Origin of the sequence: Streptomyces sp. NBC_01716 (assembly GCF_036248275.1) — a bacterium.
Taxonomy (GTDB): Bacteria; Actinomycetota; Actinomycetes; order Streptomycetales; family Streptomycetaceae; genus Streptomyces.
On the sequence record NZ_CP109181.1, the window covers coordinates 3501375 to 3729069 of the forward strand.

Here is a 227695-nt window from a genome sequence, read left to right on the forward strand (position 1 = left end):
GCACAGACAGGGATGAACACAGAGCACCCGGGGGCGGATAAAACATGGCAAATTGCCACTACGAAGCGTCTCGAAACGACGTCCACCATACGAGCGGTCCAGGGAAGGCGACCCTTACCGACGTAGGGTGGCCCTGGGTGTACCGGTCGTACCGGTCGGCCCAAGCAGCCGCCTCCAGGGAGGTCCAGTTCAGTGACCAGCCAGGTCAGTAGCCCAGCCGAGCAGGCCGACGGGGCTGACGACACGAGTGAGTCCGTCGTCGGCGATCAGCGCGCGCCCGAAGGCGCGTCCGGTGTGCCCGGTGCGTCAGGCTCGAAGGAAGTCCGCCGTCTGGACCGGGTGATCATCCGTTTCGCGGGTGACTCCGGTGACGGCATGCAGCTGACGGGTGACCGGTTCACCTCCGAGACGGCGTCGTTCGGGAACGACCTGTCCACGCTGCCGAACTTCCCCGCCGAGATCCGCGCGCCCGCAGGCACCCTGCCGGGTGTGTCCTCGTTCCAGCTGCACTTCGCCGACCACGACATCCTCACCCCGGGCGACGCGCCGAACGTGCTGGTCGCGATGAACCCGGCCGCGCTCAAGGCGAACATCGGCGACGTGCCGCGGGGCGCCGACATCATCGTCAACACCGACGAGTTCACCAAGCGCCCCATGGCGAAGGTCGGTTACACCACCTCGCCCCTGGAGGACGGCTCGCTGGAGGCGTACCAGCTCCACCCGGTGCCGCTGACGACGCTGACGATCGAGGCGCTGAAGGAGTTCGGGCTCTCCCGCAAGGAGGCCGAGCGTTCGAAGAACATGTTCGCGCTGGGTCTGCTCTCGTGGATGTACCACCGCCCGACCGAGAGCACGGAGCAGTTCCTGCGGACGAAGTTCGCGAAGAAGCCGCACATCGCCGAGGCGAACGTCGCGGCGTTCCGGGCGGGCTGGAACTTCGGCGAGACCACCGAGGACTTCGCCGTCTCCTACGAGGTCGCCCCGGCCACCAAGGCGTTCCCGACCGGCACCTACCGCAACATCTCCGGGAACCTGGCGCTGTCGTACGGGCTGATCGCCGCCTCCCACCAGGCCGATCTGCCGCTCTACCTCGGGTCGTACCCGATCACGCCGGCGTCCGACATCCTCCATGAGCTGTCGCGCCACAAGAACTTCGGCGTCCGCACCTTCCAGGCGGAGGACGAGATCGCCGCCATCGGCGCGGCGCTCGGCGCGTCCTTCGGCGGTTCCCTCGCCGTGACGACGACCTCCGGGCCCGGGGTGGCCCTGAAGTCGGAGACGATCGGTCTGGCGGTCTCGCTGGAGCTGCCCCTGCTGGTGGTGGCGATCCAGCGCGGTGGTCCTTCGACCGGTCTGCCGACCAAGACCGAACAGGCCGACCTGCTCCAGGCGATGTACGGCCGCAACGGCGAGGCGCCGGTGCCGATCGTCGCCCCGCAGACCCCCGCGGACTGCTTCGACGCGGCCATCGAGGCGGCCCGGATCGCGGTCACGTACCGCACGCCGGTCTTCCTGCTCTCCGACGGCTACCTCGCCAACGGCTCCGAGCCCTGGCGGATCCCCGAGCCGGACGAACTGCCGGACCTGGGTGTGCGGTTCACCACGGCGCCCAACCACCAGCTGCCCGACGGCACGGACGTCTTCTGGCCGTACAAGCGCGACCCGCAGACCCTGGCCCGGCCGTGGGCCGTGCCCGGCACACCCGGTCTCGAACACCGCATCGGCGGCATCGAGAAGCAGGACGGCACGGGCAACATCTCCTACGACCCGGCCAACCACGACTTCATGGTCCGCACCCGCCAGGCCAAGATCGACGGCATCGAGGTGCCCGACCTCGTCGTCGACGACCCGGACGGCGCGCGCACGCTGGTGCTCGGCTGGGGCTCCACGTACGGCCCCATCACCGCCGCCGTCCGCCGGCTGCGCACGGGCGGCCACCCGATCGCGCAGGCGCATCTGCGCCACATCAACCCGTTCCCGCGGAATCTGGGCGAGGTGCTGAAGCGTTACGACAAGGTCGTGGTGCCGGAGATGAACCTGGGGCAGCTCGCCACGCTCCTGCGGGCGAAGTACCTCATCGACGCGCACTCCTACAACCAGGTCAACGGCATGCCGTTCAAGGCCGAACAGCTCGCCACGGCTCTCAAGGAGGCCATCGATGCCTGAGGTCAACGAGCTGCTTTCCCTCGTCCCCAAGGCCGAGGCCAAGCAGTCCATGAAGGACTTCAAGTCCGACCAGGAGGTCCGCTGGTGCCCCGGCTGCGGTGACTACGCCGTGCTGGCCGCCGTCCAGGGCTTCATGCCGGACCTCGGGCTGGCCAAGGAGAACATCGTGTTCGTGTCGGGGATCGGCTGCTCCAGCCGCTTCCCGTACTACATGAACACCTACGGCATGCACTCCATCCACGGACGCGCTCCGGCCATCGCCACCGGGCTCGCGACCTCGCGCCGCGATCTGTCCGTCTGGGTCGTCACGGGTGACGGCGACGCGCTGTCCATCGGCGGCAACCACCTCATCCACGCGCTCCGGCGCAACGTCAACCTGAAGATCCTGCTGTTCAACAACCGGATCTACGGGCTGACGAAGGGGCAGTACTCGCCCACCTCCGAGGTCGGCAAGATCACCAAGTCGACGCCGATGGGCTCGCTGGACTCGCCCTTCAACCCGGTGTCGCTGGCGATCGGCGCCGAGGCGTCCTTCGTGGCCCGGACGGTCGACTCCGACCGCAAGCACCTCACGAGCGTGCTGCGCCAGGCGGCCGACCACCCGGGCACGGCGCTGGTGGAGATCTACCAGAACTGCAACATCTTCAATGACGGTGCCTTCGAGGCGCTGAAGGACAAGGAGCGGGCCCAGGAGGCGGTCATCCGCCTGGAGCACGGCGAGCCGATCCGGTTCGGGGCCGACAACTCCAAGGGTGTCGTACGGGACCCGGCGACCGGCGATCTCGTCGTCGTACCGGTGACGGCGGACAACGAGCACCAGATCCTGGTGCACGACGCGCACGCCACCAGCCCGACCACGGCGTTCGCGCTCTCGCGCCTGGCCGACCCGGACACGCTGCACCACACACCGATCGGTGTGCTGCGCAGCGTGAAGCGGCCGGTCTACGACACGCTGATGAGCGATCAGCTCGACGCGGCTGTCGAGCAGAACGGCAAGGGCGACCTGTCGCAGCTGCTCGCCGGCAACGACACCTGGACGGTGGTCGGCTGACCGGCCGACCACGTCCGTACGTTCCGGGGCCCGGATCTCGTCCTCCACGAGACCCGGGCCTCGTCGTGTCGTTCCCCGTTGCGGGCCGGGCTGTCATGACCGTATTCCGATACGGACATGACAGTCCGGTCCGCCCGGCGCTACCGTCGTCGAACTGATGTGTGCGGTTCGGGAGGGCCAGTGAAGTCGGACGGAGAGCAGCGGGCGGGATTGCTGTACGGGATCGGCGCCTACGGCATGTGGGGTCTGGTCCCCCTCTTCTGGCCGCTGCTCAAGCCCTCCGGCGCGGTCGAGATCCTGGCCCACCGGATGGTCTGGTCGCTGGCCTTCGTCGCGATCGCGCTGCTCGTGGTGCGCCGCTGGGCGTGGGTACGGGAGTTGCTGGGCGAGCCCCGCAAGCTGGGAATGCTGGTGGTGGCCGCGGCCGTGATCAGCGTCAACTGGGGCCTGTACATCTGGTCGGTCAACACCGGCCATGTCGTGGAGGCGTCCCTCGGGTACTTCATCAACCCGCTCGTCACCATCGCCATGGGGGTCCTGCTCCTCAAGGAGCGGCTGCGGCCCGCCCAGTGGGCGGCGGTCGGCGTCGGTCTCCTCGCCGTACTGGTGCTGGCGATCGGATACGGGCAGCCGCCCTGGATCTCGCTCACGCTGGCGTTCTCGTTCGCGACGTACGGCCTGGTGAAGAAGAAGGTCAACATCGGCGGTCTGGAATCACTGGCCGCCGAGACCGTGATCCTGTTCGTGCCCGCGCTCGGCTATCTGGTCTGGCTGGGGATCTCCGGCGACGCGACGTTCGGACCGGAAGGGGCGGGGCACGCCGCGCTGCTGGCGGCCACGGGTGTGGTGACGGCCGTGCCGCTGGTCTGCTTCGGGGCGGCGGCGATACGGGTGCCGCTGTCGACGCTGGGGCTGCTGCAGTATCTGGCGCCGGTGTTCCAGTTCCTGCTGGGGATCCTGTACTTCCACGAGGCGATGCCGGCCGAGCGGTGGGCGGGCTTCGCGCTGGTGTGGGCGGCGCTGACGATCCTGACGTGGGACGCGCTGCGGACGTCGCGGCGTACGAGGGCGAAGGCGGAGGCGCTGCGGCGGGCGGAGGGCACGGCCGCGGCCCTTGCTCCGTCACCTGCGCCCGCGCCCGCGCCTACGGAGTCGTCGTCGCGGCCGTAGTACGGCGGGCGCGATGGGCCCGGACCTTGTGGAGATTCCCGCACCGCTCCATCGCGCACCAGCGGCGACGGCCCGGCCGCGAGGTGTCGACGAACAGCAAGTAGCAGTTGTGCGTGCCGCATTCGCGGAAACGGTCCGCGTACGGCCCCGTGAAGAGGTCCACGGCATCGCGCGCGACGGTCGACAGCAACTGCGCCCCTGTCGCCCCGGGAGCCCACTCCCGCGCCCCGTCCGCGCCCACCCGGGCGACGAGCGGGGCCTCGGCCGCCGCCGCGTTGAGGACGGCGAAGTCGGAGGCGTCGGCGGGGCGGCCGAAACGGTGACCCCCCGCACGGTCGGCGGTGATCCGCAGCAGCGCGTCACGCACCGCACGGGCCGCGCGCACGTCCGCCTCGTCCACCGCGAGCACCGCCCCCAGTCCGGGCGCGAGCCGGCTCTCCCCGGCCCAGCGGACCAGCGCGGCGGGCCGGTCCAGCGCCTCGTACGGCGTCGGCGCCGCCGGCCCACCGGTCACCAGCAACTCCAGGCAGAGGGCGCCCGGATCGAAACGGTAGGGACGCCCCTCGGAGGTCCCCAGGACCATCCCGGGCGTGCTCGTCGATCGGTCAGTCATGTAACCACTATAAGTGGTTTCGCAGGAGCCGGGATGTCCCACGCGGGACGGCGCGTGGAACGGCGCTGACCTACAGGTATCCGGAGTGCGAACACCCGTGTCCGGTTCCCGCTCTTGACGGTGTGTTGAGCGTGCGTCGACCATCAGCACGCATCCGCACCACTTCCGTCAGTCCCCGTACGGAATCCGGAGCCCCCACATGAAACTCTCCACGCTCTCCGTTCCCGCACGTTCCCTCCTTGTCGGCGCGCTCGCGATCGGCGGGCTGCTCGCGGGCGGTGTGCCCGCAGCGACCGCTTCGCAGGGCAGCAGCGCGGCGCCCGCCGCCGTTCTCGCCGCCCCCGACATATCCCTCACCAACGTCAAGGCGCATCTCAGCGAGCTCTCCTCCATAGCCGCCGCCAACGGCGGCAACCGGGCCCACGGGCGGCCCGGTTATCTGGCCTCCGTCAACTATGTGAAGGGCAAGCTGGACGCGGCCGGGTTCACCACCTCCGTCCAGCAGTTCACCTCCGGTGGGCGCGTCGGGTACAACCTGATAGCCGACTGGCCCGGGGGCGACCCCAACCAGGTCCTGATGGCCGGCGCGCACCTCGACTCCGTGACATCGGGCGCCGGGATCAACGACAACGGGTCCGGCTCTGCCGCCGTACTGGAGACCGCGCTCGCGGTGTCCAGAGCAGGGCTGGAGCCGGCGAAGCACCTGCGGTTCGGCTGGTGGGGCGCCGAGGAGCTGGGGCTGGTCGGCTCCCGCTACTACGCGAACAACCTGCCGTCCGCCGAGCGCGCGAAGCTCGACGGCTATCTCAACTTCGACATGATCGGCTCGTCGAACCCCGGCTACTTCGTCTACGACGACGACCCCGCCATCGAGCAGACCTTCAAGACGTACTTCGCCGGACTCGGCGTCCCGACGGAGATCGAGACCGAGGGCGACGGCCGCTCGGACCACGCCTCCTTCATGAGCATCGGCGTACCGGTCGGCGGGCTCTTCACCGGCGCCGGGCGTACGAAGTCGGCCGCCCAGGCCCAGAAGTGGGGCGGTACGGCGGGGCAGGCCTTCGACCGCTGCTACCACTCGGCCTGCGACACGACTGCGAGCATCAACGACACCGCGCTCGACCGCAACAGCGACGCCGTCGCCTACGCGATCTGGGAGCTGGCGACCTGACCCCCGCTCCCCTCACGCACTGATGTCCTTCGCCGTGAAACGCGCCCAGGCCGCCGAGCCGAACACGGCCGCGTACACGCTCTGCAGGCCGAGATTCTTCAGCACGTCGTCCCAGTAGAACGGCTCGCGGAGCAGATCGGCGAAGGACAGCCAGTAGTGCGGGAAGAGATACGGGTGGATCCCGTGCAGCTGCGGGATCGTGTCCAGGATCTGCACCGTGATCACCAGCCCGACCGTTGTGGCCATCGCCGCGATCCCGCTGTTGGTGAGGGTGGAGACGAACAGGCCCAGCGCCGCCAGCCCGATCAGCGAGGCGGCCACGACCAGCGCTATCAGCACCGCCCGCAGCAGCCCGTCGCCGAATGAGATGGTCGTGCCCGAGATGGTCGTGACGTCGCCGAGCGGGAAGAGCAGCGCCCCCACGACCAGCGCCGAGACCGCCACCGCCAGGGTGGCGGCCAGACAGAACACCAGCGTCGCCGCGTACTTGGCCAGCAGCAGGCGGGTCCGGCCCGCCGGTGCGACCAGCAGATAGCGCAGGGTGCCGCCGTTCGCCTCGCCCGCGACCGCGTCGCCCGCGATGACACCGACCGCCATCGGGAGGAAGACCGGCAGCGTAGCGGCGAGCGCGGCGAAGACCAGGAACAGCCCGTTGTTGGTGATCTGCGTGAGGAAGGCGGGGCCGGCGCCGCCCTCGGGACCGCCGCCGCCGACCGGGCCGCCGTCGCTCGTCTCGATCTTGATGGCGATGCCGATCAGGACCGGTACGGCCGCCAGCACGCCCAGCAGCGCGAGGGTGCGCCAGCGGCGGAAGGTGGTGGTCAGCTCGGAGCGGAAGAGCCCGAGCGTCCAGAGCGGCGATACTGCGCGAGCGGGGGCGGGGGCGGGGGCGGGAGCGGGGGCCTTGGCGGCGTCCCTCGCCACGTCCGTACGCGCGTCCGCACCCGCGCCCTCAACCCGCGACATCGAATCCCTCCCCGGTCAGCGCCACGAACGCGTCCTCCAGCGAGGCCCGTTCGACCCCGAAGGCCCGTACGCGCACACCCGCCCGTACGAGCCCGGCGTTCACCTCCGCCGGATCGGCGGGCTCCCCCGCGCCGGACACGGCGAGCTCCCCGCTGACCCGGTCCCCTGCCACCGTCACATCGGTGACGCCCAGCTCCTTCAGCACCCGCGCCGCGTCCGCCGGATCGGGCGTCGTGACCGCCAGCCGCCCGCGGGTACCCGCCGCCAGCTCGGCGACCGTGCCCTGGGTCAGCAGCCGCCCGCGTGCCATCACGGCGGCGTGCGTGCACACCTGTTCGATCTCGTCCAGCAGATGCGAGGAGAGGAAGACCGTCGTGCCCTCCCCGGCCAGCTCCCGTACGAGTGCCCTGATCTCCCGCATGCCCTGCGGGTCGAGGCCGTTCGTCGGCTCGTCGAGCACCAGGAGCCTGCGCGGCTGGAGCAGCGCGGCGGCGAGCCCGAGCCGCTGCTTCATACCGAGCGAGTACGCCTTCGCCTTCTTGCCGCCCGCCGCCGTGAGCCCGACGCGCTCCAGCGCCCCGGCCACCCGGGCCCGCCGGGTGCGGGGATCGGCCGTCGGGTCGGCGGAGTCGTACCGCAGCAGATTGTCGCGGCCGTTCAAGTACCCGTACAGCGCCGGGCCTTCGATCAACGCGCCCACCTGCGGCAGTACGGCCCTGGCCGCGCGCGGCATGGCGCGGCCGAGGACCGAGGCCGTGCCCGCGGTCGGCTCGATCAGGCCCATCAGCATGCGGATGGTGGTGGTCTTCCCGGAGCCGTTGGGGCCGAGGAAGCCGAAGACGCTGCCGGCGGGCACGGCGAGGTCGAGACGGTCGACGGCGAGCTGCCCGCCCCGGTAGCGCTTGGTGAGCCCGCGTGTCTCTATGACGACGGTCATCCCTGGCCCTTCCTTTCCCGACCGGTCCCACCGGTCCTGCCCGGCCCCGCGGCTCCACCCGGTCCTCCCGGCCCCGGCGCGCGGACAGCGGTCCGCCCCGCCGTACGGAGCGTACGACGGGGCGGGCTCACCTCGCGCTACTTCGCCTCGTTGGCCGCCTTGACCAGCGCGTCCTTCGTGACCGCGCCGACGAAGACCTTGCCGTCGTCCGTCATCAGGGCGTTCACCAGGCGCGTCTTGTAGACCGTGCCCGAACCGAACTTCCCCTTGACCTTGTCACCCAGCGCGTCCATGAACTGCCGGGCCTCGGCCGGCATGTCCTTCGACGCGGCTGCCGTCGGGGCCTTGGCGCCGGTGTCGAGCTGGACCACGGAGGTCCAGCCCTCGCCGATCACGTTCGGCTCCGAACCGAGCTCCTTGGCGTCCTTGGGCGCCTTGTGGGCCTGGTCCTTGCCGGCGGCCTTCGACTCGTCGGCCTCCGTCACCTTCGCGCCCTTGGGAGGCGTGAAGGTGAAGGTGGACGCGGCCGGCCGGGAGAAGTCGACCTTGGTGAAGCCGACGTCGATCACGGCCTTGCCGCCACTGCTCGGCAGGAGCGTGAACTTCAGCGGCGTACCGGTCTTGGAGTCGACCGCCACCTTGACGGAGCCGACCGTCGAACCGGCCTGCTTCGGCTTGATCACCAGCTGGTAGGCGTCACGGCCCGCGATCCGCGCCGTGCCGTCCACCGTCACCGAGGTCGTGTCGTCGGCGGCCTTCAGAGCCTCCCGCGTGAAGTCCTGCGGCGTGGCGGGCAGCTCCTTCGGAACCGCCTGGTCCTTGCCGGACTTGCCGGACTTCCCGGGCTTCCCGGACTTGCCGCTGTCCGCGCCGGCGGGCGCCTTCGCGTGATACGCCTGGTTGGAGGAGCTGTCGTACGCCCACACCTCGCCGGCGTTGTGGATCAGGCTGTACTCCGCGGCGCTGTCGAGGATCGACAGCCGCTGCTTGTCGGGTCCGTCCGTGGCGACACGCAGGGTGTGCTCGCCGGAGGCCAGTTCCATCAGCTTGCCGGTCGGCTCCGCGGCCGAACCGCCGTCCTTGCCGCCGCTGTCGGCCCCGCCCTTCGGCGCGAGCGCCCCGGCTGCCGAACCGCCGAGGCCACCGAGCGACGGGATGCCGAGGTCGGTCGTGATCTTGACCGTGCCGGACAGCCGCTCCGTGTCGGACGCCGCCATCTTCTCGATCAGCTGCGCCGCCGTGATCTTCGGCAGGTCCGGGTCGCCCGACGCGGCGAGCGCGGGGACGAGTCCGATGGTCGCCGCGGCGACCCCCGCCACCGCGACCGGGACCACATAGCGCGCCGCTCTGCGACGGCCCGCCGGAAGGTCCCCGGTCTCGTCGTTCTCGCCGGTGATCTGTGCGCTGTCGTTCGGTGCCATGTGTGCCCTACCTCCGTGGTCGGCGGCTTCCGTCCTTCACACTCGTCCACCCCTTGCCGCCATTCTCACTCGAATTGGTCCGGGGTGGCGTTCTCCATAAGACCAAATCGGCTAACCGGAAGCGTCAACCCGCGGGGCCAACCTCGCGTACTGCTCTGGGATGACAGCCGGACCCGTCACCTCCCCCATCCAGTAGGGGACGGCCGGATCCGGCGTCGGGGGCGTCAACAGGCGTACTCAGCCCGCGCGGTGGACCACCAGGTCGCACAGCTCCAGCAGCGCGGACTTCGCGTAGCACTCGGGCAGCGGCGCGAGGGCCGTACGCGCCTCCTCGGCGTACCGGACGGTGTCCCGCCGCGCCTGCTCCAGCGCCGGGTGCGCGCGCAGCCTGTGCAGCGCCTCGGTGTGCCGGGCGTCGTCCGTCAGGTCGCCGTCGAGGAGTTCGACCAGCTCGATGTCTTCCGGGCGCCCGTGCGCCTCCGCCTGGGCCCGCAGCAGCAGCACCGGCAGCGTGGGGATGCCCTCGCGGAGGTCGGTGCCCGGTGTCTTGCCGGACTCGTGGGAGTCGCTGGCGATGTCCAGGACGTCGTCGGCGAGCTGGAAGGCGACGCCGAGCCGCTCACCGTACTGGGTGAGGGTGTCGATGACCGTCTCGTCGGCGCCGGACGTCAGCGCGCCGAAGCGGCCCGACACGGCGAACAGCGCGCCGGTCTTGCCGGCGAGCACGTCGAGGTAGTGGCTGACCGGGTCGCGCCCGTCGCGCGGTCCGGCCGTCTCCAGGATCTGACCCGTCACCAGCCGCTCGAACGCCTCGGCCTGGATCCGTACTGCCTCGGGGCCGAGGTCCGCCAGGATGTGCGAGGCGCGCGCGAAGAGGAAGTCACCGGTGAGGACCGCGACGGAGTTGCCCCAGCGGCTGTTGGCGCTGTCGACACCCCGGCGTACGTCCGCCTCGTCCATCACGTCGTCGTGGTAGAGCGTCGCCAGGTGGGTCAGCTCGACGACGACGGCCGCCGGGACGATCCCGGGGGCGTACGGGTCGCCGAACTGGGCCGCCAGCATCACGACGAGCGGCCGGAACCGCTTGCCTCCGGCGCGCACCAGGTGCTGCGCCGCTTCCGTGATGAAAGGGACCTCGCTCTTGGTGGCTTCGAGGAGACCCGCCTCCACGGCCGACAATCCGCTCAGGACATCGGCTTCAAGAGCCGGGTCCCGCACGCTCAGCCCGAACGGCCCGACGACGGTCACGAGGGGTACTCCTGTCTGCTGACGATCACATGGATTGTCGATGTGTCGCTGCTGTCATTCAAGTCAGCGTATCCGGTCGAGTTTCGATCACCATGGGCGCCTTCCCGGCTCCACCCGTATGTTCGTGATCGGTAAATACGACCTGAACTACCCCCGTTTGTCCGCACCCCCTGCCCGTTCGGGCTACCGCCGGTAGGTTCCCCTAACTCCCCACCGCACTCGGGTCCTTTCGGGCATTGCGCGCTTTTCACCACTGCCGCCACCGGGCAACACCGACGTAACGTGTCCCGCATCGATCCGGAAAGCGAGGCAGCACCCATGCCCGAGCAGAGCCCGCTCGAAGTGGCCGAGGGCGACCCCTACGGTCCGCACAACCTCCCCTACGGCGTCTTCACCACGGCCGACGAGCCCGAGCGGCGCCGGCTCGGGGTCCGGGTCGGCGGCCATGTGCTCGACGCGGGGGCAGCCGCGCACGCGCTGGGCTCCCCGTACGCCGCGCTGCTCGACCGGCCGAGCCTCAACCCGCTGATGGCCGCCGGGCGCACGGCCTGGCGCGATGTACGCCGCGCGCTCACGGCCTGGGTGACGGTCCCCGCCCACCGGCCCGACATAGAACCGCTGCTGCACCCGCTCGGCTCGGTGACGATGCATCTGCCGTACGAGGTCGCCGACTGGGTCGACTTCTACGCCAGCGAGAACCACGCCACCAACCTGGGCCGGATCTTCCGGCCCGACGGTGAGCCGCTGACCCCGAACTGGAAACATCTGCCGATCGGTTACCACGGCCGCGCGGGCACGGTCGTCGTCTCGGGGACGGACGTGGTGCGCCCCTCCGGGCAGCGCAAGGGACCGGCCGACGCCGCCCCGGTCTTCGGCCCCTCGCTCAAGCTCGACATCGAGACGGAGGTCGGCTTCGTGGTCGGCACCCCGTCGGCGATGGGCCGCTCCGTGGAACTGGCCGCGTTCGACGACCATGTCTTCGGTCTCTCCCTGCTCAACGACTGGTCGGCGCGCGACATCCAGGGCTGGGAGAACGTGCCGCTGGGGCCGTTCCTCGGCAAGTCCTTCGCCACGTCCGTCTCGGCCTGGGTGACGCCTCTGGCGGCCCTGGACGCGGCGCGGGTCTCTCCCCCGCCCCGTACGCATCCGCTGCTGCCGTATCTGGACGACGCGGACGAGGAGGTGCCCGGCGGCTTCGACCTGCGGATCACGGTCACCCTCAACGGCCAGGTGCTCTCCGAACCGCCCTTCGCGGGCATGTACTGGACCGCGGCGCAGCAGCTGGCCCATATGACGGTGAACGGCGCCTCACTGCGTACGGGCGATCTGTACGGCTCCGGCACGATCAGCGGCCCCGAGCGCGGCCAGCGCGGCTCCCTGATCGAGCTGACGTGGAACGGCACGGAGCCGATCGAACTGGCGGACGGCAAGCGGACGTTCCTGGAGGACGGCGACGAGATCACCCTCACCGCCTGGGCCCCGGGCCCGGACGGCGTCCGCGTGGGCCTCGGCGAGGTGACCGGCCGGATCGTCGCCGGATGAGGACCGCCCCGCACCCGCTCAGGCCGCCGCTCGTCCTGCTGGGCGTGCTCCTGCTGGTGGTGCTGACGGCCCTCGCCCTCAGGGGCCGGGGCGACGAGCCCGGCTACGCGGACGGCTACACCTTCGGCCGGGACGAGGGCCCGGCCCGACATCTGGGCGGCGCGGACGCGTCCGACCGGGGGGCCGCCACCTCCGAGTGCGGGGAGCACGCGGAGACCGACGGCGTGAAGACGAACGACGACTGGATGGCCGGCTGCGTGGACGGCGCGCTGCGCCTCCCCGAGAAGCCCCCGGAGTCCGGGTCCTGAGGCCGGTCCCGGTCCTGACAGCCTTGGCACGCCGCTGAACGCCGTGGGGCCCCACCTTTGTCGGTGGGGCCCCACGGCGTTCACTCCTGTACTCCTGTACGGGCTACCGCACGAACACGCCCGCCTGGCTCGCCAGATCCAGGAAGTACTGCGGCGCGAGGCCCAGCACCAGCGTCACGGCGACGCCCACGCCGATCGCCGTCATCGTCAGTGGCGAGGGCACGGCGACCGTGGGGCCGTCCGCCTTCGGCTCGCTGAAGAACATCAGCACGATGACCCGGACGTAGAAGAACGCGGCGATCGCCGACGAGATCACACCGACCACGACCAGCGCCCCGGCCCCGCCGTCCGCCGCCGCCTTGAAGACGGCGAACTTCCCGGCGAAGCCCGAGGTCAGCGGAATGCCGGCGAAGGCCAGCAGGAAGATCGCGAAGACCGCAGCCACCAATGGCGAACGCCGCCCGAGCCCCGCCCACTTGGACAGATGCGTCGCCTCGCCGCCCGCGTCGCGCACCAGTGTGACGACGGCGAACGCGCCGACCGTCACGAAGGAGTACGCCGCCAGGTAGAAGAGGACGGAGGAGATGCCCTCGTCCGTCAGCGCGATGACACCGGCCAGGATGAAGCCCGCGTGCGCGATCGACGAGTACGCCAGGAGGCGCTTGATGTCCGTCTGGGTGATCGCGACGATGGCGCCGAACACCATGGTGGCGATCGCGACGCCGAACATCACCGGCCGGAAGTCCCAGCGCAGGCCCGGCAGGACCACGTACAGCAGCCGCAGCAGCGCGCCGAACGCCGCCACCTTCGTCGCGGCGGCCATGAAGCCGGTGACCGGTGTGGGCGCGCCCTGGTAGACGTCCGGGGTCCACATGTGGAACGGCACCGCGCCGACCTTGAAGAGCAGGCCCATGAGGATCATCGCGCCGCCGATGAGCAGCAGCGCGTCGTTGCCCATGGTGTCGGCGAGGACCGGGTCGACCGTGCCGACGGAGCCGTCCACGACGGCGGCGATGCGCGCGTACGTCACCGAGCCCGCGTAGCCGTACAGCAGCGCGATGCCGAAGAGCAGGAACGCGGACGAGAAGGCGCCGAGCAGGAAGTACTTCACCGCGGCCTCCTGCGACATCAGCCGCTTGCGGCGGGCGAGGGCGCAGAGGAGGTAGAGCGGGAGGGAGAAGACCTCCAGCGCGATGAAGAGCGTCAGCAGGTCGTTGGCGGCCGGGAAGACCAGCATGCCGGCCACCGCGAACAGCGCGATCGGGAAGACCTCGGTGGTGGTGAACCCGGCCCGGACCGCCGCCTTCTCGCTCTCGCTGCCGGGCACCGAGGCGCCCTGGGCGGCGAAGGAGTCGACGCGGTTGCCGTGACTCACCGGGTCGAGCCTGCGCTCGGCGAAGGTGAACACGGCGACGATCGCCGTCAGGATGATGACGCCCTGGAGGAACAGCGCGGGGCCGTCCACGGCGATCGCGCCCATCGCGGCCAGATGCGCCTTCGTGCTGCCGTACCCGCCCGCCGCCAGGGCGACCACCGCGGCGAACGCGGCGGCCAGGGCGACGACCGAGAGGAAGAGCTGGGCGTAGTACCGCCCCTTCCTCGGTACGAAGGCCTCAAGAAGGATGCCCACGACAGCGGCGCCCAGCACGATCAGCACCGGGGCCAGTTGCGCGTATTCGATCTTGGGGGCCGGGATCTTGTCGATCCCCTGGGCCGCCGTCGTTGTCCACAGGCTGTGGACAGCTGTCGCACTCACGGTGCTGCCTCCACCTCGGGCTTGGGATCGGTCTTCTGTACGTCACTCATGGTGTGCTCCACCGCCGGATTCACGATGTCGGTCAGCGGCTTCGGGTAGACGCCCAGGAAGAGAAGGAGCGCGATCAGCGGGGTGACGACCGCCAGCTCCCGGAGCCTCAGGTCCGGCATGGTGCGGACCGACTCGTTCACCGGACCCGTCATCGTGCGCTGGTAGAGGACCAGGACGTACAGCGCGGCGAGCACGATGCCGACGGTCGCGATGATCCCGATCACCGGATAGACGCTGAACGTGCCGACCAGGACCAGGAATTCACTCACGAACGGGGCGAGCCCCGGCAGCGAGAGAGTCGCCAGACCACCGATCAGGAACGTGCCGGCCAGGACCGGGGCGACCTTCTGCACACCGCCGTAGTCCGAGATGAGCCGCGAACCGCGCCGCGAGATCAGGAAGCCCGCGACCAGCAGCAGCGCCGCCGTCGAGATCCCGTGGTTGATCATGTAGAGCGTCGCGCCCGACTGGCCCTGGCTGGTCATCGCGAAGATGCCCATGATGATGAAGCCGAAGTGCGAGATCGACGCGTAGGCGATCAGCCGCTTGATGTCACGCTGGCCGACCGCGAGCAGCGCGCCGTAGACGATGCTGATCAGCGCCAGGATCAGCACCGCGGGGGTGGCCCACTTGGACGCCTCCGGGAAGAGCTGGAGGCAGAAGCGCAGCATCGCGAACGTGCCGACCTTGTCGACCACCGCGGTGATCAGGACGGCGACGGGCGCGGTCGCCTCGCCCATGGCGTTGGGCAGCCAGGTGTGCACCGGCCACAGCGGCGCCTTGACGGCGAAGGCGAAGAAGAAGCCCAGGAAGAGCCACCTCTCCACACCCGTCGACATGTCCAGCGTGCCGTTGGCCCTGGCCGCGGCGATCTCGCTCAGCGAGAAGGTCCCCGCCTCCACGAAGAGACCGATGACCGCGGCCAGCATGATCAGACCGCCGGCGAGGTTGTAGAGGAGGAACTTCACGGCCGCGTACGACCGCTGGGTGGCTCCGGCCTCGTCGCCGCCCGCGTGGGCCCGGTCCCCGAAGCCGCCGATGAGGAAGTACACCGGGATGAGCATGGCTTCGAACAGGATGTAGAAGAGGAAGACGTCGGTGGCCTCGAAGGAGAGGATCACCATCGCCTCGACCATCAGGATCAGGGCGAAGAAGCCCTGCGTCGGCCGCCAGCGGGAGGACTTCGTCTCCAGCGGGTCGGCGTCGTGCCAGCCCGCGAGGATGATGAAGGGGATCAGCAGGGCGGTGAGCGCCATGAGCGACACCCCGATGCCGTCCACGCCCAGTTCGTATCTGACTCCGAAGTCGGAGATCCAGGCGTGGGACTCGGTGAGCTGATACCGGTCGCCGCCGGGCTCGAAGCGGACCAGCGCGATCGCCGCCAGCACGAGCGTGGCGAGCGAGAAGGCCAGCGCGATCCACTTGGCCCCGGTGCGCCTGGCGGCCGGGACGGCCGCTGTGACGATCGCGCCGATCGCCGGGACGGCCGCCGTCGCCGTCAGAAGAGGGAACGACATCTGGTTACACCGCCCTCATCAGCAGGGTCGCGGCGATGAGCACTGCCGTACCTCCGAACATCGAGACCGCGTAGGAGCGGGCGTAGCCGTTCTGCAGCTTGCGCAGCCGGCCGGAGAGCCCGCCGAACGACGCCGCCGTGCCGTTGACGACTCCGTCGACCAGGGTGTGGTCGACATACACGAGCGAGCGGGTGAGGTGCTCGCCGCCGCGGACCAGGACCACATGGTTGAAGTCGTCCTGGAGGAGATCGCGGCGGGCGGCGCGGGTGAGCAGCGAGCCGCGCGGCGCCGTGACCGGCACCGGCTTGCGGCCGTACTGGAGATACGCGGCACCGACACCGATGAGCAGCACCACGACCGTGGACGTGGTGACGGCCGCCGCGCTGATCGGCGGGTGGCCGTGCTCGAACTGGGTGACCGGCTCCAGCCACTTCACGAACGACTCGTTCAGTGAGAAGAGACCGCCCGCGAAGACCGAGCCGAAGGCCAGGACGATCATCGGGATCGTCATCGACCTGGGCGACTCGTGCGGGTGCGGCTCGTTTCCTTCCGCGTCCGGCTGCCAGCGCTTCTCACCGAAGAAGGTCATCAGCATCACGCGCGTCATGTAGTACGCCGTGAGGGCCGCGCCCAGCAGGGTGACGGCGCCGAGGATCCAGCCCTCGGTGCCTCCCTTGGCGAACGCCGCCTCGATGATCTTGTCCTTCGACCAGAAGCCGGAGAGACCGGGGAAGCCGATGATCGCGAGATAGCCGAGACCGAAGGTGACGAAGGTGACCGGCATGTACTTCCGCAGGCCGCCGTACTTGCGCATGTCCACTTCGTCGTTCATGCCGTGCATGACCGAGCCGGCGCCGAGGAACAGCCCCGCCTTGAAGAAGCCGTGCGTCACCAGGTGCATGATCGCGAAGACGTAGCCGATGGGACCGAGGCCCGCGGCCAGGATCATGTAGCCGATCTGGGACATCGTCGAGCCCGCGAGGGCCTTCTTGATGTCGTCCTTCGCGCAACCGACGATCGCACCGAAGAGGAGCGTGACCGCTCCGACGATGACGACGACCAGCTGGGCGTCCGGGGACGCGTTGAAGATCGCGCCGGACCGGGTGATCAGATACACGCCCGCGGTCACCATCGTCGCCGCGTGGATCAGGGCCGAGACCGGGGTCGGGCCCTCCATCGCGTCGCCGAGCCAGGACTGGAGCGGCACCTGGGCCGACTTGCCGCAGGCCGCCAGCAGCAGCATCAGGCCGATGCCCGTCAGCGTGCCGCCGCTCGCCTCACCGGTGGACTCCAGGACGGGCCCGAAGGCGAACGTGCCGAAGGTGGTGAACATCAGCATGATCGCGATCGACAGGCCCATGTCGCCGACACGGTTGACCAGGAACGCCTTCTTGGCCGCCGTGGCCGCGCTGGGCTTGTGCTGCCAGAAGCCGATGAGCAGGTACGACGCGAGGCCGACACCCTCCCAGCCGAAGTACAGCAGCAGGTAGTTGTCAGCGAGGACGAGCAGCAGCATCGCCGCGAGGAACAGGTTCAGATAGCCGAAGAAGCGGCGGCGCCGCTCGTCGTGCTCCATGTACCCGATGGAGTAGATGTGGATCAGGGTGCCGACGCCGGTGATCAGCAGCACGAACGTCATCGACAGCTGGTCGAGCTGGAAGGCGACGTCCGCCTGGAAGCTCTCGACGGGCACCCAGCTGAACAGGTGCTGGTGCAGGGCGCGTTCCTCGCCGCCCTTGCCCAGCATGTCCGCGAACAGCACCACACCGATCACGAAGGAGGCGGCCGCCAGCAGCGTGCCGAGCAGATGTCCCACCCGGTCCAGGCGTCGCCCGCCGCACAGCAGAAGACCTGCTCCGAGCAGGGGCGCCGCGATGAGCAGCGCAATCAGATTCTCCACGATTCAGCGACCCCTCAGAGCTTCATCAGGCTGGCGTCGTCGACCGAGGCCGAGTGGCGCGAACGGAACACCGACACGATGATCGCGAGCCCGACGACGACTTCCGCCGCTGCGACGACCATCGTGAAGAAGGCGATGATCTGGCCGTCCAGATTGCCGTGCATCCGGGAGAAGGCGACGAACGCGAGGTTGCACGCGTTGAGCATCAGCTCGACGCACATGAAGACGACGATCGCATTGCGCCGGATCAGCACCCCGGCCGCACCGATGGTGAACAACAGGGCGGCGAGATAGAGGTAGTTGACCGGATTCATTTGGTGACCCCCTCCTCGCGGTCCCGGTGGTCCCGGCGGCCGAGGCGCTCGCTCGACCGCTGCTCAAGCGCCTTCAGGTCGGCCATGGCCTCACCGGACACGTCCCGGATCTGGCCGCGGTCCTTGAGCGTCTTGCTGACCGTCAGCTCGGACGTCGTGCCGTCGGGCAGCAGACCGGCGATGTCCACCGCGTTGTGCCTGGCGTAGACACCGGGCGCGGGCAGCGGCGGTACGTGCTTGCTGCGGATCCGCCGCTCGGACATCTCCCGCTGGGTCAGGGCCCGTTCGGTGCGCTCGCGGTGCGTGAGCACCATCGCGCCGACCGAGGCGGTGATCAGCAGGGCGCCGGTGATCTCGAAGGCGAACACGTACCTGGTGAAGATCAGGGCCGCGAGGCCTTCCACGTTGCCCCCGGCGTTGGCGACGCCGAGTCCGGTGAAGGTCGTCAGTGACGCGTTGCCGATACCGGCGATCAGCAGGATGCCGAAGCCGAGCCCGCAGGCGGCGGCCCACCAGCGCTGGCCCTTGATCGTCTCCGTGAGCGAGTCGGCGGCGGTGACGCCGACGAGCATGACCACGAAGAGGAACAGCATCATGATCGCGCCGGTGTAGACGACGATCTGCACGATGCCCAGGAAGTAAGCCCCGTTGGCCAGATAGAAGACCGCGAGGATGATCATGGTCCCGGCGAGACAGAGCGCGCTGTGCACGGCCCGCCTCATCAGGATGGTGCCGAGCGCGCCGAGCACGGCGACCGTGCCGAGGATCCAGAACTGGACGGCCTCGCCGGTCGAGGTGAGGGAAGCGGCCGTGTTCATCCGCCGATCACCGTCCTCGACGCCGGTTCGTCCTCGCCGAAGTCGGAGGCGCCTTCCTGCGGGCGCTCGCCCTTGGTGAAGGCGACCTGCTGGACCGTGCCGGGGGCGGCCTCGGTCACCAGGCCCCGGTAGTAGTCCTGTTCGTCCGTGCCGGGGAAGATCGAGTGCGGGGACTCGACCATGCCCTCCTCCAGACCCGCGAGGAGCTGCTCCTTGGTGTAGATGAGGCTCTCGCGCGTACTGTCCGCGAGCTCGAACTCGTTGGTCATCGTGAGTGCCCGCGTGGGGCACGCCTCGATGCAGAGTCCGCACAGGATGCAGCGGGCGTAGTTGATCTGGTAGACGCGGCCGTAGCGCTCGCCCGGGGAGTAGCGCTCCTCCTCGGTGTTGTCCGCGCCCTCGACATAGATCGCGTCCGCCGGGCAGGCCCAGGCGCACAGCTCACAGCCGATGCACTTCTCCAGGCCGTCCGGATGACGGTTCAGCTGATGGCGGCCGTGGAAGCGCGGCGCCGTCACCTTCTCCGTCTCCGGATACTGCTCGGTCAGCCGCTTCTTGAACATGGCCTTGAAGGTCACGCCGAAGCCGGCGACCGGATTCAGCCGGCGCGCGCCGGGGTCGTCCCCCTTCGAACCTTTGGAAGCGTTGTCAGGCACCGTCAGCCTCCTTTCCGTCACTCTCAGTATTGACCCCGCCACTGACAACCAGTTCGCGCTCACCGCGTGAGCGCCGGCGCGGCACGGGCGGCAGGGTCTGCCCCGGCAGCGGAGGCACCGGGAATCCACCGGCCATCGGATCGAACGGGGGCGGTGGTGGTTCGGCCGCGGCCGCGGCCTTCTCCTTCCTGTCGCGGAAGATGTCGGCGACGAAGGAGAGCAGCAGGATCGCGATGACGGCCCCGGCCACGTAGAGCACGATGTCCTGGAAGTCGTAGTTCTCGTTCCGCAGGGCACGCACGGTGGCCACCAGCATCAGCCAGACGACCGAGACCGGGATCAGGACCTTCCAGCCGAGCTTCATCAGCTGGTCGTAGCGCACCCGCGGGAGCGTGCCGCGCAGCCAGATGAAGAAGAACAGCAGCAGCTGGACCTTGACGATGAACCAGAGCATCGGCCACCAGCCGTGGTTCGCACCCTCCCAGAACGTGGAGATCGGGTACGGGGCCCGCCAGCCGCCCAGGAAGAGCGTGGCGGAGACGGCGGAGACGGTGACCATGTTGACGTACTCGGCCAGCATGAACAGCGCGAACTTGATCGACGAGTACTCGGTGTTGAAGCCGCCGACCAGGTCGCCCTCGGACTCGGGCATGTCGAACGGCGCGCGGTTGGTCTCGCCGACCATGGTGACGATGTAGATGATGAAGGAGACCGGCAGCAGGATGATGTACCACCGGTCGGCCTGCGCCTCGACGATCGCCGAGGTCGACATCGACCCGGAGTAGAGGAACACCGAGGCGAACGCGGCGCCCATGGCGATCTCGTACGAGATCATCTGCGCGCACGAGCGCAGACCGCCGAGCAGCGGGTACGTCGATCCGGACGACCAGCCGGCGAGGACGATGCCGTAGATGCCGACCGAGGCGACCGCGAGGATGTAGAGCATCGCGATCGGCAGGTCGGTCAGCTGCATCGTCGTGCGGTGGCCGAAGATCGAGACCTCGTTGCCCGCGGGGCCGAAGGGGATCACGGCGATCGCCATGAAGGCGGGCACCGCCGCGATGACCGGCGCCAGGATGTAGACGAACTTGTCGGCCCGCTTGACGACGACGTCTTCCTTCAGCATCAGCTTGATGCCGTCGGCGAGCGACTGGAGCATGCCCCAGGGGCCGTGCCGGTTGGGCCCGATGCGCAGCTGCATCCAGGCGACGACCTTGCGCTCCCAGACGATGGCGACCAGCACGGTCACCATCAGGAACGCGAAGCAGAAGACGGCCTTGAGGGCCACCAGCCACCACGGGTCGGTGCCGAACATCGAGAGGTCCTCGGCGGCGAGGACGCTCTGCGCGGGTGCCGCGCCGAGTTGGGCGAGGGCGGTCATGCGCGCACCTCCGGTGCGTCGGACTCCGGGGCGCCCGCCGGGGCCTGTGCCTCGGCGGGGCCGATCCGGACCAGCGTGCCCGGCCGGGATCCGGTGTCCGCGAGGACACCGCCGCCGGCCGAGTTCAGCGGCAGCCAGACGACCTTGTCGGGCATCTCGGTGACGCTGAGCGGCAGTTCGACCGAGCCGGCGGGCCCGGTGACGGCCAGGACGTCGCCGTCCTTGACGCCCGTCTCGGCCGCCGTGGCGGCGGAGAGCCGGGCGACGGCCGCGTGGCGGGTGCCCGCCAGGGCCTCGTCGCCGTCCTGGAGCCTGCCCTGGTCGAGCAGCAGCCGGTGACCGGCGAGCAGCGCCTCGCCCGCGCCCGGACGGGGCAGCGGACGCGACGAGTCGACGGGACCTTCGGCGTGCGGTCCTTCCCAGTGGCCGAGCCGGTCCAGTTCGGTGTGCACGGCCTTCAGATCGGGCAGCGCCAGGGGTACGTCCATGGCGTCGGCGAGCATGTGCAGCACCCGCGCGTCGTCCGTGGCCAGCCGGCGCGTCATCTGCTCGGGCTTGAGTGCCGCCTCGAACATCCGGACCCTGCCCTCCCAGTTGAGGAAGGTGCCGGCCTTCTCGGCGACGGCCGCGACGGGGAAGACGACGTCGGCGTGGTCGGTGACCTCGCTGGGACGCAGCTCCATCGAGACCAGGAAGCCGACGGCGCCGAGCGCCTCACGCGCGCGTGCCGGGTCCGGCAGGTCGGCGACCTCGACGCCCGCGACGACCAGCGCGCCGAGTTCGCCGGTCGCGGCGGCCTCGACGATCTGGCCGGTGTCCCGGCCGTGGCGGTGCGGCAGTTCGCGTACGCGCCAGACCTCGGCGACCTCCTCACGGGCCCCCGGGTCCGTGGCGGGACGGCCGCCGGGCAGCAGCGTCGGCAGCGCGCCGGCCTCGACCGCGCCGCGCTCACCGGCCCTGCGCGGCACCCAGACAAGCTTGGCGCCGGTCGCGGTGGCGGCCCTGGCGGCGGCGGTGAGCCCGCCGGGGACGGCGGCGAGCCGTTCGCCTACGACGATCACCGCGCCGCTCTCGCGCAGGGCGTCGGCGGCGCGGACTCCCGCGCCTTCGAGGCCGGTCTGCGAGGCGAGCGCGTCGAGCCACTCGGTCTCGGTGCCGGGAGCGGCCGACAGCAGCGTGCCGCCCGCCTTGGTCAGACCGCGCGTGGCGTGTGTGGCGACGGAGAAGCTGCGCTGCCCGCGCTTGCGGTGGGCCTTGCGCATCCTCAGGAAGAGGCCGGGCGCCTCCTCCTCGGACTCGAAACCGACGAGCAGGACGGCCGGGGCCTTCTCCAGCGTCGTGTTCGTGACGCCCTTGCCGTCCAGGTCGACGCCGTGTCCCGCGACGTACGCGGCGAGGAACTCGGCCTCCTCCGCGCTGTGCACGCGCGCGCGGAAGTCGATGTCGTTGGTGTCGAGCGCGACCCGGGCGAACTTGGCGTACGCGTAGGAGTCCTCGACGGTCAGCCGGCCGCCGGTCAGGACCCCGGCCCGGCCGCGCGCGGCGGCGAGACCGCTGGCGGCGGCCTCAAGTGCCTCGGGCCAGCTCGCCGGTTCCAGCTCGCCGTCCGCGCCCCGTACGAGCGGCGAGGTGATCCGGTCCGCCCGCTGCGCGTAGCGGAAGCCGAACCGCCCCTTGTCGCACATCCACTCCTCGTTGACCTCGGGGTCGTCGGCGGCCATGCGCCGCATGACCTTGCCGCGCCGGTGGTCGGTGCGGGTGGCGCAGCCGCCCGCGCAGTGCTCGCACACGCTCGGCGATGAGACCAGGTCGAACGGGCGGGAGCGGAAACGGTACGCCGCCGAGGTCAGCGCGCCGACCGGGCAGATCTGGATGGTGTTGCCGGAGAAGTACGACTGGAACGGGTCGCCCACGCCGATGCCGACCTGCTGGAGCGCGCCGCGCTCCAGGAACTCGATCACCGGGTCGCCCGCGACCTGGTTGGAGAAGCGGGTGCAGCGCGCGCAGAGCACGCACCGCTCGCGGTCGAGCAGCACCTGGGTGGAGATCGGTACGGGCTTCTCGAAGGTCCGCTTCTTGCCGTCGAACCTGCTGTCGGCCTGACCGGCGCTCATCGCCTGGTTCTGGAGCGGGCACTCACCGCCCTTGTCGCAGACCGGGCAGTCCAGCGGGTGGTTGATGAGCAGCAGCTCCATCACACCGCGCTGGGCCTTCTCGGCGACCGGCGAGGTCATCTGTGACTTGACGACCATGCCGTCGGTGCAGGTGATGGTGCAGGAGGCCATCGGCTTGCGCTGGCCCTCGACCTCGACGATGCACTGCCGGCAGGCGCCGGCCGGGTCGAGGAGCGGATGGTCGCAGAACCGGGGGATCTCGATGCCGAGGAGTTCGGCGGCGCGGATCACCAAAGTCCCCTTGGGGACCGAGATCTCGATGCCGTCGATCGTCAGCGAGACGAGATCTTCGGGCGGGACCGCCGCCTCGCCGCCGCCGGAGGGGGCAGACGTGGTGACTGTCATGCGTTCACCTCCAGGTGCGCGTGTCGGTCGGCCCACAGCGTGGACTTCGCCGGGTCGAAGGGGCAGCCCTTGCCGGTGATGTGCTGCTCGTACTCCTCGCGGAAGTACTTGAGCGAGGAGAAGATCGGCGCGGCGGCGCCGTCGCCGAGGGCGCAGAACGACTTGCCGTTGATGTTGTCGGCGATGTCGTTCAGTTTGTCGAGGTCGGAGGGCACGCCCTTGCCGGCCTCGATATCGCGGAGCAACTGCACGAGCCAGTACGTGCCTTCACGGCACGGTGTGCACTTGCCGCACGACTCGTGGGCGTAGAACTCGGTCCAGCGGGTGACGGCCCGCACCACACAGGTGGTCTCGTCGAAGCACTGGAGGGCCTTGGTGCCGAGCATGGATCCGGCGGCGCCGACGCCCTCGTAGTCGAGCGGGACGTCCAGGTGCTCCTCGGTGAACATCGGGGTCGAAGAGCCGCCCGGGGTCCAGAACTTGAGCCGGTGGCCCGGCCGCATGCCGCCGCCCATGTCGAGCAGCTGGCGCAGGGTGATGCCGAGCGGGGCCTCGTACTGGCCGGGGGCGGCGACATGGCCGCTGAGCGAGTAGAGCGTGAAGCCCGCGGACTTCTCGCTGCCCATCGACTTGAACCAGTCCTTGCCGCGGCCCAGGATCGCGGGAACCGAGGCGATGGACTCGACGTTGTTCACCACAGTGGGGCACGCGTAGAGACCCGCGACCGCCGGGAACGGCGGGCGGAGGCGGGGCTGTCCGCGCCGTCCCTCCAGCGAGTCCAGCAGCGCGGTCTCCTCGCCGCAGATGTACGCGCCGGCCCCCGCGTGCACGGTGATGTCGAGGTCGATCCCGCTGCCGAGGATGTCCTTGCCGAGGTAGCCCGCCTCGTAGGCCTCACGTACGGCCTCGTGCAGCCTGCGCAGGACGGGCACGACCTCCCCGCGCAGATAGATGAAGGCGTGCGACGAGCGGATCGCGTAGCACGCGATGATCATTCCCTCGATGAGGGAGTGCGGATTGGCGAAGAGAAGGGGGATGTCCTTGCAGGTGCCCGGCTCCGACTCGTCGGCGTTGACGACGAGATAGTGCGGTTTGCCGTCGCCCTGCGGAATGAACTGCCACTTCATCCCGGTGGGGAAGCCTGCGCCGCCCCTGCCGCGCAGACCGGAGTCCTTGACGTACGCGATGAGGTCGTCGGGCGTCATGGCGAGCGCCTTGCGCAGCCCCTCGTACCCCTCGTGCCGCCGGTAGGTCTCCAGCGTCCACGCGTCGGGCTGGTCCCAGAACGCGGACAGGACCGGAGAGAGAAGCTTCTCCGGGCCGGTGTCGCTCATCTCGGGTGCGGTGGTCATCACTTCCCCTCCTCGGCTGCCGGGCCCGTGGCCGTGTCGCGCGGTGCGGGCGTACGGGCCGGGATCGCCTCGCCCTTGGCCAGCTTCAGGCCGGTCAGCGAGGCGGGGCCCGCGCCACCGGTGGCATCGACGGCGCCGGGGCGCTCGTCGGGGAAGCCCGCGAGGATGCGCGCGGTCTCCTTGTACGTGCACAGGGGCGCGCCGCGCGTCGGGGTGACCTGCTCGCCGGCCCGCAGGTCGTCCACGAGCTGCTTCGCCGACTCGACGGTCTGGTTGTCGAAGAACTCCCAGTTGACCATCACCACCGGCGCGAAGTCGCAGGCCGCGTTGCACTCGATGTGCTCCAGCGTGACCTTGCCGTCCTCGGTGGTCTCGTTGTTGCCGACGCCCAGGTGCTGCTTCAGCTCGTCGAAGATGGCGTCGCCGCCCATCACCGCGCAGAGCGTGTTGGTGCAGACGCCGACCTGGTAGTCGCCGGACGGCTTGCGCCGGTACATCGAGTAGAAGGTGGAGACCGCGGTCACCTCGGCGGTGGTCAGCCCCAGCATCTCGGCGCAGAACCGGACGCCGGTACGGGTGACGTACCCCTCCTCGGACTGCGTGAGGTGCAGCAGCGGCAGCAGGGCCGAGCGGCTGTCGGGGTAGCGGGCGATCACCTCCTTCGCGTCCGTCTCCAGCCGGGCGCGTACATCGGCCGGGTAGTCGGGGGCGGGGAGTTGGGGCATTCCGAGGCTGACCTCGGAATTCGGTGTGGTGGTCACCGGTCGACGCCTCCCATCACGGGGTCGAGGGACGCGACGGCGACGATGACGTCGGCCACCTGGCCGCCCTCGCACATGGCCGCCATGGACTGGAGATTGGTGAACGACGGGTCGCGGAAGTGGACCCGGTAGGGGCGCGTGCCCCCGTCGGAGACGACGTGCACGCCGAGTTCGCCCTTGGGCGACTCGACGGCGGCGTACGCCTGCCCCGGCGGGACCCGGAAGCCCTCCGTCACCAGCTTGAAGTGATGGATCAGAGCCTCCATGGACGTGCCCATGATGTTCTTGATGTGGTCGAGCGAGTTGCCGAGGCCGTCCGGGCCGAGCGCGAGCTGCGCGGGCCAGGCGATCTTCTTGTCGCCGACCATCACCGGGCCCGGCTCCAGCCGGTCCAGGCACTGCTCGACGATCCGCAGGGACTGCCTCATCTCCTCCAGCCGGATGAGGAAGCGGCCGTAGGCGTCGCAGGTCTCGGCGGTCGGGATGTCGAATTCGTACGTCTCGTAGCCGCAGTACGGGTCGGTCTTGCGCAGGTCGTGCGGCAGCCCGGCCGAGCGCAGGATCGGTCCCGTGGCGCCGAGCGCCATGCAGCCGGCCAGGTCGAGATAGCCGACGTCCTGCATACGGGCCTTGAAGATCGGGTTGCCGGTGGCGAGCTTGTCGTACTCCGGCAGGTTCTTGCGCAGGGTCTTCAGCAGCTCGCGCAGATGGTCGACGGCGCCCGGGGGAAGGTCCTGGGCGAGGCCGCCGGGCCGGATGTACGCGTGGTTCATGCGCAGGCCGGTGATCAACTCGTACGCGTCGAGGATCAGTTCACGATCACGGAAGCCGTAGATCATGATCGTGGTCGCGCCCAGTTCCATACCGCCGGTGGCGATGGCCACCAGGTGCGAGGAGAGCCGGTTGAGCTCCATCAGCAGGACGCGGATGACGTTCGCCCGGTCCGGGATGTCGTCCTCGATACCCAGCAGCGACTCCACGGCGCGGCAGTAGGCCGTCTCGTTGAAGAACGACGTCAGGTAGTCCATGCGCGTGACAAAGGTGGTGCCCTGCGTCCAGTTGCGGAATTCGAGGTTCTTCTCGATGCCGGTGTGGAGATAGCCGATGCCGCAGCGGGCCTCGGTGACCGTCTCGCCGTCGATCTCCAGGATCAGCCTGAGCACACCGTGCGTCGACGGGTGCTGCGGCCCCATGTTGACGATGATGCGCTCGTCGTCCGACTTGGCCGCGGTCTCGACGACCTCGTCCCAGTCACCGCCGGTGACGGTGTAGACGGTGCCTTCAGTGGTGGCACGGGGAGTGGCTTGGGGGGTGGTCATGAGTACGACCTCCGCTGGTCCGGCGACGGGATCTGGGCGCCCTTGTACTCGACGGCGATGCCGCCGAGGGGATAGTCCTTGCGCTGCGGGAAGCCCTGCCAGTCGTCCGGCATTATGATCCGGGTGAGGGCGGGGTGGCCGTCGAAGATCAAGCCGAAGAAGTCGTACGTCTCGCGCTCGTGCCAGTCGTTGGTCGGATAGATCTCGACCAGGGACGGCACATGCGGGTCGCTGTCCGGTGCGGACACCTCAAGGCGGATCAGCCGGCCGTGCGTCAGTGAACGCAGGTGGTAGACGGCGTGCAGCTCACGGCCCTTGTCGCCCAGGAAGTGGACGCCGGACACACCCGTACAGAGCTCGAAGCGGAGCGCCGGGTCGTCGCGCAGGGTCCTGGCCACCTGGACCAGATGCTCGCGGGCGATGTGGAAGGTGAGTTCGCCCCGGTCCACGACGGTCTTCTCGATGGCGTTGGCGGGGAGCAGTCCCTGCTCCTCCAGCGCGCCTTCGAGTTCGTCGGCGATCTCGTCGAAGACACCGTCGCGCCCACCGTAGGGGCGGCTGGACGCGCCCGGCAGGGTCACTGTCCTGACGAGACCGCCGTAACCGCTGGTGTCGCCGCCGCCGGTGTCGGTGCCGAACATGCCCTTGCGTACGCCGATGACCTCGGAGGCCTGGCCGCGCGCGGACGGAACGCCGGCGTCGGCCGGCTGGTCGTTCTCCGGGGAACTCCCGGATCGCTGCTCCTCGCTCACCTGAGAAGCCCCTTCATCTCGATCAACGGCAGCGCCTTGAGCGCCGCTTCCTCCGCCTCGCGGGCGGCCTCCTCCGCGTTGACCCCGAGCTTGGAACTCTGGATCTTCTGGTGGAGCTTGAGGATGGAGTCCATCAGCATTTCCGGCCGCGGCGGGCAGCCCGGCAGGTAGATGTCGACAGGGACGACATGGTCGACGCCCTGGACGATCGCGTAGTTGTTGAACATCCCGCCGGACGACGCGCAAACCCCCATGGAGATGACCCACTTGGGATTGGGCATCTGGTCGTAGACCTGCCTCAGGACGGGCGCCATCTTCTGGCTCACCCGTCCCGCGACGATCATCAGGTCCGCCTGGCGCGGCGAACCGCGGAAGACCTCCATGCCGAACCGAGCCAGGTCGTACCGGCCGGCGCCCGTCGTCATCATCTCGATGGCGCAGCAGGCGAGGCCGAAGGTCGCCGGAAAGACGGACGACTTGCGCACCCAGCCCGCGGCCTGCTCGACGGTGGTCAGCAGAAATCCGCTCGGCAGCTTCTCTTCGAGTCCCATTGGTTGCCCCTCCGCGCCTTTAGTCCCATTCCAGACCGCCGCGCCGCCACACATACGCGTAGGCGACGAAGACGGTGAGCACGAAGAGCAGCATCTCCACGAGCCCGAAAAGCCCCAGTGCGTCGAAGGTGACGGCCCAGGGGTAAAGGAAGACGACCTCGATGTCGAAAATGATGAAGAGCATCGCCGTCAGGTAGTACTTGATCGGAAAGCGGCCACCTCCGGCCGGCGTGGGAGTGGGCTCGATGCCGCACTCGTACGCTTCGAGTTTTGCCCGGTTGTACCTTTTCGGGCCGATAAGCGTGGCCGCCACCACGGAGAAGATCGCAAACGCGGCACCGAGAGCGCCGAGCACGAGGATTGGCGCGTAGGCATTCACGCTCCTCGCTCCTTCCAGTCGTCCCTGACCGTTGGTCCTCAACCGAGCTTCTGTCTCGCCGCCCCACGAAGATCACGCGTATGTGAGGCAGTTCACAAGCCGGACTGTCCCGCATCCTATGCCTCCCGGTCTGTGATCTGCGACACGGGGTGGGACAAGGAGTTTGTGATCTCCACCACCCGACGATCGATCATGCGCCGAAAGGCCGGTCGATCTTCGAACGGGCAGCGTCCGATCGGTCACTTGAGGTAACAATGCGGAGAGTCACCGCTGGTCGGAGGCCATGCGGCTCTATCAAGACAACGCGGAGAGCGGCAAATTGGAGATGAACGCGGGCGGGTGATAGGCGCGCCCTCCACCCGCCAGGGGGAGGCCGCGGGACGGAGGGGGACGGGGGTGCGAACGGGCGCGGACGCGGTCGGCCGGAGCGACCGGATGCGGACCGCGTGCACGTGTTCACGAGCGCGCGTCCGCGAGCCCGCGGCATTCCGCCCGGCATCCCGTCCGCCATTCCGTCCGGCATTGCGCGCGTTCACCATTCTGTGACCTGCGCCACTGCGCTCAACCTTCTCGAAAGTGGGGCTTGGCCACCGAAGCGAACGGATGGTAGGCAGCGGGCAATCCGGGCGATTCACCGAAACCCTCTGATCACAGCCATGATCACGAGTGCCCCTTATGCCCGTTACGGCGTCAATAAGGGCCGCCGCTAAGCGGATTGATCTATTCCGAACGTAACTGTGGCGCAACACACGTTTCTTGAAGGGAACCCAAAAGCCCTGATAGCGATTGTCCTCATGTCCCACACCGCTCACATACCCAGCCACCGGAAGCCCCGCCGAGGCGCGTCGAAAACCGCGATCCGGTCCGGAGTTGCCGGTGGCGTCCTCAGCACCATCGCGCTGGCTGGTGCCGCCGCTCCGGCCAACGCCGAGCCGGTGACCGAGACCATCGAGATGCCCACGCTCACCTCCGGCATCGCGGGCGCCGTCGCGCGGTCCGCCGAGGCCACCCAGCAGGTCGCGGCCGACCTCGACCTCCAGGCCCAGGAGAACGCCGCGGCGACCCACGCCGCGAAGGTGGCCAAGAAGACCAAGGCCGAAGCGGAGCGCAAGGCCGAGGCAGCGGCGAAGGAGAAGGCCGCAGAGGCCGCCCGCGCCAAGGCGGCGGCCGAGGAGCGTGCCTCACGCTCCGAGGAGCGGACGACGCTCTCCGCCCCCTCCGGCTCCTCCTCGGGGGCCTCCCAGGGCACCACGCAGGCGACCGGCTCGGCGGCGGCCGTGCTGGCCTTCGCGCGCGCCCAGGTCGGCGACGCGTACGTCCTCGGCTCCAACGGCCCCGACTCATGGGACTGTTCCAGCCTCGTCCAGGCCGCGTACCGCCAGATCGGCGTCGACCTGCCGCGCACCTCGCAGCCGCAGTCGACCTCCGGCACCCAGGTCTCCCTGGACAACCTCCAGCCCGGCGACATCCTTTACTGGGGCGGCGCGGGCAGCGCGTACCACGTGGCGATCTACTCCGGCGGCGGCAAGTTCATCGGCGCGCAGAACTCCGGTACGGGCGTCGTCGAGAAGACGCTGGACTGGGACCCGCCGAGCGGCGCCGTCCGTCTCCTCTGACTCCTCCGACCGACCGATGCCCCGGCGCACAAGGGCGGTTCGGGGCTTGTGCCCCAACAGGCCGCGCGGACCGAGGGTCCGGCGTGAGTGCGCCGGCGGCATCGCGGGCATCGGACAGGTATCTCCCCCCACCGCGCAGGAGGCACCACCGATGACCGTCAAGGGCGTCGACGTCGCGTCGTACCAGAGCTCGTCCTTCGCCACGAAGGGCCTCGCCTTCGCCATCGTCAAGGCCACCGAAGGCACCTCGTACATCAATCCCAGGATGACCGCGCAGGCCGCGCACGCGCGCGAGGCCGGACTGGTCGTCGGCTTCTACCACTTCCTGCGGCCCGGCAGCGTGAAGGCACAGGCGAAGTACTTCGTGGACAAGGCCGGCGAGCGCGCGGGCGACCCGCTGTTCGCCGACTGGGAGGACGCGGACGTCTCGTGCGCGTCCAAGGACGCATTCCTGGCGGAGGTCCAGCGGCTGCGGGGCACGAAGCACCGCGTCGGGCTGTACTGCAACCGCGACTTCTGGCTCAACCGCGACACCACGAGCGAGGCGGGCGACGCGCTGTGGATCGCGGACTACGTGACCCCGGGCAAGCCCCGTATCAAAGCCGCGTGGAAGTTCCACCAGTACACGGACACCCCGCTGGACACGAACGTCGGCAGGTTCGCCGACGCCGCCGCCCTGCGCACGTGGGCCAAGGGCGACGGCGCGGAGTGAGCCCCGTTACGACTTGGGCGCGACCTTGCTCAGACCGTTGATGATGCGGTCCATCGCGTCGCCGCCCGTCGGGTCGGTCAGATTCGCCAGCATCTTCAGCGTGAACTTCATCAGCAGCGGATGCGTGAGCCCGCGCTGCGTCGCGATCTTCATGACCTTGGGGTTGCCGATCAGCTTCACGAAGGCGCGGCCCAGCGAGTAGTAGCCGCCGTAGGTGTCCTTGAGGACCCGCGGATAGCGCTGGAGCGCCATCTCGCGCTGCCCCGGGGTCTGCCGGGACTGCGCCTGCACGATGACGTCCGCCGCGATCTGGCCGGACTCCATGGCGTACGCGATGCCCTCGCCGTTGAACGGGTTGACCAGACCGCCCGCGTCACCGACCAGCAGCAGGCCCTTGGTGTAGTGCGGCTGCCGGTTGAAGGCCATCGGCAGCGCGGCGCCGCGGATGGGCATCGTCATGTTCTCGGGCGTGTAGCCCCAGTCCTCCGGCATCGAAGCGCACCACGCCTTGAGCACCTCGCGCCAGTCCAGCTCCCGGAACGCGGACGACGAATTGAGAATGCCCAGGCCGACGTTGGACGTGCCGTCGCCCATGCCGAAGATCCACCCGTAGCCGGGCAGCAGCCGGTCCTGCGGCCCGCGCCGGTCCCACAGCTCCAGCCACGACTCCAGGTAGTCGTCGTCGTGCCGGGGCGAGGTGAAGTACGTACGGACCGCGACGCCCATCGGCCGGTCCTCGCGCCGGTGGAGCCCCATCGCGAGCGAGAGCCGCGTGGAGTTGCCGTCCGCCGCGACGACGAGCGGGGCGTGGAAGGTGACGGGCGTCTTCTCCTCGCCCATACGGGCGTTGACGCCGGTGATCCGGCCGGTGCGCGGGTCGACGATCGGCGCGCCGACGTTGCAGCGCTCGTGCAGCCGCGCGCCGGCCTTCTGCGCCTGCCGGGCCAGCTGCTCGTCGAAGTCGTCGCGCTTGCGGACGAGTCCGTAGTCCGGATAGCTGGCCAGATCGGGCCAGTCGAGCTGGAGCCGTACGCCGCCGCCGATGATCCGCAGCCCCTTGTTACGGAGCCAGCCCGCCTCTTCGGAGATGTCGATGCCCATACCCACCAGCTGCTTGGTGGCGCGCGGGGTGAGCCCGTCGCCGCAGACCTTCTCGCGCGGGAACGCGGTCTTCTCCAGGAGCAGCACGTCCAGGCCCGACTTGGCGAGGTGGTACGCCGTGGTGGAACCGGCCGGGCCGGCCCCGACGACGATCACGTCCGCGGTGTGTTCGGAGAGGGGCTCGGTCACAGCGGGATCTCCCGAAGCTCGTGGTACCCGGCGGGCGGGTCCCGTTCATGGCGTACCGACGGCTGTGGACATGTTCGGCACTGGACAGGTGCAGTCTATGGGTGCGTACAGATCGACAAGTTGAAGGGCTGCCCACGTGAACGACATCACCCGACCGGTCCCCGTCGTGCGGCTCCGCGTTCCCGCCGAGGAGGACGCGCGCCACTGGCACCGGCTCTTCGACGATCCGGACGTGATGGAGTTCCACGGCGGCCCCGCGCCGCTCGCCGAGTACGAGGAGTTCTCCGCCCGCCAGCGCCGGCACGCCGCCGAACTCGGCTTCTGTCTCTGGACGATGCTCGACGCGAACGACGAGGTCATCGGCTTCACCGGCGCGCAGCCCTGGCCGCACACGTCGTTCGGCCCGGTCGGCGAGATCGAGATCGGCTGGCGGCTCGGCCGGGCGTACTGGGGCAAGGGGTATGTGACAGCCGCCGCGCACGCGACGCTGGAGCGGGTACGGGCGGCGGGCGTCCCCACCGTCGTGGCGATGGTCGACGCCCGCAACAACCGCTCGGTCGCGGTCACCCGGCGCCTGGGCATGGAGCTGGAGGAGACGTTCATGACGCCGGTCGGGAAGCGGAAGGCGTACCGCTTCCGGCTCAGGCTTGAGCGACCTTGACGCCTCGGTGCAGTGCCACGACCCCGCCGGTCAGATTCCGCCACGCGACCTTCGACCAGCCGGCCTTCTGGAGCAGACCGGCGAGAGCCGGCTGGTCGGGCCAGGCGCGGATGGACTCGGCGAGGTAGACGTACGCGTCCGGGTTGGAGGACACGCTCCGTGCCACCGGCGGCAGCGCGCGCATCAGGTACTCCGTGTAGACGGTCCGGAAGGGCTCCCACGTCGGCTGGGAGAACTCACAGATCACGACCTGTCCCCCGGGTTTGGTGACCCGGTACAGCTCACGGAGCGCGCCGTCCGTGTCATGGACGTTGCGCAGGCCGAAGGAGATCGTGACGGAGTCGAAGACGTCGTCCCGGAAGGGCAGTTTCGTCGCGTCACCGGCGGTCAGCGGCAGCCAGGGGTGGCGCTTCTTGCCCTCGCGCAGCATGCCGAGCGAGAAGTCGCACGGCACGACGTAGGCGCCGGTGGCGGCGAAGGGCATCGACGAGGTGGCGGTGCCCGCGGCGAGGTCGAGGATCTTCTGCGCGGGGCGGGCGTTCACCGCTCTCGCGACCTCCTTGCGCCAGAGCCGCGCCTGCCCCAGGGACAGCACGTCGTTGGTGAGGTCGTACTTGGCCGCCACGTCGTCGAACATCGAGGCGACTTCGTGCGGCTGCTTGTCCAGGGAGGCTCGGGTCACCCGTCCATTGAAGCAGTACGCCCCCGGCGCGGGCTCAGGCACGTCGGTGGACGAGGCGCCCGTCGAGGACGGTGGCCACACAACTGGCCGCGCCCGCGCGCACCAGCGCGGCGTACGGGTCACCGTCGGCCGACAGACCGGGAACGTCGAAGACTGCGAAGTCGGCCTGACGGCCATCGAAGTCCAGCGGCGGCAGCACGAAGGCCTCCTCGACCGGCCTGCCGCCCGCGAGAGGATCCAGCGCCGGCGGGCCCTGCGGATCCTCGAACCGCTCATCGACGCCGAGTCCCGAGCGCGCCACCGCGTCCGCCACCGTCTCGCGCCGGAGCCTCCCCGCGACCGCGACGGTTCCGTGCGCCAGCATTCGCCGTACCCCGCGCCGGGCACTGGCGCCCCAGCGGCCCTCGGTCATCTCCAGCGCGGCGAGCGCGGCGCCGGTGAGCGGCTCGGTGCCCAGTTCGTCGGCCTCGCGCGGGTCGGGGTGGTAGGCCTGCTCCAGCAGTTCGGGACCGTACGGATTGCGCAGTCCCGGGGTGAGGACGCCGGGCCACCGTCGTACCCGGGCGGCGGGACGCGCCGCCGCCAGCTCCTCGTACGGGCCGACGGCCTCGATGCTCCGGCCGTCGACCAGGACGGCGCCGCCCGGCACGGGCGCGCGCCCGGCGCCGGGCAGCAGCAGGTCCGCCCGGTGAATCGTCAGTGCCACGCGGTCAGTTGGCGTCGAGCAGCTTGAGTTCGGGGTGCGCCGTGCCGCCCGCGATCGCCGTGGAGGAGATGTGCGAGACGACGCGCTCGTCGACCGGGTCGTTCGCCGGGTCGTCGTGCACGACGAGGTGCTCGTACGTCGTGGCGCGCTGCGCGGGCACCCGCCCCGACTTGCGGATCAGGTCGATGATCTCCAGCCGGTTGGAACGGTGCCTGGCGCCCGCGGAGGAGACGACGTTCTCCTCCAGCATGATCGAGCCGAGGTCGTCCGCGCCGTAGTGCAGGGAGAGTTGGCCGACCTCCTTGCCCGTGGTCAGCCAGGAGCCCTGGATGTGCGCGACATTGTCGAGGAAGATCCGGGCGATGGCGATCATCCGCAGGTACTCGAAGAGTGTGGCCTGCGTCTGCCCCTTCAGCTTGTTGTTCTCCGGCTGGTAGGTGTACGGGATGAACGCCCGGAAACCGCCCGTCCGGTCCTGCACGTCGCGGATCATCCGCAGATGCTCGATCCGCTCGGCGTTCGTCTCGCCCGTGCCCATGAGCATCGTGGACGTCGACTCGACGCCGAGCCCGTGCGCGGTCTCCATGATCTCCAGCCAGCGCTCGCCGGACTCCTTGAGCGGTGCGATCGCCGTACGCGGCCGGGCCGGCAGCAGTTCGGCGCCGGCGCCCGCGAAGGAGTCGAGACCGGCCGCGTGGATCCGGCGGATGGCCTCCTCGACGGTGACGTCCGAGATCCGGGCCATGTGCTCGACCTCGGACGCGCCGAGGGAGTGGATGACCAGCTGCGGGAACGCGGCCTTGATGGCGCCGAAGTGCTTTTCGTAGTACTCCACACCGAAGTCGGGGTGGTGTCCGCCCTGGAACATGATCTGGGTGCCGCCGAGTTCGACGGTCTCCGCGCAGCGGCGCAGGATGTCGTCGAGGTCGCGGGTCCAGCCCTTGTCGGTGTCCTTGGGGGCCGCGTAGAAGGCGCAGAACTTGCACGCCGTCACGCAGACGTTGGTGTAGTTGATGTTCCGCTCGATGATGTACGTCGCGATGTGCTCCGTGCCCGCGTACCGCAGGCGGCGCGCGCTGTCGGCGGCGGAGCCGAGCGCGTGGAGGGGCGCCGAGCGGTAGAGGTCGAGCGCCTCTTCGGGGGTGATCCGGCCACCCTCGGCAGCGCGGTCCAGGACAGACTGCTGGTCGGCCTTCTCGGTCACCGGGGCGTCACCTTTCGGCGGTGTATCAGTGGATCTACGGACCGATCCAGCGTACGCCAGGCCCCCCTACCGCTTCTTCAGGGTGCCGGTGGGGTTGCCCGCGGCCTCCTCCTTCGAGACGAAGCGCAGATCCCCCTCGTCGGTGAGCGTGAACGTCAGCGCGGCGGCCTCGGTGGTCGTGCACAGCCCCGCCTCGCCGGCCCGGTCGGGATCGGTCGACTCCGAGATCCGGATCTCCTTGGCGGTGGCGGACACGAGCGTGCCCACGCCGTAGCACTTGGCCTCCACACCGAGGAGCGAGAGGAAGCTGGTGGAGCGCAGGACCTTGTCGCCCTTGCCGCCCGCGGTGATCTCGACGGTGTAGTCGCCGTGCGGCAGCCCGTTCTCCTCGGTCGTCGGCCCCTTCCACGTGCCGACGAACTCCTCGGGCACGTCCGCGACCGCGCCGGTGGCGGCGTCGTTCGGGGCCGACGCGCCCGGCTTCGGGCCGGCTCCCGCCGAGTCCTTCACGTCGGACGAGTCCGAGAACTGGTCGAGGAGCAGCGTCCCGCCCAGCGTGACGGCGGCCAGCGCGCCCGCCACGGCGAGGGCGACGGTGCAGCTCACCCCGCGGCGGCGCGGCCCGGCCCGTCCTGCGGTGACCGAGAGGGACATCCGGGGGTCGTGGGTGTCCTGCGTGTCCTGGGGGCTGCCGCCGGCCGTACGGGGTCCGGGCAGGCCGACGGGACGGGCCCGCGCGTCGTAGGTGGGAGCGCCGAACTCACCGAGCGGCGGCGCCTGGTGGGCCGCGATCGGCGGATGTCCCGCCGTGGGCGGGTGACCGGCGGGCGGCGGGGGCGTGTCGGGGCCCGGGGGCGTGGGCCAGTGCACCGGCTGCCCGGGAGCGCTCCGTACGGGCTGCGCCGCCTCCAGGTCCAGGAGCTGTACGGCCGCCCGGCTGACCTCGCGCACCAGCGGGTCCGGCAGCCAGCCGGCGTCCACCAGCAGGGCCGCCCCGCCGGGGGCGGGCGCCAGCCGCGCGGCGACCTCCGCCGGGGCGGGCCGCGCGGCCGGGTCCTTGGCCAGGCAGTGCGCGACCAGGTCCCTCAAGTCACCGTCCAGCGCGCTCAGTTCGGGCTCCTCGTGGACCACCTTGTAGAGCAGCGCCGCGGAGGAGTCACCGGGAAAGGGGCTCACCCCGGCGGCGGCGTACGCGAGCACCGCGCCCAGCGAGAAGACGTCGGACGCGCCCGTGACGCCCTTGCCGAGTATCTGCTCGGGCGCCATGTAGCCGGGCGAGCCGACGGAGACGCCGGTGGAGGTGAGCGAGGCGGTGCCGTCGGTGGCACGCGCGATGCCGAAGTCGATGAGCCGGGGCCCGTCGAGGGCCAGCAGGACGTTCGAGGGTTTGACGTCGCGGTGGACGAGGCCCAGTTCGTGGACCGCGCCCAGCGCCTCGGCGAGCCCGGCTCCCAGCGCCCGTACCGTCACCGCGGGCAGCGGGCCGTGGGCGGCCACCGCCTGGGTCAGGGAGGGGCCGGCGACATAGCCGGTGGCGACCCAGGGCGTGGCCGCCTCCGGGTCGGCATCGAGCACCGGCGCCGTCCAGGCGCCGCCGACCCGGCGGGCCGCCGCCACCTCGCGGCGGAACCGGGCCCGGAACTCCTCGTCCAGCGCGAAATGCGGATGGATGACCTTCACGGCGACCGTCCGGCCGCCCTCCGACCTGGCCAGATAGACCCGGCCCATACCACCGGCGCCGAGCCTGCCCAGCAGCCGGTACGCGCCGATGGTGCGAGGCGCGTCCGCGTCGAGCGGCTGCATCCCGTCCCCTCCCCCGTTCGGTGTGTGTCCCGCCCACCTTCTCAGGACCACCTTCTCAGGACGGGAGCAACTCGACGTGCGGGTCGGCGGGATAACCGGTCGTGGGTCCGGTGCGGCGCGCGAACTCCCGTACGCCCGCGAGCTGTTCGGGCCCGAAGCGGAAGTCGAGCGTCGTGAAGTAGCGCTCCAGCAGCTCCGCGTCGAAGGTCTCCCAGCGCGCCGCCTGCTCCGCGACCTTGGTGACCTCCTCCAGTGACACGTCACGGGAGGCGAGGAACGCCTGATGCACCAGGCGTACGGTCTCCGGCTCGCGCGCCAGGTACTCCTTGCGCGCCGCCCACACCGCGAAGACGAACGGGAGTCCCGTCCAGTCCTTCCACATCTGCCCGAGGTCATGGACCTGGAGCCCGAGGCGCGGCGCGTCGTGCAGCGAGGCGCGCAGGGCCGCGTCGCCGATCAGTACGGCCGCGTCCGCCTCCTGCATCATCAGCCCGAGATCGGGCGGACACGTGTAGTAGTCGGGGGCGACCTCATACTTCTCGGCGAGCAGGAGCTGGGCGAGCCGTACGGCGGTGCGCGAGGTCGAGCCGAGGGCGACGCGCGCCCCGTCGAGTTCTTCGAGCGGCACCTGCGAAACGATCAAGCAGGACATGACGGGACCGTCGCAGCCGACCGCGAGATCGGGGAATGCGACGAGGTCCTCGGCATTGCGGAGGAATTCGACCACGGTGACGGGACCGATATCGAGATCTCCGCGTACAAGGCGCTCGCTGAGCTTCTCCGGGGTGTCCTTCGTCAGCTCAAGATCGAAGAGAGCACCTGTTCTGCCGAGGCCCCAGTAAAGGGGCAGGCAGTTCAGGAACTGGATGTGACCGACGCGCGGCCGGACGCGGGGGCGATCGCTTCCGCCCGCCTCACCGTCTGCTGTGCTTTCAAGGGAGCTGTCCACACCGCGAGGCTAGACCCGCGATGCGGCCGGAGCCGCTCGGGGGGTGCCGGACGGGGGTCCGCACGAGCCTCCTTCGCACGTCAGAAGCCTTGCCACGTCAGCCCGCCGGGGCTCTCTTCAAACGTTGGGGTGAGCTGATCTTTCGGTGATCTTTCCCCTACCGCTGGCCATGAGGTGCGTGCTAGGCTCGACGCAAGTTGCAGTTTGGTTTCCCTTGCAGTACAGAGCCTGCGGAGCATGTGACCCGCAGGCTTTTGTAGTTTTCAGACTTGTTTGCAGGTTCTGGAGCAGGGCAACCCTTTGGCCCAAGGAGGGCTTATGGCTACCGGAACCGTCAAGTGGTTCAACGCTGAAAAGGGCTTCGGCTTCATCGCCCAGGACGGCGGCGGCCCGGATGTCTTCGTCCACTACTCCGCGATCAACGCGACCGGATTCCGCTCCCTTGAGGAGAATCAGGTCGTGAACTTCGACGTCACCCAGGGCCCGAAGGGCCCGCAGGCGGAGAACGTAACCCCGGCCTAGTTGCCCGGGTCGGAAGATCGCGCACGGAAATAAACAAGCAGTATCAAGGAGCCCTGTCCCCGCACGCCCAGTGCGGGGAGCAGGGCTCCTGCCCTTGTCCGTGCGGCGTTACGCGTACAGCTCGTCGATCTCGGTCGCGAACTCCTCGACGACCGCCGCCCGCCGCACCTTCAGCGACGGCGTCAACTGCCCGCTCTGCTCCGTGAAGGAGACGGGCAGCACCCGGAAGCGGCGGATCGACTCGGCCCTGGACACCAGCCGGTTGGCCTCGTCGACCGCGCGTTGCAGCACGGCGAGCAGTTCCTCGTCCACGATCAGCTCGTCCCGCGACAGGCGCTCCTTCTTCTTCATCTGGCACCAGTGCGCGAGCCCGTCCGTCTCAAGGGTGAGCAGCGCCGTGACGTACGGGCGGTTGTCGCCGAGCACCACGGCCTGACCGATCAGCGGATGGGCGCGCAGCCAGTCCTCCAGAGGGGCCGGGGCGACGCTCTTGCCGGCCGAGGTGACGATGATGTCCTTCTTGCGGCCGGTGATGGTGAGATAGCCCTCGTCGTCCAGCGCGCCCAGGTCGCCGGTGGCGAACCAGCCGTCGTCCAGGGCCGGTACTGACTCGCCGTGCTCCATGTCCCAGTAGCCGGTGAACACTTGGCCGCCGCGCAGCAGCACCTCGCCGTCGTCGGCGATCCGTACGGAGGTGCCGGGCAGCGGCCAGCCGACGGTGCCCAGGCGGGGTTTGAGCGGAGGCGTGACCGTGGCGGCGGCCGTGGTCTCCGTCAGGCCGTACCCCTCGAAGATCGTGATCCCCGCGCCCGCGTAGAAGGCGGCGAGCGGGCGCCCCAGCGGGGAGCCGCCGCAGATCGCCTGCACCACCTTGCCGCCGAGCGCGGCCCGTATCCGCCGGTAGACCAGCGGGTCGTAGAGCGCGCGGGCGGCCCTGAGGGGCAGCGCCGGGCCGGGGCCCGTACCGTCCGCGGCGGCCTCGACGGCCGTCCCGTACCGCCGCGCGATCCTCGCGGCGCGGTCGAAGGACGCGGCGCGGCCCAGCTTCTCGGCGGTGGCGCGGCCGGTGTTGAAGACCTTCTCCAGGACGTACGGGATGGCCAGCAGGAACGTCGGCCGGAAGCCCGCGAGATCGGCGATGAGGTCGTCGGTGCGCAGCGACGGCGCGTGCCCGAGCCGCACCCGCGCGCGCAGACAGCCGACCGAGACCATGCGGCCGAAGACATGGGAGAGCGGCAGGAAGAGCAGGGTGGACGCGGGCTCCTTGCTCACCGACTTGAAGACGGGGTGGAGCAGTTCGATGCAGTTGTCCACCTCCGCGAAGAAGTTGGCGTGCGTCAGGACGCAGCCCTTCGGGCCTCCCGTGGTGCCGGAGGTGTAGACGAGAGTCGCGACCGACTCGGGCGAGAGCGCGGCGCGGCGCTCGTCGAGTTCCGCGTCGGGTATGTCCTCTCCCGCCGCGCGCAGCGTGTCGACGGCGCCTGCGTCGAGGGTCCACAGGCTTGCCAGGTCCGGCAGTTGCTCGGAGGCGATCAGCCGGGCCTGCTCCTCGCTCTCGGCCACGCAGGCGACGGCGCCCGAGTCCTGGAGGATCCAGCGCGCCTGGAAGGCCGAGGAGGTCGGGTAGACGGGGACGGTGACCAGACCGGCCGCCCAGGCCGCGAAGTCGACGAGCGTCCACTCGTAGGTCGTACGGGCCATGATCGCGAGCCGGTCGCCGGGCCGCAGCCCCTCGGCGATCAGCCCCTTGGCGACGGCGCGGACCTCGTCGGCGAAGGCCGCGGCGGTGACGTCCCGCCAGCGGCCGTCCGCGTCCTTACGGCTGAGGACGGCATCGTCCGGGGCGTACCGGGCGTTGTCGAAGGGGATGTCGGCGAGCGAGCCGTCGGGGACGGGCGGCACGAGGGGCGGTACGGAGACCTGCCGTACGACTCCGTCCACCCAGAGCTTCTCGGGCTCGACCTCCGCGAACGCCGCCGAGGCGGGCGAGGTCCCGGAAGGAGGCACCGGCAACTGCCACGGCTCCCCCGACCCCACGGACCGCTCCGGTGACCCCGCGTCATCGGCGGGCACGTCTGCGGACACGCGCTGTTCCCTCATCTCTGCCCGGAGCGTGGGGCTCCGGTCCGGCGAGTAAAGCTGCCCCCGGTCGCGAAATCAAGACAGCGACACGCCGCCGGGCTCCGCGCCCACCACCGGGGGCCAACTACCGGCGCGGCACGGGTGAGTTGCCCGCGGGCCAGCGTTCGCCGTCCAGCAGTCCTCCCAGGCCCGTCCAGGCGAAGTTCATCAGCGTCGACGCCGCCTCCTTGGCCGTGACGTCCGGCGTCTCGTTCGCCCACCCGGCCATCGCCTCGGCGGCCCCGACCAGCGCCTGGGCAACGCCGACGACGTCCCGGTCGCCGAGGTCCGCCAGATCGGGGGACGCCGGCGTCGTACGAGCCGCTTCCCGGAGCAGGCCCGTCACGAAGGAGACCAACTCCTCGCGCATTCCGGCCACTTCGGCGGCGAACTTCTCCCCGTGCGTACGGGCCTGCCGGTGCAGCACCGACCACGCGTCGGGGTGCTGCGCGGTGTGCGCGAAGAACGCGGTGAGCCCGGCCCACAGCCGCTGGTCGGGCGCGAGGCCCGGCTCGACGACACCGTCGCGTACGGCAGCGAGGAGGGCGTCGGCCTCGCGGCGGATGCACGCCGTGAACAGCTCCTCCTTGGAGTTCAGATACAGATACACCAACGGCTTGGAAACTCCGGCCAGTTCGGCGATCTCGTCCATCGACGCCGCCCGGTATCCCTGCTGCCCGAACGTCGCCACGGCGGCGTCCATCATCTGCCGCTCGCGCACCTCGCGCGGCATCCGTCTGCTTCTGCCCGCGCCTGCGGAACCCACCTGGTCTTCCCCCTCAACCCACGTACCCCCGAACCGGCGTAAGCCTACGGTCAGAGCGCGCGCTCGATCGAGTTGAGCAGGCGTTCCACGGCCCTCTTGGGAGCGTGCGCGGAACACGACGCGGCGGCGCCCCCGGCCGCAAGGCCGAGAACGCCGCCAGGACGTGAAAGGTGTTCAGTTACCGGACGGCCCGAGCCATCCGATCACGCGGCGACCGGAACCGCCGTCTCGCGGTCGCTCGTCTCCTGCTCTTCGAGCGGGGACGCCGACGCCGAGTTGTACTTGTCGTGGTCCAGGATCTTCTCCCGGGACGCGACGATGACCGGAACCAGCGCCTGGCCGGCGACGTTCGTCGCCGTACGCATCATGTCCAGGATCGGGTCGATCGCGAGCAGCAGGCCCACGCCCTCCAGCGGCAGACCCAGCGTGGAGAGGGTCAGGGTCAGCATGACCGTGGCGCCGGTGAGACCGGCCGTGGCCGCCGAGCCGACCACCGAGACGAAGGCGATCAGCAGGTAGTCCTGGATACCGAGTTGGACGTCGAAGATCTCCGCGATGAAGATCGCCGCCAGCGACGGGTAGATCGCGGCGCAGCCGTCCATCTTGGTGGTGGCGCCGAACGGGACGGCGAAGCTGGTGTACTCCTTCGGCACGCCGAGCCGCTCGGTCACCCGCTGGGTGACGGGCATCGTGCCCACCGAGGAGCGGGAGACGAAGGCCAGCTGGATCGCGGGCCAGGCGCCCTTGAAGAACTGGAGCGGGCTGACCTTGGCGACCGTGGCGAGGAGCAGCGGGTAGACGCCGAAGAGGACGATGGCGCAGCCGATGTAGACGTCGGCGGTGAAGGTCGCGTAGTCGCCGATCAGGTCCCAGCCGTAGTCCGCGATGGCGTAGCCGATGAGGCCGACGGTGCCGATCGGGGCGAGGCGGATGACCCACCACAGGGCCTTCTGGAGCAGTTCGAGCACGGCCTCGCTGAGGCTGAGGATCGGCGCGGCGCGGTCACCGAGCTTGAGGGCGGCGACGCCCGCGACGGCGGCCAGGAAGACGATCTGGAGGACGTTGAGCTCGGTGAACGGGGTGATGACGTCCGTCGGCACGATGCCGGTGAGGAAGTCGATCCAGGAGCCCGAACCCTCGGGCTTCGCGCCGTCCTTCGGGGTGAGGCCGGTGCCGGAGCCCGGGTTGGTGATCAGCCCGATCACGATGCCGATGACGACGGCGATCAGTGAGGTGATCAGGAACCAGAGCAGGGTGCGCCCGGCGAGCCTGGCGGCGTTGTTGACCTTACGGAGGTTGGTGATCGACACCAGGATGGCGAAGAAGACCAGCGGGGCGACGGCCAGCTTCAGCAGCTGGACGAAGATGCCGCCGATCTTGTCGAGCGTGGTGTAGAGCCAGTTGATGTCCTGGCTGCGGGCGAGCCAGCCGAGCAGGACGCCGATGACGAGACCGGCGACGATCTGGGCCCAGAACGGGACCTTGGGTATGGAGAGACCTGGGCCTGAACCGGCCGGCTTGTCGGCCTGGTCGGCCTTGCCGGTGGTGGCGGGCTCGGAATTCGCGGACACGGACACACTCCAGTTGGGCATACGGAGATACGGGGACGAGAGGGAAGGGGTGGAACTGGGGGGTGCGGCGCCCGTGCTTCAGAGGTGGCGCCGCCGCATGATGCCGATTCGGATCGGTACGAGCGATCAGTGCGAGCGGCAACAGACCGCGGACATGCAGCGGCAGAGATCGACATGCAGGCGCGCCACGAGCGGAAGGCTCACGGCGTGATGGCGCACTGCTGTCTTCATGGCAGATACATTAACACCGGATCTTATGGATACTCAAAGGGCGGCTTTGAGGTATCGGTACGCGAAGATCCCGGACATGCCGAAGCCCCAGCGTGGAGGCGGCTGGGGCGTCGTGGATCGGGAGGCGCGGCGACCGGGTGGGGTGATCGGGAGGCGGGCGATCAGGAGGCGGGCGACCGGGGGCCGCGGCCTACTGCGTCGCGCCGTCCTCCTGCGTGCGGTTGGACTCCAGCTTGGCCTTCGCCGAGTCGACCTTGCCGACGAGCTGGGCCGACATCTCGTCGCGCTGCCTGCGCAGCAGGACGAAGCTGAGCGGCGCGGAGACGACGAGCGCGAGCAGCAGCACCCAGACGAAGTTGGAGTCCCCGAGGCCCTTGGGCAGGGCGCCGAACTGGACCAGGGCGGCGACGACGACGAAGCAGCCGACGAAGATGCCCAGGCGCATCGCGGTGTAGCGGAGCGTGGCGCTCGTTCTGGCGGCGGTCACAGCGGCCCTCTCTCCTCGTGGCGACGTATCCACCAGTGAAGCACGCCGCCCCGTGCCCTATCCGAGGGGGTGCAGCGGCAGCAGCATCGTGATGTCGTCGCGGTCGTCGCCGGGCGCCACCCGTATCGCGTCCGGCACCCGGCCCACCTCCTTGTAGCCGCACGACTCGTAGAAGCGGTCCACGCCCGTGCCGCCGCGGCAGGTGAGCCGTATGGCCTCGATGCCGTCGATACCGCGTGCGGCCTCCGCCGCCGCGTCCATGAGGTCGCGGCCGTACCCCTTGCCCTGGTGCCGCGGGTGGACCATCACCGTGTAGAGCCAGAGCCAGTGCCGCATCAGCCGGTGGGTGTTGTGGGTGAGGAAGACCGTGGCGGCCACGGCACCCTCCTCGTCCACCCCCACGAGCAGCCGGGTGCGGCCCTCGGCCATCGACACGAAGTGCTTGACCAGCTCCGCCCGTACGTCGTCCGGATTCACCGGCTGTACGAAGCCGACGGCGCCGCCCGCGTCGGAGACCTCCGCCCAGAGCGTGACGATGCCGTCGCGCAGGGCGCGGTCGACGGGCGGGTCCAGGATGAACGTAAGCGGCATTCCCCCACGGTAGCCATTACCCTCCCGTGCGCTCAAACCCGTTCCAGAACCCGAGAAGCCCCAGCTCGGCGAGCTGGGGCTGCTTCGAGGGACCTAGGGCGTGTTTGAGAAGTCCCGTCTGACCCACGACGCCTGGCACGCGCGCTCGCCGCGTTGTCGGAGTCATCCAAGTACGTCCAGTACGAGGATGATCCTCCGCCTTGCGATCGCACGCACCAGACGCCGTGGGCCCCGCCCGATGGGCGGACGACGCTACTTCTCAAACACGCCCTAGGCGGGGGTACGCCGCGGCGTACGTCAGAGCCGCATCGGCTGCGGCGACTCGCGCCTGGCCGCGTCCGGGCCCGGGTACTCCCGGATGATCTCGTAGCGGGTGTTCCGCTCGACCGGCCGGAAGCCGGCGTCGCGGATCAGGTCGAGCAGATCCTCACGGCCGAGCTTGTTGGGCGTGCCGTAGTTGTCCGCGTCGTGCGTGATCTTGTACTCGACGACCGAGCCGTCCATGTCGTCCGCCCCGTGCTGGAGCGCGAGTTGGGCGGTCTGCACGCCGTGCATCACCCAGAAGACCTTGACGTGCGGGACGTTGTCGAACAGCAGCCGGGAGACGGCGAAGGTCTTCAGCGCCTCGGCACCGGTGGCCATCGTCGTACGCGCCTGGAGTCGGTTACGGACCTTGCCGTCCTGCATGTCCACGAAGTCGTGCTGGTAGCGCAGCGGGATGAAGACCTGGAACCCGCCGGTCTCGTCCTGGAGTTCACGCAGCCGCAGCACATGGTCGACCCGGTGCCTGGGCTCCTCGATGTGGCCGTACAGCATCGTGCACGGGGTCTTGAGACCCTTCTCGTGCGCGAGGCGGTGGATACGCGACCAGTCCTCCCAGTGCGTGCGGTGGTCGACGATGTGCTGCCTGACCTCCCAGTCGAAGATCTCGGCGCCGCCGCCGGTCAGCGATTCGAGGCCGGCGTCGATCAGCTCGTCGAGGATCTCACTGGCCGTCAGCCCTGAGATCGTCTCGAAATGATGGATCTCGGTGGCCGTGAACGCCTTCAGCGAGACCTCCGGCAGCGCCTCCTTGAGAGCCTTCAGCGAGCGCGGGTAGTAGCGCCAAGGGAGCGTCGGGTGGAGCCCGTTGACGATGTGCAGCTCGGTGAGGCTCTCGCCGCGCATCGCCGTGGCGAGCCGGACGGCCTCCTCGATCCGCATCGTGTACGCGTCCTTCTCGCCCGGCTTGCGCTGGAACGAGCAGTAGGCGCACGACGCGGTGCAGACGTTCGTCATGTTGAGGTGACGGTTGACGTTGAAGTGGACGACGTCGCCGTTCTTGCGCGTCCGCACCTCGTGCGCGAGACCGCCCAGCCAGGCCAGGTCGTCCGACTCGTAGAGGGCGACGCCGTCCTCACGGGTCAGCCGCTCGCCGGCCCTGACCTTCTCCTCCAGCTCGCGCTTGAGCCCCACATCCATGACAGATGCAGTCATGCGGCGCCTCCCACTGTGTGTGTCATATGTCCGCCGAACGCCCAGTTATCAGGCGCCACCAACCGTACGCCTACGTTTCGTCGGGAAGTTCGCCGACCCGGTTCTCCCACTTGGTGGAGAGCACGATGGTCGTACGGGTCCGCGAGACGCCCTTCGTGCTGCCGAGGCGGCGGATCGTCTTCTCCAGACCGTCGACGTCACCGGCGCGGACCTTGAGCATGTACGAGTCCTCGCCCGCGATGAACCAGCAGTCCTCGATCTCGCCCAGACCGCGCAGCCGGTGCGCGACGTCCTCGTGGTCGGCGGCGTCCGAGAGCGAGATGCCGATCAGCGCGGTGACACCGAGACCCAGCGAGGCCGAGTCGACGGTGGCGCGGTAGCCGATGATGACGCCCGCCGCCTCCAGCCGGTTGATGCGGTCGGTGACGCTGGGCCCGGAGAGCCCGACGAGCCGGCCGAGCTCGGCGTACGAGGCTCTGCCGTTCTCTCTGAGGGCCTGGATGAGCTGCCTATCCACGGCGTCCATATGCCTGAAGCCTTCCATTGTTCAGCAACGTCGCAAGTTGATATATGCAATCTGAGGCAGTGCGGTGGTACGGCGGTTTTACGCCGACTCCGGTCCGGTCGTCCGGGGCACTCCGGGATCCGGATCAGGACCCGTACGGGAGCCGCCGAGCTCCCCCTCCCAGCGGCGGTAGAGCCGGTGCGGCACGCCCGCCGCGTCCAGCACCCGCCCGGCGACGAAGTCCACCAGATCCTGGATATGCGTCGCCCCCGCGTAAAAACCCGGGGACGCGGGCAGCACCACGGCGCCCGCGTCGTCCAGGGTCACCAGATGTCTGAGGGTCCCGCCGCCGAGCGGGGTCTCGCGGACGGCGACCACCAGCGCGCGGCGCTCCTTGAGCGTGACGCTCGCCGCGCGTTGCAGCAGGTCCTTCGACAGGCCGAGCGCGACGCCGGCCACGCAGGCGGTGGATGCGGGGACGATCAGCATCCCCTTGGTCCGGTACGACCCCGATGACGGCCCGGCCGCCAGATCACCGGCGGCCCAGTGCCGTACGTCCGAAACGTCGGGGGAGAAGGTGTCCGGCTTGCCGTCGGCGCCCCTGGCCAGCCAGGTGCGCAGGTCCTCCCGCCAGTGCGCGTCCCGGAAGGAGATCCCCGTCTCGTCGAGGAGCGTGAGGCGGGACGCGCGGCTGACGATCAGATCGACGCTCTCGCCGGCGTCGAGCAGCCCGCGCAGTACGGCCGCCGCGTACGGGGTCCCCGACGCGCCGGAGACTCCGACGACCCAGGGCCGCCGGGGCCCCACCGTGCGCCGCTCGGCGTGCCGCTGGTCCTCGTGGTCCGATCCGGGTTTCACGCGTCCGACCCTATCCGGCGTCCGGAAGCAGGAACCGGGGACGGTACCTCGCGCGTTCCAGGTGTGGGAGCAGGACGACCCTTGGGGGGCGAGATGCCGGATTCATCCATCGACAGGAGCGCGGTGCGCCGCATCAAGGCGGCGGCCGTTCTGATGCTGGGCTGGCTGGGGCTGCTCTGGGTGCTGGAGGCCGTGGACTCATCGACCGGGTCGCTCCAGACGTACGGGCTGAGCCCGCGGGATCTGGGCGAGCTGCGGGATGTCATCCCGATGGCGTTCCTGCACCACGGCTTCGACCATCTCGCGGCGAACGCGGTGCCGCTGCTCGTGCTCGGCTTCCTCGCGGCGCTCAGCGGGATAGGCCACTTCCTGCGGGTGGTTCTCACGATCATGGTGGTCGGCGGGCTGGGTGTCTGGCTGACGGCCGCGGACAACTCCGTCACGGCGGGGGCGTCCGGCGTGGTCTTCGGGCTGCTCGGCTATCTGCTGGTCCGGGGGTTCGTCAATCGCCGCGCGGTGGACATCGTGGTGGGCCTGCTGGTCCTGGTGATGTACGGCTCGGCGCTGTGGGGCGTGCTGCCGACGAATCCGACGGTGAGCTGGCAGGGGCATCTCTTCGGGCTGACAGGCGGCGTGATGGCGGCGTTCATGTTCCGCCGCCCCAAGCGCCGGGCCCCGGCGGGCGCGCTCATACCCTGACCGCCGGCGCCCGCGTATCCGTCGGGCCGGTCAGACGGACAGGCCGCGTACGAGCAGGTCGAGCAGCGCGCAGATGAAGAGCGCCATCCCGATGAAGCCGTTGACGGTGAAGAAGGCCCGGTTGAGCCGGGACAGATCGTTCGGCTTCACGACCTGGTGCTCGTAGAGGAACGCGGCGGCGACGATCAGCAGGCCGACCCAGAAGAAGAGACCGGCGTCGGTGACCACGGCGTACCAGACCAGCAGCGCCGTCGTCACGGCGTGCGCGGCGCGCGCGCCGTACAGCGCGGCCGGGATGCCGAAGCGCGCCGGGACGGACTTCACGCCGTGGGCGCGGTCCGCCTCGACGTCCTGGCTGCCGAAGATCAGATCGAAGCCGCCGATCCAGATGCCCACGGCGAGACCGAGGACGACCGCGTCCCACGACCACTCGCCGGTGACCGCGATCCACGCGCCGACCGGGCCCATCGCCTGGGCGAGACCGAGGATGGCGTGCGGGAAGTTCGTGAACCGCTTCCCGTACGGATAGACGACCATCGGCACGACCGCGACGGGAGAGAGCACCAGACAGAGCGGATTGAGGAGGGCGGCGGCGGCCAGGAACACCGCGAGGGCGACCAGCGCGCCCGTCCACGCGGAGCGCACCGACATCGCGCCGGTCACCAACTCGCGGTTCGCGGTACGGGGGTTACGGGCGTCGATCTCGCGGTCGATGATCCGGTTGCAGGCCATCGCGAAGGTCCGCAGGCCCACCATGGCGATCGTGACGAGCAGCAGCCGGCCCCAGTGGATGTTCCTGTCGAGCTGGAACATGGCGGTCAGCGCGGCGATGTACGCGAACGGCAGCGCGAAGACCGAGTGCTCGATCATCACCAGCCGCAGGAACGCCCGCGTTCTGCTGCCGGACGGCGCGGGTCCCGGCCCCGAGCGGCCCGGCAGTCCCGGCCTGCCCTGTCCGACCAGTCCGTCGGCTCCCTCGGCGGCGCTGCTCACAGGCCGTACTCCCTCCAACGCTTCGTCACCCGGTCCGCGGTCTCCGGGTCGGACTCGACCATCTCCGGCCAGCCGCCGTCCCGCGTGTACCCCTCCTCGGGGAGTTTGCGCGTGGCGTCGATACCGGCCTTGCCACCCCAGAACTGCTGGTACGAGGAGTGGTCGAGGTGGTCGACCGGGCCCTCCACGACCGTCAGGTCCCGCGAGTAGTCGGTGTTCCCCAGCGCCCGCCAGGACACCTCGTGCAGATTGTGCACGTCGCAGTCGGCGTCCACGACCACGATCAGTTTCGTGAGCGACATCATGTGGGCGCCCCAGATGGCGTGCATCACCTTCTGCGCGTGTTTCGGGTACTTCTTGTCGATCGAGACGATCGCGCAGTTGTGGAAGCCGCCCGACTCCGGCAGGTGGTAGTCCACGATGTCGGGCACGATGATCTTGAGCAGCGGCAGGAAGAACCGCTCGGTCGCCCGCCCCAGCGGTCCGTCCTCCGTCGGCGGCCGGCCGACCACGATCGACTGGAGCAGCGGACGCTCGCGCATCGTCACGCAGTCGATGGTCAGCGCGGGGAACGGCTCCTGCGGTGTGTAGAAGCCGGTGTGGTCGCCGAACGGCCCCTCGGGCAGCATCTCCCCCGGCTCCAGCCAGCCCTCGATGACCACCTCGGCGTTGGCGGGCACCTGGAGCGGCACCGTACGGCAGTCGACCATCTCGATCCGCTTGCCCTGTACGAAGCCGGCGAAAAGGTACTCGTCGATGTCACCGGGCAGCGGGGCGGTGGAGGCGTACGTCACGGCGGGCGGACAGCCGAAGGCGATGGCGACGGGCAGCCGTTCACCGCGCCTGGCGGCGACCTGGTAGTGGTTGGCGCTGTCCTTGTGGATCTGCCAGTGCATGCCGATGGTGCGCTTGTCGTGCCGCTGGAGCCGGTAGAGCCCGAGGTTCCGGACACCGGTCTCCGGGTGCTTGGTGTGTGTCAGACCGAGGTTGAAGAACGAGCCGCCGTCCTCGGGCCAGGTGAAGAGCGCGGGCAGCCGGTCCAGATCCACGTCGTCACCGGTGAGAACGACCTCCTGCACGGGCGCGCTGCCGGGCTTCACCTTCTTCGGCGGCACGTGCGTCATCGTGCCGAGCTTCCCGAAGGCCTCGCGTACACCCACGAATCCCTGCGGCAGTTCGGGCTTGAGCAGCCCGCCGATCTTGTCGCTGATGTCGGTGTACGCCTTGAGGCCGAGCGCCTTGAGAAGCCGGCGGTCCGTCCCGTACACATTCATCGCCAGAGGCATGTCGGAGCCCTTGACGTTCTCGAAGAGAAGCGCGGGCCCGCCGGCCTTGTTCACCCGGTCCACGATCTCGCCGACTTCCAGATACGGATCGACCTCGGCCTTGACGCGCTTGAGGTCGCCGTCGCGCTCCAGTGCCCGGAGAAGCGAGCGAAGATCGTCGTATGCCATGCGCTCCAGTATCTGCTACTCGCTACCCTGGTCCTGTAACCGGGGCCACCGCTCCGTACTCGATCTCCACGCACAGGGGGACCGCCCATGCTTCGGGTGCTGATGATTCTGGTGCCGCTGGCTCTCAGCATCTATGCCTTCATCGACTGCATCACCACCGACGAGAAGGACATCCGTCATATCCCCAAGCCCATCTGGGCCATCCTCGTGCTGCTCTTCCCACTGGTGGGATCGATCGCGTGGCTGATCGTGGGCCGGAAGCCCGGTACCGGCGCGGGGCCGGCGGGGCGGCGGGGCGGATGGGTGGCGCCGGACGACAACCCCGACTTCCTCAAGTCCCTTGAGGAGGACGGCAGGAAGACCGGCAAGAAGGACGGCGCGAGCGACCGGGCCGCCAAGGACGGGACGGAGCCGGACACGGACGCCGTGGCCGAGCTGGAGCGGCGTGAGGCCGATCTGCGGCGCCGCGAGGCGGAGATCGAGCGCCGCGAGAAGGGCGGCAGCGCCGACGACGCCCCGCCGGCGAGCTGACCCGCGTACGACGAGAGCGGCGCGCCCCCGGTGATCCTGGGGGGCGCGCCGCTGTTTCGTTGCCGCGCGGTCAAACGCCCGCGTACGAGTGCTTTCCGGTGACGAAGATGTTGACGCCGTAGTAGTTGAACAGCCAGCAGCCGAAGGCGACCAGCGCCAGCGTGGCCGCCTTGCGGCCCTTCCAGCCCGCCGTGGCGCGCGCGTGCAGGTAACAGGCGTACGCGACCCAGGTGATGAAGGACCAGACCTCCTTGGGGTCCCAGCCCCAGTAGCGGCCCCAGGCGTCGCCGGCCCAGATCGCGCCCGCGATGATCGTGAAGGTCCAGAGCGGGAAGACGGCGGCGTTCACGCGGTACGAGAACTTGTCGAGCGTGGCTGCGGCGGGCAGGCGCTCCATGACGGAGGACCACGCGCGGCCTACGGTGGCGCCCCGGGCGATCTTGGACTCGTACACGTCGCGCAGCAGGTAGAAGAGCGTGCCCACGGCACCGAGGTAGAAGACCGCGCCGCAGAAGATCGCGGTGGAGACGTGGATCCAGAGCCAGTACGAGTGGAGCGCCGGGACCAGCTGGTCGCTGTCGGTGTAGAGGACGGTCGTCGCGATGCCCAGATTGAGCAGGACCGTGGTGACCAGGGGCAGTCCGATCCAGCGGACGTTCTTCTTCGCGAGGAGGAAGGCGAGGTACGTGCCGACCGCCACCGTCGAGAAGGTGGTGGAGAACTCGTACATGTTGCCCCACGGCGCGCGCTGCACCGCCATCGCGCGACTGATGACACCGACGGCCTCCAGCAGGAAGCCGAGGACGGTCATGGAGACGGCGATACGTCCGTACAGGTCGCCCTTGAGGGAATCGCCCGCCGCGCCGGGGCCGTCGGGTACGTCGCGGAGCCCGGCCGCCGAGCGTGTGATGACCTTGGGCCGCTCCAGGACGGCGGTGCCGCCGCCCTTCTCCTTCTCCGCCGTGCGCACCTCGACCGTGGCTGCGGCCTTCGCGCCGGCGCCGGTCAGCGCGGCGGCGGTGCGGCCGACCTTGCTGCGGCTGCCCGCGACCCACTCGACGATATGGGCGAAGAAGGCCAGGGTGTAGACGGCCATGGACGAATAGACCAGCACATTGGCGGTGTGCGCCAGGCTCTCGTTGGTGGTGGCGGCGAGGTTCACTTCTCAGCCCCTTCGACAGGCTCTCCGGTAGTGGCGGCGGCGGTTTTGTCTGGAACGTCCGTGTTGTCTTGCGCTTTTGGGGCCTCTTCGGGCGCGGGTGCAGCCGGTTCGGCCGGCTCAGGGGACTCGGCGGACTCGGCCGGCTTGGCCGACCCGGCCGGCGCCGTCGGCGCCTCGGCGTTGAGCGTCAGTGCCAGGTCACCGAGTTCCTCGGGGAGCCTGGCCGACTCGCTGCGCCCCAGCCCGGCCATCTCGATCACGGTGACGCCGTCCGCGCCCCGTACCGCGCGGACCCAGATCCGGCGCCGCTGGATGAACAGCGAGCCCACGAGGCCGAGCACCGCCCCGATCGCGCCGGTGAGAGCGAGCCCGTTGCCGGGCTGCTGCGAGATCTGGAACGTCGCCCACTCCTTGATGTCCTTCTCGAAGGTCACCGAGCCCGCGCCGCCGGGCAGCTTCATCGTCTCGCCGGGCAGCAGCCGCTGCGCGAGCTTGTTGCCGTCGGCGTCCTTGAACTGCTTCATCTTGCTGGTGTCCAGCTGGTACACGTTCTGCGGCAGTCCGGAGTCGACGCCGAGGCTGCCCACGTAACCGGTGAGCGCCAGTACGGGGAAGTCCAGTTCGGGGAACTGGGAGAACATGTTCCCGTTGCCCTTGCCCGCGAACGTCGGGACGAAGAAGGCGTTGAAGCCGAGCTGCTGCTTCTTGCCCTTACTGTCGCGGTAGCCGTCCATCACCTTGATCGCGCCGGTCGAGGTGATGTTGTTGTCGATCGGCAGGAGCGGGGTCGCGCCCTTGAAGACGACCTTGCCCTTGCCGTCGCGGACGGTGAGGACGGGCGCGTAGCCGTGGCCGATCAGATAGACCTTCGAACCCTTGACCTCCAGCGGTTCGTTGACCTCGACGACCGCCTTGCGCTCCTTGGCGCCCGCGCCCGCCTCCGTCGTGTAGCTGACGTGGGCCTCGAACTCGCGGGCGGTGCCGACCTGCGGTCCGTTGCGCTCGAAGGTGCCGACGAACTTGTCGAGGCTGAAGCTGAACGGCTCCAGGTCGTCGGTGTCGTACATGGAGCCGGACTTGAAGTCGTCGTACTGCGTCAGGGTGTTGGAGAAGCCGTCGCCCTCCAGGATCAGCTTTCCGCCCTCGGACTTGAAGAGCTGCCCGGTGGCGAAGGCCACCAGCATCACGATCAGCGCGACATGGAAGAGCAGATTGCCCGCCTCGCGGAGGTAGCCCTTCTCGGCGGCGACCGCGTCCCCGGCGGTGTGCGCGCGGAAGCGCCGCCGCTTGAGCATCGCGAGCGCGGCCTCGCGGGCCTCATCCGGCTCGGCGGTCGTACGCCAGGTCGTGTACGCGGGAAGCCTGTTGAGCCGCTTGGGGGCGGCCGGCGGACGGCCGCGCAACTGCCCGACGAACTGCCAGCTGCGCGGCACGATGCAGCCGATGAGCGAGATGAACAGGAGCAGATAGATCGCCGAGAACCACACCGAGCTGTAGACGTCGAACAGCTGGAGCTTGTCGTAGATCGGCGTGACCGTCTCGTGCTTCTCCTGGAACGTCTGGACCTTGAGCTCGTCGACGCTGTTCTGCGGGATGAGCGAGCCGGGGATGGCGGCGAGCGACAGCAGGAAGAGCAGGATCAGCGCGACGCGCATGGAGGTGAGCTGACGCCAGAACCAGCGGATCCAGCCGATCGGGCCGAGGCCGGCGCCGCCGACGGCGGACTCCTCGCGGGGCGCGGTTGACAGCTGCGATCCGGCGGCGCCGAGTTCGCGGGCCTCCCGCGCCTCGGGGGCCTCAGGGGCTTCTGGCGCCTCGTGCGTCTCCTGCGCCTCGGGTGTGGTCCCGGCCTCCGACTCCTCCGAGGCCGCGGCTGTCGTCTCTGTCTTGCTCATGGAACTAGATCCCCACCGTGAAGCCGTTGGTCCACGTCTGCATGTCTTGCATGATGCTGTCCCACACGCCGGTCACCAGCAGCACCCCGGTCGCGATCATCATCACGCCGCCGGTCCGCATCACCCACACGTAGTGGCGCTTGACCCAGCCGAACAGACCGAGCGCCTTGCGGAACGCCACGGCGGCGACCACGAAGGGCACCCCGAGGCCGACGCAGTACGCGACGGTCAGTATGGCCCCTCGTCCCGCGGTCGCCTGGTCGAAGGCCAGCATGTTCACGGAGGTGAGCGTCGGGCCGATGCACGGCGTCCAGCCGACCCCGAACAGCGCGCCCAGCAGCGGGGCACCGACCAGACCGGACACCGGCCGCTTGTGGAGCCGGAATTCGCGCTGCGTGAGCCAGGGCAGCAGCCCCATGAAGAACACGCCCATCGCGATCATGAGCACACCGAGGATGCGCGAGATGACCGTCCGGTTGTCCTGGAGGGTGCTGCCGAAGTAGCCGAAGAGCGCGCCGCCGGAGACGAAGACCGCGGTGAAGCCGACGATGAACAGGACCGCGCCGGCGACCATCCGCCCGCGCCGGGCGTCACCCAGATCGGTGCCGCTGATGCCCGTGACGTACGACAGGTAACCCGGTACGAGCGGCAGCACGCACGGCGAGAAGAACGAGACCAGACCACCCAGCAGCGCGATCGGCAGCGCGAGCAGCAGTGCCCCGCTGAAGACCGTCTCATTCATGCCGGGAACCGCGGCGAGAACCTCCACGGGATCACTTCTCCGCGATCAGCGGGTCGATCATCTCGCGCAGCTTCTTGTCGTCGAGCGCCTTGAGCGAGCGGGCCGCGATCTTCCCGTCCCGGTCGAGCACGATCGTGGAGGGGATGGCCTGCGGATTGAGACTGCCCTTGGGGAAGCCGTTGACGATGAGCCGGCCCGCCGGGTCGTAGATGCTCGGGTACGTGACGCCGTAGTCCTTCTCGAAGGCTATGGCCGAGCCCTTGTTGGCGTCGCGGGCGTTGAGCCCGACGAAGGCGACGTCCTGGCCCTTGGCCTCGGTCTCCTTGGCGACCTTCGCGAAGTACGGCGCCTCGGCGCGGCAGGGTCCGCACCAGGAGCCCCAGACGTTGAGCACGACGACCTGGCCCTTGAGGTCGGCCACATCGAGCTGCTTGCCTTCGAGCGTCTCGCCGGCGATCTCGTTGACCGGCTTGCGGTCGGCCTTGGCGACGGTCTGCACCCCGCCGGTGTTCGTCACGAAGTTGGTGTCACCGCCGCCGCCGGACGTGGCGCCACCGCCGCACGCCGTCAGGGTGAGCATGGCCGCCGCCGCGACAGCGGCCGGAAGCAGGGCGCGTGGGCGCCTTTTCGAGCGGCTTCGGGGGGCTCGGCCAAAGTTCATGTGAAAAGTTTCGCATGGGCCATTCAGGGATCTTCTTCGCCCCCCTCGCTGCCGGGAAACGCCCTGTCAGCGGCCTGGCCCCGACCCGTGGAGCCAGGTCTTCGGCGACCTCAGGCCGCTTTGAAGAAGGTGTTCCAGCCGCCGGCCGGAGCCTGGCCGACCTCCAGCGTACGGAGTTTGGTGAGCACCGCCGGGTTCTGGACGTCGAGCCAGTCCGTGAACTGCCGGAAGGACACGAGCCGTACGTCCTTCTTGCCCGCCATCCCCTTCAGCGCTTCTTCGACCGCATCCATATATATGCCGCCGTTCCACTCCTCGAAGTGATTCCCTATGAAGAAAGGGGCGCGATTCGACTCGTACGCGCGGTTGAATCCGGCGAGATACGCTTCGGTGGCCTGCTTGCGCCAGCCCGGATAATTCGCGGGAACACCCTTGGTCGAATTTCCCGACTGATTGGCGAGGATGTTGTAGTCCATCGACAGCACCTCGAAGGAATGCCCGGGGAACGGGACGCCCTGGAGCGGCAGATCCCATAGGCCCTGCCGCTTCTCCGGCCACATCTGCCGGCCGCCCGGCGAGCTGGCGTCGTAGCGCCAGCCCATCTTGGCCGCCGTGGGCAGCAGCCTGTCCTGGCCGAGCAGACAGGGCGTACGGCCGCCGACCAGCTCCTTGCGGTAGTCGAAAGGCAGCGGGTCGAGGTCCTTCCAGCCGCTGTTGGTCTTCCATTCGGTGACGAAGCCGATGGCCTGTTCGGTCTCGTCGCGCCACTGCTTCGGCGACCAGTTGCCGACGGAGCCCGATCCCCCGCAGAAGTGCCCGTTGAAGTGGGTACCTATCTCATGGCCTTCGAGCCAGGCCCGGCGTATGTACTTCAGCGTGTCCTTGATGTGCGCGTCGGTGAGATAACCGATGTCGGAGGCGCCGACGGCGTTGCCGGGCGGGCGGTAGAGCGTCTTCTTCGACTCCGGCAGCAGATAGACGCCGGAGAGGAAGAACGTCATCGCCGCGCCGTGGTCCTCGGCGAGGTCGAGGAAGCGCGGGAAGAGACCGTTGCCGACTTCGCCCGCGCCGTCCCAGGAGAAGACCACGAACTGCGGCGGGGTCTCGCCCGGTTCGAGCGGTACCGGCGCGGGCGGCTGGTGCGGCTGCTTTCCGGTGTCGGCCGTGGAACCGTCACCGATCATCCGCACATTCTTCTCACTCGGCCCGGGACTCGGCCGGCCACTTCCCTTGTCTCCTGTCCCGCCCGTGTCCGATCCGGCATTGCCGGTCGCGCCCCCGTCGTTACCGCAGCCCCCGATTCCGATTGCGGCCGCTGCCCCAATTCCGGCTCCGAGCAGGCTCCTTCGGCTCATGCCGCGCATTTCGTCCCCATCCGCGCTCGCCCATGTCACGTCCGCCGGTCATGCGGACGACAACACGTTAGATGGCACAGGGAACTCACAGGTTCCAGGAATGGGTAAAGCATTGACCTGTAACAGCGGATGTGACATTCACCGGGGACCGTGCGCAATTGGCCGACTACGCACCGAAGGCTTTCGACGCGCCCTTCACCGGTTTGGCACCGGCGAGAAGATGCGCGGGTACGAGATCACGCGCCGGTTCCGTATAGGCGACGGAGACCAGCTTCTCCCCCTCGTACGTGAACGTCGTCAGGGACGCGAGCGTGCACTCCCTGCGGCGCGGGTCGTGCCACAGCCTGCGGCGTTCGAAGTAGCTGCGCACGATCCAGATCGGCAGCTGGTGGCTGACGCACACGGCCTCGTGTCCGAGGGCCTGGTCGCGCGCCTCCGCCAGGGCGTCCTTCATCCGGGCGACCTGGTCGACGTACGCCTCACCCCAGGAGGGCCGGAAGGGGTTGGTGAGATAGCGCCAGTTGGCGGGCGAGCGCAGCGCGCCGTCGCCGACACCGAAGGTCTTGCCCTCGAAGACGTTCGCGGCCTCGATGAGGCGGTCGTCGGTGTGCAGGGTCAGACCGTGGGACTTGGCGACGGGCAGCGCGGTCTCCTGGGCGCGCTCCAGCGGGGAGGCCACCACATAGGTGATGTCGCGGCCCGCCAGGTGCTCGGCGACGCGGTCGGCCATCTTCCGGCCGAGTTCGGAGAGGTGGTAGCCGTCGCGGCGGCCGTAGAGGACCCCGTCGGGATTGTGGACCTCTCCGTGCCGTACGACATGGACGACGGTGGACTCGGCGCTCATGCGTTCACTCCGCTCTCGGTCGCCTCCGCGGCCGCGCGGGCGGCGGCCGGCAGGGCGGCGGCGACGCGCTCGACCGCGCGGTCGTCGTGGGCGGTGGAGACGAACCAGGACTCGAAGGCGGACGGCGGCAGATAGACGCCGTCGGCGAGCATCGAGTGGAAGAAGGCGGTGAAGCGGAAAGCCTCCTGCCGCTTGGCGTCCTCGTAGTCGCGGACCTCGTCGGCGGTGAAGAACACGGAGAACATGTTGCCCGCCGTCTGCACCCGGTGCGCGACACCCTCCTTACCGAGGGCGTCGCTCACCAGCCCGCGGATCTCGGCCGACACGGCGTCGACCTTCGCGTACGCCGCGTCGTCCAGCAGCCGCAGCTGAGCGAGCCCGGCGGCGGTGGCGACGGGATTCCCCGAGAGCGTGCCGGCCTGGTAGACGGGACCGGCGGGCGCGAGGTGCGCCATGACGTCGGCGCGACCGCCGAAGGCCGCAGCGGGGAATCCGCCGCCCATGACCTTGCCGAAGGTCATCAGGTCGGGCGCGACGCCGTCGATGCCGTACCAGCCGGCCTTCGACGTACGGAATCCGGTCATCACCTCGTCGGAGATGTAGAGCGCGCCGTCCTGCGCGCACAGCGCCTTGAGCCCGGCGTTGAATCCGTCACGCGGCGGCACGACGCCCATGTTCCCCGGCGAGGCCTCGGTGATCACGCAGGCGATCTCGCCGGGGTGCGCGGCGAAGGCCGCGCGGACGGCGTCCAGGTCGTTGTACGGCAGTACGACGGTGTCCCCGGCCTGCGCGCCGGTCACTCCGGGCGTGTCGGGCAGCCCGAACGTCGCGACGCCGGAGCCGGCGGCGGCCAGCAGCGCGTCCACGTGCCCGTGGTAGCAGCCGGCGAACTTCACGATCTTCGCGCAGCCGGTGAACCCGCGGGCGAGCCGGATCGCCGACATGGTGGCCTCGGTGCCGGACGACACGAGCCGTACCTGCTCGACGGGCGCGACCCGGGCGACGATCTCCTCGGCGAGCGCGACCTCGCCCTCACCGGGCGTACCGAAGGACGTACCGCGCGCGACGGCGGCCTGGACGGCCTCGATGACCTCGGGCCGCGCGTGCCCGAGGATCATCGGCCCCCAGGAACAGACGAGGTCGACATAGTCGCGCCCGTCGGCGTCGGTGAGGTACGGACCATCACCGGACACCATGAACCGGGGCGTACCGCCCACGGCCCGGAAGGCACGGACGGGAGAGTTCACGCCGCCGGGCGTCACGATCGACGCACGGTCGAAAAGCGCCTGCGAAACGGGGGCTTCGTATGAATACGACACTTTGGTCCTGATCTGCGATTCGGGGTCGGGTGGCCGGGACGAGGGATCTCAGCCACAGATGAGCGGGGCGCGAGGTCTCCTCGTATTACATAAGGGCGTCAACGCGCTCGCGTCTGCGAAACTGGGGCGTCATAGGGGAAGCTCACGCAATCCATGGTGTCAGAGGCTTCGAAGTATCTGCGGACAGGTGTTTCACCGGTCGTCCGTGGGGGAGGTCACTGTCACGATGATCGGGTTGCGCGGCCGGGGCTGCGAGTGGTCGGGTGGAGATATGCATCGCGGTGGCGGACTGGGCGAGGGGACCGACGACCTCGGTCCCGACCCTGCCCGGCGGGGGAAACACCGGCGCCGCGAGCGAGAGGCCCGCGCGCAGCCTCCCGTCGGCAGCGGCGGCGACGGCGACCGGCCTCCCGGAGGCGGGAGCGGCCGGGTGGGGGTGACGTACAAATACTTCGGCGCCCCGGACGGCGCGACGGCGGCCCGCGTCCCCATCTCGATGCGCCCTGAGGAACTGGGCGGCGACGAGCTGGGCATGGGCGGCATGTTCACCAAGATCAAGCCCGAGACGATAGCCGCGATGGTCCTCACGGGCATCCAGGGCATGCCCCTGAACAAGGTCCCCCCACTCGAACTGGTGGTGCTGCACCCGGATTACGCGGTGGTCAAACTCCCGATGACGGTGGTGGACCCGCTGCGCGGCATCGGCGAGGAATCGGTGGGAGCGGCGGCCTTCATCTGGTCCACGGTCCCGGACCGCGGCGGCCCGCGGGACGCGTTCAACGTCTACCAACTCCTCCACGAATGGCAGGACTTCAGCCACCGCCTGCACGAGGCGGGGCATCAGCCGTACTGCTTGGTGTGGCCGTAGGGCTGAGATACGCGAGGACGGGCGGAGCTTTCGGGCTCCGCCTTCGTCATGTTCCAGGAGGGACCGTCGGCCGGCCGGCGCGCATCGAGGCACATGGGCGCCGCTTCATCGCGTCAGCGTTTCGCGAGCACCGGCCGGAAGTCGTCGACGGGCAGACGACTTCTCGTCCAAGTGACATTCTTGGGGTGCACGGAGGCGAAGGGGAGTTGACTCATGCAGTGGACGGTTCATGGCGAGCGCCAGATTTACAGCAACCCGTGGGTGAATCTGTGGCTCGTGGATGTCCAGCAGCCGGACGGCCGCCGGTGGGAGCACCACGTCGTCCGGATGCGTCATCTAGCGGTCGCCGCCGTAGTGGACGACCAGAAGCGGGTGCTCATGATGTGGCGCCACCGCTTCGTCACGGACACGTGGGGCTGGGAACTGCCGATGGGCCTGATCGAGGCCGACGAGACGCCCGAAGAGGCAGCGGCGCGGGAGGTGGAGGAGGAAACCGGGTGGCGGGTGGAGTCCCTGAAGCCCCTGGTGTACGCGCAACCGGCCAACGGCATCACGGACTCGGAGCATCACGTCTTCCGCGCCGACTCCGCCACGTATGCGGGCCCGCCGACGGAGCTGAACGAGACGGACCGCATCGAGTGGATCCCGCTCTCGGAAATCCGCGGAATGATCGACCGCCGCGAAGTCGTCAGCAGCGGGAGCCTGGTGGGGCTGCTGTACCTCCTGCTGGACGAGGCCACCAGCGCCGCCGATTAACCGACTGCTTCCCGCAGGCGCTGCTCGAACGCGATCACAGGTGTCTCGCGCGCGTACGGAGCGAGGCGTCGGTGAAACTCGCGGACGTGGCCCGCTACGCGAGGCGAGTCGAGGGATGCGCTGAGGTCCAGAGCGAGCCCGGCGCTGTCGCACGCGGCCTCCAGTCGGCCCATCTGAAGTTGAGCCGTGGCCAGCCAGAAGGCGTGGAAGGCGCGGCCACGTTGCTGCGCGTCGGTTTCCCGTCGCAGGCCCTCAGCGATCAACGGCTCGGCGCGCTCGGACTCGCCCAGCTTGGCGAGAGCGATGCCGGTGTCCACGATCAGTTTCGTCTCGTCGAAGTAACGGACCCAGGAAGGCGCCTCGCCTTCCTGACCGCGGGCTTGCTCGTACGCGTCCCGGGAACGTCCGATGGCTTGGTGACAGGAGGCTCCGTCCCGGAGCGTGGCCTGCGCGAAAGCTTCGCGCATATGGAGCATCGACATCACCAACGGCTGCCCACCGGCGGTTCGGGCGGCGTCTTGGGCTTTGCAGGCCAGCGCCACCGCGTCCGAGGGCTGCCCGTCGTACGTGGCCTGGAGACTCATGCAGGACAGCACGTTGGCCATGAAGAGGTGGTCATCCTGCCCGTGCGAGAGCCGCAGGGCTTGGGTGAAGTGGGAACGTGCGGTGCTGTACTGGCGGGAGTCGAAGTACGCCCATCCAGCGAGGCGCGCGAGTTCGGCGGCGAGCGACTGAAGATCACGGCGCAAGGGCGCGGGGACGCTCCCCATCATGTAGGTGACGTATCGGAGGTGTCCCACGACTGCCGGGCGCATGGATGCGCCACCGTGCTCGTCGTCACGACGCCAATAGTCCTCCACTGACGATCTGAGTGCGAGAAGGGTGGATCGTGTGACCCTGCCGTCGGCGAGGGTCAGCAACTCGTCGAGTTCTTTGCGGGGTTCGGCCTCCCCACTGTCCTGCTCAGAGCCTGTGGCGGTGCCATTCGGCGCCGAACGGCGCTGGCGGGGCCGCTCAGTTGCGGCTGCCGGAGGGATTTCCCAGGGCCGGTGGGCAAGTCCGAGCATGGCGCCAGGGATGCGAAGTCCATCCGCGACCCGCTCGATGACGTCGATGTGGGCAAGCCTGCGCCGCCCCGACATGATCTCCCCGACCCGGCTCGGCGTCATGCCGCACAACGCAGCCACACGAGACGGATAGATACCAGCCTTTACCTTCACGAGGCGGAACACGCTCGCGAAGTCGCGTTGCCGACAGGCACGTTGCCACTCGGGGCTCGTGAGCAGTTCCAGCGGGAGGCCTTGAGGCCGAGGTCCGGGCACGTGCGCTCCTCTGCCGTGCTGGGCGGTCGCATCGGGCGATTGGTGAGCCGCATTTCAGATTACCCACGTTGGGTAATCACTGTGACCTGATTGCGTGACGAGCCGTCGCGGTCAACTGGTCCTCCGACTGACCGCCCGCGACGAGGGGCGCGAAGTACGTCCCCTGACCTGGGCCTTCGAGGAGCAGGTTCAGGCTCTCGGAGGGAATTCCCATGCTTCTGACCCCACTTGCACACTGCGTCCCTGACATCCCCTCCCGTCGTTCACCGGCTTTTCCCGACGACATCATCCCGACGGTTGACGAGTGGGCGATTGGGAGAGGGCCGATGAGGGCTGGGCGGGCTGCGATGTCCTTCGATGCCGATCCGAGGCATGTGGAGAGCGCGCGCCAGGTCACGGCCGCCGTGCTCGGTGAGGCCGGCGTCAAGGATTGCGAGATCGTCGAAACGGTGCAGCTGATGGTGAGTGAGATCGTGACCAACGCGATCGTTCACGGCAACGCCAACTCGGTCTCGCTCCGGCTCACATGCGACGCCGCCGACGAGGTGCTGATCGAGGTCGATGACCACTCGTCCGGCAGCCCGGAGCTGCGCGACGCGGGTCCGGACGACGAAAGCGGACGCGGCATGCGGCTTGTCACCTACTTCGCCCGCGAGTGGGGCCGGAAAGGAACCTGTACCTGGTGCACGGTTCCGGTCGGACCGGCGAGTGTCTGATGACGCCACATGACGGGCTGCCGACGTTCGTCCTCGTTGAACGCCGCAAGCCTGGGGTGTCATGGGAGAAGGAACCACCCCCGCGCGGCTTCGCCGTCGCGAAGCACGTACCGACGACGGACACGGAGTCCCTGCGACTTCTGCTGGAGTCCCTCCGCCGTTGGCAGGCGGCGGAGCAGGGGGAGCGGACGGTTCCCGTCACACGGCAGGCAATCAAGCAGACGTCCGAACTTCGTCCTCAGTCCCCAAGTCGACGAGGCCGAGAAGCAAGCGCTGGGCGCCACGGTGGCCATGCGCCGGAGGTACCTCTCCGCTCTCGCCACCGAGGCCGAACGTCGGCTGGACAGCGGCCGGACGGCCGCCCGGGAACTGGTCGGGCGTGGGCGAGCAATGGCCGATTCGAAGAATCGCCCTTCACACGGCGACGCTCCTGAGACCGCGCGAACTGCGCCTGGCCCTCTTGCTCTGCCCAACAGCTGTGACCCGGTCCGGTCCGACAGAAACACGGTCTTCGCCGCGTTCAAGACCGTGCGCCGCGAATACCCCGTCCTCGTCCACGGCCTCCACACCTACCTCAGCATCACAGGCCTTGTCCTCGCCTTGACCGCGGCCGTCGTGGTGCAGAGGTGAACGCGAGCCATCAGAGAGACCTTCGGCCCTCGATCACGTACTCCTAGGAGATTCCATGCGCACTTCGACCAATGACGCGTACGCCGACTACACAACATCCGCCAGCGAGACCGCCGACGCGTTGCGCGCCCTACTGCGTGAGCACGGTCTGGACGTCCCCGGCCTGTCGGTGATCGAAGACAAGGTCGGCCCGGGCGACATCACCGTCGCCACCGGCGACCGGCTCGCCCGCCTTCTGGGCGCGCCGGCGCAGGAGGCCGGGCGGAGCCTCGAAGAATGGCCCGAGGCTCGGCAGGTCATGCGCCGACTCGGCGCGGCGTTCAGGACAGTGACCGGCGGCGGGTTCCTCGATCTGTACTTCCACCCCGAATGCGTCCGCTGCGACCGCGACGCCGCTCTCGCACTGAGCCCGGTGGGCCTGCCGGAAGCCCGACGCCTGCTGTCCCACCTGTCGGGAATGGCCTCCTCCCCCGGTCGAACGCGAGAGGCTACGGCGCACCAACCGCACGCACGTTGAGGAGAGAACTCATGCCCGGCGTTCTGACGACCGATCATCCCGGCTGGACCGAGACGGGGACCGGCGCCCGCGTACGAGCCGTTCGTACGCTTTCGAGTGTCTGGGTTCTGTCGTGGGATCAGAAGGGCCCACAGATGAGGTGTGTGCGGGGTGCCGAACACGTGAAGCCGGTGTTCGTCACCACGGATCCTGCTTGTCTGCCCCGCAGCGTCCCTGTCGAACTCAAGTCGGGGCTTGGCAGCCTCGGTCCCACGCAGCGTCTGGCCAATTCCTCGCTGTGGGACGCCATCACGACGGCGATCCTGCGGCAGGTCGTACGCGCCGGGCAGGCACGCAAGCTGTACCGGGCGTGGTGCCGGACGTTCGGCACCGTCGTTGAAAGCCCCGCCGGTGACCTGGCCCTCGCCCCCACGCCCGCGCGGGTTCTGGGACTGACCGACGAACAATTCGCCGACGCCGGGAACAAGTTTCATCGCAGCGCGCTGCGAGCCGCGGCGACCCACTACGAGCGGCACCATCCCGACTGGCAGCGTATGGAATCCCGTGATCTGGCCGCCGCGCTCACGAGCATCCCGCGCATCGGCCCATGGACCGCAGCCGCCGCAGCGGCCGACTACACCGGCGACTTCAGCGTCTACCCGCACGACGACCTCGCCGTGCGCACCTGGGCCGCGCAGATCGCGCCCGCCCACGCCTGGCCCGGCAAGAAGGACAAGGCGTTCGGCCCGATGTGGACGGCCATGGCCGGCCCCGATCGCACCGCCCTGCACACCCTGACCCTCTCCACACTCACCTGGGGCTCCCATGCCCGCTGACCTGGAGGAACCATGCCACGGTTATCCCTGATCAACGGTGCCGATCCGACCCGAACTCTCGACGCACTGTTCGTGAACGCACCGCTGCGCGACTACGGGCTGCGGCCCCGGACCAACGACTACACGCTGCCCGTGCTGGGCATGGCGTACATCGCTACGTACGCCAAGGAAGTCGGCGGTTTCAACGTAGGCGTCCTCGACGCCGAAGCCCACGGTCTCGGCATCACGGAGACAGCGCGCATCGTCAACGCCGCTCGACCCCGGTGGGCGGCCATGAACCTGCTCGCCCCCACCTACGAGATGTCCGCCCGGATCGCGGCCGATCTCTCCCCGGAGATCGCGCTCATGGTCGGCGGCCACCACGCAAAGGCCATGCCGGACCGTGTGCTCGCCGACCCGCGCATGGCCAACCTGCGGGCGCTCGTGCTCGGCGAGGGTGAACTGCGCGTCGCCGCACTCCTGGAGGACCAACGACGTAGACATGAACTGCCCGGCGTCCTGTGGCGTGACCCACTACTCGGCACTCGGGCGGCGGGCGTCGCCGATCCCGCGACAAGCGCGGGGATGCTCGGCCCCGACATCAACGCCCTGCCGTACGTCAACCGCGCGTTCCTGCCCCAGGACCCCTACCGGGCCGTGCCCACTGAGGCCGACCGGCGCCTCGCGACGAGCCGTCGTGGCGACTTCCGTACCCGGGCCGCTCTCAGCGGGCATCTGGAGGCGAAACATCGTCGGCTCCAGGGGCTGCCCATACAACTGCACCTTCTGCGGCGCTGCCGTCAGCGCCAACCCCGACGTCTTGATCCGGGTTCGCGAACCCGAGGACATCATCGGCGAACTCGACGCGCTGCACGGCCAGTACGGCGTCACCGCGTTCCGGTTCGTCGACGACCTCTTCCTCGGCGCTTCCCGCGTCATCACCACGCAGATGGCGGCCTTCACGCGGCACCGCGTCGGCGAACGGTACGTATGGGACGCCACCGGACGCATCAATGTCCTGGACCGGCTCGACAACGCCCAGCTCGAACTACTCGTCAACAACGGGCTGCGAGAAGTCGCCCTCGGAATCGAGTCCGGAAGCGACCGCATCCTGAGCACGATGGACAAGCGGATCGACGCCGCGATGACCGAACGTGTCGCCCGCCGTCTGGTGGAGCACGGCATCGGTGTGAAGGGGTACTTCATTCTGGGCTATCCCGGTGAGACTCACCAGGACATCCGCGCGACCGTGCGTCACATCCGCAGCCTCTGGAAGATTGCCGACGCCAATCCCGGCGACGTACGGGCCAGCGTTTTCGAGTTCCGCCCCTACCCCGGCACACCCGTGTGGAAGACACTCACGGACGCGGGCCACGTTCCCGACAAGCTCCTCGCGTACGCAGACATCGACCTCACCGCTGACGGGGCTGATGAGTCGATGCGCCAGCGAGACGAATTCAACTTCTCGGTCGGCATCCAGTTCGGCGAGGTCCCCTTGCACGAAGTCCGCGCCACCCTGGCCACCCTCACCCGCGAGCAGCACGAGCGCAGCCGGCGGACCGCATCATGACGTTCACGTCGAAACGTGGGCAGTTCATCACCGTCGACGGCCCCAGCGGCGTCGGGAAGACAACCGCTGTCCAAGCTCTCACCGGGGAGTTGGTAAGGCGTGGCCGAGCGGTTCACCAGACAGTGGAACCCACCACCGGCGATATCGGCGTCTTCATCCGCGAGCACTTCAGTCGCATTCGCGGCCATGCCCTCGCCTGCCTCGTGGCCGCCGACAGATACGAACACCTTGAGCACGAGATCTCTCCCCGGCTCGGCGTCGGCGACACCGTGGTCTGCGACCGATACCTGGCCTCGACGCTCGTCATGCAACAACTCGACGGCGTACCAGTGAGCTTCTTGCTCGACCTGAACGCCCACATCCTGATGCCCGACCTGGCCGTCGTCCTCACCGCGTCCCCAGGCCTGATCGCCGAACGGATAGCCGCACGCGGCCCCCGCAACCGCTTCCACCTCGACCCCACCGCGCCCGGACGCGAAGTCGACCTGTACGAGGAGGCCGCCCAGATCCTCACAGCAGCGAACGTGAAGGTACTGATCGTGGACACACCGGCAACGCCACACCGATGGGGGTCGCTACCTCAATCGCCGACGCGATCCCTTTCTCGTCGGTAACGTCAGCCGCGCCAACGCCACCGACCACCCCCCAGGACCAATGAATCCGCAACCAGCCCAACCCGTCATCGATACCCACGTCCTCCTCCGTGACGGAGACAAGCTCCTCTTTTCGCAGCGTGGTGGTCCGTACGGGTACGGGCGGTGGCACATGCCGTCCGGGAAGCTCGATCAGGGGGAGCCCATCAGAGCCGGCGCCGCGAGGGAGTTGTTCGAGGAGACTGGTGTTGAGGTTGATCCCGCTCAACTGCGGTTGGTGCATGTCGTGCATCACAAGCAGAGCGAGAGCATCGAGCGGATCGGGTTCTTCTTCGAGGCCGTCGAGTGGGTGGGGGAACCCGTCAACAAGGAGCCCGCGAAGTGTCTGGAGCTGTGCTGGTTCAGCGTTCATGAGTTGCCCGAGGACATCATCGAGTATCCGAAGGAAGGTCTCCTCGGGTACCTGGAGGGCTCCGGCGTTCTCCGGGAGTGCGGGTGGTAGCTGGGCGTGGTCATCCCGCGTTTCTCGCGGGCTGGGGCGGGCGGGGGGTGGGGCGGGTGCGGGGTGGGGCGAAGCGGACCTCGATCGCCTCGGGCCAGGCTGCCGTGCGGACGCCGTAGAGGCTCTTCTGGCGGACGCGGCGTGGCAGGCCGACCGGGGTCAGCGTGTCGGGGGTGGCGAGCGGGGCGAGGTTCGTGGCGGAGCCGTCCTGGGGTGGGTGCGGGGTGTCGGTGGTGTCGCCCTCGGTCTGTTTGTGGTGGCGCCAGGCGCGGCTCCAGGCGTCCTCCCATGCGCGGCGGTCCGCGTCCGGGACCTCGCAGGCGCGCAGGAACGCCTGGAACTGGGCCGGGTTGTGCGGCATCGCCTGGCGGTTCACGATGCGGTGGGCCGTGCTGCGGGGCAGCGCGCCGTACTCGCCACCCCGCTCCTCCATCGTGCGCAGGGAGGGAGAGCCGGCCTTCTCGTACAACTCCCGCAGCCCGGCGCTCAGATCGGCGAAGTCGCGTACCAGGACCGGGGACGGCGCCGGTGAGGCGCGCCCGCTGCGGGCCGAGCGGGTCGCCTCGTATCTGGCCCGTTTCCAGAGGAGTTTGGCGTCCTCGGGGGACGCGTCGCAGGCACGGGCGTAGGCGCGTACGGCGGGGAGCGTCGGGACGCTCTCCGCCGACGCCGTGCGCTGGAGCGTGGTGGCGTGCACCCCGGCCCGGAGTGCGAGATCGCGATAGCTCAGCCCCGCGCGTCTTCGTTGTTCGCGCAGCCACTGCGCCAGAGCCCGCAGGGCCCTGTTGTCGGTGACGATGGGCTTCTCCGGGCGCCCCATGGCCGCGCCGCCGCCCTCAGACGGTCGGGCCGGGAGTCAGCAGGGCCCGTACGGCGACCCTGAGCCCTTTCGCGGGCGCCGCCCTGCCCAGGGCGACGACGACGACGGCCACCAGCCCCGCCCCGGCGAGCAGTTGCAGTACGTCCATGACGGGCAGGCCCGCGAACGCGACCAGGACCGCGGCCATGACGACGATCACGATGATGACGACCGCCTCGGGGCTGTGGAGCCGGCGCGGGGCCGGCCCGCCGTTCTCCACGCAGGACGCGACAGGGGGTTCGTTGTTCACGCGGTATCTCCTGATCGGGATGCCCGGCGGCCGTTCGGCCGCCGGGCACCTGCTACTGGCTCCAACTGGGTTGCGAACCACGGGCAGTTGCCGCCGCCCGGTGTGGTTGCCCAGATGTTCTCAGCAGCCGGGCAGCTAATCCCAATCCTCACCGGCACAAAGATTGGGATTGATGCGTGCGTGTCTGGCGTGCCCGGCGGAGAAAAAAGCGACGCAGAGTCAACTTCCAAGGCCACGGATACCTCTGACCGGTGCTGGACTTGGCCTCGCTGTGATCAACATGCTTGTCCGTGAGACGTGGTATGAACGCGTTGATGCGCGTACGCCTCAATCGAGGTTGCGTGATCTTGTGAACCGCTGACACGATCCGCCGGACGCCGCGAGAGCAAGTGGTCTGTACCTCTCTCCCGGCGGGGCCCCTGATCGCTACTGGCTCCGACAACCAGCTGAACAGGGCATCACGGGACTCCTGTTGCCGCATGAGCCCGTCGGAGGGCCGGCAACCGCGTGACGCGGTTGCCGGCCCTTCATCACACGCCACCGCCCACGTCACCGGACCACGCCTCACGGTGCGTCCCCCGTCGAAGGCCCGCCCTGCGTGCCCGTCGGGCTCTGCGGTTCGATCAGGACCATCGGGTCGTTGCCCTTCAGCTGCTGCCAGACGCCCACCAGCGCCACCACCTGGGCCACGAAGAAGGCCAGTTGGACCGAGGCGGTGCGCAGTTGGTAGATGGAGAGCAGCAGCGCCGCCTTCGTGGGCCAGTAGTGGCCCTCCTTGCGGAACGTGTCGATGTCCATCGCCACCCCCGTCGTCGTGAGGATGAGCAGCGTCAGCGCCACATCAAGTGCCCAGGTCCCGAAGGGCTGTTCAACCGCGCGGCTGGTGATCCAGTGGAGGCCGACCGGGGTCGCGTACACGAGGGAGAGGCCGAGCGCCTTCGCCGGACCGCGGCGGCCGGGCAGGGTACGCCACAGCGCGCCGAGGACGAAACCCGCCGCCGCCCAGATCAGCTCCGTGGTGACCAGGGACTGTACGAGGTTGGCGACGCCGAACTGGTCCCTGGGTACGTTGCCCCACAGCGGCCCCCGTACCTGGTTCGCCCAGAAGGAGATCGCGGTGGCGGGCAGTGCGATGACCGCGGCGAGGAACGCGGCCCGGCAGGCGTTGCGGAACCACGTGTCGCGCGGCCCCCACGCCAGGACGAGTTCTATCGCGTCCACCGAGTCGGGAAGGGCCTTGCCCGCGTACGGGGAGGTGGCGTCGTCGGGGTGCCAGCGGTGCAAGTCGTCGAGTCTGGCCTCCAGTTCGGTGCGCTCCCCCTCCTGGTCGCCCTGCTCCCAGCGGCGCAGTTGCAGATGCAGGTCGCGGTACTTGCGCGCGGATTCGATCAGCCATTGGCGGTCGGGTTCCCGTATCACCTCGCGCAGAGGCGTCCCCGGCAGCAGTTCCTGCGACAGCACCGAGCGGCGGCGCCCCAGGTCAAGGAGGAGCCATCCGGCGAGCACGATGAGCGGCAGGTCCAGCACGTACGCGGACACACCCACGTACCAGCCCGGAATCGGCACCACCACGGTCAGGAACAGCACGGTCAGGATCAGCTTCTCCGGCAGGGGCGGCGAGACCGGAGAGACGCCGGGAGCTCTGGACCGGGCGGCGAGTACGGCGATGAGCACCCCGCTGCGGACGAGCCATGCCGCCCATACGGAGAACCAGTCCGGCCAGTCGGAGGGGAACCAGGCCATCGAGTTGTAGAGGTGCGTGAGATGCCAGCGGTCGTAGAACTCGTCGCCGGGGCCGACGCTGAGCCAGGCCTCCTGCTCCCAGGTGTTCTGCTTGGCCCATACGGCGAGGGCCACGACCGCGACCGCCGTGAGCGCGCAGAGGACGAGCAACCCCCAGGGGGAGCGGCCCTGTTGGGGCGTCCCCGGCGGCGCGGGGGCGGGTCCGGCTCGTAGCCGCCGTACCGCCGACACCGTACCCACCAGCCAGAGGAAGGCGACACAGCAGCAGGCGAGCGCGAGCCAGAGGAACCCGCCCGTGTGCCGGAGGCGTTCGACGTCGGCGAGGTTGTTCTCGTCGAGCCAGAAACGGGCCGGCAGCCCGAACAGGCGCGGTGCGCTCGCCACGACCACGGGGTACGCCGTGGCGACCAAAACGGCCGACAGCGCGACGATCCGGGGCCTGCCGAAGAAGCCGTACAGGCCGTACAGGCAGAAGGCCGCGCCGCCGCACGCGGCGAGCCCGAAATGGATGGCGGTCCGGTACTCCGGCCACCAGTCGAGCACCCCGTAGTCGCCGGCGAGGCTGGGGCCGAGATCGTCGAGTTCGTAGATCAGCGCCACGGCGAACGCGACGTACGTCCAGAGCAGCAGATCGCGCCGGGTCGTCTTCTCGGCCGCCGTCTCCGGGGACGACGCCGGCGTACGGCGGAGCCTGCGCACCAGGAGCAACATGACCGGGAAGAGCGCGAGATCCCAGGTCAGCCAGGTCAGGGACGGCACCAGGTACCAGGGCTTCTGGCCCCACCCCGTTATCAGGGCCTTCGTCGCCGGCGGCTGTACGGCGATCCGCACCTCGGGCGGCTCGCCGCCGGGCTCGGCCCGGACCCAGGTCAGACGGGTGGTGGAGCCCTCGGTCGGGGTCGGCGACATGGTGCGCGCGGCGCGCCCGCCGAGGTCGACCGTGATCTCCCGCCACCAGGACTTGGCGAGGGCGGGCGGATGCACCAGGGCCAGTGTCCAGAAACGCTTCCCCACGGTGATGCGCCAGGGCCCGAAGTCCCGGTCGCGCCTGTCGTCCACGTAGGTGACGGCCCGGTGCCGGACCGTGATCCACTTCGCCTCGACCGTCACCTTGGGCGGCCAGGGGAGCGCCTCGGTGTCCCGGTACGGATAGGGGTCGTCCGGGTAGCGCAGCACACAGCGCATGGCGGACCGGTAGCGCTCGGTGTCCCCGTTCAACAGCAGATTCCGCGCGAGCTTCCAGGTCTTCGGCACCTGGACGACGAGATCGGTCTCCGCCTTGGTGTAGTCCTCGCCGTCGTGCTTGAGGCGTACGGAGGTGGCGACCCGCGCGGTCTTCAACTGCCCCGACAGGCAACTGTCCTGGGCCTCCGGCCCGGCGGCCGAAGCCTGGCCGGCCCCGCCGAACGACGACAGCACGAGCAGTCCCGTGAAGACGAACAGCAACAGCGCTCGCCGCATCGCCTGCCCCCCGCGGCAGATAACCGGATCAACGGAGATGCAGAGTAACCGGCCTGGGACGCCGGGGCCATCGCGACGGCGATCCTGCGGCCCGGTTAGGTTCTGGCGCTGACCTTGCCCTTGCGCAGGGTCAGTGTGCGGACCGATCATGCGCACCCCCACCTACACAACACTCATCCACGAGACCGCCGACGCATTACGAACCGCCCTGCGCGATCACGGTCTCGACCTCCCCGGCCTGTCGGTGGAGCAGGACAGGATCCGCCTGGGTGACATCACGGTCACTACGGCCGACCGGCTCGCCCGCCTCCTCGGCGCACCGGTTCAGCCGGTGGTGCGGAACCTGGAGGAATGGCCCGAGGCCAGGCAGGTCATGCGCCGACTCGGCTCGGCGTTCAGAACGGTCACAGAGGGCAGTTTCCTCGACCTCTACTTCCACCACGACTGTGTCCGCTGCGACCGCGACGCCGCCATGGCACTCGGCCCGATCCAACTGCCGGAAGCACAACGCCTGCTGTCCCACCTGTCGGGAATGGCCTCCTCCCCCCGTCGAACGCGAGAGGCTACGGCGCACCAACCGCACGCACGTTGAGGAGCGAATTCATGCGTGGCGTTCTGACGACCGATCATCCCGGCTGGACCGAGACGGCTCGGCTCGGCTCCGAGGCGAACTCGCCGATGCGCTTCTACGGCCTGACGGGCTGAGTCGCGCTCTCGGAGATCTGCGTCACATCCAGCCGAAGCGGAATGTCGAGGAGCCCTCCGGATGTTGGCGAGCAACGCACACCCGAGCGCCTATGAACAGGACCTGAAGTGACCGACGTGACCACCCCCCGCCCTGCAGACACTCTCGCGCGCCCCTTCGCGGTGCGCGGGCTCACCTCGCGTAACCGGATCGCCATGGCGCCCATGACCCGGAACTTCTCCCCGGACGGCGTCCCGGGGCGGGACGTCGCGGACTACTACACGCGGCGGGCCACCGGCGGGGTGGGGCTGATCATCACCGAGGGCACCTACATCGACCACGACTCCGCGGGCACCAGCGGGCGGGTGCCACGGTTCCACGGTGAGGAGGCGCTCGCGGGATGGGCGGATGTCGTGGACTCCGTGCACCGGGTGGGCGGCGCGATCATCCCGCAGCTGTGGCATGTGGGCGTCACCCGCACCAAGGGTGCCCCGCCGGTGGTGGACGCGGAACCGGTCGGGCCGTCGGGTGTGTCCCTGGAGGGCGAGCCGAAGGGGCGCGCCATGACGCAGAAGGACCTCGACGACGTCATCGGCGCGTTCGCCGACGCGGCTGCCGCCGCCGAACGTCTCGGCTTCGACGGCGTCGAACTCCACGGCGCACACGGCTACTTGATCGACCAGTTCCTGTGGGCAGGCAGCAACCGCCGCACCGACGCCTACGGTGGCGACATCGTCGCGCGGACCCGTTTCGCGGCCGAGATCGTGGCGGCCTGCCGCGCGGCCGTCTCCGACGCCTTCCCCCTCTTCTTCCGTATGTCCCAGTGGAAGATGAACACCTACGACGCGAAGCTCGCGCGGACACCCGACGAACTCGACACCCTGCTCGCGCCGTTGGCCGAGGCCGGTGTCGATGTCTTCCACGCGTCCACCCGCCGCTACTGGCTGCCGGAGTTCGACGGCTCCGACCTGAACCTCGCCGGCTGGGTGAAGAAGATCAGCGGCAGGCCGACGGTCACGGTGGGTTCGGTCGGCCTGGACGGCGACTTCCAGGGCGCCTTCCAGGGGAACGACTCCCCGGTCACCGGGATCGATCAGCTGCTGGACCGGATGGAACGCGACGAGTTCGACATGGTCGCCGTCGGCCGCGCCCTGATCGCCGACCCCGAGTGGACGAGGAAGACCCTGAGCGGGACGACGGAGGACATCGTGCCGTTCGCCGCGGAGATGCTGAAGAGCCTGCGCTGATCAAGGCGCTGATCAAGCGTGCGCGGCGTGTTCCTGGTCGTAGCCGCCGCGCAGCCGACCCCGCCGCAAGGGGCGCGGCGGGGTCGGCTGGGTGGTTCAGGGGACGGTGTCGCCGAGTTGATCGAGCCCGACCGGCACGCCCTGCGCCTGGCCCTCGAAGAGTTGCCGCCCGCCGGCCGTGACGGGCACCTTGCACACGCCCATACGCGCCGGCCCTCACGCGCCTTCGAGCGCCTTCAGCGCGATGTTCAACTCCAGGACGTTCACCCGCGGTTCGCCGATGAACCCGAGGATGCGGCCGTCGGTGTGGTCGTTCACCAGCTTCTGGACCCGTGACACCTCCAGGCCGTTCAGCTTCGCGACGCGGTGGACCTGGATGTCCGCGTACTGCGGGGAGATCGCCGGGTCCAGGCCGGAGCCCGACGAGGTGACCGCGTCCGGCGGGACGTCCGAGGGCTTTACCCGGTAGCCGTCCACCGAGTTGTCCTTCACCACAGCCGTTTTGGCGTCCTTGACCCACTGGATGAGTTCCTCGTTGTCGCCGGCGCGGTTGGTGGCGCCGGAGAGGAGGAGTTTGTACTGGGTGTTGACGCTGTTGGTGCCGAGCCCGTTCGAGGGGCGTGGCTGGAACCACTTCAGGTCGGGCTGAGGGGTCTCCTGGCCGTCCTTGAGGGGGAGGTCGTAGCGCTGGCCGATGAGGGAGGAGCCGACGACTTTGCCCTGGGAGGTGATCTCGGAGCCGTTGGCCTGGTGGTGGAAGAGGCCCTGGCCGATGCCCATGACGGCGAGAGGGTAGATCACGCCGCAGATGACGGTCAGGACGAGCAGTGCGCGCAGGCCGGCGCCGAGGAGGCGGGCGGTGCTCTTGACGGTGGTGTTCACGGGGTGTCAGCCGATCCCGGGGATGAGGGAGATGAGGAGGTCGATGAGTTTGATACCGGCGAAGGGGGCGATGAGGCCGCCGACACCGTAAAGACCGAGGTTGCGGCGCAGCATCCGGTCCGCGCTCATCGGCCGGTACCGCACACCCCGCAACGCCAGCGGGACGAGGGCGACGATGATCAGGGCGTTGAAGATGACGGCGGAGAGGATCGCGGACTCCGGCGAGGACAGGTTCATGATGTTGAGCTTGTCCAGGCCCGGGTAGACGACCGCGAACATCGCCGGGATGATCGCGAAGTACTTCGCGACGTCGTTGGCGATCGAGAACGTCGTCAGCGCACCACGCGTGATGAGCAGCTGCTTGCCGATCTCGACGATCTCGATGAGCTTGGTCGGGTTGGAGTCGAGGTCGACCATGTTCCCGGCCTCTTTCGCGGCCGAGGTGCCGGTGTTCATCGCCACCCCCACATCGGCCTGCGCCAGCGCGGGGGCGTCGTTCGTACCGTCGCCGGTCATCGCGACGAGTTTCCCGCCGGCCTGTTCCCGGCGGATGAGGGCCATCTTGTCCTCGGGGGTGGCCTCGGCGAGGAAGTCGTCGACCCCCGCTTCCTGGGCGATCGCGCGGGCGGTGAGCGGGTTGTCACCGGTGATCATGACGGTCTTGATGCCCATCCGGCGCAGCTCCTCGAACCGCTCCCGCATGCCCTCCTTCACCACGTCCTTCAGGTGAATGACCCCCAGAATCCGCGCACCGCCCTCGTCCTTCACGGCCACCAGCAGGGGCGTACCGCCGTCCTGCGAGATGCGGTCGGTCAGGGTGTGCGCGTCCGGCGCGACCCGGCCGCCGTGCTCCTCGACCCAGGCGACGACCGAACCGGCCGCGCCCTTACGGATCTTGCGCGTGGTTCCGTCCTCCACGATGTCGACGCCCGACATCCGGGTCTGCGCGGTGAACGGCACCCACTCCGCACCGGTGAGTTCGCCCTGCGCGCGCTCGCGCAGGTCATGGTCCTGCTTGGCGAGTACGACGACGGAGCGGCCTTCAGGTGTCTCGTCGGCCAGCGACGAAAGCTGCGCGGCGTCGGCCAGTTCGGCGGCGGTGACGCCTTCGACGGGGAGGAAGGCCGCCGCCTGCCGGTTGCCGAGGGTGATCGTGCCGGTCTTGTCGAGGAGCAGTGTCGAGACGTCGCCGGCGGCTTCGACGGCGCGTCCGGACATGGCCAGGACGTTGCGCTGGACGAGGCGGTCCATGCCCGCGATACCGATCGCGGACAGCAGCGCGCCGATCGTGGTCGGGATCAGGCACACCAGGAGTGCGGTGAGCACGATCATCGACTGTTCGGCGCCGGCGTAGATCGCGAACGGCTGGAGGGTGACGACGGCGAGCAGGAAGACGATGGTGAGGGACGCGAGGAGGATGTTCAGCGCGATCTCGTTGGGGGTCTTCTGCCGGGCCGCGCCTTCGACCAGAGCGATCATGCGGTCGATGAACGTCTCACCGGGCTTCGTCGTGATCTTGACGACGATCCGGTCGGACAGAACCTTCGTCCCGCCGGTGACCGCGCTGCGGTCACCGCCCGACTCCCGGATGACGGGGGCCGATTCACCGGTGATCGCCGACTCGTCCACGGAGGCGACACCCTCCACGACGTCGCCGTCACCGGGAATGATGTCACCGGTCTCGCAGACGACGAGGTCGCCGATGTGCAGATCCGTCCCAGGCACCCGCTCCTCGTTCGGGCCGATGAGCCGGCGGGCGACGGAGTCGGTCTTGGCCTTGCGGAGGGTGTCTGCCTGGGCCTTGCCCCGGCCTTCGGCGACGGCCTCGGCGAGGTTCGCGAAGATCGTCGTCAGCCACAGCCAGGCGGTGATCGCCCAGCCGAACCAGTCGCCCGGGTCGGAGATCGCCAGCGCGGTGGTGAGGACCGAGCCGATCTCGACCACGAACATCACGGGTGACTTGACCATCACCCGCGGGTCGAGCTTCCGCAGCGCGTCCGGGAACGACTTCACCAGCTGCTTGGGGTCGAACAGACCCCCGCCGACCCGCCCGTCCTCCGGACGGTGCGAGGTCGGTACGTCCGAGTGCGGGGCCCGCGAGGGACCCAGCCCCGAGCCGGAACCCGAACCGGAGCCGGGGTCGGGCGTGGGGGTGGAAGTGGAGGTGCTCATGACGCGAGTCCTTCGGCGAGCGGCCCCAGCGCGAGGGCGGGGAAGTAGGTCAGACCGGCGACGATCATGATCGTGCCGACGAGGAGGCCGCTGAAGAGCGGTTTGTCGGTACGCAGGGTGCCCGCGGTCATCGGCACCGGTTTCTGCTCGGCCAGCGCCCCGGCCAGAGCGAGGACGAACACCATGGGAAGGAAACGGCCCAAGAGCATCGCGAGACCGATCGTGGTGTTGAACCACTGCGTGTCCGCGTTGAGCCCCGCGAATGCCGAACCGTTGTTGTTCGCACCAGACGTATACGCGTACAGAATCTCCGAGAAGCCGTGCGCGCCACTGTTCGTCAGCGAATTCACCGGGGTGCCCAGGACCATCGACACACCCGTGAAACAGAGCACCAGAGCCGGGGTGATGAGGATGTAGCACGCGGCGAATTTGATTTCCCGGGTACCGATCTTCTTCCCCAGGTATTCCGGAGTCCGCCCCACCATCAGCCCGGCGAGGAACACCGCGATGACGGCCATGATGAGAATCCCGTACAGCCCCGAGCCCACACCGCCCGGCGCGATCTCACCCAGCTGCATACCCAGCAGGGCGATACCCCCGCCGAAACCGGTGTACGAGGAGAAGAACGAGTTCACCGCCCCCGTAGAGGTAAGTGTCGTCGCCACACCGAAGATGGAAGAGGCGCCGATCCCGAACCGGGTCTCCTTGCCCTCCGTCGCACCCCCGGCCAGCTCGAACGCCGGCCCCCCGTGGTGGAATTCGGTCCACATCATCAGCGCGGTGAATACGATCCAGATCGTCACCATCGCGCCGAGGATCGCGTACCCCTGCTTCACACTCCCGGTCATCCGCCCGAACGTCCGCGTCAGCGACAACGGAATCACCAGGATCAGGAAGATCTCCAGGAGGTTCGACAGCCCGTTGGGGTTCTCGAAGGGGTGCGCGGAGTTGGCGTTGAAGTACCCGCCGCCGTTGGTGCCCAGCTCCTTGATGGCCTCCTGCGAGGCCACCGCACCACCGTTCCACTGCTGCGAGCCGCCCATGAACTGGCCGACCTCATGGATCCCCGCGAAGTTCTGGATCGCCCCGCACGCCACCAGCAGAACCGCCGAGATCAGGGCGATCGGCAGCAGGATACGGATGGTGCCGCGCACCAGGTCGGCCCAGAAGTTGCCCAGTTCACCGGTACGGTGCCGGGCGAACCCCCGCACGAGCGCGACCGCGACGGCCATGCCCACCGCCGCGGAGAGGAAGTTCTGCACCGCGAGTCCGCCGGTCTGCACCACATGGCCCATGGCCTGCTCGCCGTAGTAGGACTGCCAGTTGGTGTTGGCGACGAACGAGGCAGCGGTGTTGAACGCCTGGTCCGGATCGATCGAGGCGAACCCCAGCGATCCCGGCAGACTTCCCTGCACCCTTTGCATCGCGTACAGGAACAGCACACTCACCAGGGAGAAACCCAGCACACCGCGCAGATACGCGGGCCAGCGCATCTGCGTGGCGGGATTCGCGCCCACCGCCCGGTAGATCCATTTCTCCACGCGCAGATGCTTCGGAGAGGAATAGACACCGGCCATGTAGTCGCCGAGCGGACGGTATACCAGGCCCAGCGCCACCATCAGCGCGAGCAACTGGAGCACACCGGAAAGGACGGGGCTCATCAGGACTCAGAACCTCTCCGGGACAGAAGGGCGAGGACGAGATAGCCCAGCAGTACGACGGCGATGACGAGACCGACAATGTTCTCCGCGGTCACAGCTTCGCCACCCCCTTGGCAACGAAAGCCACCAACGCGAACACCGCGAGCATGGCAACAACGAAGGCCACATCGGCCATCGCGCACTCCTGAAAGAGATCGAGAAAACACGGACCTCTAGAGGAAAGCGTCTTTTCTCAGGAAGACGACTGACGTTGACGGGTCCCATACGGCCGGAGAGGCGCGGTTAACGGATCTCATACACGGATGGCCCATACATGACTTGCGCCCGGCAGGAATCCTGCCGGGCGCGAGTCCGATACGGGTGCTGGGAGCCGTCCTCCGGCGTCAGCCGGCGCGTGCGGCCGATGCGCCCGATGCGCCCGATGCACCCGTCACGGCCTCCGGGCTCCCGGCGGCCGGTGCGTCCGCGGGGCGCAGTACGCGCTCCGCCAGCGCGCCGAAGATCAGCCCGAAGGCCGTCCACAGCAGCGCCTGCACACCCAGTGAGGCCAGCCTGAACTCCCAGAGCAGCGCGGCCGGGAAGGTCTCCTTGACCGCGTCGGTGTTGGCGGGCAGCAGCAGACAGGCCACGGCCATGACCACCACATAGCCGCCGCCGGCGGCGACGGTCGCGTTCCAGTTGCCGAGCGCCGGCGCGAGCCGCCGTCCGGCGATGACGGCGATGACCGCGACCAGCACGCTGAGCACGATCATCAGGAAGAACAGCGTCGTGCGCTTGCCGATGGTGTCGGGATTGCCCACGGCGGGTGGCGTCGCGGGGTATTTGAGGAACGGCACCAGATAGACGGTGGTGAAGGCGGCGCCCGCGACCAGCGCGGCCGTCGCGCGGGGGCGGAGGCGGCCGACGCGGCCCAGACAGATGGCGAAGGCCAGGGAGGCGATGCCGCCCAGGGCCACTCCGTAGACGAGGACGCCGGTCGCGAGACCGACGGTGGACTGGACCGGCCGCGTGACCAGCTCCTCCTCTTCCTCGGCGGGTGCCGCGGGCGCGCCGGCCGAGCCTGCCGCGTCGTCGTGCTCATGCGCCGGCGCGGACTGCGACTCCTCCAGGGCGATGGAGGAGTCGATGGACGGCTCCCCCACCACGTAAGCGAGCGCGAAGGCGAGCAGTCCGGCGACGACGCCCGCGATCATGCCGCGGACCAGAAGGGTTCTGACAGTGGATGTCTGCATGGCGGGATCAGTGGCAGGGGAAGCCGAGCAGATGACGGCCGTCGTGCACCCACTCGTGCACACCCGCCCCGGAGAACACCGACGTCGCGCCCTGTTCGGCACCGACGAAGTACAGCAGCATCAGCATCAGCGTGCCCACGAAGACAGCCCAGGGCAGAACCGCCCGCAGGGGCAAGGGAGTCAGGGGCGATATCGCTGATCCGGCGGGTGATGAAACGGCCGGGGGCACAATGGACTCAGCCACGGCACAACCTCCTTGGGAACTCGCGTCCCGTTCAGTGGAGCTCGCACGACGGCCATCGGGTCTGACTCACCGGGCCGCCTCGCCGCGCGTACGCGGCCGGGGCTGCCCGGCATACAGTGGCGCGACCGTGCCGGAATCTCACCGGACTTCCGTCTCGCCGTCGTGATATCGACGTGAACGTACCGCGATCGGGCAGGCGGGCCAAGAGGGCGATTCGCCCGGCGGCGGGCGGCGTCCCGTGAACGTACGACCCTGGAGAGCCCGATGACCGTACGCGTGACGTTGATCTCACCGGCGCTCAGCACCGCGCTGCGCGAGGCGCGTTTCGGCGACGGACCGCTGGACGCGGCCGGGCTGCGCCAGGCCGAGGCCGTACGGAACGCGCGCGCCGTCGCCGAGCAACGCGCCACCGCGGACCGGGTGTTCGCGTCCCCCTCGGTGCGCTGCCGTCAGACGGCCGAGGCGCTCGGCCTGGTCGCGGAGCCGCTGCCCGAGCTGCGCACGTGCGCGATGGGCCGCTGGCAGGGGAAGCGGCTGGACGAGGTCGGTGCCGCGGAGCCGGAGGCGGTCGCCGCGTGGCTGACCGACCCGGCGGCGGCGCCGCACGGCGGGGAGTCGCTGGATGCGCTGCACGGCCGCCTAGGCCAGTGGCTCGACGCGCTGGGCACACCAGGCGCGTTGAAAGCGTCGGGCACGGACGCGCGCCCCGAATCGGCGCGCGTCCTCGCGGTGGCCGAGCCCGATGTCGTACGCGCGCTGACGGTGCACGCGATCGGCGCGCCGACGCGGGTGTTCTGGCGAATCGACGTACGGCCGCTGACAGTTACGGAGTTGAGCGGGCGCGACGGCCGCTGGAATCTGTGCAGCGGCCGTCCCCTGCAAGGTCCGCAAGGTGCTCAAGGTGACTGAGGCCGACGTCACGCCGCCGCGGCCGGTCCCACCAGTTCGCCGAGCACGTCCTCCATCGTCACGAAGCCCAGCACCGTGCCCGCCTCGCCCGTCACCGCGGCGAGATGGCTGTCGGCCGCCCGCAGCGCGGTGAGCGTGTCGTCCAGCGGGGTGTCGATCCGGACCCGTGTCACCGCGTGCAGCGCCGCGCGCGGGAACGGCTTGGTCCGGTCGGCGACGCCGAGGGTGTCCTTGATGTGCAGATAGCCCATGACGGCGCCGGCGGGCCCGGTGACCGGTATCCGCGAGAAGCCGGCCGACGACGCGATCCGCTCCAGCTGTTCGGGCGTCACCCGGTGGTCGACGGTGACCATCCGGCGCAGCGGTACGAGGAGTTCGCCGACCGGGCGGGTGCCCAGCTCCAGCGCGTCCCGCAGCCGTTCGCCGTCGGCCGGTGAGAGGAGCCCGGCCTCGCTGGAGACGGCGACCATACGGGCGAGTTCGTCGTCGTTGAAGACGGCGGCGACCTCGTTCTTGGGCTCCACCTTGATCAGCCGCAGCAGGAGGTTGGCGAAGGCGTTGATGCCGAAGATCAGGGGGCGCAGCGCGCGCGTCAGCCCGACCAGGGGCGGACCGAGCAGAAGCGCGGTCCTGGTCGGCGCGGCGAGCGCGATGTTCTTCGGGACCATCTCGCCGAACAGCATGTGCAGATACGTCGCCACGGTCAGCGCGATCACGAACGCGATCGGGTGCACCAGGGCCTCCGGCACCCGCGCCGCCTCGAAGCCGGGCTCCAGCAGATGCGCGATGGCGGGTTCGGCCACGGCACCGAGGACCAGCGAGGAGACGGTGATGCCGAGCTGGGCCGTGGCCATCATGGCCGACAGGTGTTCCAGCCCGTACAGCACCGTGTGTGCCCGCTTGTCGCCCTTGTAGGCGTGCGGCTCGATCTGGCTGCGGCGGACGGCGATGAGGGCGAACTCGGCGCCGACGAAGAAGGCGTTGGTCAGCAGCGTCAGTGCGCCGATGGCGAGTTGCAGGGCGGTCATCGGGCTTCTCCGGCGTACTGGCGCGAGGGGTTGTCGGTGTCGGGCGGGGCTACAGGCGCGGCTCCGGGCGCCGCTCCGGGTTCGTGCGCGGCCCTGGGTCCGACGGCCGATCCGGGCTCGGGCAGGTGCCCGTAGGCCGGGTTCGGCTCGGTGATGTGCACCCGGTCCGCGCGGTGGTGCTCGATGTCCAGGACATCCAGCCGCCACCCGTCCAGGTCGACCGTGTCGCCCTCGACGGGGATGCGTTCCAGGCGGGCCGCGACGAGCCCGGCGACGGTCTCGTACGGCCCCTCAGGGGCGACCAGTCCGATCCGCGCCAGCTCGTCGATCCGTACGCTGCCGTCCGCCTCCCAGGTCGCGAGCCCGGCCTCGTCCGGCGGCGCGGGCAGCAGGTCGGGGGTCTCGACGGGGTCGTGCTCGTCGCGTACCTCGCCGACGACCTCCTCGACGATGTCCTCCATGGTGGCCACGCCGGCCGTGCCGCCGTACTCGTCGATGACGAGGGCCATCGTGCGCGAGGCGCGCAGACGGTCCAGCAGCCGGTCGGCGGTCAGGGTGTCGGGCACCAGCAGCGGCTCGGTGGCCAGCTCGGTGACGGACACCTGGGCACGCCGCTCCGGGTCCAGGGCGAGGACGTCACGGATGTGGACCGTGCCGATCACCTCGTCCAGGGTGTCGCGGTAGACGGGGAAGCGGGAGAGGCCGGTGGCGTACGTCAGGTTGGCCGCGTCGGCCGCTGTCGCACCCGCCTCCAGCGCCTGGACGTCGACGCGGGGCGTCATCACGTTCTCGGCGGTCAGCTCGCCGAGCCGCAGTGTCCGTACGAAGAGCTCGGCCGAGTCCTGCTCCAGCGCGCCCTCGGCGGCGGAGTGCCTGGCCAGCGAGATCAGCTCGTCGGGTGTACGGGCGGAGGCCAGCTCGTCCGTGGGCTCCAGGCCCATACGCCGGACAACACGGTTCGCCGTGCTGTTGAGATGCCGGATGAGCGGGCCGAAGGCGGCGGTGAACCCGCGCTGCGGGCCCGCGACGACCTTGGCGACGGCCAGCGGCCGGGAGATCGCCCAGTTCTTGGGGACGAGCTCGCCGATGACCATCAGTACGACGGTGGAGATCACGACGCCGAGGACGGTGGCGACGACCGAGGCGGCCGAGCCGAGGCCGACGGCCTTCAGCGGCCCGCGCAGCAGCACGGCCATGGAGGGCTCGGCGAGCATGCCGATGACCAGGGAGGTGACGGTGATGCCCAGCTGCGCGCCGGACAGCTGGAACGTGAGCCGTCGGACGGCCTTCAGGGCGCCTTCGGCGCCGCGCTCACCGGCGGCCGCGGCGCGCTCCAGGCTGTCGCGCTCGACAGTGGTCAGGGAGAACTCGGCGGCCACGAAGACGGCGCAGGCAAGGGTCAGCGCGAGGGCGATCAGGAGAAGGAAGATCTCGGTCACCGTGCCACCCCCGCCCCGCTGGTCCGATGATGCGGAGAGGAACTGGCACGGCTGGTACTAGGAGGCTCCATCGGGGAACTGCTGCTTCCTTCTTGGTCGGTCGAAGTGTCCCCGCGCCGCGATCGGCCAGAAGGGACGGAACATCATGGTAAAGGAATGGCAAATGAAATGGGAGTGCTCGGCGTGGTGACCAAGAGTGACTGAGGTCACCCCGCCGGCCCGACGGGTCTGACGGGTCCGGCAGGTCTGAGAGGGGCCTGACGGCTGTGAGACGCGGGACGGACGACGCTCAGTGACGCTCGCGCCACTCGGCGGCGATCTCCTCGATGTCGTACGGCTTCTTGTTGAGCGGCGGCCCGGCGGGCGGCCTGGCGAGCGCGGCGCGGATCCGCTCGTTGATGTCGGTGATGATCCGCCTCGCCTGCGCCTCCGAAGCGGCCTCGCGGGCGGCGACGACCGCGTCCTCGACCTCCTTACGGAGCATGAGCGTCGGCGGCGCGTAGGAGATTCCCTCCCGCTCCATCTTTCCCTTGATCCACCAGAGTTCGTCGTACGGGGCGTCCGCGGACGCCAGCGGCTTACCGGCCCCCGGCAGATCGTCGAAGGCGCCTCGCTCCGCCGCCTCCCGGATCTGTCTGTCGACCCAGGTCTCGAAGGTGATGCCGGGTGGCTTGCGCTCGGTCATCGTGCGGCCTCCTCTTCGACCGGACCCGCGGCTCGGGGCGGTGGCCGGCGGGCTCCCTTCCATAGTGCCTGGGAGCTGCGGCGGGCCGGAACGCTCAGAAGTCCTTCGGCGGCCAGTCCAGCAGCCGCGCGCCGATCACCGCCGTCTGGAGCGTGTAGCGGTGGAACGGCTCCGCCGGATCCGACCCGGTGAGCTTGTGTATGCGCTCCAGCCGGTACGTCAGCGCCCGCACGCTCAGATTCAGCCGCCGCGCCGCCTCCGCGGCCACACATCCCGCGTCGAAGTACGCCGTCAACGTGTCCAGCAGCGGTCCGGCGCCGCCGCGCGCCTCCTTAAGAGGGCCGAGCGCGCTGCGTACGAGATCGGTCAGCGCCTCCCGGTCCCTGCTCAGCACGGGGTAGACCAGCAGATCGTCCGCGCGGAGCACCGGCTCGTCCAGCCCCATACGGTCGGCCAGATCGTGCGCGTTGAGGGCCTCCTCGTACGACTGCACCACCCCGCCCGCGCCCGGGTGCGCGCGCCCGATGGCGACCCGCCCGCCGTCAGTCGCCGCGTGCGCCTGCTTCGCGAAGTACGTGAGGACGTCGCTCTGGTCGGCGGGCGCGACACAGATGAGCCGCCCGTCCTTGGTGGTCAGCAGGATGCGGCGGTCGCCGAAGCGGGAGACGAGGGCGAGTTCGATGCTGCGGGTGACGGGGTCCGTCTCCGCGTAGGCGGCCTCCCCGACGGCCACGGCCACCGCGTGCGCGTGGGAGAGCTGGAGCCCGAACCGTCCTGCCCGCTCGGCGAGCCTGCCCAGGTCGCTGCGGCCGTGCAGCAGGTCGTCGATGAACTCGCGCCGGGACGCCTCCTCCCGGCGTACGGCGATCCGCTGGGCCCGCTCGTACCCCTCGGCGAACGCGTCGACAGCCTGCTCGACGGCGGCGAGGACGCTGTCGGCGGACGCCGCGCTCGCCGACGAGACGGGCCAGGCGGCGCGGGTGGCGGTCAGATGCCCGCTGACGAGCGCCCGCAGGCCGTGCCCGGCCTCGGCGGCCTGCTCGCCCAGTGAGCGGCGCGAGTCGAGTTCGTCGCGGGTGAGGCGGCGCCCGGTCACCGAGACCTCGGAGAGAATCCGGTCGTAGCCGGTCAGGTACTCCTGGAGGGGCCCCTGGTCCGTGGTCCGGCCTGTCGTCTGCTCCGCCATCTGGGGCCCCCGGCTTCCTGATCTGTCCTGACGCGTTCTTAACGCGGGTGCCATCCAGCTTGTCAGAGCCCGATCCGGCGAAGGCACCCGGCATTAAGAACGCGTAAAGATTGCCGGGATCCGGCAGTGCGCGCACGGCCCCTCAAGTGACAGGATCACACCACGGAAAACGGGGGACGGATTCCGGTGCCGGAGTGCGCGCACTCGCACTCCGGCATCCGGAGCCGGTCCGACGGCGGCTCGTACGGATGTCACAACTCGTACGGCCGCCGCACACATTCCTCCCCGGCGGGGTGACCGACCGGGCCGGGCCACGGACCACCCCGACTACGCGCCGGCCGACGGCCGCCACCGCGGATCCCGCCCCGTCAGGGCCAGCAGCGAATCGAAGCGCGTCGCGTACGCCGCGCAGCACCGGGAGGGCATCGGCCGCGGCCCTTTCAAGGAGGGTGGAGATCATGTCGTCCATGCCTCCGACGCCAATGACGGCGCCCCGGCCCGTATTGAACAAACGCGACATAGGATCCGGCCATGACAGCTCCACGGCGCGGCACACGAGGCATCGTCGATGCCTCCGGGCTCTTCGCACGGGTCGATTTCCGCCGCCGTCAGCCGGCGCCTGAGCTGCGCGGGTACGTGGAGTCGTACTGGCTGATCGACTGGGACCTGTCGGAGCCGTACGCCTCCCACGTCGTCCCGCACCCCTCGGTGAACGTGGTCTTCCAGCGGTTCGGCGCGGCGCCGCCCTGGGGTGAGGTCGCGGGTATCGGCCTCGAACTGTTCACACAGAAGCTGGCGGCGGACGGGCGGGTGTGCGGGGTGAAGTTCCGCCCCGGCGGCTTCCGGCCCTTCGCGCCCGCGTGGCCGGTGTCCCGGTGGTCGGGGCGGCGGGTGCCCGTCGCCGAGGTGCTGCCCGCGACGGACGCGGACGTCGCCGCGGTCCTGGATCCTCCTGAGGAGGACGCGCGGGTCGCGGCGCTCGACACGTATCTGCTGGGGCTGGGCGCCCGGCCGGACCCGCAGGCCGACGAGGCGATGCGAGTGGTCCGCCTGGTCGGTGAGGACCGCACGATTCGGCGGGCGGCGGAACTGGCGTCGGCGGCCGGTCTGTCGGTGCGCTCGTTGCAGCGGCTGTTCGCCACGTACGTGGGGGTCGGACCGAAGTGGGTCATCCTCCGCCACCGTATCCACGACGCGCTGGAGCGCGCCGAGGCGGCCGGGGAGCTCGACTGGGCGGCGCTGGCCGCCGAGTTGGGCTACAGCGACCAGGCGCATCTGGTGCGGGACTTCACGGCGACGGTGGGGGTGCCGCCGACGGCGTATGCGCGCGGGGTTCAGTAGCAGGTCCCGCCCGCGCCGCCGTCCCCTTCGGTTCAGCGGGTGCCGGTCACCGCGACGACGCCCCGGCCGTGCGCGGCGGCGTACCGCAGCACCCGCAGCGGCCCGGCCAGCAGCCCGGCGGCGTCGAACTCCCCCTCCACCGCCCCGGTCATGCCGTACGCCCAGGCCTCGACACGGGCCAGCACCTCCGTACGGCGCGGTCCCGTCACGGCCAGCACGGACTCGGCACCCGGCAGCGCGCCCCGCACCTCTTCGGCCGCGAGCAGGAAGTCCCCGAACCAGCCCGGAAGCTGGGACGACGCCTCCGTACCGAGGCCGTGGTGCAGCGCGGTCGCGGGCTCCCCGTCGCGTACGGCCACGGTGAACAGAGCGTCCGGATCGGTCCCGTCGTCGTCGGCGGCCTGCCGCAGCAGGTCCGCCGCAGCGTCCTTCATGGCCACCACAGCGGGCGCGGTGGGGCCGCCGCCGCGCGCGAACGCCGCGAAGCGGCGGGCGGCGGCGGTCGGTTCCGGTGTGAAGTACGGCTCGCGGTCGCCGCCGCCCAGCCACCAGCGCAGATCGTCGGCGCAGCCGTCCGGGACGGTCCAGGTCTCGTCGACATGCGCGAACCGGCCGGGCAGGGCGACGACCTCGGCGTCGGGTACGGCGCCGACCGACCAGACCCCTGTGTAGCTCACGCGACCGCACCTCCCGCTCCGTTGTCAGTGCCTCGATCTACAGTCGGTTTCATGGAGATGAAATCACCCCAGGTGCGGCTGGAGCCATGGGCCGAGGAGGATCTCGGGCTCCTGCGCGCCGCGAACGCGCCTGAGCTGATGGAGCATCTCGGCGGCCCCGAGACCGAGGAACAGCTGCTGACCAGGCACTGGAGGTATGTGACCCTGAGCGCCGACCGGACGGGCAAGGGGCGGATGTTCCGGATCGTCCTGCTGCCGGACGGGGAGGCGGTGGGGAACACCGGCTTCTGGGAGAGCACCTGGCAGGGACAGGACGTGTACGAGACGGGCTGGAGCGTGCTCGGAGGGTTCCAGGGGCGAGGGCTTGCGGTGGCCGGGACGAGGGCGGTGGTGGAGCGGGCGCGGGCGGAGCACAAGCACCGCTTTCTGATGGCGTTCCCGTCGGTGGGCAACGGAGCCTCGAACGCGGTGTGCCGCAAGGTGGGCTTCGAACTGCTCGGGGAGAGCGACTTCGAGTATCCGGTCGGCCACACGATGCGGTGCAACGAGTGGCGGCTCGACCTCGAAACGGACTGAGGTGGACCGAGGCGGACCGAGACGGGGTGAGGCTCGGACCGAAGCGCGCGCGTCACGCCCGGCCGCGCGGAAAGCTCTGGCCCGCCTCGCGGCCCGGTGTCATGCTGACGACGTGAACGGACCGGAGATCCACCTCACCTTCGCCTCTGAGCTGCACGTCTTCCTCCCGACAGGGCGGCGCGGCGGGCGTACGGCCGTGGCCACGGACGGCTCGTCCACGCTCGGCCATGTCGTCGAATCCCTCGGCGTCCCGCTCACCGAGGCCGGTCAACTCCTGGTGGACGGACGCCCGGTGGCCACGTCGCACATCCCGTCGGCGGGCGAGTCGGTGGAGGTACGGGCGGTGGTCCGGCCGCAGCGCGTCCCGGGGGCGCCGCTGCGCTTCCTCCTCGACGTCCACCTCGGCACCCTCGCGCGCCGGATGCGGCTGCTGGGCATCGACGCGGCGTACGAGAGCGAGGACATCGGCGATCCGGCGCTGGCCACGCTCTCGGCGAAGGAGCGGCGCGTCATGCTCTCCCGCGACCGGGGGCTGCTGCGGCGCCGGGAGATCTGGGCGGGGGCGTACATCTACAGCGACCGCACGGAGGACCAGCTCCGGGACGTCCTGGAACGGTTCGCCCCGGTGCTCGCCCCCTGGACCCGCTGCACGGCCTGCAACGGCAGGCTGGGGCCCGCCGACAAGGACTCGGTCGAGGGCAGGCTGGAGGAGGGCACACAGCGTACGTACGACGTCTTCGCGCAGTGCACGGAGTGCGGCAAAGTCTACTGGCGCGGCGCGCACCACACGCGTCTGGCGGCGATCGTCGAGGAGGCCGTACGCGAATTCGGGGGCGCGCCGGCGTAGTTGACGGGCTCCGGCGCGGGCCGCGTGCCGTCGGCCGCGTGCCGCCTGTCGCAGACCGCGGGCCTCAGTAGACGTACAGGTCGCCGGTGGCCGGGACGAGTACGTGGTGCCTGTCGTTGTCCGGGTTGCCGTCGTCGGCGCCGCCGTTCCACACGGTGGTGATGTCCACGGACACCTCGGCGGGGTCACCGACCGTCCGCAGGTCGAGCAGGACCTCGCTGCCCCGCCCGTCCGCACGCAGCGCGCCGGCCCGGCAGTACACGACCTGGTCCCCGCCCCACAGACAGGCCTCCGGCAGCTTCTGTCCGGCGGCCAGCGGTACGGAGAATCCCAGCCGGGCGGTCGCGCCGGCCAGGTCCGACGGGCCGTGGTTGCCGGTCGAGAGCCGCAGGGCGAGGCGTCCGCCCGACAAGGAGATGTGCCCGTGGTGCGCCACGTCGGCCTCGACCGGTCGCTGTTCGGCGGGCACGCCGGTACCCGGTCCGACCCCGGCACCCGGTCCGACGCCCACGCCCGAGCCCGTCCCCGCACTCATCGAAAGGACCACGGCCGTGGTCGACACCACCAACATCGCCTTACGCATAACTCGCATAATGTGAAGATATCGGCGAACCATCCCTTATCAGACCAACCATCAGTGTGTCGATTCGTCTTCCACCCGCATGGCAGGCTGAGCCCATGCTCGTGGCCCGCTCCGTCGCCCTCTTCGCCGTCGCCGCCCTCTTCGAGATCGGCGGTGCCTGGCTCGTCTGGCAGGGCGTACGCGAGCACAAGGGCTGGATCTGGATCGGCGCCGGAGTCATCGCGCTCGGCCTGTACGGCTTCGTCGCCACCCTCCAGCCGGACGGCGAGTTCGGCCGCATCCTCGCGGCGTACGGCGGCGTCTTCGTCGCCGGCTCGATCGCGTGGGGCGTGGTCGCCGACGGCTACCGCCCCGACCGATACGACATCATCGGCGCGCTGATCTGTCTCGCCGGCATGGCCGTCCTCATCTACGCCCCGCGCGATCACTGAACCGCACCGCGTGCCTATCCTGGCGAGCCAAGTCGATCAGTCGTCCACACGCGCGAGGAGCACGCCATGACCGTCGCCGGTACCCCCACCGCCGTCGTCACCGGAGCGAGCAGCGGCATCGGAGCCGCCACCGCCCGCCAACTCGCTGCCGCGGGCCATCACGTCGTCCTGACCGCCCGCCGCAAGGACCGCATCGAGGCGGTGGCCGCCGAGATCAACACGGCCGGGCACTCCGCCACCGCCCATGTCCTCGACGTCACCGACCGAGCGGCCGTCGACGCCTTCGCCGCCGAACTCGGCCGTCTCCCGTCCGTCGACGTGCTGGTCGCCAACGCGGGCGGCGCGCTCGGCGCCGACCCGGTCGCCAGCGGCGACCCGGACGACTGGCGGCGGATGTTCGAGACGAACGTCATCGGCACGCTCCACACCACCCAGGCCCTGCTCCCCGCCCTCACCGCGAGCGGCAACGGCACGGTGGTGATCCTCTCCTCGACCGCCGGCTTCGCCACGTACGAGGGCGGCGGCGGTTACGTGGCGGCCAAGCACGCCGAGCACGTCCTGGCCGAGACGCTGCGCCTGGAGATCGTCGGCACCCCGGTCCGCGTCATCGAGGTGGCGCCCGGCATGGTCAAGACGGAGGAGTTCGCCACCACGCGCTTCCGCGGGGACACCGCGCGGGCGGAGAAGGTGTACGAGGGGGTCGCCGAGCCGCTCAGCGCGGACGACGTGGCCGACACCATCACCTGGGCGGTGACCCGGCCGCACCACGTGAACATCGACCTGCTGGTGGTCCGGCCCCGGGCGCAGGCCTCCAACACCAAGGTGCACAGGGAGCTTTCATGACCGCGGGGCGCGTCAGCGTGCCCGGCGGTACGGTCGCGGCACCACACCGCGCACCGGCGAAATCCGTTTGCCGCCCGCCGGCCCCGGTGGAACGCTCCCCGTCATGACGACGCCAGTCCCCCGCGTAGATCTGCTGGTCCGACAGCTCGACATGGCCTGGGCGCTGTTCGAGTACTTCCAGAAGGACCTGGACGACCGGGCATGCCTCTGGGAACCGTCCCCCGACTGCTGGACGGTCCGCCAGGACGCCGAAGGCAACTGGGTCGCCGACTGGCAGGTCCCCGAGCCCGACCCGGTCCCCAGCACTTCGATCGCCTGGCTCACCTGGCACATCGGCTTCTGGTGGACCACCACGCTCACCCACTGCTTCGGCACCGGGGCCACGCCCCGCGAGTCCATCCACTGGCCGGGCACGACGGAGGCCACGATCGAGTGGCTGAACTCCCTGAAGGACTCCTGGCGCACGGAGCTGCTCCAACTCAACGACGCCGACCTGGACTCGAAGGACCGTACGGCGGGACTGCCGTGGGGCGAGGACGTGGAACTGGTCCACGTGGCGAGCTGGCTCAACTTCGAACTGACGAAGAACGTCGCGGAAATCGGCCTGACCCAACGCGCTTACCAGACGTCGACGAGGTCCGCCGACTCGTAGCACGGCCGCTCACGGCACGGCTGTGGCGGTGCCGCCGTACGCGGCACCGCCACCCCCCGTACCGCCCCCGTCAGCCCTTCACACACACCACCTGCTTGAGCTTCGCCACCACCTTGACGAGATCCCGCTGCTGGTCGATGACCTTCTCGATGGGCTTGTACGCCCCCGGGATCTCGTCCACGACGCCGGAGTCCTTACGGCACTCCACGCCCCGCGTCTGGTCCTCCAGGTCCCGCACCGAGAACTTCTTCCGCGCGGCGTTCCGGCTCATCTTGCGGCCGGCGCCGTGGGACGCGGAGTTGAAGGACGCCTCGTTGCCCAGACCCTTCACGATGTACGACCCCGTCCCCATCGAGCCGGGAATGATCCCGTAGTCACCGCTGCCGGCGCGAATCGCGCCCTTCCGGGTGACGAGCAGGTCCATGCCGTCGTACCGCTCCTCGGAGACGTAGTTGTGGTGGCAGGAGATGACGGGATCGAAGGTGACCTTCGCCTTCTTGAACTCCTTGCGGACGACGTCCTTGAAGAGGTCCATCATCACGGCGCGGTTGTAACTCGCGTACTCCTGCGCCCAGAACAGGTCGTTGCGGTACGCCGCCATCTCCGGGGTGTCGGAGACGAAGACGGCGAGATCGCGGTCGATCAGGTCCTGGTTGTGCGGCAGGGCCTGGGCGACGCCGATGTGGAAGTCCGCCAGTTCGTTGCCGATGTTCCGGGAGCCGGAGTGCAGCATCAGCCAGACAGAACCGGTCGAATCAAGACAGAACTCGACAAAGTGATTTCCTCCGCCGAGCGTTCCCATCTGCCTCACCGCCCGCTGCTGACGGAATTTGACCGATTCCGCGATCCCGTCGAACCGCTTCCAGAAGTCGTCCCAACGCGCGCCGACCCCGTCCGGCTCGACCAGGTCGTCATGCATCCCCCGCCCCACCGGAATGGCCTGCTCGATCCGGGAGCGGAGGCGGGAGAGGTCGCCCGGGAGGTGATTCGCCGTCAGGGACGTCTTGACCGCCGACATGCCGCAGCCGATGTCCACACCCACCGCGGCCGGGCAGACCGCGCCCTGCATCGCGATGACCGAGCCGACGGTCGCACCCTTGCCGAAGTGGACGTCGGGCATGACCGCGAGGCCCTTGATCCAGGGCAGCGTCGCGACGTTCCGGAGCTGCTGCATCGCGACGTCCTCGACCGAGGCGGGGTCGGTCCACATCCGGATGGGGACATTCTCACCCGGCACTTCCACGTACGACATATTTCCTCTATTCCCCCGAAAGTCTGAAAGAGCAAAAACCGCGTCCAGGACCACCAAAACAGACAGCGGACCGGCATCCACGGCAATGCGTGCGGTAGACATTGTGTCCACCGCACGCCATGCGGCGGCAAACCCTTTTTGCGTGAACTCGCCATGTGCGCGGAACCAGGAACCAGCGCGGCACCTGCGTAGTTCTCACCAGTGCGACCACTAGAACTCATGTCCACATCACGTAGATAAGGAGCCCAGGGACCGTGCAGCGAAAGGCGTACGTACCCGGCCTGGCGGCGCTGCTCGTGACGCTCGTCGCGGGATGCACCTCCGGTACCGACGGCGACGGCTCCGACATCGACGCCAAGGCCGGTGTCTCCACCACGACCACCGCGCCTCCCGGCAAGTACCGCACGCTACGTGAGCCGTGCGGGTCGGTGGACCGCGCCACGCTGCGGGATCTGCTGCCGGGCGCAGGCCAGCTCCCCGAGGACGAGCAGGAGAAGGTGTTCAAGGGCACGGCGGCGGTGACGTACGACACCGATCGCCGTGTCGGGTGCTCCTGGTCGGCGGACGCCCCGAGCGCCTCGCACCATCTGGTGATCGACGTCGAGCGCGTCGTGTCCTACGACCCGGCGGTGAGCGACGCCGACAAGGCGCAGGAGGTGTACGCGAAGAAGGAGGACGGCGCGTCCCTGCCGCCTCCGGTCGACGGACCGAAGGACGAACCGGGTCCGTCCGGGTCACCGGAGGGAAAGCCGTCCGGATCGCCCTCGGGATCCCCCTCCGGGTCCCCGTCCGACGGCAAGACCCCAAACAGCGGCACGACCACCAGCCCCGCCAGGACCACCCCGCCCCCCGGCCTCCAGCCCCGCCTGCTGGACGACCTCGGGGACGCGGCCTTCGTGGACGACGTCTTCGCCCCGTCCGGTTCGGCCGCCAAGCGCCGTACGGTCAGCGTGGTGTTCCGCACATCGAATGTGGTCGTGACGGTGCGGTACGCGGAGCAGCCGGCGCACCCGACGACGGTCCCCGACAGCAAGGAACTGCAGGAAAAGGCCCGGGGACTGGCCCGGAAGCTGGCCGACCAGCTCAACGAGTAGGGGCGGGAGAAGGGGCCGGGGCCGCCTTCCCGCCGGGCGCCCGCCCGTCGCCGAGTCCGCCGCCCGAGCCCTGAGTCGTGCCCCGGGCGGTTAACGTGGCCGATCGGACCGTACGACTATCGACTCAAGGAACTCTGAAGGAACCATGCAGCGATCAGCCCCGCGACCCAGCCGCTCCCGCACCCGCACCCGCGTACGCATGCTCGCCTGCGCAGCAGTCCCGGTGATGATCGTCGCCGCGGGCTGCTCGTCCGCCTCCGACGGCGGCGGCGCTGACGCGGACAAGCCCGCGGCCACCACCTCGAAGGCCGCGCCGAAGGTCGCCCCCGCGAAGTTCACGACGCTGCCGGCCGACCCGTGCAAGTCGATCGCCGCGAAGACGATCACGGACCTGGTGCCGAAGGCGAAGGACAAGTCGGGGTCGGCGGGCAAGTCCTCCGACATCACGACGCGCGGCAGCTGCTCGTGGAACGGGCTGGACGACAACGGCGTCAAGGGCTCGCAGTACCGCTGGCTGGACATCTCCCTGATGCGCTACGACTCCGAGGAGGGCCTCGGCTCGGGCCAGGACCGCGCCGCGGACTATTACAAGAAGGAGGTCGCCAAGGCCAGTGCCACCGAAGGCGCGAAGGGCCTGAAGGCGGCCCCGGCCGCCGGCGTCGGCACGGAGGCGACGGCGGTCACCTACAGCGTGACGAAGACGGGCGAGTCCTTCGCCTACGCGACGGTCGTGGCCCGCTCCGAGAACGTGGTGATCACGCTCACGTACAACGGCGCCGGGTACGCGGGCGCGAAGTCCCCGGCGGCCTCGGATCTGGTGAAGGGCGCGACCAAGGCGACGAAGGAAGCGGTGGCGGCGGTTCCGGCGGCGACGGAGTAGTTCGTTCCGGTCCGCGCCCGGCCACTGTCGCGGCCTCTCGTCGCGGCCTCGCGTCCCGGAACCGCCGGGCGCGTGCGGCTGTGCGCGTACCTCGATTGAGGACAAACAGCCCACCACGTGGCTGTTCGTGCCTCAACTCCGGGTCGCGCAAGGCTCCCTGCGCCACAGCACCCGTACACATGTGCCAGGCTGTGCCCCGCCAGATATCCAGGACGGGAGGGGCAACGGGTGGCCGCGATGCAGCTCACTCGCACGCACCGAATACTCATCGGCATCGTCGTCGCCGGCGCGGTTCTCATCGCCGCGATCGGTTTCGCGGGGTCGTACGCAGCTGTGCGCGAACTCGCCGAGCAGAAGGGCTTCGGCCGCTTCTCCCTCGTCTTTCCCATCGGCATCGACGCGGGTATCTGCGTCCTGCTGGCGCTCGACCTCCTGCTGACCTGGCTGCGGATCCCGTTCCCGCTGCTGCGCCAGACCGCGTGGCTGCTCACCGCGGCCACGATCGCCTTCAACGGCGCCGCGGCCTGGCCCGACCCCCTCGGCGTCGGCATGCACGCGGTGATCCCCATCCTCTTCGTCGTCTCGGTGGAGGCGGCCCGCCACGCGGTCGGCCGCATCGCGGACATCACCGCCGACAAGCACATGGAGGGCGTCCGCCTCACCCGCTGGCTGCTCGCGCCGATCCCGACGTTCAAGCTGTGGCGGCGCATGAAGCTGTGGGAGATCCGCAGTTACGAGGACATCATCCAGCTCGAACAGGACCGGCTCATCTACCAGGCCCGCCTCCAGGCGCGCTACGGCCGCAACTGGCGCCGCAAGGCGCCCATCGAGGCGATGATGCCGCTGCGGCTCGCCAAGTACGGCGTCCCCCTCGCCGACACCGCCCCGGCCGGCCTCGCCGCCGCGGGTATCGAACCCGCCCTGCTGCCACCGGTCCCCGCCACCGCGATCGAGCCCGCCCCCGCAGTCACCCGCGCGCCCGAGCCCGAGCCCGAACTCACCGAAGAAGAGTGGATCCAGCTCCAGAAGGAAGCGCAGTGGGCGCAGGAGAACGAGCAGCGGCAGGACGCCGGTGCCGCCCCCGCCCAGGACAACCCGTGGTTCGCCGGCCGACGGGCGTCTGAGGGCCCGTACGAGGGCAGTTACGACCCTACGTACGACCCCCAACAGTACGACCAACAGCAGTACGAGCAGCAGCAGTACGACCAGCGGTACGAGCAGTACGAGGAGCAGCAACCCTACGTACCGGAACAGCAGGAAGAGCAGACCGACCAACAGGCCCAGCAGCCACAGCAGTTCCCGCCCCGCCGCCCTCTCGGCCCGCAGTCCCCGGTCGAGTTCGAGCCCGACATCGAGCCCGAGCCGGAGGCGGAAGGACTGCCCGCCCCTTCCCTCCCCGAGGGCATGTCCCGTGAAGAGGCGTACTACGTCGCCTTCCGGAAGTACGCCAGCGAGCGCCAGGGGTTGCCCAACACCCGCCAGCTCGCGGTGTTCTTGCAGGACCTGTACGGCGTGACCGGGCGCACGGGAGGCCCGTTGAGCGAGAGTTCCATGCGCGGCTACGTGAAGGACTTCACCCGCCGCTACCAGGAAGAACTGGACGCCCAGGACTCCGAACACATCGCCTGAGCCACGAAGACGAGTACGAACCGGCCACCGGGAAGGCACACCCGGTGGCCGGCGCCGTCTCACTCCCCCAGCAGCGTCCGCACCCGGTCCGCCCCCACCGCCAGCAGCAGCGTCGGCAGCCGCGGCCCGGTGTCCCTGCTCACCAGCAGCCGGTAGAGCACCGCGAAGAACGACCGCTGCGCGGCCTTCAGCTCCGGCGTGGGCTTCGCGTCGGGCTCAAGCCCCGCCAGCACCTTCGGCACGCCGTAGACGAGCGTCGTGAGCCCGTCCAGCGACCAGTGCGACTCCAGGTCCGCCAGCAGCAGCCGCAGCGCCTCGCGCGTCTGCTCGTCCAGCGACTCCAGCAGCTCCCGGTCGGGCTCGTCCCGCACGACCGTCCGGGCCTCGGCCGGCACCTGGCTGGTGATCCAGTTCTCCGCCCTGTCGAGGCGGGGCCTGGCCTCGTCCAGCGAGGTCAGCGGGTCGGCCGGGTCCAGCTCGCCGAGGATGCGCAGCGTCTGCTCCTCGGCGCCCGCCGTGACGTCCACGACGGACGCGAGCGTGCGGTACGGCAGCGGGTGCGGCGTACGCGGCAGTGCGCCGGTCGCCGTACGCGTGGCCCGCGAGTACGCCGCGGCGTCCGCCGCCTGCACCGAACCGTCCGCGATCTTCCGCTCCAGGGCGTCCCACTCGTCGTACAGCCGCTGGATCTCCTGGTCGAAGGCGATCTTGAACGACTGGTTCGGCCTGCGCCGCGCGTACAGCCAGCGCAGCAGCGGCGCCTCCATGATCCGCAGCGCGTCGGCCGGGGTCGGCACGCCTCCCTTGGAGGACGACATCTTCGCCATCCCGGAGATCCCCACGAACGCGTACATCGGCCCGATCGGCTGTTCACCGTCGAAGATCTCGCGCACGATCTGCCCGCCGACGACGAACGACGAGCCGGGCGACGAGTGGTCGACACCCGACGGCTCGAAGACCACGCCCTCGTACGCCCAGCGCATAGGCCAGTCGACCTTCCAGACCAGCTTGCCGTGGTTGAACTCGCTGAGCAGGACGGTCTCGCTGAAGCCGCAGTCCTGGCAGAAGTAGTCCAGCTCCGTCGTCTCGTCGTCGTACGCCGTGACGATGGTCAGGTCCTTGCCGCAGCCCTCGTTGGTGCAGTACGGCTTGTACGGGAAGTAACCGGCCGCCCCGGCGCCGTCGTCCTCGTCGGCGGCGCCCGACCCCTCGGCGGCCTCCAGCTCGGCCTCGTCGACCTTCTTCTGCTGCTGGAGAGCCTTCTTCTGCGGGCCGGCCGCCTTGATCTTCGTGCGGTAGCGCGCGAGGATCGCGTCGATCTCGCCCCGGTGCCGCATCGCGTGCAGGATCTGCTCGCGGTAGGTCCCCGCCAGATACTTCTCGGTCTGGCTGATCCCGTCGTACTCGACGCCCAGCTCAGCCAGCGAACCGATCAGCTGCGCCTTGAAGTGCTCGGCCCAGTTCGGGTACGCGGACCCGGCCGGCGCGGGCACGGACGTCAGCGGCTTGCCGATGTGCTCGGCCCAGGACGTGTCCACCCCGGGGACCCCGGCCGGCACCTTGCGGTAGCGGTCGTAGTCGTCCCACGAGATGAGGTGCCTGACCTCGTACCCCCGCCTGCGGATCTCGTCCGCGACGAGGTGCGGTGTCATGACCTCGCGGAGATTGCCCAGGTGGATGGGGCCCGAGGGGGAGATGCCGGACGCGACGACGACCGGTTTGCCAGGCGCACGTCGCTCCGACTCGGCGATGACATCGTCCGCGAAACGGGAGACCCAGTCGGTCTCGGTGCTCTGAGCCACGGTCGGCACGTCCTTCTTTCTGCTACGCCCTGCGGAATACGCCCGATACGCCTGCGATACCGGCGACGACCATTGTCCCAGGCCCCTACGACAATGCGAAAACGACTTGTCGCCACATGGGAGAATGGGACGACGCACAGACCCTCTACAGGAACGGCTCCCAGCCCATGGCCCCGGTCACTTCCCTCGCATCGACCGTCGATCAGCGCATCGCGGACGCCCTCTCGGCAGCCCTGCCGGAAGCCGGCACCGCGGACCCCCTGCTGCGACGTAGCGACCGGGCGGACTTCCAGGCCAACGGGATGCTGGCCCTCGCCAAGAAGCTGAAGGGCAATCCGCGCGAGCTGGCGGGCAAGGTCGTGGACGCGCTCTCCCAGGGAGACGTCATCAAGGAGGTCGAGGTCTCCGGCCCCGGCTTCCTCAACATCACCGTCACCGACCGGGCGATCATCGAGACGCTGGCCGCCCGGGTCGCGGACGACCGGCTCGGCGTCCCGTACGCCACCGATCCCGGCACGACGGTCATCGACTACGCGCAGCCCAACGTCGCCAAGGAGATGCACGTCGGCCATCTGCGCTCCGCCGTGATCGGCGCCGCGATGGTCGAGATCCTGGAGTTCACCGGCGAGAACGTGATCCGGCGCCACCACATCGGCGACTGGGGCACGCAGTTCGGCATGCTCATCCAGTATCTGACCGAGCACCCGCACGAGTTGGACCACAAGCGCGCGGAGAGCGTCTCCGGCGAGGAGGCGATGTCGAACCTGGGCCGTCTCTACAAGGCCGCCCGCACGGTCTTCGACGCCGACGAGGAGTTCAAGGCCCGCGCGCGCGACCGCGTCGTGGCCCTCCAGGCCGGCGACGCGCAGACCCTCACGCAGTGGCAGCGGTTCGTGGACGAGTCGAAGATCTACTTCCACTCGGTCTTCGACAAGCTCGACATGGAGATCCGCGACGAGGACGTCGTCGGCGAGTCCGGCTACAACGACATGCTCGAAGAGACCTGCCGCATCCTTGAGGAGACGGGCGTCGCCGTCCGCTCCGACGGGGCACTCTGTGTCTTCTTCGACGACGTGAAGGGCCCCGACGGCAATCCGACACCGCTGATCGTCAAGAAGACCAACGGCGGTTACGGGTACGCGGCCACCGACCTCTCCGCGATCCGCGACCGGGTGGGGAATCTGAAGGCGAACACCCTGCTGTACGTGGTGGACGCCCGCCAGTCGCTGCACTTCAAGATGGTCTTCGAGACCGCCCGCCGGGCCGGCTGGCTGAACGACCAGGTCCACGCGGTCCAGCTCGCCTTCGGCACCGTCCTCGGTAAGGACGGCAAGCCGTTCAAGACCCGTGAGGGCGAGACGGTGCGGCTGGTGGATCTGCTGGACGAGGCGGTGGAGCGCGCGTCGGCGGTCGTCCGGGAGAAGGGCGAGGGTCTCGGTCTCACGGAGGACGAGATCGTCGAGCGCGCCACCGAGGTGGGCATCGGCGCGGTGAAGTACGCGGACCTGTCGACCTCCGCGTCGCGGGACTACAAGTTCGACCTGGACCAGATGGTGTCGCTGCACGGCGACACGAGCGTCTACATCCAGTACGCGTACGCCCGGACGCGGTCGATCTTCGGCAAGGCCGGCGACCGTACGCCGGTGGCCCGTCCCGAACTCGAACTGGCCCCGGCGGAACGGGCGCTGGGCCTGCACCTGGACCAGTTCGGCGAGGTCGTGGCGGAGGCCGCTTCGGCGTACGAGCCGCACAAACTGACCGCGTATCTGTACCAACTGGCGTCGCTGTTCACGACGTTCTACGACAAGTGCCCGGTCATCAAGCCGGCCCCGCCGCAGGAGATCGCCGAGAACCGCCTGTTCCTGTGCGACCTCACGGCCCGCACGCTGCACCAGGGGATGGCGCTCCTCGGCATCCGTACGCCCGAGCGGCTGTAGGGCCGGCCGGCGGGCCGCTCACCGCGCCGCTCACCGCAGGACGCCGCGTATCTCCGGGTACTCGACCTCGTCCGGCAGCCGGTAACCGAGCGCGGTGAGCCGCGCCGCGACGTCCGCCGGGCTGCGCCCCGTGAGGCTCGCGCTGCGCAGCACGCTCTCCAGGTGGACGTCGTCCAGGTACGAGCGGGTGACCGTGTCCAGGAGCGCGATGTCCGCCTCGTCCACGGTCTCGGGCAGGCCGGCGTTCTCGTGCAGCCAGTGCCCCAGCGCGGTCAGCCTCTCGCGGACCGACGCGGGGGTGCGCCCGGTGATCCGGGCGGCGCGCAGGATGTGGCGGACCTGAAGCCCGACGACGGTGTTGTTCCACAGCCAGGGCGCCCGGCCGTCGAGGTTCTCGCTGAGGATGACGAGGTCGTCGGCCTCCGGGCTGTCGGGGACGTTCCCGTCCGGCGGCTGGCAGCCCAGTTCGCCCAGCCGGGCGAGGATGTCCTCGCGCGAGCGGCCCGTGTCCCGGGCCACGGCAAGGACGTGCCCGACGGGCGCGGCCGTCCAGCGGCCGATCCAGCGGTGGGACGCGGTGTCCCGGATCCTGAGGATCCGCTCGTCCGCGGGTTCGGGCGTGTACGGCAGCCGCAGGCCGAGTTCGGTCAGCCTCTCGGCGGCGACGCGCGGGCTGCACGCCAATTCCTGAGCCACGCCGAGCACATGCTGCGCGGACACCTCGTCGTCCCAGTCGAGCCAGCCACCCCGGCGGCTGGTGCGGATCAGCGCGACATCACGCGGGTCGGCGCTCTCGGGCAGCGGCCGGACCCCGGTCCCGACCTGGAAGCCGTAGGCGCCCATGCGCCGCGCGACATCGGCCGGGGACCGCGCGGCGCGGGCCGCCGACTCGATGATCTGCCGCAGGGGCACGGTCTTGTCGACATCGACCGGAGTGAGGCCGTACGTCGACTCCACGCTCATGATCAGCGCCGCGTCGTCGGGCTCGACGGCGTCGGGCAACGGCCCTTTGGAGCGCTGCACGTCGGCGTATCCCAGTGCGCCCAGCCGTACCAGCACGTCGGCGGGGCTCCACTTCAGCCTGGCCGCGATGATCAGCACGATCCCGTACGGCACCTGCTTCGCGGGATCCCGCCAGGGATACCGGCCGTTCAGATTCTTGCTGACGATCAGGTGGTCGTCCGGGTCCTGGGACTCGGGGGCATGGGGTTTGGGTTCGCGGGGCATGGTGTGGCCTTTCGACGGGGGTGAGGTGTCAGACGCCGGTGCTCACTCGGACGCCGCGATGTAGCGGCCGTCCTCGTCCCAGTCGTCCGCCTCGCGTTCGTGCTTCGTGGTCAGATCCACCCGGACTCCCGCCGGCTCCAGGGCCGTCCAGATCCGCAGCATCATCTCGTCGCTGATGAAGTGGAAGGAGAGGTCCAGCTCCCGCAGATGGGTGAGGGGCTGCCCCTGGAGCAGCGCCTCCACACCGTCGTCGGAGAGCGTGCCCATCGACAGGCTCAGCGAGGTCAGTTGGGGCACGACCGTCGCGGAGGCGAGCGCGGAGGCCAACTCGTCCTGGATGAAGCTGTTCTGGAAGCCGAGGTGGCGCAGGGCGGGCTTGCCCTCACCCGCGAGCAGCGGCGCGAGCTGCTCGACCGTGACGCCGCCGCCGTAGTTCTCGTCACCGAGCCACAGCTCCAGGCGTTCCAGCGACGGCAGTTGGGCAGCGGCTATCTGCTCCACCGCGTTCGGGGGCAGCCCGCCGGACTCGACGCGCAGGACGCGCAAGTTGTCGTGGCCGGAGACGGGGAAGTCCAGGCCCTCCCCGCCCCGTACAGCCAGCTCCCTGAGCCCGGGGAAAGCTGCCAGGAGCGGCGCGACATCACCGAGGTAGATGGTGGAGATCATCGCCTGCTCGTCCTCCAGATCGCCGAGGAAGAGGGCTTCCAGCCCGGTCAGCCGGGGGGCCAGGTCGATGAGTTCGTCGTCGGCCAGCCCTCCGTCCCCGTCGTACCAGGGCTGACCGAAGATGATCGCCCGCACCTTCGCCAGGTCCACGGACTCGGTGAACCGCTTCCAGCAGTCCTCCGCGCTCTCTTCGTTCTCGTACGGCTCCCGCTCCAGGCGCCAGGCGACCTCGTCGGCGGGTGGCAGGTCGGCGGGGTCGGCGTACGGCGGGAAGTTGTATGCCGGCAGTCCGTGGAAACGCTCGACATGGTGCACGTAGGACAAGATCAGGCTCCTGAGACTCCGGGTCACGGGTTCGCGGACGCCATCCTCGCGTCTCCGGCCCGTCTCCGGCGGGCGCTTGCTTACCCCGCGGTGGGTAGCGCACCAAATAGTCGGTACTTGTGGGCAGAAGTCCGCCGCCCGAAGATCGGAAACGACCCCGATCCCGACCCCGTTGGCACCCCTGAAGGAGCACCCGCATGTCCGCCACCCCCAAGCCCGCCGTCTCCGTCATCGGCCTCGGCATGATGGGCACCGCCCTGGCCGTCGCCTTCCTCGGCGCCGGGCACCCGGTCACCGTCTGGAACAGATCGCCCGCCAAGACCGGACCGCTGGCCGCCCAGGGCGCCCTTCCGGTGGACACGGCCGCCGAGGCGGTCGCCGCGAGTCCGCTGGTGGTCGTCTGCCTCTCCACGTACGACACGGTCCGCGCCGTCCTCGAACCGCTCTCCGGCCGGTTCACCGGCAAGACCCTCGCCAACCTCACCAACGGCACCCCCGAGCAGGCGCGTTCACTCGCCGCCTGGGCGGCCAAGGAGGGCGCCGGGTATCTCGACGGCGGGATCATGGCCGTTCCGCAGATGATCGCGGGACCGCACGCGTACGCCCTCTACAGCGGTCCGCGGGAGGTCTTCGACGCGCACCGGGAGACGTTCGCGGCGCTCGGCGGCACGAAGTACGTCGGCGAGGACCCCGGACTGGCCGCGCTGTACGACCTGGCGCTGCTCACCGGCATGTACGGGATGATCATGGGGGTGATGCAGGCGTACGCCCTCGTCCGTACGGAGGCCATCGCGGCCACCGAGTTCTCGGAGCTGCTGGTGCCGTGGGTGGGCGCGATGCTCGGCGCCGCGCCCGCGTGGGCGGCGGCGATCGACTCGGGGAAGCACCTGACGGACGTGTCGAGTCTGGCCGTCAATCAGGAGGCGTTCCCGAACCTGCTGAACACGTTCGCCGCGCAGGGGGTGAGCGGCGAGCTGTTCGCCCCCGTCCAGGACCTGCTGGACCGCGCGATCGCCGAGGGGCACGCCGCCGACGGGCTGTCGCGCCTCGCCGACCTGCTGCGTACGCGGCCGGGTCAGCCGTTCCCCGTCTGAAGTTCCACAAGCCGAACTCCGTTGTCAGTGGCGGCCCTTAGTGTCTCCTGCATGGCGACGCTCCCCAATCCCCTGCCCGCTCTGGCCGCCGACCCCTCCGGGCGCTCGGCCGGGCTCCAACTGCCGCCCGGCAAGCTGGTCGACACGACCATCGACGGGACCTGGCACGAACCGCTTCTGTGGTACGCGGACGAGCCGGCGTCCCCGACCGCCTGGGCCGATCTGCTGCCTGCCCGCAGAACGGCCGGACTGCATCCGCTGCTCGTCCACGGTGGTCACCGCGAGCAGTGGCCCGAGGAGTGGGAGCTGAGCCCGGATTCGGTGTCGTATCCGGGTGACCACGACGCGGAGGACGTCCTCGCGGGCTCCTGGGAGGACGTGACGGAGGAGGACGAGTGGCCGGGCCTCGCGGCCCCGCAGGAGTCGTCCACCGATCCCGACAAGGAGGCGGCCGAAGTCGCCTCCATCCTTACTGACGAGGGCAGTTGGATGCACGGCGCGCGCGTCGCCCTGGTCCCGGCCCGCCGCAGCGCGGACATACCGGCGGCCATCGGCTGGACGGGGCCGGTGAACCACGAGGGCGACGTGGCGCGGCTGTCGGCGGTGCTGCGGTCGTGGGAGGACCGTTTCGGGATACGGGTGGTGGCGCTCACGTTCGACCAGCTGGTGGTCTCGGTGGCCGCACCGCCGACGACCCAGGAAGAGGCGGAGGCGGTCGCGGCGGAGCACTTCGCGTTCTGCCCGGACAACGTCAACCAGGGCCGCCACACCACGCTTCCGGCGTACGCGACACATCAGGTGCTGGGCCAGCCGGCGTGGACCTTCTGGTGGGACTGAACCGCCCCTCGATCACACGTCCTTGCGCCGCGCGATCCTCATGCCCGCCGCCACCCCTGCGGGCAGCGACAGGTGAGTATCGCGAGGGGCAACTGGCGTTTGACCATGCGTCGATGGTACGAAGCGTGCCTCCCCCCTAGCCACCGCGCAATCGGCCTGGATCGAGCGGCCCGGTCAGACCACGAACTCGCACCACACGACCTTGCCCGGATGCCGCTCCCCCACCCCCCACTTGTCGGCGACCGCCGCGACGAGCATGAGCCCGCGCCCCGTCTCCCCGTACGGCTCGCGGACAGTCGGCCGCCCGTCACCGCTGTCGTGCACCTCGACCCGGAACGCCCCGTCCGCGAGCAGCGACAGGCTCAGCAAGTAGCCGCGCCCCGGCGGAACTCCGTGCACCAGGGCGTTGGTTGCCAGCTCGCTCACGCACAGCAAGACATCGTCGAGCCGGTCGCCGAGCGCCCAGTCGATCACCGCCTCCCGTACGAACTGCCTGGCGGCGGGCACGGATCGGCGTTCGCGGCGGTAGAAGCGCTCGCGCGGGGCGGGGGGTGGATTGGTCTCATTCACAGGGCGATTGTCACTGGCTGTGAATACGCTTATGCAGTGCGCGCACCCGTACAAAGATTTCGTACGGGCGGTGCGGGCGTGACGTACGGACGGGGACGGGGAGTTGGACGGACATGCGCAGCAAAAAGCAACAGCGGAAGAACACGTCGGCGATGAAGCTCGTGGGCGCGCTGGTCGCCCTCTTCCGGGAGGCGGCGGGCCTGACCCAACGTCAACTCGCGGAGCGCGCCTGCGTACACACGGAGACGATCGCGTCGGTGGAGCAGGGCCGACGGCTGCTGAAGCCTGATCTGGCGGAGCTGCTGGATGAAGTGCTGGAGACAAAAGGTGCGTTGGCGACATCGGTGGATAACATGCCGGAGATCGACCGGTATCCGGTCTGGGCGGCGGCGTACATCGATCAGGAGCAGGAGGCGATCGCCATCTCCTGGTACGAGAACCAGGTGATCCCCGGCCTGCTCCAGACCGAGAACTACTCCTACGCCGTCTTCCAGAACGAGATCCCGGCACTCAGCCAGGACGAGATGCGTGTGCGCGTCGCCGCCCGCTCGGAACGCCAACAGATCCTGCACCGCAAGGTCCCACCCACATGCAGCTTCCTGATCGGCGAAGGCGCGCTCAACGACCGCCTGGGCTCCCCAGCCGTATTCATGGAACAGCTTTGCCATCTCCGGGAGAGCGCCGACCTCCCGGGCCTGACCCTTCAGATCATGCCGTTCGGCAGGGCCACCCACGCAGGGCTCTCCGGACCGTTCATCCTGCTGGAGACAGCCGATCATCAGCACCTCGCCTATGCCGAGACACAGCGGGGCAGCCTCTTCGTCGAAGACCCGGATGAGGTCAGCATCTTGGCGCGCAAATATGCGATGCTGCGGACGCAGGCCCTCAACACCGAAGAGACGAAGGGCCTGTTGGACCGGCTGCTAGGAGAGTAATGAGCACCGCACTGGAGTGGTTCAAGTCCAGCTACAGCACGGAGCAGGGCGGCGCATGCCTCGAAGTCGCCTACCACTGGCACAAGTCGAGCTACAGCACGGAGCAAGGCGGCAACTGCGTCGAGGTCGCCGCGCACCCCGCCGCCGTGCATGTCCGGGACTCCAAGGTCTCCAACGGCCCAGTACTCACCCTTGCCCCCGCCGCCTGGGCGGCCTTCACTGCGGACGTCGCCCGCTGACCGTCGCGCCCACTGCGCCGGTGAGGTGAATACCGCCCCCACACACGCCGTCAGCCGTGACTTTTGCGACCGTTCTGCGCCATAGACAGACCGGACCGTGAGGACTAAGACGAGCAGACGGGCTACCACCAGAGATGAAAGCCACACACACCCTGACCGTCCTGGGCGCGGCGGTGCTGGGCGCCGTACTCCCCGCCACCGGCGCCGCCGCGGACGAGACCCACACGAACTCTCACAACGGGGGTTTCACGCTGCTCTCGATCGGTCAGATCGATGACCCGGCAGAGGACGTCCTGGAACACGCGACGGTGTTCGGCGAGACGCACATCGTTGAGGGCGCGGAAGCACCGGAAGCGGCGGAAGCACCCGAGTCGGCCGACACCGCTTGAGGCGGTCCCGATCGTCAGACAATGACGGGGACGGTCTCGGAGGAATCGGTGGACCAGTTGGTGACGATGGGCTTGTCCACGGTGGCGGTGTCGGGGAGCTGAAGCTCGGCGGGGTCGGGGTCTTCTTCGGTGGTGGCGATGATGACGTTCTCGAATTCCACGCCGCCGTCGGTGTTGGTGGTCTTGGGGCTGATTCCGGTGTATGCCACGGCCTCGCCGCTGAGCTTGATGGGGTCTGCGCCACCCTGCCCGACGGGGGAGGCGACACCGTCGGCGTCCGAACCGAAGGACACGCTGGGGGTGTTGACGTCCAGGTAGCAGGTGATGCCGGACTTGGCCTTGGCAGTGACACGGTAGTAGCCGCCGGCCTGGGTCTCCGAAGTGACCGTGAAGTCCAGGTCGTTGGTACCGCAGGACTGCCCGTAGCCGCTCTTCCCGTCGTCACCGGACTCGCCCTTGTCGGCGGAGCCGCCGGAGTCGGAGGAGTTGTCGCTCCCCGCGCTCCCATCGCTCTCGTCGCTGCCGTCGCTGCCGTCGCTGCCGTCGGAGGCAACGGCGGAGGGCGCGGCCGAGCTGCCGGTGTCCGCGACCTCTTCGGGACCGCAGGCGGTCGTGGTGGCGGCGAGGGCCGTCACGGCCGCGGCGGCCAGGACGAGACGGGCGGAACGGGCGGCGAGACGCGAACGCATCATGATCTCCAACGGCTGTCGGTAGCGGTGTTCCCTGCTGACACCGACGACACTAGGAGCGAGTCGATCCTCAAATGATCCTGCGAATGTCCGGGTTCCGTCTCAGCGAATGGGTTCCAAAAAACGGCATTGGATTTGCAACAGCCCCAGCTCACAGGCCATTTCGCCCCGACGTGACCTGGTGGGAGGTGAAGGCCTGGCCGCTCGCGGAAATCCGCGTCACTCAGCCTCAGCCGTGTAGTGGGCGTGCTGGTTCCTTACGTGCAGGGTGTCAGGGTGATCAGGGCCGAGCACCCGCGTCCGATCACGCACCAGACCCGCATACAAATCCCGCGCCGCTGCCACATCACCCGCCTCAGCCGTACAGAAAGCGTGCCAATCCCGCGCCCGAAGCGTCTCCGGATCATCAGCCCCAAGCACCCGCGTCCGATCACGCACCAAACCCGCATACAAATCCCGCGCCGCTGCCACATCACCCGCCTCAGCCGTGTAGTGGACGTGCTGGTTCCTTACGTGCAGGGTGTCAGGGTGATCAGGGCCGAGCACCCGCGTCCGATCACGCACCAGACCCGCATACAAATCCCGCGCCGCTGCCACATCACCCGCCTCAGCCGTACAGAAAGCGTGCCAATCCCGCGCCCGAAGCGTCTCCGGATCATCAGCCCCAAGCACCCGCGTCCGATCACGCACCAAACCCGCATACGCATCCCGCGCACCAGCCGCATCACCCGCTTCAGCCAGCGCCCGTGCCTCAACGGTGCGTTCTTCCAGGTCCGCGGTAATGGGACGTGTCGTCGGCGGTGGTCGGAGCGGGTCCGTCGGGGCTGCGGATGTCGGACTGCCGAAGCCCTCGATCGCTGCCAGCGCCTTGGCGGGGAGCCAGCTTGCGGCGGCGTGGGGGGCGACGGTCCGGTCCCGATGCTGCCCGAACTCCTCCAACACCTGCCCCAGGGTGGGCCGTACTTCTGGCTCTTTGGCCAGGCACCGCCCTACCACGTCAACCAGCTCGCTGGGCAGGCCGTGCATGTTCGGCGGCTGATACAGCGTCTGTGCCAGGACATCACCCGCGCTCGGCCCCTCGAACGGTGCGTGCCCCGTTGCCGCGAACATCATCACCGCGCCCAGCGCAAACACATCACTGGCCGGCCCGGCCGCTCCCCGGATGTGCTCCGGGGCCATGAACCCCGAGGTGCCCATCACATTCGTGGAAGCCGTACCCACCACGTCCAGTGCCTTGGAGATCCCGAAATCGATCACTCGCGGCCCATCAGCGGTCACCAGCACATTCGCCGGCTTCAGGTCCCGGTGTACCAACTGCGCGCCATGGACGGACAACAGGGCCTCCGCGATACCGGCCGCGACCCACCACACGCCTGCCGGCGGCAGTACTCCAGCCCGCTCGATGAGGACGTCAAGCGGCGGTGCGGCAACGAACGCGACGGCCATCCAGAGCAGATCCGCGTCCGACGGAGACACTTCGACCACGGGCGCGGTGAACGCTCCACTCACCGCCCGAGCCGCTGATGCCTCCCGCACGAAACGCGCCCGGAACCCGTCCTCGTCCGCGAGATGCGGCCGGATCACCTTGACCGCGTACAACCGGGTGCCGAGACCACGAGCCAGGTAGACACGGCCCATTCCACCCTGCCCCAGTACCCGCAGCACCGTATAGGGACCCACCGTCGTCGGGTCCCGGTCTTCCAGCGGACTGCCCCACATCAAATCCGCCACGAAGCTCCCATCACGCGAACTGGCCCTCCGTGGCCCATCATTGCCGAATCGAGTAGATCAACGCCACCGCCGTGACAGGCCCGACCACCGATTAGAGGTCCGCACGCCGAACCACTGCTCGGCGCCGTACTCACCGCAGGCAACGCGCGTTCGAGTTCGTCACGCGGTCGAGGGCCACCGAGGTAGGTGCGCACCTCCGGCGAGGCGAACAGCTCGATGAACGCGGCACGGTCGCGGGCCTCGGACACGCGGAGCACGAGCCGTTCAGTACTGATCGGGGCAGGTGGCCAGGCGACGGGTCCGAGTCCGGTCATGGCAGGAGACTCCCTAGGGATACTGGTCCGGGTCGTTCACAGCTGCTGTCTCCCACTTCGACCCGCCGTTCGGGTAGTCGTACGAGGGCCGCCCCTGCCCGCCGCTCGTACGGAACGGCTTCCCCGCGTCGTCCACCCGGACCGTCCCCTGCCGACCGCCGCTGGACCACTGAAGTTCCAGGTACCAACTGACGTCACGGGCAGAGGCGTTCGCGGTGATGTAGAAGACCTCCGGGTCGGACTCGCTCACCTTGTAGGGGAAGTCGCGCTGGCCCGACTTCGGTACGGAGGCGGGGCGGCCCTCGTCCAGGTTCACGGCGAACGACTTGGTCGACACACCGCCGCCGCAGCCGACCCCCATACCGAAGTCGTTCCAGGCGAGCGGCTCCCCGCTCTCCACCACGCGCACGTCGAGCGACTTGAGTACGACGGTCTCGCTCCCGGTGCCCTGCACGGCCAGTTCGATGAACTGGCTGCCGCTCGCGACCGCGCCGAGCGCGCCCACCCAGCCGGGGGCGTCGGGCTCGGCGGGGGGCGGGGGGACCTGCTCCGGGGGGCGGTCGATCAGATAGCGCTGACTGCACGGGTTCTCGAAGGCGTACGGCTTGGTGCTCACCGTCACCGGCACCCCGCCGACCGCCCCCTTCCCGGCGTCGCCGCCCCCGTTCTCCTTCTCCCGCGGTGTCGCCTTGTCCGACGGACTCGCGCCGCGCGAGGGCGACTTGTCGGGGGACGGTGATCCCGACGGCGAGGCGGACGGCGGGGCCGACTCCGGCGCACCGCCGGCCTCGGTCTCGGACGCGACGGGTGAACGGTCGCTCGACGGGTCGTCGAGAGGACCGAAGACGAGGGCGGGTACGGCGACGGCCACGACGACCGCCGCGGCGGCGAGAGTGACGTACAGACGCTTCCTGCGGCGCGAGGGAGGCGTGGCGCCGACGGGCGGGCCGGCGTCGGGCGCAGGGGCTTCAGCCGGTTCAGCCGGTTCAGTCCGCTCGGAAGACCCGGAAGGCTCTTCCGCCTCCACCGCCCCCGCCGACGCGTTGGCCGGCGGCGCGGACCGCGACCGCCGCCGCGCCTCGTCCGCGAGAATCCACCGCCGGTGCAGCTCCACGAACTCCTCGCCCTTCGCCCCGCACAGCCGCCCGAACCGCTCCGCCACCGCGAAGTCGGCAGGCACGGCGTCGCCGTTGCAGTAGCGGTGCAGCGTGGACGTACTGACATGGAGCTTCGCGGCGAGCGCGCCGTAGCTCTGTCCCGAGCGGTTCTTCAGCTCGGTGAGCAGTTCGGCGAAAGCTCGGGATTCGGTCGTCGCCACTGGCGGTTCCCCTCCACGTACGTGTGCCACAGTGCGCGGCCGTTCCAGGAACGCGTCCCAGGGAAACATCATTCCCGCAGGTCAAAGCCGTCTCAGCGTTCCAGCTTCCCCCATTGTCCCTTGCCGATTGCGCCCGCTTCCGACCGCCCCGCAAGGTGAGTGCAGCACCCGCCGAACGAGGAGGAGCGATCCGAACCCGCCTCCGCGACAGCCTCGTCGATGCCGTGGCCGTCTGCGTACTCATCACCTGCACAGCCGTGCTGCTCGTGCTCATCAACCGCTACTGAACACACCACCACAACGGGAGACAGAGACTCATGCGTAACCTTCGATTCCGCTCGGCCGCCACCACCGCCACCACCGCGCTCGTGGCCGCACTCGCCCTCACCGCCTGCGGGCCGGACGACGTGGTCAACTCCACCCCGAAGCCCGACTCCACGGCCGCCGCCGGCACGGCCACGGACGCGCCGGACGCCAAGGAGAGTGAGCAGCCGCCCGCCGACCAGAACGCGGACAAGGGCAACGGAAACGACAACGCCAGCGACGCCAACGGCAGCGGCGACAGCAGCGCCGGCAAGGGCAGCTCCAAGACCAAGACCACCTCCTGCACCGGCGACAACACCAACGTCACCGTCACCAAGGTCAGCCGGCCCCTCAACCACCTGCTGGTGACCGCCACCAACACCGGCAGCGGCGACTGCCACGCCTACTACGCGCCCCTCCTCGGCTTCGACGAGGCCCAGGCCGTCACCCAGATCAACGAGGACAGCAAGCCGCAGGCCGTGGTCACCCTGTCGCCCGGCCAGTCGGCCTACGCCTCGATCGCGCTGGGCGGCGTCGACGGCGCCCCGACCACCGCGGCGTACAAGCTCAGCGTCGCCTTCTCGGGCCGCGACAACCAGGGGTCGGTGGGCTCGGGCGCGAACCTCACCCTCCCGAAGGAAACGGCGACCACCGCGGACACGTCGGTCTCCTACTGGCAGTCGACCATGGCCGACGCCCTGACCTGGTAGCCGGGGCGGCCGGTCACGCGCGGGCGGCTCAGAGCGCCCGCGCGACCTCCGTCGCCCAGTAGGTGAGGATCGTCCCCGCGCCGGCCCGCTTGATGCCGGTCAGGCTCTCCAGGATCGCCTTGTCCCGGTCGATCCAGCCCTTCTCGGCCGCCGCCTCGATCATCGCGTACTCACCACTGATCTGGTACGCGGCGACGGGCACGGCCACCTCGGCGGCGACCTTCGCGAGCACGTCCAGATACGGCCCGGCCGGCTTCACCATCACCATGTCCGCGCCCTCTTCGAGGTCGAGCGCCAACTCCCGGAGGGACTCACGGGAGTTGGCCGGGTCCTGCTGATAGGTCTTGCGGTCGCCCGTCAGCGACGAGCCGACCGCCTCCCGGAACGGGCCGTAGAACGCGGACGAATACTTCACCGCGTACGCCAGGACGGCCACGTCCTCCTTGCCGATGGTGTCCAGCGCGTCCCGTGCGACGCCGACCTGGCCGTCCATCATCCCGCTGGTCCCCACCACATGCGCACCCGCGTCGGCCTGCACCTGGGCCATCTCCGCGTACCGCTCCAGCGTCGCGTCGTTGTCGACGCGCCCGCCGGCGTCGAGCACCCCGCAGTGGCCGTGGTCGGTGTACTCGTCCAGACAGAGGTCGGACATGATCACCAGGTCGTCACCGACCTCCTCGCGCACGGCCCGGATCGCCACCTGGAGGATTCCCTCCGGGTCGGTCCCGGCCGTGCCGACCGCGTCCTTCTTCGCGTCCTCCGGCACCCCGAACAGCATGATCCCCGAGACGCCCGCGGACACGGCGTCCACGGCCGCCTTCCGCAGCGTGTCCAGGCTGTGCTGGACGACCCCGGGCATGGCCGAGATGGCCACGGGCTCGCCGACACCCTCCCGCACGAACGCGGGCAGGACCAGGTCGGCCGGGTGCAGCCGCGTCTCGGCGACCATGCGCCGCATCGCGGGGGTGGTCCGCAGCCGACGGGGCCGGGTGCCGGGGAAGGAACCGTACACAGTCATGGTGAGTCGCCTCATGAGTCCGGAAAGGGCGGTTGTTCGGTGCCCTTCCACGCTACGCCGCAAGGCCGGCTTCCCGGGACGGGTACCCCCGCCCCGGGACGCTCAGGTCGTACGCCGCCGCCTCGATCCCGGTCGCCGTTCGCTGGGCCGGGTGACCGTTTCTCCTGCCTCACGGGCCGCCTCCCGGCGCGCCGCGCCGAACGCCGCCAGCGCCTCAGCCAGCTTGTGCACCGAGGGCTCCGGCGCCAGCACGTCCACCCGCAGACCGTGCTCCTCCGCCGTCTTGGCGGTCGCCGGGCCGATGCACGCGATGACGGTCACGTTGTGCGGCTTGCCCGCGATGCCGACCAGATTCCGCACGGTGGACGACGAGGTGAACATCACCGCGTCGAAGCCCCCGCCCTTGATGGCCTCCCGCGTCTCGGCGGGCGGCGGCGACGCGCGCACGGTCCGGTAGGCCGTGACGTCGTCGACCTCCCAGCCCAGCTCGATCAGCCCGGCCACCAGCGTCTCCGTGGCGATGTCGGCGCGCGGCAGGAACACCCGGTCGATCGGGTCGAAGACCGGGTCGTACGGCGGCCAGTCCTCAAGGAGACCGGCTGCGGACTGCTCGCCGCTGGGCACCAGGTCCGGCTTGACGCCGAAGTCGACCAGCGCGGCGCCGGTCTGCTCGCCGACGGCGGCGACCTTGATCCCCGCGAAGGCACGGGCGTCCAGCCCGTACTCCTCGAACTTCTCCCTGACGGCCTTCACCGCGTTGACGGAGGTGAAGGCGATCCACTCGTAGCGCCCGGTGACGAGCCCCTTGACCGCGCGCTCCATCTGCTGGGGCGTACGAGGCGGTTCGACCGCGATGGTCGGGACCTCGTGCGGTACGGCCCCGTACGACCGAAGCTGGTCGGAGAGCGACGCGGCCTGCTCCTTCGTACGCGGGACGAGCACCTTCCAGCCGAACAGCTGCTTCGACTCGAACCACGCGAGCTGGTCGCGCTGCGCCGGCGCGCTGCGCTCCCCGACCACGGCTATGACCGGCTGGTGCCCGGCCGCCGACGGCAGGACCTTCGCCTGCTTCAGCGTGAGCGCGATCGTGCCGAGCGTCGCGGACCAGGTGCGCTGGCGCGTCGTCGTACCGGCGACGGTGACCGTCATCGGCGTGTCCGGCTTGCGGCCCGCGGCGACGAACTCGCCCGCGGTCGCGGCGACCGTGTCGAGCGTCGCCGAGACCACCACCGTGCCGTCGCTCGCGCCGAGTTCGGTCCAGCAGCGCTCACCGGCCGTACGGCTGTCGACGAACCTGACGTCGGTGCCCTGCGCGTCCCGCAGCGGCACGCCCGCGTAGGCGGGCACACCCACGGCGGCGGCGATACCGGGCACGACCTCGAAGGGAATGCCCGCAGCGGCGCACGCCAGCATCTCGGCGCCGGTGTCGCCGTCGAGACCGGGATCCCCGGTCACCGCACGGACGACCCGCTTGCCGCCCCGCGCGGCCTCCATGACAAGATTGACGGCATCCCTGATCGCGGGGATACCGGCGGCTGTTGACGCATCGTCAACAATCGTCAACTCAGGCGTGCTCACTCCCGCACGCGCATGGCCGCGTACGAGTTCGAGCACATCAGGCTCGGCGATCAGTACCTCCGCCCCCGCGAGCGCCTCGACGGCGCGGAGTGTCAGCAGACCCGGATCCCCGGGTCCGGCACCGAGGAAGGTGACGTGCCCTGATGCGGAGACGGCCGGATGATGGTCGGCGATGGGGCTCAAAGTGCTCGCTCCCCCATAAGACCGGCCGCACCCTTGGCGAGCATCTCGGACGCGAGTTCGCGACCGAGCGCGACGGCGTCGCCGTGCGACGTGGGTACGGGACCGGTGATGGACAACTGCACGAGCGTCGAGCCGTCGGTCGTGCCGACGACACCCCGCAGGCGCAGTTCGTTGACAAATCGCGCGTCCTGTCCGTCGCCCAGCAGGTCGGCCAGCGCACCCACAGGTGCGCTGCAGCCGGCCTCCAGGGCGGCGAGCAGGGAACGTTCCGCGGTGACGGCGATCCGCGTGTGCGGGTCGTCGAGGCCGGCGAGTGCGGCGGTGAGTTCCAGGTCGGAAGCCACGCATTCGACGGCGAGTGCCCCCTGGCCGGGGGCCGGCAGAACGGAGTCGACCGACAGGTAGTCGGTCACCTCGGCCGTCCTGCCGAGGCGGCCCAGACCGGCCGCGGCCAGCACGACCGCGTCGAGCTCACCGTCGTGGACGTAGCCGATCCGGGTGTCGATGTTCCCGCGTATCGGCACGGTCTCTATGAGACGGCCGTGGTCCCGGGCGTACGCGTTGAGCTGCGCGGTGCGCCGCGCGGAGCCCGTACCGATCCTGGCGCCGTGCGGCAGCCGGTCGAAGGTCAGCCCGTCGCGTGCGATGAGCACGTCCCTGGGGTCCTCACGGCGCGGTACGGCGGCCAGCGCCAGGGCGTCGGGCTGCGCGGTGGGCAGGTCCTTGAGCGAGTGGACGGCGAAGTCGACCTCACCGCGCAGCAGCGCGTCGCGCAGCGCGGTGACGAAGACACCGGTGCCGCCGATCTGGGACAGCTGCTCGCGGGAGGTGTCGCCGTACGTGGTGATCTCGACGAGCTCGACGGCCCGCCCGGTCAACTCCCGTACGGCGTCGGCCACTTGCCCGGACTGGGCCATGGCCAGTCTGCTGCGCCTGGTGCCGAGTCTCAGTGTCTTCCCGGTCATACCCGCCCTCGGTTCTTGACATCGACCGCGTTCCGGTCGCCGACCCCGCCCCGGTCCGCCCGGCTGACGGCGGCGACCGTCTGCGGGTCGAGGTCGAAAAGTTCGCGCAGCGCGTCGGCGTAACCGGCGCCGCCCGGCTCACCGGCGAGCTGCTTCACCCGCACGGTCGGAGCGTGCAGCAGTTTGTCCACGACGCGCCGTACGGTCTGGGTGATCTCCGCGCGCTGCCGCTCGTCGAGGCCGGGGAGCCGGCCTTCGAGACGAGTGATCTCGCCGGCGACGACGGAGGCGGCCATGGCGCGCAGGGCGACCACGGTCGGGGTGATGTGCGCGGCGCGCTGGGCGGCGCCGAAGGCCGCGACCTCGTCGTTGACGATCCGCTTGACCTGGTCGACGTCGGCGGCCATCGGGGCGTCGGCGGACGCCTCGGCGAGGGACTCGATGTCGATCAGCCGGGCACCGCGCAGCCGGTGGACGGCCGCGTCGATGTCGCGGGGCATGGCGAGGTCGAGGAGCGCGAGCTCCCGGCCGCCGGCGAGGGCGGACTCGACGGCGTCGGCCGTCAGCACCAGCCCGGTGGCGCCGGTACAGGAGACGACGACGTCGGCACGTGTCAACTCGGCGTCGACGGTGCCCATGTCGACCGCGCGGGCCCTGACCCCCGTACCGCCAGGCTCGCCCAGGATCGTCACCAGCCGGTCCGCGCGGGCCGCGGTGCGGTTGGCGACGACGATCTCGGCGACCCCGGCGCGGGCGAGTGTCGCGGCGGCGAGCGAGGACATCGATCCGGCGCCGATCACCAGCGCCCGCCGGCCCCGGGCCCAGGCCCGTACGTCCGCGCCGGCGGCGAGCTGTTCGAGACCGAAGGTGACGAGCGACTGCCCGGCCCGGTCGATCCCGGTCTCGCTGTGGGCGCGCTTGCCGACGCGCAGCGCCTGCTGGAAGAGGTCGTTGAGGAGACGTCCCGCGGTGTGCGACTCCTGGCCACCGGCGAGCGCGTCCTTGATCTGCCCGAGGATCTGCCCCTCGCCGACGACCATCGAGTCCAGTCCGCAGGCCACCGTGAAGAGATGGTGGACGGCGCGGTCCTCGTAGTGCACATAGAGATAAGGGGTGAGCTCGTCCAGGCCGACACCGCTGTGCCGGGCCAGGAGCGTGGAGAGCTCGGCGACGCCCGCGTGGAACTTGTCCACGTCCGCGTACAGCTCGACCCGGTTGCACGTGGCGAGGACAACGGCCTCGGTCGCCGGTTCGGAGGCGAGTACGTCCTGAAGGAGCTTGATCCTGCTGTCCGGTGACAGCGACGCCCGGTCCAGCACGCTCACGGGCGCGCTGCGGTGGCTCAGACCGATGACCAGAAGACTCATGCCGGCATCACGGCGGGGACTTCCCCGTCGGGTCCCTTCCGGCTCGCGGTGGTGGAGCGGACCGGCGGCGGGGTGCCGGCCTCGGCCGCGGCGGCTTCCTCACCGGCCTTGCGCTGCTCGTGGAAGGCGAGGATCTGGAGCTCGATCGAGAGGTCGACCTTCCGTACGTCCACGCCGTCCGGCACGGTCAGCACGGTCGGCGCGAAGTTGAGGATCGAGGTGACGCCGGCGGCGACGAGACGCTCACAGACCTGCTGGGCACCGCCCGCCGGGGTCGCGATGACCCCGATGGAGACGCCGTTGTCGCTGATGATCCGCTCCAGCTCGTCCGTGTGCTGGACCGGGATCCCGGCGACCGGCTTGCTGGCCATCTCGGGGTCGGCGTCGATCAGCGCGGCGACCCGGAAGCCGCGGGAGGCGAATCCGCCGTAATTGGCGAGCGCGGCGCCGAGGTTGCCGATGCCGACGATGACGACCGGCCAGTCCTGTGTGAGGCCGAGTTCACGGGAGATCTGGTAGACGAGGTACTCCACGTCGTACCCGACACCGCGCGTTCCGTAGGAGCCGAGATACGAGAAGTCCTTGCGCAGCTTCGCGGAGTTGACCCCGGCGGCCACGGCGAGTTCCTCGGACGACACCGTGGGCACGGAGCGCTCGGAGAGTGCGGTGAGTGCCCGCAGATACAGCGGAAGGCGGGCGACCGTGGCCTCGGGGATTCCTCGGCTACGGGTCGCCGGTCGGTGAGTTCGGCCAGTTGCCACGGTGCTCCTGCGGGATGAGCGGGGCTGCAGGCGGCCGTATGTCCCAGGACCGCCCCGTCCTGTGCAGGTTATGCCTTTGTGAACGCGTGCACAAAGATTGTGTCCGCTTTGTCCGCGCAAAGTGACCGGCGTCACGCGACCCGTTCGAGGGATCTTGGAACCCTCGACCGTACCGGTCCGTTCAACCCATGATGGGGGCAAAGCAGTACAACTCCTCATGACCACGCCCCCGAGACCACCCTCTCCGCGCCCGCCGAGCCGGTCGTCCCGGCTCTTCGGAAAAGGCTCGGCAAAGCGCCCACGATCGTAACCGTCTTTCTGTCAGGCCCCCAGTTCCTTGCGGAGACGATCGGCGTCCACACGCCAGAAAGTGTGCTGCTCGCCGTCCACGAGCACGACCGGGATTTGCTCCCAGTAAGCGCGACGCAGCTCTTCGTCGACCGTGATGTCCTTCTCATCCCAAGATGCCCCGGTCTCGGCGCACACCGCGGCCACGACGGCGCGCGCGTCGTCACAGAGATGACAGCCGGGTTTGGAGACGAGCGTCACCACACGCTCGGCCGGATTCTTCTTCGTACGACGCAGGAGAGGGCTCATGCCGTCCATTCTCCGCGCCCCGCGAAGACCCCCCGGACAGGGCCCGGCCCTCCGCCTTCTCGGAGAGTTCACACCGACGGCACCCCGGCGCGTCCGGAAGTACCGAACAGACTGACTATGCTCACGCTATGGCCGCACTGGGATGGCTCACCCCCCGTAAGCGCTCCGCGACAGCACGGAGCGTGCTCGCGGGTGAGGCCGCAGCAGAGGCAGGACTCAAGTCGTCACAGGAGATCGACGGCGTCGGCGCGGCACCGACAGGCACCGCCGCCGACCCGGCCGTGCCGGACTTCCCCGTCTTCGGTGACGCGCGCGCCGCTGCCTTCTTCGACCTGGACAACACCGTCATGCAGGGCGCCGCGATCTTCCACTTCGGCCGCGGGCTCTACAAGCGGAAGTTCTTCCAGCGCCGTGAACTGGCCAGATTCGCCTGGCAGCAGACCTGGTTCCGGCTCGCCGGCGTCGAGGACCCGCAGCACATGCAGGACGCCCGCGACAGCGCGCTGTCCATCGTCAAGGGCCACCGGGTCTCCGAGCTGATGTCCATCGGCGAGGAGATCTACGACGAGTACATGGCCGACCGCATCTGGCCCGGCACCCGCACGCTCGCCCAGGCACACCTCGACGCCGGGCAGCAGGTCTGGCTGGTGACCGCCGCGCCCGTCGAGACGGCCACGATCATCGCCCGGCGCCTCGGCCTGACCGGCGCGCTCGGCACCGTCGCCGAGTCGATCGACGGCGTCTACACCGGCAAGCTCGTCGGCGAGCCGCTGCACGGCCCGGCGAAGGCCGAGGCGGTACGGGCGCTGGCCGCGGCCGAGGACTTCGACCTGGACCGCTGCGCGGCGTACAGCGACTCGCACAACGACATCCCGATGCTCTCGCTCGTCGGACATCCGTACGCGATCAACCCGGACAGCAAGCTCCGCAAGCACGCCAAGGACCGCGAATGGCGGCTGCGCGACTACCGGACGGGCCGCAAGGCGGCCAAGGTCGGCATCCCGGCGGCCGCCGGGGTCGGCGCGCTGGCGGGCGGCACGGCCGCCGCGGTGGCGCTGCACCGCCGCCGCCGCTGACTCGCCGCCGACCCACCGCCGCTGCCTGACTCAGGCACAACAGATCACCCCAGCTGACAGATCGTGACACCAAGCGATCAATAACTGCTCACGATGTGCTACTTGATTCGCCATATAGGCGTAACAGAAGCGACGTAATCGATGATTTGAGCAACTGGGTGTAGTGCTGCCTGTACGAAGCGTTATTCTCCTCAGACGCATACCGGACCCCACACGTCGCCACGACGAGTGAATGGTCCCGCACTGAACGTGATGGAAGCTCTGCCTCTGGGAGTCCCGTGTACCCACACGTCGGGGTTGACGCCTCGGGCCTGGCTACGCTGCGCGCATCGGTCCTCGACCACTTGCGCGGCTTCGTCCCCACCGCGTACGCCGTCCCCGCCCTCGCCGCCGCGGCCCCTGCCGTGAGCGGCCCGATTGGTCCTTGCTATGCCCTGGCGAACGGTGGTGCGGCGGTCGGCAGACGGGGAAGCCGGCACAGCGCCACCACCTCCGCCTCCACCCCTGTCCGCCGCCCCACGGCCGACAGCGACAGCGCCCGCATGATGGAGCTCGTCGAGCGCGCCCAGGCCGGCGAGGCCGAAGCGTTCGGCAGGCTGTACGACCAGTACAGCGACACCGTCTACCGCTACATCTATTACCGCGTGGGCGGCAAGGCAACCGCAGAGGACCTCACCAGTGAGACCTTCCTGCGCGCCCTGCGCCGTATCTCCACATTCACCTGGCAGGGCCGCGACTTCGGCGCCTGGCTGGTCACGATCGCGCGGAACCTGGTCGCGGACCACTTCAAATCGAGCCGCTTCCGACTGGAAGTGACCACCGGCGAAATGCTCGACGCCAACGAGGTCGAGCGCAGCCCGGAGGACTCCGTCCTTGAGTCCCTCTCCAACGCCGCGCTGCTCGAAGCCGTACGGAAACTCAACCCCCAGCAGCAGGAGTGCGTGACGCTGCGCTTCCTGCAAGGGCTCTCGGTCGCCGAGACCGCCCGGGTCATGGGGAAGAACGAAGGAGCGATCAAAACCTTGCAGTACCGGGCCGTTCGCACGCTGGCGCGGCTGCTCCCGGAGGACGCCCGCTGATACTTGCCGACCGGTCCGGCGCACCGTTCAACTCACCGTTCAACTCACGGTCGGTGACGCCTCGATGACGCACTGGTCCGATCATCTTTCGCGCGTAACCCAAGTGCCGCGACGCTCGTTGTCCGGGATGCAGGCTCCCTGTGGATGCGCTCAAGGCGTGCAACCTTCCGAACCCTCAGGGGAGTCGATCGTCATGACGAGAGGAGGTGCCGCCAGTGATCGCGAATGTCTCGGCACACCGGCGGGCGAACGCCTTCGCCCAGGCCCTGGAAGACCGGACGCCCCAGGGCGAGGCGGCGGAGCAGCCCGCCGTTTCGGCCGAACCGACTGAGCAGGGGCGGCTGTTGGCCCTGGCGACCGGTCTCGGAGAACTACCGAGACCCACGCTGGACCCCGAGGTCAAGGTGGTGCAACGGGCACAGCTCGTGGCAGCCATGGAGGCCATGCTTCAGGAGGGCACTGCGGACGGACCGGCGGACACCGGCCCCGCGGTGCCCGAGCAGCGGCGGACATCCGGGAGAGGAGCCCACCGGGCGTCCCCGCTCCGGGGGCTCCGGAGGCTCCGGCCGAAGTCCCGCTGGTCCAAAGGGCTCGCGGCCGGAGGTCTCACGGTCGGTGTCGCCGCCGGCGCCTTCGGCGGAGTGGCCGCCGCCAGTTCCGATGCCCTGCCCGGTGATTCGCTGTACGGGCTGAAGCGCGGCATGGAGGACTTCAAGCTGGGCCTGGCCGACGAGGACGCCGACCGTGGCGGTCTCTACCTCGACCACGCGTCGACCCGGCTGAGCGAAGCCCGCCGCCTGCTCGAACGTGGCCGCTCCGGCGCGCTCGACCATGAATCGCTCGGCGAGATCCGCCGGACGCTCAACGGCATGAGTCACGACGCCACCGAGGGCCATCGGCTGCTGAACCAGGCGTACGAGAAGGACGGCAAGATCAAGTCGATCGCGACGCTCTCCTCGTTCTCCGCGTCGCACCGCGCCATCTGGGACGGCGTGCGGGACCAGCTGCCACCGCAGCTGAGCGACGTGGGCAGCCAGGTCAACTCGGTCTTCGACGCCATAGACGAAGACGTCGCCCCGCTTCAGTCACTGCTGCCCCGCTCCCCGGACCAGGACCGGCGCCCGCAGAATCCGGGCGGTGCCACCACCAACGAGTCCAACGGCTCGGGCGGCGGTCCGGACATCGGCCCGTCGCCGTCGAAGTCGGCCCCCGACACGGGCCGTACGGACAACGGCGGGAAGCCGAGCCCGTCCGGTCCCGGTGCCACGGAGGACGATGGGCTGCTGCCCACCGCCCCCGGCGATCTGCTCAACCCGCCACCGGGCGACGGCCTTCCGTCGGCGCCCGGCCAGGGAGGCATCCCCCCGGCCCCGGACATCACGATCCCGCCGCTGCTGCCCAACCTGCTGCCGGGTCTGGGCATCGACACCGAGGACGTGGACTGACGAAGGCGCCGTAGGCGGAAGAGGAGGCGAGGGCCGACGGCCCTCGCCTCCTCTCATACGTGCGAACGCGGCGTCAGAAGAAGACCGACCGCCGCTGTACGAGCAGTTTGTAGAGCGTGTGCTGGATCTGCTCCCGTACCTGATCGGTCAGGTTGAACATCAGCATCGGGTCCTCGGCCGCCTCCGGCGGATAGCCGTCCGTCGGAATCGGCTCGCCGAACTGGATCGTCCACTTCGTCGGCAGCGGCAGCGCGCCCAGCGGCCCGAGCCACGGGAACGTCGGCGTGATCGGGAAGTACGGGAATCCCAGCAGCCGGGCCAGCGTCTTGGAGTTGCCGAGCATCGGGTAGATCTCCTCCGCCCCGACGATCGAGCACGGCACGATCGGCACGCCCTGCCGCAGCGCGGTCGAGACGAATCCGCCCCGGCCGAAGCGCTGCAACTTGTAGCGCTCACCGAAGGGCTTGCCGAGGCCCTTGAAGCCCTCCGGCATCACACCGACGATCTCGCCGCGCTGGAGCAGCCGTTCGGCGTCCTCAGCACAGGCCAGGGTGTGACCGGCCTTGCGCGCCAGCTCGTTGACGACCGGCAGCATGAACACCAGGTCCGCGGCGAGCAGCCGCAGATGGCGGCCGGCGGGATGGTTGTCGTGGACGGCGACCTGCATCATCAGGCCGTCCAGCGGGAGGGTGCCCGAGTGGTTGGACACCACCAGGGCGCCGCCGTCCGCGGGGATGTTCTCGATGCCCTTCACCTCCACGCGGAAGTAGTTCGCGTAGAGGGGCCGGATCAGCGACATCAGGACCTGGTCGGTGAGTTCCTTGTCGTAACCGAACTCGTCGACCTCGTAGTCGCCCGTGACCCGGCGCCGCAGGAAGGCGAAGCCCTGGGCGAGCCGCCGGTCCCAGTCGCCCCCGCCGGGCCGGGGCTCGGCATCGGTCTCGGGCCGGACATCGTCCGCCCCGGTCTCGCTTGGCGCATCTGCCGCACCGGCCTGGCTCGGATCGGCGTCCCGCGCGTCGCCGGTGGCGGCGTCCCGCGTCCCGTCCGGCTGATCGGGAACGGACGAGAGCGACGATTGCGGCCCCGAACCCGACTGGGACGAGGCGGACTTGCCGCGCCCTTGCGCGCGCTTCGCGGCGGCGTCCTTCGCCGCTTTCGAAGACTTCGCCGCTTTCGAAGTCCCGCCGCCGGTGCCGGCGGCGCCGCCCAACCGCGCCGCGCGCCGTGACCGGGGCTCTTCGCCGAAGGGAATGACCTTGGCATCGGCCATGTCAGATGCGCTCCTTGCTGACGAGGGTGGCGAGCCGGTCGACCGCGTCGGCGACAGCCTCCGGCGGCAACAGCCCGGCACCCCGGCTACGTGCGAAGTCCGTGAAGGCCTCCGCCGTGGTGTACGTGGGTACGAACCCCAGTGTCTCGCGCATCTGGTCCGTGCTGACAACCCTGCCGTGGGTCAGCAGCCGGATCTGCTCCGGCGAGAAGTCCGTCACACCGAGCGTGCGCAGCGCGGAGCCGACCCAGGTCACCGCGGGCAGCAGAACGGGCACTGTCGGCCTGCCCAGGCGCCGGGAGCACTGCGAGAGCAACAGCACACCGTCACCGGCGATGTTGAAGGTCCCGCTGTTGAGCGTGCCGCGCCGCGGCTCGTGCAGGGCGATCCGCAGGACGTCGATGACGTCGTCCTCGTGGACGAACTGGAGCCGCGGATCGTAGCCGAAGACCGTCGGCAGCACGGGCAGCGCCAGATACTCGGCGAGCGGTGAATCCGCCGCCGGCCCCAGGATGTTCGCGAAGCGCAGTACGCACACCGCGACATCGGGACGGCGGCGCGCGAACCCGCGTACGTACCCCTCGACCTCCACCGCGTCCTTCGCGAAGCCGCCGCTGGGCAGCGACTTGGGCGGGGTGTTCTCGGTGAAGACGGCCGGGTCCCGGGGCGCGGAGCCGTACACGCTCGTGCTCGACTTGACGACCAGGCGCTCGACGGTGGGCGACTTCTGGCAGGCGCCGAGCAGTTGCATCGTGCCGATGACGTTCGTCTCCTTGACGGCCGTCCGGCCGCCGGTGCCCAGCGGCGTGCCCGTCACGTCCATGTGCACGACCGTGTCGACGGAATGCTCGGCCAGGACGCGCGCTATGGCGGGCTGGCGGATGTCCGCCCGTACGAAATCGGCACCGCCGAGACTGTGCTCGGGAGTGACGGCGTCCACGCCGATGACGCGGTCCACCTCGGAGTCGCGCAGAATTCTCCGTACGAGACGGCTGCCGAGCTGGCGGGCCACTCCGGTCACGAGCACGACCTTGCCCAAGATCAGCGCCTTCCCCTGAATTCGATGTCCGACCCAAGCACATTGCTTGTCCCAGCCGTCACCGTAGCGGGTCGGCGTAGCCGGGGGACGGCCGCACGAGGCTCTTCTCCGGAGCTTCGCGAAATCTTTGAGCCGTAACGTGAGCCGTAACGCACCACGGCCCTCCCACCTGCATGGTGGAAGGGCCGCGATGTCACGTACAGCTGTCGCTCACTTCTTGTTACGACGCTGGACGCGGGTGCGCTTGAGCAGCTTGCGGTGCTTCTTCTTGGCCATCCGCTTACGCCGCTTCTTGATAACAGAGCCCACGACTACCCTCGCTCACTTCTCTTCACTCGGTGCGGGGCGTCTGGGCCCACACGACCTACGTTGGCCCAGCCTACCCGTCGCCGAGTGAGGGACGTAATCCGAGGGAAATCTCAGGCGGATTCGACCCCCACGAAAGACTCGCGGAGATACTCGTGAACCGCTTGCTCCGGAACCCGGAAAGACCTGCCCACCCGGATCGCCGGCAGATGACCACTGTGCACCAATCGATACACGGTCATCTTCGACACTCGCATGACCGAGGCGACTTCCGCCACGGTAAGGAACTTGACCTCGTTGAGAGGCCTCTCGCTGCCAGCAGCCATGACCCACCTGTACCTTCCGCACCCGACGCGCACCGGCTTCCCCTCCGGTGACTCTTCGTCGCTGTGCGCTCACACCCAGAGTAGGGGCGGGTGGTACGAGTGGGGAAGAGGAGCAGCACATGGCCGCCTACTGTGACAGACACGCTCGATTGAGCACATAGCGAGTCAGTGGACGGTAATAATCGGACCGGACACCGTCGTCAACCGGAACCACGACGGACACGCGGCCCTCCGCCTCACCGACGAAGAGCGCCGGATCGTCGGTGTCGGCGAGCCCGATGGCCTCGATGCCCAACTGACCTGCCCCGCAGACCCATCCATGGTCTCCGACGACCAGCTCCGGGAGCGGCCCGCCCGCCTCCGCCGCACCGTCCAGCGCGACCCGAACGGGGAGAGGGGAATGCGTGTGTGCGCCGGTCTCACTCCCCGCGCTCGAGGCTTCGGATTCCCGCACCAACGCGACTCCCCGTACATAGTCCAGGCGGTATGTGCGTACGCCGAACCGGGTCGTTATGTCGATACATCTCCCCTTCGCCGGAGTGAGGACGACGCATCCAGCTGCCGACAAAGCGTCTGCCAACCCCGCGTAGAAGCCGATCAACCGGTGCGGATGCCCGGTTCCGAACAGCACGGGAGCCCGCCGGCCGACGGCCGCGCCGAGCCGCTCGGCGAAGGCGTCGAGGCTGCTCAACGTCCGCTCGGGGTCGATGACATCGCCGCCCGACACATGCGCCGGGTCCCCCGACACTCCGCACCGGTCGGCCATGAGCCGCAGCAAGTCACGCTCGTGCCAGGCCCGTTCGGGGGTGAGGCCCAGCGTCGCGCGCGGATCGCGGGCGGCGAAGAGCCGGTAACTGCGCAGGCTCTGCTCCCGCGTGGTGGCCACCGGGCCGGCCAGTCGGGCGGCCAGCAGATGGGCCCGGAGGGCGTTGGTGATCGGCACGGTCCCGATGGTCCCGCACCGGGCGGGACACGGGGCCAAAACGGTTGCGGGACCGCACAGTTGGAGTAGCCGAGAGGGCGCGCGGTGCGTCGGCCGGGGGCGTCAGGGCAGCAGCCCTCGCAGCGGGAAGGACGCCTTGCGGGTCGCGATGATCGCCTGGTCCAGCCGGTCGGCCGGGTCGTAACCCGCGTCCCAGGACTCCCAGTTCGCCGTACGCCCGTCCGTCATCCGATGGGGCGCGGACTCACGCGTACGGGCGTACACCTCGTCCCGCCACTCCTCCGGCACCGGCGTCTTCGGATCGATGGGCGCGTGCGCCGCGATCGCCACCAGGTGCGTCCAGGAACGCGGCACGACGTCCACGACCGAGTATCCGCCACCGCCGAGAGCGACCCAGCGGGCCTCGTCGACGTAGGCGTGCGCCAGTTCGTGGCAGGAGGCCTGCACGGCGCGCTGCGCGTCGAGCGACACCGCCAGGTGGGCCAGCGGGTCCTCGAAGTGCGTGTCGGCGCCGTGCTGTGTCACCAGCGCCTGCGGCCGGAAGTCCGCGAGCAGTTCGGGTACGACGGCGTGGAAGGCCCGCAGCCATCCCTCGTCGCCCGTCCCCGCGGGCAGCGGCAGATTGACCGCGCTCCCCTCGGCCGCGTCCCCGCCCGTCTCCTCCGGCCAGCCGGTCTGCGGGAAGAGCGTGCGGGGATGCTCGTGCAGCGAGATGGTCAGCACGCGCGGGTCGTCCCAGAACGACGCCTGGACACCGTCCCCGTGGTGCACGTCCACGTCCACGTACGCGACGCGCTCCGCGCCCAGCTCCAGGAAGCGGGCGACGGCGAGCGAGGCGTCGTTGTAGACGCAGAAGCCCGAGGCCGCCCCGGGCATCGCGTGGTGCAGGCCGCCGGCGAAGTTCACGGCGTGGTTCGTCTCCCCGCGCCATACCGCGTCGGCGGCGCCGACCGACTGCCCGGCGATGAGCGCGGACGCCTCGTGCATGCCGGCGAAGGCCGGATCGTCGGGTGTCCCGATGCCGTACGAACCGTCGGCGGACCGCGGATCGGCCGAGTAGCGCCGTACCGCTTCGACGTACTCCTGGCGGTGGACGAGTCTCAGCGTGGAATCCCCGGCGGAGGGCGCGGAGACCACGTCCACCTTGCTGTCCAGCCCGTACGCGCGTACGAGCTCCCTGGTCAGTGCCAGCCGCACCGGGTCCATCGGGTGACTCGCCCCGAAGTTGTAACCCGTTACGGCGTCATCCCACATCAGCTGCGCGCGACCGGTCATGCCTGCCACCGTATCGGGCGGCACCGTCGGCGAACGACGGGGCGTACACCAGGGTCACCAGGATCATCAGCATCGGTACGAGCATCGCGCCCCGGTAGCTCCACAGGTCACCGAGGGCGCCGACGAGGGGAGAACCGATCAGGAACCCCACGTAGTTGAAGATGTTCAGCCGGGCGACAGCCGCGTCGCTGGCGCCCGGGAACATCCGCCCGGCGGCGGCGAAGCACTGCGGCACGAGGACGCAGAGCCCGAACCCGAGCACCGTGAACCCCAGGATCCCCACCCACGCGCCGGGCGCCAGCGCGACCACCGCGAACCCGGCGGCGGCGAAGAGCGCCCCGAACCGCACGACGGCGACCGGGCCGAAGCGGCGTACGCCGAGGTCACCGGCGGCGCGGCCGAGAAGGGTGGTGACCATGTAGGCGTTGTACGGGACGGTGGCGACCTCGTCGGAGCTCCCCAGGACGTCCTGGAGGTACTTGGCGCTCCAGTTGGAGACGGTGGAGTCACCGATATAGGCGAAGGTCATGACGAGACAGAGGGGCAGGAGGGCCTTGAAGGCCACGCTGCCGGCGGTGGTGGCTTTCGCATCACCGGTGTTGGTGCCAGTGTCCGTGTCCGTGTCCGCTTCTGTGTACCAGCGGCTCCCGACGAGCGCGGCCGGCAACAGCACAACGACGACCGGCAGATACGACACCAGCAGCGACAGATCCCAGTGCGCGCCGGCCCAGGCGAGCGAGGCCCCGGCGATACCCCCGAGGCTGTACGTGGCGTGGAAACCGGGCATGATGCTGCGCCCGTACGCCCGTTGAAGGCGCACGCCCAGCATGTTCATCGACGCGTCGAGAGCACCGACCGACAGCCCGAACCCGCCGAGCGCGACGGCGAGCTGCCACATCTGATCACCGGCGGCCACCCCGAGGAGAGCGAGCAGCACGACGGGCTGGGCCCAGCGCAGTACGACGCGGGGCCGCATGTGCGCGACGATCTTCTCGGTGAGCACGCTGCCCACACCGGCGAGAATCGGCACGGCCGCGAGGAACACCGGCAGCAGTCCGTCGGATATCCCGTACCGGTCCTGGATGGCGGGAATGCGCGTGACGAGGAGAGCGAAGGCGACCCCTTGCACGAGGAAGCTCAGGGCCAGGGCCACCCGTCCGTGTCTCAACCGCACATCTGTGTTGACCGGTATGCCTGTCATGGCCGGACAGCGTATGGCTCAGCGCTACCCAGGGGTAGATGGATCAACCAAGCAGTTCCAGGAGCTCGGCCATCGAGGAGAAGTACCCCGTCGCCCCCGGCAGCTTCTCGGCAGGGGTCATCGCGGTGAACGCGTACACATCCATCCCGGCCGCCCGCGCCGCGGCCAGCCCGAGCGGACTGTCCTCGACAACAACGCACCGCGCGGGGTCCACGCCCATCCGGTCGGCGGCGTGCAGAAAGAGATCGGGGGCCGGCTTGCCGCGCCCGACGTCCTGCGCGCTGAAGACAATCCCGGGCTCGAACCACCGGTCCAGCCCGGTCTTACGGTGTCCCACCCGGATCCGCTCATGGCTCCCGGACGACGCGACACAGTACGGCTGCCCGTCGGCGACCAGCTTGCCCAGCACCTCGGTAACACCTTCCACGGGCTCCAACTCCCGCTCGAACGCGGCGAACACGCGACGGTGCAGGGTGTCGTCGAAGTCGGCGGGCAGCTGCTGCCCGGTCCTCTCCCGTACAAGGTCGTGCACCCGGTGGACCGCGGCGCCCATGTAGTCGCGGAGGGAATCCTCGTACGTGGTCGGATGACCGAGCTCGGTGAGATAGCCGGCAAGGATGGTGTTGGAAAGCGGCTCGCTGTCGACGAGGACGCCGTCGTTGTCGAAGATAATCAGTGCATAGCGCATACGCCGACTGTAAACGGCCCCCGAACGCAAAAATGCCTCGGCCCCCGGACACATGGTCCAGGGGCCGAGGCCAATGATTGTTCGGCGGCGTCCTACTCTCCCACAGGGTCCCCCCTGCAGTACCATCGGCGCTGAAAGGCTTAGCTTCCGGGTTCGGAATGTAACCGGGCGTTTCCCTCACGCAATGACCACCGAAACACTGCGAAACACACAAACAGGTGGATGACAGCACAGCCTGTTCGTTGTCTCAGAACTAACACAGTGGACGCGAGCAACTGAGGACAAGCCCTCGGCCTATTAGTACCGGTCAACTCCACACCTCACAGTGCTTCCATATCCGGCCTATCAACCCAGTCGTCTACTGGGAGCCTTACCCCATCAAGTGGGTGGGAGCCCTCATCTCGAAGCAGGCTTCCCGCTTAGATGCTTTCAGCGGTTATCCCTCCCGAACGTAGCCAACCAGCCATGCCCTTGGCAGAACAACTGGCACACCAGAGGTTCGTCCGTCCCGGTCCTCTCGTACTAGGGACAGCCCTTCTCAAGACTCCTACGCGCGCAGCGGATAGGGACCGAACTGTCTCACGACGTTCTAAACCCAGCTCGCGTACCGCTTTAATGGGCGAACAGCCCAACCCTTGGGACCGACTCCAGCCCCAGGATGCGACGAGCCGACATCGAGGTGCCAAACCATCCCGTCGATATGGACTCTTGGGGAAGATCAGCCTGTTATCCCCGGGGTACCTTTTATCCGTTGAGCGACGGCGCTTCCACAAGCCACCGCCGGATCACTAGTCCCGACTTTCGTCCCTGCTCGACCCGTCGGTCTCACAGTCAAGCTCCCTTGTGCACTTACACTCAACACCTGATTACCAACCAGGCTGAGGGAACCTTTGGGCGCCTCCGTTACCCTTTAGGAGGCAACCGCCCCAGTTAAACTACCCATCAGACACTGTCCCTGATCCGGATCACGGACCCAGGTTAGACATCCAGCACGACCAGAGTGGTATTTCAACGACGACTCCACAACCACTGGCGTGGCCACTTCACAGTCTCCCACCTATCCTACACAAGCCGAACCGAACACCAATATCAAACTGTAGTAAAGGTCCCGGGGTCTTTCCGTCCTGCTGCGCGAAACGAGCATCTTTACTCGTAGTGCAATTTCACCGGGCCTATGGTTGAGACAGTCGAGAAGTCGTTACGCCATTCGTGCAGGTCGGAACTTACCCGACAAGGAATTTCGCTACCTTAGGATGGTTATAGTTACCACCGCCGTTTACTGGCGCTTAAGTTCTCAGCCTCGCCACACCGAAATGTGACTAACCGGTCCCCTTAACGTTCCAGCACCGGGCAGGCGTCAGTCCGTATACATCGCCTTACGGCTTCGCACGGACCTGTGTTTTTAGTAAACAGTCGCTTCTCGCTGGTCTCTGCGGCCACCCCCAGCTCAAGGTGCAAGACCCATCACCAGAAATGGCCCCCCTTCTCCCGAAGTTACGGGGGCATTTTGCCGAGTTCCTTAACCATAGTTCACCCGAACGCCTCGGTATTCTCTACCTGACCACCTGAGTCGGTTTAGGGTACGGGCCGCCATGAAACTCGCTAGAGGCTTTTCTCGACAGCATAGGATCATCCACTTCACCACAATCGGCTCGGCATCAGGTCTCAGACTTATATGCACGACGGATTTGCCTACCGTGCGTCCTACACCCTTACCCCGGGACAACCACCGCCCGGGCTGGACTACCTTCCTGCGTCACCCCATCGCTTGCCTACTACCACCTCGGGTCAACGGCTCCACCACTTTCCATTCCCCGAAGGGTCCGGAACGGCTTCACGGTCTTAGCATCAGAGGATTCAACACTGGGCGTTTCAAAGCGGGTACCGGAATATCAACCGGTTGTCCATCGACTACGCCTGTCGGCCTCGCCTTAGGTCCCGACTTACCCTGGGCAGATCAGCTTGACCCAGGAACCCTTAGTCAATCGGCGCACACGTTTCCCACGTGTGTATCGCTACTCATGCCTGCATTCTCACTCGTGAACCGTCCACCACTGCCTTCCGGCGCGGCTTCACCCGGCACACGACGCTCCCCTACCCATCCCAACGGGCGTTGGCCCACATGCTGGAATGACACGACTTCGGCGGTACGCTTGAGCCCCGCTACATTGTCGGCGCGGAATCACTTGACCAGTGAGCTATTACGCACTCTTTCAAGGATGGCTGCTTCTAAGCCAACCTCCTGGTTGTCTCTGCGACTCCACATCCTTTCCCACTTAGCGTACGCTTAGGGGCCTTAGTCGATGCTCTGGGCTGTTTCCCTCTCGACCATGGAGCTTATCCCCCACAGTCTCACTGCCGCGCTCTCACTTACCGGCATTCGGAGTTTGGCTAAGGTCAGTAACCCGGTAGGGCCCATCGCCTATCCAGTGCTCTACCTCCGGCAAGAAACACACGACGCTGCACCTAAATGCATTTCGGGGAGAACCAGCTATCACGGAGTTTGATTGGCCTTTCACCCCTAACCACAGGTCATCCCCCAGGTTTTCAACCCTGGTGGGTTCGGTCCTCCACGACCTCTTACAGCCGCTTCAACCTGCCCATGGCTAGATCACTCCGCTTCGGGTCTTGAGCGCGCTACTATGACGCCCTATTCGGACTCGCTTTCGCTACGGCTTCCCCACACGGGTTAACCTCGCAACACACCGCAAACTCGCAGGCTCATTCTTCAAAAGGCACGCAGTCACGACTGGCAGCACAAGTACTGCCAGCGACGCTCCCACGGCTTGTAGGCACACGGTTTCAGGTACTATTTCACTCCGCTCCCGCGGTACTTTTCACCATTCCCTCACGGTACTATCCGCTATCGGTCACCAGGGAATATTTAGGCTTAGCGGGTGGTCCCGCCAGATTCACACGGGATTTCTCGGGCCCCGTGCTACTTGGGTGATTCTCAAACGAGCCGTTAATGTTTCAGCTACGGGGGTCTTACCCTCTACGCCGGACCTTTCGCATGTCCTTCGCCTACACCAACGGTTTCTGACTCGCCGACCGGCCGGCAGACCGGTCAAAAGAACTCCCACAACCCCGCATGCGCAACCCCTGCCGGGTATCACACACATACGGTTTGGCCTCATCCAGTTTCGCTCGCCACTACTCCCGGAATCACGGTTGTTTTCTCTTCCTGCGGGTACTGAGATGTTTCACTTCCCCGCGTTCCCTCCACACTGCCTATGTGTTCAGCAGTAGGTGACAGCCCATGACGACTGCCGGGTTTCCCCATTCGGACACCCCCGGATCAAAGCTCGGTTGACAGCTCCCCGGGGCCTATCGCGGCCTCCCACGTCCTTCATCGGTTCCTGGTGCCAAGGCATCCACCGTGCGCCCTTAAAAACTTGGCCACAGATGCTCGCGTCCACTGTGCAGTTCTCAAACAACGACCAACCACCCACCACCCCCACCACACGGCAGAGTTCACTGGGGCCGGCAACCCGAAGGACGAGCATCACTGCCCGTACCCTCAGACACCCAACAGCGCGCCCGGCCCTCCCCATCCCCCCGGACTGTGTTCCACGCCCCCCAAGAGGGGGCAGTACTGACAGGCCGTGAAGACCGGAAGAGCCGAATAGTCAACGTTCCACCCATGAGCAACCAGCACCGGACACTCGCCGATGAACTGGCCTCTGACCAAACAGAAGCTTGGTAAGAAGTGCTCCTTAGAAAGGAGGTGATCCAGCCGCACCTTCCGGTACGGCTACCTTGTTACGACTTCGTCCCAATCGCCAGTCCCACCTTCGACAGCTCCCTCCCACAAGGGGTTGGGCCACCGGCTTCGGGTGTTACCGACTTTCGTGACGTGACGGGCGGTGTGTACAAGGCCCGGGAACGTATTCACCGCAGCAATGCTGATCTGCGATTACTAGCAACTCCGACTTCATGGGGTCGAGTTGCAGACCCCAATCCGAACTGAGACCGGCTTTTTGAGATTCGCTCCACCTCACGGTATCGCAGCTCATTGTACCGGCCATTGTAGCACGTGTGCAGCCCAAGACATAAGGGGCATGATGACTTGACGTCGTCCCCACCTTCCTCCGAGTTGACCCCGGCGGTCTCCTGTGAGTCCCCATCACCCCGAAAGGCATGCTGGCAACACAGAACAAGGGTTGCGCTCGTTGCGGGACTTAACCCAACATCTCACGACACGAGCTGACGACAGCCATGCACCACCTGTACACCGACCACAAGGGGGGCACCATCTCTGATGCTTTCCGGTGTATGTCAAGCCTTGGTAAGGTTCTTCGCGTTGCGTCGAATTAAGCCACATGCTCCGCTGCTTGTGCGGGCCCCCGTCAATTCCTTTGAGTTTTAGCCTTGCGGCCGTACTCCCCAGGCGGGGAACTTAATGCGTTAGCTGCGGCACCGACGACGTGGAATGTCGCCAACACCTAGTTCCCAACGTTTACGGCGTGGACTACCAGGGTATCTAATCCTGTTCGCTCCCCACGCTTTCGCTCCTCAGCGTCAGTAATGGCCCAGAGATCCGCCTTCGCCACCGGTGTTCCTCCTGATATCTGCGCATTTCACCGCTACACCAGGAATTCCGATCTCCCCTACCACACTCTAGTCTGCCCGTATCGAATGCAGACCCGGGGTTAAGCCCCGGGCTTTCACACCCGACGTGACAAACCGCCTACGAGCTCTTTACGCCCAATAATTCCGGACAACGCTTGCGCCCTACGTATTACCGCGGCTGCTGGCACGTAGTTAGCCGGCGCTTCTTCTGCAGGTACCGTCACTTGCGCTTCTTCCCTGCTGAAAGAGGTTTACAACCCGAAGGCCGTCATCCCTCACGCGGCGTCGCTGCATCAGGCTTCCGCCCATTGTGCAATATTCCCCACTGCTGCCTCCCGTAGGAGTCTGGGCCGTGTCTCAGTCCCAGTGTGGCCGGTCGCCCTCTCAGGCCGGCTACCCGTCGTCGCCTTGGTAGGCCATTACCCCACCAACAAGCTGATAGGCCGCGGGCTCATCCTGCACCGCCGGAGCTTTCAACCACCCCCCATGAGGGGAACAGTATTATCCGGTATTAGACCCCGTTTCCAGGGCTTGTCCCAGAGTGCAGGGCAGATTGCCCACGTGTTACTCACCCGTTCGCCACTAATCCACCCGAAGGCTTCATCGTTCGACTTGCATGTGTTAAGCACGCCGCCAGCGTTCGTCCTGAGCCAGGATCAAACTCTCCGTGAATGTATGCCCGATATCGGGCGCCACCACGAGAGCGGAACACCAGGACGGAATAAGACCCGGTGTTCACAGCGTCCTCGCTGTGTTTCTATCAAAGGAACCCAAACCCAACCCACCAAACAGGTGGACCAGGCCGGGGTATCAACATATCTGGCGTTGACTTTTGGCACGCTGTTGAGTTCTCAAGGAACGGACGCTTCCTTCGGTCCCGTCTCCGGGTCCCTCCGGGCTTTCCCTTCGGTCTTGCTGTCTTGCGTTTCCGACTCTATCAGAACCTTTCGGCGCCTGATTCCCAGTCAGCGGGTTTGTCTTTCCGGCCCTGCGGCCGTTCCGACGAGTGAAACCTTAGCGGAACCCTTCCCCCGACGCTAATCGGGGTTTCGCGTCCCGTGTTCGAACGCGGATTCCTCATTTCGCAAAAGCGCGCGCAAAAGAAAGCGACCGGATGTCGCACGTTTGCAGTGGCCTTGCGGAATGACCGTCCGGGGATCGACCGGGGTCGATGCTCACTTCGGACAGCTCGGAGAACATTACGTTCACGACTTGGACGTGTCAACCTCGGGTCATCGGGGTAGGGCGCGCGTACTCTTGCTCCCATGACCACGCATGCGTGCACTTTCAGCTGGCGGGCCGTCTGACGGCGGCCCGCTGACACGTATGTGACCAACGGCCGCCGCTCTGGCGGCCGTTCGCGTTTCTCCCCTGGTGGAGGTCCGAGAGCCCGGCCCCGGGCGGCGGCTCCGACCAGGAGTGGGACGAGTGAGATGACGCGGATCTTCAGTGGAATCAAGCCGACGGGCCATCTGACGTTGGGCAACTACCTCGGGGCCGTACGCAGGTGGGCCGAGGTGGATCAGTACCGGGCCGACGCCCTGTTCAGCATCGTCGATCTGCACGCCCTGACCGTGGAGCACGATCCGGCCAGGGTGCGCAGACTCAGCCGGCAGGCGGCGACGCTCATGCTCGCCGCGGGGCTGGACCCCGCTCGGTGCACCGTCTTCGTGCAGAGTCATGTCGGCGCGCACACCCGGCTCTCCTATCTGCTGGAGTGCACGGCCACGGACGGCGAGCTGCGGCGCATGATCCAGTACAAGGAGAAGTCCGTGCGGGCGAAGGCCGCCGGGCAGAGTGTGCGGGCGTCGCTGCTGACCTATCCGGCACTGATGGCGGCGGACATCCTCGCGTACCGGACCGACGAGGTGCCGGTCGGTGACGACCAGACGCAGCATGTGGAGCTGACGCGCGACCTGGCCGAGCGTTTCAACCTTCGCTACGGGCCGACGTTCACCGTGCCCAGGGCCACGAATCCGCCGGTGGCCGCGCGGGTCATGGATCTGCAGGATCCGAGCTCGAAGATGGGGAAGTCGCACGAGTCGGGCGCCGGGATCGTCTATCTGCTCGACGAGACGGACGTGGTGCGCAGAAAGGTGATGCGGGCGGTCACGGACAGCGGCCGCGAGGTCGAGTACGACCCGGTCGCCAAACCCGGGTTGGCCAATCTGCTGGAGATTCTCTCGGCGTGCGGAGGCGGGAACCCGAGTGAGCTTGCCGGTGCCTATGAGTCGTACGGCTCACTCAAGCAGGACACCGCGGAGGCCGTCATCGAGCTGTTGCGGCCGGTCCGGGCGCGGCATGCGGAACTCGCGGCGGATCCCGGTCATGTGGACAAGGTTCTGAAGGAGGGTGCGGAGCGGGCCAGGGAGATGGCCCGGCCGGTGGTGGACGCGGCCTATGACGCGGTCGGGCTGTTGCCCGCAGGCTGACAGGACGAGGAACGGGGCGGGTCGGTCAGCCGTTGCCGGAGGCCAGTTCGCGGCTGCGGTCGCGGGCGGCTTCGATGGCGGCGATGAGGGCGGCCCGTACGCCGTGGTTCTCCAGCTCGCGGATGGCGCTGATGGTGGTGCCCGCCGGGGAGGTCACGGCCTCGCGGAGCTTCACCGGGTGTTCGCCGCTGTCGCGCAGCATGACCGCGGCGCCGATGGCGGCCTGGACGATGAGGTCGTGGGCCTGGGCGCGGGGCAGGCCGAGGAGGATGCCGGCGTCGGTCATGGCCTCGACGAGGAAGTAGAAGTACGCGGGGCCCGAGCCGGAGAGGGCGGTCGCCGCGTCCTGCTGGGACTCGGGGACGCGGGCCGTCTTGCCGACGCCGCCGAAGATCTCCTCGGTGTGGCTGAGGTCGGCGGGGGTGGCGTGGCTGCCGCCGGAGATGACGGACATGCCTTCGTCCACGAGGACGGGAGTGTTGGGCATGACGCGTACGACGGAGATACCGGTGGTGAGGCGTTCCTCGATGAAGGACGTGGGGATACCCGCGGCGGCGCTGATGACCAGGCGGTCGGCGGGGACGTGGGGGGCGAGTTCGTCGAGGAGCTTGCCCATGTCCTGCGGCTTCACGGCGAGGATGAGCGTGTCGGCGCGCTTGGCGGCTTCGGCGTTGGTGACGGGTTCGACGCCGTAGCGGTCCCGGAGCTGGTCGGCGCGTTCGGCGCGGCGGGTGGTGACCAGGAGGTCGGCGGGGCGCCAGCCGGCGCGGATCATGCCACTGAGGAGAGCTTCGCCGATCTTGCCGGTACCGAGCACTGCGATGGTCTTGGTCATGCGGGGTCACCTCGCCGGTGGGGTGGGTCGAGCTGTCGTACGGAACGTCCATGACCATCCTCGCACCGGCGGCGAGGGCGGGCCCGCCGTGTCCGCGTGGCGGAACGGCGGGCGGGCCCGACACTCCCTACGCGGTGCGGCGGCGGAGGGTGGCCGCGCCCAGGGCGAGGACCAGGACCGCGCAGCCGGCGACGATCCCGATGTCGCGGACGAAGTCGCCGGTGACCTCGGAGTGGCGCAGGACCTCGTTCATGCCGTCGACGGCGTAGGACATGGGCAGGACGTTCGAGATCGCTTCGAGTACCGGGTGCATGTTCTCGCGTGCGGTGAACAGTCCGCAGAGCAGCAGTTGGGGGAAGATCACCGCCGGCATGAACTGGACCGCCTGGAATTCGGAGGAGGCGAAGGCGGAGACGAAGAGTCCGAGAGCCGTGCCGAGCAGGGCGTCGAGGAGTGCGACCAGCAGGAGCAGCCAGGGTGAGCCGATGACGTCCAGGCCGAGGCCCCAGACGGCGAGCCCGGTGGCGAGGAGGGACTGGAGGACCGCGAGGGCGCCGAAGGCGAGGGCGTAGCCGGCGATGAGGTCGGCCTTGCCGAGGGGCATGGCGAGCAGGCGTTCCAGGGTGCCCGACGTGCGCTCGCGGAGGGTGGCGATGGAGGTGACCAGGAACATCGTGATCAGCGGGAAGATGCCGAGCAGTGAGGCGCCGATGGCGTCGAAGGTGCGGGCGTCGGCGTCGAAGACGTAGCGCAGGAGGAAGAGCATCACGCACGGGACGAGGATCATCAGCGCGATGGACCGGGGGTCGTGGCGCAGTTGACGCAGAACGCGGGCGGCGGTGGCCAGGGTGCGGGCTCCGGAGAAGGCGCGCGGCGGGCGGGCCGAGACCTGGGGCGAGGGGGCGGCCGGGGCCGGGGTCGGGGTGGTCATCGCGGGGTCTCCTGGAGTGCGTGGGCGTTGGCCTCGTCGACCAGGTGGAGGAAGGCTTCTTCGACCGTTTCGCGGCCGGTGCGGGTGCGCAGGGCGTCGGGGGTGTCGTCGGCGAGGATGTCGCCTTCGCGCATCAGGAGGAGGCGGTGGCAGCGTTCGGCCTCGTCCATCACATGGGAGGAGACGAGGAGCGTGGCCGCGCGGTCGGCTGCGATGCGGTGGAAGAGCTCCCACAGGTCGCGGCGGAGGACGGGGTCGAGGCCGACGGTCGGTTCGTCGAGGACGAGGAGTTCGGGTGTGCCGAGCAGGGCGACGGCGAGCGAGACGCGGTTGCGCTGGCCGCCGGAGAGCCTGCCGGCGAGGGCGTCGGCGTGGGAGGTGAGGTCGACGTCGGAGATGGCGCGGTGGACGGTCTCGTCGCGGGCGTCGCGGTGGGAGCGTCCGGGGTTGAGGACGGCCGCGAAGTACTCCAGATTCTGACGGATCGTCAAGTCGTCGTAGACCGAGGGTGCTTGGGTGACGTAGCCGATGCGGGCGCGGAGCGTGGCGTCGCCGGCCGGGCGGCCGAGGACGTCCAGGGTGCCGGTGACCTTGGCCTGGGTGCCGACGACGGCGCGCATCAGGGTGGACTTGCCGCAGCCGGACGGGCCGAGGAGGCCGGTGATCCGACCGGGCGGTACGGCGAAGCCGAGGTCGCGCAGCACGGTGCGTTCGCCCCGTACGACGCGCAGTCCGTGGGCGCGGATGGCAGCCTCTGCTTTATTCATCACCTGATGAATAATGCTCCCGCCCGCGCCGCACCGTCAAGGCCAGGGGCTCAGCCGAAGCCCGGGATGTGTGCGAGCAGGGCCGGCTGACGGGACGCCAGCTTCAGCGAGCGGACCGTGGAGCGGACGATGCCCTCCTTCACGTACGCCGCGGGGCGGCCGGTGAGGACGCGTTCGCGGGGTGAGTCGTCGGGCCGTACGAACTGGACCAGTCCGTCGTGGCGGCCCAGGCTCAGACACTGGAGGTAATAGGAGAAGTTCAGGGGTTTCGGCTCCTGGCCGCGCAGTTCGGCGATGATCGCGCTCGCGGCCTGCGAACCGCAGGGAAGGGCCGCCGCGCACCCCATGCGCAGCGCACCGGCCGCGGTGGTGTGCCCGGCGGCCGAGTCGCCGGCGCCGTACACCTCCGGGTGGGACACCGAACGCAGCACCGCGTCGACCTCCAGCCGCCCTCCGGCGTCGGTCGCGATCCCGGCGGCGCGCGCCAGTTCGGTGTTGGGGGTCATCGAGGCGGCCCACACGACGACGTCGGTGTCGATGTCGTCCGGACCGGCGACACGGCGGTCTTCCTCGACACGTACGCCGCGGCCGGCGAGCACCGTACGGACATGGGCGCGGCCCTTCGCGGAGAGCCCCGGGCCGACGTCGCCCTCCGTAAGAAGGGTGACGCGCCAGCCGGGGTGGGTCTCGGCAAGTTCGGTGGACAGCTCGATACCGGTGAGGCCGCCGCCCACGACCGTCAGGGAGCCGGGTCCGTCCTTCAGGCGCTTGTGCAGTTCGGTGGCCGACTCGACCGTGTACGCGCGGTCCCGGTCGCCGGGGCCGACGGACCGGGTGCGGCTGCCGAGTGCGTGGACGAGCCGGTCGTACGGCAGGACACGGCCGTCGTCGGTACGGACCTCGCGGCCCGCGGTGTCGATCTCGGTGGCGCGGGCGGCGACATGGATGATCCCGGTCGGGCGGAGAAATGAGCCGAGCGGGTGGGTGACGTCGGGGCGTCCGGCCGCGTGTTCGTGCAGCCGGACGCGTTCGGTGAACCGGTCGGCGGGGTCGACGAGGGTGACGTGGGCGTGCGGGGCGAGGCGCAGTGCGGACATCATCCCCGCGTAGCCCGCGCCGACCACGACGATCCGCGGCTTCTCCGAAGGAAGGGGGTGCGTGTTGGTGGGTGTCATACAAGGGGGACGACATAGCGCCCCAGCTTGTGACGGTGAGTGCGGTCACAGACTCCCGAGGTCGAGGTGGCGCAGCTTCTCCGGGTTGATCACGGCGTCGATCTCGGTGATGAGCCCGCCGTGCACGCTGAAGGCGAAGACGATGACCCGGTCGCCGACGGGGTCGGTGACCACGAGGCCAGGGGCGCCGTTCACCTCGCGTACGGAGGCGCTCATCGTCTCGGGGTCGTAGTCACGCGCGAGGTGCCGCGCGAAGCGGACGGCCTTCTCGTCGCCGATGACGGGCAGCCTGGCCGCCGTGACCTTGCCGCCGCCGTCCGAGCGCCACACCACCCCGGGGTCGAGGATCTCCAGCAGTCCGTCGAAGTCCCCGCCCAGCACGGCCGACAGGAACGCCTCGACGGCCCGCCGGTGTTCGCCCCGGTCGACGGAGCGGCGGGGCGCGTCGGCCCGTACCCGGCGGCGGGCGCGGGAGGCCAGCTGCCGTACGGAATCGGGCGTGCGCCCCACGACGTCGGCGATCTCCTTGAACGGCACGGCGAAGACGTCGTGCAGGATGAACGCGGTGCGCTCCGCCGGTGTCAGCCGCTCCAGCACGGTGAGCATGGCGAGCCCGACGGACTCGTCCAGCGTGACCCGGTCCTCCGGACCACTGTCGGTGACCACCGGCTCGGGCAGCCACGGCCCGACGTACGACTCACGGCGGGCGCGCGCGGAGCCGAGCTGGTCGTAGCAGAGCCGGCTGATGACCGTCGTCAGATACGACCTGGGGTCGTCCGCCTCGTCGTCGGGCAGCCGCTGCCAGCGCAGCCAGGTCTCCTGCACCGCGTCCTCGGCGTCCGCGACGGATCCGGTGATGCGGTACGCGATGCCCCACAGCCTCTTGCGCTCGCGCTCGAAAACCGCCAGATCGGCCATGTGTCGGCGCTCCTCTCCCTGTGCCGGTGTCTCGCCCGGTCCCGGTGCCGGACCCCCGCCGTCAGGCGTCGGACGACGGGCCTCGAAGGACAGACGAAGCGGAGTCGCGAAATGTGACAGTCAGCTCGACCGAGTACGCCTCGTCGACCTGGCCGGTCGGAAAGATCTTGAGCAGTTCGGCGCGTTCGACGGCGAGGCAGGCGGCCGTGGCCTCCTCACCGAGGACGCGGAAAAAGGAGTGGCTGCCGAGATTGGCAAGGTGGGTGTCGAGCGGGACGGTGCGGGTCCAGTGCAACTCGCGCCGCACGCACGGCAGGTCCTGCGGCAGTCTCTCGGCGCGTCGGCCCCCCGAGCCGTGCGAGCTCTCGGCCTCGCTCTCGCCCGCGAGCCGGTGGAGCCGTTCCTCCTGCGCGGCGACCCAGGGCACGGTGGGGTCGGCGACGTTCCACCACAGGGCGAGCGCGCCGCCCGGCCGCAGCACCCGCAGTGCCTCGGGGACGGAGCGGGCCGGGTCGGTCCAGTGCCAGGACTGGGCGTACGTCACCAGATCGACGGACGCGTCCGCGATCGGCAGCGCGTCGCCGAAGCCCCTGACCAGCGGGGTGTCGGGCAGACCCTGGCGCAGCCGCGCGGCCATGCCGGGACCCGGCTCGACCGCGACGACCTCGGCGCCGCGCGCACGCAGCAGACGGGTCGCTATACCGGTCCCGGCGCCGACGTCGAGGACGCGGGAGCCACTGAGAGGGCGGCCGGACAGTTCCTCGACGGCGTCGAAGAGCACCGGCGGATAGCCGGGCCGGGCGGCGTCGTACTGGCCGGCGACGACATCGAAGGAGAGCGCGCGATCGGTCATGCGTCCCATCCTGCCGGGTGCGGGGGTGTGCGGGGGCGCGGTCCTCGGGAGCCCGGTCCGCCCCGCGTCACTTGCGCTTGGTACGTCCGCCCTTGCGGGCGGCCGGGTTGCGGGTTCGGGCGGTGCGGCGGCGCTCGTACTGGCCGACGGCCGTCTCGTACTCGGTACGCCGCAGCCCCTCCCCCGGCGCCTCGGTGAGTGAGCGCACGAAGTACGCGACCAGCGAGCCGATGAAGCCGATGCCCTTGAGACTGCGCAGCGCCTCCTCGCGGGCGGCGTCGACCGGGCGCTTGGAGAACCCTTCCCAGGTCTTGCGGAAGGCGATAGCGCTGCACACCGAGAACATCACGATGACGAGCACGCCGACGAAGGGACTGGAGTTCGCGATCTCCAGGCCCTGATAGGCGAAGCGCAGCAGGAAGCACCCGCCCACGGCGGCGGTCAGTGAGCCGGCGGCGACGCCCACGCGGCGCGGCCCGTACCCGCCGTCGTGGGCGACCCACGTCGTGCCGAAGAAGCGGATGGGCTCGGGCTGCGGGCCGTCGGGACCTCCGCCGGGACCGCCTCCGCCGTCGCGACTGCCGCCGCCCGTGGACGGCGCTGCCGCTGCCGCGACGGCGGGGGTGTCGGCGGCTTCGCCGCCCTCGTCAGGAATTGCGCTCTTTCTCCGGCTCACAAGATGATTATCCCTGTGCGCCGCTGCCCGGACCGAGGGACCTGGGCCTCGGCCTCAGCGGCTCAGCGGCTCAGCGGCTCAGGCGCAGCGCGGGGCGACGTATCCGTCGCTGCCCGTCTTGACGTACGCGTCCGAGACGAACTCGCCGTTGGCGATGTTGTCCCAGATGTTCGACGTTCCGTACGGCCCGTTCACCGACGTGCCGGGCTTCTGGCAGTAGACCGGCACCTTCACGTTGTACGGAAGGGTGCGGACCACCGAGTAGTGCGTGCCCGGACCCGAGCGCACATTGACGCGGTAGCCCGGCGCGATCGGGTATCTGACGACCGCCGCGGCGAGTGCCACCGCCTCGGCCTCCGTGTCCGTCCGCGTGTCCGTCTGCGCGAGCTCTGCCACGTCCCCCGCCTCGTCAACAGCCATCGCTGCTCTCCCCCTTGTTGATCTTGTTGAATGTTCACACTCTTCGACGCGCAGGCTAGCAACACCCTTCAGCCACAGCCGCACCATCGACTAGGCTCCGTGAGTCGCGATCGCAGAAAGCGACACGGGGGAAAACACACATGGAATACGCCGGCAGTTACCGCCTGGAGGCCTGTCTCGGCTCCGGTGGCATGGGCGTCGTACATCTGGCACGCTCCGCGTCGGGCCTGCGACTCGCCGTGAAGGTGGTGCACCAGCAGTACGCGGCGGACCCGGAGTTCCGCGCCCGCTTCCGTCAGGAGGTCGCCGCCGCGCGCCGTGTCAGCGGTGCCTTCACCGCGCCCGTCGTCGACGCCGACCCGGACGCCGAGCGGCCCTGGATGGCCACCTCGTACATCCCGGGTCCGACGCTGGCCGAGCAGGTGAAGAGCAACGGGCCCATGGCTCCCGCCGAGTTGCGCCGGCTGACGGCGGGACTCGCCGAGGCGCTGCGGGACATCCACCGGGCCGGTGTCGTCCACCGGGACCTCAAGCCCGGCAACGTACTCCTTACGGACAACGGCCCCAGGGTGATCGACTTCGGGATCTCGCGGCCGGTCGACAGCGATCTGCGCACCGAGACGGGGAAGTTGATCGGCTCGCCGCCGTACATGGCGCCGGAGCAGTTCCAGCGTCCGCGTGAAGTGGGGCCCGCGGCCGACGTGTTCGCGCTGGGGTCGCTGCTGGTGCACGCGGCGACCGGGCGCGGGCCGTTCGACTCGGACAGCCCGTACATCGTCGCCTACCAGGTGGTACACGACGAGGCCGATCTGGTGGGGCTGCCCGCCGATCTGGCGCCGCTGGTGGGGCGTTGCCTCGCCAAGGATCCGCAGAAACGTCCCACCCCTGACGAGATCATGTCGGAACTGCGTCCGCCTTCTTACGAGGCGGACGCGTTCATACCGGCTCAACGGCGCTCGGCGGAGCGGCCGTTGGCAGTACCCGGAGGTGAGCAGCGCACCCACGTCGGTGCGCACTCACCGGCCGGGAGCGCGGCCACGCCGAAGCCGTCCCCCCGTCCCGCTCCGAAGCGGGACGGCAGGCGCGAGCCCGTGGAGCCGAAGACCGCGGGCGACGGCGGACGGCGTGGCCAAGTCAAGTGGCCGGCGCTGGCAATCGGCGCCGTGGTGCTCGTGTACGGCGCCCTCTGGGCCGCGCAGGGCTTCGGCGATACACGGGCCCCCTCGTCCGCCCCGCGGGGCTCAGGCGCCGCGGAGACAGCCGGCGTGGCCTTCGAGCCGTGGCTGGCCCCGGCCATCGGGAAGACCGCCGAGCGCGGCACCGCACCGGCGTGTTCGTACACACCGAGCGTCTCCGGCGTCTCGGCGACCCTGCTCTGCTCCACCGCCGGCGTCGCCGCCGCCCGCCTCGATCCGGCCGACGGCCATGTCATCTGGTCGCACGGCGCGGGCGCGGAGACCCCGTCCGTGCCCGTCGTCTCCGGCGGCCTCGTCCACGCCGTCCTCACCTCCGTGAAGAGCGCGCGCCTGCGGGCGTACGACAAGGACGACGGCACACCGGTCTGGAGCGCGGACGTCTCCGGTCGCCAGGGCGGCGTCCACCATGCCGGCGACACCGTCCTGCTCGTCGGGAACGACGGAAGGGTGGAGGCGCTCAACGGCGCCACGGGCAAGCGGCGTTGGGAACGTCCGCTGCCCGGACACACCGACCCGATCCTCGCCTTCCACAGCCCGGGGACCGGTCATACCTACGCCGCCGAGTCCTCGGCCGACGGCCGCACCACGCTGGTCAGCGCGGTGGACCCGAAGAACGGCGAACTCGCCTGGCAGCGGCGGCTGGACGGAAATCTCGATCCGGTGGCCACCGAGGGCGGCGCCCTGTTCCTCGCGTCGCTCGACCGGGACTCGATGACGGACGCGGTCGTGCGCTACGACCCCGCGCGGGGCGACGTGCGCCGTGTCCCGCTGCCGTATGTCATGACCGATGCACAGCTCGCCGTACGCGACGACACCGCGTATCTCCTGGCGCGGGGCGGGAGCCTGGTGGCCGTCGACACCCGCCGTACGGGGAAGAACACCAAGCCCCGCTGGGAGTTGGAGACCGACGTCGCCCGCTCGTCCCGCCCCGTCGTGACGGCCGGTGACCGGCTGTACTTCTCCGCCGCCGACGGACAGCTGATCACGGTCGACACGGCGAACGGGTCGCTGGTCGGGCGTACGAAACCACGTCTGCTCTCGGGAAAGCTCGCCTACATGTCGACACTGCCCGCCCCCGCGACGGCGCCCGGCCGGGTCTACGCCGGTGCGCCCGACGGGTCCGTCTTCGCCGTGGACAGCGAGAACCCCGGCACCTGGTGACAGACACCGGGTGCCGGGGTCGCGCTCACGGTTGAAAAGGCGCCGGCGCGTCAGCCCAGCAGGGAGACGTCGCGGACCGCGCCCTTGTCCGCGCTCGTCGCCATCGCCGCGTACGCGCGCAGCGCCACGGAGACCTTGCGCTCGCGGTCGACCGGCTCGTACACACCGTTCAGCGCGTCCCGCCGGACCGCCAACTCGTCGTCCGCGACGAGCAGTTCGATCGAGCGTCCCGGGATGTCGATCCGGATCCGGTCGCCGTCCCGTACCAGCGCGATCGTCCCGCCGGACGCCGCCTCGGGCGAGGCGTGGCCGATCGACAGGCCCGACGTACCGCCGGAGAAGCGGCCGTCGGTGACCAGGGCGCACGCCTTGCCCAGGCCGCGGCCCTTCAGATACGAGGTGGGGTAGAGCATCTCCTGCATGCCGGGGCCGCCGCGCGGACCCTCGTAGCGGATGACGATGACGTCGCCCTCCGCGATCTCCTTACGGAGGATCTTCTCGACGGCGTCCTCCTGCGACTCGCAGACGACTGCGGGGCCTTCGAAGGTCCAGATCGACTCGTCCACGCCGGCGGTCTTCACCACACAGCCGTCGACGGCCAGGTTGCCCTTCAGCACGGCGAGTCCGCCGTCCTTCGAGTACGCGTGCTCCAGCGAGCGGATACAGCCGCCCTCGGCGTCCAGGTCGAGCGTGTCCCACCGCTCGGACTGGGAGAACGCGGTCGCCGAGCGCTCGCAGCCGGGCGCCGCGTGCCACAGCTCCACGGCCTCCTCGGAGGGTGAACCGCCGCGCACGTCCCAGGTCTTGAGCCACTCGTCGAGCGAGTCGGAGTGCACCGAGTGCACGTCCTCATCAAGAAGGCCGCCCCGGTACAGCTCGCCCAGGATGGCGGGGATGCCGCCGGCCCGGTGGATGTCCTCCATGTAGTACGTGCCGCCGGGCGCGACGTTCGGCGCGACCTTCGCCAGGCACGGGACGCGCCGCGAGACGGCGTCGATCTCGTCCAGGCCGTAGTCGAGACCGGCCTCCTGGGCGGCGGCGAGGAGGTGCAGGATCGTGTTCGTGGAGCCGCCCATGGCGATGTCGAGTGCCATGGCGTTGTCGAAGGCCGCGCGGGTGGCGATGTTGCGCGGCAGGACGGTCTCGTCGCCGCCTTCGTAGTAGCGCTGGGCGATGTCGACGACCGTGCGGCCCGCGTTCTCGTACAGCGCCTTGCGCGCGGTGTGCGTGGCGAGGACCGAGCCGTTGCCGGGCAGGGCGAGGCCGATGGCCTCCGCGAGACAGTTCATCGAGTTGGCGGTGAACATGCCGGAGCAGGAGCCGCAGGTCGGGCAGGCGTTCTCCTCGATACGGAGGATGTCCTCGTCCGAGACGGACTCGTTGACGGCGTCCGAGATCGCGTTGATCAGGTCCAGCTTGCGGACGGTGCCGTCGACGAGGGTGGCCTTGCCGGCCTCCATCGGGCCGCCGGAGACGAAGACCGTGGGGATGTTGAGGCGCATCGCCGCCATCAGCATGCCCGGCGTGATCTTGTCGCAGTTGGAGATGCAGATCAGCGCGTCCGCGCAGTGCGCCTCGACCATGTACTCGACGGAGTCGGCGATCAGATCGCGGGACGGCAGGCTGTAGAGCATGCCTCCGTGGCCCATCGCGATGCCGTCGTCGACGGCGATGGTGTTGAACTCACGCGGGACGGCTCCGGCGGCCTTGATCGCCTCGGAGACGATCCGGCCGACGGGGGCGAGGTGGGTGTGGCCGGGGACGAACTCGGTGAAGGAGTTGGCCACGGCGACGATCGGCTTGCCGATGTCCTCGCTCGCTACGCCCGACGCCCGCATAAGGGCGCGTGCGCCCGCCATGTTGCGGCCGTGGGTGACAGTGCGGGACCTCAGCTCGGGCATCGTCGCTCGCTCCTTCGGCAGATCCTTCGGTGGAAATGACTTTTTCGAGCCTACGCCCACCGCTCCAAGATCTGGACTCTCCGTCCGGAATGCGGGACACCTGTCCGGGTTCCGCTCAGGCTTCGGTCAGATACCGCTGGAGCGTCGGCGCGACGAGTCTGACGATCTCGTCCGTGTCCACGGAGGCCAGCGGCTCCGCCTTGAGCACGTACCGCAGGATCGCGATCCCGATCATGTGCGAGGCGGCCAGCTCGGCGCGGAGGGTGGGATCCGGTACGTCCAGTTCCACCGCGATCCGCTCCAGCAGCCGCCGCAGCACGAACTTGCGCAGCAGGGCCGCCGCCGCCTCGTTCGTCACGGCGGAACGGATGATCGCGAGCAGCGGGGCCCGGGACACCGGGTTCTCCCACACGCTGATGAAGTAGCGCGCGAGCCGCTCGCCGATGCCCTCCTCGCCGCCGCTCAGCAGCGCGGGAAGCACCATCGCCGGCTCGAAGGAGACCTCGATGGCGGCGCCGAAGACCTCCTCCTTCGTACCGAAGTAGTGATGCACGAGGGCGGGGTCCACGCCCGCCGCCTTCGCGATGCCTCTTACGGAGGTCTTGTCGAAGCCGCGCTCGGCGAACTCCGTACGGGCCGCATCCAGGATCCGTTCGCGCGTGCCGGGACCGGTGTCCGTGTCCGAGCGGGCGGGGCGGCCACGGCGGCGCGGGGCCGTACCCGTCATCGGCGGCGCATCCCCGGGCGGCCGTACGACAGGCGCGGCTGCGGCGCCCGGGTCTCCGCGGCGGACGCTCCCGACGGCGTACCGGCGGCGGAGCCGGTCGGCGATCCGGCGGCGGTCCCCGTCGACGCCAGGTGCAGCCGGGTGAAGGCCAGCGCCTCCGCCAGGTCGGCCTCGCGTTCGGCCGAGGACATCGCGCGCCGGGTGTTGACCTCGATGACGACGTTCCCGTCGAAGGAGCTGCCCGCGAGCTGTTCGAGGAGTTCGGCGCAGGGCTGGGTGCCGCGTCCTGGCACCAGGTGCTCGTCCTTGGCCGAGCCGTTGCCGTCGGCGAGATGGATGTGCCCCAGCCGGTCGCCCATGCGGCCGACCATGGACATCGCGTCGGCGCGGGCGGTGGCGGTGTGCGACAGGTCGACGGTGAAGTGGCGGTAGTCGTCCTTCGTCACGTCCCAGTCGGGGGCGTACGCGAGCACTTCACGGTCCCGGTAGCGCCACGGGTACATGTTCTCGACGGCGAACCGCACGTCCGTCTCGTCGGCCATGCGCCAGACGCCGGTGACGAAGTCGCGCGCGTACTGGCGCTGCCAGCGGAACGGCGGGTGTACGACGACGGTGGAGGCGCCCAGCCGCTCGGCGGCGGCCTGCGCGCGCTGGAGCTTGGTCCACGGGTCCGTCGACCAGACGCGCTGCGTGATCAGCAGACAGGGCGCGTGGATGGCGAGGATCGGCACGTGGTGATAGTCGGAGAGCCGGCGCAGTGCCTCGATGTCCTGGCTGACGGGGTCCGTCCAGACCATGACCTCGACGCCGTCGTACCCGAGGCGCCCGGCGATCTCGAAGGCCGTCGCCGTGGACTCCGGATAGACGGAGGCCGTCGACAGCGCGACCTTCGCATCCGGGATGCGCACCACTGCTTCTGCCACGGGGACAGGGTACGGGCAGCGGAGGGCGGCTTCGCGGGCAGCGGCGGGGAAAGTGACGAGTGCAACGGCTCGCCCTCCTGAAGAGGGCGAGCCGTCACAGGGCGAGCGCTCTACAGGCGAGCGGTCGCAGGAAGCGGCGCTCAGACCTGCGTCGTCGGCAGCTGGTCCAGCCGTCGCAGGATCACGCCCTCGCGCAGCGCCCAGGGGCAGATCTCCAGCTCGTCGACGCCGAACAGATCCATAGCCGCGTCCGCGACCAGCGCGCCAGCGAGCAGCTGGGGCGCCCGCCCGTCCGACACACCGGGCAGCGCGGCACGGCGCGCGGCGGGCATCACCGCCAGTTTGGGGACCCACTCCTCCAGCGATTTACGGCTCAGGTCCCGCTGTACATAGAGCCCGTCGGCGGACCGGGCGGCCCCGGCGATCCTGGCCAGCTGCCGGAAGGTCTTCGAGGTGGCCACGACATGGTCCGGTTCGCCGAAGCGGGTGAACTCACCGACGCAACGGGCGATCTCGGCCCGCACATGGCGGCGCAGCTCCTTCACGGCCCCGGGATCGGGCGGATCGCCGGGCAGCCAGGCCGCGGTGAGGCGGCCGGCGCCCAGGGGCAGGGACGCCACGGCGTCCGGTTCCTCGTCGACGCCGTAGGCGATCTCCAGCGAGCCGCCGCCGATGTCCAGGACCAGCAGCCGCCCCGCCGACCACCCGAACCAGCGCCGGGCGGCGAGGAACGTCAGCCGGGCCTCCTCGTCCCCGGTCAGGACATGGAGGTCAACGTCCGTCTCCGCCTTGACCCTGGCGAGTACCTGGTCGGCGTTGCTCGCCTCGCGCACGGCGGACGTCGCGAACGACAGCACCGCCTCGCAGCCCTTGTCCTCGGCCGCCTGGAGCGCGTCGGCGACCGTGGCCACCAGCCGGTCCACGCCGTCGGGGCCGATCGCGCCGTCCGCGTCGAGCAGTTCGGCGAGCCTCAGCTCGGTCTTGTGGGAATGGGCGGGCAGCGGGCGCGCGCCGCGATGCGCGTCGACCGCCAGCAGGTGGACGGTGTTCGAACCGACGTCGAGAACTCCGAGTCTCATGCGCGAACGCTACTGCGGTGACGCGCATACGCTGGACCCGTGCCAAAGACGAACAAGGCGAAGCCGGGCAAAGCCAGACGCGCCAAGAAGCAGCATGAGCAGATTCCGCCCGACGAGAAGGGGCTGGACTTCGCGCGGTCCTGGGTCGAATTCCCTGATCCGGCCGACGAGGACCAGGTCTTCCGGTGCGATCTGACCTGGCTCACCTCTCGCTGGACCTGTGTCTTCGGCAGCGGCTGCCAGGGCATCGAGGCGGGCCGCGCCGACGACGGCTGCTGCACGCTGGGGGCGCACTTCTCCGACGAGGACGACGAGAAGCGGGTCGCGGGGCACGTGAAACGGCTCACGCCGGAGCTGTGGCAGTTCCACGACGTGGGAGCGGACAGCGGCTGGGTGGAGACGGACGACGACGGCGCGCGCAAGACGCGCCGCTGGGACGGCTCGTGCGTCTTCCAGAACCGGCCCGGTTTCGCCGGCGGCGCGGGCTGCGCGCTGCACATCCTGGCGCTGCGGGAGGACCGCGAGCCGCTGGAGACGAAGCCCGACGTCTGCTGGCAGCTGCCGGTGCGGCGTACGTACGACTGGATCGAGCGGCCCGACGAGTCGCGGGTGCTCCAGGTGACGATCGGCGAGTACGACCGGCGGGGCTGGGGCCCCGGCGGGCACGACCTGCACTGGTGGTGCACATCGGCGACGTCGGCGCACGGGGCGGGCGAGCCCGTGTACCGGACGTACGCGCCCGAGCTGACGGAGCTGATGGGCAAGGCCGGGTACGACACGCTGGTCGAGCTCTGCGAGGCACGGCTGGCGAGCGCGCTGCCGCTCGTCGCCCCGCACCCGGCGGACCCGGTGCCGGCGCCCGCGCCCCCGGCCTGACGGCGGAGGACGGCGGCACGCCCGCTCACGGAGACGCGGGCGGCGTGTCCGCATCGCCCGAACCGCCCGAGCCACCCGGGTCCGGCGGACCGGACGGGTCTCCGGGCGGGCTCGGGTCGCCGGAGCCTGGCGGCGGATCCGTCGGATCGGTCGGGTCCGTCGGGTCGCCCGTGCCGGGCGGCGGATCGGTGGGGTCGGTCGGACCCGGATCGGTCGGTCCGCCCGGGTCGCTCGGGCCGGGGCCGCCCGTGCCCGGCGGCGGCGAGGACGGCGGGCGCGTCGGCCTGCCGGGACCGGGCCCCTGACCGTGACCGTGGCCGGGGTCCCACGAGGACGGCGGCCTGGCACCGTAACCGCTGATCGCCACCACCGAGCCCACGGGGCTCAGCCCGATACGGGCGCGCCACGGTCCTGACGGCTCGCGCGCGTGGTCCACGTGGACGTGGACGGTGACGGACCTGCCGGGGGCGAGCGTGCCGGACGTACGGCTCAGCCGCAGCCAGGACGCGCTGGTCCAGGCCGACCACGAGACGGGCTCGCCGCCGGTCGCGGTGAGCGTGATCCTCGTACGGTCGCCGCTCGACTCGGCCGTGACCGCGAGCCGTCCCGAACCCGCTCCGGGGGTGCCGGACGGGCCGCCCGTGCCGTCGCTGATGACCTCGACGGAGACGTCGGGGTCCTTACCGCCGCGGGCGAAGGGGTCACCGGGCCGGTCCTGGGCGTTGCCCGCGTTCTCATAGGTGTCGTACGGGTCGGCGCCGTGCGCGCCGCGCCGCTCGGCGTCACCGGCGCTGACCGACGTCCCGCCGTGGCCCTCCCCGGTCGGCGGCGCGCCCCGGTACGCCGCCCAGAGGGCGAACACGGGCGCCGCGACGACGGTCGCCACGACGGTGGTCGTGACGGCCCGCGCGCGCAGCCGGTCGCGGCGGGCGGCGCGGTCCTTGGGGTCCATGGGGAAGCCGTTGCGGCCGAAGCGCGGGGTGGTGGCACGCGCGCGCGGGGTGTTCGTCATGGCGGTGTACGCCGCGGACCGGGGGGCCTCGACGAGCGGCAGGACGGCCGGGGACGCGGCCCAGGAGGGCACGCCCGACGAGGTGGGCCGGGCGGCGCGGGTGGCGGCGGCCGAGCCGGGCCAGGGGCCCGCGGCCTCGGCGCGCTCGGCGGCGCGGCGGCAGCGCGGGCAGTCGTCCACGTGCCGGACCAGCTCGCGGCGGAGCGCGGCCGAGAGAAGGACCTGGTCGTCGCCGGTGAGCTGGGCGACGGCCGGGCAGTTGCCCGTCTCCACGACGGCGAGCGCGGCCCTGGTGCGCTCGACCTCGCAGGCGGCGGAGTTGAGCAGTTCGCGCGCGGGCAGCTGCTCCATGGACAGGACGGCGGCGACGTCGCGCGCGCCGAGCCCGTGGCGTACGGCCAGTTCGAGCGCTTCGCGCTGTTCGGGTGTCGTACCGGCGGCCTCGGGCCAGGCCAGCATGGCGAGTTCACGCCGACGGCGCGCGGCGACCTCCGGTGGCAAGGCGGAGTCCTTGTGCCCGCCCTCGGCCGGGTCCGGCCCGCGACGGCCGGTGTGCGCCCCCGGGCGGCTCGCGCGCTGCTCACCGAGCCGGCGCAGACAGGCCCACCGGGCGAGCGAGTAGAGCCAGGCCCCGCGCTCCCCCTCGCCCGCCGGGCAACGCCCGTAGTGGCGCTCGGAGATGGCCAGGACCTGGCCGAGCACCTCGGTCGCCGCGTCGTGGTCGCACAGCACGGAGAGGCAGTACGTGAACAGCCCGTCCAGATACGGCTCGTACCGCACGGGCGGGCGGTGGGTGGCCGGCGCGTTCGTATCCGGGCGGTCTGCGCCCGGCGTGTGCGTACCCGATCGGGGCACGCGACGGGGCGCACGGTGTGCGCCGGTGGTGTGCGCGGGGGGCTCCAGTCTGCTGCTCGTCACCCACCGACGGTAGACAGGGGAGCGCACGACCTTCCCGACGCTTGCCTACTTTTAATCCGTACGGATGAAAAGTCCGCCATACCCGTATCTTCCGCGCCAACGGGTCCCGGCCCGCCCCGCCGACGGGTGAAGTGACCTCCGCGGCAAGGGTTGTCAGTGGTCGCCTATACGGTGGCGCCATGGCTGTCGCCCGTACCAAATCCGCCAAGGACCGGCCGTCCTACCGCTGCACCGACTGCGGCTGGACGACCGTCAAGTGGCTCGGCCGCTGCCCCGAATGCCAGGCCTGGGGCACGGTCGAGGAGTTCGGCGCGCCCGCCGTACGGACGACTGCGGCGGGACGGGTCAGCACCCCGGCCGTCCCGATCGGCCAGGTCGACGGCCGGACGGCCACGGCACGCTCGACGGGCGTGGACGAGCTGGACCGCGTCCTCGGCGGCGGTCTCGTGCCGGGAGCCGTCGTGCTGGTGGCCGGCGAGCCGGGCGTGGGCAAGTCCACGCTGCTCCTGGACGTCGCGGCGAAGGCGGCCGACTCAGAGCACCGCACGCTCTATGTCACCGGCGAGGAGTCGGCGAGCCAGGTACGGCTGCGCGCGGACCGCATCAAAGCCATTGACGACCATCTCTATCTCGCCGCCGAGACGGATCTCTCCGCCGTCCTCGGGCATCTCGACGCGGTCAAGCCGTCGCTGCTCATCCTGGACTCCGTACAGACGGTGGCATCGCCCGAGATCGACGGGGCGCCCGGCGGCATGGCCCAGGTCCGGGAGGTGGCGGGCGCGCTCATCCGGGTCTCCAAGGAACGGGGCATGTCCACCCTGCTCGTCGGCCATGTCACCAAGGACGGCGCGATCGCGGGTCCGCGGCTGCTGGAGCACCTGGTGGACGTCGTGCTCTCCTTCGAAGGCGACCGGCACGCGCGGCTGCGGCTCGTGCGGGGCGTCAAGAACCGGTACGGGACGACGGACGAGGTCGGCTGCTTCGAACTGCACGACGAAGGCATCACGGGTCTCGCCGATCCCTCCGGCCTCTTCCTCACCCGCCGTGACGAGCCGGTCCCCGGCACCTGCCTCACGGTCACCCTCGAAGGCCGCCGCCCGCTCGTCGCCGAGGTGCAGGCGCTGACGGTCGACTCCCAGATCCCGTCCCCCCGGCGCACCACCTCGGGCCTGGAGACCTCCCGCGTCTCGATGATGCTGGCCGTTCTGGAGCAGCGCGGCCGGATCAGCGCGCTCGGCAAGCGCGACATCTACAGCGCGACGGTCGGCGGTGTGAAGCTCTCGGAGCCGGCCGCGGACCTGGCGGTCGCCCTCGCCCTGGCATCGGCGGCGAGCGACACCCCGCTGCCGAAGAACCTCGTCGCGATCGGCGAGGTGGGTCTCGCGGGCGAGGTCAGAAGGGTGACGGGCGTCCAGCGCAGACTGGCCGAGGCGCACCGGCTCGGTTTCACACACGCCCTCGTCCCGACCGATCCCGGGAAGGTCCCGGCCGGTATGAAGGTCACAGAAGTGGCCGACATGGGGGCGGCTCTCAGCGTGCTTCCGCGCCGGGGTCGCCCGGACGCCCCACGGGACGGCAAGGACCGCCGGTAGACTTTGCCCTGGTCTCGCCCATCCGTACGAGCCGGAGGAGTGCAGTGGCAGCCAACGACCGGGCAGCAGCACCCGGAAAGTCCGGTGGTGGCTCCGGTGGATCCGGCACCGAAGCGCTGATGCGCGCCTCACTGAGCGCCGTGGCGCCCGGCATGGCGCTGCGTGACGGCCTGGAGCGGATCCTCCGGGGGAACACCGGCGGTCTCATCGTCCTGGGCATGGACAAGACCGTCGAGGCGATGTGCACGGGCGGCTTCGTGCTGGACGTGGAATTCACCGCGACGAGGCTCCGAGAGCTGTGCAAGCTCGACGGCGCGCTCATCCTCGACAAAGACATCACCAAAATTCTGCGGGCCGGTGTCCAGCTCGTCCCCGACGCCTCCATCCCGACCGAGGAGACCGGCACCCGCCACCGCACGGCGGACCGGGTCTCCAAGCAGTGCGGGTTCCCCGTCATCTCGGTGTCGCAGTCGATGCGGCTGATCGCGCTGTACGTGGACGGGGAGCGCCGGGTTCTTGAGGAGTCGGCCGCGATCCTGTCGCGTGCCAATCAGGCGCTCGCGACCCTGGAGCGGTACAAGCTCCGGCTGGACGAGGTCGCCGGCACGCTCTCCGCGCTGGAGATCGAGGACCTGGTGACGGTCCGGGACGTGTCGGCGGTCTCGCAGCGTCTGGAGATGGTGCGCAGGATCGCCACGGAGATCGCGGAGTACGTGGTCGAGCTGGGCACCGACGGGCGGCTTCTCGCCCTCCAGCTGGACGAGTTGATCGCGGGCGTCGAGCCCGAGCGTGAGCTCGTCGTACGGGACTATGTGCCCGAGCCGACCGCGAAGCGGTCCCGTACGGTCGCCGAGGCGATGACCGAGCTGGACTCGCTCTCCCACACCGAGCTGCTGGAACTGCCCGTCGTCGCACGGGCGTTGGGTCACAGCGGATCGCCCGAGACGCTCGACTCGGCGGTCTCGCCGCGCGGGTACCGGCTGCTGGCCAAGGTGCCGCGGCTGCCGGGCGCGATCATCGAGCGGCTGGTCGAGCACTTCGGCGGGCTGCAGAAGCTGCTGGCGGCGAGTGTGGACGATCTCCAGACGGTGGACGGGGTGGGCGAGGCGCGGGCGCGCAGCGTGCGCGAGGGCCTGTCGCGGCTGGCGGAGTCGTCCATCCTGGAGCGGTACGTCTGACGTACGGGCGACGGCCCGCGTACGCCTCCGTGCACCCGCTCACGCCTCCGGACACCTGCGTACGTACGAAGGCGGGCGGCCGGCCCGGTCCACTCAGTCCTTGTCCAGCCTGATGGACGTCTGGCCCTGCTTGACGGTGGCGCCGGACGCCGCCGCCTCGACCAGGTAGGTGCCGGGCTCGGCCTTGCCGGGCGGCGGTGTGGCGCACTGCGGGACGCTCTGCGTGAGGTCCCAGACGACTGTCCGCGTGACCGTGCCGCCCGCGGGCACCTTCAGCAGCAACTGGCCGATCTTGGGGCAGTCCTTGGAGGACCAGATCTCGTCGCTCTCGGAGTTGGTGACGGTCAGCACCACGGACCTGGGCCCGAGGTCCGCCTTGCAGTCCTTGCCCGAACCGTTGGTGGCCACGAGCCTGAACGAGGGCTTCTCACCCGGCTCGTAGGCGACCTTGCGGCTCTCCAGCCTCAGAGTCAGCGCGCTCGGGGCGCAGTTGGGGAGACTCGATCCGACCGGCACCTGCTCGCCGGTGGTGCTGCCGCCCGCGCCGTCACCACCACTGCCACCGCTGCCCGCATCGCCGCCACTTCCCGCGGCGCCGCCCGAACCGCCCGTACCGGCACCGCCGTTGTCGCCACCGGCGCCGCCGTCGGCGCCCGAGCCCGCGTCCGTACCACCGCTGCCGGGGTCGTCGCTTCCGCCGGGGTCGCCCGACTCGTCGCGCCCGCCCGGCTGTTCACTTATCGCGGGGCCGGATCCGGACGGTCCAGGGGTGATCGAGGGAGGGGGAGCCTCGCCGTTCGCACTGTCGTCGCGCTTCTTTCCGCCGTCGTCACCACCGGAGGTGACGACCCATACGACGAGCAACGCGAGCAGCGCGACCAGAGTCGCCGCTAGTGCCCTCCGTCGCCAGTAGATGGAGGAGGGAAGCGGCCCGACCGGATTGCGCATAGATCCCACGGCGCAACTCTACGAGAGTTCTTGGCCAACTCCCGCCCCACATGGCGCTGGTCTCGCAAGTTTTACGGATCATCATCATGCAACGGACGCCCGAGAGGCCCCACTTACCCCTTTCATCAGGGGTTCGGCTGCCGGTGGCGAGATGCGCGAGCGGTAGGTCGAAGGGTACGGTCCGTGACCATGGACCCCTCCGTCACCAGCGGCCTTTACCGCGACATTACCGATCTCGCCCATCAATCGCCGTCCTGGGTACGGCACTTCGTCGAGATCGGGACGGAGGCCGTGATCGTGATCCTGGGAGTTCTGTTCCTCGCCGGCTGGTGGCGTACGCGGTCCGGAGACTCACGGGCCATGGCCAGAGCGGTAGTTGGGCCCCTCGCGACCGCCCTCGCGTACGTGAGCAGCGAATTGGCCAAGAGCGCCATCCAGGAGGAGCGGCCGTGCCGCGCGGTCGCGGGCGCGGCCACGTCGCTGGCGACCTGCCCGCCGGTCGGCGACTGGTCCTTCCCCAGCAACCACTCGACCATCGCCGCCGCCTCGGCGGTCGCGCTCGCCATCGCATGGCGGAGGATCGCGTTCCTGACGCTCCCGCTGGCGCTGTTCGCCGCCTTCTCCCGGGTCTTCGTCGGTGTGCACTATCCGCACGACGTGGCCGTGGGGCTGCTGCTCGGCGGGCTGGTGGCGACGCTCGTGGTCCTCGCGCTGACGCGGCCCGCGCGGGTGCTGATCGAGACGATGCGGACGAGCCGTACGGGGCTGGTGGTCTGGTTCGCGGGGCCGGGACCGCGCGCCCCTCGGCTCACGGGGCAGGCCGGTGGAGAGGTCACCGGTGGTCGCGGCCCGCTCCCGGATCACGGCGCGGGGGACCGGGCCGGAAGCGGGGCGGGCGAGGACTCCGGCGCGCTCGGCCGACAGAGGGAACGGCCCCAGTCGCGCTTCTGAGTACACCCGGTTCATACGCCGTCCACACACGGTTCACCCCCGGTCGGCCGGTACCGTTCGGCTCCCGACGCGCCCCCTTCGCGCCCCCGTCACCACCCCTCAACGCCCGGCGCACACCGGGCGGCTGCACGGCCCCCAGGACCGAACGTGCCAGGATCGGTCCTGTCATGACTGCGACTCCAGCGACTTCCGCGACCACGGCGCCGGCCATCGCCCCGGCCACCCTTCACGACCCCGTCATCGCGTGGTTCGACGCGCACGCCCGCGACCTGCCCTGGCGCCGACCCGAAACGGGCGCCTGGGGTGTGATGGTCAGCGAGTTCATGCTCCAGCAGACCCCGGTCGCCCGGGTGCTCCCGGTGTACGAACAGTGGCTCGCGCGCTGGCCACGCCCCGCCGACCTGGCCGCCGATGCGCCCGGCGAAGCGGTACGCGCCTGGGGCAGACTCGGCTATCCGCGCCGGGCCCTCCGGCTGCACGGGGCGGCCCTGGCGATAACGGAGCGGTTCGGCGGCGACGTACCGCGCGAGCACAGCCAGTTGCTCGCGCTGCCCGGGATCGGCGAGTACACGGCCGCGGCTGTGGCCTCGTTCGCGTACGGACAGCGGTACGCCGTCCTCGACACGAACGTACGGCGCGTCTTCGCGCGCGCCGCCGCCGGAATCCAGTACCCGCCGAACGCGACGACCGCCGCCGAACGCAAACTGGCCCGCGCGCTGCTGCCCGCCGACGAGTCGACGGCCGCCCGCTGGGCCGCCGCCTCCATGGAACTCGGCGCGCTCGTGTGTACCTCGAAGAACGAGGACTGCGCACGGTGCCCGATCGCCTCGCAGTGCGCCTGGCGGCTGGCCGGCAAACCGGTGCACCAGGGTCCGGCCCGGCGCGGGCAGACGTACGCGGGCACGGACCGGCAGGTGCGCGGGAAGCTGCTCGCCGTGCTGCGCGAGGCGGTGGCGCCGGTGCCCCTCGCGGTGCTCGACGCCGTGTGGGAGGAACCGGTGCAGCGGGCCAGGGCGCTGGACGGGCTGGTGGCCGACGGGCTGGTCGAACCGATGGCGGACGATCTGTACCGGCTGCCGCTGACCTGACCTGACCTGACTCGGCTTGGCCTCACCGGCCTCACCGGCCTGACCGCGCCGTCCGGCCCTCGTACCACCGCGCGACCGACCTGGCACCATCCCATCCCGCCATCCCATCCCGCCGCCTCGGCCGGCCCCACCGGGCCGGCCGTTCGTCTGTGCCGCCGTTCGCCCCTTCCATCCCCGCCGTTACACAACCGATGGATGTCCGTGCGCCCGCCGACGGCTGGCGCGCACGGCCTCGTGACAACCCCTCCGTAACTTCTGGAACGTCAGTGAAGAACACGGCAGCGCGGTACACGGTGCAGTTCACGGGGTGGGAGGCGGTTTTCATGTCGCACGGCGAGGTGCTCGAATTCGAGGAGTACGTACGCACCCGGCAGGAGGCACTGCTGCGCAGTGCCCGGCGGCTGGTCCCCGACCCCGTCGACGCCCAGGACCTGCTCCAGACCGCCCTGGCCCGTACGTTCGGCCGCTGGGACGGCATCGCCGACAAGTCGCTCGCCGACGCCTATCTGCGCCGCGTCATGATCAATACGCGTACGGAGTGGTGGCGGGCGCGCAGGCTCGAAGAGGTGCCGACCGAGCAGCTGCCCGAGCCCTGCGTCGAGGACGGCGCCGAGCAGCGCGCCGACCGCGCCCTGCTCATCGACATCCTCGGGGTCCTGGCGCCGAAGCAGCGCAGCGTGGTGGTGCTGCGGCACTGGGAGCAGATGAGTACGGAGGAGACGGCGGCGGCACTCGGAATGTCTACCGGTACCGTGAAGAGCACGCTGCACCGGGCGCTCGCCAGACTCCGCGAGGAGCTGGAGGCCCGGGAGCTGGAGCGCCGCGACGCGGAGCGCCGGACGACGCCGGGGATCCGGGGGCCCGAACGCCGCACGCCGCGCGCCCGCGCTCCGCAGCGTGCCGGTTATCGTCGCGACGGACGGGGGCAGGAGCGGTGCGCGGCCTGAGGCGCGACGGAGAGAGCACACCTGCCCCGAGAACGACCCGCCGTGCGGCGGACGACCGGCGCACGGACGACTGGGCATCGGATGCGGACGGACGGTCCGCGGACGGGCGCAGCGCGGACGGCCCCGCGGCCGACGACGCGTCTCCGCCGGGCCTGTTCCCGAAGACGGTGACGCTGACAGCGACGACCGCCACCGGCGGTGTGGCGCTGGCGGCGCTCATCGGCTTCGGCCTGTTCGTCATCGGCTGCTCCACGAGCGCGTCCGGCACCAGGGACGAGGGCGCCGCGTCCGTCGCCACGGCCGAGCCCTTCGCGACGCCGACCTCGGAGCCCTCCGCCCTGCCCGCCCAGAACATCGACCCGGTGGCGCTGCTGCGGCGGGACCCCAAGGTGAGCGGACAGGTCAAGGCCGACCTCAAGCCGTGCGCCAGGGACGCGTACCCGGTGGACACCTCGTACGGGAATCTGACCGGCGGCACCGCACCCGATGTGGTTATCAACGTGATGACCTGCGACGACGCCGTGGGGCTCGGGACGTACGTCTACCGTGAGTCCGACCGGCGCTACGAGAACGTCTTCGTCGCCGAGGAACCCGCCGTCTACGCCACGATCGACCGTGGTGAGCTGGTGCTCACCCGCCAGGTGTACGCGAAGGGCGACCCGGTCTCGTATCCGTCCGGCGAGGACGTCGTGACCTACACCTGGGCCGATACGCGGTTCGCCGAGCGCTACCGGGTGCGCAACAACTACAGCCGAGCGGTCGGCAACGGCCCGGCGGTCGCCCCCGCGCCGCCCACGACCAGCGACAACGACGACTGAGAGAGCTGAGAGCTGTCGGATGGTGGAGACCCATGTCCTTTTCGTCGAGGACGACGACGTCATCCGCGAGGCCACCCAACTCGCGCTGGAGCGCGACGGCTTCGTGGTGACGGCCATGCCGGACGGCCTCTCGGGGCTGGAGGCCTTCCGGGCCGACCGGCCGGACATCGCGCTGCTCGATGTGATGGTGCCCGGCCTGGACGGGGTGAGTCTGTGCCGCCGGATCAGGGACGAGTCGACGGTGCCGGTGATCATGCTGTCGGCGCGCGCCGACTCGATCGACGTGGTGCTGGGCCTGGAGGCGGGGGCCGACGACTACGTGACCAAGCCCTTCGACGGCGCGGTGCTGGTCGCCCGTATCCGTGCCGTGCTGCGCCGCTTCGGGCACGCGGGCGGACCCGCCGGGGAGCACGGCGGGCAGGAGCAGCCGGACGAGGGCGGCGCCCGGTCCTTCGGCGATCTGGAGATCGACACGGAGGGCATGGAGGTGCGCAAAGGGGGCGAGCCCGTCGCGCTGACACCGACGGAGATGCGGCTGCTGATCGAGTTCTCGGCCGCGCCGGGCACCGTCCTGTCCCGTGACAAGCTGCTCGAACGCGTCTGGGACTACGGCTGGGGCGGTGACACACGGGTGGTGGACGTCCATGTGCAGCGGCTGCGTACGAAAATCGGACAGGACAGGATCGAGACGGTCCGCGGCTTCGGCTACAAACTCAAGGCATGAAGCGGCTCGCCCTGCGCACCGGAGTCCGGTGGAAGATCAGCATCGCGATCGCGGCGGTCGGCGCGCTCACCGCGATGGCGCTGAGCCTTGTTGTGCACAACGCGGCGCAGGTCTCGATGCTCGACAACGCGCGTGAGGTACAGCTGGAGCGGCTGCTCTTCGCGCAGCGTATGTACGAATCGAGCCATGAGCTGAAGTTCGGTACGAAGCTGAACGACCCCGCGCTCCCCGACGACCTGCGGGAGAAGGCGCAGCAGGGCAGGAGGGCCACCTATGTCCATGACTCGGCGGACGGGACGCCGGACGTCTGGGCGGCGATACCGCTGGAGAACGGTGTGCTCTCCCTGCACAGCAAGTTCGCCGACCGCTCCGTGACGATCATGAAGGATCTCGACCGGGCCCTGCTGATCGGTTCGGTCTGTGTGGTCGTGGGCGGCTGTGCGCTGGGGGTGCTGATCGGCGGCCAACTCTCGCGCCGGCTGCGCAAGGCGGCGGACGCCGCGAGCAAGGTCGCCCAGGGCAATACGGACGTGCGGGTACGGGAGGCGGTCGGCGGAGTCGTACGGGACGAGACCGACGAGCTGGCCCGCGCGGTCGACGCCCTGACCGACGCGCTGCACGAACGCATCGAGGCCGAGCGCCGGGTCACCGCCGACATCGCGCACGAACTCCGCACGCCGGTGACAGGCCTACTCACGGCAGCCGAGCTGCTGCCCCCCGGCCGCCCGACGGAGCTGGTCAGGGACCGCGCGCAGGCCATGCGGACGCTGGTCGAGGACGTGCTCGAAGTCGCCAGGCTCGACAGCGCCTCGGAGCGCGCCGAACTCCAGGAGGTGGCACTCGGCGAGTTCGTCAGCAGGCGGGTGGCCCTGCTCGATCCCGATGTGCGGATCCACGTCATGCACGAGTCCTGGGTGAACACCGATCCACGCCGGTTGGAGCGCATTCTCGGCAATCTCCTGGCCAACGCGGCCAAGCACGGCGGCACCCCGGTCGAAGTGACCGTCGAGGGCCGCGTGGTGCGCGTACGCGACCACGGCCCCGGCTTCCCCGACGCGCTGCTGCGCGAGGGGCCGAGCCGCTTCCGTACGGGCGCGAGCGACCGCGCGGGCCATGGCCACGGTCTCGGTCTGACCATCGCCGCCGGTCAGGCACGCGTCCTCGGGGCTCGGCTGACCTTCCGGAACGCGGCGCCGGAGAGTCTGACGCCGGCCCCGGACGAGACGGGCGGCGCGATCGCGGTCCTCTGGCTCCCCGAGCACGCCCCGACGACGACCGGCAGCTTCCCGATGATCAAACTCCCGGAGTGAGTGACGGCCCGGAAAGGCACGGCCCGCTCGCACGCCGGTCGGCGCCCCTTGCCTCCGAGGGCTACGCCCATTCCTTCTCCAGGTCGAGGTCACCCTCCTTGGCCTGGGTGAACGAGAACCAGTTCCCCGAGTCGTCCCGGAATATCGCCTCGGTGCCGTAGGGACGCTCCTGTGGCTCCTGGAGGAATTCCACGCCCCGCGCTTTCAGCTTCTCGTAGTCCCCGTGGACATCGTCCGTGGCCAGCACGCCCGCGCCGAGCATGCCCTTGCCGATGAGCGTCTTGAGCGCGGCGGCGGACTCCTCGTCCATCGCGTGCCCGCCCGGGAGCATCAGGGTCAGCACCACGTCCGGCTGGTCCTTGGCCCCGACCGTCAGCCAGCGCATCCCTCCCTCCCCCAAGGTCATGTCCGTACGGACCTCGAGGCCGAGCTTGTCGACGTAGAACTCCTTGGCCCGGTCCTGGTCGAGCACCCAGACGGTGGAGATGGCAAGACCCTTGATCATGACGCGCTCCTCGGAGAGATGTGCCGTAGACGGGCCGCCCACCGACCCGGTGCTTCTGTATCCACCGTAGGCACCGGGACCATCAGCGGGCTTCTCCAGAATTGCTGTCCTCACCGGGCCTGTCCGGCGCGGGCGTCCTGGCCGCACCGGCGTCCCTGGGCGGGAAGCCACCGGCCCAGAGCAGCGCGTAACACCCCGGTATGAGCGCGGCCCCGCGCCCCGCGTGCTTCGCGCGATACGCGCTGGGGCTGCTGCCGGTCTGCTCCTTGAAGCGCTTGGAGAAGGTGCCGAGACTGCTGAAGCCCACGAGGACGCAGATCTCGGTGACGGTGAGATTCGCCGAGCGCAGCAGTTCCTCCGCGCGCTCTATGCGCCTGCGGGAGAGATAGCGGCCGGGCGTCTGCCCGTACACCGCCTTGAAAGCACGCACGAAGTGATACCGCGAATACCCGGCGTGGGCGGCGACCGCGTCGAGATCGAGCGGCTCCGCCCAGTCGCGGTCCATGGCGTCCTTGGCCGTACGCAGCTGCCGCAGGTGCGTGAGGGGCACCTGCGGCGGCTGACCTGCTTTTTCGCTGTCCACGTCTTCGATGCTGGCACGCCCCGCTGACAACGGCCCCCCGCCGTCCACAGCGTGCCCGTGCGGTCCTATGAGCGGACCGGCCTCAGGGGCGGGGGCCTGGCCTAGGGCGTGTTTTAGAAGTAGCGTCGTCCGCCCATCGGGCGGGGCCCACGGCGTCTGGTGCGTGCGATCGCAAGGCGGAGGATCAGCCCCGTAGATGGACCGGACGTACTTGGATGACTCCGACAACGCAGCGAGCGCGCGTGCCAGGCGTCGTGGGCCAGACGGGACTTCTCAAACACGCCCTAAGCGGACTGCGGGACCTTGCCCCCCTCTGACGCCGCCGCGCCCTCGCCGGGCTCGCCCGCCTTCTGGGGGCCCGCGCCCCGCAGCGGGACCTCCTTGACGAAGAACGCCGCGAGGAAGCCGATCACCGCGACCGAACCGGCCAGCAGGAAGGCCACATGCGTACCGGACGACACCGCGATCTGGTACGCCTCACGCGCCGCGTCCGGCAGCTTGGCCAGGCTCGCCGCGTCGAGCTGCGCGGACTGCTGCGTCACCGCGTCACCACCGCGCGCCGCCATCTCCTCCTGCACCTTGCTGGTGAACAGCGCGCCCATGATCGCGACGCCGAAGGAGCTGCCGAGCGTACGGAAGAGGGTGGTCGAGGACGAGGCGACGCCCATGTCCTCCGGCTCGGCGCTGTTCTGCGCCACCAGCATCGTGATCTGCATCAGGAAGCCCATACCGGCGCCGAGGACGGCCATGTAGATGCCGGAGGTGAGCCGCGAGGTCTCGGTGTCCATCTGCGCGAGCAGGAAGAGCCCGGCGACCATCAGGGCGCCGCCCGCGATCGGGAAGATCTTGTACTTGCCGGTGCTGGTGGTGATCCGGCCCGCGAACAGCGAGACGACCATCATCGACAGCAGCATCGGCAGCAGGAGCAGCCCGGAGTTGGTCGCCGATGCGCCCTGCACGGACTGCTGGTAGAGCGGCAGGAAGAGGACGGCTCCGAACATCACGAAGCCGGTCAGGAAGCCGATCACCTGCATCAGGCTGAAGTTGCGGTTACGGAAGATGTGCAGCGGCATGATCGGCTCGGGCGCCTTGGTCTGCACGTAGACGAACGAGCCGAGGGTGACCACGCCGATGGCGATCAGCTCCATGATCACCGCGGAACTCCAGGCGTACTCCGTACCGCCCCAGGTGGTGACCAGCACGATCGAGGTGATGCCGACCGTCAGCAGGGCGGCGCCGAGATAGTCGACCTTCTGCTTCGTCCGCTTCACCGCGGGCAGGTGCAGCACGGTCACGATCATCGCGAGGGCGACGGCGCCGAGCGGCAGGTTGATGTAGAAGCTCCAGCGCCAGCCGAGGTGGTCGGTGATGGTGCCGCCCACCAGCGGTCCGCCGATCATGGCGAGGGCCATCACGCCGGCCATCATGCCCTGGTACTTGCCGCGCTCACGGGGCGGGATGAGGTCACCGATGATCGCCATGACGCCGACCATGAGTCCGCCGGCGCCCAGGCCCTGGATCGCGCGGAAGCCGATGAGCTGGCCCATGTCCTGGGCCATGCCGCTGAGCGCGGACCCGATGAGGAAGATGACGATGGAGAGCAGGAAGATGTTCTTCCGCCCGTACATGTCGCCGACCTTCCCCCAGATCGGGGTCGAGGCCGCGGTGGCGAGGGTGTAGGCGGTGACCACCCAGGACAGGTGCTCCAGACCGCCCAGCTCGCCGACGATCGTCGGCATCGCGGTGCCGACGATCATGTTGTCCAGCATGGCGAGCAGCATCGCGATCATGAGCGCGAGCAGTACCACTCTCACGCTGCGCGGCTGTGGCTCAGCCTTCTTCTGTTCCGACCCCACCGCGTCGAGCGACATGGCCCCCACTCCCCTGATTCCTGGTCTGTTCCGTGCTTCTGGATGCGCCTCACCACTTACTTGCCGACCGGCAAGCTAAGTACACTGGGGAAAGTAGACCTGTCACTTGCCGGTCGTCAAGTAAGTAATTTTCGGGAGAGCATTCATGGGCAGCACAGCGCAGCCGCGTCGGGGCGACACCCGTCAGCGCATCCAGGACGTAGCGCTGGGACTCTTCGCCGAGCAGGGCTACGAGAAGACCTCGCTGCGTGAGATCGCCGAGCATCTGGATGTGACCAAGGCCGCGCTCTACTACCACTTCAAGACCAAGGAAGACATCGTGGTCAGCCTCTTCGAGGATCTGGCCCGGCCGATCGACGACCTGATCACCTGGGGTGAGACACAGCCCGCGACCCTGGACGTGAAGAAGGAGATCCTACGGCGCTACAGCGACGCGCTCGGCGCCGCCGCGCCCCTGTTCCGCTTCATTCAGGAGAACCAGGCGACGATGCGCGACCTGAGCGTGGGAGAGACCTTCAAGAGCCGCATGCTGCGGCTGATGGAACTGCTGAAGCAGCCCGACGCCTCGATGTCCGACCACGTGCGCTGCTTCACCGCGATCTTCACCATGCACGCCGGCATGCTCGCCCTCAGGGACGTCGAAGGCGACCCCGAGGAGAAGCGTGCAGCCATCCTTGAGGTCGCCATCGATCTGCTGGTGCAGGCACACGGCGGCGTCACACAGTGACGTCGGCCGAGCGCAGGAAGGTCAGCGGGTTGACCGCACTGCCGTAGTTCGGGGTCGTACGGATCTCGAAGTGCAGGTGCGGGCCGCTCGAATTGCCGGTGTTGCCGGAGAGCGCGATGCTCTCGCCCTTGTCGACCTTCTGGCCGACGTGCACCTTCACCTTGGACAGGTGGGCGTACTGCGAGTACTTCGCGTTCTTCGTGCCGTGCTTGACGACTATCGCGTTGCCGTACGCGGGACCGTCACCGGCACCGTTGGGTCCGGCCTTGACGACGACGCCGTCGTGCGCGGCCTTCACGTTCGTGCCGATCGGGACGGCGAAGTCCTGACCGGAGTGCTTGTTGGCCCACCTGCCGCCACCGATGCCGTACGAGGCGCTCAGCTCGTACTTGGAGACGGGCTTGCCCCAGGTGGGCGACTTCTTGGGCTTCTCCTTCGCCTTCTCGGCGGCCTTGGAGACGTTCTTCTTCTCGGCGTGGCTGGACTGCTTGTCGACGGCCGTCGCGGCCGACGTGCGGGTGGCACCGTCGTCGCCGCTGCTGTTCGCGGCGAACGCGACCCCCGCTCCGAGCGCCGTCGTCACTCCGAGTCCGGCGGCCAGGATGGCGGCACGGGTACGGAGCGTGGACTGGCGGGGCGTGGTGCGCTGCGACATTGAGAAACCTCCGGGCATCAATGGACCCGGCGCTCAGAGCACCGGGGGCTGGCTTGCCATCCCTTGGTAACCCGACCGCCCATCACACCCCAAACCACCCATCTACGACATGTCGTCGTAGCCGCCACACCGGCAACTCGACCCCTTGACGACCCGAGGCACCCTCTCCGTGCGATCCGAAATGTCCGAATTCGATACTGTTTAGCCGCACGTCAGAAGGGGGTACACCCCGTACTCCGCCGAGACGGATCCCCGTTCCGGGGCCTCAGGACCAAGGTCCCGAGACGGACCTTTCCGAAGGTCCCGCCGGAATCGCCCGCTTCACCACTATTCCTGGTCGTAGGCCCGGAAACGGGTGTGCGGCTTGTCACGACGGAGGCCGCCACACGGGGGCACGACAGAGGGGTGGCCCGGGACCAGTTACGGTCCCGGGCCACCCCTCGGGCTGGGCTCAGTCTCGCCTCAGCGTTGGTTCAACTCGGGCTCACGCTTCCTTCGTCAGGTTCGGACCGGCGCCGCCGGCCGCCTGCTCGATCGGCGGGACGTCGGGCAGCGCCGACTTCTCCTCGCCGCGGAAGCTGAACTTCTTCTCCTCGCCCTCGCCCTCGGTGTCCACGACCACGATGTGACCGGGGCGCAGCTCACCGAAGAGGATCTTCTCGGAGAGGATGTCCTCGATCTCGCGCTGGATCGTCCGGCGCAGCGGCCGGGCGCCCAGAACGGGGTCGTAACCCTTCTTGGCGAGCAGCGCCTTGGCGCTCGGGCTGAGCTCAAGGCCCATGTCCCGGTCCTTCAGGCGCTCGTCCACCTTGTGCACCATGAGGTCGACGATCTGGATGATGTCGTCCTCGGTGAGCTGGTGGAAGACGACGGTGTCGTCCACACGGTTGAGGAACTCGGGCCGGAAGTGCTGCTTCAGCTCTTCGTTGACCTTGTTCTTCATCCGCTCGTAGTTGGACTTCGTGTCGCCCTGGGCCGCGAAGCCCAGGTTGAACCCCTTGGAGATGTCCCTGGTCCCGAGGTTGGTCGTCATGATGATGACCGTGTTCTTGAAGTCCACGACCCGGCCCTGGGAGTCGGTCAGCCGACCGTCCTCCAGGATCTGCAGAAGGGAATTGAAGATATCGGGGTGGGCCTTCTCGACCTCGTCGAAGAGGACGACGGAGAACGGCTTCCGGCGCACCTTCTCGGTGAGCTGGCCGCCCTCTTCGTACCCCACGTATCCGGGGGGAGAACCGAAGAGCCGCGAAACCGTGTGCTTCTCGCTGAACTCCGACATGTCGAGGGAGATCAGCGCGTCCTCGTCGCCGAAGAGGAATTCGGCGAGCGTCTTGGAGAGCTCCGTCTTACCGACTCCGGAGGGGCCGGCGAAGATGAACGAGCCACCGGGCCGCTTGGGGTCCTTCAGACCCGCCCGCGTACGCCGGATCGCCTGGGAGAGCGCCTTGATGGCGTCCTTCTGGCCGATGACGCGCTTGTGGAGCTCGTCCTCCATACGGAGCAGCCGCGAGGACTCCTCCTCGGTGAGCTTGAAGACCGGGATGCCCGTGGCGGTCGCCAGGACCTCGGCGATCAGCTCCTCGTCCACCTCGGCGACGACGTCCATGTCGCCGGCCTTCCACTCCTTCTCCCGCTTGGTCTTCGCGGCCAGCAGCTGCTTCTCCTTGTCGCGGAGCGAAGCTGCCTTCTCGAAGTCCTGGGAGTCGATGGCCGACTCCTTGTCGCGGCGGACGTTCGCGATCTTCTCGTCGAACTCGCGGAGGTCCGGCGGAGCGGTCATCCGGCGGATACGCATCCGTGAACCGGCCTCGTCGATCAGGTCGATCGCCTTGTCCGGCAGGAAGCGGTCCGAGATGTACCGGTCGGCGAGCGTCGCGGCGGCCACGAGCGCGGAGTCCGTGATGGACACGCGGTGGTGCGCCTCGTAACGGTCCCGCAGACCCTTGAGGATCTCGATGGTGTGGGGCAGCGACGGCTCGGCCACCTGGATCGGCTGGAAGCGGCGCTCCAGCGCGGCGTCCTTCTCCAGGTGCTTGCGGTACTCGTCGAGGGTCGTCGCGCCGATGGTCTGGAGCTCCCCACGGGCGAGCATGGGCTTCAGGATCGAAGCCGCGTCGATCGCGCCCTCGGCGGCGCCCGCACCCACCAGGGTGTGGAGCTCGTCGATGAACAGGATGATGTCGCCGCGGGTGCGGATCTCCTTGAGGACCTTCTTCAGGCGCTCCTCGAAGTCACCTCGGTAGCGGGAGCCCGCGACCAGGGCGCCGAGGTCCAGGGTGTAGAGGTGCTTGTCCTTGAGGGTCTCGGGCACCTCGCCCTTGACGATGGCCTGGGCCAGTCCCTCGACGACAGCCGTCTTGCCGACGCCGGGCTCGCCAATGAGGACCGGGTTGTTCTTCGTACGGCGGGAAAGCACCTGCATGACCCGCTCGATCTCCTTCTCGCGCCCGATGACCGGGTCGAGCTTGGACTCACGAGCTGCCTGGGTGAGATTCCTGCCGAACTGGTCCAGGACGAGGGAGGTCGAGGGCGTGCCCTCGGCCGGGCCGCCGGCGGTGGCGGCTTCCTTGCCCTGGTAGCCGGAGAGCAGCTGGATGACCTGCTGCCGCACCCGGTTCAGATCGGCGCCCAGCTTCACGAGGACCTGGGCGGCGACGCCCTCGCCCTCGCGGATCAGGCCGAGCAGGATGTGCTCGGTGCCGATGTAGTTGTGGCCGAGCTGAAGGGCCTCGCGGAGCGACAGCTCCAGGACCTTCTTGGCACGGGGCGTGAAGGGGATGTGGCCGGACGGAGCCTGCTGCCCCTGCCCGATGATCTCCTCCACCTGCTGGCGGACCGCCTCGAGCGAAATCCCGAGGCTCTCCAGGGCCTTAGCGGCGACACCCTCACCCTCGTGGATAAGGCCCAGGAGGATGTGCTCGGTGCCGATGTAGTTGTGGTTGAGCATCCGGGCTTCTTCCTGAGCCAGGACGACAACCCGCCGCGCGCGGTCGGTGAACCTCTCGAACATCGTTAATCGCTCCTCAGAGCGGTCAGGCAGTAAAGGGGTCGGTCCCCTCCCTGTCCTTCCGCAGCTTAGTCCCGCAAGCGGGGACCGCTCATTCCAACTGCCGACATCCGCCGTGATCACCCCGCCGTCGGCGGCGAACTTTCCTCACGAACAGCCGACACCTGCTCCAACCTGATGGTGCGAGACGATGTTCCCGCAGGCCAGACAGATACCCCCGCTATCGGTACGCCGATGGCGAACGTGAGACGTCCGGGACCGCGTGTCGCCCCTCCCCACTAGGAATGTCTTACCCGTAAGCACTGACACTCCATGCGGCGCACCCCCGTTCGCTCCGCTACGGGCGAACACCCTTGCACTCCTGAATGCTTCCGCACGCCCCCGCGACGCACACGCAGAGCGAGCGTGCTTCGACTCTGCGTAACTCAATGCCAGGGCGGGGAGTTGGTCCGAATATGGCTCTCCCCGTTCCGTCCCCCCGCGCGCCGCTGCCGGCCGAAGACGGCGGCTCCCTCTGGTACGAGCGGAAGCTGGGCTGGGCCACGGTGGCCGGGCCGCCCGTCGCTCTGCTGACCGGGCTGCGTTTCGACGTTCTGGAGCTGCCCGCCGACGCGGGCGCCGCGGTGCTGCGGCGTATCGACGCGGCCGGGACCGGGCCGGTGGCGCTCGCCGGGGGCCGGATGCGGCTGCTGGTGGCCGCGGGCGGCGCGGACGAACTGCCGGGGCTGCTCGACTGGCTGGAATGGGGCGGTATCGCCCTCGATCTGACCGCGATCGGCGCCGACGGCCGGATGACCGCTCCGGAGCCGCCCGGTGGGGCACCGGGGCCACTGGGTCCGGGGGCGGAGCAGGGGGCCGCCGTGTGGCTGCGGCCCCCCGAGCCTGGACGCGAGGTGGAGCCGACGCTGCCGGCTCTCACTCATTTCGGACACGGACCCGGAGGCAGTGCCGGACTCGGGGACAGGGGTGGGGGTGTCCCCGATCTCGTTCGACTCGTGGACACGGCGGCGACGGAGTGCCACCGGGCCCGATTGCTTCGTGGAGAATCGACGGGTACGAAATCTCAGCCGTTGGCCTTCTCGTAGGCTTCGCGGATCTCGGCCGGAACGCGACCGCGATCGTTGACGCTGTAGCCGTTCTCCTTGGCCCACTTGCGAATTTCCGCGGTGTCCTTGTTCCCCCCCGCGGCGGCGCGGCCCTTGCCACGTCCACCGGCGGCACGGCCACCGGTGCGACGGCCACTCTTGGTGTACGGGTCGAGCAGCCCACGAAGCTTGTCCGCATTCGCGTTCGTGAGGTCGATCTCGTAGGTCTTGCCGTCCAGCGCGAACGTGACGGTCTCGTCCGCCTCGCCACCGTCGAGGTCGTCAACAAGAAGGACCTGAACCTTCTGTGCCACCGGTTTTCCTTTCATCGAAAATGCAGTACGCCGAAAGGAAACCGCTTTTCTCAGGAAAACACAAACCCCCGGCAGAGGTTCAGTAGCACAAGAACACGGGAAACGTGCGCGATTCGGACATAGGGTTCCGGGTTCTTCAGCCGCTCACAGGTGCAGAAGCATCCGGCTGTTACCCAAGGTGTTCGGCTTCACCCGTTCGAGACCCAGGAACTCGGCGACACCCTCGTCATAGGAACGCAGCAGCTCGCTGTAGACATCTCCGTCGACAGGAGTCTCACCGATCTCCACGAAGCCGTGCTTGATGAAGAAGTCCACTTCGAAGGTCAGACAGAATACGCGCCGCACCCCGAGCCACCGGGCCGTCCGCAACAACTTGTCGAGCACATGCCGCCCGATGCCGGCACCCCGGAAGCGGGGATCCACCGCGAGTGTGCGCACTTCGGCGAGGTCTTCCCACATGACATGGAGTGCGCCGCATCCGACGACCGTCGCGTCGTCGTCGCGTTCGGCGACCCAGAACTCCTGGATGTCCTCGTAAAGAGTCACCGTCGCTTTGTCGAGCAGGATGCCGTCGCTCACGTACGGGTCGAGGAGACGGCGGACCGCGGACACATCGCTCGTCCTGGCCCGCCGGACGGTGATGGCATTTACATCGACTTTCGGAAGCTCGGAGGACATGACTGGACGCTATCGCCCGGCGGGATGCTCTCGGTCGGCGCCCTCGGCGGGGACTTCGGTAGGCACTTCGGGCGGTACTTCGCCCGGCACTTGGGGGTTCCCTTCCCGCGAGGCTTCACGCGGGCCTTCCGTCGCCGCTCCGGACGCGCCTTCGTCCGTGGCTTCCGGCCGGTCGCCGCTGACCATACGGACCGCGTCCTCCAGGGCTTCGCGCTGCGCCGGCGACATCATCCCGAAGAAGGCGACAAGAGCGGCCGCCGGGTTGTCACTCTTCGACCAGGCTTCGTTCATCAGCGCGGCCGCGTAGGCGGCGCGGGTGGACACCGCCATATATCTATAGGCACGGCCGTCGACTTCCCTGCGTACCCAGCCCTTCTGATGGAGATTGTCCATTACGGTCATGACGGTCGTGTAGGCGATGGACCGTTCCCGCTGAAGGTCTTCCAGGACTTCCCGGACGGTGACGGGACGGTTCCATTCCCAGACGCGGCTCATGACGGCGTCTTCCAGGTCTCCCAATTGGCGGGGCACATCGTCACCATAGTGCGAGATGTCCGAATGGCCGGTTATTGACGTTACAAAAGGACGTACGACCTCACGGAAGTCGTACGTCCTGATCCACGGCCGTGCCGCCGTCAGGCGCCGGACGGCCTGCCCTGCTGCTCAACGGCCTCCGCGCGGGCGATCGCCGCGTCCACGGCCGCGTCCTCCTTCGCCTTGTTGTCGCCGCCCTGGCTCTTGACGATCGTCACGACCAGGCCGATGAAGAAGGCGGCCATCACCACGGGGGGCAGGAGAGCGGATACGTAGTCCATGGCCACAGAGTAGCTATCCGGCGGCCCGCCGCTCCGGTGGGGGCGTGGGCTTACGGCGTGGCGGGAAGACCTCTGACGGCTTGGGCATCGGACGCTCGGTGGACGGGCGCCCGGGGGCGGCCGGGCGGCGCGGTGGCGCGGGCTGTTTGCCCGGCCCCTTTCCGGGGGCCTTGCCGGGCTCCTCCCTGGGCCGCTGCGGGTCGTCGGCCGCACCGCGGCCTCCCTGGAGCGCGAGCAGCCGGGTACGGGGCGCGGGGGCGGCGGGAGAGCGGCCGGCGAGGCGGGCCCGTACGGAGTTCTCGGCGGCCCGCTGACAGCGGTCGAGCAGCGCGGCGGCGACGGGTGCGGCGCGCAGGGTGCGCAGAGCCATGAGGTCCTCCGGGCGTGGGTCGTACCCGGCGGCCAGGGCGTCCTGGAGGAGCTCCAGATAGCCGGCGGCCGAGCCGGGAAGCGCGGCGCGGTAGCGGGCGAGATCGGCGAGGAGGAAGGCGCGCAGCCGGCCCGCCTCGCGGACCGCCTCGTCCACGGACTCGGCGAGCCGCAGGCACGCCCGGACGTCCTCGTCGGGAAGGGGAGCGGGGTGGAGGGCGACGGCGAGGGCGCCTCGGAGCACACGCAATTCGTCTGCGCCGAACGCCATGCCGCCGCGGGATCCGTAGGGCGTGGGCATGCGGCGACGATACTCACGAATCGCACAAAATCGCCTAAACGCGACAGCTGCGGCGCGCCGGGATCCCGGGGTCAGGCCGCCGGACGGGCTGTTCGCGGGCCGCCCGGCGGTCGAGGACGAACCCGCCCTGAGCTACATGCGCGAGACGTTGCGCTCGTACACCAGTCGCAGGCCGATCAGCGTCAGCCACGGCTCGTGCTCGTCGATCACCGTCGCCTCGCCGAGGATGATCGGCGCCAGACCGCCCGTCGCGATCACGGTGACCTCGCCCGGGTCCTCGGCCAGCTCGCGCGCCATCCGGGTCACGACCCCGTCGACCTGGCCGGCGAACCCGTACACGATGCCCGACTGCATCGCCTCGACCGTGTTCTTGCCGATGACGCTGCGCGGCCTCGCCAGCTCGATCTTGCGCAGCTGCGCGCCCCTTATGCCGAGCGCCTCCACGGAGATCTCGATACCGGGCGCGATGACCCCGCCCGTGTACTCCCCGCGCGCGCTGACCGCGTCGAACGTCGTGGCCGTGCCGAAGTCCACGACGATCGCGGGACCGCCGTAGAGCTCGACGGCGGCGACCGAGTTGATGATCCGGTCGGCGCCGACCTCCTTCGGGTTGTCCACCAGGATCGGCACGCCGGTCTTGATGCCGGGCTCGACCAGGACGGCGGGGACGTCTCCGTAGTAGCGGCGGGTCACCTCGCGCAGCTCGTGCAGGACGGAGGGCACGGTGGAGCAGATCGCGATGCCCTCGATGCCGTCGCCCAGCTCCTCGCCGAGGAGCGGGTGCATCCCCATCAGTCCCTGAAGGAGGACGGCCAGTTCGTCGGCCGTACGGCGCGAGTCGGTGGACACCCGCCAGTGCTCGACGATCTCCTCGCCGTCGAACAGACCGAGCACGGTATGGGTGTTGCCGACGTCGATGGTGAGCAGCATCAGAGCGCCGCCTCACGCAGGTCGAGGCCGATGTCGAGGATCGGGGCCGAGTGCGTGAGGGCGCCGACGGCGAGATAGTCGACGCCGGTCTCGGCGTACGCGCGGGCGTTCTCCAGGGAGAGCGTGCCGGACGATTCCAGCAGTGCCCGGCCGGCGACGAGCGCGACGGCCTCCGCGGTCTGGGCCGGGGTGAAGTTGTCCAGCAGGATCAGATCGGCCCCCGCGTCGAGGACCTCGCGGACCTGCTCCAGTGTGTCGGTCTCGACCTCGATCGCCAGGTCGGGGAACCGGTCCCGTACGGCCTTGAAGGCCGCGGCGACCCCGCCGGCCGCGACCACGTGGTTGTCCTTGACGAGCGCCGCGTCGGAGAGCGACATCCGGTGGTTGACACCGCCGCCGCAGCGCACGGCGTACTTCTCCAGGGCGCGCAGGCCCGGCGTCGTCTTACGGGTGTCGCGCACCTTCGCGCCGGTGCCTTCGAGGGCGTCGGCCCACGCGCGCGTGGCGGTCGCGATGCCGGAGAGCCTGCACAAGAGGTTGAGCGCGCTGCGCTCCCCCGTGAGCAGGTCGCGGGTGCGGGTGGTGACGCTGAGGAGCTTGTCGCCGGCTTCGACGCGGGCGCCGTCCTCGACGTGCCGCTCGACCTCGAAGTCCTCCGTACAGACGATGGACAGGACGGCCTCGGCGACGCGCAGTCCGGCGACCGTGCCGCTCTTGCGGGCCGTGAAGTCGCCGGTGGCGACGGCGTCGGCGGGGACGGTCGCCACGCTCGTCACGTCCAGGCCGTGGTCGAGGTCCTCACCGATGGCGACGTGGGCGATGTCCTCGACCTGGACGGGGTCGAGTCCGGCCTCGGCCAGCAGCTCGGCGAGCGCGGGATCGAGACCGCACTCCGGGGAGTCCTCACCGTCCGAACAGCCGCAGCCGTCGCCGCAGCCCCCCGCGGCGGACGCCGGGGCGCCGATCTGGATGAGCGGTACGTCCACGGCCTCGGGGCGCGGACTGTCTTCGGGCGTGCTCACGGTGACGGCTCCCTGGGGACGGAGAGATCTACGGGGTGTACGGCGGGAAACGCGGGGGTGTCGGTCCGGCTCAGCTCCAAGGCGCGGCCCGTGCCGAGGCGTACGACGAGATGGCGGTGCCAGTCGGTTTCGTCCCGCTCGGGGAAGTCCTCGCGCCAGTGGCAGCCGCGGGTCTCCTCGCGCTCCAGGGCGGCGGCCACGAGGACGCGGGCGACGCAGAGGAGGTTGGAGGTCTCCCACGACTCGACGCCCGGCTGGGCGGGCTTTCCGGGGTCCGCCGGGTCGGCCGGGCGCAGGGCGTCCTGGTAGACGGCCTCCAGGGCCTCGGCGGCCACACCCAGGCTCGTCGCGGACCTGAGGACGCTCGCGCCCTCGGACATGATCCGCTGGATCGTGAGGCGTGCCTCGGGGGCGATGAGCGGGAGGAGGGCGGTGGAATCGGCGATGGCGGTGCTGGTGCCGGTGGCGGGCTGGGCGGCGGGCGTCGCGGGGCGGGGGGCCGCCGCGACCGCGGCGATGTCCGCCGCGATGCGCTCGGCGAACACCAGGCCTTCGAGGAGCGAGTTGGACGCCAGCCGGTTGGCGCCGTGGACACCCGTGCAGGCCACCTCGCCGCAGGCGTAGAGGCCCGGCACGGTCGTACGGCCGCGCAGGTCCGTGCGGACGCCGCCGGACGCGTAGTGCGCGGCGGGCGCGACCGGGACCGGCTCGGTGACCGGGTCGATGCCGTGCGACCGGCAGGCGGCGAGGATCGTGGGGAAACGGGTCGCCCACATCTCCGCGCCGAAGTGCCTGGCGTCCAGATACATGTGGTCGGCGCCCTGCTCGCGCATGCGGCGCATGATGGCCTTGGCGACGATGTCGCGGGGCGCCAGCTCTGCCAGTTCGTGCTGGTCGAGCATGAAGCGGACGCCGTCGGCGTCCACGAGATGGGCGCCCTCGCCCCGTACCGCCTCGGACACCAGCGGCTGCTGGCCCTCCGATCCGGCGCCGAGGAAGAGCACCGTCGGGTGGAACTGTACGAATTCGAGGTCGGAGACCTCCGCCCCGGCGCGCAGCGCGAGTGCCACGCCGTCGCCGGTGGAGACGGCGGGGTTCGTGGTCGCCGAGAAGACCTGGCCCATGCCGCCGGTGGCCAGGACGACGGCGGGGGCGCGGACGGCGCCGACACCGTCGTGCTGGCCCTCGCCCATCACATGGAGGGTGACACCTGAGGTGTTGCCGTGCTCATCCGTAAGGAGGTCGAGGACCAGCGCGTTCTCGACGGTACGCAGGGAGGCTTCGCGTACCGCGTCCACCAGGGCGCGGGAGATCTCCGCACCGGTCGCGTCGCCGCCCGCGTGCGCGATACGGCGGCGGTGGTGGCCGCCCTCCCGGGTCAGCTGGAGATCACCGGCCGCCGACGTGTCGAAGCGCGCGCCCGTCCCGATCAGCCGGCGGACGGCGTCGGGCCCTTCGGTGACCAGGGTGCGTACGGCCTCCTCGTCGCAGAGACCGGCGCCCGCCACGAGCGTGTCGCTCAGGTGCTGCTCAGGGGTGTCGCCCTCACCGAGTGCCGCCGCGATGCCGCCCTGCGCCCAGCGGGTGGAGCCGTCGTCGAGGCGCGCCTTGGTCACGACGACCGTCCTGAGCCCGGCAGACGTACAGCGCAGGGCCGTGGTGAGCCCGGCGACGCCCGAGCCGACCACGACCACGTCGGCGTCGAGGGCCCAGCCGGGCACGGGCGCGGTGAGCTGGATGCCGGCCGGGCGGGCGGGCCTCGGCTCCCGTGCGGACTCGGCGGTCACTGGGAAGCTCCGAACGTCAGGGGGATGTTGTCGATCAGCCGCGTCGCGCCGACCCGCGCGGCCACGGCGAGGATCGCGTCGCCGGTGTGGTCGTCCGGGACCTCGGTGAAGTCCGCGGGGTCCACGAGGGCGAGGTAGTCGAGCGTGAAGGACGCGCTGTCCCTGACCGCCTGGTCGAGGACGACGCGGGCCGCCGACCGTACGGCGTGCGCGCCACATGCCGTCTTCGGCGTACGGGACGCCGCGTGGGCCACGGCGTGGCTGTCGGCTGCGGCGCGGGCCTCGCCGAGCGCGGAGAGGGCAGCCGCGCGGGCCGTGGACGTGGGCGCCGAGTCCGCGCGGGCGCGCAGCGCGTGCTGGGCACCGAGGCGGTCGCTCGCGGCGAAGAGCGCGCGGGAGAGCGCGAGGGCGGTCCGGCGCTCGGCGGCGGAGAGGTAACGGTTACGGCTGGATAGCGCGAGCCCGTCGTCCTCACGGACCGTCGGCACGCCGACGATCTCGACCGGGAAGTTCAGGTCGCGGGCCATCCGCCGGATCAGCGCGAGCTGCTGGGCGTCCTTCTGTCCGTAGAAGGCGACGTCGGGGCGGGTGAGATGCAGCAGCTTCGCGACGACGGTGAGCATGCCGTCGAAGTGTCCGGGCCGTACGGCGCCTTCGAGGCGCTCCCCCATGGGTCCGGCGGAGATGCGCACCTGGGGTGTGCCGCCCGGGTAGACCTCGTCGACGGACGGCGCGAACACGGCGTCGGCGCCTGCCGCCTCGGCCGTCTTCAGGTCCGATTCGAGAGTCCGGGGATAGCGGTCCAGGTCCTCGTTGGCGCCGAACTGGAGCGGGTTGACGAAGAGGGTGACGACGACGAAGCCGGCCGGGCCGATGTGCCGGCGGGCGGCGCGTACGAGTGCGGCGTGGCCGTCGTGGAGGGCGCCCATGGTCATGACGACGGCGGTACGGGCGGAGGGGGCTGCCTCCGGTGCGGCTGCCCGCGCGGTGCCGTGCCGGGCGAGCAGAGCGTCCAGCTCCGCGCGCGTGGAGGCCAGTTCGAGGCTCATCGTTCGCTCCCCGGCCGGCGGTCGCCGTCGGCGAGGACGTCCAGCAGGTCCTCGGCCAGCTCCGGCTTGAGCAGACCGTGGGCGAGGGCCCGGTCGGCCGTCGTACGGGCCATCGCCAGATAGCCGGGCACGGCGGCGGGCGCGTGCTCGCGCAGCTCGGCGACATGCGCGGCGACCGTGCCCGCGTCGCCGCGTGCCACAGGGCCGGTGAGCGCCGCGTCGCCGGAGCGCAGGGCATTGTCGAGGGCGGCGCCGAGGAGCGGGCCGAGCATCCTGTCCGGCGCCTCGACGCCCGCCTTGCCCAGCAGCTCCATCGCCTGTGCGACGAGGGTGACCAGGTGGTTCGCGCCGAGGGCCAGGGCCGCGTGGTAGAGCGGGCGGGCGTCCTCCTCGACCCACTCGGGCTCGCCGCCCATCTCGATGACCAACGCCTCGGCGGCCAGCCGCAGTTCGTCGGGGGCGGTGACTCCGAAGGAGCAGCCCGCGAGCCGCTGGACGTCCACGGAGGTGCCCGTGAACGTCATCGCGGGGTGGAGCGCGAGCGGCAGCGCGCCCGCGTGCAGCGCGGGCAGGAGCACCTTCGTGCCGTACCTCCCCGACGTGTGGACCAGCAGCTGTCCCGGACGGACGGCTCCGGTCTCGGCCAGCCCTTCGACCAGACCGGGAAGGGCGTCGTCCGGGACGGTCAGCAGCACCAGCTCCGCGCGGGCGAGCACTTCGGCGGGCGTCACGAGGGGCACCTCGGGCAGCAGGACGGCCGCCCTCCGTACGGAGGCGTCGGAGACGCCCGACGCGGCGACCGGGCGGTGTCCGGCGAGCCGGAGAGCGGCGGCCAGCGCCGGCCCGACGCGCCCGGAACCGACGACTCCGACCGTGAGCCGGGCGGGCCTGTCCCTCGGGTCACGAGGATCGAGGGGGACTGCTGATGAGTTCACGCGGCGGGGCCTTCCGTTCCAGTCCGCGACGGGTACCGGACGATTTCTCGCCATGCTACGCCAGCGTTTCGCGGCATTCCCCGACTGTCCACAGGGTGCGGGCGGCAGTAGTAAAAGCACTGGGCGGACCGCGCCCGGTGGACGATGATCCCACCATGGGAGAGACGAGCGAACAGGACGAACGACGGCGGCGGCTGGCCGCCTGGCATGCATCCGGACGGATCCTCTGGCGCGGCCACGCCGACCGGCCCGTCGGCGAACAGCTGGCCGCGCTCGCGGCCGACGCGTCGTCGGTCTACGACCTCGACGAGTGGGCTGACGTGTACGGGAACGGGGTCGTCGCCGAGCTGGAGAACCGGGTGGCGGCCCTCCTCGGTTTCCCGGCCGCCGCGTTCTTCCCGACGGGCACCATGGCGCAGCAGGTGGCACTGCGGTGCTGGGCGGGCCGCACCGGCAACGCGACCGTGGCCCTGCATCCGATGGCGCACCCGGAGGTGCACGAGGGCGGCGCCCTGTCGGTCGTGAGCGGCCTGCGGACGATCCATCCGACCTCCGAGCCCCGGCTGCCCACGGCCGAGGAGATCGAGGCCACGGACGAGCCGTTCGGCACGCTGATGCTGGAACTGCCGCTGCGCGACGCCGGGTTCGTACTGCCTACGTGGGACGAGCTCGTCGCGGTCGTGGCGGCGGCGCGTGAGCGCGACGCTGTGGTGCACTTCGACGGGGCGCGGCTGTGGGAGAGCGTGACGCATTTCGGCCGCCCGCTGGAGGAGATCGCGGGGCTCGCGGACAGCGTGTACGTGTCCTTCTACAAGTCTCTGGGCGCGATGTCCGGGGCGATGCTCGTGGGGTCCTCGACGCTGGTCGAGGAGGCGCGGGTGTGGCGGCATCGGTACGGAGGACAGGTCTTCCAGCAGTATCCGGCGGCGCTGTCCGCGCTGTTGGGGCTTGAGCGGGAGCTGCCGCGGCTGCCCTCGTACGTCGCCCACGCGCGCGTGGTCGCGGCGGCGCTGGCGGAAGAGCTCGCGGAGCCGTCGCGAGGATCAGGAGCCGGATCAGGAGCCGGATCAGGAGCGGTGTCCGCCGCGCCGTGGTTCCGGGTGCATCCCCAACAGCCGCACACCCACCAGTTCCAGGTCTGGCTCCCGTACGACGCCCGGGTGCTGAACGAGGCGGCCGTGCGGCAGGCCGAGGAGACGGGGGTGTCGCTCTTCCGCCGCTGGTTCGACTCGGGCTCCGGCCCGCCGGGTGTCTCTGTGACGGAGGTGACGGTCGCGGAGGCCGGGCTGGAGTGGACAGCGGACGACGTCCGGCAAGCGGTAGGGGAGTTCATGACCCGCGTGAAGGCGGAGGCTGAAGCAGCAGCGGAGGCGAGGGACCGGCCCGCCGATTGACGGGCGCCGTCAATCGTCCGCCGCGCTGTCAGTGGTGGCGTGCAGCATGGATGCATGAGCGTGACCATCGACATCACCGGGCTGCCCCACGAGCGGATCGTCTTCGGACCGTCCCCGCTCGCCGAGCTGGCCGCGGCCCTTCACGCCCTGTCCGAGCCCGGACACCACGCCCGGCTCCACGCCTGGATCACGTCCACCTCCGCCGGGCTCAAGCCCGAGCTGGCCGACCGGCTGCACGAGGCGGACTTCCTGTGGCGGTCCGCCCGCTCCGACATCCTGCTGCCCCCCTGCCCCCGCGAGACGCTGGCCGAGGAGCTGGACGACCTCGACACGATGCCCGACGAGCAGTACGTGGCGGCGGCGCTGGAGATCTCCTGCGCCAGTCAGTACGGCGCGGGCGCCCCGTCCCCGCTGGTGGACGCCCCCACGCGGGAGCGCGCGCTGGAGCTGGCCGCGACGCGCGGACCGCGCCGGTCCGCCTTCGTACGGCGCATGCTGACCGATCCGCCCGCCGTCCGGGCATGGATACGGCGGCTGATGGAGGACTGCGACCAGGCGTTCTTCGCCGAGACCTGGCAGCGGGTCCGGGTCCAACTGGCCGCCGACGCCCGGCACAAGACCGACCTGCTGCGGCGCAAGGGACTCGCGGAAGCCGTCGCCGCCGTCTCGTCCGCCGTGAGCCTGGAGGAGACGGGCACCGCCGTCGTCGTGGACAAGCTCTCGTCGGGCCGCACGAGCGCCGCGGGATCGGGCCTGACCTTCCTGCCCACCGCCTTCGGGTGGCCGCATCTGATCGCGCTGCACGCGCCCGGCTGGCAGCCGGTCGTGCAGTACCCGGTGGGCAGCCCGGAGCCGTCCGGCGGCGCGCCCTCAGTGGAGACGGTCAAGCTCCGCCTTGAGGCGGTCGCGCACCCCATGCGGATGCGGCTGTGCCGGAGCCTCGCGCGGGGCGAGTATTCGACGAGCGAGCTGGCCGACACGTGCGGGATAACGGCGCCGGAGGTGTCCCGGCATCTTTCCGTGATACGCAAGGCGGGCCTGCTGACGACCCGCCGCCGTGGGCGCTATGTGCTGCACCAGCTGGATGTGACCCTTGTGGCACGGCTCGGCAGCGACTTCCTTGAGGGTGTGCTGCGCTGACGGCTGTCGGTGCTCGGGGCGAGCCGCGTCCCCGCCGACGCGGCGATGGTGTCGGCGACCTGAGGGATCGTCACGCCGTCCGTACGGATGCGCTCGGCGAGCAGGGCGAAGTGGCGTACCTCCCCGGCAGCCGCCGTGCGATCTCGTGCGCGGTCCGCGTCTTACCGCCGCCGAAGAGCCCGTTGATCCGCAGGAGCATCAGACGGCGCCGCCTCCGGCGCGCACCAGCCCGGACTCGTACGCGAGCACCACGACCTGCACCCGGTCGCGCAGGCCGAGCTTGGTGAGGATGCGGCCGACATGGGTCTTCACGGTCGCCTCGGAGAGGACCAGCCGGGCGGCGATCTCGCCGTTCGACAGGCCCTGGGCGACCAACAGCATGACCTCGCGCTCGCGGCCGGTCAGCCGCTCCAGCGCGCCGGTGGCCGCGGCGCTCTCCCGGCCGCTCGGCAGCATGGCCGAGAAGCGGTCGAGCAGCCGCCGGGTCGTGGACGGCGCGACGACCGCGTCGCCGCTGTGCACGGCGCGGATCGCGCTCAGCAGCTCGGACGGCGGCACGTCCTTGAGCATGAAGCCGCTGGCGCCCGCCTTGAGCCCGGAGAAGGCGTACTCGTCGAGGTCGAACGTCGTCAGGATGAGCACCTTGGGCGCGCCGGGCTCCGCGCAGATGCGCCGGGTCGCCTCCACACCGTCCAGCCGTGGCATGCGTACGTCCATGAGGACGACGTCCACGGCGGTGGCGCGCAGATTCTCGATCGCCTCCGCGCCGTCGCCCGCCTCCGCGACGACCTCCATGTCCGGCTGTGCGGCCAGCACCATACGAAAACCGGTGCGCAGCAGCACCTGGTCATCGACGAGCATCACGCGGATCGACATCGGCGGGGTTCCTTCTCCGTAGGAGGGCGGTCGGTCGGTGACTGTTCAGGAGTTCAGTTCGGAGGGGTTCAGTGCGCGGGCTTCAACGGAAGCAGCGCGCTGATCCGGAAGCCGCCCCCCGGCCGCGGCCCCGCGTCGAGCGTGCCGCCGACCATGCCGACGCGCTCCCGCATCCCGATGAGGCCGTGCCCCCGGCCGTCCGCGCCACCGTCCACGTACAGATCGTGGCCCGCGCCGCGCCCGTCGTCCTCGACCAGGAGTCCCAGCCCGTCGTCGAAGTAGACCAGACGGACGCTGGCTCCCACATCGGGTCCGCCGTGCTTACGGCTGTTCGTCAGCGCTTCCTGCACGATCCGGTACGCGGTGAGCTCCACGCCGCTCGGCAGCGACCGGGGGGTGCCCTCGACCTTGAAGTCCACGGTGAGCCCCGCCGACCGCACCTGCTCGACCAGGTCCTCTATCTGCTGGACGTCGGGCTGCGGCACGTACTCGCCGCTCTCCTTGACGTCGCCGGTCCGCAGCACACCGAGCAGCCGGCGCATCTCGGCCAGCGCCTGCCGTCCGGTGCCCGAGATGGTCTCCAGGGCCTGCCTGGCCTGTTCGGGCGCGGTGTCCAGGACGTAGGCGGCGCCGTCGGCCTGGACGACCATCACCGAGACGTTGTGCGCGACGACGTCGTGCAGCTCGCGGGCGATCCGCGCGCGCTCGGCGGCCACCGCGACCTTGGCCTGCGCCTCCCGCTCCTTCTCCAGCCGGGTCGCACGCTCCTCCAGCTGAGCGAAGTACGCGCGGCGGGTACGGACGGAGTCGCCGAGTACCCAGGCGAGTGCGAAGGGCAGCGCCAGCACGACGGTGAGGAAGAACTGCCCGCCGGCGCTCTCCTCGCTCGCGGGCCAGCGCAGTTGGGCCAGCGGCGCCGCGGCGAGGCCGCCGATCAGCGCCAGCTGGGTGGCCCAGCGCGGGCCGCCCCGTGCGGCGACCGTGTAGATGAGCGCCAGCATGGCGAAGTTGGCCGGATTGGGCCGCACGCTGGTCAGCAGCTGGACCACACCCAGACCGGCCACGAGCAGCAGCATCTTCTCCGGATGGCGTCGGCGCAGCGCGACGCTCAGCGACAGCAGCAGAACGATCACCGCGGCAACGGCCTTCGGCTCGGCGCCGACACCCGCCTGCACAACCACCCACAGCATGGAAAACCCGAAGAGCACCACAGCCCAGAAGCTGTCGACGCCCGTCGGGTGTCTACGGAGAAAGTCATAGAGACGCTGCACGTAACCCAGCGTAGGGAAGCCACAAAGGTAGAAGGGTCAACCGGAGGGCCGATCCGGTCGGCCGGGGAGTACTCCCCAAGGTGGAGACTGGGCCCGTGACGGATGAGACGTGTAAGCACGACGGGGCCGTGGGGGCTCCGTGGGGCGTGGAGGCCCGCGGATGGGCCGCGGCGATGGAGAGCGCCCTGTACGGCCCGGAGGGCTTCTACCGGCGCCCTGAGGGGCCTGCCGGGCACTTCCGCACCTCCGTGCACGCCTCATCGCTCTTCGCGTCGGCCGTCGCGAAGCTTCTGGCGGCGACCGCCGAGGCGCTGGATACCGACGAGATCGCCCTGGTCGACATGGGCGCGGGGCGCGGGGAACTGCTGACCGGTGTCCTCGCCGCCGTACCGGACGGGCTGACCGTACGGCCGTACGCCGTCGAGCGGGCCCTACGACCGCCGGGACTCGATCCGCGCGTCGAGTGGACCGACAGGCCGCCGACCGGGGTGCGGGGGCTGCTGTTCGCCAACGAGTGGCTGGACAACGTGCCCGTGGACGTCGCCGAGGTGGGGCCAGACGGGACGGTGCGGTACGTCCTGGTGGGCCCCGACGGCACGGAGCGGCCCGGGACCCCGGTCGAAGGCCCGGACGCGCGGTGGCTGGCGCGCTGGTGGCCGATGGACGGGCCGGGCGCGCGGGCGGAGATCGGCCGCACTCGTGACGAGGCGTGGGCCGCCGCCGTGGCGACGCTGGACCAGGGTCTCGCGGTGGCCGTCGACTACGCGCACGTACGCGGCGACCGGCCGCTGTTCGGGACGCTGTCCGGCTTCCGGGGCGGCCGCGAGGTACGGCCGGTACCGGACGGCACCCGCGACATCACCGCCCATGTCGCACTGGACGCGTGCGCGGCGGCCGCAAGCCCGGGAGGCGCGGCGGCCTTCGTACTGAGCCAGCGCGAGGCCCTGCACCGCCTCGGCGTCAGCGGTGAGCGCCCGCCGCTCTCCCTCGCCACGACCGACCCCGCCTCCTACGTACGCGCGCTCGCCGCCGCCGGCGAGGCCGCCGAACTGACCGCGCGGGGCGGCCTCGGGGACTTCGGCTGGCTGATGCTTCCGGTCGGTACGGCTCTGAGAGACTGGCCCGCATGACGGAGACCACCCGCACGACGACGGTCGGCATCGGCGGCGCGGCCGAGAGCACGGACATGGTGCTCAACATCGGGCCCCAGCACCCCTCGACGCACGGTGTGCTCCGACTGCGGCTGGTACTCGACGGCGAGGTGATCCGGGAGGCCGAGCCGGTCATCGGGTACATGCACCGGGGCGCCGAGAAGCTGTTCGAGGCGCGGGACTACCGCCAGATCATCATGCTCGCCAACCGCCACGACTGGCTGTCGGCGTTCGCCAACGAGCTGGGTGTGGTGATGGCCGTCGAGCGCATGCTCGGCATGGAGGTGCCGCAGCGCGCCGTCTGGACCCGGACCCTGCTCGCCGAGCTGAACCGGATGCTCAACCATCTGATGTTCCTCGGCTCCTACCCCCTCGAACTGGGCGGGATCACCCCGGTGTTCCACGCCTTCCGGGAGCGCGAGGAGCTGCAGGCCGTCATGGAGGAGATCTCCGGCGGCCGGATGCACTTCATGTTCAACCGGGTCGGCGGTCTCAAGGAGGACCTGCCCGCGGGCTGGCTGGACCGCGCCAGGCACGCGGTCGCCCAGGTCCGTTCGCGGATGGACGTCTACGACAGGCTGGTCCTCGGCAACGAGATCTTCCGGGGCCGCACCCGTGGCGTGGGGGTCCTGGCGGCGAAAACCGTGCACGCGTACGGGGTTTCGGGGCCGATCGCGCGGGCCTCGGGCGTCGACTTCGACCTGCGCCGCGACGAGCCGTACCTCGCGTACGGCGAACTCCAGGACACGCTTAAGGTCGTCACCCGCGAGGAGGGCGACTGCCTGGCCCGCTTCGAGTGCCTGCTGGGCCAGACCCACAATTCGCTCGACCTCGCGGACGCGTGCCTGGACCGCATCGCCGGCCTGGAGCCCGGTCCGGTCAACCAGCGGCTGCCCAAGGTCCTCAAGGCGCCGGAGGGACACACGTACGCCTGGACCGAGAATCCGCTCGGCATCAACGGCTACTACCTGGTGTCGAAGGGCGAGAAGACCCCGTACCGGCTGAAGCTGCGCTCGGCGTCCTTCAACAACATCCAGGCCCTGACCGAGCTGCTGCCGGGCACTCTGGTCGCCGACATGGTGGCGATCCTCGGCTCGCTCTTCTTCGTCGTCGGCGACATCGACAAGTAGTAGCGGGGCGCGCTGCGGCCGGCCGGTGCTGCCGTGGTGCGAGATCTCCGCGTCGGCCTGAGGCTGGTTGAGGGGGCGCGGACAGGTGTCCGCGGCGTTCCCGCGCAGGCCGGCCGCTGGCGCGCCGCACCGTCGTCAGCGATCCGCGCGGTCAGGGCCACCTCACGGCTCACTCGGCGCTGATCGGTGTCGAGCGCGTCCTGGGTCTGGACGGTGGTACGCCTCCGGCGGCCGGACTGGTACTGCCGGAGAGCGCGATCGACCCGGCACGGGCGGTCGCCCGCCTGCGGGATTCCGGCGTCACGGTCACCACCGAACCGCTCGAAGCCCAGCCCTAGGGTGTGTCCGGGACAGGACCCAGGAGCCTAGGGCGTGTTTGAGAAGTAGCGTCGTCCGCCCATCGGGCGGGGCCCACGGCGTCTGGTGCGTGCGATCGCAAGGCGGAGGATCAGCCCCGTAGATGGACCGGACGTACTTGGATGACTCCGACAACGCGGCGAGCGCGCGTGCCAGGCGTCGTGGGCCAGACGGGACTTCTCAAACACGCCCTAGGAGCCGATCGCGCTGCGCAGTTGGCCGAGGGGCAGTGGCTCGGTCTCGTCGTGCTCGGTCAGGTCGATGACCTTGCCCACCGCCCGGTCGTCCGTCCTGCGCCGCTCCTCAAGGGCCTCCTCGCCGGTCACATCGGCGAGGTCCTCGCGCCGCGCCCGTTCCAGCTCAGCCGCCGCGGACTGTCTGCCCTCGGTCTCCACGGTCTCCGGGCCGGCAGGGCCGTCCTCCGCGTCGGCGGCGGGCGGTTCGGTCGAGGCGGCGCCGCCCTTCTGCGTGCCGAAGAAGTCGAAACCTCCCTCGGGACCCCGTTGCAGCCGGTGCCGCCGGTTGTACGGGACGATCGCCGATGCGCCCGGGTGGGGGCGGGTGGCGGGCAGCGATGCCGACGGCCTGACCTTCAGCGGAAGCGCGAACGAGGGGCGTGCGTGCTCGCCGGCCGCCGCGGCTTCCGCCGCGCGCCGCTTCCCGGCTTCCTTCTCCTGCGCGGCCTTCTCGGCGCGGGCCTGCTCGGCCTTCGCCGCCTGCTTCGCCCGCTCCTCCTCCGCCGCGGCCTCGCGGGCCGCGCGCTCGGCGAGTTGATGCCGGCGGGCCTCTTCGAGGATCCGCTTCGTGTGCTGTGTCACGCCGTTGTGCGTCAGGTCCTCAAGGGCCTGCGCTGCGCGGTAGTACGCCGACGCGGTGGGTGTACTGCCCGCGGGCGGCAGCGCCTTCGGCTCGGCGGCCGCTTCGATGGCGAGCTGCCGCCGGCCCTCCAGCGCGCTGGCGCGCGCGGTCTCCGCCGTGGCGTACCGGCGCAGAAGCGCGGCGTGCTCGCCGCGCAGTTTCGCGAGTTCCGCCCGCTTGGTGCGCAGCTTGGTGTCGAGCCGGGTGCGGATCTCGCGCGATTCCTCGATATCGGTTTCGAGTTCGGCTACTCGCTCTTCGGTCTTCCACTCCTCGCTCGCCTGCGCGCGGAGCAGTTCGGCGACGCGCCGGCCCGCGGCCCGGTCCCAACTGCGCATCAGATAGGCGCCGGTGGCGGCGGTGGCCGCGGTGACGACCACCAGCCCGCGGAGCGCCACGGGTTCCGCGAGGAGCCAGGCACCCGCGGCGCACAGAGCCGCGGCCCCCGCCACGGCCGACGGCGGCAGAATCCTGTGGAGGGGCGGGGAATGGCGGTGGCGTCCACGTGGCATGGCCAGAAATTTACCGCGCGTCGCGCCGGAATGGGGGTCGGCCGGACAATCTTTCCCCGTCCGTTGCCGACTCCACTCCCGGCCCTCTACTTCCCGCCGCTTCCCACTACTTGGCCCCGCTTGTCGCTACTTGCCGATCAGGTCCTTTGACTCCAGATACTCCTTGGCGACATCCGCGGGCTTCGCACGCTCGGCGTCGACCTTCAGGTTGAGCTCCGCGAGATCCTCTGTCGTGAGGATGTCGGTGAGCTTGCCGAGAATGTCCGCGATCTCCTGAGAACCGGCGTCCTTGGCATTGACCACGGGAAGTACGTTGTCCGCGTTCTGGAGCTTCTTGTCGTCCTCCAGGACCACCAGACCGAAACTGTCGAGCGTGCCGTCGGTGGTGGTGCTGAGGACCAGCTGGTCCTTGCCGTCCTTGACCGCCTGCTTGGCCTGCGGAGTGCCGACGCCCTGCGGGTCGATGCCGGTGACGTCGATTCCGTACGTCTCCTTGAGACCGGGCGCGCAGAACGGCCGTACCTCGCACTCGTCACCCGCGGCGATCTTCACCTTGAGCTTCGACGCGCCCAGATCCGAAAGGGTCTTGAGGCTATTCTCCTCGGCGTATTCCTTCGTCACCGCGAAGGCGTTCTGGTCGACCGCCTTGCCGGCGGGGAGCACCTTCAGTCCGCGCGGCTCCGCCAGCTTCTCCAGGGCGGCGACCGTGGCGGCCGTGTCGCTGGAGGCGAGCGGCTTCTTCACGGCCTCGTCCGCGCCGTTCACCTTGGCGTTGAGGAATTCGGTGAGCGTCGCCGCGTATTCGGGGACGACGTCGATCTCACCCTTCTCCAGGGACGGCTCGTACAGCTCACGGTTCTTCACCGTCGTGACGGAGGTGTCGTATCCGCCGTCACCGAGGATCTGCGCGTAGAGCTCGGCGAGCACCTTGGACTCGGTGAAGGCCGCGGCGCCGACGACGAGGGCGCCCTTCTTGTCGGCGCCCGATCCCTTGTCCGAGTCGCCGTCCGATTCCAGGCTGTCGCCGCCGCAGGCGGCGAGCGACCCGGTCAGGGCGACAACGCCGACTACCGCACCCGCGATGCGCGAGGTCTTGCTCATGAAAGTTCACCATCCGTTGAGGGTGGCCCGAAGAGAAGGCCAGGAAAGTCGGTCGTCACACGGTCGTTCGGTCCCGCGGGAGCACGTCGTCGCCGAGGGTCTTGCCCGCCGCGCCGTCCCGCGCGCCGGGCACCGGTGCCCGGACGGCGGTGGCGGACGGCGACGGGTCGAGCACCCGGTCCAGCGCCACGAGCACGCCCTCGACGACCAGCGCGAGCAGCGCCACCAGGAGGGCCCCGGCGACCACCTGGGGGGTGTCGTACGTGTTGAAGCCGGCGGTGATGATCCGCCCGAGGCCGCCCTGCCCCACCATCGCCGCGATCGTGGCGGTGGCGATCACCTGTACGGACGCGGACCGCAGGCCGGTCATCACCATCGGGTACGCGAGGGGCAGCTCGACCCGTACGAAGAGCTGGCGCCCGGACATCCCCATGCCCCTGGCGGCTTCGACCACCGACCGGTCCACCTCCCGCATGCCCACGTAGGCGTTGGTCAGCAGCGGCGGCACGGCGAAGAGGACCAGCGCGACGATCGTCGGCACGTAACCCGCGTTGCGCAGCGGGGAGAGCATGAACAGGGCAAGCACGGCGAAGACAGGGACCGCCCGTCCCACGTTGGAGATGTTGATCGCGAGCGCGCCGCCCCTGCCGATGTGCCCGAGGTAGAAGGCCGTCGGGAGGGCGATCACGCAGGCGAGCGCGAGCGCGACCCCGCTGACGTACACATGCTCACCGAGGCGGGCCAGCGCACCGTCCTCGCCGGACCAGTTGGAGCCGGTGACCAGCCAGGTCCACGCGTCTGCCAGAACGTCCATCGGTCAGCCCCCCACCTTCACCGGGCCGCCGGTCCGGCCCTCGCGCGCGGGACGTGCCGCGCGGCCCTTGCCCTTACCTATGCGGGTCCAGGGTGTGAGCAGCCGCTGGAGTCCGAGAAGGAGCAGGTCGGCGGCGACCGCCAGCAGCACGCAGAGCACCGAGGCGGCGAGCACCTGTGCCTTGAACAGGCTGGGCAGCGCGTCCTCGATGAGATTGCCGAGCCCGCCGCGCCCCACGATCGACCCGACGGTCGTCAGCGCGACCGTCGAGACCGTCGCGATCCGCACGCCCGCCATCAGCGCGGGCAGTGCGAGCGGCAGCTCGACCTCCCAGAGCAGCCGCCCCGACCCGTACCCCATCCCGCGGGCGGCCTCCTTGGCCTCCGCCGGAACGGAATCGAGGCCCGCGACGATGTTCCTCACAAGGATCGTCAGTGAATACAGCACCAGGCCGGTGATCACCAGCGCGGACGACAGCCCGAAGAACGGCAGCAGCAGCGAGAACATCGCCAGCGACGGGATTGTGTAGAGCAGTGTGGTCAGTCCGAGCACGGGGCCGGCGAAAGCCGGTTTGGCGCGGGCGAGCAGGGCGAGCGGAAAGGCCACGAGCAGCCCGATGAGGACCGAGACAACAGTGATCCAGATGTGCTGGACCGTCGCATCCATCAACTCCTGGCTACGGGAGCGAAGGTACTCTCCGCAGATCCATTCGTTCGCCGCCAGACAGCTTTGAGCGCTCATCCACCCCCGCCTCCCCTATCTCCCCGAACGTATGTCTGGTGTCTTTGTCTCGGCGACCCTATCCCCGACCACTGACAATCGCGGATGGTCGCCACATTCCAGCAACATTGCCTTCACACAAGACCGGTCACAATGGGGAAATCATGATCCGATTCGAGCACGTCACCAAGCGGTACCCGGACGGCACGACGGCCGTCGACGACCTCAGCCTGGAGGTCGGAGCGGGCGAGCTGGTCACGCTCGTCGGACCGTCCGGCTGCGGCAAGACGACCACCATGAAAATGGTCAACCGGCTGATCGACCCGACCGAAGGCCGGATCTTCGTGGACGGCGAAGACGTATCGACCGTCGACCCCGTCCAGCTCCGGCGCCGGATCGGCTATGTGATCCAGCAGGTCGGCCTGTTCCCGCACAAGACGATCCTGGAGAACACGGCGACCGTCCCCCATCTCCTCGGCCGGCCCCGCGCCAAGAGCCGTGAGCGCGCCGCCGAACTCCTCGACCTGGTCGGCCTCGACCCCTCCGTCTACGGCGACCGCTACCCCGAACAGCTCTCCGGTGGACAGCGCCAACGCGTGGGCGTGGCACGGGCACTGGCCGCCGACCCGCCCGTCCTGCTGATGGACGAACCCTTCGGCGCGGTCGACCCTGTCGTACGCGAACACCTCCAGAACGAGTTCCTGAAGCTCCAGGCCGCCGTCAACAAGACCGTGCTCTTCGTCACGCACGACATCGAGGAGGCGGTCCGCCTCGGCGACCGGATCGCGGTCTACGGGCAGGGCACCATCCAGCAGTTCGACGCCCCCGCCGCCGTGCTGGGCGCGCCCGCCACGCCGTACGTCGCCGACTTCGTCGGCGCGGACCGCGGCCTCAAGCGGCTCTCGGTCACGCCGATCGAGGAGGGCGACCTGGAACAGCCCCCCGTCCTGCACCTGGACGACCAGCTGCGGACCGCGGCGGCAAAGCTTTCCAAGGAGGGCGCGCGCTGGGCGGTCGTCCTGGACGCCCAGGACAATCTGCACGGCTGGATCTCCACCGAGCAGACCGGCTCCTCGGGGACCGTACGGGAGCACGCCCGTCGTATGGAGGCGTGGCTGCCGGTCGGCGCCTCGCTCAAGCAGGCGTTCTCCACGATGCTCCAGCACGACGCGGGCTGGATCGCTGTCATCGACAAGGAGGAGACGGGCCGCTTCCTCGGTGTGCTGACCCCGGCCCGGCTGCACGAGGCGCTGCGCCGCTCGATCGACGCCGACGCGCACGCCATCCCCCGCACCGAGGTGGAACTGGAGACCGTCGCGCAGATCGCGGCGTCCTGACGGCGCACCGCGTCCCGACCGGTCCCCGCGGTCCCGACGGCGTCCCCCGGAGGGGGGCCGTCCCCGCCCGGTGGGGGCGTACCGAAGCACCTGCGGGCCTAGGGTGGGACGTATGAGTACGTTGCGCCCGCAGGGCGGAAGGGGCACGGTCGACGGCCTGCCGGAGTGGGACCGCTGCGCGGTCATGGGAGTCGTCAACGTGACGCCCGATTCCTTCTCCGACGGCGGCCGCTGGTTCGACACCACCACCGCGGTCAAGCGCGGCCTCGATCTGGTCACCGAGGGCGCCGACCTGGTGGACGTCGGCGGCGAGTCGACCCGCCCCGGCGCCTCGCGGGTCGACGAGGACGAGGAACTGCGGCGCGTCGTGCCCGTCGTGCGGGGCCTGGCGTCCGAGGGCGTGACGGTGTCCGTGGACACCATGCGGGCCTCCGTCGCCGAACAGGCCGTGGCCGCCGGAGCCGTGCTGGTCAACGACGTCAGCGGCGGCCTCGCGGACCCGGCCATGGTGCCCGCCGTCGCCGCCGCGGGCGTGCCCTTCGTCGTCATGCACTGGCGCGGTCTCAGCCTGGACATGAACAGCCGCGCCGTCTACACGGACGTCGTCGCCGAAGTGGTGGCCGAACTGCGCGAGCGCATGGAGGCGGTGATCGCCGGCGGCATCGCCCCCGAGCGCCTGGTGATCGACCCCGGCCTCGGCTTCGCCAAGGCCGCCGAGCACGACCTCGCGCTGGTGGCCCACACGGCCGACCTGCGGGCGCTGGGCAGGCCGCTGCTGGTCGCCGCGTCCCGTAAACGGTTCCTCGGCCGCGTCCTGGCCGGTGACGGCGCCCCGCCACCCGCGCGCGAACGGGACGCCGCGACCGCCGCCGTCTCGGCGATCGCCGCCCACGAAGGCGCCTGGGCGGTACGGGTCCACGAGGTACGCGCGACCGCCGACGCCGTCCGCGTGGCGCGCGCCGTCGAGGGAGCCTGGTGAAGAGCACGCCGAGCGGGACCGACAGGGAACAGGTCGACGCCCTCAACACGGCCTTCTACGAAGCCATGGAGCGCGGCGACCTCGACGAGCTGTCCGCACTCTGGCTGGACGGCGACAGCCCCGGCGTCAGCTGCGTCCACCCGGGCTGGCCGGTGCTCACCGGCCGCGGCGAGGTGCTGCGCTCGTACGCGCTGATCATGGCCAACACCGAGTACATCCAGTTCTTCCTTACGGATGTCGTGGTGTCCGTCGCCGGCGACACCGCTCTCGTGACCTGCACCGAGAACATCCTCAGCGGCGGACCGGCCGAGGAGAGCGGTGCGCTCGGCCCGCTCGTCGGGCAGTTGGTGGTCGCCACCAACGTCTTCCGTCGCACCGCCGAGGGCTGGCGGGTCTGGTCCCACCACGGCTCCCCCGTTCTGGCCGAAACCGACGACGAGCAGGACGACGAATCTCCCGCGTGAGTGGGTAAGGCACCTACAAGGGCCGGCCCCGCGCCCTCGGAACTACCCTGCGGTTCCCCGTCGCGCGGAGCCCGCCGCGGACGTCGCCCGCGGTGCCCGAGGCCCCCACGGGCAGGCCGTGTCGGTGCCCGCGAGTAGATTCGACCGGGGACACGCGTCGTCCGCATACGGCATAGTGCCCCACTTGACCAACGACAGCAGGAGTGATTCGCGTGGACCGTCTCGCGCTGCGCGGGCTCAAGGCCCGTGGGCACCATGGCGTCTTCCCCCGGGAGCGCGAGGAGGGGCAGACCTTCATCGTGGATCTGGTGCTGAGCCTCGACGCCCGCCCCGCCGCGGCGGGCGACGACCTGACGAGAACCGTCCACTACGGAGTCGTGGCCGAGGAGGTCGTGGCCGTCGTGCGGGGCGAACCCGTCGATCTGATCGAGACCCTCGCCGAGCGCATCGCGGAACAGTGCCTGAAACACGACGCCGTCGACGAGGTCGAGGTGACGCTCCACAAGCCGGACGCCCCGATCACGGTGCCCTTCGACGACGTGACCATCACCATCACCCGGAGCCGAGTATGAATCCACAGAGCGATCCGACCGTTCAGCCGGTGCCGGCCTCGGTGGTGGCCCAGGTCGACGCGGCGGACGTCACCCTGTCCAATCCGAAGCGCGCCGTGATCAGCCTCGGTTCCAATCTCGGCAACAGACTGGAGACCCTCCAGGGCGCGATCGACGCGCTGGAGGACACCCCCGGTCTGCGGGTGAAGGCGGTGTCCCCCGTGTACGAGACGGTGCCCTGGGGCGTCGAACCGGGCAGCCAGCCCTCGTACTTCAACGCCGTCGTCGTGGTCAAGACCACCCTGCCGCCCTCGTCCCTGCTGGAGCGGGCCCAGGCCGTGGAGGAGGCTTTCGACCGTGTCCGGGTGGAGCGCTGGGGGCCGCGCACGATCGACGTCGACATCGTGGCGTACGCGGACGTCGTCTCGGACGACCCGGTGCTCACCCTGCCCCATCCGCGCGCCCACCAGCGGGCCTTCGTGCTCGTGCCCTGGCACGACGTGGAGCCGGAGGCGCGGCTCACCGGCCGGGGTACGGTCTCCGAACTGCTCGCCCTGGTCGAGCAGGCGGGCGTGGAACCTCGCGCGGACCTGGAACTCCGCCTGCCCGACTAGTCGTTAGGCTCTGCGGGCCGGTAGGCCGGAAGTACGTGTGTCGGTGACGAGTAAGGGTGAAGGGCGGGCTCTCGCGGTGAGGCAATTGCGGATCGGGGTTCTGGCGGGCCTCTTCACCGTGGCCGGGGTGCTCGCCTGGGGCGCCGCCCGCCTCTGGGACTCGCTCGGCACCCTGCCCAGCGTGCCTCTGGCCGCACCTATCGTGCTCGCGGTGATCGCCGTCGTCCTCGCGGCGACGGCCCTCTCGCTCCGCTCGCGGCTGCGTGCCCAGCGTGAGCGCCGGCCCGGCGCCAAGGGTGTGGACCCGCTGATGGCCGCCCGAGCGGTCGTTTTCGGTCAGGCGAGCGCGCTGGTCGCGGCGCTGGTCGCCGGGATGTACGGCGGGACGGGCGTCTTCCTGCTCGGCTCCCTGGAGATCCCCGCCCGGCGGGACCAGGCCTACTACGCGGGAGCCTCGGTGGTCGCCGGGATCGCGGTGATAGCCGCCGCGTTCTTCCTGGAGCGTGTCCTCAAGCTGCCGGACGACGACGGGCACGACGACGACAGCCACGGCACCGCCCGCGTCTGACCCGCTCGCTGGTGGTTCAGCGGGCCATGATCAGGCTCATCGCCTCGTTGCGGGTCGCCGGGTCGCGCAGCTGCCCCCGTACCGCCGAGGTGATCGTCTTGGCACCGGGCTTGCGCACTCCGCGCATCGACATGCACATGTGCTCGCACTCCACGACCACGAGCACGCCGCGCGGCTCCAGGATCTTCATCAGCGAGTCCGCGATCTGCGTGGTCATCCGCTCCTGGACCTGCGGCCTGCGGGCGTAGACGTCCACCAGCCGCGCCAGCTTCGACAGCCCGGTGATCTTCCCGTCGGACGACGGGATGTATCCGACGTGCGCGACACCGTGGAAGGGCACCAGATGGTGCTCGCACGAACTCTGCACCTCGATGTCCTTCACCAGGACCATCTCGTCGTGGCCGATGTCGAACGTCGTGGTCAGCACATCCTCGGGCCGCTGCCAGAGCCCGGCGAATATTTCCTTGTACGAGCGGGCCACCCGCCCCGGCGTCTCGCGCAGGCCCTCGCGATCCGGGTCCTCACCGACCGCGATCAGAAGCTCCCGCACGGCATGCTCGGCCCGCTTCTCGTCGAACTCGCCGATCACACCTTCGCCGTCGAGCCTCACGGGATTGGTCATCTGGGCCTCGTTCCTCTGCCGTTCCATGCGCGGCAACAGAAATGCCGCGCCCCATCAGGCTAAGACCTGTGGGGCGCGGCATCTATTCCGGGCCTGGTGAGACGCGCGGGGTCAGCTCTCCGGCCGCTCCTCCGGAACAGCCTCGGAAGAGGAGTCGCCGGTCGTCACTCCGGGAATCGTGCCGTTGCTGCCCGTCGCCCCGTTGGTGAGGGCGAGTTCCTTGGGCGAGAGCACCGGCGGGCGGGTGGAGGGCGTACGCCGCGAGGAGCCGGTCCACGCCGGACGGGCCGGGCGCCGCACGATCGTCGAGAAGATCTCGGCGATCTGCTCCTTGTTGAGCGTCTCCTTCTCCAGCAGCGCGAGGACCAGGTTGTCGAGAACGTCGCGGTTCTCGACGAGGATCTCCCAGGCCTCGTTGTGCGCGGTCTCGATCAGCTTCTTGACTTCTTCGTCGACCAGCGCGGCGACCTCTTCCGAGTAGTCGCGCTGGTGGCCCATCTCACGTCCGACGAAGGGCTCCGAATTGTCACCGCCGAACTTGATCGCGCCGAGCCGCTCGGTCATGCCGTACTGCGTGACCATGGCCCGTGCCGTCGCCGACGCCTTCTCGATGTCGTTGGCCGCGCCGGTGGTCGGGTCGTGGAAGACCAGCTCCTCCGCCGCGCGCCCGCCCATCATGTAGGCGAGCTGATCCAGCATCTCGTTGCGCGTGGTCGAGTACTTGTCCTCGTCGGGCAGGACCATGGTGTAACCCAGGGCCCGGCCGCGGGACAGGATCGTGATCTTGTGCACCGGGTCGGAGTTCGGAGACGCCGCCGCGACCAGGGCGTGGCCGCCCTCGTGATAGGCGGTGATCTTCTTTTCCTTCTCGGACATGATCCGGGTCCGCTTCTGCGGGCCCGCCACGACTCTGTCGATCGCCTCGTCCAGGGAGTGGTTGTCGACGAGCTTCTTGTCGCTGCGCGCCGTCAGGAGCGCCGCTTCGTTCAGCACGTTCGCCAGGTCCGCGCCGGTGAAGCCGGGCGTACGACGGGCGACAGCGCCCAGGTCGACGTCCGGGGCGACCGGCTTGCCCTTCTGGTGGACCTTGAGGATCTCCAGCCGGCCCTGCATGTCCGGGCGGTCGACGGCGATCTGGCGGTCGAAACGTCCCGGGCGCAGCAGCGCCGGGTCGAGGATGTCGGGCCGGTTCGTGGCGGCGATCAGAATGACGCCGCCCTTCACGTCGAAGCCGTCCATCTCGACAAGCAGCTGGTTCAGCGTCTGCTCGCGCTCGTCGTGGCCACCGCCGAGGCCCGCACCGCGGTGCCGGCCGACGGCGTCGATCTCGTCGACGAAGACGATCGCCGGAGCGTTCGCCTTGGCCTGCTCGAAGAGGTCACGCACTCGCGAGGCACCGACACCGACGAACATCTCGACGAAGTCGGAACCGGAGATCGAGTAGAAGGGGACGCCGGCCTCACCGGCGACCGCGCGGGCCAGCAGCGTCTTACCCGTACCGGGCGGGCCGTAGAGGAGCACACCCTTCGGGATCTTGGCGCCGACAGCCTGGAACTTCGCGGGCTCCTGGAGGAACTCCTTGATCTCGTGGAGTTCCTCGACGGCTTCGTCCGACCCCGCGACGTCGGCGAACGTCGTCTTGGGGGTGTCCTTCGTAATGAGTTTGGCCTTGGACTTCCCGAACTGCATGACTCGGGAGCCGCCGCCCTGCATCTGATTCATCAGGAACAGGAAGACCACGACGATAAGGACGAAGGGCAGCAGGGAGAGCAGCACGGAGACGAACGGGCTCTGCTTGGAGGGCGAAACCGTGTAGCCCTGCTTGATGTCGCCGTTCTCGAACTTGCGCTGCAACTCATCGGCGAGACGGGAGCCCTGGGAGCCGATGTAGCTCGCCTGGACCTTGTCACCGCCCTGGACCTTCTGGCCGTCCTTGAGGTCGATCTTGATGATCTGTTCGTCGCCTGTGGTCAGCTTGACCTGGTCGACCTGGTTCTTGTCGATCGCACGGACAACCTCGCCGGTGTCCACCGTCTTGTAGCCGCCCGACGAGCCGACGACCTGCATCAACACGACTACGGCGAGGACGGCCAGCACGATCCACATGACAGGCCCACGGAAGTATCGCTTCACGTCCATCCATACGGAGCGAGAACGCCCCGTCCCTCCTGCCCGTAGGTAAATGCTGCTGTGAGAAAAGACTGTTCTTCGGACGGTACCCCAGCATTGTCACCCGCGACCGCACGGGACTGCCGGTAAACCGGTCTTCCCATGCTCCAACGGCGGGAAGGGTGCGGGGGTTCCCGGCCCGGCATCACGGGCCCGGTGCCGGGCTCAGCCACCGTAGACATGGGGGGCAAGTGTGCCGACGAATGGAAGATTGCGGTACTTCTCCGAGTAATCAAGGCCATAGCCGACAACGAACTCATTCGGAATGTCGAAACCGATCCATTTCACATCGATCGCGACCTTTGCGGCATCCGGCTTACGGAGCAGCGTGCAGACTTCCAGCGAGGCCGGCTCGCGTGAGCCGAGGTTCGACAGCAGCCAGGAGAGCGTCAGGCCCGAGTCGATGATGTCCTCGACGATCACAACGTGCTTGCCCTTGATGTCGGTGTCCAGATCCTTGAGGATCCTGACCACACCGGACGACTGGGTCCCGGCTCCGTACGAGGACACGGCCATCCAGTCCATCGTCACGGGGGTGGACAGCGCACGCGCCAGGTCCGCCATCACCATGACGGCGCCCTTGAGGACGCCGACAAGAAGGACGTCCTTGTTCGCGTACTCCGCGTCGATCTTGGCGGCCAGTTCGACGAGCTTCGCGTCGATTTCTTCCTTGGTGATGAGCACCGACTTGAGGTCGGCGCCCATGTCCTTGTGGTCCACCCGCATCACTTTCGTTGTCGGCCAGGAGGCCGGAACTCGCCGCCCGGGAGACACAGCCGTCGTGCTTCCGCCCTTCAGCCCTGCCGGATGACCAGTCTGCCACCCTGCCGTTGGGCCTCGACGCGGCCCGGCAGGTTGATGGCTCCCTGGCCCCGCCAGCCCGTGATCAGCCGGTCGATCTCCTCGATGTGCCGGGCGAAGAGCGACCCCGCGGGAGCGCCGGCGACGACGGCGGCCCGGCGCAGGACACGGCGGCGGACCGCGGGCGGCAGCGCGTACAACTTGGCGCATTCCAGCTGTCCGGCGTCGTCCCGTACAGCTGACTCGGCGTCGGCCGCCCAGGCGTCGAGGGCGTCGGCGTCGTCACGGGAGAGCTGCGCCGTACGCGCCAGGGCCTCGACGACGCCTTTGCCGAGCGCCTTCTCCAGGGCGGGCAGGCCCTCGTGGCGCAGCCGCGAACGCGTGTACGCGGGGTCGGCGTTGTGCGGGTCGTCCCAGACCGGGATCGCCTGGACCAGACAGGCCTTGCGGGCGGTCTGCCGGTCGAGTTGGAGAAAGGGGCGGCGGTAGCGGCCGGTGGCGCCGGAGACGGGGGCCATCCCGGAGAGCGAGCGGGTGCCGGAGCCGCGGGCGAGACCGAGCAGGACCGTCTCGGCCTGGTCGTCGCGGGTGTGTCCGAGCAGGACGGCCACGGCGCCGTGCCGCTCGGCGGCGGCGTCGAGGGCCGCGTAACGCGCGTCGCGGGCGGCGGCCTCGGGCCCTCCGTCACGGCCGACGGTCACGGCCACGGACTCGACGGGGTCGAGCCGCATCGCGACGAGCCGGCTGACGACTTCGGCGGCACGGAGGTCGGAGCCGGGCTGGAGGCCGTGGTCGACGGTGACGGCGCCCGCGCGGACGGAGAGCTTGCGGGCCTCGAAGGCGAGGGCGGAGGCGAGAGCCATGGAGTCGGCGCCGCCGGAGCAGGCGACGAGCACCAGCGGCCGGCCGCCGGCCGGGGGCGGTGCGGCGGCGCTGCCGGCTCCGGCCGCCGGGGTGGGCCGGGAGCGCTCGGTGTCGGAGCTCGCGAGTTCGGAGCATTCGCTGATGACGTCGTGGAGTACGCGGCGGACCGCCAGGCGTATCGCCGCGACCGCAGGATGGGGACCCATGTCCGGTGCCCTTCGTGATATTTGGGGGGTGCCTCGGTCGGAGTTGGGACGGGGTTCAGTCACACAGAGTGCGTCGATGGTGACAGAACCGGGCCGTTCCCCGAGCATTGCACGCCTACCCACCGCCCACGGTCCCTCGGATGGGTGATGCTTGCCCATTCCGGTGGACACCTATGGGCGTTGACACCCGGCGCGGAGCCCCGCGCGCCCCTCCTGAAGAGGCTCAGGACCCAGGAGGCTTACGACTCGGCCTTGCGGTGCACCCGCGCGATCCAGTCCGCCGGTTTGGCGATCTCCGCCTTCGTAGGAAGGGTGTTGGGGGATGTCCAGACGCGGTTGAAGCCGTCCATGCCGACCTCCTCCACCACGGCGCGTACGAAACGCTCCCCGTCCCGGTACTGCCGCAGCTTCGCGTCCAGACCCAACAGCTTGCGCAGCGCCTGGTCGAGCCGGCTGGCGCCCTTGGCCCTGCGCTGCTGGAACTTCTCGCGGATCTCGGCCACCGTCGGTACGACCTGCGGCCCGACCCCGTCCATCACATAGTCGGCATGGCCTTCGAGCAGGGACATGACGGCGGTGAGCCGGCCGAGGATCTCCTTCTGGGCGGGGGTCTGGACGAGCTCGACCAGGCTCCGGCCGTCGTCCTCGTCCTCACCCTCTGGACGGTTACCGGTGAGCGACTGGGCCGCTTCACGCAGGCGTTCCACGACGGTGGAGGGGTCGACCTCGGTCTCCTCCAGGAATGACTGGATCTCACCCTCAAGGTGGTCACGGAGCCACGGCACGCCGGTGAACTGGGTGCGGTGGGTCTCCTCGTGCAGACAGACCCAGAGCCTGAAGTCGTGCGGGTCGACGTCCAGTTCGCGCTCGACGTGGACGATGTTCGGCGCGACCAGCAGCAGCCGGCCGCCGCCGCCGTCACTCGAAGGCAGATCCCGGCTGGGCGGGGCGAACGTCTCGTACTGGCCGAGAACGCGCGACGACAGGAACGACAGCAGCATGCCCAGCTCGACGCCGGTCACCTTGCCGCCCACCGCGCCGAGGACGGCGCCGCCCGGGGTGCCCGACCGGCGGTCCTGCATCTTGTCGAGGAGCGGTTTGAGCAGCTCACGGAAGCCCGCGACGTTCGCCTTGATCCAGCCGGCCCGGTCCACGACCAGGACCGGGGTGTCCGGTGGCTCGTGGCCCTCGGGGATCATCCGCGTGTAGCCGCGCACATGCTCCTCGGCCGCCTTGGCGTGCCGCCGCAACTCGGCGACGATCTCGCGGGCCTCGTCCCGGCTCACTTCCGGTCCCGGCCGCGCGAGGCGGGTCGCGGTTGCGACCGCGAGATTCCAGTCCACCATCTCGGCCCCACCGATGCTCGTCATGTGTCAACCGTACGTGCTCGCGCCGAAAGGCGGTGATGTGTCGGACGCGAGGTTCCGGCCGCGCCACCGCCCGGGGCGGTCAGGAGACCAGTTCCGCCGAGAGGTGGTCCAGGGCCTGTTGGGCCGTGTCGGGGGCCGGGGCGTCCTCCGCCAGGAAGGCGAAGGCGAGCAGGCGTCCGCCGGGGCCGACGACCGTGCCCGCAAGGGAGTTCACACCGGTCAGCGTGCCGGTCTTGGCGCGGATCAGACCGCTGCCGGTGATCGCGTCGCCGTCGGCGTACCGGCCCTGGAGCGTGCCGCTGAATCCGGCCACCGGGAGCCCGGTGAGGACCGGCCGCAACTCCGGCCGGTCGGGGTCGGCCGCTCGGGCGAGCAGCGCGGTGAGCAGACCGCTGCTGATCCTGTCGTGGCGGTTGAGACCGCTGCCGTCGCGCAGGAGCGCGCCGTCGACGGGCAGCTTCAGCTTCTTGAGCTCGGCCTGTACGGCCTGTTGGGCGCCGGCGAAGCTCGCGGGTCTGCCTGTCTCGATCGCGACCTGCCGGACGAGTGACTCGCCGATGTCGTTGTCGCTGTTCGTCAGCATCCGCTCGACCAGGGCGGAGACCGGGCGCGAGTACGTCACGGCGAGACGGTCGGCGTCCTTGGGGGCCTTGCCCAGGGCCGGGGTCTTCGAGGTCGAGACGCCGCCCTCGCCCAGGAGCTCGGCGAACACGTCGGCGGCGTCGCCCGCCGGGTCGCCGCTGCGCGGCGCCGGTCCGCCGAACGAGTCACGGGCGGAGTCGTCCAGCCGGCCCTGGCCGGTCATCAGCGCGGTGACCGGCGCGATGTTGTCGTTGGGGCCGATCGGGTGTTCACGGGGGCCGGAGTAGAGGGAGACGTCGAAGCGGACGGTGACCCGGTGCACGCCCCGGTCGCGGAGCGCTCGGGCGGTGTCGTGGGCGAGGGCGCGCAGGCTCTTGCGGTCGAGGGTGGCGTCGCCGCCGCCGACGAGGGTGATCTCGGTCGGGCGCTCGTCGCCCTTGTCGTCGTCGCTCCTGCTGCTCTTGTCGCTCTTGTCCCCGCCCTTGTCGTCGCCCTTGCTCTTCTTGGTGTCGGCGGTGACCACGGTGGTGGCGATGCGGTGGTCGGGGCCGAGGGCGGAGAGCGCGGCGACCGCCGTGGCGATCTTGATGGTGGATGCCGGGGCCATCGGCCGGTCGGCGCGCTGTCCGAAGAGCTGTTCACCCGTCGCGACGTCGACGACGGACGCCGCGGGCGCCGGTCCCAGATCGGGGGAGCCGAGGAGCGGTCCGAGGGTCTCGCGCAGATCGGCGGGGAGATCGGCCGGCGCGGAGAGGGACTTCACCGGCGCGCCGAGTTCGTCGAGCACGCCGGCGGCGCTGGGCGCGGGTGCGGGCCCGCGTACGCCCCCGCCCGGGTGATGTGCGCCACCTGTTGGACTCTGGGCGGCCGCCCAGTCGCGCTCGGCCTTACGCTGACCGGAGTCCCAGGGGCCGGCCATGGCCACCGCCCCGGCCGCCAGTACCAGGCCGAACACGGCGGAACCTGCCGTGAGCTGCCACACTTTCGGCTCAAGCACGGTTGATCAGCCCCTTTCGCGATCACACAGCTGCGTGGGGGACACTTAATCACTGCGCGTTGCCATGAGCACGGTGCCCCGGCCAGCGATGACCGAACCTGCTCGCCCCTGGGGTCGGCCCCGGTGACGTGCGGTACCACCGACAGCAGCATCACCGACATCTGTGTTGATCATGGAGGAGCCACCCGTGGAGTTCGACGTCACCATCGAGATCCCTAAGGGTTCGCGAAACAAGTACGAGGTGGACCACGAGACCGGCCGGATCCGCCTTGACCGTCGTCTCTTCACCTCGACCAGCTACCCGGCCGACTACGGCTTCGTCGAGAACACCCTCGGCGAGGACGGCGACCCGCTGGACGCGCTGGTCATCCTGGACGAGCCGACGTTCCCCGGCTGTCTCATCAAGTGCCGTGCGATCGGCATGTTCCGGATGACGGACGAGGCCGGCGGCGACGACAAGCTGCTGTGCGTCCCCGCGTCGGACCCGCGCGTGGAGCACCTGCGGGACATCCACCACGTGTCGGAGTTCGACCGCCTGGAGATCCAGCACTTCTTCGAGGTCTACAAGGACCTGGAGCCCGGCAAGTCGGTCGAGGGCGCTGACTGGGTGGGCCGTGCCGAGGCCGAGGCCGAGATCGAGGCCTCGTACAAGCGACTTGAGGCGCAGGGCGGCGCGCACTAGCGCCTCCCACGGACCGAGGTTTGGCGGCTGCCTGGCCTGAGGGACCGGGAGTCGACGCGTACGAGCGGCGGGCAGCGCACCATGCGGGTGCGCCGTCCGCCGCTCGTGTGCGCCCATGTCCGCGCCCGTGCGCATACTGAACAAACTGCTGTGCGAATCGTGCCGGAAGGGCACCGACGAGAGTGAGTGAGGGCGAGGACAGTGGTGCGCGAGCGGGACGAGGCGGAGGAGCGTAAGCCGTCGCCCGACGAGGCGCACAGCGCCTTCACTCCCCCGTCCGGGACGGAGCAGGTGCCGGCGCCCGAGGACGGAAGCACCACCTCGGAATTCGCGGTTCCGGAGGGCCTGAGCGCGGAGAGCACGCAGGAGACCGACCATTCGGCCTTCGACCTGCCCCGGACCTACCGTGCGCGGCAGTCGCCTCCGGCGTTCACTCCTGCGGAAGGCGTGCCCATCGTCCGGCTGACCAAGGAGGCGCCCTGGCAGGACCGGATGCGCACGCTGCTGCGGATGCCGGTCGGGGACCGGCCGGTGGTGGAGATCGTGCAGCGGCACGACGAGACCGGGCCTGCCGTGCCGCGCGTGCTCGACCTGACGCTGCGTATCGGCGAGTTGCTGCTGGCGGGCGGCGAGGGGGCCGAGGACGTCGAGGCCGCGATGTTCGCGGTCAGCCGTGCGTACGGTCTCGACCGCTGCGAGCCGAACGTCACCTTCACGCTGCTGTCGATCTCGTACCAGCCGTCGCTGGTGGACGACCCCGTGACGGCCAGTCGCACCGTACGCAGGCGGGGCACCGACTACACCCGGCTCGCCGCCGTCTACACGCTCGTCACCGACATCACCACCGAGGACACGGACACCTCGCTGGAGGAGGCGTACCGGCGGCTGGCCGAGATCCGCCGTAACCGGCATCCGTATCCGGGGTGGGCGCTGACCTGCGCGAGCGGGCTGCTGGCCGGGTCCGCGTCGGTCCTGGTCGGTGGCGGTCTGATCGTGTTCGTCGCGGCGATGATCGGCGCGATGCTCGGCGACCGGCTGGCCTGGCTGTGCGCGGGGCGCGGGATTCCGGAGTTCTACCAGTTCGTGGTCGCGGCCATGCCGCCCGCCGCGATGGGGGTGGCGCTGACCCTGGGCGCGTCCGCGACGAACTGGGAGATCCGGCCCTCGGCCGTGATCACCGGCGGGCTCTTCGCGCTGCTGCCGGGGCGGGCCCTGGTGGCGGGTGTGCAGGACGGGCTGACCGGCTACTACATCACCGCCGCCGCACGGCTGCTCGAAGTCATGTACTTCTTCATCGCGATCGTGATGGGGGTGCTGATCGCGCTGTATCTGGGCGTCCAGCTGAACGCCCAGCTCAACCCGGACGTGGCGCTCCGGGCCGCGGCGGGGCGGCCGGTGCTCCAGATCTGCGCGGCGGTGGCGCTGAGTTTCGCCTTCGCGATCCTGCTTCAGCAGGAACGGTCCACCGTGCTGATGGTGTCCCTGAACGGGGGCGTGGCCTGGACCGTCTACGGGGCGATGCACGACACCGGGGGGATCTCGCCGGTGGCGGCGACCGCGGTCGCCGCCGGTGTGGTGGGGCTCTTCGGGCAGCTGTTCTCCCGCTACCGGTTCGCCTCCGCGCTGCCGTACGTCACCGCGGCGATCGGGCCGCTGCTGCCCGGCTCGGCCACGTACTTCGGTCTGCTCGGTTTCGCGCAGAACCATGTGAACGCGGGGCTGGCCTCGCTCTCGACCGCCGCCGCGCTGGCCCTGGCGATCGCCATCGGGGTCAACTTCGGCGGCGAGCTCTCCCGGCTGTTCCTGAAGGTGCCCGGCCAGGGACGCGGTTCGACCCGCCGCGCGGCCAAGCGGACGCGCGGCTTCTGATCCCGCCGGCGGGGCGACGGGCGCGGGTGCCGCGACCGTCTCGTACCTCAGCGCCTCTCGTACGTCAGCGCCTGGCGTGGCGCCCGCGCGGCGGGGTCTCCGGGTCGTCCGGCGCCTCCGGTGTGGCGTACGGCCGGGGGGCGCCGTACTCGTCGCGCGTGACGCGCAGCTGCTGGGTCTGGAAGTCCTGCGGTACGTGGGTGTGCTGCCCCGGCGCCGTGGGTCCCGCGAGGTCCGGGGGTCCGGCGGGGCCGGTGGGCTCGCCCGCCGCGGCGGCCTTCTTGGAGTGGGAACGGGCCCGCAGGAACTCGATCACGATCGGCAGCACCGAGAGCGCCACGATCAGGATCAGGATCATCTCGATGTTCTTGTGGACGAAATCGATCTTGCCCAGCGCGGCGCCGAGCAGCGTGACGCCCGCGCCCCAGAGCACGCCACCGATGATGTTGAACGTGACGAACGACCGGTAGTTCATGCGGCTGACGCCCGCGATGATCGGCGTGAACGTCCGCACGATGGGCACGAAGCGCGCCAGCACCAGCGACTTGGGCCCGTACTTCTCGAAGAACTCGTGCGCTGTCTCCACGTTCTCCTGTTTGAAGAGCTTGGAGTCGGGGCGCTTGAAGAGCGAGGGGCCGACCTTGCGGCCGAAGAGATAGCCGACCTGATCGCCGAGGATCGCCGCCAGCACGACGAGAAGACAGACGAGCCACAGCGGCCTGTCGAGCGTGCCGGCCGTCACGAGCAGTCCGGTGGTGAAGAGCAGCGAGTCGCCCGGCAGGAAGAAGCCGATGAGCAGGCCGGATTCGGCGAACACGATGACCAGGACGCCGATCAGGCCGAAGGTCCCGATCAGATAGTCCGGGTCCAGCCAGCTCGGTCCGAGCGCAATGTTTGTCACGAGGTCCGGGCTCCTGAGTCGATAGTCGGTCGATCGTCGAAATCGGCCGTCGCTGCATCAGCGTCGTACATCCGCCGTCAGCGGTTGCCGGCTGCCCAAAGCTATCAACGCTCCAGCCCCGACTGAGGTTCCACCCGGTCCGCACAGCTCGCGATCGGTGTGGACCGGGACCGAAGCGCGCCTTTCGTCCCCGGTCCACACCGGCTCTCCCCCGGGCCGCTACGCGCGTCGGTCCGCGTTCGCGTGGATCGCGTCCCTCAGGTGCTCGGCCAGTCCCGGGCGCATCGAGTCGTAGAACTCCCTGAACCGCTCGTCGGACACATACATGTCGCCGAGGCCCCGGTGGATCTGAGGCGTGCAGTCGTAGAACCACTTGGTGATGTGCCGGCGGTGCTCCTCGGCCATCGCCACGGCCCGCTCGCCGGCCGGGGGCTCCCCCGCGTCCATGAGCGCGTCGTAGCGCGCACCCCAGTCGGCGACCTCGTCCTGCATCCGCTTCCAGTCGTCCTTGGTGTAGCGGGCGACCCGCCGCTGGGTCTCGTCGTACTCCCGCGTCCCGCCCCAGCGCTGCTCCGCCTCCTCGCTGTAGCGCTCCGGGTCCTTGCCCCCGAAGACCTCGAACTTCTCCTCGGGCGTGAGATCGATGCCCATTTTCCTCGCCTCCATGGCGTGCTCCACGGCCGCGGCCATCCTCCGCAGTTGGGCGATACGGTCCGACAGCAGCTCGTGCTGGCGGCGCAGGTGCTCCTGCGGGTCCGCGTCCGGATCGTCGAGAAGGACCGCGACGCCTTCGAGTGGGAAGCCGAGTTCCCGGTAGAACAGGATCCGCTGCAAGCGGTCCAGGTCGGCGTCGTCGTACCGCCGGTGGCCCGCGTGGCTGCGGCTGCTCGGGGAGAGCAGCGCGATCTCGTCGTAGTGGTGCAGCGTGCGCACCGTGACTCCGGCGAAAGCCGCCACCTGTCCCACGGAATAGCTCATGGCCTTTCCCCGCTCCCTGCCGTCCACCGGTCCTGTGGTGGGCCGGTGGTGTTCGGTACGGCATCAGCCTGGGTCCTCACGCCACGTGAGGTGCAAGCTCCCTTTCGCACGAGCACTTTGCCGCATTCGCCCCACTACGGTATGCGCGTGGCCACTGACGCTCCGTCCGCACCCGCGTCCCCCTCCGGGCGCACCCTCCTGCCCCTGATCCTTCCCTCCCTGGTCGTCGGTGTGGTCGCGAGCCTTGTGCTGCTCGGGATCAGCGAACTGGCCGACCTGCTGGAGGACGTGCTCTGGAAGACGATCCCCGACGCGCTGGGCGTCGGCCGGCACTCCTCTCTCTGGATGATCGTGATGCTGACGGCGACCGGGCTCGCGGTGGGTCTGGTCGTACGGCAGGTGTACGGGCACGCGGGACCCGACCCCGCCACGACCGGGCTCGTCGACCCGCCGCTGCCGCCCGGTGTCGTGCCCGGTCTGCTGCTGGCCAGCGGCCTGGCGCTGGCGGGCGGGGTGAGCCTCGGGCCCGAGAACCCGATCACCGCGGCCAACATCGCGCTCGCCTACTGGCTCGGCCGCAAGGCCGCTCCCGCCGCGCCGGCCGCGCTCTGGGTCTCGCTGGCCGCCGCCGGCACGGTCGGGGCGCTCTTCGGTACGCCCGTGGCCGCCGCGCTGATCCTCACGGAGACCTTCGCGACCCGGCCGGGACCGGGCTCGCTCTGGGACAAGCTCTTCGGGCCGCTGGTCGCCGCCGGGGCCGCCGGGCTGACGACCGTACTGATCGATCACCCCTCCTTCGACCTGTCCCTGCCCAACCATCCGGGCGCGCGCTGGTCCGACGCGCTGGCCGCGCTCGTGATCGCACCGCTCGCCGCGGTCCTCGGCATGGCCGCCGTGTACGCCCTCCCGTACGCCCACAGCGCCTTCCGGCGCCTGGGGCACCCCGTACTCGCCCTGACCGCCGGCGGGCTGCTGCTGGGCCTCCTCGGGGCGCTCGGCGGCTTTCTCACGCTCTTCAAGGGCCTGGACGAGGTGAAGACGCTCGCCGCCGACCCGGACGGCTGGTCGGCCGGGCAGTTCGCGCTGATGGCGGTGGTGAAGGCGGCGGCGCTGGTGACCGCGACGGCCTGCGGCTTTCGCGGCGGCCGGATCTTCCCGGCCGTCTTCGTCGGCGTCTCGTTCGGTCTGTGCGCCCACGCGCTCGTGCCCGCCGTGCATCCGACCGTGGGAGTCACCTGCGGGGTGCTCGGGGTGCTGCTCGCCGTCACCCGGCAGGGCTGGCTGAGCCTGTTCACCGCGGCCGTCCTCGCCGCGGACCCGAATCTGCTCCCCCTGCTGTGCGTGGCCACCCTCCCCGCCTGGCTGCTGGTGACGGGCCGTCCGAAGATGCAGCTCGACGCGGACGGCACCTCCCTGCGGTGACGGGGCCGGCCGGCCCGAGCGGATCCCCGGCGAGCCGACCACCCGTTTTGTCCGTATCGTCACGCGAGAGACCACGGGAGACAGGGAAACCGATGGCACTGCGAAGCGGTACGGAGAAGTCCGAGGGCACCACGGGCGGCCAGGCGGACGATCAGACCGAGCGTCGCCGGCTGTCGCTCAACCCTTTCTTCGGGGAGGCCGACCCGGTCGGCGGGATGTCGTCCGCGCCGCCCAAGCACCGGCTCCCCGACGGTCCGATGCCCCCGTCCACGGCCTACCAGCTGGTCCATGACGAGCTGATGCTGGACGGCAACTCCCGGCTCAACCTGGCCACTTTCGTCACCACCTGGATGGAGAAGCAGGCCGGGGTGCTGATGGGGGAATGCCGGGACAAGAACATGATCGACAAGGACGAGTACCCACGGACGGCCGAGCTGGAGCGGCGGTGCGTCGTGATGCTCGCCGATCTCTGGAACGCCCCCGACCCCTCCGCCGCCGTCGGCTGCTCCACCACCGGCTCCAGCGAGGCCTGCATGCTCGCCGGGCTCGCGCTCAAGCGCCGCTGGATGGCCAGGAACCGGGACCGCTATCCGGGCGGCGCCCGGCCCAATCTCGTGATGGGGATCAACGTCCAGGTCTGCTGGGAGAAGTTCTGCAACTTCTGGGAGGTCGAACCCCGCCTCCTTCCTATGGAGGGTGACCGCTTCCACCTCGACCCGCGGGCGGCGGCCGATCTGTGCGACGAGAACACGATCGGCGTCGTGGCCGTACTCGGCTCCACCTTCGACGGCTCGTACGAACCCGTCGCCGAGCTCTGCGCGGCCCTCGACGCCCTCCAGGAGCGCACGGGGCTGGACATCCCCGTCCATGTCGACGGCGCGTCCGGCGCGATGATCGCTCCCTTCCTCGACGAGGACCTCGTCTGGGACTTCCGGCTCCCGCGCGTCTCCTCGATCAACACCTCCGGGCACAAGTACGGCCTGGTCTACCCGGGTGTCGGCTGGGCGCTGTGGCGCACGTCGGCCGAACTGCCCGACGACCTCGTCTTCCGCGTCAACTATCTGGGGGGCGAGATGCCCACCTTCGCGCTGAACTTCTCACGGCCCGGCGCGCAGGTGGTCGCCCAGTACTACACGTTCCTGCGGCTCGGCAGGGACGGATACCGCGCCGTCCAGCAGACCACGCGGGACGTGGCCTGCGCGCTCGCCGAAAAGATCGGGGAGATCGACGAGTTCCGGCTGCTCACCCGTGGCGACCAGCTGCCCGTCTTCGCCTTCACCACCGCCCCGCATGTGACGAACTTCGATGTCTTCGACGTCTCGCGGCGGCTGCGGGAGCACGGCTGGCTCATGCCCGCCTACACCTTCCCGGCCGATCGCGAGGATCTGTCCGTCCTGCGCGTGGTGTGCCGCAACGGATTCTCGGCCGACCTCTCCGCGCTGCTGCTCGCCGATCTGCGGCTGCTGCTGCCCGAACTGCGGCTCCAGCCGGAGCCGTTGGGCCGGGACAAGGCGAAGGCCACGGCCTTCCACCATTGACCGGAGATCAGTGGCTCAGCCTGCGGAACCGCCGTGCCGCGAGCGGGAAGAACAGCGCGGTCAGCACCAGGGGCCACGCCAGCGCCAGCGCATACGCGTGCTCCGCCGCCCACGACCCGCTCAACTGCCCCGGAACGCCCGCCAGATCACGTACCGCGGCCGCCGTCGCCGACAGCGGGTTCCACTCGACCGCGGCCCCGAGCCAGCCCGGCATGGACTCCGGCGTCGCGAACGCGTTGGAGAAGAAACCGATCGGCCAGACCAGGATCTGCACCGCCTGCACCAGCTCCGGCTTGCCCGCCACCATCGCCAGGTGGATGCCGAGCCACAGCATCGCGAACCGCAGCAGAAGCAGCAGCCCCACCGCCCCGAGCAGCGCCGCGGCTCCCCTGTCCCAGCGCCAGCCGAGCGCGAACCCGACCCCGATCATCACCACCAGGCTCAGCGCCGACTGGAACATGTCCGCGACACTGCGGCCCACCAGCACCGCCGACGACGCCATCGGCATCGAGCGGAACCGGTCGATGACCCCCTTGCCCAGATCCTGGGTGACGGCCAGCATCGTGGCCTCAAGCCCGAAGACCATGGTCAGCGCGAGCATCCCGGGGACGAGGAAGTTGATGTACTCACCCTCGACACCGCGCCCCGCGCCCATCAGATAGCCGAACATCAGCAGCAGCATCACCGGGAACATCAGCCCGACCACGACCTGGACCGGCTGTCGCTGCCAGTGGGCGAGTTCGCGCCGTGTCATCGTCCAGCTGTCGGTGACCACCGATGCGTTCGTCGTACTCATACGGCCTCCTTCGTACGGTGCGTCAGCTGCAGGAAGACCTCGTCCAGCGTCGGCCTGCGCACGACGATGTCCTCGGCCTCGATCCCGGCCGCCTCCAGCGCCTGTACGGCCCTGGTCAGCGCCGCCATCCGGTCCGGGGCGGGGACGCCGACCAGCAGGCGGTCCTCGTCCACCGTCGCCTCGTCCCCGAACAGCCGTGCCGCCGCCGCCAGTTGGCCCGCGTCGCGGACGACGACGTCGATCCGGTCGCCGCCGACCTTCGCCTTCAGCTGGTCCGCGGTCCCCTCGGCGATCACGCGCCCGCTGTCGACGACCGAGATCCGGTCCGCCAACTTGTCGGCCTCGTCCAGATACTGCGTGGTCAGCAGTACGGTCGTGCCTCCGCCGACCAGCGAACGCACCGATGCCCACACCTCGGCCCGGCCGCGCGGATCAAGTCCGGTCGTCGGCTCGTCCAGGAAGAGCACCGCCGGATCGGTGATCAGCGAGGCCGCCAGGTCGAGACGGCGCCGCATGCCCCCGCTGTACTGCTTGATCGACTTGCGTCCGGTGTCGGCGAGCCCGAAGCGCTCCAGCAGTTCACCGGCGCGCGCCGCCGCGCGGCGGGCGCCCAAGTGGTGGAGCCGCCCGAACATGTCCAGGTTCTGCCGCCCGCTCAGTTCCTCGTCCACCGCCGCGTGCTGTCCGAGCAGCCCGATCCGCCGGCGTACCTCCCGCGCCTCCGTACGGATGTCGTGCCCCGCGACCCGCACGACGCCCTCGTCGTGCCGCAGAAGCGTGGCCAGCACCCGTACGGCCGTCGTCTTGCCCGCGCCGTTCGGCCCGAGAACCCCGTGCACGGTGCCCCGCGCCACCACCAGATCGAGCCCGCCGAGCGCGGACTTCTCGCCGTACCGCTTGTGTACGCCCTCCATGACGATCGCGTCCGTCGCGTCAGTCAATGCCTTCGCCTCCAGCCCCTCCACGGAATAGTCAAACTTGACTACGCCACGAAAGGTAGACCCTGGAGGCTGATTAGTCAAACTTGATTAGAGAAGCTGAAGAGCGGCGCCCGGCGCCGTCAGTCGTCGTCGCCCTCGGCGGGGACGCCCGTCGCGTACGGGTTCTCCTCGCCTTCGGCGAGTACGCCGACGAAGGGGTCACCCTCACCCGAGAAGACGTGCGCGCCGCCCTCGATGCGCTTGATGAACCCGCGCGTCCACTCGGCCCCGGAGTCGGCCTGGCTGATCCAGAGATTCATGATCTCGCCGATGTGTCCGAGCTGTTCCGGGCCCTCCTCGGGCGTGTAGTGCTCGGTCACGGACGCCCGCCAGTCCTCGATCGCCCGCACGCGCTCCTTGAGCAGCTCGACCGCCTCGGCGCGCGGCAGATCGACGATGAAGCCGACACCCGCCGACAGCACGTCCATCTTCTGGTCGTAGGCGACCAGCGACTCACGCAGCAGCCGGAAGTACTCCGCGGTCCCGGCATCCGTCAGCTCGTACTCCGTGCGCGGCGGGCCGCCGGCCGTGCTCGGCGCGACCTCGTGCGCGAGCAGCTCGCCCTGCTTCGCCATCTGCTTCAACGCGTGGTAGATCGAGCCGGGCTTGGCGTTCGACCACTCGTGCGCGCCCCAGAACTCCAGGTCGTTGCGGATCTGATAGCCGTGCGCGCGGCCGTGCTGGCGCACCGCCCCGAGCACCAGCAGCCGGATCGCTGACATCGCCATACCCTTCTATTCAACTTTGACTAGACTACTCGACATGACAGAGAAGACCATCCCGCTCCTCCCGTGTCAGACCATCCAACCCGTAGTCGACTTCTACACGGCACTCGGCTTCGAGATCACCTTCCTACAGAGGAGCCCCAACCCGTACGCGGTCGTCGAACGCGGCGATGTGGAGCTCCAGTTCTTCGGGATGAAGAAGTACGAGCCCGCCGCGTCGATCAGCGGCTGCTACGTACTGACCGACGATGTCGAGGCGCTGCACAGCGCCTTCCGTGCCGGGCTCAAGGCGGCGTACGGGAGGATCCCGGCCCGTGGGCTCCCCAGGATCGGCCCGGTCAAGGACATGTCGTACGGGGTGCGCCAGTTCCTCATGACGGACCCGGCCGGCAACACCATCCGGATCGGGCAGCCGAACGGCTCCGGGAGCGACGGGCACCATCAGCCGCCTCCCAAGGAGCCGTACGCGCGCGCCCTGCACCTGGCGGTGACCTTCGCCGACTCGAAGCAGGATCCGGAGGCCGCCGCGAAGGTCCTCGACCACGCCCTCAAGGAGGCCGAGGCGGGCGGGGGCGCGTCGCCGACCGCCGTACAGCTCTACCGGCTGCTCGTCCTGCGCGGCGACGTCGCGCAGCGTCTGGACGACATCGAGGAGGCGGGCGGCCTCCTCCGCCGGGCCGCCGCCGTCGAGTTGACGGAGGCGGAGCGCGCGGAGGTGGATGACGACCTGGAACGGGCCGCGGAGCTGCTGGGGTCGCTCCGGCACGAAGAGCCGTAGCTCAGAGCGCGGTGGTGGCGCCCGGGTCTCAGAACGGGAAGGTCGAGCGCCCGTACTGAACGGAGATCCACTTCTGGGTGGTGAAGGCGTCGACCATCGACTCGGCGTTCAGCCACTCCGCGCCGGAGTGCTTCTCGCCGCCGAAGGGGACGATCGGCTCGTCGTGGCCCGTGCCGTCGTTGATGTGGATCATGCCGGTGTCGATCCGCCGCGCGACGCGCACACCACGCTCGACATCGCCGGTGTGTATGGAGCCGCTCAGCCCGCACCGCGTGTCGTTGGCGATCCTGACCGCCTCGTCCACGCTGTCGAACGGCAGCAGGATCGCCACCGGGCCGAGTATCTCCTGGGCCAGGACGGGCGAGTCGGCGGCGATACCGGTCAGCACGGTCGGCGAGACGAGATTGCCGTCGACCCTGCCGCGCACCAGCGCGGTGGCGCCCGCCTCGACGGTCTCCTCGACCTGCGCCGCGACGGCGTCGGCCTGCTGGGAGCTGATGAGCGGGCCGATGACCGTCTCCGGGTCGGCCGGGTCGCCGACGGTCAGCGTCCTGACCTTGGCGACGAACTTCTCGGTGAACTCCTTCTCGACCGAGCGGTCGAGAAGGATGCGGTTCGCCGCCATGCAGACGGGGCCCTGGTACGCGTACCGGCTGAAGACCGCGGCGTGGACCGCGTAGTCGACATCGGCGTCCGCGAGCACGATCAGCGCGCTGTTCCCGCCGAGATCGAGCACGGAGCGCTTGAAGTTCTTCGCGCAGACGACCGCGACGTGCTGTCCGACCCGGTCGGAACCGGTGAAGGAGATGACCTTCGGTACCGGGTGCTCGATCAGCGCGTCGTCGATCTCGGCGATGTCGGTGATGACGACGTTGAGCAGTCCGGCCGGCAGGCCCGCGTCCTCGAACACCTTCGCCACCAGGGAACCGCCGCAGATCGGCGTGTTCTGGTGCGGCTTCAGTACGACGGCGTTGCCGAGCGCGAGAGCGGGTGCGACCGACTTGAGCGACAGCAGGAAGGGGAAGTTGAAGGGGCTGATGACACCGATCACGCCGACGGGGGCGCGGTGGACCCGGTTCTCCGTGCCGTCCACCGGGGAGGGAAGTATCCGGCCCTCGGGGCGCAGCGTGAGCTGGATGGCCTCGCGCAGGAGTTCCTTGGCGAGTCGCAGCTCGAACGCCGCCTTGAGGCGCGTACCACCGAGCTCGGCGATGATCGCCTCGGTGATCTCGTCCTCGCGGTCCTCGACGATGCGCAGGACGCTTTCGAAGACGCTCCGCCTGGCGTAGGGGTTGGTCTCGGCCCAGGCCACCTGCGCGCGCTCGGCGGCGCGGTACGCCTGGTCCACCTCTTCGGCCGTCGCCACCGCGATGGATGCAAGCTTCTCGCCGTTGAAGGGATTGAAATCGATGATGTCCCACGAGCCACTGCCGGGCCGCCACTCGCCGTCGATGAACTGCTGGTCGAGTTCGGCGAAGAAGGACATATGATCCCTAACCTCAGAACCGGAAAGCTGATGTCACGTCATCATACTTACGCGGCATCAGAGTGAGGGCCCTTCGAGAACGGGCTCGATGCCGATAGGCGCCGATAACCGCACGGCTCTGTACGGCTTCGGTCGATCGCGGTCATTCTGAGTCATTCACGGTCATTCGCAATCGACTTCGACCTCGGCTTCAAGCTCGACGTCAAGCCCGGTCGATCGCGGATCGTTCATGAGAGTTGCAGCAAGCCTCGCAGCAGGTCACGACTCTCGGCCGGGCCGAGGCTGTCCTCGTGCAGCCGTGTCATCACCCGTTCGTACTGGGTGACTTCCTCCTGCTTGTCGAGATACAGCGCGCTGGTGAGCTGCTCCAGATAGACGAGATCGGAGAGGTCGGACTCGGGGAAGCGCAGCATCGTGAAGGCGCCGCTCTCGCCCGCGTGTCCGCCGAAACTGAACGGCATCACCTGGAGCGTGACCGTCGGATGCTCGGAGATCTCGATGAGATGGGCCAACTGACCGCGCATCACCGAACGGTCGCCGTACGGGCGGCGCAGCGCCGCCTCGTCCAGCACCGCGTGGAAGCGCGGGGCGCGCTCGGAGACGAGCACCTTCTGGCGCTCCTGACGCAGCGCCACACGCCGGTCGATCTCGGCCTGGGGTGCGTTCGGCATGCCACGCTTGACGACCGCGTGCGCGTACGCCTCGGTCTGCAGCAGGCCGTGCACGAACTGGACTTCGTAGATCCGGATCAGTGAGGCGGCGCCTTCGAGGCCGATATATGTCTGGAACCAGCCTGGCAGTACATCGCCGAAGCTCTGCCACCAGCCGGCGACGTTGGCCTCACGGGCGAGACCGATCAGGGACCCGCGCTCCATCTCGTCGGCGACTCCGTAGAGCGTCAACAGGTCCTCGATGTCCCTGGACTTGAAACTCACCCGCCCCAACTCCATACGGCTGATCTTGGACTCCGACGCGCGGATCGAGTAACCGGCCGCTTCACGGGTGATGCCACGCGACTCGCGCAGCCGCCTCAGCTGCGAGCCCAGCAGTATGCGCCGCACCACGGATCCGCCCGGTTCGACTGCGGTCACGTCTCCAACCCTCCCCATACGGTTCATCTCCCACTATTTCTCCCACGACGACCCCGGAGCACCCCCGAACCCTGAGAGCCGGATTGTGCCATCAAACGCATCACCCCGTACTCATTCGATTACAGAAATGAGAAGCCTTTGGGAAGAGGGAGAAAGTAGCCGACAGAAGAAAAGAACCGGAACGTCACATCCTGGTCGAAGTCGGGCGCGTGCACGTGCATCTGCCCTTGCATCTGCTCTACGCATTGGGAACCATGGTCCTCGCCGCACCTGCGTGCTCGTTCGTGTTTGACGTGTTGTGACGCTGTACCACCGCAGTATCGCTACGGCCGCGAATCCCGGGGAGTGCCTCGCATGGGGACGAATGGATCGACCGTGCTCGAGCCGTTAAGGCAGGGGCTTCCGCCGATCGATCCCGCAGCCGTCTCCAGCTCGGCGTCATGCGCGCTCCCGGCCCGCTACGAAGCGGTACGCGGGGCACGGCAGTTCACCCGGACGACACTCTGCCAGTGGGAACTCGACGACCGTTTCGATGATGTCGCGCTGGTCGTATCCGAACTCGTCACCAACGCGCTGCGGCATGCCCTCCCCTCGGACACGCCGCGCGAGGCCCAGGAACCGCCCGTACGGCTGCATCTGATGCGCTGGACGACCCGGCTGGTGTGCGCGGTGCGCGATCCGAGTTACGCGGGTCCCACCGCGCGCGAATCGGACGAGGATTTCGCCGCGGAGTCCGGCAGAGGGCTGTTCCTGGTCGAGTCCTTCAGCGATACGTGGGGCTGGCATCCGCTCGCCGGCTCACTGCACGGCAAAGTGGTCTGGGCGCTGTTCCGGCTGCCGGCCGAATAATGAGGACGGCCGGCAGAGGGCGAGCGTTCGACGGCGAGCGGTTGACAGTGAGCCGTTGACGGCGGGTGTTTCGACGGCGGGCGGCCGGCGGAGAGCCGACGGCGAATGGCGTGAGGACTCGGTCTCAGGCCGTCAGATGATCGAATTCCCCGTCCTTCACACCCGCCAGCATGGCCACGATCTCGGCCCGGGTGTACACGAGGGCGGGTCCTTCGGGGTGGCGTGAATTCCGGACCGCCACGGACCCACCGGGCAGTTTGGCGAACTCGACGCAGGAACCCTGCGAATTACTGTGCCTGCTCTTCTGCCAGACGACTCCGTGAAGCTCGGTGGCCGCCATGCCGTTGTACGCGTGGTGCACAGGACGCTCCCCGAGTTGCATGGTGCAGGTGTCAACTAGCTCGGATCATAGCTGTGTTCACATGCCAATGCATGAGCAGATGCACGTGCACGCGGGGTGTTCCCTTGACTACAGACTCACGAACCTTTGCCTCATTCATTGAGACGAACGGAAAGCCCTTTCGGTGCCGCTGTTTCCCGGACTCGTCCGGAACTCGACGGCCGGGGTCCTTCGCGGCCGTGCTGGTAGCTTGGCGCGGTCTTGAGAACTGAAGGGGGACTTGCACGTGCACAAGATCGTACGATCCAGCGTCGCGACGGCGGGACTCGTGGTCGCGCTCACCCTCACCGGCTGTGGCGGCAGTGACAGCGGTGACGACTCCGCCAAGGACAAGGGCTCCAGCACGCCGGCCACGAGCGAGCCGGCCGCCAGTGCCGAGGAATCCGCCCCGGCGACCGGCGGCACCGCCGACAGCCTCGAAGGCACCTGGGCCGGACTGACGGAGGGCAAGGCCGTCGCGCTGTCCGTCAAGGAAGGCCAGGCCGCTCTCATCGCCGGCGAGCACATCTGCCAGGGCGACGTCCAGGACATGGGCGGCGAGCCGATGCTTTCGCTCAAGTGCGCCGACGGGGACACCGCGCGGACGATGGGGTCGATCGACTCCAACGACGGGAAGACCCTGGTGCTCTCCTGGGAGGGCGGCGCGAAGGACAGCCTCGCCAAGACGGAGCCGGGCGAACTGCCGCCTGGCCTGCCCACCGATATTCCGGTGCCGTGACGGATACCGCTTTCTCCTTTTGAGGGCGTCGGGTCAGCTGAACCCGGCGCCCTCTTCATGAGGAGGTCACGTCCGCCGGGAGCCGGTCACGCGGGCCCGGTCCGCAGCCGCCGTACCGTGCGCCCACCCTTCGCCGTCACTCACCCCGCGCACTCTCGTCCGTACGGTTTCCGGGAACATCCGCTCCGTGCGGTCTTCGACCGCCACCTCCCGTGCCGCGAGAACGGGCAGCAGCCGCCCTCCTTCTCCATCGGCCGCTCGCGCGGGGTCACCGGCGTCCGTGCCGGCGATCTCGGCGTGCGCGGCGGCGGTCGTGGCCTGCTCGGCGGCGGACGCGAGCCGTTCGCCGATCCGGTGGGCGTACGCCATGAGGAAGGACTGCCGGAAGGTCTTCGTCCGTCTGCGGCCCGACGCGCGCTGGGCGACCTCCGCACGGGTCATCGCCGCGGTCCCCTGCACAAGCAGCGACGTGTGCAGCAGCTCGACCACTTCCAAATCCGGCTCAAAACCGACCACGGTCGAGAAGCCGAAAGCGCTGTTCCACACCGAACGGCAGTGGTTGGCGGACGCCACGGCGTCGAGCAGGATCGCCTTCGCCGTCTCGTACGGCGCGTCGACGCCGATCCGGCAGGCGGCCGGCACGTCGGCGCGGTGCGCGCGGTCGGCGAGCAGGGCCTCGTCGATGCTGTGCCGGGCCATCAGCTCCTGGGCCTTGGCGCTCAGGGCCTCGGCCTCCTCGGGGAAGTCGGTTCCCTCGGCCTTGGCGAGCAGGGCACGGATCCGGGTGAGCATGCGCGGTTCGCCGTCGGCCGCCGGGAGGTGGACGGGCGCGCCCGGGACCGGCCCCACGGCCTCGATCGCCGGGAGCCCGAGAAGCAGGCGGTACAGCTCCAGTGCGGTGGTCGCGTGCGAGAAGCGGTCGGCGGACCGGGGCGCGGGCACGGCCTTGCGGTCGGCCTCCAGGTCGGCGGCGATCTCCGTGAGCTGGGCGTGCCAGCGCGGGGCCACCCGTTCGTAGCGGACCGTCTCCGTGGCGATCAGCTCGGCGACGAGACGCACGTGCGTCTCGTCGAGGTCGCGGCGCACGAGCCGTACGACGTCGGCGGGCTGCCAGCCGCGCTCCCAGGCCCGGCGCAGGAACTGCTCGCCCCGGCGGCGCAGCTCGGCGTCGGCCGCCGGATCGGCGGCGAGCAGGGAGGCGCCGGTGTCCAGGCCCCGGCCGCCGTCCGCCTCCGGGTCGGCGTAGAGCGCGGCGGCGAACGCACGGTCGACCGCGCCTGTCTCGCCTGGCGTACCTGGCATGGAGCCGTCTCTCCCTGTCCCTTGATCGACCGGCCCGCGCCGTCGTAGCGGCGGGCCGCCCTCCATGGTCCCAGAAGGCGACTTATCCACAGGCTGTGCATATCGAACTACTGCACTACCTGCACGATCGCGCGTCTGTCCACAGGTGAGTAGGTTCCGGTACACGATCCGGCGGATCGCCCTACGGTGGTGGAACTCGCGACGAGAGGACACGGACGCGCATGGGCGGGAACAAGAAACTGATGCTGGCGGGCGACTGGTATCTGCCGGACGACGAGGAGCTGGAGGCGGAGTCCCGGCGGCGGGCTGACCTGTGCTCCGCGTACAACGGGACCGACGGGCGCGGGCTGCCCGACGCGGAGGGGCGCGAGCGGATACTGGGCGAGCTGCTGGGGTCGGTGGGTGAGGGCGTACGGATCCGGCCCCCGTTCAACTGCGACTTCGGCACATACATCAGCATCGGCGCCCGTACGTTCATCAACTTCGGCGCGGTCTTCCTCGATCCCGCGCCGATCACCGTCGGCTCCGACGTCCAGATCGGCCCGAACGTCCAACTGCTCACGCCGACCCACGAACTGGACACCGAGCGCCGCCGGGCGGGCTGGGAGCGGGCGTCGCCCGTGACCATCGGCGACAACGTCTGGCTCGGCGGTGGCGTGATCGTCTGCCCCCGCGTGACGATCGGCGAGAACACGGTGGTCGGCGCGGGATCCGTGGTCACGAAGGATCTGCCGGCCGGGGTCCTGGCGGTCGGCAGTCCGGCGCGGGTGATTCGCGAGCTGGACTAGGCCCTTCCCGGGGGCCCGTCAGCTCACGGCTTGATGATCAGCTTGCCGCGCGTGTGGCCCGACTCGCTCGCCGACTGCGCCTGGGCCGCGTCCGCAAGGGGGTACGTCCGTGCCACCAGGACGCGCAGCGTGCCCTCCGCCGCCGCGCGGGCCTGCTCGGCGAGACCCGCGCGACTGTCCTCGGGGGTCGAGCCGCCCGCCGAGAACGGCACTCCGTGCTCGGCGGCCGTCGGGTCGGCGATCGTGATGATCCGGTCGGTCGTGCCGCCGCGCAGGGTGATCGAGTCCGGCAGCGCGCCCTTGCCCGCCGCGTCGAAGACGGCGTCCACACCCTGGGGCGCGGCGGTGCGGACGCGCTCGACGAGGCCGTCCCCGTACGTCACCGGGATGGCGCCGAGCAGCCGGAGGTAGTCGTGGTTCGCCGGTGAGGCGGTGCCGATGACCGTCGCGCCACGTGCCACGGCGAGCTGGACGGCCATGGATCCGACCGATCCGGCCGCCCCGTGCACGAGAAGGGTCTCGCCCTCCTTGACGGCGAGGTCGTCGAGCACCCGCCGGGCGGTCTCGCCCGCGACGGGGATGGCTGCCGCCACGTCCCAGCTCAGGCCGGCCGGCTTGGGCACGACAACGCCGGCCAGCGTGTACTGCGCGTAGGCACCGCCCACGGCCCAGCCGAGGACCTCGTCTCCTACGGAGAGTCCGATGACGCCGTCGCCCACGGCGTGCACGACTCCCGAGAACTCGCTGCCGGGGACCGCGGGGAACGTCGTCGGCATGACCTCCGCCATCCAGCCCTTGCGGATCTTCACATCGGCCGGGTTGACCCCCGCGGCCCGTACGGACGCGCGGATCTGGCCGGGCCCCGGCTCCGGCTGCTCGATGTCCGTGAGCTGAAGCACCTCAGGACCGCCGAACTCGTTGAAAACGATCGCCTGCATGTCAGCCTCCGCGAGTCTTCAGGAAATTCATGCCGTATGAGCTCTTTCGATGGTCTCTGTCCGGAGCCCCGTCCGCCTCTCGAATGTTCCGGCCGGGTCAGTTACGCGCCTGGTCGCGCACCGGCCCGTTGTCAGACCCGGCTGGGAGACTCGGAGGCATGATCGGACGGTGGGTTCTGGCCCCGGCGGAGGGCGGCGGCGCATGGCTCGCGCCGCTGGGCGCGGACGCGCGCCCCGCCGGTCCCGTGCTGCGCGAGCCCGATCTCGTCGAGGCGGTCCGGGCGCGGCTGCCCGAGGTGACGCGTTGGGTGTGGCGCTCCAGCGCGGAGCTGGTGCCCCGGCTGCTGGCCGCCGGGGTCCGGGTCGAGCGGTGTTACGACATCGAGGCGGCGGAGCTGCTGCTGCTCGGCCACGAGGGGCGGCTCGGGGAGCCCCGGTCGGCTGCCGCCGCGTGGGCCAGGCTGCGGCAGGGGCCCGTACCGCCAGATCCGCCGCAGCGGGCGGCCGAACCGGGTTCGCAGTCGTCGCTCTTCGAGCCGCAGGCGGGGGCGGACGTGCCGTTCGACGGGCTGCTGGAGGTGTACGCGGAGCAGCAGCGCAGGCACGAGGCGGCGGAGCATCCGGACCGGATGCGGCTGCTGACGGCATCGGAGTCGGCGGGGATGCTGGTGGCCGCCGAGATGCACGTCGCGGGGCTGCCGTGGCGGGCGGACGTGCACCGCGCGCTGCTGGACGAGCTGCTGGGTGAGCGGTACGCGGGCGGGGGCGAGCCCCGGCGGCTGGCCGAGCTGGCCGATCAGGTCTCGGAGGCGTTCGGGCGGCGCGTACGGCCCGATCTGCCGGCCGACGTGGTGAAGGCGTTCACACGGGCCGGGTTCAAGGTGAGGTCGACGCGGCGGTGGGAGCTGGAGGAGATCGACCATCCGGCGGTGGCTCCGCTGATCGAGTACAAGAAGCTGTACCGCATCTGGACGGCGCACGGCTGGAGCTGGCTCCAGGACTGGGTGCGGGACGGCCGTTTCCGGCCGGAGTATCTGCCGGGCGGTACGGTCTCCGGCCGCTGGACGACCAACGGCGGTGGCGCCTTGCAGATCCCGCGGGTCATACGGGCGGCGGTCGTCGCCGACGAGGGGTGGCGGCTGGTGGTGGCGGACGCCGACCAGATGGAGCCACGGGTGCTGGCGGCGATCTCCCGCGACCGGGGGCTGATGGAGGTCGCCGGACACGACGACGATCTGTACAAGGTGCTGTCGGACCGGGCGTTCTCCGGCGACCGCGCACAGGCCAAGCTCGCGCTGCTGGGCGCGATCTACGGCCAGACGTCGGGCGACGGCCTGAAGAATCTGGCGGCTCTGCGAAGACGGTTCCCCCGGGCCGTCGAGTATGTCGACGAGGCGGCGCGAGCGGGCGAGGAAGGCAGGCTCGTACGGACCTGGCTGGGCCGGACGAGTCCGCCGGCGGCCGGTTCGGAGGACGGCGGCGAGGCGGGGATCCCGCAGGAGTCCGACGAAGTGGCGTCCGGCGACGGCGAGTTCACACCGGGGTACGCGTCGACGAACGCCCGCGCGCGGGGGCGCTTCACACGCAACTTCGTGGTGCAGGGCAGCGCGGCCGACTGGGCGCTGCTGATGCTGGCCGCGCTGCGGAGCGCGACCGCCGGCATGCGGGCGGAGCTGGTCTTCTTCCAGCACGACGAGGTGATCGTGCACTGCCCGCGCGAGGAGGCGGCGGCCGTGGCGCTGGCGATCCGCGAGGCCGGCGAACTGGCGGGCCGTATCGCGTTCGGGGAGACGCCGGTGCGGTTTCCTTTCACGACGGCGACGGTGGAGCGCTACTCGGACGCCAAGTGAGCGTGGTCCGTCCACGGACGGGGAGCGGGTCGGGCGGGGGCGGCGCCCGCCGTGGCCGTGGCCGTAGCCGTAGCCGTAGCCGTAGCCGTAGCCGTGGTGAGCATGCGGCAGGCGCCGGGCGGGGCTTTCGCAGCACGGCCGGGGGAATTACGCTCGGCCGTGGGCATCGCGCGTCGGTCACCGGCCGGGTGAGGCGTGGAGGTTCCCGTGAGATGCCTCTGGAGGCATTCCACCGTGTCAGTCGAGTTGAATCACACGATCGTTCACGCCCGTGACAACCGGGCTTCCGCCGAATTTCTGGCGCACATCCTGGATCTGGAGATCGGCACCGAATGGGGCCCCTTCGTTCCGGTCGACACCGGTAACGGCGTCACTCTGGACTTCGCGACTGTCGGTCAGGAGTCGATCACTCCGCAGCATTACGCGTTCCTCGTTCCCGAAGAGGATTTCGACGGGATCTTCGGGCGGATCAAGGACGCGGGAGTCGACTTCTTCGGCGATCCGCACGGGAAGCTTCCCGGCGAGATCAACCACTACCACGGCGGGCGGGGCGTGTATTTCCTCGATCCGGCGGGGCACTACCTGGAAGTGATCACGCAGCCGTACGACAACGTCGTAGACGCCGTCACGGACGCGGACCAATAGTCAGCTGAGCGTCAACTAGCCGTCGAAGCAAGGGCGTCGGGGGCCGGCAAAGCCCCCGGCGCCGCCCGGAACCGGCCGTCCCCGCCCCGGAATCAGCCCCGGAATCAGCCGCGGCCCGCCAGGAATTCCGCCGCCGCCACCCCGGAGACCCGGGTCGCCCCGTGCGTGACCAGATGAACCGCGCCGGGCGCCGCGCCGTTCGGTACGCCCATCTCCACGACCACCGCGTCCGGCCGGCTCCCCAGGAGCCGCGTCATCGCCGCCGACATCCAGCCGTGCCGCGCCGCGTCACGCACCACGACGACCAGCGAACGCTCCGCCGCCGGGTCGAGCACCTTGCGGTCCAGCAGGTCACCGGCCGCCAGCAGGTCGTCCTCCGTCAGCCGTACCGATGTGGTGCCGGGCAGCAGATCGCTCAGCGGAGCCGCCACGCCCCAGGGGGTCTGCCCGTCGACGGCCAGGTTCATCGTCGGTGACAGCTCCACCACGTGCGGCGCGCCGACGAGCGGCAGCACCGAGCCCCGGCCCTCCTCGGTCGACACACGCAGCGCCCGCCGCGCGGCGACGAGGCCGATGTCGGACGCGGCGCCGTCGGTGGCCACGGCCCGCGTACGGCTGCCCGACCACGCGGCGAACTCGGCGACCCGCGCCGCCGCTTCGGTGATCCGTGCCTCCGGGAGCGTGCCGTCGAGCACGGCCTGGACGAGGTCGTCGGTGAGCTCGTCGAAGGTGGCCTCACCGGCGTGCTCGCCGCCGACGCACACCGCGTCGGCCCCGCCCGTGACCGCCCGTACGGTGGCCCCGCCGATGCCGTAGCGGGCGGTGACCGCGCTCATCTCGATGCCGTCCGTCACCACAAGGCCGTCGAAGCCCAGCTCACCGCGGAGCAGGTCGACCAGGATGCGGGGGCTCATGGTGGCCGGCAGCTCGGCGTCGTACGCGGGCGCGAGCAGATGCGCGGTCATCACCACCCGTACTCCCGCCTCCATCGCGGCGACGAACGGCGGCAGCGCGGTGGCGGCGATCTCCTCGGCACTCCCCGAGACCTGCGGCAGCCCGTGGTGGGAGTCGACGGCGGTGTCGCCGTGGCCCGGGAAGTGCTTGGCGCAGGCGGCGACGCCGGCCGACTGGAGCCCGCGGACCCAGGCGGCGGTGTGCCGGGAGACGACGTCCGTACGGGCGCCGAAGGAGCGGGCGCCGATGACCGGGTTGAGGGGGTTGGAGTTGACGTCGGCGCTGGGCGCGTAGTTGAGGGAGATCCCGGCGGCGTGGAGTTCGCGCCCGATGTCGCGGGCGACGGACTCGGTCAGCTCCACATCGTCCACGGCGCCGAGCGCGAGATTGCCCGGCCGGGAGGCGCCGGTCCAGGCTTCGAGCCTGGTGACGTCGCCGGCCTCCTCGTCGATGGCGATGATCAGGTCACGGTTCTCCGCGCGTAGCTCGGCGGTGAGGCGCGCCACCTGTTCGGGATCGACGATGTTCCGGCCGAACAGGACGACGGAGGTGAGGCCGCCCGCGATTCTGCGGCGGACCCAGTCGGGCAGGGTCGTCCCCACGAACCCGGGCTGGAGCACGGTCTCCGCGAGACGCGTCAGTTGCTGGTGACGGCTGCTGGGTCGGCTGCTCGACTCCATGCGGGTCCTCCGAAGGCGCATCGCTCGGCCGGCTCAGCGAACCGCCCATAGAACTTGGTACAGGCCAATCGGATGTTGGCTTAGACCAATAGGTGTGTCAAGGAGGTGTCGGTCTGTCGCGTTGTACGAACTCGACCCGGAAGCTGGTGGATTGGCCCGTTCATGAATATTTGGTGAGGCTTCGAGGGAGCAGATGGACAGCAGCTAGGCTGGGGCTTGCAGCTGGTTCGTTCCCGTCCGCAGGGCGGGAGCGTCGTAAGAGGGAACCCGGTGGGAATCCGGGACTGCCCCGCAGCGGTGAGTGGGAACGACCGCCGTCATCAGCACTGGGCCCGTGCCGGGCCTGGGAAGCGACGGCCAGTAGATGTCCACCGGGTGTCCGCACCCGGCGGCTGTGCCCGCGAGTCCGAAGACCTGCCCGCTGCCCGTACGCGACCGATCGCGTACGGACATCCCGGTGACCTCGTGGGCGGGTCGGCGTACATATCGGTCGGGCAGTCGTGGTGACGCGTGCACGCACCTTCACAGACGTGCACATACGCACACACCGCGCGGACGCGAACAGAGGCGTACAGACGCGTCTGCGCGAAGGCCCCTCCGATCCCGTACCCCTTCGTGTCCTCGATCCGTCCCGGGATCGCAGGACAACTCGCGAAGGAGAGTTCCGTGACAGACAAGTCCGCAGCCGCGGCAGCACGCGCCACCGTGTACGGCTACCCGCGCCAGGGCGCGCACCGCGAACTGAAGAAGGCCGTCGAGGGCTACTGGCGGGGCGCCGTCGGCGCCGACGCCCTGCGCGACACGGCCGCCGGGCTGCGCCGGGCCAACTGGGAGCAGCTCACCGCCGACGGTGTCCACGAGGTTCCGACCGGCGACTTCTCGTACTACGACCATGTCCTGGACACCAGCGTGATGGTCGGCGCGATCCCCGAGCGGTACCGCGCGGCGCTCGCCACCGGGCCGGTCGGCTCCGACCCGCTGGACGGGTACTTCGCGATGGCGCGTGGCACACAGGACGTGGCGCCGCTGGAGATGACCAAGTGGTTCGACACCAACTACCACTACCTCGTCCCCGAACTCGCCCCCGGCACCGCCTTCTCCGCCGACTCCACCAAGCAGGTCGCCGAACTGACCGAAGCCCTCGCGCTCGGCCACACCCCCCGGCCGGTCCTGGTGGGCCCCGTGACCTATCTCCTGCTCGCCAGGCCCGCCCCCGGCGTGCCCGGCGACTTCGAGCCGCTGACGCTGCTCGACCGGCTCCTTCCCGTGTACGCGAAGGTCCTGGCCGACCTGCGCGCGGCCGGCGCCGAGTGGGTACAGCTGGACGAGCCCGCGCTCGTACAGGACCGCACCCCGGCCGAACTGGCCGCCGCCGCCCGCGCGTACCACGACCTGGGCGGCCTCACCGACCGGCCGAAGCTGCTCGTCGCCTCCTACTTCGACCGGCTCGGCGAAGCGCTGCCGGTGCTCGCCAAGTCGCCCGTCGAAGGGCTCGCGCTCGACTTCACCGGCCCGGCCGCGGCCAACCTCGAAGGTCTCGCGGCCGTCGACGGGCTGCCCGGCAAGCGGCTGGTCGCCGGCGTGGTCGACGGACGCAACATCTGGATCAACGATTTCGAGAAGTCCCTCGCCACGCTCGGCACGCTCCTCGGCCTCGCCGACCGCGTCGACGTCGCCCCGTCCTGCTCCCTGCTGCACGTCCCGCTCGACGCGACCGCCGAGCACGACATCGACCCGGAGGTCGCGCGCTGGCTGGCGTTCGCCCGCCAGAAGAGCACCGAGGCCGCGACCCTGGCCCGCGCCCTGACCGACGGCACGGGAGCGATCACCGCCGAACTCGCCGCGAACCGCGCCGCGCTGGCCTCCCGCGCGGACTCGGCGCTCACCCGCGACCCGGCGGTGCGCGCCCGCGCGGCGGCCGTCACCGGCGCGGACGCCCGCCGTTCGCAGCCGTACGAGGTACGGACCGCGGCCCAGCGGGCGCACCTGGGTCTGCCGCCGCTGCCGACGACCACCATCGGCTCGTTCCCGCAGACCGGTGAACTGCGCACCGCACGGGCCGACCTGCGCGCCGGGCGGATCGGCACCGCCGGATACGAGGAGCGGATCAGGGAAGAGATCCGCGACGTCCTCGCCTTCCAGGAGAAGACGGGGCTCGACGTCCTGGTGCACGGTGAGCCCGAACGCAACGACATGGTGCAGTACTTCGCCGAGCAGCTGACCGGTTACGTCGCCACGCGGCAGGGCTGGGTCCAGTCGTACGGCACCCGTTACGTACGCCCGCCGGTCCTCGCCGGTGACATCTCACGGCCGGAGCCGATGACGGTGCGCTGGACGTCGTACGCGCAGTCGCTCACCGCCCGCCCGGTGAAGGGCATGCTCACCGGGCCCGTCACCATGCTCGCCTGGTCCTTCGTCCGGGACGACCAGCCGCTCGGCGACACCGCGCGGCAGGTCGCACTGGCACTGCGCGACGAGGTCAACGACCTTGAGGCGGCGGGCACTTCGGTCATCCAGGTCGACGAGCCGGCGCTGCGGGAGACTCTGCCGCTGCGTACGGACGGGCGGGCCGCGTATCTGGGGTGGGCGGTCGGGTCGTTCCGTCTCGCCACCTCCGGCGTACGTCCGGACACCCAGATCCACACCCATATGTGCTACGCGGAGTTCGGGGACATCGTCGAGGCCATCGACGACCTCGACGCCGACGTCATCAGCCTGGAGGCGGCACGCTCCCATATGCGGGTCGCCGGTGAACTCGCCGCCGAGGGCTACCCGCGCGAGGCGGGACCCGGCGTGTACGACATCCACTCACCGCGCGTCCCGAGCACGGCCGAGGCAACGAGCCTGCTGCGCAAGGGACTTGAGGCGATCCCGGCCGAACGGCTGTGGGTGAACCCGGACTGCGGTCTCAAGACGCGAGGCTGGCCGGAGGTCCGTACGTCCCTGGAGCACCTGGTCGCGGCGGCCCGCGAGATCCGGGCGGGCCTGCCGACGGCGGACTGATCCACGTACGGGTGGGTGTGGCCGGGGGCGTGCGTCCCCGGCCACACCCACCCGTTACAGCCCGAAGAGCGCCAACGACGGCTCCAGACCGTGCAGTTCGACCGGGACGCTACGGTGCGCCTCCCACCCCGCACGGTCCAGCCGCAGCCGCCGCTGGAGGCGCGCCTCGCCCCGCACCGACTCCACCGTCAGCCCGTCCGGGCGGTAGCCGAGCTTCTCCGAGACCCGCAGCGACCGCGCGTTGTCGACCATCGCCCCCGACGTCACGTACCGCGCCCCCAGCCCCTCGAACGCCAGATGCAGCACCGCCGCCCGCATCTCGGTGCCGATGCCACGCCCCTGGTACTTCAGGCCCAGCCAGGAGCCGGTGACCGCCTCGCGGGTCACCGCGAAGTCGTCGGCGCCCACGTCCTGGCGTCCGACCATCTCTCCCTCGCGCCGGACGGCCAGACTCAGCGTCCAGGCGCCCGGCGTCCAGCCCGCGACGGTGCCGAGCACATGCTGGAAGACCGCCCGGCCCCGTTCCTCGGGGCTCCCGTCCGTCCACGGCACGCTGAACGGCATCCGGTCCTCGTCGTGCACCCCGGCGGCGGCGACCGCCGCCAGGCCGGACAGCGCGTCCAGATCCGGGAGCCGGAGTTCGAGGCGCGGGGTGGTGATCCGCAGGCCGTACAGGGGCCAGACATGAGGTTCCATGACGGGAGCCTGCCGAACCGGCCACCGGCGCGTCGACCGAATTAGGCGCCGGAGTGATCCGGCCGACGCCACCGCGCGACCCGGCCCGCCCCCCGCTCCGTCACTCCGTACGCAGCCCCTCCGGCCGCATCATCCGCCACAGTGGTGGCAGGCTCGCCAGCGTCACCAGGAGGATCACCGACGCGCCGGCCGCCGCGTACGGGGCGAAGACCCACCAGTCACCCGCCGATTTCCCGATGATGCCGAGCATGAACGTGCCGAGGACGAGCCCGCCGGCGATCGCGAGGGCCGTGCCCAGTACCACCGGCAGCGCCGTCTGCCACAGCACCGACCAGGCCAGCGTCGCACGCCGCGTACCGAAGGCCACCAGGATGGACAACAGCCGCCTGCGCTCGCGCAGTTGCTCGATCTGCGAGACCAGCATGCTCGCGGCGATCAGCATCATCGTGAGGGTGCCGCCCACCTGGAGACCGCTCTGCACGCTCGCGTACTGCTTGTCCCGTTCCAGGTTCTTCAGCGCGCGGACCCGCAGCGTGGGGTCGATGTCCGCCGCCGTTCCGCGTACGTACTCGGCCGCGTCCGGCACCTGCTGGTCGACCTTGATCGAGACCATGGCCGTGGCCCCGGGCAG

The 227695-nt window shown here is 69.7% G+C and carries 209 protein-coding genes, 3 rRNA genes, 4 pseudogenes and 1 riboswitch (1 of these 217 running past the window's edge); of the genes and pseudogenes, 78 read left to right on the forward strand and 138 right to left on the reverse strand.

The features are described from left to right. Positions 1-192 precede the first annotated feature (192 nt). The 3 genes from OIE74_RS15230 to rarD all read left to right on the forward strand — a co-directional run bounded on the left by OIE74_RS15230 (position 193) and on the right by rarD (position 4387). Positions 193-2166 (forward strand): 2-oxoacid:acceptor oxidoreductase subunit alpha, encoded by a 1974-nt coding sequence (locus tag OIE74_RS15230; protein WP_329383259.1) that lies wholly within the window; start codon positions 193-195, stop codon positions 2164-2166. Next, positions 2159-3217, forward strand: a complete 1059-nt coding sequence (locus OIE74_RS15235; protein WP_329383261.1) for a 2-oxoacid:ferredoxin oxidoreductase subunit beta — start codon at positions 2159-2161, stop codon at positions 3215-3217. The genes OIE74_RS15230 and OIE74_RS15235 overlap by 8 nt, the downstream gene beginning before the upstream one ends. 180 nt (positions 3218-3397) lie before the next feature. Continuing rightward, on the forward strand, positions 3398-4387 hold the full coding sequence (rarD, locus tag OIE74_RS15240; protein ID WP_329383264.1) for an EamA family transporter RarD: 990 nt from the start codon (positions 3398-3400) through the stop codon (positions 4385-4387). Here rarD and OIE74_RS15245 read toward each other — a convergent pair. Further along, positions 4362-5000 carry a CGNR zinc finger domain-containing protein gene (locus tag OIE74_RS15245; RefSeq protein ID WP_329383267.1) on the reverse strand — a complete coding sequence of 213 codons (639 nt, stop codon included), beginning with the start codon at positions 4998-5000 and terminating at the stop codon, positions 4362-4364. The genes rarD and OIE74_RS15245 overlap by 26 nt on opposite strands. A gap of 199 nt (positions 5001-5199) precedes the next feature. On the opposite strand from OIE74_RS15245, the pseudogene OIE74_RS15250 reads away from it, so the two are divergent. Further along, positions 5200-6165, forward strand: a pseudogene (locus tag OIE74_RS15250) (M28 family metallopeptidase); the annotation flags it as partial. A gap of 18 nt (positions 6166-6183) precedes the next feature. Here the strand turns inward: OIE74_RS15250 and OIE74_RS15255 are convergent. The 4 genes from OIE74_RS15255 to OIE74_RS15270 all read right to left on the reverse strand — a co-directional run bounded on the left by OIE74_RS15255 (position 6184) and on the right by OIE74_RS15270 (position 10743). Further along, positions 6184-7137 (reverse strand): ABC transporter permease, encoded by a 954-nt coding sequence (locus OIE74_RS15255; RefSeq protein WP_329383269.1) that lies wholly within the window; start codon positions 7135-7137, stop codon positions 6184-6186. Next, a complete protein-coding gene (locus tag OIE74_RS15260) occupies positions 7124-8074 on the reverse strand; it encodes an ABC transporter ATP-binding protein (RefSeq protein ID WP_329383271.1) in 951 nt (316 codons plus the stop codon). Before OIE74_RS15260 ends, OIE74_RS15255 begins: the two co-directional genes overlap by 14 nt. Positions 8075-8211: 137 nt before the next feature. Beyond that, positions 8212-9495: a LolA family protein gene (locus OIE74_RS15265; RefSeq protein ID WP_329383273.1), complete on the reverse strand. Its 1284-nt coding sequence runs from the start codon at positions 9493-9495 to the stop codon at positions 8212-8214. Between the two features lie 237 nt (positions 9496-9732). Further along, complete coding sequence (locus OIE74_RS15270; protein WP_329383276.1) at positions 9733-10743, reverse strand: polyprenyl synthetase family protein; 1011 nt, start codon at positions 10741-10743, stop codon at positions 9733-9735. Positions 10744-11061: 318 nt separating this feature from the next. Between OIE74_RS15270 and fahA the strand changes: the two genes are divergently transcribed. Together fahA and OIE74_RS15280 are read left to right on the forward strand one after the other, a co-directional pair. Beyond that, the gene (gene fahA / locus OIE74_RS15275) at positions 11062-12285 is read left to right on the forward strand and encodes a fumarylacetoacetase (protein ID WP_329383279.1); all 1224 of its coding nucleotides are present in this window, start codon (positions 11062-11064) and stop codon (positions 12283-12285) included. Then, positions 12282-12593 (forward strand): hypothetical protein, encoded by a 312-nt coding sequence (locus tag OIE74_RS15280; protein ID WP_329383282.1) that lies wholly within the window; start codon positions 12282-12284, stop codon positions 12591-12593. Before fahA ends, OIE74_RS15280 begins: the two co-directional genes overlap by 4 nt. A gap of 103 nt (positions 12594-12696) precedes the next feature. On the opposite strand, the gene nuoN is transcribed toward OIE74_RS15280, so the two are convergent. From nuoN to OIE74_RS15350, 14 genes are read right to left on the reverse strand one after another with little or no spacing between them, the layout of a single operon-like run. After that, positions 12697-14349, reverse strand: a complete 1653-nt coding sequence (gene nuoN / locus OIE74_RS15285; RefSeq protein ID WP_329383285.1) for an NADH-quinone oxidoreductase subunit NuoN — start codon at positions 14347-14349, stop codon at positions 12697-12699. After that, the gene (locus tag OIE74_RS15290; RefSeq protein WP_329383288.1) at positions 14346-15917 is read right to left on the reverse strand and encodes an NADH-quinone oxidoreductase subunit M; all 1572 of its coding nucleotides are present in this window, start codon (positions 15915-15917) and stop codon (positions 14346-14348) included. Before OIE74_RS15290 ends, nuoN begins: the two co-directional genes overlap by 4 nt. A gap of 4 nt (positions 15918-15921) precedes the next feature. Beyond that, positions 15922-17817 (reverse strand): NADH-quinone oxidoreductase subunit L, encoded by a 1896-nt coding sequence (gene nuoL, locus OIE74_RS15295; protein WP_329383290.1) that lies wholly within the window; start codon positions 17815-17817, stop codon positions 15922-15924. Between the two features lie 14 nt (positions 17818-17831). Then, the gene (gene nuoK / locus OIE74_RS15300) at positions 17832-18131 is read right to left on the reverse strand and encodes an NADH-quinone oxidoreductase subunit NuoK (protein ID WP_023539425.1); all 300 of its coding nucleotides are present in this window, start codon (positions 18129-18131) and stop codon (positions 17832-17834) included. Then, positions 18128-18949: an NADH-quinone oxidoreductase subunit J gene (locus OIE74_RS15305; protein WP_329383293.1), complete on the reverse strand. Its 822-nt coding sequence runs from the start codon at positions 18947-18949 to the stop codon at positions 18128-18130. Before OIE74_RS15305 ends, nuoK begins: the two co-directional genes overlap by 4 nt. Beyond that, a complete protein-coding gene (gene nuoI / locus OIE74_RS15310) occupies positions 18946-19605 on the reverse strand; it encodes an NADH-quinone oxidoreductase subunit NuoI (RefSeq protein ID WP_329383295.1) in 660 nt (219 codons plus the stop codon). The genes OIE74_RS15305 and nuoI overlap by 4 nt, the downstream gene beginning before the upstream one ends. Continuing rightward, positions 19598-20986, reverse strand: coding sequence for an NADH-quinone oxidoreductase subunit NuoH (nuoH, locus tag OIE74_RS15315; RefSeq protein ID WP_329383298.1), 1389 nt, complete (start codon positions 20984-20986; stop codon positions 19598-19600). The genes nuoI and nuoH overlap by 8 nt, the downstream gene beginning before the upstream one ends. Further along, entirely contained in the window at positions 20983-23505 is a 2523-nt protein-coding gene (locus OIE74_RS15320) for an NADH-quinone oxidoreductase subunit G (protein ID WP_329383302.1), read from the reverse strand. The genes nuoH and OIE74_RS15320 overlap by 4 nt, the downstream gene beginning before the upstream one ends. After that, entirely contained in the window at positions 23502-24857 is a 1356-nt protein-coding gene (gene nuoF / locus OIE74_RS15325) for an NADH-quinone oxidoreductase subunit NuoF (RefSeq protein WP_329383305.1), read from the reverse strand. Before nuoF ends, OIE74_RS15320 begins: the two co-directional genes overlap by 4 nt. Continuing rightward, the gene (nuoE, locus tag OIE74_RS15330) at positions 24857-25618 is read right to left on the reverse strand and encodes an NADH-quinone oxidoreductase subunit NuoE (protein WP_443076119.1); all 762 of its coding nucleotides are present in this window, start codon (positions 25616-25618) and stop codon (positions 24857-24859) included. Before nuoE ends, nuoF begins: the two co-directional genes overlap by 1 nt. Beyond that, positions 25615-26937 (reverse strand): NADH-quinone oxidoreductase subunit D, encoded by a 1323-nt coding sequence (locus tag OIE74_RS15335; protein ID WP_329383309.1) that lies wholly within the window; start codon positions 26935-26937, stop codon positions 25615-25617. The genes nuoE and OIE74_RS15335 overlap by 4 nt, the downstream gene beginning before the upstream one ends. Continuing rightward, positions 26934-27689 carry an NADH-quinone oxidoreductase subunit C gene (locus tag OIE74_RS15340; RefSeq protein WP_329383311.1) on the reverse strand — a complete coding sequence of 252 codons (756 nt, stop codon included), beginning with the start codon at positions 27687-27689 and terminating at the stop codon, positions 26934-26936. Before OIE74_RS15340 ends, OIE74_RS15335 begins: the two co-directional genes overlap by 4 nt. Continuing rightward, positions 27686-28240, reverse strand: coding sequence for a NuoB/complex I 20 kDa subunit family protein (locus OIE74_RS15345; protein ID WP_329383313.1), 555 nt, complete (start codon positions 28238-28240; stop codon positions 27686-27688). The genes OIE74_RS15340 and OIE74_RS15345 overlap by 4 nt, the downstream gene beginning before the upstream one ends. A 19-nt stretch (positions 28241-28259) precedes the next feature. Then, on the reverse strand, positions 28260-28619 hold the full coding sequence (locus tag OIE74_RS15350) for an NADH-quinone oxidoreductase subunit A (protein WP_023539436.1): 360 nt from the start codon (positions 28617-28619) through the stop codon (positions 28260-28262). 794 nt (positions 28620-29413) lie between these two features. On the opposite strand from OIE74_RS15350, the gene OIE74_RS15355 reads away from it, so the two are divergent. Together OIE74_RS15355 and OIE74_RS15360 are read left to right on the forward strand one after the other, a co-directional pair. Then, positions 29414-30235: a C40 family peptidase gene (locus OIE74_RS15355; protein ID WP_329383316.1), complete on the forward strand. Its 822-nt coding sequence runs from the start codon at positions 29414-29416 to the stop codon at positions 30233-30235. A 151-nt stretch (positions 30236-30386) separates the two neighbouring features. After that, on the forward strand, positions 30387-30947 hold the full coding sequence (locus OIE74_RS15360) for a glycoside hydrolase family 25 protein (protein ID WP_329383319.1): 561 nt from the start codon (positions 30387-30389) through the stop codon (positions 30945-30947). A 6-nt stretch (positions 30948-30953) separates the two neighbouring features. Here OIE74_RS15360 and OIE74_RS15365 read toward each other — a convergent pair whose 3' ends face one another. Beyond that, positions 30954-32237, reverse strand: a complete 1284-nt coding sequence (locus OIE74_RS15365; RefSeq protein WP_329383322.1) for a geranylgeranyl reductase family protein — start codon at positions 32235-32237, stop codon at positions 30954-30956. Between the two features lie 145 nt (positions 32238-32382). Here OIE74_RS15365 and OIE74_RS15370 point away from each other — a divergent pair, with 145 nt between their 5' ends. Continuing rightward, on the forward strand, positions 32383-32898 hold the full coding sequence (locus OIE74_RS15370) for a GNAT family N-acetyltransferase (protein WP_329392305.1): 516 nt from the start codon (positions 32383-32385) through the stop codon (positions 32896-32898). Here the strand turns inward: OIE74_RS15370 and OIE74_RS15375 are convergent. From OIE74_RS15375 to OIE74_RS15395, 5 genes are all read right to left on the reverse strand, one after another. After that, on the reverse strand, positions 32879-33580 hold the full coding sequence (locus OIE74_RS15375; protein ID WP_329383325.1) for a demethylmenaquinone methyltransferase: 702 nt from the start codon (positions 33578-33580) through the stop codon (positions 32879-32881). The genes OIE74_RS15370 and OIE74_RS15375 overlap by 20 nt on opposite strands. A 34-nt stretch (positions 33581-33614) precedes the next feature. Continuing rightward, positions 33615-34280, reverse strand: coding sequence for an imidazolonepropionase-like domain-containing protein (locus OIE74_RS15380; protein ID WP_329392306.1), 666 nt, complete (start codon positions 34278-34280; stop codon positions 33615-33617). A gap of 10 nt (positions 34281-34290) precedes the next feature. Then, positions 34291-35490: a cyclic dehypoxanthinyl futalosine synthase gene (gene mqnC / locus OIE74_RS15385; RefSeq protein WP_329383328.1), complete on the reverse strand. Its 1200-nt coding sequence runs from the start codon at positions 35488-35490 to the stop codon at positions 34291-34293. A 66-nt stretch (positions 35491-35556) separates the two neighbouring features. Beyond that, positions 35557-37293: a serine/threonine-protein kinase gene (locus tag OIE74_RS15390; protein WP_329383330.1), complete on the reverse strand. Its 1737-nt coding sequence runs from the start codon at positions 37291-37293 to the stop codon at positions 35557-35559. A gap of 55 nt (positions 37294-37348) precedes the next feature. Then, entirely contained in the window at positions 37349-38242 is an 894-nt protein-coding gene (locus OIE74_RS15395) for a menaquinone biosynthetic enzyme MqnA/MqnD family protein (protein ID WP_443076120.1), read from the reverse strand. A 318-nt stretch (positions 38243-38560) separates the two neighbouring features. On the opposite strand from OIE74_RS15395, the gene OIE74_RS15400 reads away from it, so the two are divergent. Further along, a complete protein-coding gene (locus tag OIE74_RS15400; RefSeq protein WP_017948713.1) occupies positions 38561-38764 on the forward strand; it encodes a cold-shock protein in 204 nt (67 codons plus the stop codon). A 108-nt stretch (positions 38765-38872) separates the two neighbouring features. Here the strand turns inward: OIE74_RS15400 and OIE74_RS15405 are convergent, their stop codons facing one another. The 8 genes from OIE74_RS15405 to OIE74_RS15440 form a co-directional block, all read right to left on the reverse strand. Next, positions 38873-40777: an AMP-dependent synthetase/ligase gene (locus tag OIE74_RS15405; RefSeq protein WP_329392308.1), complete on the reverse strand. Its 1905-nt coding sequence runs from the start codon at positions 40775-40777 to the stop codon at positions 38873-38875. Between the two features lie 193 nt (positions 40778-40970). Then, on the reverse strand, positions 40971-41618 hold the full coding sequence (locus OIE74_RS15410) for a TetR/AcrR family transcriptional regulator (protein ID WP_329383333.1): 648 nt from the start codon (positions 41616-41618) through the stop codon (positions 40971-40973). 236 nt (positions 41619-41854) lie between these two features. Then, a complete protein-coding gene (locus tag OIE74_RS15415; protein ID WP_329383336.1) occupies positions 41855-43222 on the reverse strand; it encodes a dicarboxylate/amino acid:cation symporter in 1368 nt (455 codons plus the stop codon). Between the two features lie 421 nt (positions 43223-43643). Then, the gene (locus OIE74_RS15420; RefSeq protein ID WP_329383338.1) at positions 43644-43940 is read right to left on the reverse strand and encodes a DUF4229 domain-containing protein; all 297 of its coding nucleotides are present in this window, start codon (positions 43938-43940) and stop codon (positions 43644-43646) included. A gap of 57 nt (positions 43941-43997) precedes the next feature. Then, entirely contained in the window at positions 43998-44531 is a 534-nt protein-coding gene (locus OIE74_RS15425) for a GNAT family N-acetyltransferase (RefSeq protein WP_329383340.1), read from the reverse strand. Positions 44532-44828: 297 nt separating this feature from the next. Continuing rightward, entirely contained in the window at positions 44829-45992 is a 1164-nt protein-coding gene (gene mqnE / locus OIE74_RS15430; protein WP_329392309.1) for an aminofutalosine synthase MqnE, read from the reverse strand. Between the two features lie 85 nt (positions 45993-46077). Further along, the gene (locus tag OIE74_RS15435) at positions 46078-46533 is read right to left on the reverse strand and encodes an Lrp/AsnC family transcriptional regulator (RefSeq protein ID WP_329383343.1); all 456 of its coding nucleotides are present in this window, start codon (positions 46531-46533) and stop codon (positions 46078-46080) included. Positions 46534-46611: 78 nt separating this feature from the next. Then, complete coding sequence (locus tag OIE74_RS15440; RefSeq protein ID WP_329392310.1) at positions 46612-47319, reverse strand: UbiX family flavin prenyltransferase; 708 nt, start codon at positions 47317-47319, stop codon at positions 46612-46614. A 144-nt stretch (positions 47320-47463) separates the two neighbouring features. On the opposite strand from OIE74_RS15440, the gene OIE74_RS15445 reads away from it, so the two are divergent. Then, complete coding sequence (locus OIE74_RS15445; RefSeq protein WP_329383345.1) at positions 47464-48069, forward strand: rhomboid family intramembrane serine protease; 606 nt, start codon at positions 47464-47466, stop codon at positions 48067-48069. A 30-nt stretch (positions 48070-48099) separates the two neighbouring features. Here OIE74_RS15445 and mqnP read toward each other — a convergent pair whose 3' ends face one another. Beyond that, complete coding sequence (gene mqnP / locus OIE74_RS15450) at positions 48100-49008, reverse strand: menaquinone biosynthesis prenyltransferase MqnP (protein WP_329392311.1); 909 nt, start codon at positions 49006-49008, stop codon at positions 48100-48102. A 50-nt stretch (positions 49009-49058) separates the two neighbouring features. Beyond that, on the reverse strand, positions 49059-50516 hold the full coding sequence (locus OIE74_RS15455) for a menaquinone biosynthesis decarboxylase (RefSeq protein WP_329383347.1): 1458 nt from the start codon (positions 50514-50516) through the stop codon (positions 49059-49061). 87 nt (positions 50517-50603) lie between these two features. Between OIE74_RS15455 and OIE74_RS15460 the strand changes: the two genes are divergently transcribed. Further along, positions 50604-51047, forward strand: coding sequence for a PLD nuclease N-terminal domain-containing protein (locus OIE74_RS15460; protein WP_329383350.1), 444 nt, complete (start codon positions 50604-50606; stop codon positions 51045-51047). Positions 51048-51117: 70 nt separating this feature from the next. Here the strand turns inward: OIE74_RS15460 and ccsB are convergent, their stop codons facing one another. The 7 genes from ccsB to hemL all read right to left on the reverse strand — a co-directional run bounded on the left by ccsB (position 51118) and on the right by hemL (position 59025). Next, complete coding sequence (gene ccsB, locus OIE74_RS15465; protein ID WP_329383353.1) at positions 51118-52209, reverse strand: c-type cytochrome biogenesis protein CcsB; 1092 nt, start codon at positions 52207-52209, stop codon at positions 51118-51120. Continuing rightward, entirely contained in the window at positions 52206-54104 is a 1899-nt protein-coding gene (gene resB, locus OIE74_RS15470; RefSeq protein ID WP_329383355.1) for a cytochrome c biogenesis protein ResB, read from the reverse strand. Before resB ends, ccsB begins: the two co-directional genes overlap by 4 nt. 4 nt (positions 54105-54108) lie before the next feature. Then, a complete protein-coding gene (locus tag OIE74_RS15475; RefSeq protein WP_329383357.1) occupies positions 54109-54846 on the reverse strand; it encodes a cytochrome c biogenesis CcdA family protein in 738 nt (245 codons plus the stop codon). A gap of 31 nt (positions 54847-54877) precedes the next feature. Then, a complete protein-coding gene (locus tag OIE74_RS15480) occupies positions 54878-55507 on the reverse strand; it encodes a TlpA family protein disulfide reductase (protein ID WP_329383360.1) in 630 nt (209 codons plus the stop codon). Between the two features lie 110 nt (positions 55508-55617). Continuing rightward, complete coding sequence (locus tag OIE74_RS15485; protein WP_329383363.1) at positions 55618-56871, reverse strand: hypothetical protein; 1254 nt, start codon at positions 56869-56871, stop codon at positions 55618-55620. 157 nt (positions 56872-57028) lie between these two features. After that, positions 57029-57706 carry a histidine phosphatase family protein gene (locus tag OIE74_RS15490; protein WP_329383366.1) on the reverse strand — a complete coding sequence of 226 codons (678 nt, stop codon included), beginning with the start codon at positions 57704-57706 and terminating at the stop codon, positions 57029-57031. Next, positions 57703-59025 (reverse strand): glutamate-1-semialdehyde 2,1-aminomutase, encoded by a 1323-nt coding sequence (gene hemL, locus OIE74_RS15495; RefSeq protein ID WP_329383369.1) that lies wholly within the window; start codon positions 59023-59025, stop codon positions 57703-57705. Before hemL ends, OIE74_RS15490 begins: the two co-directional genes overlap by 4 nt. 271 nt (positions 59026-59296) lie before the next feature. On the opposite strand from hemL, the gene OIE74_RS15500 reads away from it, so the two are divergent. Both OIE74_RS15500 and OIE74_RS15505 read left to right on the forward strand, forming a co-directional pair. Continuing rightward, positions 59297-59893, forward strand: a complete 597-nt coding sequence (locus OIE74_RS15500) for a hypothetical protein (RefSeq protein ID WP_329392312.1) — start codon at positions 59297-59299, stop codon at positions 59891-59893. Positions 59894-60106: 213 nt separating this feature from the next. Then, positions 60107-60649, forward strand: coding sequence for an NUDIX domain-containing protein (locus OIE74_RS15505; protein ID WP_329383372.1), 543 nt, complete (start codon positions 60107-60109; stop codon positions 60647-60649). Here OIE74_RS15505 and OIE74_RS15510 read toward each other — a convergent pair. Further along, positions 60646-61971, reverse strand: a complete 1326-nt coding sequence (locus OIE74_RS15510; protein ID WP_329383376.1) for a helix-turn-helix domain-containing protein — start codon at positions 61969-61971, stop codon at positions 60646-60648. The genes OIE74_RS15505 and OIE74_RS15510 overlap by 4 nt on opposite strands. 212 nt (positions 61972-62183) lie before the next feature. On the opposite strand from OIE74_RS15510, the gene OIE74_RS15515 reads away from it, so the two are divergent. The 7 genes and pseudogenes from OIE74_RS15515 to OIE74_RS15545 all read left to right on the forward strand — a co-directional run bounded on the left by OIE74_RS15515 (position 62184) and on the right by OIE74_RS15545 (position 67293). Then, complete coding sequence (locus tag OIE74_RS15515; RefSeq protein WP_329383379.1) at positions 62184-62687, forward strand: ATP-binding protein; 504 nt, start codon at positions 62184-62186, stop codon at positions 62685-62687. 685 nt (positions 62688-63372) lie between these two features. Further along, positions 63373-63834 carry a hypothetical protein gene (locus OIE74_RS15520; RefSeq protein ID WP_329383381.1) on the forward strand — a complete coding sequence of 154 codons (462 nt, stop codon included), beginning with the start codon at positions 63373-63375 and terminating at the stop codon, positions 63832-63834. 161 nt (positions 63835-63995) lie between these two features. After that, positions 63996-64649: a hypothetical protein gene (locus tag OIE74_RS15525; protein ID WP_329383384.1), complete on the forward strand. Its 654-nt coding sequence runs from the start codon at positions 63996-63998 to the stop codon at positions 64647-64649. A gap of 141 nt (positions 64650-64790) precedes the next feature. Next, a pseudogene (locus OIE74_RS15530) lies at positions 64791-65048 on the forward strand (cobalamin-dependent protein); the annotation flags it as partial. 277 nt (positions 65049-65325) lie between these two features. After that, positions 65326-66198 carry a B12-binding domain-containing radical SAM protein gene (locus OIE74_RS15535; protein WP_329383387.1) on the forward strand — a complete coding sequence of 291 codons (873 nt, stop codon included), beginning with the start codon at positions 65326-65328 and terminating at the stop codon, positions 66196-66198. Then, positions 66195-66812, forward strand: coding sequence for a dTMP kinase (gene tmk / locus OIE74_RS15540; RefSeq protein ID WP_329383390.1), 618 nt, complete (start codon positions 66195-66197; stop codon positions 66810-66812). Before OIE74_RS15535 ends, tmk begins: the two co-directional genes overlap by 4 nt. 40 nt (positions 66813-66852) lie before the next feature. Next, positions 66853-67293: an NUDIX hydrolase gene (locus OIE74_RS15545; RefSeq protein WP_329383392.1), complete on the forward strand. Its 441-nt coding sequence runs from the start codon at positions 66853-66855 to the stop codon at positions 67291-67293. A gap of 10 nt (positions 67294-67303) precedes the next feature. Here the strand turns inward: OIE74_RS15545 and OIE74_RS15550 are convergent, their stop codons facing one another. The 3 genes from OIE74_RS15550 to OIE74_RS15560 all read right to left on the reverse strand — a co-directional run bounded on the left by OIE74_RS15550 (position 67304) and on the right by OIE74_RS15560 (position 71606). Further along, entirely contained in the window at positions 67304-68113 is an 810-nt protein-coding gene (locus OIE74_RS15550) for a helix-turn-helix domain-containing protein (RefSeq protein WP_329383395.1), read from the reverse strand. Between the two features lie 16 nt (positions 68114-68129). Continuing rightward, on the reverse strand, positions 68130-68402 hold the full coding sequence (locus tag OIE74_RS15555; RefSeq protein ID WP_329383398.1) for a hypothetical protein: 273 nt from the start codon (positions 68400-68402) through the stop codon (positions 68130-68132). A 564-nt stretch (positions 68403-68966) separates the two neighbouring features. Further along, a complete protein-coding gene (locus tag OIE74_RS15560) occupies positions 68967-71606 on the reverse strand; it encodes a DUF6185 family protein (protein WP_329383400.1) in 2640 nt (879 codons plus the stop codon). A 148-nt stretch (positions 71607-71754) separates the two neighbouring features. Between OIE74_RS15560 and OIE74_RS15565 the strand changes: the two genes are divergently transcribed. Both OIE74_RS15565 and OIE74_RS15570 read left to right on the forward strand, forming a co-directional pair. Continuing rightward, positions 71755-72198: a hypothetical protein gene (locus OIE74_RS15565; RefSeq protein ID WP_329383403.1), complete on the forward strand. Its 444-nt coding sequence runs from the start codon at positions 71755-71757 to the stop codon at positions 72196-72198. 221 nt (positions 72199-72419) lie between these two features. Then, positions 72420-73538 carry an NADH:flavin oxidoreductase gene (locus OIE74_RS15570; protein ID WP_329383406.1) on the forward strand — a complete coding sequence of 373 codons (1119 nt, stop codon included), beginning with the start codon at positions 72420-72422 and terminating at the stop codon, positions 73536-73538. A gap of 216 nt (positions 73539-73754) precedes the next feature. Here OIE74_RS15570 and OIE74_RS15575 read toward each other — a convergent pair whose 3' ends face one another. The 6 genes and pseudogenes from OIE74_RS15575 to OIE74_RS15600 form a co-directional block, all read right to left on the reverse strand. Continuing rightward, positions 73755-74420 carry a potassium-transporting ATPase subunit C gene (locus OIE74_RS15575; protein ID WP_329383409.1) on the reverse strand — a complete coding sequence of 222 codons (666 nt, stop codon included), beginning with the start codon at positions 74418-74420 and terminating at the stop codon, positions 73755-73757. Between the two features lie 6 nt (positions 74421-74426). Beyond that, positions 74427-76592 (reverse strand): potassium-transporting ATPase subunit KdpB, encoded by a 2166-nt coding sequence (gene kdpB / locus OIE74_RS15580; protein WP_329383412.1) that lies wholly within the window; start codon positions 76590-76592, stop codon positions 74427-74429. Then, on the reverse strand, positions 76589-78253 hold the full coding sequence (kdpA, locus tag OIE74_RS15585; RefSeq protein WP_329383415.1) for a potassium-transporting ATPase subunit KdpA: 1665 nt from the start codon (positions 78251-78253) through the stop codon (positions 76589-76591). The genes kdpB and kdpA overlap by 4 nt, the downstream gene beginning before the upstream one ends. 6 nt (positions 78254-78259) lie before the next feature. Next, positions 78260-78348, reverse strand: a pseudogene (kdpF, locus tag OIE74_RS15590) (K(+)-transporting ATPase subunit F). Positions 78349-78636: 288 nt separating this feature from the next. Continuing rightward, positions 78637-79485 carry a CbtA family protein gene (locus OIE74_RS15595; RefSeq protein ID WP_329383418.1) on the reverse strand — a complete coding sequence of 283 codons (849 nt, stop codon included), beginning with the start codon at positions 79483-79485 and terminating at the stop codon, positions 78637-78639. A 7-nt stretch (positions 79486-79492) separates the two neighbouring features. Further along, complete coding sequence (locus OIE74_RS15600; protein WP_443076121.1) at positions 79493-79729, reverse strand: CbtB domain-containing protein; 237 nt, start codon at positions 79727-79729, stop codon at positions 79493-79495. A gap of 264 nt (positions 79730-79993) precedes the next feature. Here OIE74_RS15600 and OIE74_RS15605 point away from each other — a divergent pair, with 264 nt between their 5' ends. Beyond that, entirely contained in the window at positions 79994-80638 is a 645-nt protein-coding gene (locus OIE74_RS15605) for a histidine phosphatase family protein (protein WP_329383419.1), read from the forward strand. A gap of 8 nt (positions 80639-80646) precedes the next feature. Here OIE74_RS15605 and OIE74_RS15610 read toward each other — a convergent pair whose 3' ends face one another. From OIE74_RS15610 to OIE74_RS15625, 4 genes are all read right to left on the reverse strand, one after another. After that, complete coding sequence (locus OIE74_RS15610; RefSeq protein ID WP_329383421.1) at positions 80647-81666, reverse strand: hemolysin family protein; 1020 nt, start codon at positions 81664-81666, stop codon at positions 80647-80649. Further along, positions 81663-83105 (reverse strand): hemolysin family protein, encoded by a 1443-nt coding sequence (locus OIE74_RS15615; protein WP_329383424.1) that lies wholly within the window; start codon positions 83103-83105, stop codon positions 81663-81665. The genes OIE74_RS15610 and OIE74_RS15615 overlap by 4 nt, the downstream gene beginning before the upstream one ends. Positions 83106-83394: 289 nt before the next feature. Beyond that, entirely contained in the window at positions 83395-83790 is a 396-nt protein-coding gene (locus tag OIE74_RS15620) for a J-domain-containing protein (RefSeq protein ID WP_329383426.1), read from the reverse strand. Between the two features lie 94 nt (positions 83791-83884). Further along, on the reverse strand, positions 83885-84976 hold the full coding sequence (locus tag OIE74_RS15625) for a PucR family transcriptional regulator (RefSeq protein WP_329383429.1): 1092 nt from the start codon (positions 84974-84976) through the stop codon (positions 83885-83887). Positions 84977-85507: 531 nt separating this feature from the next. Here OIE74_RS15625 and OIE74_RS15630 point away from each other — a divergent pair. Continuing rightward, complete coding sequence (locus tag OIE74_RS15630; protein ID WP_329383433.1) at positions 85508-86317, forward strand: helix-turn-helix domain-containing protein; 810 nt, start codon at positions 85508-85510, stop codon at positions 86315-86317. A 32-nt stretch (positions 86318-86349) separates the two neighbouring features. Here OIE74_RS15630 and OIE74_RS15635 read toward each other — a convergent pair whose 3' ends face one another. After that, positions 86350-86994 (reverse strand): hypothetical protein, encoded by a 645-nt coding sequence (locus OIE74_RS15635; RefSeq protein WP_329383436.1) that lies wholly within the window; start codon positions 86992-86994, stop codon positions 86350-86352. Positions 86995-87045: 51 nt separating this feature from the next. On the opposite strand from OIE74_RS15635, the gene OIE74_RS15640 reads away from it, so the two are divergent. Continuing rightward, positions 87046-87570, forward strand: a complete 525-nt coding sequence (locus OIE74_RS15640) for a GNAT family N-acetyltransferase (RefSeq protein WP_329383439.1) — start codon at positions 87046-87048, stop codon at positions 87568-87570. A gap of 112 nt (positions 87571-87682) precedes the next feature. Continuing rightward, on the forward strand, positions 87683-88417 hold the full coding sequence (locus OIE74_RS15645; RefSeq protein ID WP_329383442.1) for a Mut7-C RNAse domain-containing protein: 735 nt from the start codon (positions 87683-87685) through the stop codon (positions 88415-88417). A 64-nt stretch (positions 88418-88481) separates the two neighbouring features. Here the strand turns inward: OIE74_RS15645 and OIE74_RS15650 are convergent, their stop codons facing one another. After that, the gene (locus OIE74_RS15650; RefSeq protein ID WP_329383445.1) at positions 88482-89000 is read right to left on the reverse strand and encodes a hypothetical protein; all 519 of its coding nucleotides are present in this window, start codon (positions 88998-89000) and stop codon (positions 88482-88484) included. A gap of 95 nt (positions 89001-89095) precedes the next feature. Between OIE74_RS15650 and OIE74_RS15655 the strand changes: the two genes are divergently transcribed. From OIE74_RS15655 to OIE74_RS15665, 3 genes are all read left to right on the forward strand, one after another. Then, entirely contained in the window at positions 89096-89431 is a 336-nt protein-coding gene (locus OIE74_RS15655; protein WP_329383448.1) for a YnfA family protein, read from the forward strand. Between the two features lie 66 nt (positions 89432-89497). Then, complete coding sequence (locus OIE74_RS15660; RefSeq protein ID WP_329383451.1) at positions 89498-90274, forward strand: SDR family oxidoreductase; 777 nt, start codon at positions 89498-89500, stop codon at positions 90272-90274. 103 nt (positions 90275-90377) lie between these two features. After that, positions 90378-90926 (forward strand): DinB family protein, encoded by a 549-nt coding sequence (locus OIE74_RS15665; protein ID WP_329383455.1) that lies wholly within the window; start codon positions 90378-90380, stop codon positions 90924-90926. Positions 90927-90996: 70 nt separating this feature from the next. Here OIE74_RS15665 and OIE74_RS15670 read toward each other — a convergent pair whose 3' ends face one another. Continuing rightward, positions 90997-92178 (reverse strand): RtcB family protein, encoded by a 1182-nt coding sequence (locus tag OIE74_RS15670; RefSeq protein ID WP_329383458.1) that lies wholly within the window; start codon positions 92176-92178, stop codon positions 90997-90999. A 254-nt stretch (positions 92179-92432) separates the two neighbouring features. On the opposite strand from OIE74_RS15670, the gene OIE74_RS15675 reads away from it, so the two are divergent. The 3 genes from OIE74_RS15675 (at position 92433) to OIE74_RS15685 (ending at position 95781) form a co-directional block, all read left to right on the forward strand. Next, positions 92433-93272, forward strand: a complete 840-nt coding sequence (locus OIE74_RS15675) for a DUF3558 domain-containing protein (RefSeq protein WP_329383460.1) — start codon at positions 92433-92435, stop codon at positions 93270-93272. A 145-nt stretch (positions 93273-93417) separates the two neighbouring features. Further along, entirely contained in the window at positions 93418-94152 is a 735-nt protein-coding gene (locus OIE74_RS15680) for a DUF3558 domain-containing protein (RefSeq protein ID WP_329383463.1), read from the forward strand. Between the two features lie 228 nt (positions 94153-94380). Further along, positions 94381-95781 (forward strand): DUF2637 domain-containing protein, encoded by a 1401-nt coding sequence (locus tag OIE74_RS15685; protein ID WP_329383466.1) that lies wholly within the window; start codon positions 94381-94383, stop codon positions 95779-95781. A gap of 59 nt (positions 95782-95840) precedes the next feature. On the opposite strand, the gene lysS is transcribed toward OIE74_RS15685, so the two are convergent. Then, positions 95841-97592, reverse strand: a complete 1752-nt coding sequence (lysS, locus tag OIE74_RS15690) for a lysine--tRNA ligase (RefSeq protein ID WP_329383469.1) — start codon at positions 97590-97592, stop codon at positions 95841-95843. 158 nt (positions 97593-97750) lie between these two features. On the opposite strand from lysS, the gene argS reads away from it, so the two are divergent. After that, positions 97751-99520, forward strand: a complete 1770-nt coding sequence (gene argS / locus OIE74_RS15695; RefSeq protein WP_329383471.1) for an arginine--tRNA ligase — start codon at positions 97751-97753, stop codon at positions 99518-99520. Between the two features lie 30 nt (positions 99521-99550). Here the strand turns inward: argS and OIE74_RS15700 are convergent, their stop codons facing one another. Both OIE74_RS15700 and OIE74_RS15705 read right to left on the reverse strand, forming a co-directional pair. Beyond that, the gene (locus OIE74_RS15700) at positions 99551-100747 is read right to left on the reverse strand and encodes a wHTH domain-containing protein (RefSeq protein ID WP_329383474.1); all 1197 of its coding nucleotides are present in this window, start codon (positions 100745-100747) and stop codon (positions 99551-99553) included. 42 nt (positions 100748-100789) lie between these two features. Then, positions 100790-101728, reverse strand: a complete 939-nt coding sequence (locus OIE74_RS15705) for an STM4015 family protein (protein WP_329392314.1) — start codon at positions 101726-101728, stop codon at positions 100790-100792. Between the two features lie 206 nt (positions 101729-101934). On the opposite strand from OIE74_RS15705, the gene OIE74_RS15710 reads away from it, so the two are divergent. After that, the gene (locus OIE74_RS15710) at positions 101935-102831 is read left to right on the forward strand and encodes an NAD(P)-dependent oxidoreductase (RefSeq protein ID WP_329383477.1); all 897 of its coding nucleotides are present in this window, start codon (positions 101935-101937) and stop codon (positions 102829-102831) included. A gap of 51 nt (positions 102832-102882) precedes the next feature. Then, complete coding sequence (locus OIE74_RS15715) at positions 102883-103668, forward strand: DUF4253 domain-containing protein (protein WP_329383480.1); 786 nt, start codon at positions 102883-102885, stop codon at positions 103666-103668. 174 nt (positions 103669-103842) lie between these two features. Here OIE74_RS15715 and OIE74_RS15720 read toward each other — a convergent pair whose 3' ends face one another. Further along, complete coding sequence (locus OIE74_RS15720) at positions 103843-104238, reverse strand: ATP-binding protein (RefSeq protein WP_329383483.1); 396 nt, start codon at positions 104236-104238, stop codon at positions 103843-103845. A 113-nt stretch (positions 104239-104351) separates the two neighbouring features. Between OIE74_RS15720 and OIE74_RS15725 the strand changes: the two genes are divergently transcribed. The 3 genes from OIE74_RS15725 (at position 104352) to OIE74_RS15735 (ending at position 105801) form a co-directional block, all read left to right on the forward strand. After that, positions 104352-105173, forward strand: coding sequence for a helix-turn-helix domain-containing protein (locus OIE74_RS15725; RefSeq protein WP_329383485.1), 822 nt, complete (start codon positions 104352-104354; stop codon positions 105171-105173). Continuing rightward, positions 105173-105412, forward strand: coding sequence for a DUF397 domain-containing protein (locus tag OIE74_RS15730; RefSeq protein WP_329383487.1), 240 nt, complete (start codon positions 105173-105175; stop codon positions 105410-105412). The genes OIE74_RS15725 and OIE74_RS15730 overlap by 1 nt, the downstream gene beginning before the upstream one ends. 134 nt (positions 105413-105546) lie before the next feature. Continuing rightward, on the forward strand, positions 105547-105801 hold the full coding sequence (locus OIE74_RS15735; RefSeq protein ID WP_329383490.1) for a hypothetical protein: 255 nt from the start codon (positions 105547-105549) through the stop codon (positions 105799-105801). Between the two features lie 14 nt (positions 105802-105815). Here the strand turns inward: OIE74_RS15735 and OIE74_RS15740 are convergent, their stop codons facing one another. The 4 genes and pseudogenes from OIE74_RS15740 to OIE74_RS15755 form a co-directional block, all read right to left on the reverse strand. Then, positions 105816-106490, reverse strand: coding sequence for a hypothetical protein (locus tag OIE74_RS15740; RefSeq protein WP_329392315.1), 675 nt, complete (start codon positions 106488-106490; stop codon positions 105816-105818). A gap of 219 nt (positions 106491-106709) precedes the next feature. Next, entirely contained in the window at positions 106710-108221 is a 1512-nt protein-coding gene (locus tag OIE74_RS15745; protein ID WP_329383493.1) for a serine/threonine-protein kinase, read from the reverse strand. Between the two features lie 136 nt (positions 108222-108357). Continuing rightward, positions 108358-108535: pseudogene (locus OIE74_RS15750) on the reverse strand (GNAT family N-acetyltransferase); the annotation flags it as partial. A 13-nt stretch (positions 108536-108548) separates the two neighbouring features. After that, positions 108549-109853, reverse strand: coding sequence for a helix-turn-helix domain-containing protein (locus tag OIE74_RS15755; RefSeq protein WP_329383496.1), 1305 nt, complete (start codon positions 109851-109853; stop codon positions 108549-108551). A gap of 155 nt (positions 109854-110008) precedes the next feature. Here OIE74_RS15755 and OIE74_RS15760 point away from each other — a divergent pair, with 155 nt between their 5' ends. Then, entirely contained in the window at positions 110009-110140 is a 132-nt protein-coding gene (locus OIE74_RS15760; RefSeq protein WP_329383497.1) for a hypothetical protein, read from the forward strand. 30 nt (positions 110141-110170) lie between these two features. After that, a complete protein-coding gene (locus OIE74_RS15765; protein ID WP_329383500.1) occupies positions 110171-110866 on the forward strand; it encodes a DUF4232 domain-containing protein in 696 nt (231 codons plus the stop codon). 28 nt (positions 110867-110894) lie between these two features. Here the strand turns inward: OIE74_RS15765 and hemB are convergent, their stop codons facing one another. The 6 genes from hemB to OIE74_RS15795 all read right to left on the reverse strand — a co-directional run bounded on the left by hemB (position 110895) and on the right by OIE74_RS15795 (position 117335). Further along, complete coding sequence (gene hemB, locus OIE74_RS15770) at positions 110895-111884, reverse strand: porphobilinogen synthase (protein ID WP_329383503.1); 990 nt, start codon at positions 111882-111884, stop codon at positions 110895-110897. 102 nt (positions 111885-111986) lie between these two features. Beyond that, on the reverse strand, positions 111987-113645 hold the full coding sequence (locus tag OIE74_RS15775) for a bifunctional uroporphyrinogen-III C-methyltransferase/uroporphyrinogen-III synthase (protein WP_329383506.1): 1659 nt from the start codon (positions 113643-113645) through the stop codon (positions 111987-111989). Beyond that, positions 113642-114610 (reverse strand): hydroxymethylbilane synthase, encoded by a 969-nt coding sequence (gene hemC, locus OIE74_RS15780; RefSeq protein WP_329383509.1) that lies wholly within the window; start codon positions 114608-114610, stop codon positions 113642-113644. The genes OIE74_RS15775 and hemC overlap by 4 nt, the downstream gene beginning before the upstream one ends. Continuing rightward, positions 114607-115977 carry a glutamyl-tRNA reductase gene (locus OIE74_RS15785; protein WP_329383511.1) on the reverse strand — a complete coding sequence of 457 codons (1371 nt, stop codon included), beginning with the start codon at positions 115975-115977 and terminating at the stop codon, positions 114607-114609. Before OIE74_RS15785 ends, hemC begins: the two co-directional genes overlap by 4 nt. Further along, on the reverse strand, positions 115974-116738 hold the full coding sequence (locus OIE74_RS15790) for a redox-sensing transcriptional repressor Rex (RefSeq protein ID WP_329383514.1): 765 nt from the start codon (positions 116736-116738) through the stop codon (positions 115974-115976). The genes OIE74_RS15785 and OIE74_RS15790 overlap by 4 nt, the downstream gene beginning before the upstream one ends. A 321-nt stretch (positions 116739-117059) precedes the next feature. Beyond that, the gene (locus tag OIE74_RS15795; RefSeq protein WP_329383517.1) at positions 117060-117335 is read right to left on the reverse strand and encodes a glutaredoxin family protein; all 276 of its coding nucleotides are present in this window, start codon (positions 117333-117335) and stop codon (positions 117060-117062) included. Between the two features lie 128 nt (positions 117336-117463). Here OIE74_RS15795 and OIE74_RS15800 point away from each other — a divergent pair, with 128 nt between their 5' ends. From OIE74_RS15800 to OIE74_RS15810, 3 genes are all read left to right on the forward strand, one after another. Next, positions 117464-118411, forward strand: coding sequence for an HAD family hydrolase (locus tag OIE74_RS15800; RefSeq protein WP_329383520.1), 948 nt, complete (start codon positions 117464-117466; stop codon positions 118409-118411). Between the two features lie 278 nt (positions 118412-118689). Further along, complete coding sequence (locus OIE74_RS15805; protein ID WP_329383523.1) at positions 118690-119490, forward strand: ECF subfamily RNA polymerase sigma factor, BldN family; 801 nt, start codon at positions 118690-118692, stop codon at positions 119488-119490. A 215-nt stretch (positions 119491-119705) separates the two neighbouring features. After that, on the forward strand, positions 119706-120935 hold the full coding sequence (locus tag OIE74_RS15810) for a DUF5667 domain-containing protein (RefSeq protein ID WP_329383526.1): 1230 nt from the start codon (positions 119706-119708) through the stop codon (positions 120933-120935). Between the two features lie 73 nt (positions 120936-121008). Here OIE74_RS15810 and OIE74_RS15815 read toward each other — a convergent pair whose 3' ends face one another. The 11 genes from OIE74_RS15815 to OIE74_RS15865 form a co-directional block, all read right to left on the reverse strand. Then, entirely contained in the window at positions 121009-122208 is a 1200-nt protein-coding gene (locus OIE74_RS15815; RefSeq protein WP_329383529.1) for a lysophospholipid acyltransferase family protein, read from the reverse strand. A gap of 1 nt (position 122209) precedes the next feature. Next, positions 122210-123247, reverse strand: a complete 1038-nt coding sequence (locus OIE74_RS15820) for an NAD-dependent epimerase/dehydratase family protein (RefSeq protein WP_329383532.1) — start codon at positions 123245-123247, stop codon at positions 122210-122212. Positions 123248-123457: 210 nt separating this feature from the next. After that, positions 123458-123556: a 30S ribosomal protein bS22 gene (locus tag OIE74_RS15825; RefSeq protein WP_003948845.1), complete on the reverse strand. Its 99-nt coding sequence runs from the start codon at positions 123554-123556 to the stop codon at positions 123458-123460. Between the two features lie 110 nt (positions 123557-123666). Next, on the reverse strand, positions 123667-123879 hold the full coding sequence (locus tag OIE74_RS15830) for a helix-turn-helix domain-containing protein (protein WP_014046653.1): 213 nt from the start codon (positions 123877-123879) through the stop codon (positions 123667-123669). A gap of 127 nt (positions 123880-124006) precedes the next feature. Then, a complete protein-coding gene (locus OIE74_RS15835) occupies positions 124007-124822 on the reverse strand; it encodes a phosphatase (RefSeq protein ID WP_329383535.1) in 816 nt (271 codons plus the stop codon). 102 nt (positions 124823-124924) lie between these two features. Further along, positions 124925-126097 carry an acetoin utilization protein AcuC gene (locus OIE74_RS15840; protein ID WP_329383538.1) on the reverse strand — a complete coding sequence of 391 codons (1173 nt, stop codon included), beginning with the start codon at positions 126095-126097 and terminating at the stop codon, positions 124925-124927. After that, positions 126066-127298 (reverse strand): MFS transporter, encoded by a 1233-nt coding sequence (locus OIE74_RS15845; protein ID WP_329383541.1) that lies wholly within the window; start codon positions 127296-127298, stop codon positions 126066-126068. Before OIE74_RS15845 ends, OIE74_RS15840 begins: the two co-directional genes overlap by 32 nt. A gap of 43 nt (positions 127299-127341) precedes the next feature. Then, positions 127342-127986, reverse strand: coding sequence for an HAD family hydrolase (locus tag OIE74_RS15850; RefSeq protein WP_329383544.1), 645 nt, complete (start codon positions 127984-127986; stop codon positions 127342-127344). Between the two features lie 79 nt (positions 127987-128065). Beyond that, a 5S ribosomal RNA gene (rrf, locus tag OIE74_RS15855) occupies positions 128066-128182 on the reverse strand. Between the two features lie 81 nt (positions 128183-128263). Continuing rightward, a 23S ribosomal RNA gene (locus OIE74_RS15860) occupies positions 128264-131387 on the reverse strand. A 319-nt stretch (positions 131388-131706) separates the two neighbouring features. After that, positions 131707-133230: ribosomal RNA gene (locus OIE74_RS15865) — 16S ribosomal RNA — on the reverse strand. The 16S, 23S and 5S rRNA genes sit together here, the layout of an rRNA operon. Positions 133231-133991: 761 nt before the next feature. Between OIE74_RS15865 and trpS the strand changes: the two genes are divergently transcribed. Continuing rightward, positions 133992-134990: a tryptophan--tRNA ligase gene (trpS, locus tag OIE74_RS15870; protein ID WP_329383547.1), complete on the forward strand. Its 999-nt coding sequence runs from the start codon at positions 133992-133994 to the stop codon at positions 134988-134990. 25 nt (positions 134991-135015) lie between these two features. Here the strand turns inward: trpS and proC are convergent, their stop codons facing one another. The 8 genes from proC to OIE74_RS15910 form a co-directional block, all read right to left on the reverse strand. Beyond that, complete coding sequence (gene proC, locus OIE74_RS15875; protein WP_329383550.1) at positions 135016-135825, reverse strand: pyrroline-5-carboxylate reductase; 810 nt, start codon at positions 135823-135825, stop codon at positions 135016-135018. Between the two features lie 127 nt (positions 135826-135952). Then, complete coding sequence (locus OIE74_RS15880; protein WP_329383553.1) at positions 135953-136756, reverse strand: ABC transporter permease; 804 nt, start codon at positions 136754-136756, stop codon at positions 135953-135955. Beyond that, positions 136753-137523 carry an ABC transporter ATP-binding protein gene (locus OIE74_RS15885; protein ID WP_329383556.1) on the reverse strand — a complete coding sequence of 257 codons (771 nt, stop codon included), beginning with the start codon at positions 137521-137523 and terminating at the stop codon, positions 136753-136755. The genes OIE74_RS15880 and OIE74_RS15885 overlap by 4 nt, the downstream gene beginning before the upstream one ends. A 50-nt stretch (positions 137524-137573) precedes the next feature. After that, the gene (locus tag OIE74_RS15890) at positions 137574-138698 is read right to left on the reverse strand and encodes an NAD(P)/FAD-dependent oxidoreductase (protein WP_329383559.1); all 1125 of its coding nucleotides are present in this window, start codon (positions 138696-138698) and stop codon (positions 137574-137576) included. A gap of 45 nt (positions 138699-138743) precedes the next feature. Then, a complete protein-coding gene (gene sigJ / locus OIE74_RS15895; protein WP_329383561.1) occupies positions 138744-139616 on the reverse strand; it encodes an RNA polymerase sigma factor SigJ in 873 nt (290 codons plus the stop codon). A gap of 61 nt (positions 139617-139677) precedes the next feature. Then, positions 139678-140469, reverse strand: a complete 792-nt coding sequence (locus OIE74_RS15900) for a class I SAM-dependent methyltransferase (protein WP_329383563.1) — start codon at positions 140467-140469, stop codon at positions 139678-139680. Positions 140470-140536: 67 nt separating this feature from the next. Next, positions 140537-140992, reverse strand: a complete 456-nt coding sequence (locus OIE74_RS15905) for a hypothetical protein (protein WP_329392316.1) — start codon at positions 140990-140992, stop codon at positions 140537-140539. A 231-nt stretch (positions 140993-141223) separates the two neighbouring features. Continuing rightward, positions 141224-141565 carry an SH3 domain-containing protein gene (locus tag OIE74_RS15910; protein ID WP_329383566.1) on the reverse strand — a complete coding sequence of 114 codons (342 nt, stop codon included), beginning with the start codon at positions 141563-141565 and terminating at the stop codon, positions 141224-141226. A 140-nt stretch (positions 141566-141705) separates the two neighbouring features. Between OIE74_RS15910 and OIE74_RS15915 the strand changes: the two genes are divergently transcribed. Then, the gene (locus tag OIE74_RS15915) at positions 141706-143922 is read left to right on the forward strand and encodes a serine/threonine-protein kinase (RefSeq protein WP_329383569.1); all 2217 of its coding nucleotides are present in this window, start codon (positions 141706-141708) and stop codon (positions 143920-143922) included. A gap of 50 nt (positions 143923-143972) precedes the next feature. On the opposite strand, the gene ilvD is transcribed toward OIE74_RS15915, so the two are convergent. The 4 genes from ilvD to OIE74_RS15935 form a co-directional block, all read right to left on the reverse strand. Then, complete coding sequence (gene ilvD, locus OIE74_RS15920) at positions 143973-145823, reverse strand: dihydroxy-acid dehydratase (RefSeq protein WP_329383572.1); 1851 nt, start codon at positions 145821-145823, stop codon at positions 143973-143975. 115 nt (positions 145824-145938) lie between these two features. Further along, entirely contained in the window at positions 145939-146550 is a 612-nt protein-coding gene (locus OIE74_RS15925; protein WP_329383575.1) for a TetR/AcrR family transcriptional regulator, read from the reverse strand. After that, positions 146547-147473: a sugar phosphate isomerase/epimerase family protein gene (locus OIE74_RS15930; protein ID WP_329383578.1), complete on the reverse strand. Its 927-nt coding sequence runs from the start codon at positions 147471-147473 to the stop codon at positions 146547-146549. Before OIE74_RS15930 ends, OIE74_RS15925 begins: the two co-directional genes overlap by 4 nt. A gap of 140 nt (positions 147474-147613) precedes the next feature. After that, a complete protein-coding gene (locus tag OIE74_RS15935; RefSeq protein WP_329383581.1) occupies positions 147614-148552 on the reverse strand; it encodes a Ppx/GppA phosphatase family protein in 939 nt (312 codons plus the stop codon). Between the two features lie 39 nt (positions 148553-148591). Here OIE74_RS15935 and OIE74_RS15940 point away from each other — a divergent pair, with 39 nt between their 5' ends. Continuing rightward, entirely contained in the window at positions 148592-149428 is an 837-nt protein-coding gene (locus tag OIE74_RS15940) for a hypothetical protein (RefSeq protein WP_329383584.1), read from the forward strand. 25 nt (positions 149429-149453) lie between these two features. On the opposite strand, the gene OIE74_RS15945 is transcribed toward OIE74_RS15940, so the two are convergent. Continuing rightward, the gene (locus tag OIE74_RS15945; protein ID WP_329383587.1) at positions 149454-151358 is read right to left on the reverse strand and encodes a BACON domain-containing protein; all 1905 of its coding nucleotides are present in this window, start codon (positions 151356-151358) and stop codon (positions 149454-149456) included. A gap of 179 nt (positions 151359-151537) precedes the next feature. Between OIE74_RS15945 and radA the strand changes: the two genes are divergently transcribed. Continuing rightward, the gene (radA, locus tag OIE74_RS15950; RefSeq protein ID WP_329383590.1) at positions 151538-152950 is read left to right on the forward strand and encodes a DNA repair protein RadA; all 1413 of its coding nucleotides are present in this window, start codon (positions 151538-151540) and stop codon (positions 152948-152950) included. 44 nt (positions 152951-152994) lie between these two features. Then, positions 152995-154128 (forward strand): DNA integrity scanning diadenylate cyclase DisA, encoded by a 1134-nt coding sequence (gene disA, locus OIE74_RS15955; RefSeq protein ID WP_329383594.1) that lies wholly within the window; start codon positions 152995-152997, stop codon positions 154126-154128. A 93-nt stretch (positions 154129-154221) separates the two neighbouring features. Here the strand turns inward: disA and OIE74_RS15960 are convergent, their stop codons facing one another. Further along, positions 154222-155076 carry a hypothetical protein gene (locus OIE74_RS15960; RefSeq protein WP_443076353.1) on the reverse strand — a complete coding sequence of 285 codons (855 nt, stop codon included), beginning with the start codon at positions 155074-155076 and terminating at the stop codon, positions 154222-154224. Between the two features lie 189 nt (positions 155077-155265). On the opposite strand from OIE74_RS15960, the gene OIE74_RS15965 reads away from it, so the two are divergent. The 6 genes from OIE74_RS15965 (at position 155266) to cseC (ending at position 160914) form a co-directional block, all read left to right on the forward strand. Beyond that, complete coding sequence (locus tag OIE74_RS15965) at positions 155266-156027, forward strand: phosphatase PAP2 family protein (RefSeq protein ID WP_329392317.1); 762 nt, start codon at positions 155266-155268, stop codon at positions 156025-156027. A 167-nt stretch (positions 156028-156194) separates the two neighbouring features. After that, the gene (locus OIE74_RS15970) at positions 156195-157115 is read left to right on the forward strand and encodes an A/G-specific adenine glycosylase (protein WP_329383599.1); all 921 of its coding nucleotides are present in this window, start codon (positions 156195-156197) and stop codon (positions 157113-157115) included. Positions 157116-157438: 323 nt separating this feature from the next. Further along, positions 157439-158062, forward strand: a complete 624-nt coding sequence (locus OIE74_RS15975; protein ID WP_329392318.1) for a SigE family RNA polymerase sigma factor — start codon at positions 157439-157441, stop codon at positions 158060-158062. A 152-nt stretch (positions 158063-158214) separates the two neighbouring features. Beyond that, positions 158215-158880, forward strand: coding sequence for a hypothetical protein (locus OIE74_RS15980; protein ID WP_443076354.1), 666 nt, complete (start codon positions 158215-158217; stop codon positions 158878-158880). Positions 158881-158899: 19 nt separating this feature from the next. Beyond that, on the forward strand, positions 158900-159604 hold the full coding sequence (gene cseB, locus OIE74_RS15985) for a two-component system response regulator CseB (protein ID WP_329383602.1): 705 nt from the start codon (positions 158900-158902) through the stop codon (positions 159602-159604). Beyond that, entirely contained in the window at positions 159601-160914 is a 1314-nt protein-coding gene (gene cseC / locus OIE74_RS15990; protein WP_329383604.1) for a two-component system sensor histidine kinase CseC, read from the forward strand. The genes cseB and cseC overlap by 4 nt, the downstream gene beginning before the upstream one ends. A gap of 61 nt (positions 160915-160975) precedes the next feature. Here the strand turns inward: cseC and OIE74_RS15995 are convergent, their stop codons facing one another. The 3 genes from OIE74_RS15995 to OIE74_RS16005 form a co-directional block, all read right to left on the reverse strand. Next, positions 160976-161419: a VOC family protein gene (locus OIE74_RS15995; RefSeq protein WP_329383607.1), complete on the reverse strand. Its 444-nt coding sequence runs from the start codon at positions 161417-161419 to the stop codon at positions 160976-160978. Positions 161420-161501: 82 nt separating this feature from the next. Continuing rightward, complete coding sequence (locus tag OIE74_RS16000; protein WP_329392320.1) at positions 161502-161924, reverse strand: helix-turn-helix transcriptional regulator; 423 nt, start codon at positions 161922-161924, stop codon at positions 161502-161504. Positions 161925-162286: 362 nt separating this feature from the next. Next, the gene (locus OIE74_RS16005) at positions 162287-163873 is read right to left on the reverse strand and encodes an MDR family MFS transporter (RefSeq protein WP_329383610.1); all 1587 of its coding nucleotides are present in this window, start codon (positions 163871-163873) and stop codon (positions 162287-162289) included. Between the two features lie 145 nt (positions 163874-164018). On the opposite strand from OIE74_RS16005, the gene OIE74_RS16010 reads away from it, so the two are divergent. Next, positions 164019-164600: a TetR/AcrR family transcriptional regulator gene (locus OIE74_RS16010; protein WP_329383612.1), complete on the forward strand. Its 582-nt coding sequence runs from the start codon at positions 164019-164021 to the stop codon at positions 164598-164600. Here OIE74_RS16010 and OIE74_RS16015 read toward each other — a convergent pair. Both OIE74_RS16015 and OIE74_RS16020 read right to left on the reverse strand, forming a co-directional pair. Beyond that, on the reverse strand, positions 164590-165255 hold the full coding sequence (locus tag OIE74_RS16015; protein WP_329383615.1) for a M23 family metallopeptidase: 666 nt from the start codon (positions 165253-165255) through the stop codon (positions 164590-164592). The two genes, OIE74_RS16010 and OIE74_RS16015, sit on opposite strands and share 11 nt — an antisense overlap. A 484-nt stretch (positions 165256-165739) precedes the next feature. Next, the gene (locus OIE74_RS16020; RefSeq protein ID WP_329383617.1) at positions 165740-168265 is read right to left on the reverse strand and encodes an ATP-dependent Clp protease ATP-binding subunit; all 2526 of its coding nucleotides are present in this window, start codon (positions 168263-168265) and stop codon (positions 165740-165742) included. Positions 168266-168717: 452 nt separating this feature from the next. Here OIE74_RS16020 and OIE74_RS16025 point away from each other — a divergent pair, with 452 nt between their 5' ends. Then, positions 168718-169347: an SCO3374 family protein gene (locus OIE74_RS16025; protein WP_329383619.1), complete on the forward strand. Its 630-nt coding sequence runs from the start codon at positions 168718-168720 to the stop codon at positions 169345-169347. On the opposite strand, the gene OIE74_RS16030 is transcribed toward OIE74_RS16025, so the two are convergent. The 10 genes from OIE74_RS16030 to OIE74_RS16075 form a co-directional block, all read right to left on the reverse strand. Further along, complete coding sequence (locus OIE74_RS16030) at positions 169326-169661, reverse strand: histone-like nucleoid-structuring protein Lsr2 (protein WP_023539576.1); 336 nt, start codon at positions 169659-169661, stop codon at positions 169326-169328. The two genes, OIE74_RS16025 and OIE74_RS16030, sit on opposite strands and share 22 nt — an antisense overlap. A 144-nt stretch (positions 169662-169805) precedes the next feature. Then, entirely contained in the window at positions 169806-170339 is a 534-nt protein-coding gene (locus tag OIE74_RS16035) for an amino-acid N-acetyltransferase (RefSeq protein WP_329383622.1), read from the reverse strand. Between the two features lie 9 nt (positions 170340-170348). Continuing rightward, the gene (locus OIE74_RS16040) at positions 170349-170870 is read right to left on the reverse strand and encodes a BlaI/MecI/CopY family transcriptional regulator (protein WP_329383625.1); all 522 of its coding nucleotides are present in this window, start codon (positions 170868-170870) and stop codon (positions 170349-170351) included. Between the two features lie 104 nt (positions 170871-170974). Then, on the reverse strand, positions 170975-171154 hold the full coding sequence (locus OIE74_RS16045; RefSeq protein WP_189108794.1) for a hypothetical protein: 180 nt from the start codon (positions 171152-171154) through the stop codon (positions 170975-170977). Positions 171155-171167: 13 nt separating this feature from the next. After that, positions 171168-171794, reverse strand: coding sequence for a hypothetical protein (locus OIE74_RS16050; protein WP_329392321.1), 627 nt, complete (start codon positions 171792-171794; stop codon positions 171168-171170). 162 nt (positions 171795-171956) lie between these two features. Further along, positions 171957-172754 carry a type III pantothenate kinase gene (locus OIE74_RS16055; protein WP_329383630.1) on the reverse strand — a complete coding sequence of 266 codons (798 nt, stop codon included), beginning with the start codon at positions 172752-172754 and terminating at the stop codon, positions 171957-171959. Then, positions 172754-173776, reverse strand: coding sequence for a carboxylating nicotinate-nucleotide diphosphorylase (gene nadC, locus OIE74_RS16060; protein ID WP_329383632.1), 1023 nt, complete (start codon positions 173774-173776; stop codon positions 172754-172756). Before nadC ends, OIE74_RS16055 begins: the two co-directional genes overlap by 1 nt. Then, a complete protein-coding gene (locus OIE74_RS16065; RefSeq protein WP_329383635.1) occupies positions 173773-175563 on the reverse strand; it encodes an L-aspartate oxidase in 1791 nt (596 codons plus the stop codon). Before OIE74_RS16065 ends, nadC begins: the two co-directional genes overlap by 4 nt. Beyond that, positions 175560-176612, reverse strand: coding sequence for a pantoate--beta-alanine ligase (panC, locus tag OIE74_RS16070; RefSeq protein ID WP_329383637.1), 1053 nt, complete (start codon positions 176610-176612; stop codon positions 175560-175562). Before panC ends, OIE74_RS16065 begins: the two co-directional genes overlap by 4 nt. Beyond that, positions 176609-177601, reverse strand: a complete 993-nt coding sequence (locus tag OIE74_RS16075) for a Rossmann-like and DUF2520 domain-containing protein (protein WP_329383639.1) — start codon at positions 177599-177601, stop codon at positions 176609-176611. Before OIE74_RS16075 ends, panC begins: the two co-directional genes overlap by 4 nt. Positions 177602-177702: 101 nt before the next feature. On the opposite strand from OIE74_RS16075, the gene OIE74_RS16080 reads away from it, so the two are divergent. Together OIE74_RS16080 and OIE74_RS16085 are read left to right on the forward strand one after the other, a co-directional pair. Then, positions 177703-178941: a threonine aldolase family protein gene (locus tag OIE74_RS16080; protein ID WP_329383641.1), complete on the forward strand. Its 1239-nt coding sequence runs from the start codon at positions 177703-177705 to the stop codon at positions 178939-178941. A gap of 54 nt (positions 178942-178995) precedes the next feature. After that, the gene (locus OIE74_RS16085) at positions 178996-180081 is read left to right on the forward strand and encodes a DUF5937 family protein (RefSeq protein ID WP_329383643.1); all 1086 of its coding nucleotides are present in this window, start codon (positions 178996-178998) and stop codon (positions 180079-180081) included. Positions 180082-180279: 198 nt separating this feature from the next. Here OIE74_RS16085 and OIE74_RS16095 read toward each other — a convergent pair whose 3' ends face one another. Both OIE74_RS16095 and OIE74_RS16100 read right to left on the reverse strand, forming a co-directional pair. Then, on the reverse strand, positions 180280-180957 hold the full coding sequence (locus OIE74_RS16095) for a response regulator transcription factor (protein ID WP_329383646.1): 678 nt from the start codon (positions 180955-180957) through the stop codon (positions 180280-180282). Between the two features lie 68 nt (positions 180958-181025). Beyond that, entirely contained in the window at positions 181026-182228 is a 1203-nt protein-coding gene (locus tag OIE74_RS16100) for a sensor histidine kinase (protein WP_329383647.1), read from the reverse strand. Between the two features lie 173 nt (positions 182229-182401). On the opposite strand from OIE74_RS16100, the gene OIE74_RS16105 reads away from it, so the two are divergent. Further along, a complete protein-coding gene (locus tag OIE74_RS16105; protein WP_329392322.1) occupies positions 182402-183358 on the forward strand; it encodes an SAM-dependent methyltransferase in 957 nt (318 codons plus the stop codon). Then, positions 183355-184509: an NADH-quinone oxidoreductase subunit D gene (locus OIE74_RS16110; protein ID WP_329383649.1), complete on the forward strand. Its 1155-nt coding sequence runs from the start codon at positions 183355-183357 to the stop codon at positions 184507-184509. The genes OIE74_RS16105 and OIE74_RS16110 overlap by 4 nt, the downstream gene beginning before the upstream one ends. Before the next feature lie 548 nt (positions 184510-185057). Here OIE74_RS16110 and OIE74_RS16115 read toward each other — a convergent pair. From OIE74_RS16115 to OIE74_RS16130, 4 genes are all read right to left on the reverse strand, one after another. Next, on the reverse strand, positions 185058-186236 hold the full coding sequence (locus tag OIE74_RS16115; protein ID WP_329383651.1) for a hypothetical protein: 1179 nt from the start codon (positions 186234-186236) through the stop codon (positions 185058-185060). Positions 186237-186362: 126 nt separating this feature from the next. Then, positions 186363-187337 (reverse strand): ABC transporter substrate-binding protein, encoded by a 975-nt coding sequence (locus OIE74_RS16120; protein ID WP_329383654.1) that lies wholly within the window; start codon positions 187335-187337, stop codon positions 186363-186365. Positions 187338-187392: 55 nt separating this feature from the next. Continuing rightward, positions 187393-188151: an ABC transporter permease gene (locus tag OIE74_RS16125; protein ID WP_329383656.1), complete on the reverse strand. Its 759-nt coding sequence runs from the start codon at positions 188149-188151 to the stop codon at positions 187393-187395. Between the two features lie 3 nt (positions 188152-188154). Continuing rightward, positions 188155-188892 carry an ABC transporter permease gene (locus OIE74_RS16130; protein ID WP_329383658.1) on the reverse strand — a complete coding sequence of 246 codons (738 nt, stop codon included), beginning with the start codon at positions 188890-188892 and terminating at the stop codon, positions 188155-188157. Positions 188893-189035: 143 nt separating this feature from the next. Between OIE74_RS16130 and OIE74_RS16135 the strand changes: the two genes are divergently transcribed. From OIE74_RS16135 to OIE74_RS16160, 6 genes are all read left to right on the forward strand, one after another. Then, positions 189036-190208, forward strand: a complete 1173-nt coding sequence (locus tag OIE74_RS16135) for an ABC transporter ATP-binding protein (RefSeq protein ID WP_329383661.1) — start codon at positions 189036-189038, stop codon at positions 190206-190208. 112 nt (positions 190209-190320) lie between these two features. Beyond that, positions 190321-191187: a dihydropteroate synthase gene (gene folP, locus OIE74_RS16140; RefSeq protein ID WP_329383664.1), complete on the forward strand. Its 867-nt coding sequence runs from the start codon at positions 190321-190323 to the stop codon at positions 191185-191187. Between the two features lie 65 nt (positions 191188-191252). After that, positions 191253-191651 carry a nuclear transport factor 2 family protein gene (locus OIE74_RS16145; protein WP_443076355.1) on the forward strand — a complete coding sequence of 133 codons (399 nt, stop codon included), beginning with the start codon at positions 191253-191255 and terminating at the stop codon, positions 191649-191651. A 212-nt stretch (positions 191652-191863) separates the two neighbouring features. Next, complete coding sequence (folB, locus tag OIE74_RS16150; RefSeq protein WP_443076128.1) at positions 191864-192223, forward strand: dihydroneopterin aldolase; 360 nt, start codon at positions 191864-191866, stop codon at positions 192221-192223. Then, entirely contained in the window at positions 192220-192816 is a 597-nt protein-coding gene (folK, locus tag OIE74_RS16155; RefSeq protein ID WP_329383672.1) for a 2-amino-4-hydroxy-6-hydroxymethyldihydropteridine diphosphokinase, read from the forward strand. The genes folB and folK overlap by 4 nt, the downstream gene beginning before the upstream one ends. 76 nt (positions 192817-192892) lie before the next feature. Next, the gene (locus tag OIE74_RS16160) at positions 192893-193384 is read left to right on the forward strand and encodes a DUF3180 domain-containing protein (RefSeq protein ID WP_329392323.1); all 492 of its coding nucleotides are present in this window, start codon (positions 192893-192895) and stop codon (positions 193382-193384) included. 16 nt (positions 193385-193400) lie between these two features. On the opposite strand, the gene folE is transcribed toward OIE74_RS16160, so the two are convergent. The 6 genes from folE to dacB form a co-directional block, all read right to left on the reverse strand. Continuing rightward, on the reverse strand, positions 193401-194006 hold the full coding sequence (gene folE, locus OIE74_RS16165) for a GTP cyclohydrolase I FolE (protein ID WP_329383674.1): 606 nt from the start codon (positions 194004-194006) through the stop codon (positions 193401-193403). Between the two features lie 111 nt (positions 194007-194117). Then, the gene (gene ftsH / locus OIE74_RS16170) at positions 194118-196145 is read right to left on the reverse strand and encodes an ATP-dependent zinc metalloprotease FtsH (RefSeq protein WP_329383676.1); all 2028 of its coding nucleotides are present in this window, start codon (positions 196143-196145) and stop codon (positions 194118-194120) included. A 195-nt stretch (positions 196146-196340) separates the two neighbouring features. Then, positions 196341-196880 (reverse strand): hypoxanthine phosphoribosyltransferase, encoded by a 540-nt coding sequence (gene hpt / locus OIE74_RS16175; protein WP_329383679.1) that lies wholly within the window; start codon positions 196878-196880, stop codon positions 196341-196343. 89 nt (positions 196881-196969) lie between these two features. Continuing rightward, positions 196970-198046 carry a tRNA lysidine(34) synthetase TilS gene (tilS, locus tag OIE74_RS16180; protein WP_329383682.1) on the reverse strand — a complete coding sequence of 359 codons (1077 nt, stop codon included), beginning with the start codon at positions 198044-198046 and terminating at the stop codon, positions 196970-196972. A 239-nt stretch (positions 198047-198285) separates the two neighbouring features. After that, positions 198286-199416, reverse strand: coding sequence for a zinc-dependent metalloprotease (locus OIE74_RS16185; protein WP_329383685.1), 1131 nt, complete (start codon positions 199414-199416; stop codon positions 198286-198288). Positions 199417-199495: 79 nt separating this feature from the next. Continuing rightward, positions 199496-200995 (reverse strand): D-alanyl-D-alanine carboxypeptidase/D-alanyl-D-alanine endopeptidase, encoded by a 1500-nt coding sequence (dacB, locus tag OIE74_RS16190; protein WP_329383688.1) that lies wholly within the window; start codon positions 200993-200995, stop codon positions 199496-199498. 187 nt (positions 200996-201182) lie between these two features. Here dacB and OIE74_RS16195 point away from each other — a divergent pair, with 187 nt between their 5' ends. Both OIE74_RS16195 and OIE74_RS16200 read left to right on the forward strand, forming a co-directional pair. Further along, positions 201183-201677, forward strand: coding sequence for an inorganic diphosphatase (locus OIE74_RS16195; RefSeq protein WP_003968257.1), 495 nt, complete (start codon positions 201183-201185; stop codon positions 201675-201677). A 201-nt stretch (positions 201678-201878) separates the two neighbouring features. Next, positions 201879-203546, forward strand: coding sequence for a threonine/serine ThrE exporter family protein (locus tag OIE74_RS16200; RefSeq protein ID WP_443076356.1), 1668 nt, complete (start codon positions 201879-201881; stop codon positions 203544-203546). A gap of 64 nt (positions 203547-203610) precedes the next feature. Here the strand turns inward: OIE74_RS16200 and OIE74_RS16205 are convergent, their stop codons facing one another. Both OIE74_RS16205 and OIE74_RS16210 read right to left on the reverse strand, forming a co-directional pair. Then, complete coding sequence (locus OIE74_RS16205) at positions 203611-204447, reverse strand: DedA family protein (protein WP_443076129.1); 837 nt, start codon at positions 204445-204447, stop codon at positions 203611-203613. Positions 204448-204666: 219 nt separating this feature from the next. Next, entirely contained in the window at positions 204667-205425 is a 759-nt protein-coding gene (locus OIE74_RS16210) for a MerR family transcriptional regulator (RefSeq protein ID WP_329383694.1), read from the reverse strand. Positions 205426-205566: 141 nt separating this feature from the next. Between OIE74_RS16210 and OIE74_RS16215 the strand changes: the two genes are divergently transcribed. Together OIE74_RS16215 and OIE74_RS16220 are read left to right on the forward strand one after the other, a co-directional pair. Further along, positions 205567-206847, forward strand: coding sequence for an ion channel protein (locus OIE74_RS16215; protein WP_329383698.1), 1281 nt, complete (start codon positions 205567-205569; stop codon positions 206845-206847). 92 nt (positions 206848-206939) lie between these two features. Continuing rightward, positions 206940-208385, forward strand: coding sequence for a glutamate decarboxylase (locus OIE74_RS16220; protein ID WP_329383701.1), 1446 nt, complete (start codon positions 206940-206942; stop codon positions 208383-208385). 7 nt (positions 208386-208392) lie between these two features. On the opposite strand, the gene OIE74_RS16225 is transcribed toward OIE74_RS16220, so the two are convergent. The 3 genes from OIE74_RS16225 to OIE74_RS16235 all read right to left on the reverse strand — a co-directional run bounded on the left by OIE74_RS16225 (position 208393) and on the right by OIE74_RS16235 (position 210883). Continuing rightward, entirely contained in the window at positions 208393-209181 is a 789-nt protein-coding gene (locus OIE74_RS16225) for an ABC transporter permease (RefSeq protein ID WP_329383704.1), read from the reverse strand. Then, positions 209178-210095 (reverse strand): ATP-binding cassette domain-containing protein, encoded by a 918-nt coding sequence (locus tag OIE74_RS16230; RefSeq protein WP_329392324.1) that lies wholly within the window; start codon positions 210093-210095, stop codon positions 209178-209180. Before OIE74_RS16230 ends, OIE74_RS16225 begins: the two co-directional genes overlap by 4 nt. A gap of 146 nt (positions 210096-210241) precedes the next feature. Next, a complete protein-coding gene (locus OIE74_RS16235) occupies positions 210242-210883 on the reverse strand; it encodes a PadR family transcriptional regulator (protein ID WP_329392325.1) in 642 nt (213 codons plus the stop codon). Positions 210884-210923: 40 nt separating this feature from the next. On the opposite strand from OIE74_RS16235, the gene OIE74_RS16240 reads away from it, so the two are divergent. Further along, the gene (locus OIE74_RS16240; RefSeq protein ID WP_329383707.1) at positions 210924-211664 is read left to right on the forward strand and encodes a VOC family protein; all 741 of its coding nucleotides are present in this window, start codon (positions 210924-210926) and stop codon (positions 211662-211664) included. Between the two features lie 28 nt (positions 211665-211692). Here the strand turns inward: OIE74_RS16240 and OIE74_RS16245 are convergent, their stop codons facing one another. After that, positions 211693-213150 (reverse strand): aldehyde dehydrogenase family protein, encoded by a 1458-nt coding sequence (locus OIE74_RS16245; RefSeq protein WP_329383710.1) that lies wholly within the window; start codon positions 213148-213150, stop codon positions 211693-211695. 227 nt (positions 213151-213377) lie between these two features. Beyond that, positions 213378-214259, reverse strand: a complete 882-nt coding sequence (locus OIE74_RS16250) for a helix-turn-helix domain-containing protein (protein ID WP_329383713.1) — start codon at positions 214257-214259, stop codon at positions 213378-213380. 336 nt (positions 214260-214595) lie between these two features. Between OIE74_RS16250 and OIE74_RS16255 the strand changes: the two genes are divergently transcribed. Further along, entirely contained in the window at positions 214596-215090 is a 495-nt protein-coding gene (locus OIE74_RS16255; protein ID WP_329383716.1) for an ATP-binding protein, read from the forward strand. A gap of 124 nt (positions 215091-215214) precedes the next feature. On the opposite strand, the gene OIE74_RS16260 is transcribed toward OIE74_RS16255, so the two are convergent. Further along, the gene (locus OIE74_RS16260; protein ID WP_189108945.1) at positions 215215-215451 is read right to left on the reverse strand and encodes a DUF397 domain-containing protein; all 237 of its coding nucleotides are present in this window, start codon (positions 215449-215451) and stop codon (positions 215215-215217) included. A 265-nt stretch (positions 215452-215716) separates the two neighbouring features. Between OIE74_RS16260 and OIE74_RS16265 the strand changes: the two genes are divergently transcribed. After that, a complete protein-coding gene (locus OIE74_RS16265) occupies positions 215717-216208 on the forward strand; it encodes a hypothetical protein (RefSeq protein ID WP_329383719.1) in 492 nt (163 codons plus the stop codon). A 66-nt stretch (positions 216209-216274) separates the two neighbouring features. Here the strand turns inward: OIE74_RS16265 and OIE74_RS16270 are convergent, their stop codons facing one another. Then, complete coding sequence (locus tag OIE74_RS16270) at positions 216275-217510, reverse strand: DUF2786 domain-containing protein (RefSeq protein ID WP_329383721.1); 1236 nt, start codon at positions 217508-217510, stop codon at positions 216275-216277. 221 nt (positions 217511-217731) lie between these two features. Here OIE74_RS16270 and OIE74_RS16275 point away from each other — a divergent pair, with 221 nt between their 5' ends. Then, entirely contained in the window at positions 217732-218298 is a 567-nt protein-coding gene (locus OIE74_RS16275) for a sugar O-acetyltransferase (protein WP_329383725.1), read from the forward strand. Between the two features lie 23 nt (positions 218299-218321). Here the strand turns inward: OIE74_RS16275 and OIE74_RS16280 are convergent, their stop codons facing one another. Next, positions 218322-219236, reverse strand: coding sequence for an NADP-dependent oxidoreductase (locus OIE74_RS16280; protein WP_329383728.1), 915 nt, complete (start codon positions 219234-219236; stop codon positions 218322-218324). Between the two features lie 158 nt (positions 219237-219394). Between OIE74_RS16280 and OIE74_RS16285 the strand changes: the two genes are divergently transcribed. Both OIE74_RS16285 and OIE74_RS16290 read left to right on the forward strand, forming a co-directional pair. Beyond that, complete coding sequence (locus OIE74_RS16285; RefSeq protein WP_329383731.1) at positions 219395-221086, forward strand: bifunctional 3'-5' exonuclease/DNA polymerase; 1692 nt, start codon at positions 219395-219397, stop codon at positions 221084-221086. 234 nt (positions 221087-221320) lie between these two features. Continuing rightward, on the forward strand, positions 221321-221731 hold the full coding sequence (locus OIE74_RS16290; protein ID WP_329383734.1) for a VOC family protein: 411 nt from the start codon (positions 221321-221323) through the stop codon (positions 221729-221731). A gap of 104 nt (positions 221732-221835) precedes the next feature. Here the strand turns inward: OIE74_RS16290 and OIE74_RS16295 are convergent, their stop codons facing one another. Beyond that, complete coding sequence (locus tag OIE74_RS16295) at positions 221836-223365, reverse strand: glycoside hydrolase family 3 protein (protein ID WP_329383737.1); 1530 nt, start codon at positions 223363-223365, stop codon at positions 221836-221838. 206 nt (positions 223366-223571) lie between these two features. Beyond that, positions 223572-223801: riboswitch (cobalamin riboswitch) on the forward strand. A 230-nt stretch (positions 223802-224031) separates the two neighbouring features. On the opposite strand from OIE74_RS16295, the gene metE reads away from it, so the two are divergent. Then, positions 224032-226368, forward strand: a complete 2337-nt coding sequence (gene metE, locus OIE74_RS16300) for a 5-methyltetrahydropteroyltriglutamate--homocysteine S-methyltransferase (RefSeq protein ID WP_329383739.1) — start codon at positions 224032-224034, stop codon at positions 226366-226368. Between the two features lie 54 nt (positions 226369-226422). Here metE and OIE74_RS16305 read toward each other — a convergent pair whose 3' ends face one another. Together OIE74_RS16305 and OIE74_RS16310 are read right to left on the reverse strand one after the other, a co-directional pair. Further along, positions 226423-227064 carry a GNAT family N-acetyltransferase gene (locus OIE74_RS16305; RefSeq protein WP_329383741.1) on the reverse strand — a complete coding sequence of 214 codons (642 nt, stop codon included), beginning with the start codon at positions 227062-227064 and terminating at the stop codon, positions 226423-226425. A gap of 100 nt (positions 227065-227164) precedes the next feature. Further along, positions 227165-227695, reverse strand: partial view of an ABC transporter permease gene (locus tag OIE74_RS16310; RefSeq protein ID WP_329383742.1) — the 3' end only. It continues 1914 nt past the right edge of the window; the window shows 531 of its 2445 coding nt (coding positions 1915-2445); the start codon falls outside the window, past its right edge; the stop codon is at positions 227165-227167.

Bases quoted from the DNA above. Each gene is read 5' to 3' on its own strand.
- OIE74_RS15235 (WP_329383261.1), top strand. From the start codon at position 2,159: ATGCCTGAGGTCAACGAGCTGCTTTCCCTCGTCCCCAAGGCCGAGGCC.
- OIE74_RS15245 (WP_329383267.1), bottom strand. From the start codon at position 5,000: ATGACTGACCGATCGACGAGCACGCCCGGGATGGTCCTGGGGACCTCC.
- OIE74_RS15255 (WP_329383269.1), bottom strand. From the start codon at position 7,137: ATGTCGCGGGTTGAGGGCGCGGGTGCGGACGCGCGTACGGACGTGGCG.
- OIE74_RS15260 (WP_329383271.1), bottom strand. From the start codon at position 8,074: ATGACCGTCGTCATAGAGACACGCGGGCTCACCAAGCGCTACCGGGGC.
- OIE74_RS15265 (WP_329383273.1), bottom strand. From the start codon at position 9,495: ATGGCACCGAACGACAGCGCACAGATCACCGGCGAGAACGACGAGACC.
- fahA (WP_329383279.1), top strand. From the start codon at position 11,062: ATGCCCGAGCAGAGCCCGCTCGAAGTGGCCGAGGGCGACCCCTACGGT.
- OIE74_RS15280 (WP_329383282.1), top strand. From the start codon at position 12,282: ATGAGGACCGCCCCGCACCCGCTCAGGCCGCCGCTCGTCCTGCTGGGC.
- OIE74_RS15290 (WP_329383288.1), bottom strand. From the start codon at position 15,917: ATGTCGTTCCCTCTTCTGACGGCGACGGCGGCCGTCCCGGCGATCGGC.
- nuoK (WP_023539425.1), bottom strand. From the start codon at position 18,131: ATGAATCCGGTCAACTACCTCTATCTCGCCGCCCTGTTGTTCACCATC.
- OIE74_RS15305 (WP_329383293.1), bottom strand. From the start codon at position 18,949: ATGAACACGGCCGCTTCCCTCACCTCGACCGGCGAGGCCGTCCAGTTC.
- nuoH (WP_329383298.1), bottom strand. From the start codon at position 20,986: ATGACCGCCCTCGCCCAACTCGGCGCGGCACCCGCGCAGAGCGTCCTC.
- OIE74_RS15320 (WP_329383302.1), bottom strand. From the start codon at position 23,505: ATGACAGTCACCACGTCTGCCCCCTCCGGCGGCGGCGAGGCGGCGGTC.
- nuoF (WP_329383305.1), bottom strand. From the start codon at position 24,857: ATGACCACCGCACCCGAGATGAGCGACACCGGCCCGGAGAAGCTTCTC.
- OIE74_RS15335 (WP_329383309.1), bottom strand. From the start codon at position 26,937: ATGACCACCCCCCAAGCCACTCCCCGTGCCACCACTGAAGGCACCGTC.
- OIE74_RS15345 (WP_329383313.1), bottom strand. From the start codon at position 28,240: ATGGGACTCGAAGAGAAGCTGCCGAGCGGATTTCTGCTGACCACCGTC.
- OIE74_RS15355 (WP_329383316.1), top strand. From the start codon at position 29,414: ATGTCCCACACCGCTCACATACCCAGCCACCGGAAGCCCCGCCGAGGC.
- OIE74_RS15360 (WP_329383319.1), top strand. From the start codon at position 30,387: ATGACCGTCAAGGGCGTCGACGTCGCGTCGTACCAGAGCTCGTCCTTC.
- OIE74_RS15390 (WP_329383330.1), bottom strand. From the start codon at position 37,293: ATGCAGCCGCTCGACGCGGACGCGCCTCGCACCATCGGCGCGTACCGG.
- OIE74_RS15400 (WP_017948713.1), top strand. From the start codon at position 38,561: ATGGCTACCGGAACCGTCAAGTGGTTCAACGCTGAAAAGGGCTTCGGC.
- OIE74_RS15410 (WP_329383333.1), bottom strand. From the start codon at position 41,618: ATGCCGCGCGAGGTGCGCGAGCGGCAGATGATGGACGCCGCCGTGGCG.
- OIE74_RS15425 (WP_329383340.1), bottom strand. From the start codon at position 44,531: ATGCCGCTTACGTTCATCCTGGACCCGCCCGTCGACCGCGCCCTGCGC.
- mqnE (WP_329392309.1), bottom strand. From the start codon at position 45,992: ATGGATGTGGGGCTCAAGCGCGAGCTGGAGGAGAAGGTCAGGGCCGGC.
- OIE74_RS15435 (WP_329383343.1), bottom strand. From the start codon at position 46,533: ATGGACGCCGTGGATAGGCAGCTCATCCAGGCCCTCAGAGAGAACGGC.
- OIE74_RS15445 (WP_329383345.1), top strand. From the start codon at position 47,464: ATGCCGGATTCATCCATCGACAGGAGCGCGGTGCGCCGCATCAAGGCG.
- OIE74_RS15455 (WP_329383347.1), bottom strand. From the start codon at position 50,516: ATGGCATACGACGATCTTCGCTCGCTTCTCCGGGCACTGGAGCGCGAC.
- OIE74_RS15460 (WP_329383350.1), top strand. From the start codon at position 50,604: ATGCTTCGGGTGCTGATGATTCTGGTGCCGCTGGCTCTCAGCATCTAT.
- resB (WP_329383355.1), bottom strand. From the start codon at position 54,104: ATGAGCAAGACAGAGACGACAGCCGCGGCCTCGGAGGAGTCGGAGGCC.
- OIE74_RS15475 (WP_329383357.1), bottom strand. From the start codon at position 54,846: ATGAATGAGACGGTCTTCAGCGGGGCACTGCTGCTCGCGCTGCCGATC.
- OIE74_RS15480 (WP_329383360.1), bottom strand. From the start codon at position 55,507: ATGAACTTTGGCCGAGCCCCCCGAAGCCGCTCGAAAAGGCGCCCACGC.
- OIE74_RS15485 (WP_329383363.1), bottom strand. From the start codon at position 56,871: ATGCGCGGCATGAGCCGAAGGAGCCTGCTCGGAGCCGGAATTGGGGCA.
- OIE74_RS15490 (WP_329383366.1), bottom strand. From the start codon at position 57,706: ATGAGCGCCGAGTCCACCGTCGTCCATGTCGTACGGCACGGAGAGGTC.
- OIE74_RS15500 (WP_329392312.1), top strand. From the start codon at position 59,297: ATGCATCGCGGTGGCGGACTGGGCGAGGGGACCGACGACCTCGGTCCC.
- OIE74_RS15505 (WP_329383372.1), top strand. From the start codon at position 60,107: ATGCAGTGGACGGTTCATGGCGAGCGCCAGATTTACAGCAACCCGTGG.
- OIE74_RS15515 (WP_329383379.1), top strand. From the start codon at position 62,184: ATGCTTCTGACCCCACTTGCACACTGCGTCCCTGACATCCCCTCCCGT.
- OIE74_RS15520 (WP_329383381.1), top strand. From the start codon at position 63,373: ATGCGCACTTCGACCAATGACGCGTACGCCGACTACACAACATCCGCC.
- tmk (WP_329383390.1), top strand. From the start codon at position 66,195: ATGACGTTCACGTCGAAACGTGGGCAGTTCATCACCGTCGACGGCCCC.
- OIE74_RS15545 (WP_329383392.1), top strand. From the start codon at position 66,853: ATGAATCCGCAACCAGCCCAACCCGTCATCGATACCCACGTCCTCCTC.
- OIE74_RS15550 (WP_329383395.1), bottom strand. From the start codon at position 68,113: ATGGGGCGCCCGGAGAAGCCCATCGTCACCGACAACAGGGCCCTGCGG.
- OIE74_RS15560 (WP_329383400.1), bottom strand. From the start codon at position 71,606: ATGCGGCGAGCGCTGTTGCTGTTCGTCTTCACGGGACTGCTCGTGCTG.
- OIE74_RS15565 (WP_329383403.1), top strand. From the start codon at position 71,755: ATGCGCACCCCCACCTACACAACACTCATCCACGAGACCGCCGACGCA.
- kdpB (WP_329383412.1), bottom strand. From the start codon at position 76,592: ATGAGCACCTCCACTTCCACCCCCACGCCCGACCCCGGCTCCGGTTCG.
- kdpA (WP_329383415.1), bottom strand. From the start codon at position 78,253: ATGAGCCCCGTCCTTTCCGGTGTGCTCCAGTTGCTCGCGCTGATGGTG.
- OIE74_RS15595 (WP_329383418.1), bottom strand. From the start codon at position 79,485: ATGCAGACATCCACTGTCAGAACCCTTCTGGTCCGCGGCATGATCGCG.
- OIE74_RS15605 (WP_329383419.1), top strand. From the start codon at position 79,994: ATGACCGTACGCGTGACGTTGATCTCACCGGCGCTCAGCACCGCGCTG.
- OIE74_RS15610 (WP_329383421.1), bottom strand. From the start codon at position 81,666: ATGACCGCCCTGCAACTCGCCATCGGCGCACTGACGCTGCTGACCAAC.
- OIE74_RS15620 (WP_329383426.1), bottom strand. From the start codon at position 83,790: ATGACCGAGCGCAAGCCACCCGGCATCACCTTCGAGACCTGGGTCGAC.
- OIE74_RS15625 (WP_329383429.1), bottom strand. From the start codon at position 84,976: ATGGCGGAGCAGACGACAGGCCGGACCACGGACCAGGGGCCCCTCCAG.
- OIE74_RS15630 (WP_329383433.1), top strand. From the start codon at position 85,508: ATGACAGCTCCACGGCGCGGCACACGAGGCATCGTCGATGCCTCCGGG.
- OIE74_RS15640 (WP_329383439.1), top strand. From the start codon at position 87,046: ATGGAGATGAAATCACCCCAGGTGCGGCTGGAGCCATGGGCCGAGGAG.
- OIE74_RS15650 (WP_329383445.1), bottom strand. From the start codon at position 89,000: ATGCGTAAGGCGATGTTGGTGGTGTCGACCACGGCCGTGGTCCTTTCG.
- OIE74_RS15655 (WP_329383448.1), top strand. From the start codon at position 89,096: ATGCTCGTGGCCCGCTCCGTCGCCCTCTTCGCCGTCGCCGCCCTCTTC.
- OIE74_RS15660 (WP_329383451.1), top strand. From the start codon at position 89,498: ATGACCGTCGCCGGTACCCCCACCGCCGTCGTCACCGGAGCGAGCAGC.
- OIE74_RS15665 (WP_329383455.1), top strand. From the start codon at position 90,378: ATGACGACGCCAGTCCCCCGCGTAGATCTGCTGGTCCGACAGCTCGAC.
- OIE74_RS15670 (WP_329383458.1), bottom strand. From the start codon at position 92,178: ATGTCGTACGTGGAAGTGCCGGGTGAGAATGTCCCCATCCGGATGTGG.
- OIE74_RS15680 (WP_329383463.1), top strand. From the start codon at position 93,418: ATGCAGCGATCAGCCCCGCGACCCAGCCGCTCCCGCACCCGCACCCGC.
- argS (WP_329383471.1), top strand. From the start codon at position 97,751: ATGGCCCCGGTCACTTCCCTCGCATCGACCGTCGATCAGCGCATCGCG.
- OIE74_RS15700 (WP_329383474.1), bottom strand. From the start codon at position 100,747: ATGCCCCGCGAACCCAAACCCCATGCCCCCGAGTCCCAGGACCCGGAC.
- OIE74_RS15710 (WP_329383477.1), top strand. From the start codon at position 101,935: ATGTCCGCCACCCCCAAGCCCGCCGTCTCCGTCATCGGCCTCGGCATG.
- OIE74_RS15715 (WP_329383480.1), top strand. From the start codon at position 102,883: ATGGCGACGCTCCCCAATCCCCTGCCCGCTCTGGCCGCCGACCCCTCC.
- OIE74_RS15725 (WP_329383485.1), top strand. From the start codon at position 104,352: ATGCGCAGCAAAAAGCAACAGCGGAAGAACACGTCGGCGATGAAGCTC.
- OIE74_RS15730 (WP_329383487.1), top strand. From the start codon at position 105,173: ATGAGCACCGCACTGGAGTGGTTCAAGTCCAGCTACAGCACGGAGCAG.
- OIE74_RS15735 (WP_329383490.1), top strand. From the start codon at position 105,547: ATGAAAGCCACACACACCCTGACCGTCCTGGGCGCGGCGGTGCTGGGC.
- OIE74_RS15740 (WP_329392315.1), bottom strand. From the start codon at position 106,490: ATGCGTTCGCGTCTCGCCGCCCGTTCCGCCCGTCTCGTCCTGGCCGCC.
- OIE74_RS15765 (WP_329383500.1), top strand. From the start codon at position 110,171: ATGCGTAACCTTCGATTCCGCTCGGCCGCCACCACCGCCACCACCGCG.
- hemB (WP_329383503.1), bottom strand. From the start codon at position 111,884: ATGACTGTGTACGGTTCCTTCCCCGGCACCCGGCCCCGTCGGCTGCGG.
- hemC (WP_329383509.1), bottom strand. From the start codon at position 114,610: ATGACCGGGAAGACACTGAGACTCGGCACCAGGCGCAGCAGACTGGCC.
- OIE74_RS15785 (WP_329383511.1), bottom strand. From the start codon at position 115,977: ATGAGTCTTCTGGTCATCGGTCTGAGCCACCGCAGCGCGCCCGTGAGC.
- OIE74_RS15795 (WP_329383517.1), bottom strand. From the start codon at position 117,335: ATGAGCCCTCTCCTGCGTCGTACGAAGAAGAATCCGGCCGAGCGTGTG.
- OIE74_RS15800 (WP_329383520.1), top strand. From the start codon at position 117,464: ATGGCCGCACTGGGATGGCTCACCCCCCGTAAGCGCTCCGCGACAGCA.
- OIE74_RS15815 (WP_329383529.1), bottom strand. From the start codon at position 122,208: ATGGCCGATGCCAAGGTCATTCCCTTCGGCGAAGAGCCCCGGTCACGG.
- OIE74_RS15830 (WP_014046653.1), bottom strand. From the start codon at position 123,879: ATGGCTGCTGGCAGCGAGAGGCCTCTCAACGAGGTCAAGTTCCTTACC.
- OIE74_RS15840 (WP_329383538.1), bottom strand. From the start codon at position 126,097: ATGACCGGTCGCGCGCAGCTGATGTGGGATGACGCCGTAACGGGTTAC.
- OIE74_RS15845 (WP_329383541.1), bottom strand. From the start codon at position 127,298: ATGACAGGCATACCGGTCAACACAGATGTGCGGTTGAGACACGGACGG.
- OIE74_RS15850 (WP_329383544.1), bottom strand. From the start codon at position 127,986: ATGCGCTATGCACTGATTATCTTCGACAACGACGGCGTCCTCGTCGAC.
- trpS (WP_329383547.1), top strand. From the start codon at position 133,992: ATGACGCGGATCTTCAGTGGAATCAAGCCGACGGGCCATCTGACGTTG.
- proC (WP_329383550.1), bottom strand. From the start codon at position 135,825: ATGACCAAGACCATCGCAGTGCTCGGTACCGGCAAGATCGGCGAAGCT.
- OIE74_RS15880 (WP_329383553.1), bottom strand. From the start codon at position 136,756: ATGACCACCCCGACCCCGGCCCCGGCCGCCCCCTCGCCCCAGGTCTCG.
- OIE74_RS15885 (WP_329383556.1), bottom strand. From the start codon at position 137,523: ATGAATAAAGCAGAGGCTGCCATCCGCGCCCACGGACTGCGCGTCGTA.
- OIE74_RS15890 (WP_329383559.1), bottom strand. From the start codon at position 138,698: ATGACACCCACCAACACGCACCCCCTTCCTTCGGAGAAGCCGCGGATC.
- sigJ (WP_329383561.1), bottom strand. From the start codon at position 139,616: ATGGCCGATCTGGCGGTTTTCGAGCGCGAGCGCAAGAGGCTGTGGGGC.
- OIE74_RS15900 (WP_329383563.1), bottom strand. From the start codon at position 140,469: ATGACCGATCGCGCGCTCTCCTTCGATGTCGTCGCCGGCCAGTACGAC.
- OIE74_RS15910 (WP_329383566.1), bottom strand. From the start codon at position 141,565: ATGGCTGTTGACGAGGCGGGGGACGTGGCAGAGCTCGCGCAGACGGAC.
- OIE74_RS15915 (WP_329383569.1), top strand. From the start codon at position 141,706: ATGGAATACGCCGGCAGTTACCGCCTGGAGGCCTGTCTCGGCTCCGGT.
- ilvD (WP_329383572.1), bottom strand. From the start codon at position 145,823: ATGCCCGAGCTGAGGTCCCGCACTGTCACCCACGGCCGCAACATGGCG.
- OIE74_RS15925 (WP_329383575.1), bottom strand. From the start codon at position 146,550: ATGACGGGTACGGCCCCGCGCCGCCGTGGCCGCCCCGCCCGCTCGGAC.
- OIE74_RS15935 (WP_329383581.1), bottom strand. From the start codon at position 148,552: ATGAGACTCGGAGTTCTCGACGTCGGTTCGAACACCGTCCACCTGCTG.
- radA (WP_329383590.1), top strand. From the start codon at position 151,538: ATGGCTGTCGCCCGTACCAAATCCGCCAAGGACCGGCCGTCCTACCGC.
- OIE74_RS15960 (WP_443076353.1), bottom strand. From the start codon at position 155,076: ATGCGCAATCCGGTCGGGCCGCTTCCCTCCTCCATCTACTGGCGACGG.
- OIE74_RS15965 (WP_329392317.1), top strand. From the start codon at position 155,266: ATGGACCCCTCCGTCACCAGCGGCCTTTACCGCGACATTACCGATCTC.
- OIE74_RS15970 (WP_329383599.1), top strand. From the start codon at position 156,195: ATGACTGCGACTCCAGCGACTTCCGCGACCACGGCGCCGGCCATCGCC.
- OIE74_RS15975 (WP_329392318.1), top strand. From the start codon at position 157,439: ATGTCGCACGGCGAGGTGCTCGAATTCGAGGAGTACGTACGCACCCGG.
- cseB (WP_329383602.1), top strand. From the start codon at position 158,900: ATGGTGGAGACCCATGTCCTTTTCGTCGAGGACGACGACGTCATCCGC.
- cseC (WP_329383604.1), top strand. From the start codon at position 159,601: ATGAAGCGGCTCGCCCTGCGCACCGGAGTCCGGTGGAAGATCAGCATC.
- OIE74_RS15995 (WP_329383607.1), bottom strand. From the start codon at position 161,419: ATGATCAAGGGTCTTGCCATCTCCACCGTCTGGGTGCTCGACCAGGAC.
- OIE74_RS16000 (WP_329392320.1), bottom strand. From the start codon at position 161,924: ATGGACCGCGACTGGGCGGAGCCGCTCGATCTCGACGCGGTCGCCGCC.
- OIE74_RS16005 (WP_329383610.1), bottom strand. From the start codon at position 163,873: ATGTCGCTCGACGCGGTGGGGTCGGAACAGAAGAAGGCTGAGCCACAG.
- OIE74_RS16010 (WP_329383612.1), top strand. From the start codon at position 164,019: ATGGGCAGCACAGCGCAGCCGCGTCGGGGCGACACCCGTCAGCGCATC.
- OIE74_RS16015 (WP_329383615.1), bottom strand. From the start codon at position 165,255: ATGTCGCAGCGCACCACGCCCCGCCAGTCCACGCTCCGTACCCGTGCC.
- OIE74_RS16020 (WP_329383617.1), bottom strand. From the start codon at position 168,265: ATGTTCGAGAGGTTCACCGACCGCGCGCGGCGGGTTGTCGTCCTGGCT.
- OIE74_RS16025 (WP_329383619.1), top strand. From the start codon at position 168,718: ATGGCTCTCCCCGTTCCGTCCCCCCGCGCGCCGCTGCCGGCCGAAGAC.
- OIE74_RS16035 (WP_329383622.1), bottom strand. From the start codon at position 170,339: ATGTCCTCCGAGCTTCCGAAAGTCGATGTAAATGCCATCACCGTCCGG.
- OIE74_RS16045 (WP_189108794.1), bottom strand. From the start codon at position 171,154: ATGGACTACGTATCCGCTCTCCTGCCCCCCGTGGTGATGGCCGCCTTC.
- OIE74_RS16050 (WP_329392321.1), bottom strand. From the start codon at position 171,794: ATGGCGTTCGGCGCAGACGAATTGCGTGTGCTCCGAGGCGCCCTCGCC.
- OIE74_RS16055 (WP_329383630.1), bottom strand. From the start codon at position 172,754: ATGCTGCTCACCATCGACGTCGGCAACACCCATACCGTGCTCGGTCTG.
- panC (WP_329383637.1), bottom strand. From the start codon at position 176,612: ATGAGCCTCGAACTGGCCTCCACGCGCGCGGAGCTGGACGCTCTGCTC.
- OIE74_RS16075 (WP_329383639.1), bottom strand. From the start codon at position 177,601: ATGGCGAGAAATCGTCCGGTACCCGTCGCGGACTGGAACGGAAGGCCC.
- OIE74_RS16080 (WP_329383641.1), top strand. From the start codon at position 177,703: ATGGGAGAGACGAGCGAACAGGACGAACGACGGCGGCGGCTGGCCGCC.
- OIE74_RS16085 (WP_329383643.1), top strand. From the start codon at position 178,996: ATGAGCGTGACCATCGACATCACCGGGCTGCCCCACGAGCGGATCGTC.
- OIE74_RS16095 (WP_329383646.1), bottom strand. From the start codon at position 180,957: ATGTCGATCCGCGTGATGCTCGTCGATGACCAGGTGCTGCTGCGCACC.
- OIE74_RS16105 (WP_329392322.1), top strand. From the start codon at position 182,402: ATGGAGAGCGCCCTGTACGGCCCGGAGGGCTTCTACCGGCGCCCTGAG.
- OIE74_RS16110 (WP_329383649.1), top strand. From the start codon at position 183,355: ATGACGGAGACCACCCGCACGACGACGGTCGGCATCGGCGGCGCGGCC.
- OIE74_RS16115 (WP_329383651.1), bottom strand. From the start codon at position 186,236: ATGCCACGTGGACGCCACCGCCATTCCCCGCCCCTCCACAGGATTCTG.
- OIE74_RS16120 (WP_329383654.1), bottom strand. From the start codon at position 187,337: ATGAGCAAGACCTCGCGCATCGCGGGTGCGGTAGTCGGCGTTGTCGCC.
- OIE74_RS16125 (WP_329383656.1), bottom strand. From the start codon at position 188,151: ATGGACGTTCTGGCAGACGCGTGGACCTGGCTGGTCACCGGCTCCAAC.
- OIE74_RS16130 (WP_329383658.1), bottom strand. From the start codon at position 188,892: ATGAGCGCTCAAAGCTGTCTGGCGGCGAACGAATGGATCTGCGGAGAG.
- OIE74_RS16135 (WP_329383661.1), top strand. From the start codon at position 189,036: ATGATCCGATTCGAGCACGTCACCAAGCGGTACCCGGACGGCACGACG.
- folP (WP_329383664.1), top strand. From the start codon at position 190,321: ATGAGTACGTTGCGCCCGCAGGGCGGAAGGGGCACGGTCGACGGCCTG.
- OIE74_RS16145 (WP_443076355.1), top strand. From the start codon at position 191,253: ATGGAGCGCGGCGACCTCGACGAGCTGTCCGCACTCTGGCTGGACGGC.
- folK (WP_329383672.1), top strand. From the start codon at position 192,220: ATGAATCCACAGAGCGATCCGACCGTTCAGCCGGTGCCGGCCTCGGTG.
- folE (WP_329383674.1), bottom strand. From the start codon at position 194,006: ATGACCAATCCCGTGAGGCTCGACGGCGAAGGTGTGATCGGCGAGTTC.
- ftsH (WP_329383676.1), bottom strand. From the start codon at position 196,145: ATGGACGTGAAGCGATACTTCCGTGGGCCTGTCATGTGGATCGTGCTG.
- hpt (WP_329383679.1), bottom strand. From the start codon at position 196,880: ATGGGCGCCGACCTCAAGTCGGTGCTCATCACCAAGGAAGAAATCGAC.
- tilS (WP_329383682.1), bottom strand. From the start codon at position 198,046: ATGGGTCCCCATCCTGCGGTCGCGGCGATACGCCTGGCGGTCCGCCGC.
- OIE74_RS16185 (WP_329383685.1), bottom strand. From the start codon at position 199,416: ATGACGAGCATCGGTGGGGCCGAGATGGTGGACTGGAATCTCGCGGTC.
- OIE74_RS16210 (WP_329383694.1), bottom strand. From the start codon at position 205,425: ATGAGCTATTCCGTGGGACAGGTGGCGGCTTTCGCCGGAGTCACGGTG.
- OIE74_RS16215 (WP_329383698.1), top strand. From the start codon at position 205,567: ATGCGCGTGGCCACTGACGCTCCGTCCGCACCCGCGTCCCCCTCCGGG.
- OIE74_RS16220 (WP_329383701.1), top strand. From the start codon at position 206,940: ATGGCACTGCGAAGCGGTACGGAGAAGTCCGAGGGCACCACGGGCGGC.
- OIE74_RS16225 (WP_329383704.1), bottom strand. From the start codon at position 209,181: ATGAGTACGACGAACGCATCGGTGGTCACCGACAGCTGGACGATGACA.
- OIE74_RS16230 (WP_329392324.1), bottom strand. From the start codon at position 210,095: ATGGAGGGCGTACACAAGCGGTACGGCGAGAAGTCCGCGCTCGGCGGG.
- OIE74_RS16235 (WP_329392325.1), bottom strand. From the start codon at position 210,883: ATGTCAGCGATCCGGCTGCTGGTGCTCGGGGCGGTGCGCCAGCACGGC.
- OIE74_RS16240 (WP_329383707.1), top strand. From the start codon at position 210,924: ATGACAGAGAAGACCATCCCGCTCCTCCCGTGTCAGACCATCCAACCC.
- OIE74_RS16245 (WP_329383710.1), bottom strand. From the start codon at position 213,150: ATGTCCTTCTTCGCCGAACTCGACCAGCAGTTCATCGACGGCGAGTGG.
- OIE74_RS16250 (WP_329383713.1), bottom strand. From the start codon at position 214,259: ATGGGGAGGGTTGGAGACGTGACCGCAGTCGAACCGGGCGGATCCGTG.
- OIE74_RS16255 (WP_329383716.1), top strand. From the start codon at position 214,596: ATGGGGACGAATGGATCGACCGTGCTCGAGCCGTTAAGGCAGGGGCTT.
- OIE74_RS16270 (WP_329383721.1), bottom strand. From the start codon at position 217,510: ATGCCAGGTACGCCAGGCGAGACAGGCGCGGTCGACCGTGCGTTCGCC.
- OIE74_RS16275 (WP_329383725.1), top strand. From the start codon at position 217,732: ATGGGCGGGAACAAGAAACTGATGCTGGCGGGCGACTGGTATCTGCCG.
- OIE74_RS16280 (WP_329383728.1), bottom strand. From the start codon at position 219,236: ATGCAGGCGATCGTTTTCAACGAGTTCGGCGGTCCTGAGGTGCTTCAG.
- OIE74_RS16285 (WP_329383731.1), top strand. From the start codon at position 219,395: ATGATCGGACGGTGGGTTCTGGCCCCGGCGGAGGGCGGCGGCGCATGG.
- OIE74_RS16295 (WP_329383737.1), bottom strand. From the start codon at position 223,365: ATGGAGTCGAGCAGCCGACCCAGCAGCCGTCACCAGCAACTGACGCGT.
- OIE74_RS16305 (WP_329383741.1), bottom strand. From the start codon at position 227,064: ATGGAACCTCATGTCTGGCCCCTGTACGGCCTGCGGATCACCACCCCG.